Origin of the sequence: Pseudoclavibacter sp. 8L (assembly GCF_902506465.1) — a bacterium.
Lineage (GTDB): Bacteria > Actinomycetota > Actinomycetes > Actinomycetales > Microbacteriaceae > Pseudoclavibacter.
Genome location: NZ_LR733186.1, coordinates 508120 through 738805 on the forward strand (window position 1 = coordinate 508120; position 230686 = coordinate 738805).

General features: G+C 67.8%; 207 protein-coding genes, 5 tRNA genes and 1 other RNA gene (2 of these 213 running past the window's edge). 58 read left to right on the forward strand and 155 right to left on the reverse strand.

Annotated elements, in window-relative coordinates; translation table 11 throughout:
- Window positions 1-236: the beginning of a ScbR family autoregulator-binding transcription factor gene (locus GV007_RS09210; protein ID WP_160072049.1), read on the reverse strand. 376 nt of this gene lie to the left of the window's left edge; only the first 236 of its 612 coding nucleotides appear in the window; it begins with the start codon at window positions 234-236; its stop codon lies beyond the left edge, outside the window.
- Window positions 237-366: 130 nt separating this feature from the next.
- Here GV007_RS09210 and GV007_RS09215 point away from each other — a divergent pair.
- A tRNA-Ile gene (locus GV007_RS09215) sits at window positions 367-441 on the forward strand.
- 107 nt (window positions 442-548) lie between these two features.
- Here the strand turns inward: GV007_RS09215 and GV007_RS09220 are convergent.
- Entirely contained in the window at window positions 549-701 is a 153-nt protein-coding gene (locus GV007_RS09220) for a hypothetical protein (protein WP_160072051.1), read from the reverse strand.
- Window positions 702-910: 209 nt separating this feature from the next.
- Between GV007_RS09220 and GV007_RS09225 the strand changes: the two genes are divergently transcribed.
- Both GV007_RS09225 and GV007_RS09230 read left to right on the forward strand, forming a co-directional pair.
- On the forward strand, window positions 911-1099 hold the full coding sequence (locus GV007_RS09225) for a hypothetical protein (RefSeq protein ID WP_160072053.1): 189 nt from the start codon (window positions 911-913) through the stop codon (window positions 1097-1099).
- Between the two features lie 15 nt (window positions 1100-1114).
- On the forward strand, window positions 1115-1423 hold the full coding sequence (locus GV007_RS09230; RefSeq protein ID WP_160072055.1) for a hypothetical protein: 309 nt from the start codon (window positions 1115-1117) through the stop codon (window positions 1421-1423).
- A gap of 69 nt (window positions 1424-1492) precedes the next feature.
- On the opposite strand, the gene GV007_RS09235 is transcribed toward GV007_RS09230, so the two are convergent.
- The 3 genes from GV007_RS09235 to GV007_RS19035 all read right to left on the reverse strand — a co-directional run bounded on the left by GV007_RS09235 (window position 1493) and on the right by GV007_RS19035 (window position 2993).
- Entirely contained in the window at window positions 1493-2032 is a 540-nt protein-coding gene (locus GV007_RS09235; protein ID WP_160072057.1) for a hypothetical protein, read from the reverse strand.
- An 87-nt stretch (window positions 2033-2119) separates the two neighbouring features.
- Window positions 2120-2629, reverse strand: a complete 510-nt coding sequence (locus GV007_RS09240) for a hypothetical protein (RefSeq protein ID WP_160072059.1) — start codon at window positions 2627-2629, stop codon at window positions 2120-2122.
- Window positions 2622-2993, reverse strand: a complete 372-nt coding sequence (locus tag GV007_RS19035) for a helix-turn-helix domain-containing protein (protein ID WP_194676969.1) — start codon at window positions 2991-2993, stop codon at window positions 2622-2624. The genes GV007_RS09240 and GV007_RS19035 overlap by 8 nt, the downstream gene beginning before the upstream one ends.
- Before the next feature lie 115 nt (window positions 2994-3108).
- Between GV007_RS19035 and GV007_RS09250 the strand changes: the two genes are divergently transcribed.
- Window positions 3109-3453: a thiamine-binding protein gene (locus GV007_RS09250; RefSeq protein WP_160072061.1), complete on the forward strand. Its 345-nt coding sequence runs from the start codon at window positions 3109-3111 to the stop codon at window positions 3451-3453.
- Between the two features lie 6 nt (window positions 3454-3459).
- Here GV007_RS09250 and GV007_RS09255 read toward each other — a convergent pair whose 3' ends face one another.
- Complete coding sequence (locus GV007_RS09255; protein WP_160072063.1) at window positions 3460-3756, reverse strand: helix-turn-helix domain-containing protein; 297 nt, start codon at window positions 3754-3756, stop codon at window positions 3460-3462.
- 76 nt (window positions 3757-3832) lie between these two features.
- Here GV007_RS09255 and map point away from each other — a divergent pair, with 76 nt between their 5' ends.
- The gene (gene map / locus GV007_RS09260) at window positions 3833-4633 is read left to right on the forward strand and encodes a type I methionyl aminopeptidase (protein WP_160072065.1); all 801 of its coding nucleotides are present in this window, start codon (window positions 3833-3835) and stop codon (window positions 4631-4633) included.
- 39 nt (window positions 4634-4672) lie between these two features.
- On the opposite strand, the gene GV007_RS09265 is transcribed toward map, so the two are convergent.
- Both GV007_RS09265 and GV007_RS09270 read right to left on the reverse strand, forming a co-directional pair.
- Window positions 4673-5926: a glycosyltransferase gene (locus GV007_RS09265; protein WP_236558438.1), complete on the reverse strand. Its 1254-nt coding sequence runs from the start codon at window positions 5924-5926 to the stop codon at window positions 4673-4675.
- A 119-nt stretch (window positions 5927-6045) separates the two neighbouring features.
- Complete coding sequence (locus GV007_RS09270; protein WP_104330873.1) at window positions 6046-7149, reverse strand: DMT family transporter; 1104 nt, start codon at window positions 7147-7149, stop codon at window positions 6046-6048.
- A gap of 65 nt (window positions 7150-7214) precedes the next feature.
- On the opposite strand from GV007_RS09270, the gene def reads away from it, so the two are divergent.
- Both def and GV007_RS09280 read left to right on the forward strand, forming a co-directional pair.
- A complete protein-coding gene (def, locus tag GV007_RS09275; RefSeq protein ID WP_160072067.1) occupies window positions 7215-7790 on the forward strand; it encodes a peptide deformylase in 576 nt (191 codons plus the stop codon).
- Window positions 7791-7831: 41 nt separating this feature from the next.
- Complete coding sequence (locus GV007_RS09280; RefSeq protein WP_160072069.1) at window positions 7832-8110, forward strand: hypothetical protein; 279 nt, start codon at window positions 7832-7834, stop codon at window positions 8108-8110.
- Between the two features lie 32 nt (window positions 8111-8142).
- Here the strand turns inward: GV007_RS09280 and hutI are convergent, their stop codons facing one another.
- The 19 genes from hutI to GV007_RS09375 all read right to left on the reverse strand — a co-directional run bounded on the left by hutI (window position 8143) and on the right by GV007_RS09375 (window position 28915).
- A complete protein-coding gene (hutI, locus tag GV007_RS09285; RefSeq protein ID WP_160072071.1) occupies window positions 8143-9300 on the reverse strand; it encodes an imidazolonepropionase in 1158 nt (385 codons plus the stop codon).
- Window positions 9297-10655 carry a formimidoylglutamate deiminase gene (locus tag GV007_RS09290; RefSeq protein WP_236558440.1) on the reverse strand — a complete coding sequence of 453 codons (1359 nt, stop codon included), beginning with the start codon at window positions 10653-10655 and terminating at the stop codon, window positions 9297-9299. The genes hutI and GV007_RS09290 overlap by 4 nt, the downstream gene beginning before the upstream one ends.
- A 67-nt stretch (window positions 10656-10722) precedes the next feature.
- Window positions 10723-12381: a urocanate hydratase gene (hutU, locus tag GV007_RS09295; protein WP_160072073.1), complete on the reverse strand. Its 1659-nt coding sequence runs from the start codon at window positions 12379-12381 to the stop codon at window positions 10723-10725.
- Window positions 12382-12443: 62 nt separating this feature from the next.
- Window positions 12444-13118 (reverse strand): IclR family transcriptional regulator, encoded by a 675-nt coding sequence (locus GV007_RS09300; RefSeq protein ID WP_160072075.1) that lies wholly within the window; start codon window positions 13116-13118, stop codon window positions 12444-12446.
- A gap of 107 nt (window positions 13119-13225) precedes the next feature.
- Window positions 13226-13759: a HutD/Ves family protein gene (locus GV007_RS09305; RefSeq protein ID WP_160072077.1), complete on the reverse strand. Its 534-nt coding sequence runs from the start codon at window positions 13757-13759 to the stop codon at window positions 13226-13228.
- 38 nt (window positions 13760-13797) lie between these two features.
- The gene (locus tag GV007_RS09310) at window positions 13798-14400 is read right to left on the reverse strand and encodes a hypothetical protein (protein WP_160072079.1); all 603 of its coding nucleotides are present in this window, start codon (window positions 14398-14400) and stop codon (window positions 13798-13800) included.
- Window positions 14397-15602: a glutathionylspermidine synthase family protein gene (locus GV007_RS09315; RefSeq protein WP_201297647.1), complete on the reverse strand. Its 1206-nt coding sequence runs from the start codon at window positions 15600-15602 to the stop codon at window positions 14397-14399. Before GV007_RS09315 ends, GV007_RS09310 begins: the two co-directional genes overlap by 4 nt.
- 154 nt (window positions 15603-15756) lie before the next feature.
- A complete protein-coding gene (locus tag GV007_RS19200; protein ID WP_160072081.1) occupies window positions 15757-16863 on the reverse strand; it encodes a M23 family metallopeptidase in 1107 nt (368 codons plus the stop codon).
- A gap of 154 nt (window positions 16864-17017) precedes the next feature.
- On the reverse strand, window positions 17018-17503 hold the full coding sequence (locus GV007_RS09325) for a D-arabinono-1,4-lactone oxidase (protein WP_160072083.1): 486 nt from the start codon (window positions 17501-17503) through the stop codon (window positions 17018-17020).
- A 141-nt stretch (window positions 17504-17644) separates the two neighbouring features.
- Complete coding sequence (locus GV007_RS09330) at window positions 17645-18274, reverse strand: FAD-binding protein (RefSeq protein WP_160072085.1); 630 nt, start codon at window positions 18272-18274, stop codon at window positions 17645-17647.
- A gap of 137 nt (window positions 18275-18411) precedes the next feature.
- Window positions 18412-19734 carry a hypothetical protein gene (locus tag GV007_RS09335; protein WP_160072087.1) on the reverse strand — a complete coding sequence of 441 codons (1323 nt, stop codon included), beginning with the start codon at window positions 19732-19734 and terminating at the stop codon, window positions 18412-18414.
- A 403-nt stretch (window positions 19735-20137) separates the two neighbouring features.
- A tRNA-Asn gene (locus GV007_RS09340) sits at window positions 20138-20210 on the reverse strand.
- Between the two features lie 98 nt (window positions 20211-20308).
- Complete coding sequence (locus tag GV007_RS09345; RefSeq protein WP_201297648.1) at window positions 20309-21316, reverse strand: NAD(P)-dependent oxidoreductase; 1008 nt, start codon at window positions 21314-21316, stop codon at window positions 20309-20311.
- 6 nt (window positions 21317-21322) lie between these two features.
- Entirely contained in the window at window positions 21323-22330 is a 1008-nt protein-coding gene (locus tag GV007_RS09350) for an ATP-binding cassette domain-containing protein (RefSeq protein ID WP_160072089.1), read from the reverse strand.
- 80 nt (window positions 22331-22410) lie between these two features.
- Window positions 22411-24393: a DNA primase gene (gene dnaG / locus GV007_RS09355; RefSeq protein ID WP_160072091.1), complete on the reverse strand. Its 1983-nt coding sequence runs from the start codon at window positions 24391-24393 to the stop codon at window positions 22411-22413.
- The gene (locus GV007_RS09360) at window positions 24384-25682 is read right to left on the reverse strand and encodes a deoxyguanosinetriphosphate triphosphohydrolase (RefSeq protein WP_236558441.1); all 1299 of its coding nucleotides are present in this window, start codon (window positions 25680-25682) and stop codon (window positions 24384-24386) included. Before GV007_RS09360 ends, dnaG begins: the two co-directional genes overlap by 10 nt.
- A gap of 2 nt (window positions 25683-25684) precedes the next feature.
- The gene (gene dusB, locus GV007_RS09365; RefSeq protein WP_160072093.1) at window positions 25685-26839 is read right to left on the reverse strand and encodes a tRNA dihydrouridine synthase DusB; all 1155 of its coding nucleotides are present in this window, start codon (window positions 26837-26839) and stop codon (window positions 25685-25687) included.
- Window positions 26840-26916: 77 nt separating this feature from the next.
- Window positions 26917-27459, reverse strand: a complete 543-nt coding sequence (locus GV007_RS09370) for a DUF4352 domain-containing protein (protein WP_160072095.1) — start codon at window positions 27457-27459, stop codon at window positions 26917-26919.
- A gap of 76 nt (window positions 27460-27535) precedes the next feature.
- A complete protein-coding gene (locus GV007_RS09375) occupies window positions 27536-28915 on the reverse strand; it encodes a glycine--tRNA ligase (RefSeq protein ID WP_160072097.1) in 1380 nt (459 codons plus the stop codon).
- Between the two features lie 244 nt (window positions 28916-29159).
- On the opposite strand from GV007_RS09375, the gene GV007_RS09380 reads away from it, so the two are divergent.
- Window positions 29160-31574, forward strand: a complete 2415-nt coding sequence (locus GV007_RS09380) for a hypothetical protein (protein ID WP_160072099.1) — start codon at window positions 29160-29162, stop codon at window positions 31572-31574.
- Window positions 31575-31601: 27 nt separating this feature from the next.
- On the opposite strand, the gene GV007_RS09385 is transcribed toward GV007_RS09380, so the two are convergent.
- Together GV007_RS09385 and recO are read right to left on the reverse strand one after the other, a co-directional pair.
- Window positions 31602-32423 (reverse strand): isoprenyl transferase, encoded by an 822-nt coding sequence (locus GV007_RS09385; protein ID WP_160072101.1) that lies wholly within the window; start codon window positions 32421-32423, stop codon window positions 31602-31604.
- Entirely contained in the window at window positions 32420-33259 is an 840-nt protein-coding gene (recO, locus tag GV007_RS09390; RefSeq protein ID WP_160072103.1) for a DNA repair protein RecO, read from the reverse strand. The genes GV007_RS09385 and recO overlap by 4 nt, the downstream gene beginning before the upstream one ends.
- Window positions 33260-33343: 84 nt before the next feature.
- On the opposite strand from recO, the gene GV007_RS09395 reads away from it, so the two are divergent.
- Window positions 33344-34135: a trimeric intracellular cation channel family protein gene (locus GV007_RS09395; protein ID WP_160072105.1), complete on the forward strand. Its 792-nt coding sequence runs from the start codon at window positions 33344-33346 to the stop codon at window positions 34133-34135.
- A 41-nt stretch (window positions 34136-34176) separates the two neighbouring features.
- Here GV007_RS09395 and leuA read toward each other — a convergent pair whose 3' ends face one another.
- From leuA to hrcA, 11 genes are all read right to left on the reverse strand, one after another.
- A complete protein-coding gene (gene leuA, locus GV007_RS09400) occupies window positions 34177-35949 on the reverse strand; it encodes a 2-isopropylmalate synthase (RefSeq protein ID WP_104298654.1) in 1773 nt (590 codons plus the stop codon).
- Between the two features lie 156 nt (window positions 35950-36105).
- Window positions 36106-36762, reverse strand: coding sequence for a response regulator (locus GV007_RS09405; protein ID WP_104241444.1), 657 nt, complete (start codon window positions 36760-36762; stop codon window positions 36106-36108).
- Window positions 36759-38144, reverse strand: coding sequence for a sensor histidine kinase (locus tag GV007_RS09410; protein ID WP_160072107.1), 1386 nt, complete (start codon window positions 38142-38144; stop codon window positions 36759-36761). The genes GV007_RS09405 and GV007_RS09410 overlap by 4 nt, the downstream gene beginning before the upstream one ends.
- Window positions 38110-39000, reverse strand: a complete 891-nt coding sequence (gene era, locus GV007_RS09415) for a GTPase Era (RefSeq protein WP_160072109.1) — start codon at window positions 38998-39000, stop codon at window positions 38110-38112. The genes GV007_RS09410 and era overlap by 35 nt, the downstream gene beginning before the upstream one ends.
- Window positions 38997-40271, reverse strand: a complete 1275-nt coding sequence (locus GV007_RS09420; RefSeq protein ID WP_104330848.1) for a hemolysin family protein — start codon at window positions 40269-40271, stop codon at window positions 38997-38999. The genes era and GV007_RS09420 overlap by 4 nt, the downstream gene beginning before the upstream one ends.
- Window positions 40268-40735, reverse strand: a complete 468-nt coding sequence (gene ybeY / locus GV007_RS09425; protein ID WP_104241448.1) for an rRNA maturation RNase YbeY — start codon at window positions 40733-40735, stop codon at window positions 40268-40270. Before ybeY ends, GV007_RS09420 begins: the two co-directional genes overlap by 4 nt.
- Window positions 40732-41685, reverse strand: coding sequence for a PhoH family protein (locus tag GV007_RS09430; protein ID WP_160072111.1), 954 nt, complete (start codon window positions 41683-41685; stop codon window positions 40732-40734). Before GV007_RS09430 ends, ybeY begins: the two co-directional genes overlap by 4 nt.
- Window positions 41686-41773: 88 nt before the next feature.
- Entirely contained in the window at window positions 41774-42124 is a 351-nt protein-coding gene (locus GV007_RS09435; protein WP_160072113.1) for an HIT domain-containing protein, read from the reverse strand.
- A 9-nt stretch (window positions 42125-42133) separates the two neighbouring features.
- A complete protein-coding gene (locus tag GV007_RS09440) occupies window positions 42134-42904 on the reverse strand; it encodes a 16S rRNA (uracil(1498)-N(3))-methyltransferase (RefSeq protein WP_160072115.1) in 771 nt (256 codons plus the stop codon).
- A 1-nt stretch (window position 42905) separates the two neighbouring features.
- Window positions 42906-43991, reverse strand: a complete 1086-nt coding sequence (gene dnaJ / locus GV007_RS09445) for a molecular chaperone DnaJ (RefSeq protein WP_160072117.1) — start codon at window positions 43989-43991, stop codon at window positions 42906-42908.
- Window positions 43992-44079: 88 nt separating this feature from the next.
- On the reverse strand, window positions 44080-45111 hold the full coding sequence (hrcA, locus tag GV007_RS09450) for a heat-inducible transcriptional repressor HrcA (protein ID WP_160072119.1): 1032 nt from the start codon (window positions 45109-45111) through the stop codon (window positions 44080-44082).
- A gap of 153 nt (window positions 45112-45264) precedes the next feature.
- Between hrcA and GV007_RS09455 the strand changes: the two genes are divergently transcribed.
- The gene (locus tag GV007_RS09455) at window positions 45265-45828 is read left to right on the forward strand and encodes a DUF4870 domain-containing protein (RefSeq protein ID WP_160072121.1); all 564 of its coding nucleotides are present in this window, start codon (window positions 45265-45267) and stop codon (window positions 45826-45828) included.
- A 6-nt stretch (window positions 45829-45834) separates the two neighbouring features.
- Here the strand turns inward: GV007_RS09455 and hemW are convergent, their stop codons facing one another.
- The gene (gene hemW, locus GV007_RS09460; protein ID WP_160072123.1) at window positions 45835-47046 is read right to left on the reverse strand and encodes a radical SAM family heme chaperone HemW; all 1212 of its coding nucleotides are present in this window, start codon (window positions 47044-47046) and stop codon (window positions 45835-45837) included.
- A gap of 140 nt (window positions 47047-47186) precedes the next feature.
- On the opposite strand from hemW, the gene GV007_RS09465 reads away from it, so the two are divergent.
- Complete coding sequence (locus GV007_RS09465) at window positions 47187-48140, forward strand: TIGR01777 family oxidoreductase (protein WP_160072125.1); 954 nt, start codon at window positions 47187-47189, stop codon at window positions 48138-48140.
- An 18-nt stretch (window positions 48141-48158) separates the two neighbouring features.
- Here the strand turns inward: GV007_RS09465 and GV007_RS09470 are convergent, their stop codons facing one another.
- The 10 genes from GV007_RS09470 to GV007_RS09515 all read right to left on the reverse strand — a co-directional run bounded on the left by GV007_RS09470 (window position 48159) and on the right by GV007_RS09515 (window position 58393).
- Window positions 48159-48620, reverse strand: a complete 462-nt coding sequence (locus GV007_RS09470) for a hypothetical protein (RefSeq protein WP_236558442.1) — start codon at window positions 48618-48620, stop codon at window positions 48159-48161.
- On the reverse strand, window positions 48617-49354 hold the full coding sequence (dapB, locus tag GV007_RS09475; protein WP_160072127.1) for a 4-hydroxy-tetrahydrodipicolinate reductase: 738 nt from the start codon (window positions 49352-49354) through the stop codon (window positions 48617-48619). The genes GV007_RS09470 and dapB overlap by 4 nt, the downstream gene beginning before the upstream one ends.
- A gap of 72 nt (window positions 49355-49426) precedes the next feature.
- A complete protein-coding gene (locus tag GV007_RS09480; RefSeq protein WP_160072129.1) occupies window positions 49427-50026 on the reverse strand; it encodes a histidine phosphatase family protein in 600 nt (199 codons plus the stop codon).
- Entirely contained in the window at window positions 50026-51375 is a 1350-nt protein-coding gene (locus GV007_RS09485) for a M16 family metallopeptidase (protein ID WP_160072131.1), read from the reverse strand. The genes GV007_RS09480 and GV007_RS09485 overlap by 1 nt, the downstream gene beginning before the upstream one ends.
- 136 nt (window positions 51376-51511) lie before the next feature.
- Window positions 51512-53770 carry a polyribonucleotide nucleotidyltransferase gene (locus GV007_RS09490; RefSeq protein ID WP_104241459.1) on the reverse strand — a complete coding sequence of 753 codons (2259 nt, stop codon included), beginning with the start codon at window positions 53768-53770 and terminating at the stop codon, window positions 51512-51514.
- 236 nt (window positions 53771-54006) lie between these two features.
- A complete protein-coding gene (gene ppk2, locus GV007_RS09495) occupies window positions 54007-55089 on the reverse strand; it encodes a polyphosphate kinase 2 (protein WP_160072133.1) in 1083 nt (360 codons plus the stop codon).
- Window positions 55090-55200: 111 nt separating this feature from the next.
- Entirely contained in the window at window positions 55201-55470 is a 270-nt protein-coding gene (gene rpsO / locus GV007_RS09500; RefSeq protein WP_104241461.1) for a 30S ribosomal protein S15, read from the reverse strand.
- A gap of 110 nt (window positions 55471-55580) precedes the next feature.
- Window positions 55581-55955: an FKBP-type peptidyl-prolyl cis-trans isomerase gene (locus GV007_RS09505; RefSeq protein WP_160072135.1), complete on the reverse strand. Its 375-nt coding sequence runs from the start codon at window positions 55953-55955 to the stop codon at window positions 55581-55583.
- A gap of 3 nt (window positions 55956-55958) precedes the next feature.
- Window positions 55959-57215, reverse strand: a complete 1257-nt coding sequence (locus GV007_RS09510; protein WP_160072137.1) for a PrsW family intramembrane metalloprotease — start codon at window positions 57213-57215, stop codon at window positions 55959-55961.
- Complete coding sequence (locus GV007_RS09515; RefSeq protein ID WP_160072139.1) at window positions 57212-58393, reverse strand: PrsW family intramembrane metalloprotease; 1182 nt, start codon at window positions 58391-58393, stop codon at window positions 57212-57214. The genes GV007_RS09510 and GV007_RS09515 overlap by 4 nt, the downstream gene beginning before the upstream one ends.
- Before the next feature lie 168 nt (window positions 58394-58561).
- Here GV007_RS09515 and GV007_RS09520 point away from each other — a divergent pair, with 168 nt between their 5' ends.
- Entirely contained in the window at window positions 58562-59020 is a 459-nt protein-coding gene (locus tag GV007_RS09520) for a hypothetical protein (RefSeq protein WP_160072141.1), read from the forward strand.
- Between the two features lie 136 nt (window positions 59021-59156).
- On the opposite strand, the gene GV007_RS09525 is transcribed toward GV007_RS09520, so the two are convergent.
- Both GV007_RS09525 and GV007_RS09530 read right to left on the reverse strand, forming a co-directional pair.
- Window positions 59157-60653, reverse strand: coding sequence for an aspartate ammonia-lyase (locus tag GV007_RS09525; protein ID WP_104241465.1), 1497 nt, complete (start codon window positions 60651-60653; stop codon window positions 59157-59159).
- 51 nt (window positions 60654-60704) lie between these two features.
- Window positions 60705-62861 (reverse strand): DEAD/DEAH box helicase, encoded by a 2157-nt coding sequence (locus tag GV007_RS09530; RefSeq protein ID WP_160072143.1) that lies wholly within the window; start codon window positions 62859-62861, stop codon window positions 60705-60707.
- A gap of 265 nt (window positions 62862-63126) precedes the next feature.
- Between GV007_RS09530 and GV007_RS09535 the strand changes: the two genes are divergently transcribed.
- Window positions 63127-63801, forward strand: coding sequence for a maleylpyruvate isomerase family mycothiol-dependent enzyme (locus GV007_RS09535; RefSeq protein ID WP_160072145.1), 675 nt, complete (start codon window positions 63127-63129; stop codon window positions 63799-63801).
- Here GV007_RS09535 and GV007_RS09540 read toward each other — a convergent pair.
- The 4 genes from GV007_RS09540 to truB are packed head-to-tail and all read right to left on the reverse strand — an operon-like array spanning window position 63789 to window position 66487.
- Window positions 63789-64748 carry a bifunctional riboflavin kinase/FAD synthetase gene (locus GV007_RS09540; protein WP_160072147.1) on the reverse strand — a complete coding sequence of 320 codons (960 nt, stop codon included), beginning with the start codon at window positions 64746-64748 and terminating at the stop codon, window positions 63789-63791. The genes GV007_RS09535 and GV007_RS09540 overlap by 13 nt on opposite strands.
- On the reverse strand, window positions 64732-65184 hold the full coding sequence (locus tag GV007_RS09545; protein WP_160072149.1) for a hypothetical protein: 453 nt from the start codon (window positions 65182-65184) through the stop codon (window positions 64732-64734). Before GV007_RS09545 ends, GV007_RS09540 begins: the two co-directional genes overlap by 17 nt.
- The gene (locus tag GV007_RS09550; protein ID WP_160072151.1) at window positions 65181-65567 is read right to left on the reverse strand and encodes a hypothetical protein; all 387 of its coding nucleotides are present in this window, start codon (window positions 65565-65567) and stop codon (window positions 65181-65183) included. The genes GV007_RS09545 and GV007_RS09550 overlap by 4 nt, the downstream gene beginning before the upstream one ends.
- Window positions 65564-66487, reverse strand: a complete 924-nt coding sequence (gene truB / locus GV007_RS09555) for a tRNA pseudouridine(55) synthase TruB (RefSeq protein WP_160072153.1) — start codon at window positions 66485-66487, stop codon at window positions 65564-65566. The genes GV007_RS09550 and truB overlap by 4 nt, the downstream gene beginning before the upstream one ends.
- A gap of 17 nt (window positions 66488-66504) precedes the next feature.
- Between truB and GV007_RS09560 the strand changes: the two genes are divergently transcribed.
- Window positions 66505-68505 carry a 2-dehydropantoate 2-reductase gene (locus GV007_RS09560; protein WP_236558444.1) on the forward strand — a complete coding sequence of 667 codons (2001 nt, stop codon included), beginning with the start codon at window positions 66505-66507 and terminating at the stop codon, window positions 68503-68505.
- A 42-nt stretch (window positions 68506-68547) separates the two neighbouring features.
- On the opposite strand, the gene rbfA is transcribed toward GV007_RS09560, so the two are convergent.
- From rbfA to GV007_RS09620, 12 genes are all read right to left on the reverse strand, one after another.
- Window positions 68548-68982 carry a 30S ribosome-binding factor RbfA gene (gene rbfA, locus GV007_RS09565; protein ID WP_104330829.1) on the reverse strand — a complete coding sequence of 145 codons (435 nt, stop codon included), beginning with the start codon at window positions 68980-68982 and terminating at the stop codon, window positions 68548-68550.
- Window positions 68983-69137: 155 nt separating this feature from the next.
- Window positions 69138-72011, reverse strand: a complete 2874-nt coding sequence (infB, locus tag GV007_RS09570) for a translation initiation factor IF-2 (RefSeq protein WP_160072157.1) — start codon at window positions 72009-72011, stop codon at window positions 69138-69140.
- Between the two features lie 96 nt (window positions 72012-72107).
- Window positions 72108-72488, reverse strand: coding sequence for a YlxR family protein (locus GV007_RS09575; RefSeq protein WP_328809451.1), 381 nt, complete (start codon window positions 72486-72488; stop codon window positions 72108-72110).
- On the reverse strand, window positions 72394-73413 hold the full coding sequence (nusA, locus tag GV007_RS09580) for a transcription termination factor NusA (protein WP_104330827.1): 1020 nt from the start codon (window positions 73411-73413) through the stop codon (window positions 72394-72396). Before nusA ends, GV007_RS09575 begins: the two co-directional genes overlap by 95 nt.
- 109 nt (window positions 73414-73522) lie before the next feature.
- A complete protein-coding gene (locus GV007_RS09585; RefSeq protein WP_160072161.1) occupies window positions 73523-75301 on the reverse strand; it encodes a proline--tRNA ligase in 1779 nt (592 codons plus the stop codon).
- Window positions 75302-75385: 84 nt separating this feature from the next.
- Window positions 75386-76108 carry a hypothetical protein gene (locus tag GV007_RS09590; RefSeq protein ID WP_236558445.1) on the reverse strand — a complete coding sequence of 241 codons (723 nt, stop codon included), beginning with the start codon at window positions 76106-76108 and terminating at the stop codon, window positions 75386-75388.
- Window positions 76105-77091 (reverse strand): VWA domain-containing protein, encoded by a 987-nt coding sequence (locus GV007_RS09595; protein WP_160072165.1) that lies wholly within the window; start codon window positions 77089-77091, stop codon window positions 76105-76107. The genes GV007_RS09590 and GV007_RS09595 overlap by 4 nt, the downstream gene beginning before the upstream one ends.
- Window positions 77088-78083 (reverse strand): vWA domain-containing protein, encoded by a 996-nt coding sequence (locus GV007_RS09600; RefSeq protein ID WP_146080172.1) that lies wholly within the window; start codon window positions 78081-78083, stop codon window positions 77088-77090. The genes GV007_RS09595 and GV007_RS09600 overlap by 4 nt, the downstream gene beginning before the upstream one ends.
- Window positions 78074-78562, reverse strand: coding sequence for a hypothetical protein (locus GV007_RS09605; RefSeq protein ID WP_160072167.1), 489 nt, complete (start codon window positions 78560-78562; stop codon window positions 78074-78076). Before GV007_RS09605 ends, GV007_RS09600 begins: the two co-directional genes overlap by 10 nt.
- Window positions 78549-79445, reverse strand: coding sequence for a DUF58 domain-containing protein (locus tag GV007_RS09610; protein ID WP_160072169.1), 897 nt, complete (start codon window positions 79443-79445; stop codon window positions 78549-78551). The genes GV007_RS09605 and GV007_RS09610 overlap by 14 nt, the downstream gene beginning before the upstream one ends.
- Before the next feature lie 2 nt (window positions 79446-79447).
- Complete coding sequence (locus GV007_RS09615) at window positions 79448-80452, reverse strand: AAA family ATPase (protein ID WP_374953485.1); 1005 nt, start codon at window positions 80450-80452, stop codon at window positions 79448-79450.
- Between the two features lie 123 nt (window positions 80453-80575).
- Window positions 80576-81913: a M50 family metallopeptidase gene (locus GV007_RS09620; RefSeq protein WP_201297649.1), complete on the reverse strand. Its 1338-nt coding sequence runs from the start codon at window positions 81911-81913 to the stop codon at window positions 80576-80578.
- 111 nt (window positions 81914-82024) lie between these two features.
- Between GV007_RS09620 and GV007_RS09625 the strand changes: the two genes are divergently transcribed.
- The gene (locus GV007_RS09625; RefSeq protein WP_160072173.1) at window positions 82025-83038 is read left to right on the forward strand and encodes an asparaginase; all 1014 of its coding nucleotides are present in this window, start codon (window positions 82025-82027) and stop codon (window positions 83036-83038) included.
- On the opposite strand, the gene GV007_RS09630 is transcribed toward GV007_RS09625, so the two are convergent.
- The 16 genes from GV007_RS09630 to prmC form a co-directional block, all read right to left on the reverse strand.
- Window positions 83004-85850 carry an FtsK/SpoIIIE domain-containing protein gene (locus tag GV007_RS09630; RefSeq protein WP_160072175.1) on the reverse strand — a complete coding sequence of 949 codons (2847 nt, stop codon included), beginning with the start codon at window positions 85848-85850 and terminating at the stop codon, window positions 83004-83006. The two genes, GV007_RS09625 and GV007_RS09630, sit on opposite strands and share 35 nt — an antisense overlap.
- A gap of 124 nt (window positions 85851-85974) precedes the next feature.
- Window positions 85975-87102, reverse strand: coding sequence for a DUF4192 family protein (locus GV007_RS09635; RefSeq protein WP_160072177.1), 1128 nt, complete (start codon window positions 87100-87102; stop codon window positions 85975-85977).
- Window positions 87103-87258: 156 nt separating this feature from the next.
- A complete protein-coding gene (locus tag GV007_RS19040) occupies window positions 87259-87984 on the reverse strand; it encodes a DUF5684 domain-containing protein (protein WP_201297651.1) in 726 nt (241 codons plus the stop codon).
- A 171-nt stretch (window positions 87985-88155) separates the two neighbouring features.
- Window positions 88156-88971 (reverse strand): YaaA family protein, encoded by an 816-nt coding sequence (locus tag GV007_RS09645; protein WP_160072179.1) that lies wholly within the window; start codon window positions 88969-88971, stop codon window positions 88156-88158.
- Window positions 88968-89246: a F0F1 ATP synthase subunit epsilon gene (locus GV007_RS09650; protein ID WP_104241488.1), complete on the reverse strand. Its 279-nt coding sequence runs from the start codon at window positions 89244-89246 to the stop codon at window positions 88968-88970. The genes GV007_RS09645 and GV007_RS09650 overlap by 4 nt, the downstream gene beginning before the upstream one ends.
- 2 nt (window positions 89247-89248) lie before the next feature.
- A complete protein-coding gene (gene atpD, locus GV007_RS09655) occupies window positions 89249-90715 on the reverse strand; it encodes a F0F1 ATP synthase subunit beta (RefSeq protein WP_104241489.1) in 1467 nt (488 codons plus the stop codon).
- Window positions 90716-90745: 30 nt separating this feature from the next.
- Window positions 90746-91648: a F0F1 ATP synthase subunit gamma gene (locus GV007_RS09660; RefSeq protein ID WP_160072181.1), complete on the reverse strand. Its 903-nt coding sequence runs from the start codon at window positions 91646-91648 to the stop codon at window positions 90746-90748.
- A 38-nt stretch (window positions 91649-91686) separates the two neighbouring features.
- Complete coding sequence (gene atpA / locus GV007_RS09665) at window positions 91687-93312, reverse strand: F0F1 ATP synthase subunit alpha (protein WP_160072183.1); 1626 nt, start codon at window positions 93310-93312, stop codon at window positions 91687-91689.
- 52 nt (window positions 93313-93364) lie between these two features.
- Complete coding sequence (locus GV007_RS09670; RefSeq protein ID WP_160072185.1) at window positions 93365-94156, reverse strand: F0F1 ATP synthase subunit delta; 792 nt, start codon at window positions 94154-94156, stop codon at window positions 93365-93367.
- A complete protein-coding gene (locus GV007_RS09675) occupies window positions 94156-94722 on the reverse strand; it encodes a F0F1 ATP synthase subunit B (RefSeq protein ID WP_104241493.1) in 567 nt (188 codons plus the stop codon). The genes GV007_RS09670 and GV007_RS09675 overlap by 1 nt, the downstream gene beginning before the upstream one ends.
- Window positions 94723-94734: 12 nt before the next feature.
- Window positions 94735-94965: an ATP synthase F0 subunit C gene (gene atpE / locus GV007_RS09680; RefSeq protein WP_104241494.1), complete on the reverse strand. Its 231-nt coding sequence runs from the start codon at window positions 94963-94965 to the stop codon at window positions 94735-94737.
- 58 nt (window positions 94966-95023) lie between these two features.
- Window positions 95024-95851 (reverse strand): F0F1 ATP synthase subunit A, encoded by an 828-nt coding sequence (atpB, locus tag GV007_RS09685; protein WP_104330912.1) that lies wholly within the window; start codon window positions 95849-95851, stop codon window positions 95024-95026.
- Between the two features lie 174 nt (window positions 95852-96025).
- Window positions 96026-96466 (reverse strand): hypothetical protein, encoded by a 441-nt coding sequence (locus GV007_RS09690; RefSeq protein WP_104241495.1) that lies wholly within the window; start codon window positions 96464-96466, stop codon window positions 96026-96028.
- The gene (locus GV007_RS09695) at window positions 96463-97674 is read right to left on the reverse strand and encodes an MraY family glycosyltransferase (protein ID WP_160072187.1); all 1212 of its coding nucleotides are present in this window, start codon (window positions 97672-97674) and stop codon (window positions 96463-96465) included. Before GV007_RS09695 ends, GV007_RS09690 begins: the two co-directional genes overlap by 4 nt.
- 1 nt (window position 97675) lies before the next feature.
- Window positions 97676-98449, reverse strand: coding sequence for an L-threonylcarbamoyladenylate synthase (locus tag GV007_RS09700; RefSeq protein WP_160072189.1), 774 nt, complete (start codon window positions 98447-98449; stop codon window positions 97676-97678).
- Between the two features lie 6 nt (window positions 98450-98455).
- The gene (gene prmC / locus GV007_RS09705) at window positions 98456-99367 is read right to left on the reverse strand and encodes a peptide chain release factor N(5)-glutamine methyltransferase (protein WP_160072191.1); all 912 of its coding nucleotides are present in this window, start codon (window positions 99365-99367) and stop codon (window positions 98456-98458) included.
- Between the two features lie 134 nt (window positions 99368-99501).
- Here prmC and cysK point away from each other — a divergent pair, with 134 nt between their 5' ends.
- Both cysK and cysE read left to right on the forward strand, forming a co-directional pair.
- The gene (gene cysK / locus GV007_RS09710) at window positions 99502-100437 is read left to right on the forward strand and encodes a cysteine synthase A (protein ID WP_236558446.1); all 936 of its coding nucleotides are present in this window, start codon (window positions 99502-99504) and stop codon (window positions 100435-100437) included.
- A gap of 3 nt (window positions 100438-100440) precedes the next feature.
- Window positions 100441-101043, forward strand: coding sequence for a serine O-acetyltransferase (gene cysE, locus GV007_RS09715; RefSeq protein WP_160072195.1), 603 nt, complete (start codon window positions 100441-100443; stop codon window positions 101041-101043).
- A gap of 155 nt (window positions 101044-101198) precedes the next feature.
- On the opposite strand, the gene prfA is transcribed toward cysE, so the two are convergent.
- The 9 genes from prfA to GV007_RS09760 all read right to left on the reverse strand — a co-directional run bounded on the left by prfA (window position 101199) and on the right by GV007_RS09760 (window position 112854).
- Complete coding sequence (prfA, locus tag GV007_RS09720) at window positions 101199-102281, reverse strand: peptide chain release factor 1 (RefSeq protein WP_104241501.1); 1083 nt, start codon at window positions 102279-102281, stop codon at window positions 101199-101201.
- Between the two features lie 17 nt (window positions 102282-102298).
- The gene (gene rho / locus GV007_RS09725; RefSeq protein WP_160072197.1) at window positions 102299-104242 is read right to left on the reverse strand and encodes a transcription termination factor Rho; all 1944 of its coding nucleotides are present in this window, start codon (window positions 104240-104242) and stop codon (window positions 102299-102301) included.
- A 143-nt stretch (window positions 104243-104385) separates the two neighbouring features.
- Window positions 104386-105336 carry a homoserine kinase gene (gene thrB, locus GV007_RS09730; protein WP_104330807.1) on the reverse strand — a complete coding sequence of 317 codons (951 nt, stop codon included), beginning with the start codon at window positions 105334-105336 and terminating at the stop codon, window positions 104386-104388.
- Window positions 105337-105432: 96 nt separating this feature from the next.
- Entirely contained in the window at window positions 105433-106785 is a 1353-nt protein-coding gene (locus tag GV007_RS09735) for a homoserine dehydrogenase (protein ID WP_160072199.1), read from the reverse strand.
- A 13-nt stretch (window positions 106786-106798) separates the two neighbouring features.
- Complete coding sequence (lysA, locus tag GV007_RS09740) at window positions 106799-108259, reverse strand: diaminopimelate decarboxylase (protein WP_160072201.1); 1461 nt, start codon at window positions 108257-108259, stop codon at window positions 106799-106801.
- Window positions 108260-108325: 66 nt separating this feature from the next.
- Entirely contained in the window at window positions 108326-109441 is a 1116-nt protein-coding gene (locus tag GV007_RS09745; RefSeq protein WP_160072203.1) for an LmeA family phospholipid-binding protein, read from the reverse strand.
- A 107-nt stretch (window positions 109442-109548) separates the two neighbouring features.
- Window positions 109549-110334, reverse strand: a complete 786-nt coding sequence (locus tag GV007_RS09750) for an LmeA family phospholipid-binding protein (RefSeq protein ID WP_160072205.1) — start codon at window positions 110332-110334, stop codon at window positions 109549-109551.
- Between the two features lie 6 nt (window positions 110335-110340).
- Entirely contained in the window at window positions 110341-112005 is a 1665-nt protein-coding gene (gene argS, locus GV007_RS09755) for an arginine--tRNA ligase (protein WP_104306900.1), read from the reverse strand.
- A gap of 57 nt (window positions 112006-112062) precedes the next feature.
- Window positions 112063-112854, reverse strand: a complete 792-nt coding sequence (locus GV007_RS09760) for a transglutaminase-like domain-containing protein (protein WP_201297653.1) — start codon at window positions 112852-112854, stop codon at window positions 112063-112065.
- 130 nt (window positions 112855-112984) lie between these two features.
- Here GV007_RS09760 and GV007_RS09765 point away from each other — a divergent pair.
- The 4 genes from GV007_RS09765 (at window position 112985) to GV007_RS09780 (ending at window position 116524) form a co-directional block, all read left to right on the forward strand.
- A tRNA-Arg gene (locus tag GV007_RS09765) sits at window positions 112985-113057 on the forward strand.
- Window positions 113058-113256: 199 nt separating this feature from the next.
- Window positions 113257-113544: a zinc ribbon domain-containing protein gene (locus GV007_RS19460; protein ID WP_160072209.1), complete on the forward strand. Its 288-nt coding sequence runs from the start codon at window positions 113257-113259 to the stop codon at window positions 113542-113544.
- A 122-nt stretch (window positions 113545-113666) separates the two neighbouring features.
- Window positions 113667-114920 (forward strand): formamidase, encoded by a 1254-nt coding sequence (fmdA, locus tag GV007_RS09775; protein WP_160072211.1) that lies wholly within the window; start codon window positions 113667-113669, stop codon window positions 114918-114920.
- A 164-nt stretch (window positions 114921-115084) separates the two neighbouring features.
- Window positions 115085-116524 (forward strand): SDR family NAD(P)-dependent oxidoreductase, encoded by a 1440-nt coding sequence (locus GV007_RS09780; RefSeq protein ID WP_160074184.1) that lies wholly within the window; start codon window positions 115085-115087, stop codon window positions 116522-116524.
- Between the two features lie 21 nt (window positions 116525-116545).
- Here the strand turns inward: GV007_RS09780 and GV007_RS09785 are convergent, their stop codons facing one another.
- Together GV007_RS09785 and GV007_RS09790 are read right to left on the reverse strand one after the other, a co-directional pair.
- A complete protein-coding gene (locus GV007_RS09785) occupies window positions 116546-117376 on the reverse strand; it encodes a siderophore-interacting protein (RefSeq protein ID WP_160072213.1) in 831 nt (276 codons plus the stop codon).
- A 68-nt stretch (window positions 117377-117444) separates the two neighbouring features.
- Window positions 117445-117747 carry a DivIVA domain-containing protein gene (locus GV007_RS09790; protein WP_160074186.1) on the reverse strand — a complete coding sequence of 101 codons (303 nt, stop codon included), beginning with the start codon at window positions 117745-117747 and terminating at the stop codon, window positions 117445-117447.
- A 222-nt stretch (window positions 117748-117969) separates the two neighbouring features.
- On the opposite strand from GV007_RS09790, the gene GV007_RS09795 reads away from it, so the two are divergent.
- The 3 genes from GV007_RS09795 (at window position 117970) to GV007_RS09805 (ending at window position 121480) form a co-directional block, all read left to right on the forward strand.
- Window positions 117970-120114 carry a TPM domain-containing protein gene (locus GV007_RS09795; protein WP_160072215.1) on the forward strand — a complete coding sequence of 715 codons (2145 nt, stop codon included), beginning with the start codon at window positions 117970-117972 and terminating at the stop codon, window positions 120112-120114.
- Window positions 120115-120221: 107 nt separating this feature from the next.
- Window positions 120222-120977: a PspA/IM30 family protein gene (locus tag GV007_RS09800; RefSeq protein WP_104241515.1), complete on the forward strand. Its 756-nt coding sequence runs from the start codon at window positions 120222-120224 to the stop codon at window positions 120975-120977.
- Between the two features lie 107 nt (window positions 120978-121084).
- Window positions 121085-121480, forward strand: coding sequence for a Fe-S oxidoreductase (locus GV007_RS09805; RefSeq protein WP_160072217.1), 396 nt, complete (start codon window positions 121085-121087; stop codon window positions 121478-121480).
- 6 nt (window positions 121481-121486) lie between these two features.
- Here GV007_RS09805 and GV007_RS09810 read toward each other — a convergent pair whose 3' ends face one another.
- The 4 genes from GV007_RS09810 to GV007_RS09825 are packed head-to-tail and all read right to left on the reverse strand — an operon-like array spanning window position 121487 to window position 125273.
- Window positions 121487-122956 carry an amidase gene (locus GV007_RS09810; RefSeq protein WP_160072219.1) on the reverse strand — a complete coding sequence of 490 codons (1470 nt, stop codon included), beginning with the start codon at window positions 122954-122956 and terminating at the stop codon, window positions 121487-121489.
- Window positions 122957-123004: 48 nt separating this feature from the next.
- A complete protein-coding gene (locus GV007_RS09815) occupies window positions 123005-123727 on the reverse strand; it encodes a uracil-DNA glycosylase (RefSeq protein ID WP_160072221.1) in 723 nt (240 codons plus the stop codon).
- A complete protein-coding gene (locus tag GV007_RS09820) occupies window positions 123724-124455 on the reverse strand; it encodes a Type 1 glutamine amidotransferase-like domain-containing protein (RefSeq protein ID WP_160072223.1) in 732 nt (243 codons plus the stop codon). Before GV007_RS09820 ends, GV007_RS09815 begins: the two co-directional genes overlap by 4 nt.
- Window positions 124452-125273: an SDR family oxidoreductase gene (locus GV007_RS09825; protein ID WP_160072225.1), complete on the reverse strand. Its 822-nt coding sequence runs from the start codon at window positions 125271-125273 to the stop codon at window positions 124452-124454. The genes GV007_RS09820 and GV007_RS09825 overlap by 4 nt, the downstream gene beginning before the upstream one ends.
- Window positions 125274-125417: 144 nt before the next feature.
- On the opposite strand from GV007_RS09825, the gene GV007_RS09830 reads away from it, so the two are divergent.
- Both GV007_RS09830 and metX read left to right on the forward strand, forming a co-directional pair.
- Window positions 125418-126707 (forward strand): bifunctional o-acetylhomoserine/o-acetylserine sulfhydrylase, encoded by a 1290-nt coding sequence (locus GV007_RS09830; protein WP_160072227.1) that lies wholly within the window; start codon window positions 125418-125420, stop codon window positions 126705-126707.
- 28 nt (window positions 126708-126735) lie between these two features.
- Window positions 126736-127944: a homoserine O-acetyltransferase MetX gene (metX, locus tag GV007_RS09835; RefSeq protein WP_160072229.1), complete on the forward strand. Its 1209-nt coding sequence runs from the start codon at window positions 126736-126738 to the stop codon at window positions 127942-127944.
- Here the strand turns inward: metX and GV007_RS09840 are convergent.
- From GV007_RS09840 to GV007_RS09860, 5 genes are all read right to left on the reverse strand, one after another.
- Entirely contained in the window at window positions 127837-129222 is a 1386-nt protein-coding gene (locus GV007_RS09840) for a glycosyltransferase 87 family protein (RefSeq protein ID WP_160072231.1), read from the reverse strand. The genes metX and GV007_RS09840 overlap by 108 nt on opposite strands.
- A gap of 20 nt (window positions 129223-129242) precedes the next feature.
- A complete protein-coding gene (locus tag GV007_RS09845) occupies window positions 129243-130178 on the reverse strand; it encodes an ADP-dependent NAD(P)H-hydrate dehydratase (RefSeq protein ID WP_160072233.1) in 936 nt (311 codons plus the stop codon).
- Window positions 130179-130246: 68 nt separating this feature from the next.
- Window positions 130247-131290, reverse strand: a complete 1044-nt coding sequence (locus tag GV007_RS09850) for a hemolysin family protein (RefSeq protein ID WP_160072235.1) — start codon at window positions 131288-131290, stop codon at window positions 130247-130249.
- On the reverse strand, window positions 131283-132629 hold the full coding sequence (locus GV007_RS09855; RefSeq protein WP_104242103.1) for a hemolysin family protein: 1347 nt from the start codon (window positions 132627-132629) through the stop codon (window positions 131283-131285). The genes GV007_RS09850 and GV007_RS09855 overlap by 8 nt, the downstream gene beginning before the upstream one ends.
- 181 nt (window positions 132630-132810) lie before the next feature.
- Window positions 132811-134250 carry a GuaB1 family IMP dehydrogenase-related protein gene (locus tag GV007_RS09860; protein WP_160072237.1) on the reverse strand — a complete coding sequence of 480 codons (1440 nt, stop codon included), beginning with the start codon at window positions 134248-134250 and terminating at the stop codon, window positions 132811-132813.
- A gap of 145 nt (window positions 134251-134395) precedes the next feature.
- Between GV007_RS09860 and GV007_RS09865 the strand changes: the two genes are divergently transcribed.
- Entirely contained in the window at window positions 134396-138103 is a 3708-nt protein-coding gene (locus GV007_RS09865; RefSeq protein ID WP_104241527.1) for a multifunctional oxoglutarate decarboxylase/oxoglutarate dehydrogenase thiamine pyrophosphate-binding subunit/dihydrolipoyllysine-residue succinyltransferase subunit, read from the forward strand.
- Window positions 138104-138186: 83 nt separating this feature from the next.
- On the opposite strand, the gene GV007_RS09870 is transcribed toward GV007_RS09865, so the two are convergent.
- From GV007_RS09870 to GV007_RS09880, 3 genes are read right to left on the reverse strand one after another with little or no spacing between them, the layout of a single operon-like run.
- Window positions 138187-138729, reverse strand: a complete 543-nt coding sequence (locus GV007_RS09870) for a hypothetical protein (RefSeq protein WP_160072239.1) — start codon at window positions 138727-138729, stop codon at window positions 138187-138189.
- A 31-nt stretch (window positions 138730-138760) separates the two neighbouring features.
- Window positions 138761-139021 carry a zf-HC2 domain-containing protein gene (locus tag GV007_RS09875; protein WP_104330785.1) on the reverse strand — a complete coding sequence of 87 codons (261 nt, stop codon included), beginning with the start codon at window positions 139019-139021 and terminating at the stop codon, window positions 138761-138763.
- On the reverse strand, window positions 139018-139653 hold the full coding sequence (locus GV007_RS09880; protein WP_104241530.1) for a sigma-70 family RNA polymerase sigma factor: 636 nt from the start codon (window positions 139651-139653) through the stop codon (window positions 139018-139020). The genes GV007_RS09875 and GV007_RS09880 overlap by 4 nt, the downstream gene beginning before the upstream one ends.
- A 149-nt stretch (window positions 139654-139802) precedes the next feature.
- On the opposite strand from GV007_RS09880, the gene aroA reads away from it, so the two are divergent.
- The 3 genes from aroA to GV007_RS09895 are packed head-to-tail and all read left to right on the forward strand — an operon-like array spanning window position 139803 to window position 143154.
- Window positions 139803-141248 carry a 3-phosphoshikimate 1-carboxyvinyltransferase gene (gene aroA / locus GV007_RS09885; RefSeq protein WP_160072240.1) on the forward strand — a complete coding sequence of 482 codons (1446 nt, stop codon included), beginning with the start codon at window positions 139803-139805 and terminating at the stop codon, window positions 141246-141248.
- 2 nt (window positions 141249-141250) lie between these two features.
- Window positions 141251-142312 (forward strand): ribosome small subunit-dependent GTPase A, encoded by a 1062-nt coding sequence (gene rsgA / locus GV007_RS09890; RefSeq protein WP_160072241.1) that lies wholly within the window; start codon window positions 141251-141253, stop codon window positions 142310-142312.
- Window positions 142313-142338: 26 nt separating this feature from the next.
- Entirely contained in the window at window positions 142339-143154 is an 816-nt protein-coding gene (locus GV007_RS09895; RefSeq protein WP_104298600.1) for an inositol monophosphatase family protein, read from the forward strand.
- 56 nt (window positions 143155-143210) lie between these two features.
- On the opposite strand, the gene GV007_RS09900 is transcribed toward GV007_RS09895, so the two are convergent.
- Complete coding sequence (locus tag GV007_RS09900) at window positions 143211-144764, reverse strand: MFS transporter (RefSeq protein WP_160072242.1); 1554 nt, start codon at window positions 144762-144764, stop codon at window positions 143211-143213.
- 160 nt (window positions 144765-144924) lie between these two features.
- Here GV007_RS09900 and GV007_RS09905 point away from each other — a divergent pair, with 160 nt between their 5' ends.
- From GV007_RS09905 to GV007_RS09915, 3 genes are all read left to right on the forward strand, one after another.
- Window positions 144925-145500, forward strand: coding sequence for a septum formation family protein (locus tag GV007_RS09905; protein WP_160072243.1), 576 nt, complete (start codon window positions 144925-144927; stop codon window positions 145498-145500).
- 9 nt (window positions 145501-145509) lie between these two features.
- Window positions 145510-145953 (forward strand): septum formation family protein, encoded by a 444-nt coding sequence (locus tag GV007_RS09910; protein ID WP_160072244.1) that lies wholly within the window; start codon window positions 145510-145512, stop codon window positions 145951-145953.
- 150 nt (window positions 145954-146103) lie between these two features.
- A complete protein-coding gene (locus GV007_RS09915) occupies window positions 146104-146748 on the forward strand; it encodes a DNA-3-methyladenine glycosylase I (protein ID WP_160072245.1) in 645 nt (214 codons plus the stop codon).
- An 82-nt stretch (window positions 146749-146830) separates the two neighbouring features.
- On the opposite strand, the gene ssrA is transcribed toward GV007_RS09915, so the two are convergent.
- Window positions 146831-147199: a transfer-messenger RNA gene (ssrA, locus tag GV007_RS09920) on the reverse strand.
- A 171-nt stretch (window positions 147200-147370) separates the two neighbouring features.
- On the opposite strand from ssrA, the gene GV007_RS09925 reads away from it, so the two are divergent.
- Window positions 147371-149425 carry a hypothetical protein gene (locus GV007_RS09925; protein WP_160072246.1) on the forward strand — a complete coding sequence of 685 codons (2055 nt, stop codon included), beginning with the start codon at window positions 147371-147373 and terminating at the stop codon, window positions 149423-149425.
- A gap of 92 nt (window positions 149426-149517) precedes the next feature.
- Here GV007_RS09925 and smpB read toward each other — a convergent pair whose 3' ends face one another.
- The 12 genes from smpB to GV007_RS09980 all read right to left on the reverse strand — a co-directional run bounded on the left by smpB (window position 149518) and on the right by GV007_RS09980 (window position 161430).
- Window positions 149518-149994, reverse strand: coding sequence for an SsrA-binding protein SmpB (gene smpB / locus GV007_RS09930; RefSeq protein ID WP_104241539.1), 477 nt, complete (start codon window positions 149992-149994; stop codon window positions 149518-149520).
- Between the two features lie 91 nt (window positions 149995-150085).
- The gene (ftsX, locus tag GV007_RS09935; protein WP_160072247.1) at window positions 150086-150997 is read right to left on the reverse strand and encodes a permease-like cell division protein FtsX; all 912 of its coding nucleotides are present in this window, start codon (window positions 150995-150997) and stop codon (window positions 150086-150088) included.
- On the reverse strand, window positions 150994-151836 hold the full coding sequence (ftsE, locus tag GV007_RS09940; protein ID WP_160072248.1) for a cell division ATP-binding protein FtsE: 843 nt from the start codon (window positions 151834-151836) through the stop codon (window positions 150994-150996). The genes ftsX and ftsE overlap by 4 nt, the downstream gene beginning before the upstream one ends.
- 83 nt (window positions 151837-151919) lie before the next feature.
- Entirely contained in the window at window positions 151920-153035 is a 1116-nt protein-coding gene (gene prfB / locus GV007_RS09945) for a peptide chain release factor 2 (RefSeq protein WP_160072250.1), read from the reverse strand.
- A 54-nt stretch (window positions 153036-153089) separates the two neighbouring features.
- Window positions 153090-153548, reverse strand: coding sequence for a hypothetical protein (locus tag GV007_RS09950; protein WP_160072252.1), 459 nt, complete (start codon window positions 153546-153548; stop codon window positions 153090-153092).
- A 5-nt stretch (window positions 153549-153553) separates the two neighbouring features.
- Entirely contained in the window at window positions 153554-154012 is a 459-nt protein-coding gene (locus GV007_RS09955; RefSeq protein ID WP_160072254.1) for a pilus assembly protein, read from the reverse strand.
- Entirely contained in the window at window positions 153981-154400 is a 420-nt protein-coding gene (locus GV007_RS09960; protein ID WP_236558448.1) for a TadE/TadG family type IV pilus assembly protein, read from the reverse strand. The genes GV007_RS09955 and GV007_RS09960 overlap by 32 nt, the downstream gene beginning before the upstream one ends.
- Window positions 154387-154563 carry a hypothetical protein gene (locus tag GV007_RS19045; protein ID WP_194678385.1) on the reverse strand — a complete coding sequence of 59 codons (177 nt, stop codon included), beginning with the start codon at window positions 154561-154563 and terminating at the stop codon, window positions 154387-154389. Before GV007_RS19045 ends, GV007_RS09960 begins: the two co-directional genes overlap by 14 nt.
- Window positions 154564-154584: 21 nt before the next feature.
- Window positions 154585-155523, reverse strand: a complete 939-nt coding sequence (locus tag GV007_RS09965) for a type II secretion system F family protein (protein WP_160072258.1) — start codon at window positions 155521-155523, stop codon at window positions 154585-154587.
- Window positions 155520-156383, reverse strand: a complete 864-nt coding sequence (locus GV007_RS09970; RefSeq protein WP_160072260.1) for a type II secretion system F family protein — start codon at window positions 156381-156383, stop codon at window positions 155520-155522. Before GV007_RS09970 ends, GV007_RS09965 begins: the two co-directional genes overlap by 4 nt.
- On the reverse strand, window positions 156380-157609 hold the full coding sequence (locus tag GV007_RS09975; protein WP_160072262.1) for a CpaF family protein: 1230 nt from the start codon (window positions 157607-157609) through the stop codon (window positions 156380-156382). The genes GV007_RS09970 and GV007_RS09975 overlap by 4 nt, the downstream gene beginning before the upstream one ends.
- A gap of 1721 nt (window positions 157610-159330) precedes the next feature.
- Entirely contained in the window at window positions 159331-161430 is a 2100-nt protein-coding gene (locus GV007_RS09980) for a DUF262 and DUF1524 domain-containing protein (RefSeq protein WP_160072264.1), read from the reverse strand.
- Window positions 161431-162201: 771 nt separating this feature from the next.
- Here GV007_RS09980 and GV007_RS09985 point away from each other — a divergent pair.
- Window positions 162202-162283 (forward strand) — tRNA-Leu (locus GV007_RS09985).
- A 155-nt stretch (window positions 162284-162438) separates the two neighbouring features.
- A complete protein-coding gene (locus GV007_RS09990; RefSeq protein WP_104298587.1) occupies window positions 162439-163815 on the forward strand; it encodes an aspartate aminotransferase family protein in 1377 nt (458 codons plus the stop codon).
- 189 nt (window positions 163816-164004) lie between these two features.
- Here the strand turns inward: GV007_RS09990 and rdgB are convergent, their stop codons facing one another.
- From rdgB to murI, 3 genes are read right to left on the reverse strand one after another with little or no spacing between them, the layout of a single operon-like run.
- On the reverse strand, window positions 164005-164628 hold the full coding sequence (gene rdgB / locus GV007_RS09995; RefSeq protein ID WP_160072266.1) for an RdgB/HAM1 family non-canonical purine NTP pyrophosphatase: 624 nt from the start codon (window positions 164626-164628) through the stop codon (window positions 164005-164007).
- Entirely contained in the window at window positions 164625-165356 is a 732-nt protein-coding gene (rph, locus tag GV007_RS10000; RefSeq protein ID WP_160072268.1) for a ribonuclease PH, read from the reverse strand. Before rph ends, rdgB begins: the two co-directional genes overlap by 4 nt.
- A 49-nt stretch (window positions 165357-165405) precedes the next feature.
- Window positions 165406-166239 (reverse strand): glutamate racemase, encoded by an 834-nt coding sequence (gene murI, locus GV007_RS10005; protein ID WP_160072270.1) that lies wholly within the window; start codon window positions 166237-166239, stop codon window positions 165406-165408.
- A 91-nt stretch (window positions 166240-166330) separates the two neighbouring features.
- Here murI and GV007_RS10010 point away from each other — a divergent pair, with 91 nt between their 5' ends.
- The gene (locus GV007_RS10010; protein WP_104340843.1) at window positions 166331-167671 is read left to right on the forward strand and encodes a nicotinate phosphoribosyltransferase; all 1341 of its coding nucleotides are present in this window, start codon (window positions 166331-166333) and stop codon (window positions 167669-167671) included.
- 109 nt (window positions 167672-167780) lie between these two features.
- On the opposite strand, the gene GV007_RS10015 is transcribed toward GV007_RS10010, so the two are convergent.
- Genes GV007_RS10015 through GV007_RS10025 form a run of 3 tightly spaced genes read right to left on the reverse strand, consistent with a single transcriptional unit; the run spans window position 167781 to window position 170716 of the window.
- Complete coding sequence (locus GV007_RS10015; protein WP_104253865.1) at window positions 167781-168071, reverse strand: DUF3039 domain-containing protein; 291 nt, start codon at window positions 168069-168071, stop codon at window positions 167781-167783.
- A gap of 42 nt (window positions 168072-168113) precedes the next feature.
- Window positions 168114-169685, reverse strand: coding sequence for a hypothetical protein (locus GV007_RS10020; RefSeq protein WP_160072272.1), 1572 nt, complete (start codon window positions 169683-169685; stop codon window positions 168114-168116).
- Window positions 169661-170716, reverse strand: coding sequence for an ABC transporter ATP-binding protein (locus GV007_RS10025; protein ID WP_308471704.1), 1056 nt, complete (start codon window positions 170714-170716; stop codon window positions 169661-169663). The genes GV007_RS10020 and GV007_RS10025 overlap by 25 nt, the downstream gene beginning before the upstream one ends.
- 131 nt (window positions 170717-170847) lie before the next feature.
- Between GV007_RS10025 and GV007_RS10030 the strand changes: the two genes are divergently transcribed.
- Window positions 170848-171744: a hypothetical protein gene (locus GV007_RS10030; protein ID WP_160072274.1), complete on the forward strand. Its 897-nt coding sequence runs from the start codon at window positions 170848-170850 to the stop codon at window positions 171742-171744.
- Between the two features lie 11 nt (window positions 171745-171755).
- Here GV007_RS10030 and GV007_RS10035 read toward each other — a convergent pair whose 3' ends face one another.
- Entirely contained in the window at window positions 171756-173072 is a 1317-nt protein-coding gene (locus GV007_RS10035; protein ID WP_160072276.1) for a S1C family serine protease, read from the reverse strand.
- A 139-nt stretch (window positions 173073-173211) separates the two neighbouring features.
- Between GV007_RS10035 and GV007_RS10040 the strand changes: the two genes are divergently transcribed.
- Window positions 173212-174417 (forward strand): aminotransferase class I/II-fold pyridoxal phosphate-dependent enzyme, encoded by a 1206-nt coding sequence (locus GV007_RS10040; protein WP_160072278.1) that lies wholly within the window; start codon window positions 173212-173214, stop codon window positions 174415-174417.
- Between the two features lie 7 nt (window positions 174418-174424).
- Here GV007_RS10040 and GV007_RS10045 read toward each other — a convergent pair whose 3' ends face one another.
- Entirely contained in the window at window positions 174425-175309 is an 885-nt protein-coding gene (locus tag GV007_RS10045) for a carbon-nitrogen hydrolase family protein (protein ID WP_160072280.1), read from the reverse strand.
- Between the two features lie 147 nt (window positions 175310-175456).
- On the opposite strand from GV007_RS10045, the gene GV007_RS10050 reads away from it, so the two are divergent.
- Window positions 175457-175837, forward strand: a complete 381-nt coding sequence (locus tag GV007_RS10050) for a hypothetical protein (protein WP_160072282.1) — start codon at window positions 175457-175459, stop codon at window positions 175835-175837.
- Between the two features lie 171 nt (window positions 175838-176008).
- Here the strand turns inward: GV007_RS10050 and GV007_RS10055 are convergent, their stop codons facing one another.
- Together GV007_RS10055 and hisC are read right to left on the reverse strand one after the other, a co-directional pair.
- Complete coding sequence (locus tag GV007_RS10055) at window positions 176009-177298, reverse strand: ATP-binding protein (RefSeq protein ID WP_104298578.1); 1290 nt, start codon at window positions 177296-177298, stop codon at window positions 176009-176011.
- Window positions 177295-178362 (reverse strand): histidinol-phosphate transaminase, encoded by a 1068-nt coding sequence (hisC, locus tag GV007_RS10060; protein ID WP_160072284.1) that lies wholly within the window; start codon window positions 178360-178362, stop codon window positions 177295-177297. Before hisC ends, GV007_RS10055 begins: the two co-directional genes overlap by 4 nt.
- 69 nt (window positions 178363-178431) lie before the next feature.
- Here hisC and GV007_RS10065 point away from each other — a divergent pair, with 69 nt between their 5' ends.
- Window positions 178432-179172: an SOS response-associated peptidase gene (locus tag GV007_RS10065; protein ID WP_160072286.1), complete on the forward strand. Its 741-nt coding sequence runs from the start codon at window positions 178432-178434 to the stop codon at window positions 179170-179172.
- Between the two features lie 11 nt (window positions 179173-179183).
- On the opposite strand, the gene GV007_RS10070 is transcribed toward GV007_RS10065, so the two are convergent.
- The 4 genes from GV007_RS10070 to GV007_RS10085 all read right to left on the reverse strand — a co-directional run bounded on the left by GV007_RS10070 (window position 179184) and on the right by GV007_RS10085 (window position 185065).
- Window positions 179184-179870 (reverse strand): FadR/GntR family transcriptional regulator, encoded by a 687-nt coding sequence (locus tag GV007_RS10070; protein WP_160072288.1) that lies wholly within the window; start codon window positions 179868-179870, stop codon window positions 179184-179186.
- Between the two features lie 106 nt (window positions 179871-179976).
- Window positions 179977-182487, reverse strand: coding sequence for a glycosyl hydrolase (locus tag GV007_RS10075; protein ID WP_160072290.1), 2511 nt, complete (start codon window positions 182485-182487; stop codon window positions 179977-179979).
- Window positions 182484-183800 (reverse strand): MFS transporter, encoded by a 1317-nt coding sequence (locus tag GV007_RS10080; RefSeq protein ID WP_160072292.1) that lies wholly within the window; start codon window positions 183798-183800, stop codon window positions 182484-182486. The genes GV007_RS10075 and GV007_RS10080 overlap by 4 nt, the downstream gene beginning before the upstream one ends.
- Before the next feature lie 116 nt (window positions 183801-183916).
- On the reverse strand, window positions 183917-185065 hold the full coding sequence (locus GV007_RS10085) for an L-talarate/galactarate dehydratase (RefSeq protein ID WP_160072294.1): 1149 nt from the start codon (window positions 185063-185065) through the stop codon (window positions 183917-183919).
- 180 nt (window positions 185066-185245) lie between these two features.
- Here GV007_RS10085 and GV007_RS10090 point away from each other — a divergent pair, with 180 nt between their 5' ends.
- The gene (locus GV007_RS10090) at window positions 185246-185530 is read left to right on the forward strand and encodes a hypothetical protein (RefSeq protein ID WP_160072296.1); all 285 of its coding nucleotides are present in this window, start codon (window positions 185246-185248) and stop codon (window positions 185528-185530) included.
- A gap of 7 nt (window positions 185531-185537) precedes the next feature.
- Window positions 185538-188891, forward strand: a complete 3354-nt coding sequence (gene dnaE, locus GV007_RS10095) for a DNA polymerase III subunit alpha (RefSeq protein WP_160072298.1) — start codon at window positions 185538-185540, stop codon at window positions 188889-188891.
- Here the strand turns inward: dnaE and GV007_RS10100 are convergent.
- Window positions 188810-189439 carry a GNAT family N-acetyltransferase gene (locus tag GV007_RS10100; RefSeq protein ID WP_160072300.1) on the reverse strand — a complete coding sequence of 210 codons (630 nt, stop codon included), beginning with the start codon at window positions 189437-189439 and terminating at the stop codon, window positions 188810-188812. The genes dnaE and GV007_RS10100 overlap by 82 nt on opposite strands.
- Window positions 189440-189550: 111 nt before the next feature.
- On the opposite strand from GV007_RS10100, the gene GV007_RS10105 reads away from it, so the two are divergent.
- The gene (locus GV007_RS10105) at window positions 189551-190330 is read left to right on the forward strand and encodes a response regulator transcription factor (RefSeq protein WP_160072302.1); all 780 of its coding nucleotides are present in this window, start codon (window positions 189551-189553) and stop codon (window positions 190328-190330) included.
- The gene (locus tag GV007_RS10110; RefSeq protein WP_160072304.1) at window positions 190327-191856 is read left to right on the forward strand and encodes a sensor histidine kinase; all 1530 of its coding nucleotides are present in this window, start codon (window positions 190327-190329) and stop codon (window positions 191854-191856) included. The genes GV007_RS10105 and GV007_RS10110 overlap by 4 nt, the downstream gene beginning before the upstream one ends.
- Here the strand turns inward: GV007_RS10110 and GV007_RS10115 are convergent.
- The 4 genes from GV007_RS10115 to GV007_RS10130 all read right to left on the reverse strand — a co-directional run bounded on the left by GV007_RS10115 (window position 191853) and on the right by GV007_RS10130 (window position 197912).
- Entirely contained in the window at window positions 191853-192743 is an 891-nt protein-coding gene (locus tag GV007_RS10115; RefSeq protein WP_160072306.1) for a DUF817 domain-containing protein, read from the reverse strand. The two genes, GV007_RS10110 and GV007_RS10115, sit on opposite strands and share 4 nt — an antisense overlap.
- A 277-nt stretch (window positions 192744-193020) precedes the next feature.
- Window positions 193021-193097: transfer RNA gene (locus GV007_RS10120), tRNA-Met, on the reverse strand.
- Window positions 193098-193593: 496 nt separating this feature from the next.
- Window positions 193594-196536 (reverse strand): UPF0182 family membrane protein, encoded by a 2943-nt coding sequence (locus tag GV007_RS10125; RefSeq protein WP_194678403.1) that lies wholly within the window; start codon window positions 196534-196536, stop codon window positions 193594-193596.
- 158 nt (window positions 196537-196694) lie between these two features.
- On the reverse strand, window positions 196695-197912 hold the full coding sequence (locus GV007_RS10130; RefSeq protein WP_160072308.1) for a YlbL family protein: 1218 nt from the start codon (window positions 197910-197912) through the stop codon (window positions 196695-196697).
- 130 nt (window positions 197913-198042) lie between these two features.
- On the opposite strand from GV007_RS10130, the gene GV007_RS10135 reads away from it, so the two are divergent.
- Window positions 198043-199410, forward strand: a complete 1368-nt coding sequence (locus tag GV007_RS10135) for a zinc-dependent metalloprotease (RefSeq protein ID WP_104331533.1) — start codon at window positions 198043-198045, stop codon at window positions 199408-199410.
- Between the two features lie 898 nt (window positions 199411-200308).
- Here GV007_RS10135 and GV007_RS10140 read toward each other — a convergent pair.
- Together GV007_RS10140 and nudC are read right to left on the reverse strand one after the other, a co-directional pair.
- Window positions 200309-202081, reverse strand: coding sequence for an ATP-dependent helicase (locus tag GV007_RS10140; RefSeq protein ID WP_236558449.1), 1773 nt, complete (start codon window positions 202079-202081; stop codon window positions 200309-200311).
- On the reverse strand, window positions 202065-203003 hold the full coding sequence (gene nudC, locus GV007_RS10145; protein ID WP_236558450.1) for an NAD(+) diphosphatase: 939 nt from the start codon (window positions 203001-203003) through the stop codon (window positions 202065-202067). Before nudC ends, GV007_RS10140 begins: the two co-directional genes overlap by 17 nt.
- A gap of 94 nt (window positions 203004-203097) precedes the next feature.
- Between nudC and GV007_RS10150 the strand changes: the two genes are divergently transcribed.
- Window positions 203098-204288 (forward strand): phosphotransferase, encoded by a 1191-nt coding sequence (locus GV007_RS10150; RefSeq protein ID WP_160072312.1) that lies wholly within the window; start codon window positions 203098-203100, stop codon window positions 204286-204288.
- Here GV007_RS10150 and GV007_RS10155 read toward each other — a convergent pair.
- Together GV007_RS10155 and GV007_RS10160 are read right to left on the reverse strand one after the other, a co-directional pair.
- Window positions 204263-207571, reverse strand: a complete 3309-nt coding sequence (locus GV007_RS10155; protein WP_160072314.1) for an ATP-dependent helicase — start codon at window positions 207569-207571, stop codon at window positions 204263-204265. The two genes, GV007_RS10150 and GV007_RS10155, sit on opposite strands and share 26 nt — an antisense overlap.
- The gene (locus tag GV007_RS10160) at window positions 207568-210924 is read right to left on the reverse strand and encodes a UrvD/REP family ATP-dependent DNA helicase (RefSeq protein WP_160072316.1); all 3357 of its coding nucleotides are present in this window, start codon (window positions 210922-210924) and stop codon (window positions 207568-207570) included. The genes GV007_RS10155 and GV007_RS10160 overlap by 4 nt, the downstream gene beginning before the upstream one ends.
- A 165-nt stretch (window positions 210925-211089) precedes the next feature.
- On the opposite strand from GV007_RS10160, the gene GV007_RS10165 reads away from it, so the two are divergent.
- Entirely contained in the window at window positions 211090-211314 is a 225-nt protein-coding gene (locus tag GV007_RS10165) for a DUF3107 domain-containing protein (protein WP_104241588.1), read from the forward strand.
- Between the two features lie 8 nt (window positions 211315-211322).
- A complete protein-coding gene (locus GV007_RS10170) occupies window positions 211323-211646 on the forward strand; it encodes a hypothetical protein (RefSeq protein WP_160072318.1) in 324 nt (107 codons plus the stop codon).
- Between the two features lie 121 nt (window positions 211647-211767).
- Here the strand turns inward: GV007_RS10170 and GV007_RS10175 are convergent, their stop codons facing one another.
- Complete coding sequence (locus GV007_RS10175) at window positions 211768-212499, reverse strand: ferritin-like fold-containing protein (RefSeq protein ID WP_160072320.1); 732 nt, start codon at window positions 212497-212499, stop codon at window positions 211768-211770.
- 199 nt (window positions 212500-212698) lie between these two features.
- On the opposite strand from GV007_RS10175, the gene GV007_RS10180 reads away from it, so the two are divergent.
- Entirely contained in the window at window positions 212699-214201 is a 1503-nt protein-coding gene (locus GV007_RS10180; RefSeq protein ID WP_160072322.1) for a DEAD/DEAH box helicase, read from the forward strand.
- 106 nt (window positions 214202-214307) lie between these two features.
- Here the strand turns inward: GV007_RS10180 and GV007_RS10185 are convergent, their stop codons facing one another.
- Window positions 214308-215183, reverse strand: coding sequence for a PHP domain-containing protein (locus GV007_RS10185; RefSeq protein WP_160072324.1), 876 nt, complete (start codon window positions 215181-215183; stop codon window positions 214308-214310).
- 86 nt (window positions 215184-215269) lie between these two features.
- Here GV007_RS10185 and GV007_RS10190 point away from each other — a divergent pair, with 86 nt between their 5' ends.
- The gene (locus GV007_RS10190) at window positions 215270-216325 is read left to right on the forward strand and encodes an endonuclease/exonuclease/phosphatase family protein (RefSeq protein WP_160072326.1); all 1056 of its coding nucleotides are present in this window, start codon (window positions 215270-215272) and stop codon (window positions 216323-216325) included.
- 67 nt (window positions 216326-216392) lie between these two features.
- On the forward strand, window positions 216393-217973 hold the full coding sequence (locus GV007_RS10195; protein ID WP_236558451.1) for an aminopeptidase P family protein: 1581 nt from the start codon (window positions 216393-216395) through the stop codon (window positions 217971-217973).
- A gap of 21 nt (window positions 217974-217994) precedes the next feature.
- Here GV007_RS10195 and GV007_RS10200 read toward each other — a convergent pair whose 3' ends face one another.
- Window positions 217995-218768: a general stress protein gene (locus GV007_RS10200; protein ID WP_160072328.1), complete on the reverse strand. Its 774-nt coding sequence runs from the start codon at window positions 218766-218768 to the stop codon at window positions 217995-217997.
- Between the two features lie 96 nt (window positions 218769-218864).
- Here GV007_RS10200 and GV007_RS10205 point away from each other — a divergent pair, with 96 nt between their 5' ends.
- From GV007_RS10205 to GV007_RS10215, 3 genes are read left to right on the forward strand one after another with little or no spacing between them, the layout of a single operon-like run.
- On the forward strand, window positions 218865-220205 hold the full coding sequence (locus tag GV007_RS10205; RefSeq protein ID WP_104242117.1) for a magnesium transporter MgtE N-terminal domain-containing protein: 1341 nt from the start codon (window positions 218865-218867) through the stop codon (window positions 220203-220205).
- Window positions 220192-220869, forward strand: coding sequence for a DUF1003 domain-containing protein (locus GV007_RS10210; protein ID WP_104241594.1), 678 nt, complete (start codon window positions 220192-220194; stop codon window positions 220867-220869). The genes GV007_RS10205 and GV007_RS10210 overlap by 14 nt, the downstream gene beginning before the upstream one ends.
- The gene (locus GV007_RS10215) at window positions 220866-221999 is read left to right on the forward strand and encodes an Mrp/NBP35 family ATP-binding protein (protein ID WP_236558452.1); all 1134 of its coding nucleotides are present in this window, start codon (window positions 220866-220868) and stop codon (window positions 221997-221999) included. Before GV007_RS10210 ends, GV007_RS10215 begins: the two co-directional genes overlap by 4 nt.
- Before the next feature lie 65 nt (window positions 222000-222064).
- On the opposite strand, the gene GV007_RS10220 is transcribed toward GV007_RS10215, so the two are convergent.
- On the reverse strand, window positions 222065-222475 hold the full coding sequence (locus tag GV007_RS10220) for a Sec-independent protein translocase TatB (protein ID WP_194678005.1): 411 nt from the start codon (window positions 222473-222475) through the stop codon (window positions 222065-222067).
- Window positions 222476-222610: 135 nt separating this feature from the next.
- Here GV007_RS10220 and GV007_RS10225 point away from each other — a divergent pair, with 135 nt between their 5' ends.
- The gene (locus GV007_RS10225; RefSeq protein ID WP_160072330.1) at window positions 222611-223240 is read left to right on the forward strand and encodes an O-methyltransferase; all 630 of its coding nucleotides are present in this window, start codon (window positions 222611-222613) and stop codon (window positions 223238-223240) included.
- Window positions 223241-223326: 86 nt separating this feature from the next.
- On the opposite strand, the gene GV007_RS10230 is transcribed toward GV007_RS10225, so the two are convergent.
- On the reverse strand, window positions 223327-223497 hold the full coding sequence (locus GV007_RS10230; protein WP_082775374.1) for a DUF3117 domain-containing protein: 171 nt from the start codon (window positions 223495-223497) through the stop codon (window positions 223327-223329).
- 217 nt (window positions 223498-223714) lie between these two features.
- On the opposite strand from GV007_RS10230, the gene GV007_RS10235 reads away from it, so the two are divergent.
- Window positions 223715-224311, forward strand: a complete 597-nt coding sequence (locus GV007_RS10235; protein ID WP_104298556.1) for a superoxide dismutase — start codon at window positions 223715-223717, stop codon at window positions 224309-224311.
- Window positions 224312-224395: 84 nt separating this feature from the next.
- Here GV007_RS10235 and GV007_RS10240 read toward each other — a convergent pair whose 3' ends face one another.
- The 3 genes from GV007_RS10240 to dapE form a co-directional block, all read right to left on the reverse strand.
- Window positions 224396-225121, reverse strand: coding sequence for a hypothetical protein (locus GV007_RS10240; protein WP_160072332.1), 726 nt, complete (start codon window positions 225119-225121; stop codon window positions 224396-224398).
- Between the two features lie 133 nt (window positions 225122-225254).
- Window positions 225255-226517, reverse strand: a complete 1263-nt coding sequence (locus GV007_RS10245; protein ID WP_160072334.1) for a hypothetical protein — start codon at window positions 226515-226517, stop codon at window positions 225255-225257.
- Window positions 226499-227629, reverse strand: coding sequence for a succinyl-diaminopimelate desuccinylase (gene dapE / locus GV007_RS10250; RefSeq protein WP_160072336.1), 1131 nt, complete (start codon window positions 227627-227629; stop codon window positions 226499-226501). The genes GV007_RS10245 and dapE overlap by 19 nt, the downstream gene beginning before the upstream one ends.
- Window positions 227630-227704: 75 nt before the next feature.
- Here dapE and dapD point away from each other — a divergent pair, with 75 nt between their 5' ends.
- A complete protein-coding gene (gene dapD / locus GV007_RS10255) occupies window positions 227705-228688 on the forward strand; it encodes a 2,3,4,5-tetrahydropyridine-2,6-dicarboxylate N-succinyltransferase (protein ID WP_104331550.1) in 984 nt (327 codons plus the stop codon).
- A gap of 192 nt (window positions 228689-228880) precedes the next feature.
- Here dapD and GV007_RS10260 read toward each other — a convergent pair whose 3' ends face one another.
- Window positions 228881-230215 (reverse strand): citrate synthase, encoded by a 1335-nt coding sequence (locus GV007_RS10260; RefSeq protein ID WP_160072338.1) that lies wholly within the window; start codon window positions 230213-230215, stop codon window positions 228881-228883.
- Between the two features lie 130 nt (window positions 230216-230345).
- Window positions 230346-230686, reverse strand: the 3' end of a protein-coding gene (gene dapC / locus GV007_RS10265) for a succinyldiaminopimelate transaminase (RefSeq protein WP_160072340.1). The gene runs 790 nt beyond the window's last position; only the last 341 of its 1131 coding nucleotides appear in the window; its start codon lies off the right edge, out of view; its stop codon occupies window positions 230346-230348.

Here is a 230686-nt window from a genome sequence, read left to right on the forward strand (position 1 = left end):
CCGCGGTCGCGGGAGCGAGTGATCTCCGCATCCCACATCTCAGTCCAGGTCGCCGAGACGGCCTTGGCGAGGAGCGCCTTCGTCGGGAAGTGGAAATAGACCGTTCCCTTGGTCATGCCGAGTCGGTCCGAGATATCGCTGAGGACCGTGGCGGCATAGCCATTGGCCTCGAACTCGAGCGAAGCCGCTTCGAGCAGCGCCTGCCTCGTCTGCGCTCGCTGTTCAGCTCGCTTCATCATCCCCTGCTTTTCATGCATCCGAGGTCGGCTCCGACCCCGCTTCTGGGGCATCAGTCTAGACCTGCGCCCGTCGAGCCCGTCGCCCACCGCACGTGTGCGCGAATTCTGGATACAATCGACAGCGCTTGGGGCGGTAGCCAAGCTGGTTAAGGCATCCGGCTCATAACTGGACGATGCGTGGGTTCGAGTCCCACCCGCCCTACTTCGTACTAAGGCCTCCACTCCCTTGCAATAGCGCGGAAGTCGGGGGCCTTCGCTGGTGCAGCAGAAGAGCCTCTGCCCACATTTTGCCCGCACTCTGAAACGGCGCTAGCTCGCAAGCTCGTTCCTCACTCTCTGCGAGGCGCTCTCCATCCGCTCGATGCGTCGTCGTTCCTTCGTCCCGGCGCGAGCGTCGGCGGCCGGCTTATGCCAGGCGGCGAGCTGCGGGAACACCTCGACCGCTTCGGAGTTCGCGAGCACCGCCCTGAGCATCGTGTACTAGGCCGTGGGCGACGACGCGAAGCCGTGCTGGCGGATGGCGTCCTGCTTCGCCACTGTGTGTCTGAGGTGCGCTGCCTCGAACTCGAGGAGGCTGCGCTCAAGGTGAGTGAGCATGCCGGCAGGCTACGACCGACCACCGACAATGCACGGAGAGGTCACAGTCGGTGGCCCGTGCGAGCATCCACGGCATGAACGAACCAGCCGTGCAGCTCACCGCCGAAGTCACCCTCGACTCGCTGGCGGTGCGGTGCGAGACGGTCCGGGAGCGGGTCGACTCGAAGTGCTCGAAGCGCATCGTCTGCTGGTGCCCGGTGGCGACGAGGCCCGTCGACGGCGTGTCGTGGCTCCTGTGGGGTGCCTCTCCCCCGATCCAGTAGGTCGACGGCGAACTCGTGCCGGCGCCAGCCACCGTCGACGGCGACACGTACGAGCCGATCCTGCACGAGCCGGTCGAGGTGTTCAACGAGTGCCTGGACATGTTGCAGTGGGTGACCGAGGGCGGCGTGCGCGCCGAGGTGCGGCACGCCCTCGAGGTCGGGACCATGAGCGAGAAGGAGTCGGCCATCTCGCACGGCAACGCGCAGATTCGCGGCACGGTGACGCTAGAGGGCGACGCGCTTGCCGCCGAGCGCCTGACCTCCGAGCTCTCGATCGCGCTGCTCTACATGGCCCAGCGGGCGACGAGGAAGAAGGGGTGGTGAACTCACGAAACCGCCCCTCCCCACAGTCCGGAAGGGGCGGAATCGACGTCGAGCGACCGACCGGGTTGGTCAGGCGGGGGCGGCGACGTTGATCTGGCCAGTCAGCGTGCCAGACGGCTCGCTTTGCCATGCAAGTTCCACATCCCAGACGGACGGCCCGAAGAGCTGACACTGGAACGTGCCCTCGCCAACTACGGCCTCGAAGGTGCTGTAGAACTGGAGCGAAGTCGGCGAAAGCTGCTGTTGCTCCCACCCAACCGGCCCGCTGCTGGCTGACAGCGCTCCGGTTCCTGCTGTCCGCGAATAGGTGAGTTGCACACCTCCGAATTCCAACGCCTGAGCGGCGCTTGCCGGGATGTTGACGCGCACCTGCGTGCCCTGCCCATTCGTCGCCTGGGGCGTGAGGATGTTCAGAGTGAACTCCTCCTCGGCAGACGCGGCTCTCGCCGGAGCGGCCACCGTCAATGCGAGCACCGGGATGGTCCACGCACCGACGGTGAGCGCGGAGCGACGCGAGATGGGGGAATTCTCAGCCATGGGGTCTTTTCTGTTGTGCGCCTCCGGGGGGAGGCGAAAGCCGATCAGCAGTGATGGAGCTGACCTGATCATAGAGGCACCGCAGGGTGTGTTTCAGGCCCTGGACGCACGAAAGCGCCCCACCTCCCGAAGGAGATGAGGCGGCGACAGGGAACTGCCTCAGTCTCCCTCGGGGGTGATCGAGTCGCCGGGTGTTGCTTCGCTGTCTCCAGCTGATTCCTGGATGAGTTCGATCTCTTCGCGCTTGATGATTGGCATCAGCAATCCGGCCCCAAAAACTCTTTGCGTGACCGACGCGACAGCCTCGCGCGCGTACGGGACGACCGCAAAGAAACCCACGAATTGCGCGAACTCTCGAATGACCGACGGCTGGTACTCCTCGAAGAGGCTCTCCTGAAGCGTGTACTCCGCAGCCACCTCAACCCGAACGGGTCCGGCCTCTGTCTCGATCGTGACCCTGAGTCGAACGCGGAAGCCGCGGCCGCTGAGTTCGCTCTCGCATCCGAGCTCGTACTCGGGGTCGACGTCGCCGCCGAGCAGATCGGAGAACTTCGAGGTACTCAGCTGCTTGTTTGACCGCTGGGCGAAGACCTCCAGCAACACAATGTCATCAAGCTCAACTACCTGAAGCAGGTCCTCAACGGTGAGTGACGGGTTGACCTCAGACACTCTGCAGCTCGTTCACGGTTGTGAATTCACGAGCTCTCACCATCTTGCGTGAGCTCCATTGAGGGCGTCGAGCCTCATACCCGCCAACCACGCGCCAAATACTCTCTGGATCATCAGCAGCGCGGTGGGCGTCGCAGTCATCGTTCACCTTGATCTCCAGGCGAGCACCGACAGCCATGGCGTAGCGGCGGATCGTCGACAGGGTGGGGTTCGCGTCGTAGTGTTCGAAACCCGAGACAGTGGCCTGGCTGACCCCCATGCGCGCGCCAACTTCGGCCTTGCGCTCGTCGATGACATCAGCGAGCTTGTCAGCGAGAGCTTGGATCGACTCGGGCGACGCCTCGGCCTTCCCGAGCTGCTCCATGAGGGCTTGGAAGTGTGCGAGCACGTCGTCGGGGATCTGGGTTCGAGTCCCACCCGCCCTACTCAGGTCTCGATTGCAGGCCACCTCGAGGCCCCCTCGTGGCACGATGGTCAGCATGATCGTTGCCTTCTCCGTCGCACCAAGCGGCACCCCGAGTCCAGACGCCCCTTCTCCGGGAGAGGGCGATGCGTCACTGCACAACGCGGTCGCCGCGGCGGTCGCTGTCGTGCGCGACTCCGGCCTCCCGAACCGCACCGATTCGATGTTCACGACCATCGAAGGCGAGTGGGACGAGGTGTTCGCCGTCGTCAAGGCCGCAACCGAAGCGGTCGGGCAGTTCGGGAGCCGCGTCTCACTGGTCCTGAAGGCCGACATCCGCCCTGGCCACAGCGGCGAGCTCGACGGCAAGGTCGAGCGTCTGGAATCCGCGCTCGAAGCGCGTTCCGCACAGTCGAGCTAGGAGCCGTCAGCCGGCGGCGCGGATCTGCGCCCCGGCTTCCGGTGCGTCGCCCGCGGCTTCCGGCGCGCTGATCTGAGCCCAGACGTCGTCCAGCGAGACGCCGAGCACACCGGCTATCGCGGCGATCGTGGAGAACGCAGGCGTCGCGACTCGCCCTGACTCGATCTTCCTCAGGGTCTCGGGCGATACGCCCGCGTCGAGCGCGACGCGCAACATGGCGCGGTCGCCTCGTGATCGTCGGAGGAGAAGACCGAGGCGTTCCCCTCGTTCGATCTCCTCGGGGCTGAGCGGGAGTCTGACCATGACCCGATACTAATCCGGTATATCTTTACCGGGATACTTATTGGCACAGTCAGCACCTACGGAAGGACGTCCCCCGATGATCGAGATCCTCAACGAGGCTGAAGTCGAGCGCGCCGCACGAACGGGCCGACTCGTCGGCACGATCCTGCACGAGCTGAAGGCTCGCGTCCGAGTCGGCACCAACCTGCTCGAGATCGACAGCTGGGCGAAGGCGATGATCCTCGACGCAGGCGCCACCTCCTGCTATGTCGACTATGAGCCGTCTTTCGGGCGTGGCCCATTCGGCCACTACATCTGCACCGCGGTGAACGATGCTGTCCTCCACGGCAAGCCGTACCACTACCGCCTCGCAGACGGCGACCTCCTGACGCTCGACCTCGCGATCATCACCGAGGGCATCGCCGCGGATGCCGCGATCAGCTTCATCGTCGGGCCTTCCCGCGACCCTCGCGATGAAGCCCTCATCGACACCACCGAGCGTGCACTCGAGGCCGCCATCGCCATCGCGAGACCCGATGCTCGCATGGGCGACATCTCGCACGCGATCGGCTCGGTGCTCTCGAGCGCGGGCTACACGATCAACATGGAGTTCGGCGGGCACGGAATCGGCTCGACGATGCATCAGGACCCGCACGTCGCGAACGACGGCCGCCCCGGCCGCGGCGTTCGCCTCCGCCAGGGAATGCTGCTCGCGATCGAACCCTGGGTCATGGCCGACACCAACACGCTCGTCACGGACGACGATGGCTGGACGCTTCGCAGCGCGACAGGATGCCGCACCGCGCACACCGAGCACACCATCGCGATCACGGCGAGCGGGGCGCGCATCCTGACCCTGCCAGCGCCGCAAGAGGTTCCCGAGCCGCAAACAGAGTGAGGCAGGCGGGCGGCGGCGACGGAGAGCCGTCGCAGCGAGTCAGTCGAGCGAGTGATCCTGCTCGTTGACGGAGTCGCGGGCGACGTCCTTGACCGAGGCTCCCCGGTAGAGGCGCTCGAAGAGCTCGAGCGTGCGGTCGATGTCGTGCATGCGCACGAGGTCGAGGCCGGCGCGACCCAGCTCTTCCCGCTCGGAGTGGGAGAGGGAGAGCACTCTCGAGAGCTTCTCCGCGAGGTCCCGCTCGTTGTTGGGCTCGAACAGAAAGCCGTTCTCGCCGTCGTGCACCAGGTGGGGCAGCGCCATCGCGTCGGCCGCGACGACCGGCAGGCCGGAGGCCATCGCCTCCATCGTCGCGATCGACTGCAGCTCGGCGATCGATGGCATCGCGAACACGGAGGCGCGCGTGTACATGCGGCGAAGCTCCTTGTCGCTCAAGTAGCCGTGGAAGGTCACCCGGTCGGCGAGCCCGAGCTGCTTCGCGAGCGACTGCAGGTTCTTCTTCTGGTCGCCGCCTCCCACGATGTCGAGGTGCACGTCGCCCGGGAGCAGGGTGAGGGCACGCAGGAGCACGTCGATCTTCTTCTCACCGGTCACACGACCGACGAAGAGGATGCGCTTCGCCTCGCGCGGTGAGAAGTCGAAGGTGTAGTCGGAGGTTCGGATGCCGCACGAGATCGCGAGCACATCGGAGATGCCGCCGTTGGCCTCGAGGAAGTCCGCGGCGCGACGTGTCGGCGTCGTGATGGCCGTCGCACGGCCGAGCGTGGAACGCGCGTCCTTCCACCAGATGCTCGCGGCGAGCCCGCGCAGGGCCTGCGGGAGGAGCGAATGATCGACGAGGTTCTCGATCATGAGGTGATTCGTGCCGATGATCCGGATGCCGCGCTTCTCAGCCTCGATCGCAACACCGCGGCCGATGATGACCGCCGACTGGAAGTGCACGACATCCGGGCGCACCTCGTCGACCACCCGCTGCGACTCTGCGCGGATGCGCCACGGCGGCGCGTAACGCAGCCAGTCGTGTGCCCACCAGCGGTGCGAACGGAGACGGTGGGCGGTGATGTTCTGGCCGTCGTACTGCTCGGTCCACGTGCCGTGACGCCTGCTGGCGGCAGGGACCATGACGTGCACGTCGTGCCCTCTCGCGGCCATTCCGGAGGCGAGATGCTCGGTGAACTTGGCGGCACCGTTGACGTTGGGCGTGAAGGTGTCCCCCGCGATCAGGATCTTGAGCGGCCGCTCGCCATCTGCTGCGACGGCGGTGCTGCTTGGTGAACGACCTTCATTCGGCACGGGGTGGTGACCTCGATCTCATCTGGGCTCGCGACAGGTGGTGGTCGTCGCTCACGGAATCTCACGTCATGCTACTGGCCGAGCGCTGAGGCGGAGCCGCAGCACACGCTGAAGCTCTGCTATTGGTCGATGGTGCGGGCGGGCCCGTGCTTCGAGGCCGCGCCACGGCCCGGCGCCTCGATCCGCTGCTCGACTCGGTCCCCATCGTCGGACGGCGTGCCCGCAGCTCGGCCCTCGGCGTCGTGGCGGCGACCCTCGAGATCGAGTGCACCACGGCCCTCCACTGCGCTCCGACGGACCGCCTCGACCTCATCCTCGGTCTGCCCCCGCTCGAGCACGAACACACCAGTCACGGCGATGGCGCCAGAGACGATGAACATCACGAAGGCGTACCAGGGTGCAGCGCTCGCCTCGCCAAGCACGGCGATGGCGATGGCCACGGCGATGATCGGGTCGATGACCGTGAGTCCCGCGATGACCATGTCCGGCGGTCCCGAGGCATAGGCGTTCTGCACGAAGTAGCCGCCGACGCCCGTCGCGACGAGCAGCGCGACGAGGCAGATGAGCGTGAGCCACTCGAAGTTGTCGTGCTGGATGCGGTTGATCGTGATCTTGGCCAGCGTCGCGACGAAGCCGTAGATGATGCCGGCACCCAGCACGTAGATGAGGGCCTTGAAGCGCTTGCGGAGCAGGAAGAACGCCGTGCCGAAGACGACCACGACGACCGCGAGGAGCACAAGCACCGTCGAGACCTGCTCATCGGAGATCGCCCCCTCCTTCGCGAAGAGCGCCGCCACGGTGACAAACGCGCCGACGCCGATGATGCACAGCGCCACCGCGAAGATCTTCACGTTCGGGAGCCGCTGGCGGATCGCCCGCGCCGTCAGCAGCGTCGTCAGCAGCAGGGAGACGACTCCGAGCGGCTGCACCACGATGATCGGCGAGAAGACGAACGAAGCCAATTGCATGACCACTGCGAGACCGAGCATCACGGTGCCGATGACCCAGGAGGGTCGGCTCAGCAGCGCCAGGAGGTGCTGCAGGTTGAGCCCAGCGGCACCGCTCGTGCCGCTCGCGGCCTCGACCTTGCTGACACCGCGGTGCTGGTACATGGCGCCCAGCGACATGAAGACCGCGCCGACGAGTGCGAGGGGGATGCCGATCATCTGGACCGGGGAGAGCCCCGGAAGCACTGCCAGATCACTGAGGGGTGCGATGGTCATGATGGGCAATCCTATTGTGCGGCGCGCGTCGTGAAGGGATGTTGCCGCGAAGATACGCTGATGGGATGACAACTCTCCCAATTCGCATCTACGGCGAGCCGGTCCTCCACGAAGCTGCAGACCCGGTCGACGAGATCACCGAAGAGATCCGCCAGCTCGTCGCGGACATGTTCGAGACCATGGATGCGGCCCCCGGTGTCGGCCTCGCGGGCCCCCAGGTCGGCGTCGGCAAGCGCCTCTTCGTCTACTCCTACGAGGAGGCGGATGGCACGATGCGGCGTGGCGTGGCCATCAACCCTGAGTTGTACGTGACGCCGGCCGAGCCCGAGTCCCTGCTCGAGCTGGACGACGAGCTCGAGTCGGAGGGGTGCCTCTCGTTCCCCGGCGAGCGCTACCCTCTCCGCAGGTCAGAGCGTGCGCTGCTGCGCGCCTCTGACCTGGACGGCGAGCAGTACGAGATCGAGGCAGAGGGCTGGTTCGCGCGCATCCTGCAGCACGAGTACGACCACCTCAACGGCATCATCTACGCAGACCGCCTCGAGCATCCCTGGTACAAGGATGCGTTCAAGGTCATGCGCAAGCGCAGCTGGGGCGGACCGGGAAAGAGCTGGATGCCAGGCGTGGACGACCTCGAAGGCTGAACCGCCCGGTCATTGTCGGTGGCTCCTGCGAGGGTTCCGACATGACCACAGCGCTTGACGACCCCATCGAGGTCGAACTCGTCGACGAGCTCCCTTCCGTCTTCTGGTGGGAGCGCTTCGCCTACATCGTGCATGGCCTGCCGCAGTCGTTCTACCGGCGGGTCCAGCAGCGCTGGTGGGCCGGCGAGGGCGACCCGTCGCGCCTCGACACCGAGTTCTGGCGGGTCACCGCGAGTCGCGACGGGCACGACGCAGACGCGTGCCTCTACGACCTGCGCAGAGACCCGGACGGCTGGCGGCTGGTGCTCCGATGGGAGTGAGCCCTGTTCTTCCTCGTGCGGAGCCGCGCAGCTCAGACGAGACGGACCCCCGCCTGCCAGACCGCGTGCGTCAGCTGCATCCCCGGCCTGTACGCCAGGTGCGTGACCGAGGGGGCGTCGAGCACCTGGAGGTCTGCACGGAAGCCGGGCATGAGCCCTCCGATCGGCAGCTCGCCCTCGTGACGACGCAGCGCGACAGCACCGCCCATCGTGGCCGACCAGACTGCCTCCTCGACGCTCAGATGCATCTGCAGCACTGCCGTGGCGACGCAGAAGGCTATGGACGTCGTGTACGAGGTTCCCGGGTTGCAGTTGCTCGCCAGCGCAACCGTCGCCCCGGCCTCGATGAGGCTCCGAGCCGGGGGGAACGGCTGGCGAGTCGACAGGTCGCAGGCGGGAAGGAGCGTGGCCACGGTGCTCGACGCGGCGAGTCGGTCGATGTCCTCGTCGTCCAGGAAATTGCAGTGGTCGACGCTCGCCGCCCCCAGCTCCACGGCCAGCCTCACCCCGGGGCCGGGACCGAGCTGGTTGCCGTGGACCCGCAGTCCGAGGCCGGAGTCGAGGCCGGCCTGCAATACCGCCCTCGACTGCGCCTCGTCGAAAGCGCCTCGTTCGCAGAACACATCCATCCAGGCCACGTACGGACGAACCGCCTGCAGCATGGGGCCCGTCACGAGGGCCACGTAGTCGTCTGCGTCCCAGCCGTCCGGCACGACGTGCGCACCAAGGAACGTCACATCCTGGCCGAACTCCGCCGCAAGGCGCGCGGAACGCTCCTCGGTCTCGACATCGAGGCCGTATCCCGTCTTGGTCTCGAGCCACGTGGTGCCGTTGACATTGGCGGTGCGGATGCGCTCAGCCATGAGCGAGCGCAGCTCCCCACCGCTCGCTGCGCGCGTGCGTTCGACGGAGACCTTGATGCCGCCCGCCGTGTACGTCTCCCCCGCCATTCGCGCACCGAACTCCGTCGACCGGTCCCCCGCGAAGGCGAGGTGGGTGTGGGAATCGACCCACCCAGGCAGCACGGCTCGGCCGCCAACGTCGAAGCTGCTGTCGGCCGCCGGCGCATCCGCGTCCGCGCCGACCCACACCACCCGCTGGCCGTCGAGGACAAGCGCCGCGTCGTGCAGCACTCCGAGGTCCCCGTTGGTCGTGAGCTCGCCGATGTTCCTGAAGACCGTCGCGCTCATGTGCTGCTCCCTGCTGAGATTCCGTCGGCGCTGGATGATGGATCCGCCGAGAGCACGGCGAGCTCGGCGGCCGCCTGCGCCATTCGCGCCACGTCGTTCTCGCGGTCGTAGACGACCCGGCCGGCAACCACGGTGCGGAGCACGTCGCTCGACGTTCCCGTGAGCACGAGCTGTGCGGGGTGCGAACCCGCGGTCCGAACCGAGGCGGCGTCGACCTCGACGAGGTCGAACGGCCCGCCAAGCGTCGCGGGTGGCGCGAGGCCGAGCGACGCGTACCCGGCCGTCGTGCCGATCTCGGTGAGCTCACCGGGCGAGAACCGTCCCCTCGCCTGCGAGCGGAGCCGTTCGCCGGCCTCGAGGCCGCGCAGTTCGAGGAAGGGATCGACGACCGCGTTCTGGTCCGAGCCGATCGCCAGCAGAGCGCCGGCGGCGGTGAGCTCGATGCCGGGGCCGATGCCATCGCCGAGATCGGCTTCCGTGGTCGGGCAGAAGACCGCGTGCACGCCAGCTGCACCGAGGAGCGCGATGTCGTGCTCGCTCAGGTGCGTGGCATGGACGACGCTCAGGCGGCGGGTGAGCGCTCCGGCGTCGGCGAGCAGCTCGGTGGGCGTGCGCCCGTAGGCTGCCAGGCTCTGCTCGTTCTCCGCGACCTGCTCCGACAGGTGGACGTGCAGGGGAACGTCGTCCGGGAGAGCGCGGGTGACCTCGGCGATCTCGGCCGCCGGCACAGCGCGCACGGAATGGAGGGCCGCGCCGAGCACAACCTGCGGATGATCGGCTCTGAGGCGTTCCCTGAGCGAGAACCACCGCGCGATCCACTGCGCTGCGCGACCGTCGCCGAACCGACGCTGCTGCGCCGAGAGCCCCGTTCCTATCGAACCGGCGAGGTAGCACGTGTCGAGCAGGGTCAAGCGGATGCCAGCGGTCTCGGCGGCACGCGCGAGAGCCAGTTCCATGTCGTGGTCGGGGTACGGCGTGCCGTCGGGCTGATGGTGGACGTAGTGGAACTCTCCGACGGCTCCCCATCCGCTCGCCACCATCTCGGTGTAACAGGCCGTGGCGATCCGCTCCAGCGAATCGGGCGTGAGCTGCTCGGCGATGGCGTACATCTTGTCGCGCCAGGACCAGAAGTTCCCGCCGTCTGCGTGCGTTCGCCCGCGGAGCAGGCGGTGGAAGACGTGCGAGTGCGCGTTGCCGAAGGCAGGGAAGACGGTGCCGAGGACCAGGTCGCCTTCGGCGGCGGGCACCCCGAGCTGCTCTTCGACGACCTCTCCGGATTCGCAGCCGAGCCTGACAGCGCGCAGGACCTCATCGCCGCGGACGAGGGTCTCGATCCAGACCCACTCCACGCTCACGAGCGGGCCTCGCTGCTGGAGGACTCCTCGGTGACGGAGACCTCGCGGAGCGCGGTGCGCCGCTCGGTCATTCGCCCTCCCACATGGGCACCCGCAGTCCGCGTTCCCTCGCGATATCGGCGGCGTGCTCGTAGCCCGCGTCCACGTGCCGCATGACGCCCGTGCCGGGGTCGTTGGTGAGCACGCGCTCGATCTTCTGTGCGGCGAGGTCGGTGCCGTCGGCCACGATGACCTGACCGGAGTGGATCGACCTGCCGATCCCGACGCCGCCGCCGTGGTGGAGGGAGACCCAGGTCGCCCCCGAGGCTGTGTTGAGGAGCGCGTTCAGGAGAGGCCAGTCCGCGATCGCGTCCGAACCGTCCTTCATCGACTCGGTCTCGCGGTACGGCGAGGCGACCGACCCGGAATCGAGGTGATCTCGGCCGATGACGATGGGCGCGGAGAGCTCGCCGGACGCGACCATCTCGTTGAACTTGAGCCCGGCGAGGTGCCGCTCCTGGTAGCCGAGCCAGCAGATCCTGGCGGGAAGGCCCTCGAAGTGCACCTTCTCGCTCGCGGCCGTGACCCAGCGGTTCAGTCGTTCGTCGTCGGGGAACAGCTCGAGAATCGCTCGGTCGGTGGCGGCGATGTCAGCCGGGTCGCCGGAGAGCGCCGCCCAGCGGAAGGGTCCGCGCCCCTCCTCGAACTGCGGTCGGATGTGCGCTGGCACGAATCCCGGGAACTCGAAGGCTCGCTTGTACCCGCCGAGTTTCGCCTCGGCACGGATGGAGTTGCCGTAGTCGAAGACCTCGGCCCCGGCATCCTGGAACCCGACCATGGCCTCGACCTGCTTGGCCATGGAGGCGCGGGCACGGTCCGTGAAGCCGACTGGGTCGCGCTCTGCCTCGGCCTTCCATTCCTCGACGCTCACGCCCTCGGGGAGGTAGGCAAGCGGATCGTGCGCGCTCGTCTGGTCGGTGACCATGTCGATGGCGACGCCCCGCTCGAGGAGGAGCGGGAAGATCGTCGCCGCGTTGCCGACTACGCCAACGGAGCGAGGCTCGCGGGCTTCCTTCGCGGCAAGCGCTCGCTCGACCGCTTCGTCGAGGTCGTGGGTCATCTCGTCGAGGTAGCCGTGCTGCACGCGGCGCTCGAGCCGGCTCGCGTCCACGTCGACGATGAGGACCACGCCTTCGTTCATCGTGACGGCCAGCGGCTGCGCACCGCCCATGCCACCCGCGCCGCCAGTGAGCGTCAGGGTGCCCGCCAGCGTGCCGCCGAAGCGCTTCTCGGCGGCGGCCGCGAACGTCTCGTAGGTGCCCTGGAGGATGCCCTGTGTGCCGATGTAGATCCAGGAACCCGCCGTCATCTGGCCGTACATCGTGAGGCCGGCAGCCTCGAGTCGGCGGAACTCGGGCCAGTTCGCCCAGTCCCCAACGAGGTTCGAGTTCGCGATGAGGACCCGAGGCGCCCACTCGTGGGTGCGGAAGACGCCGACGGGCTTGCCTGATTGGACGAGCAGCGTCTCGTCGTCCTCCAGGGTCGTGAGGGTGCGGACGATGGCGTCGTACGCCTCCCAGTTGCGCGCCGCCTTGCCCGTGCCGCCGTAGACGACCAGGCTCTCCGGGTGCTCCGCCACTTCGGGGTCGAGGTTGTTCATGAGCATGCGGAGCGGTCCCTCGGTCTGCCAGCTCTTCGCGGTGAGCTTCGACCCGCGTGGGGCCCTGATGTTCTCGTGTGCGTTCATGTGCGTGATCCCTTGGTGACCGGAAAGAGTGAGGAATGGGGACGACTGCTGCCCGGGACCGCTCAGGCGGGGCCGGAGCGCGCTGACGTCGTCGCGCTGAGTGAGTGCTGGATGCTGACGGCCGCGCCGCTGAGGAGAGTGCCGTAGCGCTCGACCTTGCTCGTCGTGATGCGGTAGCTCGGAACCAGCACGCTGAGCGAGCCGATGATGCGCTCGTCGAGCACGATAGGGGCGGCGACCGCGGTGACGTCCTTCTCGACGCCGCTCTCGAGCGTGACGTAGCCGACGGCGGGCGTCTCACCTCGAAGCACCCGGCCGGTGGCCGAGCCCTCGAGCGGAATGGTGCGTCCGACCCAGTTGGCGTGCCGGACGGAGTGGGTGCCCTCGTGGATGGCGATGTAGAGGGCCTGGTCCGCGTGACCGGGCACGCTGAGGTAGACCGACTCGCCGGTCGACTCTGCGATGTCGCGCAGAGCTGGCGAACAGAGCAGCGCCAGGTTGTCGTTCGAGAGCGCTCGCGCCCCGAGCTGCATGATCCTGCTCCCAGCGCGGAAATCACCGGCTTCGTCGCGGCGCACGAAACCGGAGGATTCGAGCGTGCGCAGGAGCCTGAGCGACGTGCTGGGTGAGAGTTCCGCGAGGCGCGAGCTCTCGGCCAGGCTCAGGCTGCCGTGCTCGCAGACGATCGCGAGCAGGGAGAGCGCCCGTTCGACTGTTCGAGTCGAGGGTTCGGCCATCTTGCCTCCTTCATTGCAGGCAACCGTAGACGTGGAGCGTTACGCGGATCGACCGCGCTTGTTTCCACCTAGTAAAACTCGCCTGCCATCAGATGGCAATACTCTCTTCAGTCTCGAGACGCTGCTCGAACGACCGCGAACAGCCCGGGTCCGCCGGAGAACGCCGCCGTCGCACATCCCTCGAGCACCACCGTGTCGAAGCGGGCGAGGACAAGCGGTCCGCAGATCAGCTCACCGTCGAGAACGACGACTGCCTCGGAATCGAGTGACAGCTCCCGAGCATCTCGGACCACGGCCACTTCGAGAGCGGGACTCGCATCGGAGTACATGAGATTCAGCACCTGCGAGCTGCCAGCGACGGATGCCCCGACGACGTGCTGCGTGCCGGCGAACCGTGCCTGCTCCCCCGGGCCGAGCACCACCTCCCGGCCGTCGATCTCGAGACGTACCGCGTCGATCGCGAGCTGCACACGCTGCGTTCGCGGGATAAGCGAGAACTCGGCACGCTGGTCGATCGTCGCGATGCTCAGCGACCAGCCACCTCCGGTCGGCATGGCTCTGATGGCGCGCGTCACCCCCAGACCGTTCTGCCAGGGCGCGGGCTGGAGGTCGTCGTAGCGGATCACGTCGGCGGAGGTCATGGCCCCATTCTCCAGCCCCGCGATCAGACTGGCAGAGGTCAGCCGCCCGTCGAGCCGCCGCTTCCGCCGCCGCCTTTCACCGTCGAGCCGAACCCGGACTTCCCCGTCGCCCCGAAGCCGCTCTTCAATGGTGCCCTCGAGCCGACGGTCGCTCCCGCTGGCGCCCTCTGCGCGACGTCGGAGTGAGCCGACGAGCCCGGGGCCGCGAAGCCGCCGGAGGTGACGGGCGCCCACGAGCTCACGCGAGTGCTGTTCCAGCGGGAGGACGCGAAGAGCACCGGCCCCAGCCAGAGCGCGGAGCTGTAGTGGGTTCCGTAGCTGCTCGACGACTCGCACAGGGACTCGGCGTCTCCCTCGACTTGCTCACCCTGCTGCTCGAGAAGCTGGATCTGCTCGTTCACGTCGGCGAGGCAGTCTTCCTTCGACGTGTAGGTCGGGCGTTCCGCACCGTCGGGCAGCACGTAGTTCTCGCCGTCGGCTCCTTCGACGACGACCCCATCATCTGGGACGGTGCTGCAGCCGGCGAGGAACATCATGGCGGCCGCGACTCCCATCGCACCGACGGTCTTCGTCGTCGACGGGCGGGCGATTCCGGACAGGGTCACGCCACGGCTGCGGCGCAGCTTCGGTTCGTACGTCATGGTCGCTCCTCATGGTCGGTAATGTAGTGGGGCACGAACTCGGCGAGGTCGCCCGTGATGGGCCCACTTGTCTCCCGAACGTCGATGCCAGCCGGCGTCTCTCCCACGACCCAGGAACCCACGATGACCGTCTTGCCATCGATGTTCGCGAGCGTGGCCCGCTCCTGGTACACGAAGCCCTCCGCGCCGTAATCGCCGCCGTTCTCGGCCGTCTTGCGTCCCACGAGGTCGTACATCGTGACGTTGGCTCCCTCGCGTCCGAGCTTCGGCTTCTCCACGTACGGCCTGCCACGGAGTCGATCGGGGGTCTGGTAGGCGGCGAGCAGCAGCGGATGATCGGGGAAGAGCTCCCAGAGCACGACCAGGAGCTGCTTGTTGGAGAGCATCATCTTCCAGATCGGCTCGACCCAGGCGGTTGTCGCTCGCGTCGTCGGGAAGTACTGCGCGAACTCCTCACGCACCATCCACTCCCAGGGGTACAGCTTGAAGATGCGCTCGATGCGCTCCCCGTCGCCATCGACGAAGCCGTGGGCGTCCTCATCGAACTGCACATCCTCCATGAAGATCTGCTTCACCTCGAAACCGGCGAGACGCGCCGTCTCCGCCATGTAGCCAACGGTGTCGGCGTCCTCGACGATGAGCTGCCCGTCGCCGCCGTCGTGCAGCGACGCAAGATGGAGCCGCGCGCCCTGCGGAAGGAACCAGCGCTGCACTCGGAGGTGCACCCACTGCTCCACGAGCAGCTCGTGCAGGAGGTTGAACTGGTCGGCACCGTCACCCCGTGTCTCGACGAGCCACTGCCATTGCGCGGCGGCGGACTCCACGAGCGACGTCGGTGTGTCCGCGTTGAACTCGAGGAGCTTGATCGTGCCTGCAGCGTCGTACGCGAGGTCGAATCGTCCGTACATGGTGGGATCGTCCTCGTCCCAGGACTTCTCGACGAGGTCCCAGAGCTCGACCGGGATGCTGAACTCGGCGAAGCGACGATCGCGCACGATGTGCTCGCAGGCCTCCATGCAGAGCCGGAACAGCTCAGCCGTCGCCTCCTCGAACGCATCGATCTCGGCCCCGGTGAAGCCGTAGGCGGCCTCCTCCTGCCAGTACGGCCGCCCGCCCTCGGACTCCATGTCGTAGAAGGTGAAGCCGATGGAATCGAACCTCGCTCGCCAATCGGCTCGCGGAGCACTGTACGTGCGAATCACAGCTCGTCCATCCTCGGATCTCTCCACTCACCGACTGAACTGCCGATGAGCATCCCCAGCAACAGTAGGGGCAGGGGGTCGAGAATACCCGGAGAAAAGGCGCTGAGAGGATGCCCTGGCCGTACCGACTCCCGGCCGTGGCCTGTCTCCGTGTCTAGGGAGCCGTCGACTGGTCCGGTGCGGCCGATTCGGACTCCGTCGGCGATGTCGGGGATGCCGGCTCCTGCGATTGCGAGGGAGCTGGACTGGGAGACTCGGGCTCTTCGCTCGGCGACGTCGATGGCGGCGGCGTGGACGACTCGGTCTCCGTGGGAGACGGTGCCGGCGACGTCGTGTTCTTCGGGGGCGTCGAGGGCTGGGCGGTCTGCGCGGGCGAAGGCGTGTCCGGCACCTTGTCAGCCGGCGGCTTGAGCGTCTGTTCGTTCTCCTCCCAGAATTCCTTCTCCGACTGGTCGTTCGTCGGCGGGTTCCACGTCGGTGCCTCACCGAAGATGTCCACGGCAGCCCCGTCCGCGTACTTATTGAGGAACTTCTGGGGGTCGACGTGGGTCCTATCGACGATGGTCTCCAGGTGCAGGTGCGGCCCGGTCGAAGCGCCAGTGTTGCCGAGCAGGCCCACGAGCTGTCCGGTCTTGACCTCGTCGCCGACCTTGACCGCGGGCGAACCTGCGACGAGGTGGGCGTACACGGAACGCACCTGCAGGCCATCGATGCGGTGCTCGACGACAACGTGGGCCCCGAGGCCGCCGCTGTCGGTCGGAACGGATTCGATCACGATGCCGTTGGCGATGGTCCCGACCCGCGTACCCTGCGGGCCGGCCATATCGAGGCCGCGGTGGTTCGAGGAGCATCCAGAGCACGGTGAGTTGCGGGGCCCGAAGCCATCGCTGATCCGCACGAGGCTCATGTCGACGGGCCATTGGACGCCTGGTGCCACGGTGCCATCAGGGGATACGGCGGCGGTGTTCTGCACGACAGGAACATCGCGGGCGTCGATGAGTTGACCGGGAACGCTGCCGGAGACGGTGTAGGTGACCCCGTCGTGCTCCTTGGAGCTCACGACCGGCACCGTCGACTGGCCGTCGTCAACTGCGCCCGTCACGGCAGCTGCGCCGATCGATGCGGCGGCGATGAGGCCGAGAGTCGCGGCGACGACTGGAACGGCGAGGAGTCTGGCGCGACGGCGTTCCTTCGCTCTGCGCGCGCGTCGACCCGGGACGTCGAGGTGGGTGTCTGACGTGGCGGTGGGTGACTTCGGCAAGGGAGTCTCCTGCAATTCTGCAAGTTGGTGCTTCACGGGCAACGTGTCCGAGTCTAAGGACCCTCGCGCGAATGCGGAAGTGCCGATTCAGTACGAGGGGGCTTATTACGCGCATTCCAGCACGCTCTACCCACAGTGAACGTCGCTAATCCCCTCAGATATCAAGAAGACGCTCACTGAACGGGGACACGAATTTCCGATCCGCATCCGCCTCGGAGACAAGGCGCCGGAATGACGGCAGGCGCGGATAGAGATGATTGAATTCATCGCGGTCGAGCGAGGTGAGCTTGCCCCAGTGGGGCCTCGCCTCGAATGGGCTGAGACTGCGCTCGATGACGGACAGGAGTTCCAGGACGGGTGCCGCGAGCTTCTTCCACGTGAACGCCACGCAGAGGACGTCCTCGCCCTGGGTCGGGCTGAGCCACAGCTCATCCCCCGCCATTGTCCTGAGCTCGCAGACGTGCAGCAGCGGCTGCAGGCGTGCGGAATGCGCACGGATCGCCTCGAGAGCCGCCCCCGCATGGCGGAGCGGCACGAAGTGCTCGCTCTGCAGCTCCGAGCCGACGCTCGGTGCTGAGCCGATAGGAAAGTGCGGAAGTCGATCCCACCAAGGTCCCACCGAGCCGTCCCGGGCGGTCACGGTCTCGGAGTCTGGCTCGCCCGGGAGACGGGGGGAACCGAACAGATCGTCCTCGACATCGATGTCATCCGCGGACTCCGGGACTCGAGACTTGACGAGCACCTCGCTGACGGCATCGTCGAAGGTCGTGAATGCGCTGACCTAATAGCCCGCCCGGTGAACCTGATCTAGATTTTCGAGATAGACGCGCCAGGGCATTGGCCCGTAGGCGTCCTGTCGCATGCTGTAGCGGGGCTGAATATCCAAGGTGACCCGCGTGACTATTCCGAGCAGGCCGAGGTTGAGGACTGCGCCGTTGAAGTCTGCGGAGTGCCGCTCGATGGTCCGAAGCGAGCCGTCTGGACCGAGGAACTCGAGAGCGCGTACCGCGGTGCTGAGAGAGCCGAGAGCAGTCCCGGATCCGTGCGTCCCAGTGGCGACGGCTCCGCCAACGGAGATGTGCGGCAGCGACCCCTCGTTGTGGAGCGCAAATCCTGCCCGGTCTATCTCGGGCGCAACCTCCCCGTAGGTGGCCCCGGCGCTCAGCGTGACGGTCATTGCGGGCGCATCTATGACCAGATCCGCGTTGAGGCCACCGAGGACGACGAGGACGCCCGAGGAGTCAGCGACATCGCTGAAGGAATGGCGAGTGCCGAGTGCGTGCACACGGTCGCTCTCAGCCACGATGCCTGCCGTCTCGTCGATCGACCGGGGCTCGACTATCGCTCGTGCCGAGTAGGTCAGCGACCCGGCCCAGTTCAGACGGCGCTGTTCTGGGCTGTTCCTCGTCATCAGCTGCACGCCTTCGTGAGTCTTGTTGCTGGGCGTCTCAAGAGGACCACGTGTCGACGTGCCCACGCAAGTCCGTTGACCAGAACTCCATCACCTCGGACACCAAGTTTCCCGCGGCACCCGAGGACTGCGGCGGGTTATCTCACCGTCACGGTCTGGCAGGGCGGGAAATAATCCCTGCCTGCGCCGAAGTTGATGCCCACCGTGCAGATGGAGTATTCGCCGGGTCTCAGGTCGAAGGTCATCGAATAGGTGTGTCGCCCTGGGATGCCGTACTCGTAGAGATGCGTCGAAGCGCGTGAGGCCATGGTGGTGTTCCAGACTCCATTCACGGTGATACCGACGGGAATCGACCTGAAGAGGTCCGAGGAATCGAATGCGTGGCCGGAGACGGTCATCATGCTCCCATTCACCGAGATACTCACGGTTGACCGTGCTTCAAACTGCTTGACCGCGGCGCTGTACGTGTTGCCGTCTCGCGCGAACGTCGCAAAGTACCTTGCCGCGACCTTCTGTCCGGTGCTGTTCATGTGCGTCAGGTCGCTCTCCGACATCCAGAACGAACGGGGATTGAGGCCACGGGCGATGCTGTCGCGGTCGGCCTGAGTTGGAACGAGACCCGCGTCGTAGAGCGCCCCGTTCGAGAGATAGTCGGCAAGGGGAATGACGCGTTGTCCATAGTGCTGCCTGATCCAGGTGTTGATGTTCTTGCGGTGCGCCGTGAGGGGATGCTCGTTTCCACCCCATGCCGGTGGGAGCTCGACAACGTAGAACGGCGCGTTCGAGGTGGCCTGGTGCAGCTTGATCAGACGGGCCGTATCGTCCTTGACACGTTCGGGGTCGTCGAGGTCGTTCGACCCGAGCCAGAAGATCGAGACAGCGCCGGGGCTCGGCTTGTCGAGGGAGACGATGGGGGTGTTCTTCGCGACTGACACTGCGGTGCCGGCCTCATCTCGGGTGAACACCCAGAGCTGGCTCGGGTCATCCAAGTCAGGTCGGGTGCTCAGCTTGCCCTTGATGGCGCCGATCTGCGCGTCCATGACAACCCGCCCGAGCTTCTCGTCGCCGTACGCCTTGCCGACGGGGATGCCGAGCTGCACAGAACCGGACGATGGGATCGTGACGTCGCGGCTCAGGTACATCTGGTGCACGCCTCCCGCCGTGGCGATTGCGGTCGAGGTCATTCCGCCAGCGGAGTTGTTGATGACATTCCACCCGGGCATGGCGTCTTGGAGGGCGCCGTTGCAGATCCAGTTCAGGCTCGAGGAGCCGTAGCACTGGACGCTCTGCGGACTCGCGCTCAGCGCCTGCTCGACATCGACAGCAGCGCTGCCCACGGATGTGGTGACCGTTGGGGGCGTCGGTGGCAGGGATGCGGAAATCGCCGGGTTCACCGCCGCACCCAACAGGGCGGCACTCAGCACCAGAGCGAAGAGCCGGCGGCGAGTTGCGCTTCGCATGTCGGGTTCCGTTCGTTTCGTCTGGGGAGCGGCACCCGGACTGCGCGTCTTGGTCGTCTCGGCCAGGCGGACGACGACAAGCAGCGGCCGGAAACTCGTGAGAGATGCGGGCCACAGGGGAACACCCACTGGGGATAGTTCTGAACCCTAGCGCCCGTTGCCGGCGACTCGCGACCCTGGTTGGGGTGGGTCTCACCTGGCGCCACGGAACGGTGTGGCTGCTGTCCTCAGGCTCCGCCACATTGGTCCTGCCCTGCAGCCACAGCTGCTCCGGGCGCTCCTGGCACAGCGCGTGACGTGCACAGACGAAAATCGGCGGACGCGAGGGATTGCTCCGCTCGCGCCCGCCGACCTGGTGATGCACGCCGAACCGCTCCACGTTTCCGCGAGCAGATTCATTCAGCTCCCTGAGATGGACTCGAACCATCAACCTGCCGGTTAACAGCCGGCTGCTCTGCCAATTGAGCTATCAGGGATTGGCAACTCGAAGAGACTAGCAACACCTTCGCCCGAATGCGAAATCGAGCCGCTGGCGTGTCGCGCGTGCCGCGAAGCTGCCGTCTTCGAGCCCTCCTCAGTAGCCCCGAACCGGGTCCGCGATGCCCACGAACCGGCCCGTGGACACGAACGCCTCCACGTTGCGTCGCACACGCTCCTGGAGCAGCGGCTGCACCATCTCAGGCGTATCCGCCGCGTGCGGCGTGATGATCAGACGCGGCGTGGTCCACAGCGGGTGCCCGTCCGGCAGCGGCTCGGGCGAGGTGACGTCGAGACCGGCCCCAGCGATCCAGGACTCCTCGAGCGCCACCTGGAGCGCGTCAGGGTCGACCAGCGGCCCCCTGGCGATGTTGACGAGCACAGCGGTCTCCTTCATGGCACGCAGGCGCTGCTCGTTGATGAGTCCGCGCGTCTCGTCGGTCGCCGCCGCGGCGACGATGACGACGTCCGCATCAGGCAGCACCTCATCGAGCCTGTCTGCGGTCACGGTGCGAGTGGAACCCTCAACCGGCAGGTCGCGAGCCCGGACGATCGTCGTCGTCACGCGGAAGGGCTTGAGCAGGTCGAGGAGCTCGAGCGCGATACCGCCAGCACCGATGATGACGACGTGCCTGCCGTACAGCGAGGTGCCCGTCTTCTTCTCCCACGTGTGTGCGGAAAGGCGCCGAGGGAACTCACGGAGCAGGCCGAGCGTCAGCGCAAGCGCATGCTCCGCGACAGGCTCGGCGTACGCCCCCTTCGCAGAGGTGAAGAGCACCCCGCGCTCGGCGTGCGGCTTCAGCCTGGCCGCGAAGTTGTCGATGCCAGCGAAGGGCAGCTGCACCCAGGTGACCTGCGGGTTCGCCTCGAGAGCGTCGATCAGCCCCTGCACCTTGGATGCGGACAGGTAGACGATCCCCCGAGTCTCCGGGCCGAGGTCCACAAGTCGTCCGCCGTTCGCGACGACCGCGTCAGCGAACGGGGCAGCATCCCCTTCGGGGAGCAGCGTCACTGCCCCGGATTCGGGGCGAGCATCCCCCTCGAGCTGGGTCGCCTCCTCAGCCAACCTCGCCGTGTGCTGAACCTGCGTGCTGCTCGCGCTCATCCGCTGCTACTCCTTCTCGGTGCCGTCTTCGTCAGTCTGGAAGCGCGCGAATTCCGCGCGCTGGGACACGAGCTGCTCGCGGGCGGTGCGCTCGGCATCCGCGCTCTGCTGCTCCACGTCGGGGTCGCCGAACAGGCCATCAGCCACGAGATCCATCGCTGCGAGCGTCTCTCGCTCGACAAGCCCTGGTAGGGGCGTCAGCGCGTACTCGCGCGCCTCACGCATGCGCTTCAGGTAGGCGTGATGCGGGTCGGCGAGGACCTCGTCGATGGTGCCACGGGCAAGCACGAAGCCGCGATCGAGCACCAGCACGTTCTTCGTCAGACGCTCGATCGCGCGGAGATCGTGGCTCAGCAGGATCATCGTGCAGTTGCGGGCCACGTTGATGCGCTCGAGCAAGCTGAAGAGCGCCGGCCTCGCGATGATGTCGACGCCCTGCGCCGGCTCATCGACGACCAGCACGCTTGGCTCCACGATGAGGGCCTGCGCAAACGCGACGCGCTGACGCTGACCTCTCGACAGCTCGAAGGGGAACTTGCCGAGCATGCCGAGCTCGAGGTCGACCGCGTCGATGAGCATGGCCGCAGCTCGCCCGAGACGCTTCCGGTCGAACGAGCGATCACGCGACAGGATGGGCTCCGCGATGTTCTCGGCAACCGTCAGGTCGTTGCGCAGCTGGTCGCCGGAGTCCTGCGCGAGGTAGCCGATGTCCAGATCGATGCGCCGGCGGTCGAGTCGCGACGGGTGACGCAGGTCCATGCCGACGACCTCGAGCGTGCCGCCCGTGATGAACGGCCACTCCCCCTTGCCGGGGCGGCGACGGCCGGACAGGATGCGCCCCAGGGCGGACTTGCCGGACCCTGCGGTGCCCACGACGCCCAGGATCTCACCGGCCTCGAGCTCGAACGAGATGCCGCTGACGGCTTCGTGCTTCCGATTCGACCCGTGCTCGATGTAGGAGATCGACAGGTCGTCAGCGACGACGGCCCGTTGATGATCTGCGCTCGTTGCCATGCCTGGTCTCCCCTTTTGTTCTCCGAACCCGCCGGAACACCCGTCGCTCGGCCTTCGAGCAACGAGCCCACCGTGCGAGCCTAGCCTTCGCGCAGCTCGCGCTTCTGATTCTCGATCGACATGAGCTGCTCGTTCAGCGACCGGAAGCGCTCCGGCTCTGCACGCCCATCCGTTCGCTGCAGCGCACCCAGCAGCTCGGCCTTCCTCCGCAGGAGGTCGCGTTCCACCAGCGATGCGCTCAGCGACCGGACGTACAGGTCGATCTGCTCGTCCTTGCTCCCCGCGGGAATCGACGCCATGGCCAGCTCGGTCACGAGCGTCGTGAACGCCTGCGGCACTTCCTCCCCGATCCGCGTGATCCATTCCATCGAGCCGAGGGAGTCTCGGGTCGCGACGATGCCATCGCGCACCGTCGAGAGCGACGCATTCGTGAAGCCCGCAGCCATGACCTGCTGGAAGCGCTCGTCGGAGAGTCGTCTCGGGTGCTGCAGCACCGCCATCAGCGTGTCGCGCTCGAGGCGAGTGACGGGATCGTTCGGCAGGTCGCTCATGCGCACCGCGCGCACTGCGCCGCCGCCGAAGTCGCTTGTGTCCGGCGGGAAGTCGTACCCCTCACCGTCTGGGAACGGCGGCTCCTCCTCGAAGTGACCGGAGGACGGACCGCGCTGCCCACCCGGCCGAGAGCGCTGGTCGGGCGCACGAGCCGGAGCGCGGGTCGCCGCCTGCCCGCGCGGCGCGTTCTTGCTGGCCCCCCTCGCCGCGCGCACGGCCTGCTCCACCTGCACGAGGTCGATCCCGAGCATTCCCGCAAGGCGCCTCGAGTAGCCGGGCCTCATCGCAGGGTCGCGGATGCCGGCGACCACGGGAGCCGCCTGCCGGAGGGCAGCGACCCTCCCCTCGACGGTGTCGAGGTCGTGCCCGAGCAGCTGCTGCGAGATGACGAACTCGTACATCGGCATGGGATGGTCGATGAGCTCGCGCACGGCAGCATCGCCCCGCGCGAGACGGAGGTCACAGGGGTCGAGCCCGTCACGCGCGACGGCGACGAACGTCTGCGCCACGAAGCGCTGCTCCTCCGCGAACGCACGCATCGCGGCTTTCTTGCCCGCCTCGTCCGGGTCGAACGTGAAGATCACCTGTCCGCCGGCGGATTCATCGTCCATGATCCTGCGCAGCACCTTGATGTGGTCGACGCCGAACGATGTTCCACACGTGGCGACCGCCGTCTGCACCCCCGCGAGATGCGCGGCCATGACGTCGGTGTACCCCTCGACGACGACGACCCGGCGCTGTTTGGCGATCTCACGCTTCGCGACATCGAGTCCGTAAAGGACCTGCGCCTTGTGGTAGATCGGCGACTCGGGGGTGTTGAGGTACTTCGGCCCCTTGTCGTCCTCGTAGAGCTTTCGCGCCCCGAACCCCACCGTCTGACCAGAGGTGTCGCGGATGGGCCACATGACCCGGCCGCGGAAGCGGTCGTAGCTCGATCCGCGCTCGTTGGTCGAGAGCAGCCCCGACTCCTTCAGCTCCGGCGTCGTGAAGCCGAGGCCCGCGAGGTGCTTCGACAGGGAGTCCCAACCCTGTGGCGCGTACCCCACACCGAACATGGCCGCGGCACTCGGATCGAACCCACGCCCGCCCAGGAACTCACGAGCCGCTTCTGCCCCGGGCGCCTGCAGCTGCTCGCGGTAGTAGGTCTCGGCAGCCGTGTGCGCCTGCAGCAGCCGGAGACGCTTCGAGTGGTCTGGTGCATGACCGCCGTCTTCGTACGTGAGGGCGTACCCGAGGCGCCCCGCGAGGCGCTCGACGGCCTCGGAGAAGGTGACGTGGTCGATCTTCTGCAGGAACGTGAAGACATCACCGGACTCACCGCATCCGAAGCAGTGGTAGTAGCCGAGCTGCGGCCTCACGTGGAAGCTCGGCGTGCGCTCGTCGTGGAACGGGCAGAGCCCCTTCTTCGACCCGATCCCCGCATTTTTGAGGGTGACATGGTCGCCGACGATCTCGGAGATGTCCGTGCGAGAGCGAACTTCCTCGATATCGCTCTTGCGGATCAGTGCCATGAAGCCACCCTAGACGGCACCTCCGACGCTGCAGCGAGCCGGTCGTGCCAGACGAGAGCGCCCTTGTCGGTGAGGTTCGCGACCTGGTCGACGACGACCCGCTTGCGCTCGGTGTCATCACCGGCCGCCCGGAAATCGGCGGCGAACGCCGCGTCGAGGTGCTGATCACCGGTCTGCCAGAACATGTCCGACAGCTCGACCAGGATCTTCCGCTGGTGCTCGTAGATCGGCCGACGCGCATCCAGCGACATGACGAAGCCCGCGACGATGCCCTTGAGCAGCGCGATCTCGGCGCGGATCTCACGTGGCACGACCAGCGAGGCCCGGTACCGGATGAGCGACTCGCCCGGCTGCGCGGCCCACGTGGCGGCCGTCGCGGCCTTCGCGAAGCGACCGATGAGCTGCGACGTCAGGTTCTTGAGCCCCGCCTGCGCGACCCTCGACCCGTCGTACTCGCGCATCCAGTAGGGCTGCGCCTGCAGGCGAGTGAACGCCTCGTCGAGTTCCTCCTCGGAGAACTTCGAGCCCGACCAGTCGGCGGCCGCGTACAGGATCGCCGGACGATTGGCGAGGTCGTCGAGTTCGGGGAGCGAGACGAACGACTCCACGATGGCGTCTTCGAGGTCGTGCACGGAGTAGGCGATGTCGTCGCTCAGGTCCATGACCTGGGCCTCGATGCTGGTTCGCCCCTCAGGCGCGCCCTGTCGCACCCAGTCGAAGACCGGGCGGTCGTCGGCGTACACGCCGAACTTCCCAGTGCCGCGCTCCGCCCCCGCCTCCCGCGTCCACGGGTACTTGCAGCTCGCGTCGAGGCTCGCCCGAGTGAGGTTGAGTCCGTAGTGCTGACCGTCAGGACCGAACACCTTCGGCTCGAGGCGGGCGACGATGCGGAGGGTCTGGGCGTTGCCCTCGAACCCGCCGATGTCCTGCGCCCACTCATTGAGCGCCTTCTCGCCGTTGTGCCCGAACGGCGGATGCCCGAGGTCATGGGCCAGGCACGCCGTGTCCACGATGTCGGGATCGAGTTCGAGCGTGCCAGCGATCTCGCGTCCAACTTGCGCGACCTCGAGCGAGTGCGTCAGACGGTTGCGGGCAGCGTCGATACCAGCCGTCGGCGAGAGCACCTGCGTCTTGGCCGCCAGTCTGCGCAGAGCGCTCGAGTGGACGAGACGTGCCCGGTCTCTGGCGAACGTCGAACGTCGACGGTTCTCGTGGTGCTCGGGAAGGAATCGCTCTCGATCGTGGTCGCCGTAGGGACTCCGGTCGATCGGCTCAGGGGGAAGCGTCACCCTCAGCCTCCCGAGTGGGACAGCTCGGCGGCGGCGATGTTCGCCTTCTGGTCCTCGTTGAGCTCGCGAGACTCGAGCCAGCGGTCCGGCAGCGACGGCCGCTTGGGGGTTCCCGCTCGCCCGCGAGGGCCCTCGGCGTCCTGCCCCGGGTAGGCCTGGTCGCGGTCCAGCTGAGCCAGGAGCCCGTCGAGCTCCTCGAGCGTCGACATGAGCGCGAGACCGGAGCGTACATCGGAGCCCACTGGGTAGCCCTTGAGGTACCACGACATGTGCTTGCGCATCTCGCGGCAGGCACGAGCCTCCTCCTGGTGGAACTCGGCGAGGAGCTCGGTGTGTCGACGGATCGCATCCCCCACGGCCCCGAGTGTCGGCTGGATGCGCGTCGCGTCGCCGCGGAAGGCAGCAGTGAGATCGCCGAAGAGCCAGGGGCGTCCGAGGCAGCCGCGCCCGACCACGACACCGTCGCATCCGGTCTGCTCCATCATCCGCAAGGCATCCTCGCCCGCCCAGATGTCGCCGTTGCCGAGCACCGGGATGCTCGTGACGGTCTCCTTGAGCTTGCCGATGGCATCCCAGTCAGCCTGCCCCGAGTAGAACTGCGAGGCCGTGCGCCCATGGAGCGCGACGGCTGCGACGCCAGCGCCCTCCGCGATACGGCCGGCTTCCAGGTAGGTCAGGTGATCGTCGTCGATGCCCTTGCGCATCTTGATCGTGAGCGGGATGTCACCGGAGGCCTCTGCTGCTCCCTCGACGATGGCCCGGAAGAGGGAGGTCTTCCAAGGCAGCGCCGCCCCGCCTCCTCGCTTCGTGACCTTGGGCACAGGGCACCCGAAGTTGAGATCGATGTGATCCGCTCGGTCCTCGGCCACCAGCATCGTGACGGCCTCGCGGACGGTCTTGGGGTCGACTCCGTAGAGCTGGATGCTCCGGACCTCTTCCGACTCGTGGTGCTCGATGAGGCGCATGGTCACGGGCGTCCGCTCGACGAGCGCGCGCGAGGTGATCATCTCCGAGACGTAGAGGCCCGCGCCGTACTCACGGCAGAGGCGCCGGAAGGCGGAATTCGTGATGCCCGCCATGGGCGCGAGCACAACTGGAACGTCGAGAACCAGAGGGCCGATGCGCAGCGGCTTCGAGTCGAGTGCAGTCAAGGTCATAACCGATCAATTCTCGCAGGTCGAGGCGACTTTCGCACGCCCGCCCCGACACGTTCGGACAGGAGATGCTCGTCGCCTCAGATGACGATCTTCAGCTCGGGAGCAAGCTCGAACCGCAGCTCCATCGGACCAACCGCCGAGGTCGAGACATCGAAGACCAGGTGGACGCGGGTGGAGGTGAACGGTGGGAGCTGCTTCTCGGCCGCGGGTCCAGCAGACAGGTCCGTGCCGTAGGCGGTGGTCTCGTCGTCTGCGATCGATGTCTCCCCCGCCGCGTCCGCGAGTTCGAAGACGTCGGGCGCGAGGGAGATCGACTCGCCGCTCCCATTTCGGAGATCGACGTCGACGACGCAGAACTGGCCAGCGGCGCTCGCGCTGCCGCCCCGCCAATCGTGCCGCGGCAGGCCGCACTGGATCTCGCTTGCCGACAGCTGCACACCACCGACGCTCACCGAGCCGCGTGGGAGCAGCTCCGACGCCGGTCCCCGCCAATCGGGGATCGCCGCCGGGGCATCCAAGGTGGCGGATCCTCGGTCGGTAGCTCGGGCGGAGATGAACACATAGCTGACCACCGCGAGCAGGACAAGCACTGCCGCGATCGCCAGGAGCCCGGGCCGCAACGAGCGACCCGCCCGCGTTTTCGCGGACGGGCGCTCGCCGGTTCTCACTGAGTCCTGGTCCACTTGGAAGGTGCGGTCAAGCTCCGAGCAGACGACCCGCGAGGTACATCTCGAGCTGGTCCAGGGCGACTCGCTCCTGGGCCATCGAGTCGCGTTCGCGGACCGTCACAGCGTTGTCCTCGAGTGTGTCGAAGTCGACCGTCACACAGAACGGCGTGCCGATCTCATCCTGGCGGCGGTACCGGCGACCGATCTGGCCCGCGTCGTCGACGTCGATGTTCCAGTGCCTGCGGAGCTTGTCGCCCAGTTCGCGCGCGACGGGGCTGAGGCGCTCGTCACGACTCAGCGGCAGCACCGCGACCTTGATGGGCGCGAGGCGCGGGTCGAGCCGCAGAACGGTGCGGATATCCACGCCACCCTTGGCGTTCGGCGCCTCCTCTTCCACGTAGGAGTCGACGAGGAACGCCATCATGGATCGCGTCAGGCCGAAGCTCGGCTCGATCACGAACGGTGTGTAGCGCTCTCCCGAGGCCTGATCGAAGTAGTTGAGGCCGGTGCCCGACGCGGTCGAGTGCGACGTGAGGTCGTAGTCGGTGCGGTTCGCGACACCCATGAGCTCGCCCCAGCCGGTTCCCTTGAAGCCGAACTGGTACTCGAAGTCGATCGTTCCGGCCGAGTAGTGCGCGCGCTCTTCCTTGGGGACATCGAAGCGCCGCATGTTGTCGGGGTTCAACCCGAGGTCCGTGAACCAGTTCCAGCACGCCTCGACCCAGTCCTCGAACCATTTCTGCGCCTCATCCGGGTGCACGAAGAACTCGATCTCCATCTGCTCGAACTCACGCGTGCGGAAGATGAAGTTTCCTGGCGTGATCTCGTTGCGGAACGCCTTTCCGACCTGACCGATGCCGAAGGGAGGCTTCTTCCTCGACGTGGTGAGCACGTTGTTGAAGTTCACGAAGATGCCCTGAGCGGTCTCGGGACGCATGTAGTGCAGTCCCGCCTCGTTGTCGACGGGACCGAGGTAGGTCTTGACGAGGCCCGAGAACAGCTGAGGTTCGGTCCACTGCCCCTTGGTCCCGCAGTCAGGGCAGACGATGTCCGACATGCCTTCCGGCGCGCGGTTCTTCTTCGCCTCGAACGCCTCGATGAGGTGGTCCTGGCGGTGGCGCTTGTGGCAGCTCAGGCACTCGACCAGCGGGTCGGTGAAGGTAGCGACGTGGCCGGATGCCTCCCAGACCGCCTTGGGCAGGATGATCGAGGAGTCGAGTCCCACCATGTCCGCACGGCCACGGACGAACGTCTGCCACCACTGCTTCTTGATGTTCTCCTTGAGTTCGACGCCAAGGGGGCCGTAGTCCCAAGAGGCGCGAGTGCCTCCATAGATCTCGCCCGCTTGGAAGACGAAGCCCCGCCGCTTCGCGAGAGCGATGACCTTGTCGAGCGTGGTTTGCGCCATTGAGAGAAACTCCTGCTGAGGTGTCGAAGGCGAACCCAGGGTCGTGTCCGCCGCAAGTCGCCAGTCTAGTCAAGCGCCAGGCTCGTGAGCGGCTCCATGCCGGAAGGCCGTCCGCGAGACGTTGTCCACAGATCCGCTTCTGGGGCACCTCGCCTGCTCGGAGGTCTGCAACGATGTCGCGAATCATCTGAACATTCGAATGGCGTTGTCCCCCAGGACGTCGCGCATCCGAAGGGCACCCACTGTGACTCCCACATCAGCGCTGACCAGCGCTGTCGACAAGAACCTCATCACCTCGAGTGCACTGCACGCAGGAGCCTGCGTCGTCGCCGCGCTCTTCAGCGGAGCCGCGTTGAGCTCCGCGTCGGCCCTCCTTGTCAGCGATCTCGCGCCGGATAGTCAGCCCGGCCCCTCGAACGCGGCGTCGGGATTCGAGCTGCTCTGGCAATTCGTCCTCCTGCTCACGTCGCTCCCCTTCTCAGGCCAGCTTCGAGTGGCCGTCGATTCAGTTGGCGGCTTCTCCATGACGGGCGAGAGCGGCCTGGTGCTCGGACTGTGGCCTCTGGCGTCCCTGGCGTTCGTCCTGGCCGTGAGCCTCGCGACGGCCTACGGGCTCGAGCGGCGCGGGACGGATCGAGGCAGGCGCGGCAGGCTCGCAGCAGCCGCAGTCTCGAGCGGAACGTTCGCGGTCCTCCTCCTCTGCGTCGCAGCACCCGGCCTGCGTCTCGACACCGCGGGCGCGGCTGCCACCGTCACTGCACTGAGCCCGGCACTCGCGCCTGTCGCGTTCACGTCGGTCTTCGTGACCGGATGGCTCGGGCGATCTCTTGCCGCACGAGGCCGTCCTGGTGAAGCACCTCAGACGCCGCCGCTCGGCTCGCGGTCACGAGAGCTGCGCCTCCTCCGCACGGAGCTCGGCATCTACACCGGGGCGCTCGCAGTGGCCGGTTCGCTCCTCGGCATCGTCGCGATGATCCTCGGCGTCGCACAGTCGGAGAGCCCATGGACGGCGGTGCCGGTACTTCTGGCCGCGGCACCGCACGTCGCCCTCACCGCGCTGATCCTCGGTCATCTGGGTGCCGTCGCCGTGAGCATCCCCTTCACGCCGAGCACAGTCGCGTCGGTCTTCTCGCCTGAGCTCCCCTACGCTTGGCTCGCGCTTCTCCCGGTTGTCGCCGCGACAGTCGCGAGTGCCATGCTCATCGGGGTCCGTCGGCCCGAGACACGCTTCCCCCATTGGTCGAGCCTCTGGCGCCTGCCGGCCGCCGCCCTGCTCACCTGGACGATCCTCACGTCCATGCTTCTGCCGGTGGTGCTCAGCGGATCGGCATCGGCACTCGGATTCTCGCTCGGCGACCTCACGATCAGCGTCAGGCCGGCGTTCTGGACTCCGGCGCTCTTCGCGATCTGGGCGCTGGCAGTCGAGCTCCTCGCGTGGGCACTGCCGCGCCGACTCAGGATCATCGCACCGCAGCTCCATTCCCGTGCGGTCAGCCTGCGCGCGCGTCTCGACCGTGGGCGTGCGCCTGATGCCACCGGTTCGGAGACACGTCCAGCACTGATCGCGCAGCCCTCCGCATCCGCCCCACCTGCAGGGACTGCTCGGCAGTTCGGGGCGCCCGCGCGCCGAAGGCTGCGTCGCGCTGGCGCCGCTCTCGCCGTCGCGATGGTCATCATCGCGGCAACCGCCATTGCGGTCACCACCGTCAACCACCAACGCGGCGCGATCGCGGAGGCCCGCCGCTACGTGCAGGCCATCGCCGACGGCGACGCGAGCCTGGCCGGTGAACTCGTCGACCCCAACATCGAAAGCGCTCAGCGAGCGTACCTGAGCGACGAGATGCTGGCCGCGGCAACCGAGCGGATCACCGTCCTCGACATCATCGAGCTCGAAGCCGCCACGACACCCGCCACCGAGGCCTGGTTGGCGCCGTCGACGCCCGCAGCGGTTGGGTCAGCCCGCGAGACCAAGAACCTGCAGGTCACCTACAGGCTTGGAGGGACGACGGAGATCGCCGTGCTCGTTGCCGAACGCGTCGAGAACGAGTTCCTGGTGCTCGAGCACTGGCAAATCCGCACGCCCCTGGTCTTCGCCTCGGCCGTCGGCACGAGCCATGCCATGGATCTCACGATCGGCTCCGCCACGGTGACCCCGGACCCCGTCTCCTCACGAACCTGGGAGGGCAGTCAGCCGGTGAGCTGGGTGCAGTTCGACGCTTACCCGGCGATCTACCCCGTCACGGGAACGACCTCCGAGTTCTACTCCACCTCGAACCAGCCGGTACGAGTCGGCACCATTGCCGACGACCACGTCGCAGACCGCAATGTCGTCTACACGCCGACCGAGGCGTTGCAGACCGCGGTGGAATCCGCGGTCACCGCCAGGATCGACGAGTGTGCCTCCTCAACGGACGCGGCTCCCGTCGGATGCCCCTTCAGCACCTACGTCTACGGCGCGAATCGAAGCGTGAACTGGAGCATCGCCACCTATCCGACCGTGACGATCAGCGGTGCCTCCGACTCCTTCGAGATCGAGGGAGGTCTCGCGGTCTACACCTCGACAGGAGAGAGTGGGCGAACGACGAAGGGCTCGGACACGATCTGGGAGCGAGGGAGCTTCGCGATCGACGGAGAGAAGGTCACCGTCGAATTCCGCTGATCTCGCGGCGCGCCCGCCCTCGCCGTCTCAGCTGACCTCGGTCGGGGCGGGGGCGTCGACACGAGTCGGCGCGTCCACGGCGCCCCCGAACCTGCGCTCCCGGCCCGCGTAGCGCTCGATCGCCTCCCAGAGGTCGGTGCGAGAGAAATCCGGCCAGAGCGTATTGAGGAAGCACATCTCCGCGTAGGCAGCCTGCCAGAGCAAGAAGTTGCTCGTCCGCTGCTCGCCGCTCGATCGCACGAAGAGATCGACATCCGGCATCTCCGGGTCGTAGAGGTACTTGGCGATGGTCTGCTCCGTGACGCGCTCCGGTCGCAGCCTGCCCTCTCGAACCTCTTCCGCGATGCGCTTCACGGCGTCGGCGATCTCAAGGCGCCCGCCGTAGTTCACGCACATCGTAAGCGTCATCCGCGTGTTGTCCTTCGTGAGGCGCTCGGCAAGCTGCAGGTCCTTGATGACCGACTTCCACAAGCGCGGCTCACGGCCAGCCCAGCGGATGCGCACACCCCACTCGTTCAGCTGATCGCGCTGCCGATGAAGGACATCCCTGTTGAACCCCATGAGGAAGCGCACTTCCTCGGGTGAGCGCTTCCAGTTCTCCGTGGAGAACGCGTAGGCGCTGAGGTGCTTCACCCCAACCTGCAGCGCGCCCGCGACGACGTCGAGGAGGGCCGCTTCACCCGCTCGGTGGCCCTCGATCCGTGGGAGACCTCGCTGGTTCGCCCAGCGACCGTTGCCATCCATGACGACCGCCACATGCGACGGGACCTCTGACGCCTCGAACTCCGGCGGATAGACGCCCGTCCAGTCGACCGGCTTGAACTTCTGCGTCTGCCTGCTCCGGCTCATGCCATCTCCTCCGTGCCGGGCTCAGCGCCCGGGTCACTGTCTGCGTTGCTTGCCCCGCCGCTCGCACCGCTCGCAGTGACCGCGGTCGCCGGCTCCAGTCGTCCGAGCAGGCGGTCGTGTTCGAGGACCTGCATCGATCTGAGCTTCTTGTCGAGATAGTGCTGCGAGTAGGCCGAGACGATCCCACTGGCACGTGCCCTGGCCGAGACCTCGATGTCATCGAGCATGGCCCAATCGCCGGACAGCAACGCGCGCACCGCCTGCACCGTGGGCTCGTCCACTCGCACGATCCCCGCAGGAGTGCATCGTTGGCATACGACTCCCCCGAGCTGCACGCTGAACCGCTCATGCGGCCCTGCTGCCCCGCACCTCGCACAGTCATCGAGCGCGGGGGCCCAGCCGGCGAGCGAGAGCGAGCGGAGCAGGTACGAGTCGAGGATGTCCTGGGACGCCCTCGCGCCAAGGGTGAGCGCTCGCAAGGCTCCGATGACAAGCGTGTACTGCTGGGGCGACGGCTCAGCCTCGGCCACTCGCTCGGCGGCCTCGACGATGACGGACGCGGCCGAGTATCTGGAGTAGTCCTCGACCAGGTCCCGACCGTACGCGGCGAGCGTCACAGCCTGCGTGACGGTATCGAGATTGCGACCCGCGTAGCACTGCACGTCCACGACCATGAACGGCTCGAGCCGAGCGCCGAACTTCGACGACGTCCGGCGAACCCCGCGAGCCACAGCCCGCACCTTGCCGCGCTCCTTGCCGAGCAGTGTGACGATGCGGTCGGCTTCGCCGAGACGCTGGGTTCGAAGGACAACCGCCTCGTCACGATAGGTGGGCATCAACCCAGTATGGCCCTCCGAGCAGCGAGAGCCGTGAACCACGCGTGACTGGGCCCATCGCGGCGCTGTGGGAGCATTGGGACCATGGATTCGCCCGCCACGACGCTCCCCCTCTGGCTGGACCTCACGGCCATCGCCATCGGCGCGATCACCGCGGCCATGGTCGCCGAGCAGTTCCGCGACAAGAAGCTCGACTGGCTCGGCGTCGTCATCATCGGCATCACCGTCGGCCTCGGCGGCGGCATCATCCGCGATCTCCTTCTCGGCATCCGTCCGGTGAGCATGGAGACGGAATGGTTCCTCTTCACAGCTGGCGCGGCGGCACTCGGCGGAATGCTCCTGCAGCGACTGCTCCGACGCATGGACGGCCTGGTCTCGGTCCTCGACGCCGCGGCGCTCGGCTTCTTCTGCGCGGTCGGCACGCTCAAGGCGATGAACTTCGACCTGCCGATCCTGCCGACGCTGCTCGTGGGAACCGTGACCGCAGCCGGCGGCGGCGTGGTCCGCGACATGCTGCTCGGGATGCCCGTCGGCATCCTCTTCGTCGGCTCCCTCTACGCCGTGGCCGCGACAGCAGGCAGCGCAGCGTTTGTGCTCGCCGACGCGTTCGGCGTCTCCCAGATCATCGGCATCGTGATCTGCGTCGCGGTGACCTTCGCCGTGCGCATGGCCAGCGTCTGGTTCGGGCTCAGTCTGCCCGAGCAGATCGCGCTGAAGATGCCGCGAATACGAAGGTCACCCCGGACGGGCAGGCCCGAACGGGAGCTGCCCTTCACCGACCAGGAGATTCTCGAGGCGTCGGGCCTGCACGCCCCCGACACCCGACCGATCGACATCATCGAACAGAAACGGGCGAGCAACCCGAACTCGGAGTGACCTCCGGCCGGGTGCTCGCCCGTTGAACGTGACGGTTGCGCTTACGCGACCGTCGTCAGCTGAGCATCGAGCTCGGCTTCGGTCTCGCCACGCAGCGCCCTATTCACGCCAGAGACGATCGCCTTGAGCGACGCCGTCGAGATGTCGCTGTCGATACCGACTCCCCAGAGGCGCACGCCCGCGACGTCGAGCTCGATGTAGGCCGCGGCGCGTGCGTCGCCACCGACGGACAGTGAGTGCTCGACGTAGTCGAGCAGCTCGACCTGCAGGCCCTGCTGCCCCAGCAGCTTCATGAAGGCGTCAAGCGGCCCGTTGCCCTGCGAGGCGTGCTCGGCCACTCCCGACCCGTCGCGCAGCGAGACGCTCAGATCGACGGCTCCGTCGAGCGCTGAGCTCGTCGCCGTGCGGAACAGTTCGAAACGACCCCACTTGTGCTGCTCGCTCTCCGCGGGCAGGTACTCGTCGTTGAAGATGCGCCAGATGGCGTCGGTCGAGACCTCGCCGCCCTCCGAATCGGTCTTGTTCTGGACGACCCCGGAGAACTCGATCTGCAGACGTCGCGGCAGGTCGAGGTTGTGGTGCTCCTTGAGCAGGTAGGCGACTCCGCCCTTGCCGGACTGGGAGTTCACGCGGATGACGGCTTCGTAGCTCCGGCCGAGGTCGCGAGGGTCAACGGGCAGGTACGGAACCTCCCACGTGAGCTCGTCGACAGACACGCCGAGCGCGTCGGCCTTCGCGGCCATGGCCTCGAAGCCCTTCTTGATCGCGTCCTGGTGCGAGCCAGAGAAGGCCGTGTAGACCAGGTCGCCACCCCAGGGGGCGCGCTCCCCGACGGGCAGCTGCGTGCAGTACTCGACCGTGCGGCGGATGCCGTCGATGTCGGAGAAGTCGATCTGCGGGTCGATGCCCTGGGTGAACATGTTCACGCCGAGCGTGACCAGGTCGACGTTTCCCGTGCGCTCGCCGTTCCCGAAGAGGCACCCCTCGATGCGGTCGGCGCCAGCGAGGTAGCCGAGTTCGGCGGCGGCGACACCCGTGCCGCGGTCGTTGTGGGGATGCAGGGAGAGCACGACGCTCTCTCGCCGAGTCAGGTTGCGATGCATCCACTCGATCGAGTCCGCGTAGATGTTCGGTGTGGACATCTCGACGGTCGCCGGCAGGTTGATGATGACGGGACGTTCTGGGCTCGCGTCGAAGCCCTCGATGACCTGGTTGCAGATATCGACCGCGAAGTCGAGCTCCGTGCCCGTGTAGCTCTCTGGCGAGTACTCGTAGTAGATCTTCGTGTCGGGAACGATCGCCTCGGCCTCGCGGCACAGACGAACTCCCTCGAGGGCGATGTCGATGATGCCCTGGCGGTCCTTGCGGAACACGACCTCGCGCTGCAGGACGCTCGTCGAGTTGTACAGGTGCACGATCGCCTGCTTCGCACCCTTCAGCGACTCGAAGGTGCGGGTGATCAGGTGGCCACGCGCCTGCGTGAGGACCTGGATCGTCACGTCGTCCGGGATGACGTTCTCTTCGATCAGCGAGCGAACGAAGTCGAAGTCTGTCTGACTGGCCGAGGGGAACCCGACCTCGATCTCCTTGTACCCCATGCGGACCAGGAGGTCGAAGAGCGCGCGCTTGCGTTCCGGGGACATCGGGTCGATGAGCGCCTGGTTCCCATCGCGCAGGTCGACGGCACACCAGCGAGGTGCGCGCTCGATGCGCTTGGAGGGCCAGGTGCGGTCGGGCAGGTCGACGGCGATCTGCTCGTGGTGCGGGACGTAACGGTGCGCTGGCATCGATGACGGCTGCTGCATGTTCTTCATTTTTTGCTCCGGATCACTTCTTCTTGTCGTGCTAAGCCGACAGCAGACTCCGCGGCGAGGGGGCTTAGAGCGAAGCCTCGCCGCGGCAACGAAGAAGGAGGGTGCCGAACAGCATTGGCCAAGCGTAGCACCGAGGCGCTGCGTTCACCCGCGCGGTCAGTTGAGACCGTGCTCGTAGGCGAAGACGACCAGCTGCACGCGGTCGCGGAGCCCGAGCTTCGCGAGCACCCGTGAGATGTGCGTCTTCACGGTGGCCTCGCTCAGGAACTCTTGACGGGCGATCTCCCCGTTCGAGAGGCCGCGAGAGGCGAGCGCGAACATCTCTCGCTCGCGTTCGGTGAGCGTCGTGAACTGCTGCGGCACGGCCCGCGAGGCCGGGACTGCGGCCGAATAGCGCCTGATCAGGTCGGCTGTGGCCTGAGCGGCGAAGACCTCGGCACCTGTCGCCACGGTCCGGACCGCCGCGAGCAGGAACTCCGGATCTGCGTCCTTCAACAGGAACCCGCTCGCCCCCGCCCCAACCGCCTTCGCGACTGCCTCGTCGAGATCGAAGGTCGTGAGCACCAGGATGCGCGTTGACGACCCGCTCGCGACGATCTGCTTCGTCGATTCGAGGCCGTCCTGCCCCGGCATGCGCACATCCATGAGCATCACGTCGGGCTTGAGCGCCTTGGCCAGCGAGACCGCCGCGACTCCGTCGCTCGCCTCCCCGATGAAGCGCATGTCCTCCTGGCTGTCGATGAGCATCCGGATTCCGCTGCGGAAGAGAGGCTGATCGTCGACGAGCGCGACGGTGATCTGGGAACTGGTCAAAATGTGTGCCTCTCGGTCGTGGAGCGAGTGTCGTCGCTGTCGAGCTCGGCCCCAGCGGCCCCCTGCGGCGAAGCGATGGGCAGCCACGCGTGCACGCGAAACTGCGCACCAAGCCGTTCAGCCTGCACGTTACCGCCTGCGATGCCGACGCGCTCCGCCATGCCGACGAGCCCGTGCCCGCCCTCGCCTCGCGGGTGCGGAGGCACCGCGACGGAGTTGAGGATCGTCGCCTCGAAGACCTGCCCCCAGCTCAATCTCACAACGACGGGCCGCGTGGCATCACCGTGCTTGAGCACGTTGGTCAACGACTCCTGCACCAAGCGGAACACGGCGCCCTGCGCCTGCGTCGTGAGGGACCGAGGCTCGCCTCTCGTCTCCAGCTGCAGGTCAAGGCCGGCCGCGCGCATCCTGGAATACAGTGCGGGCAGTTCCTCGAGGCCCGGTTCCGGACCGGCCTCCTGGCTGTGCCTGAGCTGCCCGAGAAGGCCACGGACGTCGACGAGCGCGCTCCTGGCCGTCGACGAGATCGTCCCGAGCGCGGCCTCCGCCGAATCGGGGTTGCTCTTCATCGCGTACCGGGCTCCGTCGGCCTGGGCGACGACCACGGCAAGAGAGTGCGCGACCACGTCGTGCATGTCTCTGGCGATCTGCGTTCGCTCCTGTTCAGCGGCCAGCTGCTCCTGCGCTCGAATGCGCTCGAGTTCCACGATCGCCGCCCGGTTCTTGACCTCCTGGGCTCGCAGATGCGCGCGGCGGAGGAGCCCGGCCAGCCAGGCCACGACTCCAGCCCCCACGAAGAGCAGCCAGATCAACGCCGCGGCGAAGAGGAACGCGTCGCGGCTGCCCTCGACATTCGTGGCGATGGACTCCCAGCTGAAGCTGGTCGGGTTCCAGTGCGGGATGAGCGCCACGATGATCGTCGGCGCCACGACGCCGTAGACGGCGGAGCTGATGACAAGAGCACGGCTCCCGTAGGCGACCGCGGCGTAGATGCTGAGGTAGATCGCGACATCCTGCGGATGCGGACCGAACGCGAAGACCGACTTCAGCAGTGCCGCGAGCACGACGATCAGGAAGCTCGGCCATGGCGCATAGCGCCGGATGATCATGGCGACCGTGAAGAGCACCCAGGACGGCAGGAGCAGCCAGGTCAGCGTCGTGCCGTCTCCCCCGTCGTAGTCGAGGGGCAATCCGAACGTGAGCGCGAAGAGGAGGCCGAGGATGATGTCGGTCACCCACTGCAGCCACGTCAGGCGGTAGGTGTGCGCCTTCCACAGCCCGCCAACTGCCGAGAAGAAGGACTCCCGTGGCTGTCCACCAGCCGCGAGAGCATCGACGGACCGCGGCTCAGAAGCCGAGGCGTCCGAGCTGCTTCGGGTCACGCTGCCACTCCTTCGCCACCTTCACGCGGATGGAGACGATGACACGCCCCTCGGTGATCTGCGAGATCTCACGCTGCGCCTGCTCGCGGATGCGCTTCAGCCGCTCGCCGCCCCGCCCGATGATGATGCCCTTCTGGCTGTCGCGCTCGACGACGATGTTGACGTACAGCTCGCGCGTGACGCCGTCGTCCCGCGTCACGATCTCCTCGACCGTGACCGCGATCGAGTGCGGGAGCTCGTCGTGCACACCCTCGAGCGCCGCCTCGCGCACGAGTTCCGCCGCACGCTGCTCGAACGACTCCTCGGTCTTCATATCGCTCGGGTACAGGGGCTCGGAGTCCGGGAGCAGCCCGAGGATGATTCCAGTGAGCGTGTCGAGCTGGATGTCCTCAGCTGCCGAGACGGGGATGATGTCATCCCATTCGCGAAGACCCTGGACATCGACGAGGCGTGAGGCCAGGACGTCCCGGCTCACGGTCTCCGCCTTCGTCACGATGGCGATCTTGCGAGCCTTGGGGGCCTCATCCAGCTGCTCGTTGATGAAGCGATCGCCTGGACCGACGGGCTCGTTGGCCGGCACGCAGAACCCGATGACATCCACTTCCGCGACCGTCGCGTGCACGACGTCGTTGAGTCGCTCCCCCAGGAGCGTGCGCGGACGGTGCATGCCGGGGGTGTCGACGATGATGATCTGTCCGTCTTCGCGGTGGACGATGCCTCGCACCGCACGGCGAGTGGTCTGCGGCTTGTCGGAGATGATGGCGATCTTCTCGCCGACCAGCGCGTTCGTCAGAGTGGACTTGCCCACGTTCGGGCGACCGACGAAGGTCACGAATCCTGCTCGGTAGTTCGTCATGCTTCGATTCCTGACTCTTGAAGTGGTTCCAGGCGACGCGCCAGGACGGTGAGAATGCGCTTGCGGGGTCCGACTCGCTCGGCGACGAGCTCGATGCCGTCGACGACGGCCCTGTCCCCGCGTTCGGGGATCTTGGACAGCGACTTCGCGAGCAGCCCGCCCACGGAGTCGACGTCGTCGAACTCGAGCTCGATATCGAAGAGATCGCCGAGCTCCCCTGTCGCGAGGCGAGACGACACCCGGTATCGCCCGTCGAGCAGCTTCCGCGGCTCGTCATTCGGTCGATCGTACTCGTCGCTGATCTCTCCGACGAGCTCCTCGATGAGATCTTCGAGGGTCACGAGGCCCGCTATGCCGCCGTATTCGTCGACGACCATCGCAAGGTGGGTCGCGGACGCCTGCATGCGGCGAAGCAGCAGATCGGCGCGCAGCGACTCCGGAACGAAGTCGGCGGGCCGGGCGAGCTCGACTGCAGGGCTCGACTCCGCCTCGTCCTGCAGCGAATGCCGCACCAGGTCCTTGAGGTAGAGGATCCCGAGGATGTCGTCGCTGTCCCGGCCGATGACCGGAGCACGAGAGATGCCGGTCTCGAGGAACTGCTCGAGCGCTTCTCGCACCCCCGCGTCGCCGTCGACCGTGACCATGTCCGTTCGAGCGACCATGACTTCCCGCACGAGCCGGTCCGAGAACTCGAAGACGGAGTGGATGAGCTCCCGATCGCCGTGCTCGAGCACCTTGAGGTCGGCTGCCTCGTCGACCATGCTGAGGAGTTCCTCCTCGCTCGAGACGGAGCCGAGGCGCTGCGGACGGCCAGGGGTGACTCGATCGCCGAGCACCACGAGCAGATCTGCGACCGGCCCGATGACGAGCCGAACTCCGCGGGCGATGGGTGCCGCGAACGCCATCACCTGCTGGGGGTGCGCGCGCGCCACGCTTCGCGGACTCGTGCCGGCGATGATGAACGAGACCAGGATCATGATGGCTACTGAGACGAGGAACGCCTGCCACCTGACGTCGAACAGATCGGTCAGGATGAGCGTCACAAGGACGGCCGACATGCTCTCGAAGAGCACGCGTGCAAACGTCAACGCGTTGCTGTGGGCACCGGGGTCGGCGGCGATCGCCTCGATCGAGCGCTTCGCGCGGCTCCCCGCGGCGAGGTGCTCGAGCTCTGGCTTGGAGAGACGCGCGATGACCGCTTCCGTCGCGGCGAGCAACCCGCTCATCGCTACCATCAGGACGATGGCGGCGACGAGCAGAGCCGCGGTCATCTGGCGCGCTTCCTCTCCTGAAGGTGGAAGCCGACGAGGAGATCGCGCTGGAGGCCGAACATCTGCTTCTCCTCCTCGGGCTCTGCATGGTCGAAGCCCAGCAGGTGCAGGACTCCGTGGGTCGTGAGCAGCAGGAGCTCGTCCATCATGCTGTGCCCGGCGGCCTTCGCCTGATCGGTCGCGACCTGCGGGCAGAGCACGATGTCTCCGAGCAGTCCAGGAGGCGTCTGCCGATCGACGTTGCCGGGCCGAAGCTCGTCCATCGGGAAGCTGAGCACATCGGTGGGGCCGGGCTCGCCCATCCACTGGACGTGCAGCTCCTCCATTGGGCCTACCTCGACGAGCACGATCGCGAGCTCCGACTCGGCGTGCACGTGCAGCTGGTCGAGCGCGTACGCGGCGACGCGCTGCAGGGCCCCTTCGTCGACCTCGTAGCTGGCCTCGTTGTTGACCTCGATGCTCATCGGCTTGCGTTCCTGTCCTGGCGTCGGTGATCGTCCGCCTGCTTCTTCTGGTCGTACTCGGTATAGGCGTCGACGATGCGGGCCACGAGGGTGTGCCTGACGACGTCGTCGCTCGTGAGGTGCGAGAAGTGCACCTCGTCGATGCCGCCGAGCACGTGGGTCACGAGCTTCAGACCAGAAGCCCCCATCGGCAGGTCGAGCTGCGTGATGTCCCCGGTGACGACCATCTTCGATCCGAACCCGAGCCTCGTCAGGAACATCTTCATCTGCTCCGGCGTCGTGTTCTGCGCCTCGTCGAGCACCACGAAGGCGTCGTTGAGCGTGCGCCCGCGCATGTAGGCGAGCGGCGCCACCTCGATCGTCCCGCTCGCCATGAGCTTGACCACGACCTCCGGGTCGAGCATCTCGTTGAGCGCGTCGAAGAGGGGCCGCAGGTAGGGGTCGATCTTGTCGTTGAGGGTCCCTGGCAGGTAGCCGAGGCGCTCGCCAGCTTCGACGGCCGGGCGAGTCAGGATGATCCGCGTGACCTCCTTGCGCTGCAGTGCCTGCACGGCCTTCGCCATCGCGAGGTAGGTCTTGCCCGTTCCGGCGGGGCCGATGCCGAAGACGATCGTGTTGTCGTCGATCGCGTCCACGTACTGCTTCTGGCCGAGCGTCTTCGGACGGATGACCTTGCCACGCGACTGCACGATGGCCTGGCCGAGCACGTCCGTGGGCGTCTCCTCGCCACGGTCGATGAGCCGCTGGGAGCGCTCGACCTGGGCTGGCTCGAGGTCGACGCCGCTGCGCGCCATCGCAGTGATCTCGCGCAGGAGCGCCTCGGCCGCGACGACGTCGTCTCGCTCGCCGCTGAAGGTGATCTCGTTGCCGCGCGCGAGCACGCGCACGCGAGGGTGCTCGCGCTCCACGGATTTGAGCAGCCGGTCGCCGGGCCCGAGGAGCCGGACCATGGCGACGCCTTCGACCGTGGTGGTCTGCTCGACGAAATCTGTCCAGGTACCGGGCTCCCCGGGACCGTGGGACGGTGAACTGTCTTGACTAGGCAAGGGATCCTTCCGAGAGTCCTCCACCGAGGACGTGTGCGTGAACGTGGAAGACGGTCTGGCCTGCTGCCGCCCCCGAGTTGAAGATGAGCCGGAATTCGCTGTCGGTGTGCTGATCGGAGAGTCCCTGGGCCACCGCGATGACCTCGGCGAGCAGCTCCGGGTCGCCAGCCGCGAGCTGGGCGACGTTCGCGTACTCCTGGGTCTTGGGCACCACGAGGAGATGCACGGGCGCCTTCGGGCTGATGTCCTTGAAGGCGATGACCCGCTCGGACTCGAACACGATGTCGGCTGGGATCTCGCGGTTGATGATGCGCGTGAAGATGGACGGCTCTGAACTCGACATGAGACCAGCCTACGACTCGGCACTCGCGCGGGACCGAGAGTCCCACGTACCGCTCAGCGCCAGGATCGCCGCGATCGCGGCGGGAGCCGCGCTCGAGGTTCGGAGAACCCCCGCGCCGAGGTGCACGCGCCTGGCACCGGCCGCCTCGAAGGCCTCGAATTCGCTCTGGTCGATGCCGCCCTCTGGCCCGACGACGAGCGTCAGTCCGGAAGCGCCTGCCGGGACCTGCTCGATGAGGGCCTGGCGCAGCGAGGTGTCGCCGAGCGGGTCGAGGACCAGCATCGGCGCGTGACCGGCGAGCGATGCGACCTCACCCGTCGAGTGCAGCGGAGCCACATCCGGGACCCACGCGGCGAGGCTCTGCTTGCTGGCTTCCCTGGCGATGGATGACCACCGCTCGCGGCCCTTCTCGGCCTTCTGGTCCCAGCGGCTCACGCTGCGCTTCGCCTGCCACGGCACGAACGCCGCCGCTCCGAGCTCCGTCGCGACCTGCACGGCGAGGTCGTCTCGGCCGCCCTTCGCCAGCGCCTGGACAACCGTGACACGCGGAGCCGACTGCGCCACTCGTCTCGCGGCGACGACTGTGACGAGTGCGCGGTCGCGCTCAGTCAGAGCGAGCTCGCCGTCGACGATGAGGCCGCGCCCGTCGCCGAGCTGCACACGTTCGCCCACGCGCATCCGCGCGACCGCCATGTGCTTGGCCTCCGCGCCGCGCACCTCGACGACGTCACCGACGCGCAGCGCCTCGTCGAGATCCTCGACGAGGTAGAGCCACGCCACGTCAGCGACCGAATCGGTCGCGAAGCTTCGAGAACATCCCCTGCTTCTCCCGCGCGAGGCGAGGGGCCTCGTGGCGATGACGGGCAGCGAACTCCTCGATCAGCTTGCGTGACTTGCCGTCGAGCTTCGCCGGAGTCACGACCTGTACGGCGATGTCGAGATCGCCGCGATGCGTCGAGCGGAGCCGCGTGATGCCCCGACCTCGAACGGTCAGCACCTCGCCCGACTGCACGCCCGCGGGGATCTGCAGGTCGACGTCGCCGTCGAGCGCACCGACCGTGGTCGAGGTGCCCAGGATGGCGTCGGCCATCGATACCTCCACGACGCACTGGAGGTCATCGCCGTCTCGCGAGAAGACCTCGTGCGGGCGCACGCGGATCTCGAGGTAGAGGTCACCGTTCGCTCCCCCGGCTGGCCCGGCCTCGCCCCGACCGGGAAGGTGGATGCGCAGCCCGGAGTCCACTCCGGACGGGATGTCGACCGGGATGCTCACGTTCGATCGAACACGCCCCTGGCCGTGGCACGTGTCGCACGGGTGCTCGATGACCGTGCCGTAGCCGCGGCACTGCGCGCACGGCTGGTTCGTGACGACCATGCCGAGGATCGAGCGCACCTGTCGCTGCACGGACCCGGCCCCACCGCATGCCGAGCACGTCGTGGGCGAGGTGCCGGGCGCACAGCAGGTGCCCTGGCAGTTCTCGCAGGCGATCGCCGTCGTGACCTCGAGGTCTCGGTGCGTGCCGAACATGACCTCGTCGAGGTCGAGTTCGACGCGCACGAGGGCGTCCTGGCCGCGTTCCGCACGCGAGCGAGGCCCGCGGGAGCCCTGCTGGCCGAAGAAGGTCTCGAAGATGTCGCCGAAGCCACCGAAGGACTGCCCATCTGGGCCGCCCTGGTCGTACTGCCGGCGCCGCTCGGGGTCGATGAGCGTGTCATAGGCGTGCGTGACGGACTTGAAGCGCTCCGCGGCATCTTCGGACGGGTTGACGTCCGGGTGCAGCTGGCGTGCCAGCTTGCGGTAGGCCTTCTTGATCTCGTCCTGGGACGCCTCACGGCTCACGCCGAGCACGTCGTAGTGGTCTGCCAAGAGTGGCGACTCCTTCTTTGCATCTGTGTGTGTCACGCCTGCGTTGTCAGGCGCCGGGTGCATCCGCCGAGTGATCTGGCGGTGTCGGTCAGTCGTCCGAGTGCTGCTCGTCGAGCACCCGTGACAGGTAACTCGCAACCACTCGAACGGCCTGGATATTCCTCGGGTAGTCCATTCTCGTCGGCCCGACGACGCCGAGACGCGCGTCGCTGCCAGAGCTGCGGTAGCCGCTCGTCAAGATAGCCGTCTCGCCGAGGCCCAGGTCGACATTCTCCTGGCCGATGCTGACCGAGTAGGCCTCGGGGCTGGAGTGGAGCTCGTCGAGCAGCCGCAGGAGGACCACCTGCTCCTCGATGGCCTCGAGGACGGGCAGGATGCTCGACGGGAAGTCGCGTTCGGTCCGAGCGAGGTTCGCGGTGCCCGCCATGACGAGGCGCTCCTGACGGTGCGCCAGGACGAGCTCAAGCAGGTTGGCGACGACGGGAGCGAAGAGCTCCGCGTCTCGCTCCCCCATGATGCCGCTGACATCCCTGAGCTCCGCTGAAGCGCGCGCGACCGTCTTCCCGACGAGGCGGCCGGCCAGCCGATCGCGGAGCACGTGCAGCTGCTCGACGCTCACTTCGGCGCGCAGATGTCCAATGCGCTGCTCGACGCGGCCCGAGTCGGTGATGAGGACGGTGAGGACGCGCATGCTCGACAGCAGGACGAACTCGACATGCTGGATGGCGGCGTTCGCGAGCGAGGGGTACTGCGCGATCGCGACGGAGTTGGTGAGCTGCGCCAGCAGTCGCACCGAACGTCCGAGCACCTCGTCGACGTCTTCGCTGCCCTCGATGAAGGTCTCGATCGCCCGACGCTGCGCTCCGGAGAGCGGCCTGAACTCGGCGAGCCGGTCGACGAACAGTCGGTAGCCCTTGTCAGTCGGGATGCGCCCGGAGGACGTGTGCGGGGCCACGATGAGCTCGGCGTCTTCGAGCTGCGCCATGTCGTTGCGAATGGTCGCCGCGGAGACGCCGAAATCATGACGGTCTGCGATCGACTTGGAGCCCACCGGCTCACGACTCGTGACGTAGTCGGTGACGATGACGCGGAGCACCTGCATGCTTCTGTCTGAAACCACGATGCTCCTCCCTCGACGAGCTGCTGCGAGCCGGACTGGCACTCTGAACCTGAGACTGCCAATCCTACCGCTTTCCGCTCGTGCCACCAGCAGGATGCCAGGCCCTCGCAGGGCGCGCGCAGTAGCGTGAGCGAAACCGACGAGAGGAACCCCGTGTCAGATCAGAACGCACCGACCCCGCCGCCAGGACACCAGGATCTGCCTCAACAGCCGCCGTACGACCAGCCGGGACCCTACGGGCAGCAGCCACCGTACGGGCAGCAGGCTCCCAACGGTCAGCAGGTCCCGTACGGACAGCAGGCTCCCTACGGGCACCCACAGGGCGTGCAGTACCAGCAGTCTGGCCCGCAGAATGGGACAGAACCGCCGCTGACACGAGACGGCGACCGCCTCGTCGGGACCTTCGATCACCTGCTCAACATCGTCGCCCCGGCTGTCGGGCCGCTCATTCTCTGGCTTGTCACACGGCGGAGGGGACCTCTTGCCGACAGCGAGGGCCGCGAGGCGCTCAACTTCGGCATCACGGCTGCGATCGTGTACGTCGGCATCGGCGTCATCTCGCTGCTGTCACTGATCGGCGGTCCGCTGGCGCTGATCGTTCCGCTCCTCTACCCGCTGCTCTGGGTTGCCGTCGTCGTCTACGCCATTCTCGGCGCGGTCCAGGCGAACAAGGGACTCCCCTACCGGTACCCGGTCACCTTCCGGTTCGTGAGCTGAGCCGGCTCAGGCGGCGATTCGGCGGACGATCGCGTCTGCCATGAGCCGCCCGCGGAGCGTCGGGACGAGCCGGCCCTTCAACGCGGCCCTCCCGTCGACGAGCGACTCGGCGATGAGCTCGGCGACGACACTGGAGTCATCCAGCTCGGAGATCGCGAGGCCCTCCCGCAGACGTGAGCCGAGCATGATCCGCTCGAAGCGCTTCGTCTCCTCGTCAAGCACTTCTCGCCCCATGGCCGGCGTGATGCCCTCGGCCAGCCTCGATGCGTAGGCGCTCGGATGCTTGGCGTTCCACCAGCGCACGCCGCCCACGTGGCTGTGCGCGCCGGGGCCGAAGCCCCACCAGTCCGCGTCTCGCCAATAGGAGAGGTTGTGGCGAGAAGCGTGCTTGCCGTCGAGCGACCAGTTGCTGACCTCGTACCACTCGAACCCGGCCGCTGACAGTCGCTCCTCTGCGAGCTCGTACATGTCAGCCTGCAGGTCGTCGTCCACGGCGGGCACCTCCCCGCGGCGGATCTGCCTGGCCAGCTTCGTGCCCTCCTCGATGATGAGCGCATACGCGCTCACATGCAGCGGCTCCTGCGCCAGCGCCATGTCGAGCGATCGGCGCCAGTCGTCGATGGACTCGCCGGGAGTGCCGTAGATCAGGTCGAGGCTCGGCTCGAGCCCGACTCGCTTCGCCGCGGCGACCACGATCGGGATGCGCGCCGGATCGTGAGTGCGCTCGAGAACGCTGAGGACGTGCGGGACCGCGGACTGCATCCCGAAGCTGACTCGGGTCACTCCCGCAGCCCGGAGCTCGGCGAGCTCACGCTCGCCAACCGAGTCGGGGTTCGCCTCGACGGTGACCTCCGCGTCGGGAGCGAGGCCCCAGCGACTGCGCACTCCCTCGAGCATCCCTGCAAGGTCGCTGACGGGCAGGAGGGTCGGTGTTCCGCCCCCGAAGAAGACGGTGGATACCTGGCGAGGGGCACCGCTCAGCACCCGCTCGGCGATGACCATCTCCTTCTCGACCTCGCCGGCATAGCTGGAGCGCGAGACCCCACCGAGCTCCTCCGCCGTGTAGGTGTTGAAGTCGCAGTAGCCGCACCGCACGCGGCAGAAGGGCACGTGGATGTAGACGCCGAAGTCTCGCGACTCGGCGCCGACCAGGGCCTGCGCGGGGAGCTCTCCGCTCGGCGGCACCGGCTCACCGAGCGGCAGGGCGCTAGGCGCCAAGATGGCCGTTCGGCTGGGCCCGGCTCGGGGCGAGGTTCTCGTGATGCACCCGCACAGCCTAGGCGCAATCAGGCGCGCGATCAGCCGAGCACGGCCCCGCGTTGCGCTCGCGCCCAACTGACACGACTACCTTCGAGGTCATGAGCACTCAGGCGACCTCCCCAAAGCACGTTCTCGTCTCCGGCGCATCCGGAATGATCGGCCACCGTCTCATCGAGGAACTGCACGCGCACGGCCACCGCGTCACGCGGCTCGTCAGGCGCGACCCGAAGGACGCCAGCGAGTTCCGGTGGAACCCCGCCCAGAGAACCCTGGACGCGCGGGTCCTCGACGGCGTGGATGCGGTTGTGAACCTCTCCGGGTCTCCGCTCAGCAAGCTGCCGTGGACCTACAACGTGAAGAAGGAGATCCTTCGCTCTCGCGTCAACGCGACGCTCACGATCACCGGTGCAATGGCGGCCTCGTCCACACCCCCGGCGCTGCTCATCAACGGTTCGGCGTCGGGCGCGTACGGCGACCGTCCAGGGCAGGTGCTCGACGAGGACTCGGCGCTGCCCGAGACCGACGAGTTCCTTCCTCGTGTCGTCGACCGCTGGGAGCGGGCCGCGCAGACGGCCCCGGAAGGCACCAGGGTCGTCCTCGCGCGCACCGGTCTCGTCCTGGGGCGCGGCGGAGTCCTGACCGTCCTGAAGACCCTGGCAAGCGTCGGGTTGCTCTCGCAGCTGGGCGACGGCACACAGCACTGGCCGTGGGTGAGCCTGCGCGACGAAGTGCGCGCGCTCCGCTTCCTGCTTGAGTCCGACGACGCGCAGGGGCCATACAACCTGGTCGGGCCCGCGCCCGCGACCGCCGACGAGATCCAACAGCAGCTTGCCGACGAGCTCGGGCGACCTTACAAGCTCAAGGCGCCGTCGACGCTCATCGACCTCACCCTCCAGAAGGCGGGCCGTGAGCTGTTCCTCGCCGACCAGCAGATCCGTCCGAAGCGCCTGCTCGACGCGGGCTTCACCTTCAAGGACCGCACCGCAGGTCAGGCGGTCGAGCTGGCTCTCAAGTCGCCGGAGTTCGAGCCAGAGCCCGGCGCCGGGGTCTGACCCGTCGAGTCGGGTCGCTCACGCCCCGGCGCGAGCGGCCTTCTCGAGGCGGATGCCCTCGCGCAGAGAAGCCCTGGCTCGCTTTCGGTCCCCCGAAGCCGAGTACGCCAGACCGAGGCGCATCCACGTCCTCCAGTCTTCCGGAGCGGCCTCGACCTCAGATTTCCACCTCGGGAAGTCCTCGTCGGCCGCTTCGCGGACGACGCGTCCGCTCGGTCGCTTGGGCAGGTCGTCCTCGGGCAGCTCTCCGGCGTCGGCCATGCGTCCGAGCAGTCGTTCCGTCTGCAGCCCGAAGAGCAGCTCGCGGGCGACGAAGACAACCGCGAGGACCGGGAACACGATGAGTGCGGCACCCATCACCTTGGCGACGATATCGCCCGCGAACAGGGAGACCGCCATGCCCGAGACGAAGACGATGTAGAGCAGGAGGAGCAGGGTCACGGCGGCGACGCCGAGTTTCGTGGCGAGATTGCTCTTCACGAGCGACCCGACAGTCCCGCGAGGCCGAGCACGCCGTCGAGCCCGACTGTCGTGCCCCGCGTCTCGACGGCATGCGTGATGGCGAGCCTGATGCCCTGCACATAGGCCTCCTGCGAGATCGTCTCGTGGCGAATCGTCAGCACCTCACCCTCTCCCCCAAAGATCACCTGCTGATCTGCCACGACTCCGCGCAGCCGCAGACTGTGGACGGGCACGCCCGAGACGAGCAGTCCCCGAGCGTCCTGCTCGCTGTTCGGAGCGGCAAGCGGCCGTTCCCTCGAGGCCGCGATGCGCTCCGCGGTCCGCACGGCGGTCCCTGACGGCGAATCCACCTTCTTGTCGTGGTGCGCTTCGACGATCTCGATCGATTCGAAGAAGCGCCCTGCGACGCTCGCAAGCGCGGTGCCGAGCACCGAGCCCAGGGAGAAGTTCGGGACGAAGACGACGGCACGTTCCGGAGGCACGAGGTCAGAGATGCGAGCGATCCGCTGCTCATCCCAACCGCTCGTCCCGACGACGACGTCGATGCCATGCTCCAGAGCGAAGGGGACAGCCGTCTCCGACGCCTCGAGCCGCGAGACGTCGACGAGGACATCCGCGCCGAGCATCTCATCGAGCGAAGAGGCACTCGTCAGCCCCGAATGGAGGCGGAGCCCCTCGGTCGTCTCGAGGATCCGTGCGATCAGTGTTCCCATGCGGCCGGAAGCGCCCAGAACGGCGACCTTTGTTTCCATGTCCACAAGCGTACGGCCATCGCCAGGCCGAGCAGACGACGCAGGGGGCTGCCGGCGGCGGGCCCGTCAACCTCAGACGGCGATCGAGGTACTGACTCCCGTTCGGAGTTCCGGCGTCAGGTGCGACAGGTCGTTGAAGAGCAGCAGCTCAGCCGGCTTCCTGGTCCGCACCCGGATCACCGTGAGGCCGGTGTTCACGGAGTTGAGCCCGAGCCAGCGCCAGTCGGGGGCGTCGAGGACCCGACGCACGAATTCGCCGATCACGAAGTTGTGGGTCACGAGCAGGGTGTGGCGGTCGTCGCGGCTCTTGCTGAAGAACGTGTCGTACGCGTCGTTCATCTGTGCCATGCCGGCGTCGACGACCTCGTCAGCGATGCCACCGAAGAAGCTGTCGTACGTCGACGGCGCGCCGTCCTGGCCCGTGGGGATGCAGTCGAAGAGCAGCGTGGACTCGAGCGCGGCGGGACCGCTCGTGTACTGGTCGATGACCGCACTCGTCTCGACAGCGCGATCCAGCGGTGACGTGTAGGACTCGCTGAGCGGGACGCTCGCGAGCCTGCGACCGATCAGATGAGACTGAGCCCGACCCCGCTCCGACAGCGGGCCGTCGGTGATTCCGTGCTCGGCATTCTCCTGCTCGCCATGCCTGACGAGGTAGAGGTAGTGCGACATCAGCGGCGCTCCAGTTCGGTCCTTGCTTCCGAGGAGAGCTTACCGACCGCAGACGCGACGAGCTCCCCACTGAACATGTCGGCGGCGACTGACTGCACCTCGTCGAGCGACACGGCTTCGACCCGCGACAGCGCTGCCTCGAGGTCGTAGAAGCGACCTGTGTGGATCTCCGCGCGCCCGAGGCGAGACATGCGTGTGTCCGCGTCCTCGATCGCAAGAGCCGAGCCGCCGGCACTCGCGCTCTTCGCGTCGGCCAGCTCCGTCGCGGTGACCCCGTCCTGGACGAGCTTCTCCGCCTCCTGGCGCAGCACCCTGACCGTCTCCAGCACGTTGTCGGGAGCGCATCCCGCGTACATGCCCGTCACCCCCACGTCGGAGTGGCTGCCACCGAACGAGTACACGGAGTACGCGAGACCGCGCTTCTCGCGGATCTCCTGGAAGAGTCGGGACGACATGCCACCACCGAAGATCCGATGCATGAGGCCGAACGCCTCCCTGCGCGGGTCCAGCTGCGTGATTCCCTGTCCGCCGATGACCAGTGCCAGCTGCTCCAGCGGGCGCTCGATGGCCGAGAGCGGTCCTGTAGGCACTGCGGATCCTGGCTCCAGTGTCGTGGCCCTTCTGGAGACGGGGACGGCGCGTGCGTCGAGGTCCCATCCCCCGGCTCGGAGGTTGCGCTCGAGCTGCTCACGGACGACGTCATGGTTGACGGCCCCCGCGATGGTCACGACGAGCTCCTCCGGGCGGTAGTGCTGGCGGTACGAGCTCCACACGGCATCGCGGTCAGCGGCCCTGATCGAGGCCGGTGTGCCGCCGATGGGCCTCGCGAGCGGATGTGCGCCGAGCAGTGTCTCATAGAACCGCTCCCAGACCACGTCGTTCGGGTCGTCGTCCGCCATCGCGAGCTCCTCGATGATGACGCCGCGCTCGATCTCGAACTCGGCGGCGTCGATCACGCTCGAGGTGATCATGTCACTCAGGACCTCGACGGCCATCGGGAGGTCGGCATCGCGGACCTTCGCGTGGTACAGCGTGTGCTCCTTCGCGGTCTGCGCGTTCACCTCTCCACCGACGCGCTCGAAGGCCGCTGACACCTCGAAGGCGGACCGTGTCGGTGTCCCCTTGAAGAGCAGATGCTCCAGGAAGTGCGTGGAACCGTACTCGTGCGGGCGCTCGTCGCGGGAGCCGACCGGCACCCACAGGCCGATGCTGGTGCTCGCCGCGCCGACGACTTCCTCGGTCAGGAGGCGCACCCCGCTCGGCAGCACCGAACGGCGGAAGTAACCGCCGTTCGACACTCGTGCTTCGATCTCGGGAAGGTCAAGTGGCAGTTCAATGGCATCGCGCATAACCAGTCAAGCCTAGAGCGTGTTGGCCGTCCCGGCGGCAGCCGCGAGACAACTCCCAGCGGCTCGAGACCTCACGAGACGCCGAAGGGCCCCGCGCACGGATGCGCGGGGCCCTTCAGAGCAGAGGCGAGCTGAGCTACTCAGCGCCCGCCTCGAGAGCGACGCCCTCTTCAGCAGCTGCTTCTTCGAGCACAGGTGCGAGCGACAGCTTGCCGCGGTCGTCGACCTTCGTGATCTCGACGAGGATCTTCTGGCCGACACCGAGCACGTCTTCGACGTTCTCGACGCGCTTGCCACCGGCGAGCTTGCGCACCTCAGAGATGTGCAGCAGGCCGTCCTTGCCCGGGAGCAGGGAGACGAAGGCACCGAAGGAGGCGATCTTGACGACCGTTCCCAGGTACTGCTCGCCGACCTCAGGGTTCGTCGGGTTCGCGATGGCGTTGACCGCTGCACGAGCGGCCTCAGCGGACGGACCATCGACAGCGCCAATGTATACGGTGCCGTCATCCTCGATCGAGATGTCGGCTCCGGTGTCGTCCTGGATCTGGTTGATGACCTTGCCCTTTGGCCCGATCACCTCGCCGATCTTGTCGATCGGAACGCGGACCGAGATGATGCGCGGTGCCGTAGCAGCGAGCTCATCCGGCGTGTCGATGACGGCGTTGATGGCCTTGTCGAGGATCTGGATGCGAGCATCGCGAGCCTGCGTCAGGGCGCCGTCGAGGACCGACGTCGGAATTCCGTCGAGCTTCGTGTCGAGCTGGATGGCCGTGACGAACTCCGCGGTACCGGCGACCTTGAAGTCCATGTCTCCGAGCGCGTCTTCTGCGCCGAGGATGTCGGTGAGCGCCGCGTAGCGCGTCTCGCCGTCGACCTCGTCGGACACGAGACCCATGGCGATGCCCGCGACGGGTGCGCGCAGCGGCACACCGGCGTTGAGCAGCGACAGGGTGGAGGCGCAGACCGAGCCCATCGACGTGGAGCCGTTGGAGCTGAGCGCTTCCGAGACCTGACGGATCGCGTAGGGGAACTCCTCGCGGCTCGGGAGCACCGGAACGATGGCGCGCTCGGCGAGGAAGCCGTGCCCGATCTCGCGACGCTTCGGCGAACCGACGCGTCCGGTCTCGCCCGTCGAGTACGGCGGGAAGTTGTAGTGGTGCAGGTAGCGCTTCGACGTGATCGGCGAGAGCGAGTCGATCTGCTGCTCGAGCTTGAGCATGTTCAGCGTGGTGACGCCGAGGATCTGCGTCTCGCCGCGCTGGAAGATCGCCGATCCGTGCACGCGTGGCACGACGTCGACCTCTGCATCGAGCTGACGGATGTCGGCCACGCCGCGACCGTCCATGCGCTTGCCCTCACGGAGGATGCGTCCGCGGACGACGTCCTTCGTGACGGTCTTGTAGGCGGCCGACACCTGACCGGCGACGGAGGCGTCGAGCTCTCCGCTTTCGATCTTGGCGGCGATCTGCTCCTTGACGCTGGCCTTCAGCGCGTCGTCGGCGTCCTGGCGCTCGATCTTGCCAGCGATCTGGTACACGTCGACGAGTCCGTCGTGCGCGATGGCGGTGACCGCGTCGAGGGCTTCCTGCGTGTAGGGCAGGAAGACCGGGTACTCGACGACGGGCTTCGCGGCCTGGTCGGCGAGCTCCTGCTGTGCCTTCACGAGCTGCGTGAGGAACGGCTTGGAAGCCTCGAGGCCCTGTGCGACGACAGCCTCGTCGGGCTTCTGCGCGCCAGCCTGGATGAGGCCCCACGCGTGCTCGGTGGCTTCAGCCTCGACCATCATGATGGCGATGTCTTCGGTGCCGTCGGCCTTCGTGACGAGGCGGCCAGCGACCGTCAGGTCGAAGACGGCGTCGGCGAGCTGCTCGAACTTGGGGAACGCGACCCACTGGCCGTCGATGAGCGCGAGGCGGACACCGGCGATGGGGCCGGAGAACGGCACACCGCTGAGCTGTGAGGACAGCGAAGCGGCGTTGATCGCGAGAGCGTCGTAGAACTCGCCAGGAGCGATCGAGAGCACCGTCACGACGACCTGGACCTCGTTGCGGAGACCCTTGACGAACGAGGGGCGCAGCGGCCGGTCGATGAGGCGGCAGACCAGGATGGCCTCCGTCGACGGACGGCCTTCACGACGGAAGAACGATCCGGGGATCTTGCCGGCGGCGTAGCTGCGCTCTTCGACGTCGATCGTGAGCGGGAAGAAGTCGAAGTTCTCCTTCGGGTTCTTCGAGATGCTCGTTGCCGACAGCAGCATCGTCTCGTCATCGAGGTAGGCGACGGCAGAGCCCTGCGCCTGCTGGGCGAGACGCCCTGCTTCGAAGCGGATCTTGCGCTGGCCGTGCTTGCCGTTGTCGAGAACGACTTCAGAGAACTTGATTTCGGGACCTTCCAAGAGGTCTCCTCCTTATGCGTGTTTGCACGCGAAGGGCAAGCGCGACCGGGTCTTCCCGGGCTGATCGTCAGTAGAAGACCACTGTCGCATGAGCGCCTCTAGCGCTGCGGCAGGAACCCACCACCGAGGACCAGCTACTCGCCGCCCCGCGTATCTTGAGTGATTGCGTTGCTGACTCTACCAGCGGAGGGCGACGAGCAGCTGGAACCCGCACGGCGATTGCCGCACGGGCGCCGCTACTTCTTGCGAGACGCGCGAGGGAGCTCCTTCAGGAGAGGGAACTCGCCGGTCGGCTTCTCCCCCTCGTCATAGAGCTTGCTGGGCGACCCGACGATCTTCTTGTCGGCAGTGTGGGCGATGCTCTCGTCCTTCGAGGGGTAGTCGAACTGTGAGAGGACGTAGCGCATGGCCTCGAGCCTCGCCCGCTTCTTGTCGTTCGACTTGACGACCGTCCACGGCGATTCGGCGGTGTCCGTGTAGAAGAACATCGCCTCCTTGGCTTCGCTGTACTCGTCCCACTTGTCGAGGGATGCGAGGTCGGTTGGGCTCAGCTTCCACTGGCGCACCGGGTCGTCGCGACGAGCAGCGAAGCGCGCAAGCTGCTCCGCCCGGCCCACCGAGAACCAGAACTTGATGATCGTCGTGCCGGAGTTGACGAGCATCCGCTCGAACTCAGGAGCGGAACGTGTGAACTCGAGGTACTCGGTCGGGGTGCAGTACCCCATGACGCGCTCGACGCCCGCGCGGTTGTACCAAGAGCGATCGAGGAGGACCATCTCGCCCCCAGAAGGCAGATGCTCGACGTACCGCTGGAAGTACCACTGCGTCTGCTCCTTCTCCGTCGGCTTCTCGAGCGCGACCGTACGCGCACCGCGGGGGTTCAAGTGCTCCATGAAGCGCTTGATCGCACCGCCCTTGCCTGCCGCGTCCCGGCCCTCGAAGATGATGACGACCTTCTGCCCCGTCTCCTTGGTCCAGGTCTGGAGCTTCAGGAGCTCGATCTGCAGCGCGCGCTTCTGCTTCTCGTACTCCTTGCGCGGCAGCTTGGCGTCGTAGGGGTAGCCGTGGCGCCAGGCCTCGCCCAGAGGATCCTCGTCACGCAGCTCGGCGAGCTCATCGACCTCTGGGGTCATGTCCGGGATGCCCGCACGGTTGAGCCGGTACTCGGCCTGAACGCCGGCCCTCTGCTTCCGAGCGCGACTCGTCGAGGTCGAGTCCGATGCGTTGGCCTCGAGGAGGGCGTCATTGCCCGATTCTGAGGCCTTCGCCTGAGCCTTGGCATCGGCGTGCGACTTTGCTGGAGTTCGAGGTGCTGCCATGTCGCACAGCCTAGCGCCGAGGCCGCGACGCCTCACCGCAGGGCGCTGACCATGCACCGCCGAACGCGAAAAGAGCCCCTGCCGATGGCAGGGGCTCTTCGCAGAAAGTGCTTAGCGGCGAAGGCCGAGTCGCTCGATGAGCGAACGGTAGCGCGAGATGTCGACGTCGGCGAGGTAGCCGAGCAGACGACGACGCTGACCCACAAGCAGGAGGAGACCACGACGCGAGTGGTGGTCGTGCTTGTGCTCCTTGAGGTGCTCGGTGAGCTCCTTGATTCGCGTGGTGAGGATGGCAACCTGAACTTCAGGGGAACCAGTGTCACCCGGGTGCGTTGCGTACTCTTCGATGATGGCCTTCTTGCCCTCAGCGCTTAGTGCCATTGACAGACCCCCTTCTCTTTCGTTGCGCGGCGCTCGGCACACAATGTGCGAGCTCTCTTCATCCGCGGCCGTTTCACGGCAACCGAAAGAGCATAGCAGATCGGGAGCGGTCAGCTCACGCCCAGCAGGTCGATGATGAAGACCAGCGTCTTGCCGGAGAGCGGGTGCCCTCCACCAGCGGCGCCGTAGGCGAGGTGCGGCGGGAGGACCAGCTTGCGGCGACCGCCGACCTGCATGCCCGGGATGCCTTCCTGCCAGCCACGAACAAGCGCCTTCAGCGGGAAGTTGACCGACTCGCCCCGGTTCCACGAGGAGTCGAACTCCTCGCCGGACTCGAACTCCACGCCGAGGTAGTGCACGTCGACCGTCGAAGACGCCTCCGCCACTGCCCCGTCGCCCACGATGATGTCCTCGATGACCAGCTCTGCTGGTGCCTCTCCACCCGGGAAGTCGACTTCTGGCTTGGTGCGATCAGTGTTTGTCATGGTCTACATCCAAGCGCCGGAGCCTGGACGAGTCCCGGATGACGCGCCGTGCGGCTGTGTCTGCGGCTGTGCCTGGGCCTGGATGAGCTCGCCTCGGAGCTCCCCGAGATGCCGGAGCAGGAGCCGTTCATCGAGCAGCTTGCTTGTTCGATTCGGGTCGAGGACGACCTGGTGCCGGACGCTCGCGAGACGCGTGGACTCGGTGATGAAGGCGCGCATGGCCTTGTCCGCGCGCTTCCCGGACCGGCGTGCCCAGGCCCTCGCGCTGGATCGGCCGCGCATGGTGGAGAGCATCCTGATCTCAGCCTGCGAGTACCAGCCGACAGCCGCGTACTCGGACAGACGCTCCACGATGATGCGGGCATCCTTCCTTCGCAGCAGGAGGATCGTCACGATCCAGGCGATGAAGATGGGCACCATGACCAGCGCGAAGAATGCGATGAGGCCAAGGATCCCGGCAGACTGCTGCACAAGACCCGAGCCGACGTTCCAGAGAGCGTGAAGGGCCATGGCTGGGATGAGACCGAGTGCGAAGCCGCCGAGCGCCGAGCCCCAGCCACCGCGACGTGCGCCGATGCCCATTCCGATGCCGGTCAGCGAGACGCACATCGGGTGCAGCAGCGGCAAGGCGATGCCGCGGATGAAGTACTGGGCGACGAAGCCCCCGACCCCGGCTTCCTGCCACATCGAGGAGAAGTAGAGGATGTTCTCCGTGAACGCGAAGCCCGCGCCGAGCAGAGCTCCGTAGACGAGGCCGTCCGTCGGTCCGTTGAAGTGACGACGCGCGACTGCGTAGATGACGACGAGGCCGAGCCCCTTCCAGATCTCCTCGCCGACGGGCGCCTCGACGGATGGCCCCCACCAGGCGGGCAGGGCTCCCGGAAGCAGGAACTCGCGGACCAGGCCTGTCAGGAGCGCGCCACCGACCGCGATGCCGCCTCCCCAGAACACGGCACCGATGAGCAGGATGCGCGGCTCGGGCTCCCACCGGTCGATGAGCCACACGACCATCCACACGACGAAGAGCGGGACGAGTGCGGCGAGCACGCTGCCGAGCAGCACGACGTCGCTACTGCCGAGATACGCGAGGAAGAGGACGACGGCGATGATGAGCGCGGCCAGGCACATGACGACGATCGTCGTGATGCGCATCGCCAGCTCGCCCTTCGTGGGGGCCTGCGGTATGACGAACTGGGGGTCGATCTGGCGCTGAGCGGCTGGTGCGCCCCAACGGCCGTCCGCGTGCATGGGTCCGGTCACGAGGTGGCCACCCTGGGGCCGGCTGCGCCGAAGGCCGCGAGCTGCGACCGGTGCTCCTTGACGCGGTCGAGCATGCGCTTCTCCACGACTCTCCGATTCGGGTCTCGCTTGTTGACCCTGGCGTGTTCGCGGGCGAAGGCGAGCCTCGACGCGTCCTGGACGAAGCCGCGCATCGCGCGGTCCGCCTCCGGGCTCACGGACTTGGCCCACGCGAACGCCTGCTCTCGCGCGCTCCAGTCCCCGATCATGGCGACCTCCGACGTCGTGAACCATCCTGCATCCGCGTACTCGCCCAGACGGTCGACGATGATGAGGCGGTCGCGGTCGTGCAGTTTGACGAGGAACCAGGCCAGGAGCAGGAAGATCGGCAGCTGCACGACGAGGTAGAAGATGAGCCAGCCGAATTGGTTGCTCGGGTCGACCCCGAGCAGCGGGAGGATGAGCAGGCTTCCGCCGTTCCAGAAGGCGTGGGCGAGGATCGCGATGACGAGCCCGCCGAGGCCCATGAGGATCGGCCGCCGCCAGCCGCCTCTGCGGGCTCCCCAGCCGATGGCCATGCCCGTGATGCCGGTGAAGAGAGCGTGCGCGAACGGCGAGAGGATTCCGCGCACGATGAATGTCGATGCGAAGCCTGAGGCCGATTCTGCGGCCTGCGAGAAGTAGATGATGTTCTCCGTGAAGGCGAAGCCAGCGCCGATGACGGCCGCGTAGCTGAAGCCATCGAGCGGACTGTCGAAGTGCCGCCGCGCGAAGATCAGAATGAGGAACAGGCCGACGGCCTTGATGGACTCCTCGGAGATCGGCGACTGGATCAGCACGGAGAACTTGCTCACGTCGCCCTCCGTTGCCAGGTAGGAGCGGGCGACGTCGAGCATCATCCCGCCGGTGACGAGCGTTCCGACGACCGAGGCCCCTGCACCCCAGAACAGGCCGAAGGCGAGCAGGATCCGAGGCTCGGGCTCCCAGCGGTCGAGCCACCAGACAGCCGTGAGAACGAGCCCGAGCGGCACGAGAGCGGGTATCGCCATCGTGAGCGCGGCGAAGCGCAGCTCGCTGAAGAGCCAGGCGACGACCCCGACGGAGAGGAGCACCGCGAAGCCGAGCAGAAGGAGCCAGGTGAGCCTGCCCCGAGTCAGCCTTCTGCGCCGCTTCGGCGCGACTGACGTGGCACTGCTCATCGATGGTCCTCCGTGCATTGGGGTGGCTGCCCGAAGCAGAGACATTCGGGCCTCGCGGCGCGCACGGGTCTCCCCGCCTCGTCGGCTCGCTGCGGTCAGCATAGCCAAGCGGACGCGGGTCAGGCGAACGACCAGTCGTCCGGGCTCAGCGCACGGTAGATTAGGAGCATGATGCGTCTCGGATTCCTTCTCGGTGCCACTGTCGGCTTCATCGCTGGGATCAGCACGAGTCGAGTGCACGCGGAAGAGGTCGCGAAAGACATCGGCGGCAGGTCGAAGGCCTTCGCAGAGCGGATGACGGTGTCCGCTGAAGACCTGCGCCGCCGCAGCGATACCCAGCTGGAGGACATGCGTCGGCGCGTCGACGAGCAGCTCGACGACATGCGCAAGCGCGTCGACGATGGTTTCGACGACGTCAAGCGTCGCGTCGAGGAAGAGGTCGAGAAGAGCATCGAGTCGCAGGTGCAGACGCTGGTGCGTGCTGGCCAGGCTCGCGAAGATGTGCTCGAGACCTTCGAGGACGACGACGCAGACGCCATGGTCTCCCCCGGCGACACGGGCTCTCCACGCCACGCAGCGGTCGACGGCGAGTCGACGGCGGAGCCCGACGAGAAGCACCCCAAGTAGCTCGTCTTCCGTCGAGCTCTGAGGCTCACGCGGGCCCCGAGCGACAGCGCAGGGAACGAATCGGCCCCTCCGGTGCACTGCACCGGAGGGGCCGATCTGCTGCGATGACGCCCGCTACGTGCGGACGCCGGCAGCGCTACGAGAAGTCACGCAGATCGGCTCGGTCGAGGCTGTCCTCGAGAGCCGTGGCCTGCGCCTGCGTGATGATCGGAATCGCGCTCGTGACGGCCTGGATGCCGGAGAGCCGCTCGGGCGAGAGGATGCTCGTGACTTCCTCCCGGCTCAGGAGCCCGCGCTCGACGACGAGGTCGGCGATGGTCGACTTGGTGGTGAGGGCCTCCTTGGCGAGCTTCGACGCCTCCGAGTAGCCGATGTAGGGCGTCAACGCCGTGACCACGCCGACGGAGCTGGAGACGCGCGACGCGAGCAGCTCCTCGTTGGCGGTGATGCCGTCGATGCAGTTCACGCGCAGGGTGCGCGCGGCGCGGCGGAGCCAGGCGGAGTTCTGCATGAGCGTGTGGAGCATGACCGGCTCGAAGGCGTTGAGCTGCAGCTGCCCGGCCTCGGATGCCATGGAGACCGTGACATCCGCCCCCGCGATGACGAACGCGACCTGATTGACCGCCTCGGGGATGACCGGGTTGACCTTGCCGGGCATGATCGAGGAGCCAGCCTGACGCGCTGGCAGATTGATCTCGCCGAGGCCAGCCTGTGGGCCAGAGGACAGCAGTCGGAGGTCGTTGCAGATCTTCGACAGCTTCATCGCGGTGCGCTTGATGACGCTCGAGAGCGACATGAACACGCCGGTGTCGCTGGTGGCCTCGATGAGGTCGTGCGCCGTCTGCAGGTCGTTGTAGCCCGTGATCTTGCGGAGCTGGCGCATGACGGCGGACGCGTAGCTCGCCTCAGCCGTGATGCCGGTCCCGATCGCCGTCGCACCGAGGTTGAGCTCGAGCAGCAGCGGCAGCACGTCACGGAGGCGCTGGATGTCCTCGCCGATTGTCGTGGAGAAGCCGCTGAACTCCTGGCCCAGCGTCATCGGCACGGCGTCCTGGAGCTGCGTGCGGCCGATCTTCAGGATGTGCTTGAACTCGCTGCCCTTCACGCGGAACGCGTTCTGCAGCAGCGTGAACTCGTCGATGAGGCGCTCGGTGGCGTGGACGAGCGCGACCTTGACCGCACTCGGGTACGTGTCGTTCGTGGACTGCGATCGGTTCACGTGGTCGTTCGGCGAGAGGAACTCGTAGTCTCCGAATTCGCGACCGGCGAGCTCGAGCGCGCGGTTCGCGATGACCTCGTTGACATTCATGTTGGTGCTCGTCCCGGCACCGCCCTGGATGACACCGACCACGAATTCCTCGTGCAGCTTGCCGTCGATGATGTCCTGGCACGCGCGATCGATGAGCCACGAGCGCTCCTGGTCGAGCACGCCGATCTCGAGGTTGGCGCGCGCTGCCGCCTGCTTGACCTGCGCGTAGGCGACGATGAAGTCCGGGTACACGCTGATCTGACGTCGACTGATCGAGAAGTTCTCCAGCGCGCGGGCGGTGTTCACACCCCAGTAGGCACCTGCGGGGATCCGCATCTCGCCGAGCGAGTCGCGTTCGACACGGAATTCCTGCGTTTCTGACATGACCTGATGGTCCTCCAACTTCGTCGTCTGAGTTTCCGCGCTGACCTCAGCCTACTGCCGACGCGCTCCCCGGATCGCCGCCTCGAGAAGACTCGCGAGCGCATCGACCTGGATGCTGTCAGCCGACAGCTCGCCCGCGTCGATTCCCTCGAGGGCACGCAGGGCGAGGCCCTGCTTGTTGTCGATGAGCTCGGCGATGCGCGCGTCGATGGTCTGCGCCGCGACGATGCGCCACGCCGTGACCGGCTCTTCCTGGCCGATGCGGTGCACGCGGTCGATGGCCTGGGTCTGCTCCGCGGCAGTCCAGCTGAGCTCCGCGAGCACCACGTCAGACGCCGCCTGCAGGTTCAACCCGACTCCTGCGGCCAGGAGCGAGCAGACGACGACCTGCACGCTCGGGTCGTTCTGGAAGGCATCGATCGCCGCCTGGCGGGCTGCCGGGGTCTGGTCGCCTCGGATGGAGACCGAGGAGATCTCGTTCTCCGCGAACGTCCGCTCCGCCGCATCCATGACCTCGATGTGCTTGGCGAAGAACACGACCTTGCCCGCCGAGCGAGCGATCTGACCGGCGTACTCGGCCGCGAGCCGGGCCTTCGCCGCACCGATGGTGCGAAGCATCGTGAAGATGCTCGCTCCCGTCGATGAGGCCTTCGACTCCTCGACCTCCTGGCGGGCGATCATGCGAACGCGATCCAGGTCGACGGCGCCGGGCTCGAGCCCGGCAGCGGACGCCATCCGGCGGTACCGCTCGAGCAGACGCGAGACGAGTGCCGCCTCCGCTGCGCGAATGCTCCTGCCCTCATCCGAGTCGAGCTCGACGGGCATGTCCACGACGCGCTTCGCCGGGAGATCCGCGGCCACGTCGATCTTGCGCCTGCGGACGATCCCGAGATCGATGACCGCCTGCCGTGCAGCCGCCAGGAAGCCCGAATCACTGGGCACGAGGCCCGTCTCGTCGAGACGGTCGAGCAGCAGCTGCGAGGGCCGGTCGCCTTCGAGCCACCCGAGGAACTGCCAGATCGCCTTGAAGTCGTCCACGTCGTTGATGAGCGGCGTCCCGGTGAGCGCCATGAGCAGCGGGTCGGCGCCGGGCACGCGAGCCCTGATGCTGTTCGCGAGCTGCATGACGAGCCGCGAACGCTGCGACTGCAGGTTCTTGATGAAGTGCGCCTCGTCGAGCACCATGCCCTTGAAGCCGAGCGACGTGAGCCAGCCGAGGTGGCGGTCGAGGATCTCGTAGTTGACGACGAAGACATCGGCGAAGGCGTCGATGCCCTGACCGTCTCCGGAGATGACCGTGACCCGACGGTTCGGGGTCCACCGCTGGACCTCTCGCGCCCAGTTCGTCTTCACGACGTTCGGGACGACGCAGAGCAGCGGGTAGGCATCGGCGACCGACGCGGCGAGCAGCGCCTGCGCCGTCTTGCCGAGCCCGGGCTCGTCCGCGAGCAGGTAGGCCCGGTGTCCGTCGGCGACGCTCGCGAGCAGTCTCGCCTGGTGATCCATGAGCTCTTGACCGGGAGGCGAGATGCGGTCCCAGCGCGGGGCCGGAGGCAGCTCCATCGATGCCGCGTTGCCGCCCGCGCCCGTCTCGAACGCGCGAAGGAGTGGGCCGAGGAGCTCCCAGTTGGACAGTCTCGAGTAGTGCGGAGCCGTGGAGTTGACGCTCGTGAGCACTGGCGCCAGGAACGGGTTCGATCGGGTTCGCGCTTTGACCGAGCCGGGAAGGACCTGTCGTTGCGCGATCTCCGGCGGCAGCTTCTCAGCCTGGGCTTCGGGCTCGGGCTGCTCGTCGACCACCATCTCGATGCCACCAGCGAAGAGCATCTGCTTGCGTAGCGCCTTCGCGGCTTCGCTGACCGGAGCCCCTGGCTCCAGCAGACTGATGAGCGAGGTGTCGCGGGCAGCCGTCTTGGCCAGGATCGAGGCGAGGCCGTCGAGGCGCTTGAGCGCCTCTGCGCGGTCGTGCTCGCTGAACTCGCTGGTCTCCTTGGCCTTCGCGCGCTCCTCGCGCATCAGCAGCGCGATCACCTGGAACTTGGTGCGATTCGACGGCGAGACCTTGCCGCGCTGCGCCGAGGCCTCGACCTCCCGCGCCGCCTTCGCGAGCTGTGGGATGACACCGGTGTTATCGACCGGCTTGCGGTTCCGCGGCGGCGTGTGAACGCCGGCGCGACCGCCGGCTTGGGCGCGTGTCCTACGAGACATGCCCCTCCTTATGCAACGTGGCAGGGATCGGGAAGTTGAGCCGGGCGGAGGTCGCAGCATCGGCGCCGAACGCGGCGACCGGCAGTGAGGCGGGCGTCGGCCCACTCGAGTGACGAGCTCCCGGATGTCATGCAGGTGACGAGGAGAGTTCAGATTCCCTCAGGCACCGGCGATCACAGTGTACGCCAGGCAACCCGCAGGTTTCGACTCGGGAACGACGTGTCGTTGCCCCGCACAGACTCCGCTCTGGTGCGATAATCGTCAAGTGCCTCAACGCCCCTTCCCAGATCCCGACCGGCCGTACTTCACGCCGTCGAAGCGGGTCGCAGGCGACTGGAGCGCTCACATCGCGACGACGCTCGACCGCACTGCAGCTCTCCTCGCCGGCCTGACCCCCGAGCAGTGGGACTCGCCGAGCAAGTGCGGGGGGTGGAGCGTCCGGGACGTCGCGGGGCACCTCACCTGGCGACTCGGCTCCCCCACCTCTGCGCTCCTCCGTGACGCTTCCCGAGGCGTGTTCCGCAAGGGACTGCGCGTGGACTCCTACCTCGACGACGTCGCCAAGCGCGAAGGCGCGGCCCCGACTGACGAGCTCGTCGCTCGCATCCGTGCGATCGCGGCCGAGAAGGTCGTCTCGCCGAACCGCGCGGGAATCTCCGAGCTCACGGAAGCCGTCGTCCACACCTACGACATGACCGAGGCGCTTGGCCTGCGCATCCGCCTCAGCCCGCGGTCGACGAGCGCGGTCGCACTCGTCCGAACACGAGTTCCGCTGACCTCGGCGGCCTCGCTCGCCAAGCGCAACCGACTCCGTGCCACGGACGCCCGCTGGCAGATCGGCGACAAGGGCCCTGTGCTCGAGGCCACCGCCGCGCGCATCGTGCTGCGGCTCTTCGGTCGCGAGGTCGAGCTCGACGAGCAGCCGAGTCAGACGACGTAGCTCCCGCCGAGCGTCTCGGCAGCCTCTTCGACGTCGAGGGCCATGCGGTCCTTCAGCGCTTCGATGCTGTCGAACTTCTCCATGCCTCGGATGCGCTCGACGAACTCGAGCTCTGCGACGAGCCCGTAGAGGTCGACGGTCTCGCCGATGAGGTGCGCCTCGACCTGCTTGCGGGGCACCCCGTCGAACGTGGGGTTGTTGCCGATGGAGATCGCAGCAGGAGCCTCGACGTCACCGCCGCGGAACCATCCCGCGTACACGCCGTCTGCTGGGATGAGCCCTTCGAGCTCCGGGGACAGGTTGGCCGTCGGGAACCCGAGCTCGCGGCCTCGCTTGGCACCGTGCACGACCTCGCCGACAAGCGAGTGATGGTGGCCGAGCACCTCGGCTGCCCCGCGGACGTCACCGATGGCGAGCAGTTCCCGAACCCAGGTCGATGAGGCACGTCGTTCGAGGTGCGAGCGCTCGTCCTCGGCCATCTCGTCATCGGCGATGACGATCTCGAATCCGCTCGTCGCGGCGAGCTCACGCAGGAGATCGACATCTCCTGCGCCCTTGGCCCCGAAGCGGAAGTCCTTGCCCACGACGATGAGGCGCATGTGCAGAGCGCCCACGAGCAGCTCGCGCACAAACGCCTCGGGGCTCATCCCGGCAAGCTCGTCGTCGAACGGCAGGACGAGCGTCGCGCTGAGGCCCGTCTTCTCGAGGAGCCCGATCTTCTGCGAGAGCGAGGTGACCGGCTCAGGCTCGACGCCGGGTTTGATGAGCGAGAGCGGATGCCGGTCGAAGGTGACCGCAACCGGCTCGAGTCCGCGGGCGGAGGCTTCTTCGACGAGCCTCGAGAGCAGCCATCTGTGGCCCCGGTGGACTCCGTCGAACTTGCCGACCGTCACAGCGCTCGGCGTCGGCTCCGCTGGCAGCTCAGCCAGGTCAGTGAACAGCCGCACGTTCCCTCTTTCGTCTCGATCGTCCCGTCTCGAGCCATGCGATGCCGAGGATCGGGAGCACAAGAGGAATATACGCGTAGCCGACCCCGAAGGCCGACCAGACGGTATCGGAAGGGAACAGTTCCGGGTGGAATTCGGTGAGCGACCCGACCACGAGGACGCCGACGAGTTCGAACACGATCGTGCACCACGCGACGCGGTTCCACGCCCGGCCGTGCCGCACGAGTGCGATGGTGGCAAGCAGGTAGACGAGTGCAGCCGCGGCCGACAGCGAGTAGGCGAGGGGCGCCTCGTCGAGCTTCGACAGCAGCTGGTAGGAGCTGCGTCCCATCGACGCGAGCGCCAGCACCGCGTAGACCACGACGAGCACACGACCGGCGCCGTGAGCGCCTCGATAGGCGCTCCCCTCGACGCTCGATCCACGCGTGCGGCTCATGACGCGACTCCGATGAACGGGCTGGCGCCGATCCAGATCTGGTGCATGCGGAACACCATGACGCCGATCGTGAGCGCAGCGACTCCCAGAATGAAGGTCGACCACTTCGTGCGCTCGACGAGCCCCCAGAAGACCGCAGCCGGGGGGATGATGACGGCCACAACCCAGTACATCCAGAATTCGAGCGCGTCGCCGACTGGCGCGTTGCCGGTCGCAGGCGCGATGAGCGCCATCACGAACTGCACCACGAGCAGGAGCTCCACGAGTGCGACCGCGCCGACCGTGACGTCTCCCGGCTTGCGACCACTCGCGCCGGCTATGAGGCACAGGATGCCGGCTCCCGCGCTCACGAGGCAGAGAACCCATGTGAACCACTCGATCACGAGCCGGTTCCCGTCGGCATGTTGAACTCGGTCTTGAGCACGCCGGCGGATGCCCTGGCGATGCCGATGAGGCTGCCCTCCGGGTCGATGGCCGCGAGCAGGCCGTCTTCGGCGCCGTCTGCCACTCGGAGCTTCTTGCCGTTGCGAAGATCCGCGGCCTGCTGACCGGTCGCCTCGAAGGCCGGGAAGCGCCGGAGCGCGGCCGCCGCCGGACCCAGCAGTCGGAGCCCGAGGTCCTGGACGTCCGGCGCGACCGCGTCGGCGATGCCGAAGTCCCCCACGCGAGAGCGCCTGAGCGCGGTGAGGTGCGCACCCGTGCCCAGTGCGTCGCCGAGGTCCCGTGCGAGGGCGCGAATGTAGGTGCCAGATGAGCAGGCGACCCGGACGTCGAGGTCAAGCACCGGCGTCTCCCCGGAAAGCTCACTCCGCGAGGCCAGCAGCTCGAGCTCGGAGATCGTCACAGCGCGCGCGGCCAGCTTGACCTCCTCGCCGTCGCGCACCCGCTTGTACGCGCGAACCCCGTCGACCTTGATGGCGCTGACGGAAGACGGGATCTGACTGATCGGGCCTCGCAGGGCGCCCATGGCCGCCTCGATGCGCTCGGGGGTCACCGCAGCGACCGCCCCTAGCGGTGCTGTCGCCGTGAGCTCGCCCTCGGCATCCTCGGTATTCGTCGACACGCCGAGGCGAACCGTCGCGAAGTACTCCTTGTCGTCGCCGACGAAGTAGGTGAGCAGGCGGGTCGCGCCCCCGACGCCGAGGATCATGAGTCCGGATGCCATGGGATCGAGCGTGCCTGCGTGGCCGACCTTCCGCGTGCCGAGCGCCCGCCTGGTCATCGCGACGAGCGTGTGGCTGGTCGGGCCCTGCGGCTTGTCGAGGAGGAGGATGCCGTTCGGGCCAGGAGGTGGAGTCGTCATGTCCCCAACATTCTATGGTGCCCGTAGGCTCGTTCCCGGTCGTCGAGCGCAGTGACGACCGGGAACGCGACTGGTTCGGGACGGGCGAAGGAGAGAACGGCATGCGAGTGGCGGTCATCGGTGTCGGTGCTGTGGGCGGCACACTGGCCCTCCTCCTGGACAGGGCGGGCCATGAGGTTGTCCTCACCTCGCGGCGGTCTCCGGTCGAGCGCGAGCCAACCGAGCAGGCATCTGAACGCCGTCTTGTGCTCCGGGGCGCCTTCGGGGAGCACAGCGCGACGTTCGAACAGGTCTCCGTTCTCGACAGGGCGTTCGATCTGGTGCTCGTCGCGGTCAAGGCGCAGGACACCCAGCACGCCGTCCAGCCCCACCTGCCGACCGTTGCGGCGACCACCACCGTGATCGTGCAGAACGGCCTCGATGGAGTGTCGACCCTCGAGCAGATGCTCTCGGTCGTGCCCGACGAACAGCGGTCGGGAATCGTCGGCGGCGGCCTCGCGACCTTCGCCGTCAACAAGCCGGCTCCCGACGAGATCGAAGCCACCGCGTCCGGGCTGCTCATGCTCGGAGCTGCATCCCCCGAAGACACCGGCGGGCTGACAGCCACCGCGCGATCACTCGAGACAGCCGTCCACTGCGTCGTCACCAGTGACCTGCGCTCCGCGCAGTGGAGCAAGCTCCTCATCAACCAGGTCAACGCGGTCCCGGCCGTGACCGGCGCCAGCGTGCAGGAGACCGGCCTGGACGGCGATCTGTCGGCGGTCCTCGCCGCGAGCATCGGCGAGCTACTCGCCGTGGTCGCAGCCGAGGGTGCACACCTCGAGGCTCTCGGGCCACTCGACGAGACGCTGGTGAAGCTCGCGCGTTCCGTGCCGAAGGACGCCGAGGCCACCATCGCTCGCAACACCCGGCTCGCCGGAGAGCTCACCGCTGCGTTCGGCGCGACCCCCAACTACGCGTCGACGCTGCAGAGCATCCGCCGCGGCGAGGCCACGGAGATCGATGCGCTCAACGGCGCCGTCGTCGCCCACGGCAGCGCCCAGGGCGTCCCAACCCCGGTGAATGCAGCGCTCACCTCGCTGGTCCACCGGATCGAGCAGGGCCAACCGAGCCTCTCCCCCGCCGAGCTGCGGAGGACTGTCCTGACGTCGACGGTCAACGACTGGTTCGCCCGCGAGCAGCGCGCCCTCGCCTGGCGGGCGCCGACGACCACCCCGTGGGGAGTGCTCGTGAGCGAGACCATGCTGCAGCAGACGCAGGCCGCTCGCGTCGAACCCAAATGGCTCGATTTCATGGAGCGGTGGCCGACGCCGGGCGCGATGGCGGAGGCGTCCGAGGCTGAGGTGCTGAGGTTCTGGGATCGCCTCGGCTACCCGCGGCGAGCGCTCTGGCTCCTCGCCTGCGCACGCGCCATCACGGCCGAGCACGCCGGCGTCGTGCCGAGCACACGGGATGCGCTCCTCGCCCTTCCGGGCGTTGGCCCGTACACGGCTTCCGCAGTCATGTCCTTCGCCCATGGTGTGCCCGAACCCGTCGTCGACACGAATGTCCGACGTGTGCTGTCCCGCGCCTTCCTCGGCGAAGAGACCCCGTGGGGTCCGTCGGCCGTCCGAGACGCGGCGGAGATGACAGCCATCTCCCCGAGCGAGACGCGGGCCGCGAACCTCTGGAACGCCGCATCGATGGAACTCGGTGCCCTCGTGTGCACCGCCAAGCGTCCCGACTGCGAGGTGTGCCCGATCGTCGCCAGCTGCGCTTGGTTCGCGGCCGGGAAGCCACGCTCCAGCGCGGTCAAGAAGCGGCAGGCGAAGTTCGCCGGCTCGGACCGCGAGATGCGCGGCCTCGTCCTCAGAGAGCTCAGGGCCATCCCCGGGGGCGTGGAGATCGAGTTCCTCCGCAGCCACCTCGCCCCAGGAGGGCTCGATGAGCCCCGCTTCGAACGCGCCATCTCCTCACTGCAGAGCGACGGTCTGATCGTGCGTAGAGCTGAGGCGCAGATAGCGCTCGCCGGCGACTGACCGTCCAGTCGCCGGCGAGCACTCGAGCCGCGGAGCTGAGGCTCAGGACTCCTCTGGCTCGTCCTTCTTCTCGTAGGGGTCGGCGTCGCCGGCGTAGCTCGCTGTCTTCGCCTGCTGCGCCGACGCCACATCACGGTCGTGCGCCTCGCGGAGCAACGCGGCAATGGCGTCGGCGTTCTCGGGAATCGCGTCGGGAACGAACTCGAGGCTCGGCGTCAGGCGAGAGGTGATGTTCTTGCCCACCTCCGTGCGGAGCATGCCCGTCGCACTCCGGAGCGCCGCCGCGGTATCGCGGCGTTCCTTCTGGTCACCGTAGACGGTGTAGAAGATGGTGGCGTGCTGGAGGTCCCCAGTGACGCGGACGTCGGTGATGGTGACGAACCCGAGTCTCGGGTCCTTCACGCCGCGCTCGAGCGTCTTCGCGACGATGACCTTGATGCGGTCTGCGAGTCGCAGTGCCCGTGAATGATCGACCATGATGGCTACTTTCTCGTGTGCTGGTGCAGAGCGTCAAATGCGTCTGCCGTGTCGATACTGCTCAGAAGCTGAAGGCGGGGCCCCGGCCAGTTGGCCAGGACCCCGCCCGCGAGTCCGTGCTGAGACGAGCTCAGCGCAGCGACTCGGTCAAACAGCTAGACGCGAGGCTTCTCGACGAGCTCGGTCGTCTCGATCTCGTCGCCGATCTGGATGTCGTTGTACTTGCCGAGGCCGATACCGCACTCGAAGTCCGTGCGGACCTCGGTGACGTCATCCTTGAACCGACGGAGCGAGTCGATCGCCAGGTTGTCGGCGATGACGATGCCGTCGCGGATGACGCGAGCTGTCGCGTTCCTTGTGATGGTTCCGCTGCGCACGATACATCCGGCGATGTTTCCGAACTTGGAGGAGCGGAACACCTCGCGGATCTCCGCGACACCCGACTGGACCTCTTCGAACTCGGGCTTGAGCATGCCCTTGAGCGAGTTCTCGATGTCCTCGAGTGCCCCGTAGATGACCGAGTAGAAGCGGACATCCACACCTTCACGAGCAGCGCGCTCGCGCGCCTTCGTGTCGGGGCGCACGTTGAAGCCGATGATGATGGCGTTGTCGACCGTGGCGAGGTTGACGTCGGACTCCGTGATGGCGCCGACACCGCGGTGGATGATGCGCAGCTGCACCGAGTCGTCCACATCGATCTTGAGCAGCGACTCCTCGAGTGCCTCGACGGCACCGGAGACATCACCCTTGATGATGAGGTTGAGCGACTCGACCTTGCCCTCTTCGAGTGCACGGGTGAAGTCCTCGAGGCTGATGCGCTTGCGGGACTTCGCCAGGCTGGCGTTGCGCTCCACAGCTTCACGCTTCTCGGCGATCTGACGCGCGGTGCGGTCCTCTTCCGTGACGATGAAGGTGTCGCCTGCACGAGGAACGCTCGAGAGGCCCTGCACCTGGACTGGGCGCGACGGCTCAGCTTCGGTGACGACCTGACCGTTCTCGTCGAGCATCGCCCGGACGCGACCGTAGGCCGTGCCGGCGACGATCGGGTCTCCGACTCGGAGCGTTCCCGACTGGATGAGCACGGTCGCAACCGCACCGCGTCCCTTGTCGAGCTTCGCCTCGATCGCGATACCGCGCGCTTCCTTGTTGGGGTTGGCGCGCAGGTCGAGACCAGCATCTGCAGTCAGCAGGACGGCCTCGATGAGGCTGTCGATGTTGACGTTGTTGCGGGCAGAGACGTCCACGAACATCGTGTCGCCACCGAATTCCTCGGCGACGAGTCCGTACTCGGTCAGCTGTGCGCGGACCTTCGACGGGTTCGCGTCTTCCTTGTCGACCTTGTTCACTGCGACGACGATCGGCACGTTCGCGGCCTGGGCGTGGTTGAGCGCCTCGACCGTCTGCGGCATGATGCCGTCGTCCGCCGCGACCACGAGGATCGCGATGTCGGTGACCTGGGCACCACGGGCACGCATGGCCGTGAAGGCCTCGTGACCTGGCGTGTCGATGAACGTGATGGCGCGTTCGATGCCCTCATGCTCGTGCCAGACCTGGTAGGCACCGATGTGCTGCGTGATGCCGCCCGCTTCGCCGTCGACGACGTTCGCGTTGCGGATCGCGTCGAGGAGGCGCGTCTTTCCGTGGTCGACGTGACCCATGACGGTGACAACCGGCGGCCGGATCTCGAGGACGTCGTCGCCTTCGTCTTCGGCTTCCTGGTCGAGGTCGATCGAGAAGCCCTCGAGGAGCTCACGGTCTTCGTCTTCCGGGCTGACGATCTGGATGCGGTAGCCGAGTTCCTCACCGAGGACCTCGAACGTCGCCTCGTCGAGCGACTCCGTCGCCGTCGCCATCTCACCGAGGTGGAACAGCACGGTCACGAGGTCGCCGGGGCTGGCGTCGATCTTCTCAGCGAAGTCCGAGATGGAAGCGCCGCGCCGCAGACGGATCGGCGTGCTGCCGTCTCCGCGACGGACCTTGACGCCGCCGACGCTCGGGGCTTCCCGCATCTCGAATTCTGCGCGCTTCGTCCGCTTGGACTTGCGTGCCTTCGACTTTCCGCCACCGCGACCGAACGCACCAGCGGTCGAGCCGCGACCGCGACCGCCACCTGGACGACCGCCACCGCCACCTGGGCGTGGGGCGAAGCCGCCACCTGCACCGGGGGCGCCGCCTGGACGTCCACCGCCGGCGCCGCCGGCACCGGGACGGCCGCCTGGCCGACCGGCACCCGCTGGACGAGCTCCGGGGAGGACGCGGGGCTGACCCGGGCGCGGAGCTGCCGGGCGGGGTCCGCCTGGGCTCGCGGGACGAGGCCCGCCTGCGCCACCGGGACGGGGTCCGCCGCCTGCTCCGCCACCTGGGCGCATGCCCTGGTTGGAAGCGAACGGGTTGTTGCCCGGGCGCGATCGGCCCATGCCCTGGCTTGACGCGAAGGGGTTGTTGCCCGGACGCGGTCCTGGACGAGGACCACGGGGACGTGGGATCGAGGGGCTTGCGCCACCATCGGCCTGAGCCGGCTTCGCGTCGCTTGGCGCAGCGGGACGCTGCGCGCTCGGCTTTGCCTCACCGGCGTCAGCCGCGGGTGCGGCCGGCGCGGCGGGAGCAGCTGCAGCGGCCGGAGCGGCGGGAGCCGCCGGTGCCGGTGCGGGAGCTGGCTCAGGCTTGCGCTTGGGTCCGGGAGTCGGAGCCGACGATCCTGCGGGAGCGGCCTTCTTGGCCGGCTCGGCGGGGGCTGCCGGTGCCGAGGGAGCGGATGGTCCTGGCTTGCTGCCCGGACGCACGCTCGACGGCGTCGCTCCGCCGGGACGCGGAGCGCCCGGCTTCGAAGCCGCGGGAGCAGCAGCCTGAGGCTGCGCGCCGCCGGCGGCGTTGGACTTCAGTGCCTCGCGGAGGCGACGGGCCACGGGGGGCTCGACGCTCGACGAAGCGCTCTTAACGAACTCGCCCATGTCCTGAAGAGTCTTGAGGGCGGTCTTGGAATCGACGCCCATCTCGCTGGCGATTTCGTGTACGCGTGGTTTTGCCACTTTTCTCCTGTCTGGGGCCCGCCCAGATAGGAGCGGACCATTAAAAAAGTCGGATGTGCCTCATCGTGAGTCACTCATGAGTTGTCCATGGTCCGATCAGCCTTTTCTCGTGGTCGGAGCAGTGCGTTCGCCCTGCTCCAATGTGCTCGCGTGCCTGCTGAGCGCCTCGGTGTCCACCTTGCCTGTCTTGAAGGCCCGCAGGAATGCGCGCCGCTCAATTGCCAGCTTGGTGCACTCCGCGGTCGGATGGATCCAGGCTCCGCGCCCGGGGAGACTCGCCGAGCTATCGACTTCGAGGCTTCCCTGACGAAGTACAACCCTGAGGAGCTGACTTCGTTCTGAGCGCGAACGGCATCCAACGCACGTTCGTACAGACGACATACTACCCCTCTGCGCGCGCTTCGTCTCCGTCTTCGAGGATCGAGTCGGGCTGGATGTCGATTCTCGCCCCCGTGAGCTTGGCCGCGAGGCGCGCATTCTGCCCCTCCTTGCCGATCGCGAGCGACAGCTGGAAGTCGGGAACGAGGGCACGAACCGCCTTGGTGGCGCGGTCGATCACGAACGCGCTCGAGACCTTGGCCGGGCTGAGGGCGCTCGCCACGAACGTCGGCAGGTCGTCGGAGTAGTCGACGATGTCGATCTTCTCCTCGCCGAGCTCGTTGGTCACGGCGCGAACGCGTGCACCGAGCTCACCGATGCAGGCCCCCTTGGGGTTGATCCCCTCCTGGGTGGCGCGCACGGCGATCTTCGAGCGGTGTCCGGCCTCGCGCGCCAGCGAGACGATCTCGACGACGCCGCTTGCGATCTCGGGAACCTCGAGCGCGAACAGCTTGCGCACGAGTGACGGGTGGGTGCGAGAGACCGTGATCTGCGGGCCCTTGCTGCCGCGCTCGACCTTGGTCACGAAAACGCGGAGGCGACGTCCGTGGGAGTAGTCCTCACCCGGCACCTGCTCCTCAGGCGGCAGGATGGCCTCGACCGTTCCCAGATCGACGTGGATCATGCGGGGGTTCGGACCCTGCTGGATCACGCCAGCGACGATGTCGCCTTCACGCCCCCGGAACTCGCCGAGGACCTTGTCGTCGCCGATGTCGCGGATGCGCTGATTGATGACCTGCTTGGCGGCGAACGCGGCCACTCGTCCGAAGTCATCGGCCGGAAGCTGCGCTTCGCCGATGATCTCGCCTTCGTCGTCCATCTCCGGCACGAAGACGTTGACCTCACCGCTCTTGCGGTCGAGGTGCACGCGGGTCGAGGCCGGCGGCACGTCCTGGCCGAGTTCCTGCGACACGTGCTTCTCGTACGCGGTCAGGATCGCCTGCTCGAGAATGCTGGCAAGCTCCTCAAATGGAATCTCACGCTCTCGCTCGAGAATCCTCAGGACAGCAAGGTCGATCTTCATGGCGCTCCCTCTATTCAGATGAAAGAACGAGTTTACCGCATGCTGGCGCACGGAGCTCCCCGTCGGGCACGCGGGATGGGGCGAGCCGAGGCCCCATCCCGCCGTGAGCTCAGTTGCCGCGCTTGGACAGCAGCAGTTCGAGCACGTCGTCCTTGGAGACCGCGTCGCGCTCGTTCGTCCGGCGGTTCCAGAGCTCGACCTGCCCGTCGACTGCGCCCTTGCCCGCGATGACGATCCATGGCACGCCGAGCAGCTCGGCGTCACCGAACTTCACGCCGGGCGAGACCTTCTTGCGGTCGTCGTAGAGCACGTCGAGACCAGCGGCATCGAACGTGGCCGAGAGCTCCTCCGCCACGGCGAAGGGCTCCTCGTTGCGTCCCGTCGCGACGATCTGCACATCGAACGGAGCCACCTGCTCCGGCCAGATCAGGCCACGGTCGTCGTGGTTCGCCTCTGCGATGAGCGCGAGGTTGCGGGTCACCCCGATGCCGTAGGAGCCCATCGTCACGGTCGTGAGCTTGCCCTGCTCGTTGAGCACCTTGAGCCCGAGCGCCTCCGCGTACTTGCGGCCGAGCTGGAAGACGTGCCCGATCTCGGTGCCGCGCGCCGTCGTAATGGGGCCGCTGCCGTCGGGGGCCTGGTCGCCATCGCGGACCTCGGCTGCCCCGACCCGTGCATCTGCCGTGAAGTCGCGCCCGACGACCAGCGAGTGCACATGCTTGCCCGCGATGTTCGCGCCGGTGATCCAGCTCGATCCCTCGGCGACCGTCTCGTCGAGGAAGTAGGCGAGGCCCGTGCTCGACTCCTCGCCGAGCACCTGCCCCTCGGCAGCCCACGGACCGATGTAGCCGCGAACGAGACCGGGGTGCTTCGCGAAGTCCTCCGCCGTCGCGGCTTCCACCTCTGCAGGCTGCAGTGCGGTCTCGAGGCGCTTGAGGTCGAGCTCTCGATCACCGGGGATGCCGACGACGACAACGTCTCGGGTGCCATCCGTGTTCAGGCGGGCGATGACGACGTTCTTGAGCGTGTCCGCGGCAGTCCAGTCGCGGCCGTCGATCTTCGGCACGGTCTCGTTCGCATGCGCGACAAGCGTCGCGATGGTCGGCGTATCCGGCGAATCGAAGACCGTGGCAGGGCCGGCGGAGGCCGCATCGATCGGCGTAGGGGTCGGTGCCGCGTAGGCCTCGACGTTGGCCGCGTAGCCGCCAGGCGAGCGCACGAAGGTGTCCTCCCCGACGGGCGTCGGGTGCAGGAACTCCTCACTGCGCGAGCCGCCCATGGCTCCGGCGTTGGCCGCGACGATGACGTACTCGAGACCGAGGCGGTCGAAGATGCGCTCGTAGGCATCCCGCTGCGCCTGGTAGCTCACATCCAGCCCGGCATCGTCGATGTCGAACGAGTAGGCGTCCTTCATCGTGAACTCGCGGCCGCGCAGCAGGCCAGCGCGGGGCCGTGCCTCGTCGCGGTACTTGTCCTGGATCTGGTAGATCGCGAGGGGCAGATCCTTGTAGGACGAGTAGAGATCCTTGACCGCGAGGGTGAACGCCTCCTCGTGGGTGGGCGCAAGCACGAGCGGCGCGCCCTTCCGGTCCTCGAGACGGAAGATGCCGTCACCGAAGTCGTCGAGGCGCCCGGTGGCCTCATAGAAGTCCGCGGGCAGGATTCCAGGGAAGTGGACCTCCTGGGCGCCGGCGGTCTCCATCTCCTCGCGGACGATCTGCTCGATGCGCCGCTTCACCTTCAGGCCGAGCGGCAGCCACGCGAAGACTCCAGGCGCCTGACGACGGATGTAGCCGGCGCGCACGAGGAGCCTGTGGCTTGCGACCTCGGCGTCGACGGGGTCTTCGCGGAGGGTGCGGACAAAGAGCTTGGAGAGGCGAGTAGTCACCCGGCCAATGCTAGTCGTGCACGAGGCAGTGCGCTGTCTCGTCGTTCGGGCGCACGGCCGCGCCGAAAACGGCGCGGCCGTGCCTCACCATGGCTTGTCGTACGACGAGTCGCCCTCGGTCTCGCCGCGCTCCTGGTCGAGCTCATCCTGCCGATCCTGCTGGTTCTGCTCCAGCTTCTCTTCGAGCTCGGTCATCTCGGGCGACTGCGTCGACTCCGGGGGCTCCTCCCCCTCGCTCGGCTCCTGCGCCTCTGACTGCTCCTGCAGCTTCTGCTGGATGCGCTCGGTCGACTCGGCCGTCGGAGGCTCGAACTCGGTGGAGGCGCAGCTCGGGTCACGCGCATCCACGACGGCAAGCGCCTCCTGCCAGAGGGCCACGGCGCCAGCCTTGTCGTCTGCCGCAAGCCGCGCGTCGCCCAGGCGTTCGATCGTGATCGCGAGATTGGCGCGGATCGGGCACTGCTGAGGCGGCTCGGCCATCGGGAGCGCTGTCTCGAGCTCGCTCCGAGCCTCATCGAGCAGCCCCAGTTGCAGCATCGAGGTGCCCGTGTTGTACGGGGCCTTCCAGCCCTCGAGGATGTTGACGAACTTCTGCTGCTGCGCCGAGTTCATGCTGCCCTCGTAGTCGGCCTCCGAATAGAGGGCCACCGTACGATCAGCGATCACCGACATGCTGATGAGCTTCGTCGCGAACGCGGCCGCGAGGAGCGCGAACGGGATGCTGAACACGATGAAGCGCCGACGGCGCTTCACGGCTCTAGCCGCGTCCGGGAGCGCAGATCGCGGTGTCCTGGCACGTCGACTCATGCGGAACCTCCCCTTGCCCTGCTCAGTTCGATGAAGTGGCGAATGGACTCCCAGACGTCACGGAGCAGCAGGAGGAACGCCGCTGCCGCGAGCATCCAGTACACCTCGAACGCGGTCTCCGCGCTCCCGCCTGTCTGCGTCACCCGGCTGCTGTCGATATCGGCGGCGACGACCTCAGTGCCGGGTTCGCGGATCTCGAGCGGCACCACGAGATCGTCGGCGATGGTCTGCAGAGCCGCCGGGTCGATGACCGAGAGCGCCTGCTGGCCCTGCGCGTCCACGATGTAGCTCGGCTCGCCGGTATCCAGCGTGCCTGCAGTCTCCTTCATCGGACCACCTGCCTCCGTCCCATAGCCGAGGACCGCACCCCCCGCCAGATACCCGGCGAGCCCTCGGAAGGAATCCGGCTCGGTGTCGGCGGTCTGCTCCCCGTCACCCAGGTAGTAGACGATGCGGGCCCGCTCGGGTTCAGCCTCAGCTGCGGCCTTGAGGACGTCCTCGACCAGCGGCTCCGCGATCGAGATGGAGCTGCCGCGCGAGTACTGCGTCACCTCAGGACGAAGCGTCTGCACAAGCGAGTCGAGCGCCGTCGTATCCGCGGTGAACGGCAGTCGCTGCACGGCGGCCGCATCGAACGTGACCACGCCGAAGCGCGCACCCTCGTGAGCCGCCGCGAGTGCCGAGATATCCGCCTTCGCCCCGTCGAGCCTCGGCGCTCCCTCCCAGTCCTCCGCGACCATGCTCGCCGTCGTGTCGACGACGAACAGCACGTCCACGTCGCTCTCGAGGTTCGGCGCCGAGGCGCTCCCGATGCCCGGCCGGAACGCGGCGAGCACCACGAGCGCGCACGCAGCGAGCCGGAGCGCCCAATTGATTCGCCGACGCCGGTCTGCCGCCCGGACGAGCGCGAAGACGCAGAAGCCGAGCAGCGCCATGCCGAGCAGGACGAGGACAAACGCCGGGAGGATCGGATTCCAGGTCATAGTCGGAGCCTCCAGGCGAGCACGACGTAGATGGACGCGAACACCAGCATGAGCATGAGCCACACGTTCGGCCGGTCAGTGATGAGCAGCTGGGGCTGACCGACCATGAGCGAGGTCTGCTCGCTCGTGATCTGGTCGACGATGCCGGAGACGCTCGCAGGATCGGTGAGCTTGAAATAGCTCCCGTCTGCCTGCAGGACCGTCGTCCGGAACTGGTCAGCGAACGCGTCCTCGAATTGGTTCGCGTCGAGCGCGTAGATCGTGATGCCACGCGCCTCGGTGTACTCCGCCGCCTCGGGGAACGAGACGAGCGGATCCCCGTTCACGGCGTTGTCCGTCGCGAAGATGATCGACCGCGACCGGCCGTCATCGGCCGCCGGATCGAACTCGCCGAAGGTCATGGCACAGGACGCGAGTCCGTCTCCCACGAGCGACGCGCCGGCCGCACTCTGCGTGCCCTGGGCAAACGAGTACTCGGCGTTGGACCCGCCCGAGGCGGACTCCATCTCATCTCGGACCTGCTGCAGCTGCGTCTCGACGAAGGCGTAGTCATCGGTCAGGGGAAAGAGTTGGACCGCGGTTGCATCCCACAGCATGAGCGACATCCGCTCCCCGTCGAAGCCGGGAAGCATCTCGAGGTACCGATCAAGGACTTCGACGTCGTACTCCACCATCGAGCCCGAGATGTCGAGGCAGAGGACGATGTCCCTGTTGAACTTCTCCGGGGACTCGACGCGCTGGTAGACCCAGCGGCCCGCTGCGACGCTCGTCACCGCCAGGAGGATCGCGAGCACCACACCGACCGCGGTCATGAGGCTCGAATACCGAGCAACCGCGCGACGGTAGGCCGGGAGTCTCGTGAGACGCCGGGAGTTCGCGACCGGGATCGCGTTGACCTGGCCTTTCCTCCGCATCCTCCACCAGGCGACACCCGCGACGATCGCCGCGGCGGCGATCAGGGAGAGACTCAGCCACCACATCGCTACCGCCACGTCGCGATCACCTCCCGTGCCGCCGCCACGCCGGCCTCAGCACCGCTCGGATCGTGCGCCCCGAAGACCATCGGGTAGTACTGGCCCACCGTGTGGGAGACACCGCGCAGCTCCGTGCGCCTGAGGTCGGTGAGCGTCATCTTGTCGGCCGGCACGGTCGAGACAGCCGCGACGAAGCCGCGGACCAGCACGCTCAGCTCGGCATGGGCTCGACGTGGAGTGAGCTCCCCCGCTGCCGCCCTCGAAGCCACGTCGTCCACACGCTCCAGGTACTCCTGCTGAAGCGCACGCACGGGAGGCCTGGCCGGCGGGAGCACGGGCGCGGCCTTGGGAGGCCGCGGACGCGTCAGGTACACGGCCAGGAAGTAGTAGGCGACGATGGCCGCGAGGATCAGGAACCCGAGCACAAGCCAGAACTGGGCGTAGTCGATGACGGGGATGATCGTCCCCTCGGGCGGTTGCACATCAGCGGCGAACATTCGCCCTCGCTTTCAGGAGGGCCAGGAGAACTGGAGCGACCTGCTGCTCGCTCGCGACCTCGGCGTAGGAGACCGCGTTCGCCTCGAACGTCTGCTCCATCTCGATGGTGCGCTTCTGCTCCGCGTACTCGAATTCGCGCTCGAGCAGCCGGTCGCCGCCGAAGAGACTCGGCATGGCCCAGTTGCCCTCGACATCGAAGGCCAGCTCACCGCGCCTCCCTCGGAGGTGCGGCTCAGCATCCGTGATCTGGAGCCAGACGATCTCGTGCTGCGCGGCAAGACGACGGACAAGGGCTGCTCGTTCCTCGTCCCAGTCGAACTCGTCGGCGATAACGACGAGGAGCGCCCGATGACGAACCGTGAGGCGCACCCGCTCGAGGATCGCATTCATGTCGCTCGTGGCTGTTCCAAGACCCACGCCGTCGTAGACCGCGTGCAGCATGCGCTCGAGCGCCGACGACGTGCTGCGGAACGGCAGCTGCCTGATGCCGTCAGAGCTGCCCGTGACGAGCCCTACCTCGTCGCCGTGCCGGATGGCGAGGTAGCCGAGGATGCCGAGGGCGGAGACGAGCACCTCGCGCTTCGGCTCGCCACTCGCCGAGAGCGCCGCCATGTTGCGCCCGCCATCGACCGCGAAGAGCACCCGGTGCCGCCGCTCCGCGACATAGCGCTTCACGAGCGGCTGACCGGTCCTCGCGCTCGCCTTCCAGTCGATGTCCTTGATCTCGTCACCCGGGACGTACTCCCGCAGGTCATCGAAGTCCATGCTCCGGCCACGCAGGTGCGACGAGTACTGGCCGTCGAGCATGTGCAGCACGCGCCGTCGCGCGTGCAGGAACATCTTCGACTTGACCTTCGAGAGGAGGGGTCGCTCGCTTGCCATGGTCACGGAGTGCGGACAGCCCCGAGGACGGCGTCGATGATCTGCTCGACGCGGACACCCGTGGCATCCGCCTCGAAGCCCAGGATGATGCGGTGGCGGAGGATGCGGTGCGCGAGCCTGCGCACGTCTTCGGGGACCACGTGGTCGCGCCCCTGAAGCAGCGCGACGGCTCGCGCGCCCTTGGCGAAGTTGATCGAGGCGCGCGGCGAGGCGCCGACCTCGACGAGGCGTGCGAGCTCCGGCGCGATGTACTCGCCCGCGTGGCGGGTGACGTAGACGAGGCCCACGATGTACTCCGTGATCGCCTTGTCGACGTAGACCCGGGAGGTGAGGTCCTGCAGACGCGTGACGTCCTGCAGATCGACGGCGGCGGGCTCGCCGTGCTCGAACACACCCTCGTCGATGCGCCTCAGGATCTCGGACTCCTCGGCGGGATTCGGGTACTCGAGCACATCCTTGAGCATGAACCGGTCGAGCTGCGCCTCAGGCAGGACGTAGGTTCCCTCCTGCTCGATCGGGTTCTGCGTCGCGATCACGAGGAACGGGTCTGGCAGCGGGTAGAGCGTGCCGCCGATGGTGGTCTGGCGTTCCTGCATGGCCTCGAGCATGGCCGACTGGGTCTTGGCGCTCGAGCGATTGATCTCGTCGAGGAGCACGAAGTTCGCGTGGACGGGCCCGAGCTGAGTCGAGAAGCGGTGCTCCGCCGCGTCGTAGATCTGGGTGCCGACGATGTCGGACGGGAGCAGGTCGGGGGTGCACTGGATGCGGCTGAAGGAACCGCGCACCGACTGCGCGAGCGTCTGCGCCGCCGTTGTCTTCGCGAGGCCGGGGACCGACTCCAGCAGCACGTGTCCGCCCGACATGAGCCCGACCAGCAGCGTCTCGCGGAGCTGTGTCTGCCCCACGACCTTGTGGGCGAAGGCCCGCGAGACGGCGCCGATGGACCGGCCCGCTTCCTGGAGCTCCTGCTGGCTGAGCTTGAGCTGCTGACCGCCGACAATCGTCACGGATCCTTCTTCCTGCGGCGGGGTCTGCCTGCCGACTCTAGTGATCTCGCCTCGTGCACTTCAGTGTTTTCCAAGGGAAAGCGTAATGATCTCGCCCATGCCACGCGTTCAGCTCTCCGGAGGCTACTCGAACAGCCGGATCGGATTGACGATGTCAACGTAGATGAACAGCGCACTCATCGCCATGAGGCACCCCGCGATGACCAAGGTCACCGGCAGGAGCTTGGCGGTGTCGAAGGGGCCGGGGTCTGGGCGTCCGAAGAGCTTCGCGAGGCGACGACGGATCCCGTCGATGAGCGCTGCGAGCACGTGACCGCCGTCGAGGGGCGGCAACGGCACCAGGTTGATGACGCCGAGCGCGATGTTGACGGATGCGACCAGCTGCACGATCGTCGCGATCCTGTCCACGACCGGGATGCTGGTCTCGGCGGCCACCTCCCCCGTGATGCGTCCGACTCCGACGACGCTCATGGGCCCGTTCGGGTCTCGTTCGGCTCCCCCGAATCCGGCGTTCCACATCTCGACGATGCGCTCAGGCATGGTGATGATGAAGTTCCCGACGGCGCGGACGTTCGCCTCTGCCATCGTGAACGCGTAGAGCGGCGACTGACGAGTGCGCTCCTGCGTTGGAGTGATGCCGACGAAGCCGACCTCCTCGGTCACGTAGGAGCCATCCGCGGCTTCGACGCGCGCTCCCGTCAGCTCGTCGAGCTCGTAGACGGTGTTCACCCGGGGAGTGAGCTCGAGCTGCAGCTGCTCACCGGCCCGCTCGACGCCCAGCGAGATCGACGCACCTGGACTCACTCGGATCGCGTCCTGCAGCACGTCCCAGTTGTCCGCCGGCACGCCGTCGACACTCGTGATCGTGTCCCCAGGCAAGAGCCCGGCCTCGAAGGCTGGCGCGGGCGTCTCGCAGGGCTCCCCCTCGGCCGGCGCTACCGCGCCGGCGGCGACGACGCACTCGTACACCGAGCCGACCGTGGTCGACGGCTGGTAGAGGCCGAACCCCGAGCACACGATCATGAATCCGAGGATGGCGATGACGAAGTTCATGGCTGGCCCGCCGACCATGATGACGATGCGCTTCCAGACAGGCAGAGACGCGTAGGTGCGTCCCTCCTCTCCGGGTTCGACTCCCTCGGCGGAAGCCAGCCTGGCGTCGTCGATCATGCTCGACATGAACCCCGTGCCGCCCGTGCGAGCGGCCTCGCCGGCCTTGGCGGGCGGGTACATGCCGATCATCGCGACGTAGCCGCCGAGCGGGATCGCCTTGACTCCGTACTCCGTCTCGCCGTGTCGACGGGAGAACAGCGTCGGCCCGAAGCCGATCATGTACTGCGTGACCCGAACGCCGAAGCGCTTGGCGGGCACGAGATGGCCGACTTCGTGCAGCGCGATCGACGCCGCGAGGCCGATGACTGCGGCCAGCACGCCGACGATGAAGAGCAAGACAGATTCCACGGGGGTCAAGCGTAGACCTGCTGAGCCGCCCTCTTGCTGTCGATCCGCCTTGGCCGCCGGGCCGGGGACTGCCGTCGATGCGCGTCATGCACCCCGTAGGCTTGCCCGATCATGAGCCAAGCATCAACCCTGCCGGCTGAAGCCGCCGTCGAACTCGCCATCGTCACTCGATCAGGCTTCGTGGAATCCAGGCACATCGGAGCCGCGGTGGTCACGAATGCGGACGCCACCCTGCGGGCCGAGCTCGGCGACGGGCACCAGCCTGTGTTCCCCCGATCGACCCTCAAGCTGTTCCAGGCGCAGACTGCCCTCGCGCTCGGCGCGCAGCTGACGGATGAGCAGACGGCGATCGCATGCGGGAGCCACTCGGGCTCCCCGGCTCATGTCGCGCACGTGCGCGAGATGCTGCATGCCTCGGGTCTCGACGACCGTGCGCTCGCCTGTCCGGCTTCCTGGCCAAGAGACCGCGCCTCGAGGGACGCACTCGTTCGAGCCGGCGAGGCCTCTGCGGCCGTGTACATGGAGTGCAGCGGCAAGCACGCCGCCATGCTGGCTGCCTGCGTGGCGCAGGGCTGGCCGGTTGAGGGGTACCTCGCCGCCGAGCATCCCCTGCAGCTCGCCATCAAGGACACGATCGAGCGGATGACCAGGGAACGCCCGAGCGCGGTGGGGATCGACGGATGCGGCGCCCCCGTCTTCGCCGTGAGCCTCGTCGGGTTGGCGTCCGCCGCGAGCCGCCTCGCGACATCGAGCGCAGCCTCTCCGTTCCCGCTGTTCAAGGCCGCTGCGTCCGTCTGGCGTTCGGTCCTCGCGAACGGCTGGCTCATCGAGGGCCACGGACGACCGAACTCGATCGTCATCTCGGAACTGGGTGTCCTGGCGAAGTCCGGTGCCGAGGGCGTGCTCGTCATGGCCGCTCCCGACGGCACGGCAGTGGCCATGAAGATGCTCGACGGCTCCAACCGTGCCAGTACCCTCGTCGGCCTGCAGCTGCTCGTCGCAGCTGGAGCGGCCGATGTGAGCCGCGTGCAGCAGCTGCTGCCGCGCCTCGGGCTCGAGGTTCTGGGTGGGGGCGTGCTCGTCGGCGAGATCATGGTGGGGTCGGCGGTGCCGACAAGTCTCTAGCTCGAAGGGCGCTGGGCCCGTCCAGGCGCGCCTCTTCGTCAGTCCAGCCGACCCGGGTCGTCTCACCGGTGAGACTTCGGAGAACAGCGCCCCGCCGGGCATCGAGGACCGGTGGCGGCAGCGGATCACCCCGGAGCAGCGTCCGGTGCTCCCCCGTGCTCAGACCTGAGAGCAGGACCGGATGCTCCGCGGCCAGTCGAGACAGCAGTCCGAACTGCGCCTGCCAGTCTTCGACGACGCCGAGGACAGCGCGCCTCGGCGCGGCATCCGTGTCCGGCGCCTGCGCCGGACCGGCGTCAGCTGCGCGATCGGCGAGCCAGGCGCCGAGAGTCGTGCAGGCAAAGCCCCGCGCCTCGAGGATGCGGCGAAGGGGCTCGATACGACGCGCAGCAACCAGCAGGTTCTCAGCGCCGGTCTGTGCGAGGGCGTCTCGCGGATCTCCAGGGTCATCGGAGCGTGCTCGAGGTGCTCGGAGGGGTCGTGTCGCACGCGCGACCTGGCAAGGAAGACCGTGCCAGGTCGCTCGCCCCGGTCCGGCGTGGCTGCGGTGATCTGAGGGCTCGCCGCCTGCCATGACGTAGGCGGCGCGATCGCCGCCGACCAGACGCAGCGTCTGAGCTGCGGCACCCACCAGCACCGAAGCGTGGCCGCCTGCTCTGCTCGTGGTGAACACGACGGCGGGGAATCCGGTTGCGGAGCGGCGAACGAGCAGCGTCAGTCGCTCGGCGAAGGCGGAGCGATACGGTTCGTCGACCTGCGACAGGAACAAGTCGACATCATCGACGAGGAGCAGTCCAGGGCGAGACGTGAGCTCGGGGCTCCGGAGCTGATCCCAGGCCGTCTCCAGATCATCGCTGAGCACGACGACAGCCGGCGATTCGGCTCCCTGCACGGTCCGTGCTGTCTCGGCGAGCATCGCGAGGCACCCGGTCTTGCCCGTGCGCGGCCCGCCGATGACCAGCATCGCCCCGAGCCGCGGAGTGAAGACGGCGGTCGGCTGACGTCGGAGCTCCGTGTCGTCCGCGATACCGAAGGCGAGGCCTCGTCGGCCGGACTCCTCGAAGGTACTGGGCTCATCGAGGGCACTCGGTTCTCGGAGGGCCCTGGCAGCGATCTCCGCCGGCAGCGCGGGAAGCCAGGGAGGCTGCGGGGGCGTCCCGCCGAGATGAGCCTCGCGCTCTGCGCCGGCTCGGATACACGCCGCGATCGTGTCAGATGAGGATCGCTGCACCTGCACCTGCGCTGCCCCCTCTCCCGCCACGACGATCGCGAGTCCAGGCGTCGACACGGGCAGGTTGGCCGCGGCCCCGCTGCCGATGACGGCCGTGCTGTCTGCCGCTGCGATGACGCGCAGGCTGATGCGGATGCTGCAGTTCGCGAGCGTCGCTCCCCTGACCGCGGATGCTGGCTGCTGGGCACAGAGGATGAGATGGACACCGAGACTCCTCCCTCGCGCGGAGATGTCGGAGAACACCGCTTGGAGCTCGGCATCCGAGTCGACGAGTGCCTGGTACTCGTCGACGACGACGACGAGCCTGGCAAGGCTCGGCGCCTCGGCCACCTGCTTCGCACCGGCAGCACGGAGTGCCCGCTCACGGAAGCGGATCTCGGCGCTGAGGCTCGCCGCCGCCCTCCGCGCCTCGTGGTCGTCCAGATCCGTGACCACGCCAACGCAGTGCGGGAGGGCGGCGATCTGGTCGAAGGTCGCACCGCCCTTGAAGTCGAAGCAGAGCACCTGCACGTCACGAGTGGACCTCGTGGCCGTCATCGCGAGGACCCAGGTGACAAGCAGCTCGCTCTTGCCGGATCCGGTCGTCCCGCCGACAACGGCATGGGGTCCGTCAGCGACGAGGTCGACCTCGAACGCCACACCGTTCTGGGTGCCTATCTGAGCTGCGAGCGATGCGTGATGGGGCAGCCTCCGAAGGCGAAGCGTCGACGCTGCAGAGGCGTCACCGTCACGGCCCGCGAGCAGCTGACCGGACTCGGCCCGCGCTCTGAGCTGAGCGAAGGCGCGCAGCTCCTCGACGGTGACCAGCTCCGGTCGCACCGTCAGACGCTGCCCATCAGCAAGCTCCACGGTCGCCTGCGCCGGGCTCAGCATCCGGATGTGGAGCTCACGGGGCGGTGTGTGCTGACGCTGCGAGGGGCCAAGTCCATCGGCTCGGGGGTCGAAGTCGACGCCGAAGTCGAGGAGCATCCCCGGGCCATGATCCGCCGTGAGGACAGGGCGCCAGTCTCCTCGGTGCCCTCGGATTTCGCCGTTCAATGCCTCCCCCACCGCGCTGCTCCCGATCGCGACGCGCCCGACCGATGCGGCACGCTGGATCAGCAGCGCGCGACTGGCCGCCAGAATCAGGTGCCGGTTGCCGGTGAGTCTGACCCTCTCGCTGTCGGCCACGACAGGAGCATCATCGAGGACGAGGAAGGGCTCGAGGCGCGCCTGCGCGTCGTCGGGCAGCTCGCGGAGCTCTCCCTGGATCTTGAACCGGGTGCGCACGCGCCCGAAGCCCAGGATCAACTGCGACTCCCGGGCATCGGAGCAACCCGAGATGAGCGCCCGAGCTCCAGGCGCGGAACGATGGAGTTCTCGGAGGTCGTGGTGAGCGAGCGCCCGTGCGCCGCGCACGCAAGCATCGAGTTCACTCTCGAAGACCGCCTCGGCTCGCCGGTGCTCTGCGCGCGACTGACGTCTCGACTCTGCGTAGCTGGCCACCGCCATCACCGGTCCCAGCACCGCGAAGGCCAGCATCACGGGCGAGGACAGCACCGCCCAGAGGACAAGCGCGACGACGACGGGTGCGACGGCCATGAGTGTGGGAAAGATGACTGTGCGTTCACCGGCGACGCTGGCAGGCAGGTGGACGACTCCGTCCGCCGGTGCTGATCCGTCAGCTGCTGCGAATCCGTCGGGGGACGCCGACCCGACCGGTTCGCTAGCACTCACGCCAGACCGCAGACCCGCTCTCGCTCTCGGTCTCGGTCTCGGTCTCTGTCTCGGTCTCGGTCTCGGTCTCGGTGAGCCACTCATGGACATCCGAGAGCCACGGCGGCAGCACGCAGCGCTCGACAAGCCAGGCGACACTCGCGGCCACCCGGTCATCCGGGCGTCGAGCAAGAGCACGCTGAGCGAACGCCGCCCCGGCGCTGGCACGGCCCGAAGCCCATTCGAGCCAGGCGATCCCGGCGAGCAGACCGGGTTCCTCGTCGAGGTCCACGAGTGCGCCAAGCTCGCGGAGGCAGGCGACAGTCGTGCGAACTCGCTCTCGCGAGAACGTCGGCAGCTGTGGCCCGGCGCTCTCCCCCGGCAGCAGACTCGCCCAGATCGGCGCCAGCGACAGGAGGTCGTCTCGATCACCGAAGGCGACCGTTATCAGGAGGAGCTCTGACGTTCGACGCCCGCGCAGCATGCAGAGCAGCCCTGCGAGCTCAGCGTCGCTCAGTCCGGAGCCGCCGCCCTCAGGCGCGAGGGCTGCGAGCCACCCCTGGCGCATCCCGGAGAAATCCTCCTCGCCCTCGTGCACCTGGGCGTGCTGTTCGTCGGCCTCCGCGAACGCCCTCCTCCGTCCGGCGGGGGCTGCTTCGATCTCGGCGTGGATCGCCGGTTCTGCCGCCTCACGCCACGCATCCTGAGCGCCGAGCGCCCTCGGCCCGACATCGCAGCAATCGGGATCATCACAGCCGTACACGCCCCAAGCGTCCGACGCTCTGCAGAGGCAGAGCACAACCTCGATGCCCGCTCGGTCACCGAACTCGACAAGCGCCTCCGCCAGCTCCGAGTGCGGCGGCGTCGGGCCGCTGCCGAACGGGAGGTTCGGGCTGAGCACGAAGACCACGCGCTCGATGTTGCTGAGATATGCCAGGTGACCGATCACGGCGCCTGCGTATGCTCCTGTGTCGACTGCGTGCGCCTCCGACGGACTGGGCAGGTCGAATCGCAGAACCACACCCCCTCGTCGGCCGCTGAGCGGGATGGCTACGAGCGAGCCGACAGGCGAGTACCCCAGGAGCTTGGGGACCGCGTCGAGGATCTGCTTGGGCGTGCTGAGTCGAATCCGTTCCATAGGCAGAAGCTAGATGGACGCCGGCCTGCCGAGATCTCCGAGACATCAGGCTGTGGAGAACGACACGAGTCGAGGCACAGGTACACCGGAGTGAGAAGAGCACGCCACGTGGAAACGAATCCACGTGGCGTGCTCTCTCAGACGACTGCCCGCTTATCAGTGCTGGGGCGGGTTCTGCTGTCCGTACGGCTGCTGGTTTCCCGGGTTCTGCCCGAGGGGCGGCTGCTGCGTCGGGGCCTGACCATATGGCTGCTGCGCAGGCGGCTGACCGTACCCCTGCTGGTTCGGAGCCTGACCATACGGCTGCTGCGCAGGCGGCTGACCGTACCCCTGCTGGTTCGGAGCCTGACCATACGGCTGCTGCGACGGAGCCTGGCCGTATCCCTGCTGAGCAGGAGCCTGGCCGTAGGGCTGCTGGACGGGAGCGCCCTGCTGCGGGTATCCGACGGCACCCTGAGGCTGGCCGTAGGCCTGCGAGCCCAGGTTCATGAGCGCTGGGTTCCAGCGGGAGCTGTCGAACCCGACGATGGCGAACCAGACGATGGGCAGGAAGATGTAGAGGACGACCCACGCGCCGCCCTTGCCGAAGCCTTGTCCGATTCGGTACGCCGCGATAGCGAGCAGCACGACCAGGGCGATGTTCACACCGGGAATGAAACCGACGAGCACCCACCATCCGGGGAAGCCCGCTGCTTCGACGAAGGTCCACTGGTTGTAGACGGGGACCCAGGCCTTCCAAGCGTCGATGCCCATCTTGGTGAACACCTTCGACATCAGCCACGAGGAGAGGGCGTAGGCGCCGAGGAGAATGACGAAGTAGAGCAGGATTCCTAGCGCGCCGATTCCTGCTGCGGTCTGATCGCCGTAGGAGAAGATTTCCATTGAGGAGTCACTTTCTGATATTCAGTCGACGTCTGCGTCGCGTGCTCGATGTGCACGCGAGTCAGCGTAGGCAGACTTGGTACAAAGTAGCGGCGTTTCGAGCCCCTTGTCGATGGGGAGACCTCCCCGGGGCTCGTATCTGCTCACCTGGGCGGGCGAGGCGTGTCGCCGTCAGAGGCCCTCGGGCACGATCAGGCGGGCGCATCCGGGCTCCGTAGGCTCAAGATCCCAGCCGGCATCACGACAGAAGTCAGCGAGCTCGTGGGCATCGCGAATCGCGTCGGCGCGTTTCGCCTGCTCTGCGGCGAGCACGATGAGACCGCGAGTGAAGAGGCCCTTGCCGCGTTTGTTGAAGTGGTTCAGCGATCGCACCTCGCCGTCCGGCGTCCGGGAGACGACGTCGATGGTGACGTGTCGCTCGGCAGACTCCACCGGACCGAGCGCGGAGTAGGCCTTCGAACGCAGATCGATCACGAGCCCCTCGTGCTCGGCGAGCGCCCGAGCTGTCGCCTGGGCCCAGCGATTCGCTGGGGCGACACCTCCGAGGCGCGACCCAGCGGAGAGACGATAGGCGGGGATGCCTTCTCCCCCGCCGACGAGCCCGAAGAGGGCCGAGTGAACGGCGACGTGGTGCGCGGCCCAGCCGAGCTGATGGTCGCTCAGCGAGGACGCGTCGAGGGCGTCATAGAGAACACCCGTGTAGCGCAGAAGCGCCGCCATCCGAGGGCTGGAGCGCAGGTTCCTGTTGCGTTCCAGTTCCTGCTCGGCCTGCTTCTCCGAGATCTTCAATACCTTGCGGGCGGCGTCGGCGTCGTGGGAGAGCCGCTGCAGCTCGCTGGCGGCGGCTTCGCGCACATCCGAGAAGTTCTCCGCCCAGCTGAGTCCGCCTGCTTCCGGTGTCTGCACCAGATCGTCGCTGAACGCAGCGTTGCCGCCGTCCCGTTTGGTTTCGGACGGCGGCAACAGCAGCAGGAGACGTTCGGTCACTCCCCGGAGACGAGTTCAGCCTCGCCGGCGACGACCGTGACGACGTCGCTGTTCACCGAGAGGAACCCGCCCTCAGCGTTGGCGACGATCTTCGATCCGTCGGTGGTCGTGATGCGAACCTGGCCGGACCCCAGGGACGCGAGCATGGGCTCGTGGCCGGAGAGGATTCCGATCTCGCCTTCGGAGGTGCGAGCGACGACCATGGTCGCGCCGCCTTCCCAGACGAGCTTGGTTGCTTCGACGACCTTGACGGTCAGTTCGCCTTTGCCTGCCATGACTATGCGTTGTCCTTCTGCATCTGCGCCCACTTCTCTTCGACGTCGTTGATTCCACCGACGTTGAAGAAGGCCTGCTCGGCGACGTGGTCGAAGTCACCCTTGGCGATGGCGTCGAACGACTCGATGGTCTCCTTGAGGGGAACCGTGGAGCCCTCGACACCGGTGAACTTCTTCGCCATGTAGGTGTTCTGCGAGAGGAACTGCTGGATGCGGCGTGCGCGGGAGACGGTGATCTTGTCTTCCTCGGAGAGCTCGTCGACACCGAGGATCGCGATGATCTCCTGCAGTTCCTTGTTCTTCTGGAGGATCTGCTTGACCTCGGTCGCGACCCGGTAGTGGTCGGCGCCCAGGTAGCGCGGGTCGAGGATGCGGCTCGTCGAGGTGAGCGGGTCGATGGCCGGGTAGAGGCCCTTCGACGCGATCTCTCGCGAGAGCTCCGTCGTCGCGTCGAGGTGGGCGAACGTCGTCGCGGGGGCCGGGTCGGTGTAGTCGTCGGCGGGCACGTAGATAGCCTGCAGCGACGTGATCGAGTGGCCACGCGTCGACGTGATGCGCTCCTGGAGCACACCCATCTCGTCGGCGAGGTTCGGCTGGTAGCCGACGGCGGACGGCATACGGCCGAGCAGCGTCGAGACCTCGGAACCCGCCTGCGTGAAGCGGAAGATGTTGTCGATGAAGAGGAGCACGTCCTGCTTCTGCACGTCACGGAAGTACTCAGCCATGGTGAGGGCCGAGAGGGCGACGCGGAGTCGCGTTCCCGGCGGCTCGTCCATCTGGCCGAACACAAGCGCGGTCTTGTCGAAGACGCCTGCTTCTTCCATCTCGTAGATGAGGTCGTTGCCCTCACGGGTGCGCTCGCCGACACCGGCGAAGACCGAGACGCCGCCGTGGTCCTGCGCGACTCGCTGGATCATCTCCTGGATGAGGACGGTCTTGCCGACGCCGGCTCCACCGAAGAGACCGATCTTTCCACCCTGGACGTACGGGGTGAGGAGGTCGATGCTCTTGATGCCGGTCTCGAAGAGCTCGGTCTTGGACTCGAGCTGGTCGAAGGCCGGGGGCTCGCGGTGGATGGGCCAGCGCTCGGTGATCTCGTAGGGCTCGGAGAGCATCGTCTCGTTGAGCACTTCACCGGTGACGCTGAAGACCTTGCCCTTGGTGACGTCGCCGACGGGCACCGAGATCGGAGCTCCGGTGTCGCGAACTTCCTGGCCGCGGACGAGTCCGTCGGTGGGCTTGAGCGCGATGGCGCGGACGAGGTCGTCGCCCAGGTGCTGTGCAACCTCGAGCGTGAGCTTGAGCGACTGGTCGCCAAGGCTCACCTCGGTCTCGAGGGCGTGGTAGATGCCGGGGATGGCGTCATGCGGGAACTCGATGTCGACAACGGGACCCGTGACACGGGCGATCCGGCCGACACCGGCCGGAGCCGTCGTGTCTTCCCTGTCGGAGACGATGTGCGTCGTCATGTCTTGTCCTTTTCTTGCGTGTTCGCGCGGTTATGCGGTTGCGAGCGCGTCCGCGCCGCCCACGATCTCGGAAATCTGCTGCGTGATCTCTGCCTGGCGCGCGTTGTTCGCGAGCCTGGTGTAGTCGCGCACCAGGGTGTCTGCGTTGTCGGAAGCCGCGCTCATGGCGCGCTGGCGGGCAGCGTGCTCGGATGCGGCGGAGTGCAGCATGGCGTTGAAGAGGCGCGCCTGGATGTAGTCCGGAAGCAGTGCGTGAAGCACGGTCTCCGCATCCGGCTCGAACTCGTACAGCGGGAGCAGCGGGGCCTCGTCGGCTTCGGCGACGTCTTCGCTGTCGACGACCTCGAGCGGCAGGAGCCGGACGACGGTCGGCGTCTGCGTGACCATCGACTGGAACCGGTTGTAGACGTAGTGGATCTCCTCCACGCCACCCTCTTCGAACGGAATCGTGAACCGATCGACGAGGGCTTCGCCCAGTTCCTTCGCGGTCTGGAAGACCGGAAGGTCGGTGGCACCCGTCCACTGCTTCTCGCTGGCACGCTTGCGGAACGCGAAGTAGCCGACCGCCTTGCGCCCGACGAGGTAGTGGACAACTTCCTTGCCCTCAGCCTCGAGCGTGTTCGTGAGGCCCTCGGCCTCGCGCAGAACGCTCGAGGAGAAGGCTCCGTTGAGGCCTCGGTCGCTCGTGAAGACGACAACCGCGACGCGGCGGACCTCTTCGCGCTCGGTGACGAGGATGTGATCGATGTCCGTGTAGCTGGCGACTGCCGAGACTGCCTCGGTGATCGCCTGCGCGTACGGGTTCGACTCGGCCATGCGTTTCCGCGCCTTGGTGATGCGCGAAGTGGCGATCAGCTCCATGGCGCGGGTGACCTTCTTCATCGTCTGGGCAGACTTGATCTTCTGCCGGTAGACCCGAAGTTGTGCTCCCATGCTTCTCCTGTGCTCGTCGTCGAAGTCGTCGAGGGCGCCTAGCGGCGCTTCTTGACGATCTTCTCCTGCTCGATCTCGTCAGCGGCGACCTGTTCGGCGCTAGCGACGAGCGGAGTTCCGTCGTTCTTGAGGTACGTCTTCGAGAAGCCGTCGACGCCTTCGGCCATGGCCTTCAGCGTGTCGTCTTCGAGCTTTCCGCTGTCGCGGAGGCGGCTGAGGACGTCGGTGTTGCGCTCGAGGTACTCGAGGAGCTCGTTCTCGAAGCGCAGGATCTCGTCGACCGGCACGAGATCGAGCTTGCCGTTCGTTCCAGCCCAGATCGCGACGACCTGCTGCTCGACGGGGTACGGCGAGTACTGCGGCTGCTTGAGGAGCTCCGTGAGGCGCGCTCCACGTTCGAGCTGACGGCGCGTCGTCGCGTCGAGGTCCGACGCGAACATCGCGAAGGCCTGCTGCGAGCGGTACTGCGCGAGCTCGAGCTTGAGCGTTCCCGAGACCTTCTTGATGTGCTTCTGCTGGGCGTCGCCACCGACTCGCGAAACCGAGATTCCGACGTCGACCGCTGGACGCTGGTTGGCGTTGAAGAGGTCGGACTGCAGGAAGATCTGGCCGTCCGTGATCGAGATCACGTTGGTCGGGATGTACGCCGAGACGTCGTTCGCCTTGGTCTCGATGATCGGAAGTCCGGTCATGGAGCCGGCACCCATCGCATCGGAGAGCTTGGCGCAACGCTCGAGGAGGCGGGAGTGCAGGTAGAACACGTCACCTGGGTAGGCCTCGCGTCCCGGCGGGCGGCGCAGGAGGAGCGACACGGCGCGGTAGGCCTCAGCCTGCTTGGACAGGTCGTCGAAGACGATCAGGACGTGCTTGCCCTCGTACATCCAGTGCTGGCCGATGGCCGAGCCCGTGTACGGGGCGAGGTACTTGAAGCCGGCAGGGTCAGAGGCGGGGGACGCGACGATCGTCGTGTACTCCATCGCACCGGCGTCTTCCAGCGCACCCTTGACGGAGGCGATGGTCGAGCCCTTCTGGCCGACGGCGACGTAGATGCAGCGAACCTGCTTGTTGACGTCTCCGGACTCCCAGTTGGCCTTCTGGTTGATGATCGCGTCGATCGCGATCGCCGTCTTGCCGGTCTGGCGGTCGCCGATGATGAGCTGACGCTGGCCACGGCCAACGGGGATCATCGCGTCGATGGCCTTGATGCCGGTCTCGAGCGGCTCGTGAACCGACTTGCGGTCCATGACGCCAGGTGCCTGGAGCTCCAGTGCGCGACGACCGGACGTGGCGATCTCGCCGAGTCCGTCGATGGCGTTGCCGAGTGGGTCGACGACACGGCCGAGGTAGCCCTCGCCGACGGGCACGGAGAGGACTTCACCGGTGCGGCGGACTTCCATGCCTTCGACGATGCCCTGGAACTCGCCGAGGACGATGACGCCGATGCTGCTCTCGTCGAGGTTCTGTGCAAGACCGAGCGTTCCATCGGCGAAGGTGATGAGCTCGTTGGCCATGACGCCAGGAAGACCCTCGACGTGCGCGATGCCGTCCGAGGCGTCAACCACGGTGCCGACCTCGGTCGCCGTGGCGCCTTCCGGACGGTATGAGGAAGCGAACTGCTGGAGAGCGTCGCGGATCTCATCCGGATTGATTGTGAGTTCTGACATGTTCTTCCCTTGTCGTCCGGGGCCTCGCCCCGAGAGTTTCAGTGCGTGAGGCTCAGGCGAGCTGCAGGCGGAGGTTGTTGAGTCGAGCGGCGACGCTGTCGTCGATAACGTCATCGCCAAGCTGCACGCGCAGACCGCCGATGATCTTCGGGTCGATGATCGTCGTGACGGAGACTCGTCGGTTGAATCGACGTGTCAGACCGGCCTCGAGCTTCGCGAGCTGCTCGGGGGCGAGCGGACTTGCGACGGTCACCGTTGCGACGGAGCGACCTGCCTGATCGGCAACCACTCCGCCTGCCCAGGTGAGGAGGCGGCGGGTGCGTCGACCGAGCGGGTTTCCCACGAGCTCTCGGAGGATCAGCAGGCTAGGCGCGCTGATCTTGCCCGCGAAGAGACGCTCGATGAGCTTCGACTTCACGGCCGAGTCGCCGAGACGAGACCCGAGGGTGAGCTCTAGCTCGGGGTTGGCGCTGATCGTGTCGGCAACCGTGGTGAGCTCGGCGGCAATAGCCGACTGCTCCCCTGCGGTCTGTGCCGTCGCACGGACTGCGAGTTCCTGCAGGCCGAGCGCGAACTCATGGTTGCTGGACCAGGTCTGGCTGACAGCATCCTGAAGGAGCTGCAGCGCGCGCGGGCTCAGGTGAGAGCCGAAGACTCTCCCCGCGAGCTCGCGCCTGGCGCTGACGTCGGCGGCAGGGTTCGACAGTGCAACGAGGAGGTGCTGGTTGGCAACCGCAGCGTTGACCGCGGCGAACACCTGCTCAGCATCCTGCAGCTCTGCCTGGCCCCAGCCGTCGACGCTGTTCTTGAGGGCTGCCAGTGCGTGTCTGGTCGCGCTTCCCATCAGCTGTGCGTTCCTGCCTTCTGGTCGTTGTCGAGCTCGCTCAGGAACCGGTCGACGTAAGCCGTCGAGCGGTTGTCCTCGCGCAGGCTCTCCCCGACGACGCCGGAGGCGAGGTCGAGTGCAAGCGTGCCGACTTCGGCGCGGAGCGAGACGATCGCCGTCTGGCGCTCCGCCTCGATCTGAGCCTTGGCGGAGGCGGTCATGCGGTCGAGCTCAGCCTGCGTCTCGGCCTTCTTCTGGACCTTGATCTGATCTGCATCGACTCGAGCCTGCTCGCGGATCTCCGCAGCTTCGGTTCGTGCCGCAGCGAGAAGCTTCTCGTTCTCGTCGCGCTTGGCAGCAGCCTCGGCCTGAGCGATCTCCGCCTTGCGGATGCCGCCCTCGATCTGCGCTTCGCGCTCATCGAGTACCTTGCGGAGCGCCGGGATGGCGAACTTCCAGAAGAAGAATCCGAGCACAACGAAGACGACCGCCGACCAGACGATGTCATACGTAGCGGGAAGGAGGACGTTGCCCTCTTCCGCTGCGAGAGTCGACGTAACCGCCGACAGTGCGAAAGTGCTCATGTGCGGACCCGCTTACTGGAAGATGAAGAACGTTGCGACGCCGATGAAGGCGAGCAGCTCGGTGAAGGCGATACCGAGGAACATGGTGACCTGGAGGCGGCCAGCCATCTCGGGCTGACGTGCCATGGCCTCGACGGTCTTGCCGGCGACGATACCGATGCCGATGCCGGGGCCGATTGCAGAGAGGCCGTAGCCGACGGTAGCGATGTTGCCGGAGATCTCGGCGAGCGTGGTGGTTTCCACAGGGGTTTCCTTCCGTATGGGTGGTGAAGCAGGATGCTTCGCGTGAGTCAGGTGGGTCTTAGTGGCTCTTGGCAGCGGCCTGCTGGATGAAGACCGCGGTGAGGAGCGTGAACACGAAGGCCTGGAGGACCGACGCGAGGATCTCGACGAGCGTCATCACGAAGCCGCCGAGGAGCGTGGGGATGCCGAACAGCATGTCGAGCGGGCCGCCTGGGCCCTGCATCGAGTAGGTGATGACGAAGAAGTTCGTCGCGCTGAACGTGAGGACAAGCAGCAGGTGGCCGACCATCATGTTGAGGAAAAGTCGCAGAGCGAGCGAGACCGGGCGCACGATGAAGATGTTGATGAACTCGATCGGCGTCAGCAGGATGTACATGGGCCACGGCACACCGCTCGGGAAGAGGGCGTTCTTGAAGAACGTGCCGGGGCCGGCTTCACGGAAGCCTGCGTAGATGAAGGCGATGTACGAGACCACGGCCAGCACGAGCGGCATGCCGATGAGCGCGGTTCCGGCGATGTTCAGTCCGGGGATGATGCCCGTGATGTTCATCGCGAAGATTCCGAAGAACATTGCGGACAGCAGCGGCAGGTACTTGTGGCCGAGCTTCTCACCCAGGATGCCGTCGGCGATCTGCGACTTCACGAAGCCGATGGCGATCTCGGCAAGGGACTGGCCCTTGCCCGGGATGACCTTCGGGCTGCGCAGAGCAAGCCAGAAGAGCAGCAGCAGGACGGCGATCGCGAGGAGCCGGACCAGGATGATGCGGTTCAGTTCGAACGGCGTGCCGGCGAACGCCACCGCCTCGAGGAAGAACTCGTGGTCAAGCGACGGCGGGTGGAAGATGCTGTTGTCCTCCGCGGCAGCGATGAAAACTGGCAGATTCAGGGCTGAGGCGAACAGAGCACTCTCCTGTCTCGGGGCGCAGCTGTCGTTGCTGCGCTTCGATGAGTTCGGGCGGGTGCACACACGGGAAGGACCCCTTCTCGGCGCACCTGGATCAGCCTATCAAGAAATCCCCAGGCAGGAGTGCACTTCGGGCCTCCCGGCAGAACTTTTCTACTATTTGTCGTCGCCGGGCAGTCGAACGTCGCTGACGTTCCCCATGCGGCCGCGCACGACGCACACCACATCGACGACCACGGTCGCGATCACGGCGACGACCAGGCACAGCCAGAGAGTGAAGAGGTGCACGATCGGCAGGTCCCTGATCAGGAAGAGCGCGCCGAGGAAGACGATGAACTTGAGGATCCAGGCACCGAGGATCGTCGCCATGAAGAAGATCTGATCAAGGTGAGACGCGAGGATCACGGAGACGACGGTGATGCCGGTGAAGAGGAGCGTTATGGCAGCGGCGAAGAGCGCGCTCCAGAGTCCGTTGATGCCGACCGCGAGGAAGCCGATGGCGCCGCCGAGCACGGCGACGGCGATCGCGACGACGACGGACCACTTCAGGATGCTCTTGAAGATCGGCACGGAGGTGGGGGTCGTGGAGGAGTTCATGCGTCCATTCCGGATTCGGGTGCTGCTTTGAGCAGCGAGGCGTTTGCGTCGGCAAGCTCGTCGTGGGCGTTCTCCCCCGGCGCCTTCTGCGCCCGACGCTCGAGGGATTTCCGTCGACTGAGCGGTGCCATGGTGACCAGGGTGCAGGCGACGAAGCCGACGACGACGAAGCCGATGACGATGCCGATGGGGATCGAGATGAGATCGGCGGCGAAGGCCATGAGCGCACCCACGGACACGACCGCGGTCCAGGAGTAGAACACGACGACCGCCCAGCGCTGGGAGTGGCCCATGTCGAGCAGCCGGTGGTGGAGGTGCTTCCGGTCGGCGGTGAACGGCGACTTGCCCGCCCTCATCCGCCGGAACACGGCGAGAGAGAAGTCGAGCAGCGGCACGATCAGGACAGCGAACGGGATGATCATCGGCAGGAAGGCCGGCCAGAGCTCCGTCCGGCTGATGGTCTGCGGGTCGACCTCGCCGGTCACGGCGACCGCGCTGGCGGCCATGAGGAGTCCGACGAGGAGCGCGCCCCCGTCCCCCATGAACATCTTGGAGGGGTACCAGTTCAGCACGAGGAAGCCGAGGCAGATGCCGATGACGATGGCGGACAGCAGCGCGCCCATCGTGAAGCGGCCGGTCTGGCCCGCGAACTCGCTGAGCACGTAGCTGTACACGAGGAAGACGCCGTTGGCGATGATGGCCACGCCTGCCACGAGGCCATCGAGGCCGTCGATGAAGTTGACGGCATTCATGACGAGGACGACGGCGAGCACCGTGATCGCGATCGACATCCACTGCGACCCGACGGTGATGCCGCCGATCGGCAGTGACGTGATGGCGACTCCCTGCCAGGCGAGGAGGATGGCTGCGAGGATCTGCCCCGCGAGCTTCGTCATCCAGTCGAGGTCGATGAAGTCGTCGATGACCCCGATGAGCACGATGAGGGATGCGGCGCCGACGAGCGCCCAGATGCGCCCCGGCTGCTCGAAGACGAGGGAGAAGAAGGGGATCTGGGATGCCGCCGCCAAGGCGAGCAGCATGCCGATGAACATCGCGACACCGCCGAGGCGCGGCTTCGGGGTCGTGTGGACGTCGCGCTCGCGCACCGGCGGGTACCACTCGAACCGCATGGCGAGTCGCCAGACCACGTAGACGAGCACAAGCGTGACGAGCGCTGTGCCGACGACGAGGGCGAGATAGATCCGCACGCTAGGACTCGTGCCCCGCTGCCGGCTCTGATCGCGACGGGGTCTCCTCGGCCGGCTCGGCTGCCGGCGAGCTCAGCGCGACGGTCTCCTCGCTCGGGTCGCCAGCGGGCTCGACGGCGTCGACCGGGGCCAGCTTGTCGCCGAGCACCTCCTCGATGAGTGCCCGGGAGAGAGCCCCCTGCCGCACGATGCGCGCTGGCTCGCCCCGCGTGAGCGGGGTCGCATCCACGATCGTCGATGCTTCTCCCCCGGCGGGGCCGCCGTCGAGGAAGACTCCCACGTCATCCCCGAGCGCTGCAAGCGCCTCTTCTGCTGTTGTGGCCGCCGGCTCGCCGTGCTTGTTCGCACTGGAGACTGCGAGCGGCCCCGTCTCCTTCAGGAGCTCTCGAGCGAGCCTGCTGTCGGGGATGCGGAGGGCGACGGTCCCGTTCGTGTCGCCGAGGTCCCACTGCAGCGACCCTCTGGCCTGCAGGATGACGGTCAGCGGGCCCGGCGCGAAGCGCTCGAAGAGCTGACGGGCGAGTGGATGCACGTTCTCAGCGAGCGCGTCGAGCGTCTCGTGGTTCGCGACCAGCACTGGCGGCGGTGTCGCCCTGGTGCGCCCCTTGGCGTCGAGAAGACGCTGGACCGCCTGCGCCGAGAAGGCGTCGGCGGCTATGCCGTAGACCGTGTCGGTCGGCATGACGATGACCTCGCCGCTCGCGATGGCCGTGCGTGCCGCACGGACCGCTGCCAGGAGGTCGAGTGAGTCTGTGGTGGCGTAGATCTGTCCCATTCTTCGTCACATGATAGCCGGGCGGCCGGGGGCATCCCCGTTCGACGCGGAGCGGACGGCAGATGTGATCCGGTCACGGCCGGTGAGGTCTCTGGCGGTGGCTGCGCCGCTGAAGCCCGCATTTGCGAAGATCTCCCGGATCTCCGCACCCTGGGAGTCCTCGTGCTCGATGACGAGGACACCCTCTGGTCGCAGGGCACGAGCAGACCAGGTCGCGAGCCTCCGGATGAAGTCGAGTCCGTCCGCGCCTGAGTAGAGGGCCGCCTCGGGGTCGTGATGCCAGACTTCCCTGCTCTCAGGGCGGTTCGCCGCTGGCACGTAGGGAGGGTTGGAGACCACGAGGTCGAGCGAGGCCGACGGGAGCGCCGCGAACGCGCGAGCGGCGTCCCCGAAGAACGTGGCCACCGCTCCCTCGCCGTAGCTCTCGACATTGGACCGCAGCCAGGGCCAGGCGGCACTGGAGCGCTCGATCGCCGTCATGGTGATGCCTCCGTGGAGGCGAGCCACGCCCAGAGCGACGGCCCCGGTCCCGGATCCGACATCAACGCCAGTGAGCTTCGCGGGCGTCGACTCGGCGCCGCCGAGGTGTTCGACCGCGGCCATGACCAGCGACTCCGTCTCAGGGCGCGGGACAAACGCCCCGGGTCCCACCGCCAGCTCCATGTCGATGAACGGAGCCCGTCCGGTGACATGCTGGAGCGGTTCGCGCCGTGCACGACGCGACGCCGCCTTCCCCACGGCCAGAGCGTCCGCCTCGGACACCGCTCGACCGAGAAGCGAACGCATCTGCACCTCGCCGCGAGAGACGCGCAGCACTGCCGCGAGGAGGACGTCCGCCTCCGTGCGCTCGTCCGCGATACCGGCCGTCTTCAGCTGTTCGCGAACCCGCTTTCGCAGCTCGTCCATGTACAAGATCATGGGTAGAGTCTTCCGCACATCGACTCGCGGCGTCATCCACAGCATTTGCGAGGGAGATGATTGGGACGATTGCCGCGGGCGAACGCAGCCAGCGACACCCACGAAGTTCACACAGCATCCCAGAAGGGCACGAAGTGACTGGAAAGATCTACAACGACATCACCGAGGTCGTCGGCCGTACCCCGCTCGTCAAGCTCGGCCGCATCAACGACACCGGCGCGAACATCCTCGCCAAGCTCGAGTTCTTCGGTCCTGGCTCCTCCGTCAAGGACCGCCTGGGCCTTGGCATCATCCGTGCAGCTGAGCAGAGTGGCGAGCTGCAGCCCGGTGGGACGATCGTCGAGGGCACCTCGGGGAACACGGGTATCGCGCTTGCGATGCTCGGTGCCTCCCGTGGCTACCGCGTCATCCTGGCGATGCCCGAGACCATGTCCATCGAGCGCCGCCAGCTCCTGAAGGCCTTCGGCGCGGAGCTCGTGCTCACGCCGGGCCCAGAGGGCATGCGTGGGGCCGTGGCCCGCGCCAAGGAGATCGTCGACGAGACGCCTGGCGCCATTCTCGCCCGCCAGTTCGAGAACGAAGCCAACGTGCAGATCCACCGCGAGACGACTGCGGAGGAGATCTGGGCGGACACCGACGGCGAGGTCGACATCTTCGTCGCCGGCGTCGGCACGGGCGGAACCATCTCCGGTGTCGGACAGGTGCTCAAGGAGCGCAAGCCCGACGTCAAGATCGTGGCCGTCGAGCCCAAGGACTCGCCCCTCCTGACGGAGGGCAAGGCCGGGCCGCACAAGATCCAGGGACTCGGCGCGAACTTCGTTCCCGACGTGCTCGACCGTGACGTCATCGACGAGGTGCTCGACGCGACACTCGAGGACAGCATCCGCGTCTCCCGTGCGCTGACCTCGACGGAGGGCATCTTCAGCGGCATCTCGAGCGGAGCGAACCTCTGGGCTGCTCTCGAGATCGGGAGGCGTCCAGAGAACGCCGGGAAGAACATCGTCGTCATCATCTGCGACACCGGCGAGCGCTACCTCTCGACGGTGCTCTTCGACGACCTGCGCGACTAGCGAGTGGCAACGGCAACACCTCGTCGAACGCCGGCACCGCTTGGTGTCGGCGTTTGGCGTCGGGTCAGGGAGGACATCGCGGCGACGCGGCGGAACGACCCGGCGGCCCGCTCGAAGCTCGAGATCGTCGTCAACTACTCGGGACTCCACGCTCTGTGGCTGCACCGCGTGGCCCACACGCTCTGGATGCGCCCAGGCACGAAACTGCTCGCGCGCACGCTGTCACAGTTCAATCGCTTCGCGACCGGGGTCGAGATCCATCCCGGCGCCCGGATCGGCCGCAGAGTCGTGATCGACCATGGCATGGGCATCGTCATCGGCGAGACGGCGATCGTCGGGGACGATGTCCTCATCTATCACGGCGTCACGCTCGGCGGCACCTCGGGTCACCGAGTCAAGCGCCACCCCACGGTCGGCAGCCGCGTCCTGATCGGGGCCGGGGCGAAGCTCCTCGGCAACATCACGGTGGGCGACGACTCTCGAGTCGGTGCGAATGCGGTCGTCACGCGAGACGCACCGCCCAACTCCGTGCTGACGGGCGTTCCGGCGCGCATCCGCCAGCGGACCTCCGCCGAACAGGATCTGGTCGGGTACTACGAGATCTAAAAGATCTTAAAGCTTCGCCCCCTGTTCGCCCCTTCCCCCGCGGAGTGCAGCGGACCGCGGAGGTCTGAGCACAGACGAGGACTCCGCGATGCAGACCGAAAGACGGCGACCAGCAGAACTGCTGGTCGCCGTCTCGCGCTGCGGTGGTGCTGCGCCTAGTCGTCGTTGCCCGAGAGCGCCGCGAGCCTGGCTTCCTCGTCGGCAGCAATGGCCGACTGGATGACAGGACCGAGGGCCCCGTTCATTACGTGGTCGAGGTTGTACGACTTGTACCCCGTCCGGTGATCCGCGATGCGGTTCTCCGGGAAGTTGTACGTGCGGATGCGCTCAGAGCGATCCATGGTGCGGATCTGACCCGAGCGTGCTTCCGACTCAGCCGCGGCGATCTGCTCCTGCTGGTGCGCGAGCAGCCTCGCGAGCAGCACTCGCATGCCGGCAGCACGGTTCTGGATCTGGCTCTTCTCGTTCTGCATGGACACGACGATTCCGGTCGGGATGTGCGTGATGCGCACCGCCGAGTCCGTCGTGTTCACCGACTGGCCACCAGGGCCAGAGGAACGGAAGACGTCGATCTTGAGGTCGTTCGGGCTGACCTCGATCTCCTCGGGCTCATCGACCTCGGGGAAGACGAGCACGCCCGTCGTCGAGGTGTGGATGCGGCCCTGAGACTCGGTCGCGGGCACCCGCTGGACGCGGTGCACGCCACCCTCGTACTTGAGGCTGGCCCAGACGCCGAGTGCCGGGTCGTTCGCGTTGCCCTTGATGGCGACCTGAACGTCCTTGAAGCCGCCGAGGTCGCTCTCCGTCGAGGAGATGATCTCGGTCTTCCAGCCGCGCTGCTCTGCGTAGTGCGAGTACATGCGGAGGAGGTCTGCGGCGAAGAGCGCCGATTCCTCACCGCCCTCACCGCCCTTGATCTCCATGATGACGTCGCGTCCATCGTCGGGGTCACGCGGGATGAGGAGGCGGCGGAGCTTCTCCTGCGCGACGCGCAGGTTCTCCTCCAGTACGGGAACCTCTTCCGCGAACGACTCGTCTTCCTTCGCGAGCTCTCGCGCCGCCTCGAGGTCGTCCTCGAGCTCTGCCCGTGAGGCGTCGGCCGCGAGGATCTGCGCGAGCTGCGCGTAGCGCCTGTTGACCTTCTTGGCGCGCGCCGGGTTGGCGTGCAGCTCGGGGTCGGCGAGCTGCTCCTGCAGGTCTTCGTGCTCGGCGCGAAGCTGCCGAACGGAGTCGGCCATCTCGTGTCTGGCCACGGCTACGCCTTGGCTGCGCGGATGGGCTGCTTCGCGACGGAAGCGAGGAACTCTGCGTTGGTGGTCGTGCTGGCGACTCGCGCCAGGACGGCTTCGAGCGACAGGAGCGCGTTGCCTCCCGTGAGGCCGCGGCGGATGCTCCAGGTCGCTTCGACTTCCTGCGGCGTGAGCAGCTGCTCCTCGCGGAGTGTCTGCGAGTGCGAGATGTCGATGGCGGGGAAGACTCGCTTGTCGGCGATGTCGCGCGAGAGGCGCAGCTCCATGTTCCCGGTTCCCGCGAACGACTCGAGGATGGTGTCCTCGGTCTTGGAACCGGTGCCGATCATCGCCGTGGCGAGGATCGTGAGCGAGCCACCGTTCTCGACGTTCTTGGCGGAGCCGAAGAAGCGTCGAACGGGGGTGAGTGCGGATGCGTCGACGCCGCCGGGCAGGATACGTCCGGATGCGGGTGCCGCGAGGTTGTAGGCGCGGCACAGCTGGGTGACGCCGTCGAGCAGCACGACGACGTCGTGGCCGAGCTCGACGAGGCGCTTGGCTCGCTCGATCGCGAGCTCCGCGACCGTCGTCTGGTCGTCGGCCGGGAGGTCGAAGGTGGCCGCGACGACCTCGCCCTGGATGGTGCGCTGCATGTGCGTCACCTCTTCGGGACGTTCGTCGATGAGGACGACCATGAGGTGCACGTCTGGGCTGTTCTTCGCGACGGCAGCCGCGACCTGCTCGAGGACGATCGACTTGCCTGACTTGGGCGGGGCGACGATGAGGCCACGTGTGCCCTTGCCGATGGGCGCGAAGAGGTCCATGAGTCGAGTCGCGACGCGATCTTCGCTCGTCTCGAGACGGAGGCGCTCCTGCGGGTAGAGCGCGGTCAGCGAGTCGAAGTCGGGACGCTGGCGCGGCTCCTCCGGCGACTGGCCGTTGATGGCGTCGAAGCGGACGATCGCGTTGAACTTCTGGCGGCCGTGCTGGTTCTCGCCCTCGCGCGGCTGGCGGATGGCGCCGACGACGGCGTCGCCCTTGCGGAGCTGGTACTTCTTGACCTGCGCGAGCGACACGTAGACGTCGTTGGGTCCCGGGAGGTAGCCGCTGGTGCGGACGAAGGCGTAGTTGTCGAGGACGTCGAGGATGCCGGCGATGGGCAGGAGGACGTCGTCGGCCGCGATCTCCGGCTCGGTGTCCTCAGCGCCTCCGCGTCCGCGCTTGCGGTCGCGGTAGCGTCCGCCGCGGCTGCGACGCTGCTCGTCGGTCTCGTCGTCGGACGGAGCGTCCTGGGCCTGCGGGGTCTCTGGGCGGCCCTGTGCCTGCTCGCCGCCGCGTCCGCGAGAGCGTCCGCGCTGGCGGCGTCCGCCCTGCTGCTCGTCGTCCTGCGCGTCGCCGCTCTGCTCCGCGGGCGCCTCTTCCTGCTTGGCGGCGGGCTCGGCGTTGTCCGTGCTCTGCTCGTTGTCGGCTCCGCGACCACGGCGTCCGCGTCCGCGTCCGCGCTTGCGCTGACCGGCGCGGCCCTGGTCCTCGTCGCGTGCGTCGTCCTGCTCGGAGGCTTCGCCGCGTGCGGGCGGGAGGACGAGGTCGTCGAGGGAGAGCTCGGGGACGCTCGGGGACGAGGAATGCTCGGTTTCGGTGGCTTCGGTGGCCTCGGACGCCGGCGCCTCGGTGTGGTCGTCCGCGGTGACGGCCGGGGTCTCGTCGACGGCGAACGTCGGTGCTACAGCCTCGGGGGCGGAGGGCTCGACGGGTGCTGCCTGCTCCTCGACCGCTTCGGCCGGAGCCTCTGCTGCGACAGCCGCGGGCTCGGCGCTCGATCGTGCGGCCTCGATAGCCTCGATGAGCGCTCCCTTCCGCAGGCTGCGAGCGCCGCGGATCTGGAGTCCGGCGGCAAGCGCCTGGAGGTCGGCGACCTTCATGGAGGTGAGCGGAGCTTCCTGCTCCGCAGTGGGTGTTGTGTCAGTCATCTGCTGTGAGTCCTTACCTCTACCGCGTTCTGCGGTGTTCAGATCGAGCGAGCGGGACTTCTCACACACTCTGAACCACATCGACAGAAATCGAGGGGGGTGCGTACTCCGCTGCTCGGAGAGTTGAAGCTATCGCGCTGTGCCTACACCGAGAGTGTGGCCGCGTCGCCCGACAGCACCTCAACTGTAGCACCGAGGAAATCAACGGCGGGCATGATGGCGTTCCACTTCGTCTGCGTGTTGGCCTCGGCGACGGCGGCCGCCTGCAGACGCTGCTCAGGGCTGGAGCACAGCACGAGGACGCTCGGACCCGCGCCGGAGACGACGGCGGGCAGTCCGGCAGCGCGCAGCTCGGCGACGAGGCCGCTCGTGAAGGGCATCGCGGATGCGCGGTAGCTCTGGTGGAGCCGGTCTTCCGTGGCCTCGAAGAGCAGCTCCGGGCTCTGCACGAGGGCGGCGACGAGCAGCGCCGAGCGGGAGAGGTTGAAGATCGCGTCGGCGTGCGGGACGCTCTCGGGCTGGAGGCTCCTGGCGAGCTTCGTCGACATCGTCTCCGTCGGGATGAGCACGATAGGCGAGACGCCCCGGTGCACGAGCAGCTGCTTGGAGCGGGGGCCGTTCTCGCCGACCCAGGCGATCGTGAGGCTGCCGAAGAGGCAGGGCGCGACGTTGTCGGGGTGCCCCTCGAGCTCGGTGGCGAAGCGGAGCAGCGTGTCGGCGTCCACATCGACGTCGTTCGACACGAGCGCGGCAGCTGCCATGACGCCGGAGACGATGGCGGCGCCGGATGAGCCCATGCCCCGCCCGTGCGGGATCGTGTTGACGGCGCTGATGCGCAGACCGGGCAGCTCGTAGCCGAGTCCGTTCAGCGTGTGCTCGATGGACTGCACCACGAGGTGGGAGGCGTCGCGGGGCACGCTCTCCGCGCCCACTCCCTCGACCTCGATCTCGAGCACGCCCGCTGGCGCGCTCTCGACGACAAGCGTGTCGTAGACGGCAAGCGCGAGTCCGAGGGTGTCGAAGCCCGGACCGAGGTTGGCGCTCGTCGCGGGGACCTTGACTTCGACGCGACGCGCCTGTTCGACCTGCTTCATGCTGCGACTCCTAGGCAGAGGACTGTTGCGATTGGATTGATATCGGTGGGCACGACGGCCGACGCGGTTCCCACGGCGGCGTCGAGCTGCCCTGCGCTAGAGCGCGCCCTCGACACGGAGCACCCCGGTGACCCGCCGTGATGCCTCGTGCGCGGCGAGGGCCTCTGCAAGCGCTGAGAGCGCTCGCTCGGTGGCTGAGTGCGTGCCGATGACGAGGGTGGCGCCCCGCTCGGCCTCAACGGTCGTGGGTGCGCCGGAACCGGACGTCGCATCGCTGGTGTCGGCGCTGCGCTGCTCCAGGGTCGAGACGGACACGCCGAAGTCGCTGAAGACCTTCGCGATCTCGGCGAGCACGCCTGGACGGTCGTGCACCTCGAGGATGATCTGGTAGCGCGTGGTGATCTCGCCGACGTCGAGGACGGGCAGGTCGGCGTGCGTCGACTCACCGAGGCCAGGGCCACCGTTGACCCGTCGGCGGGCGGAGGAGACGAGGTCGCCGAGCACTGCAGATGCGGTCTCCACTCCCCCGGCGCCAGCGCCGTAGAACATGAGGTCGCCAGCAGCCTGCGCCTGCACGAAGACGGCGTTGTTGCCGCCGTGCACCGACGCGAGTGGGTGCTGCGCGTCGACGAGCGCGGGGTAGACGCGCGCTGAGATGCCCTCGACTCCATCGGCCGTCGTGACGCGCTCGCAGATAGCGAGGAGCTTTACGACGAAGCCCGCCGCCTTGGCGCGCTCGATCTGCTCGATCGTGATCTCGGTGATGCCCTCGCGGTGGACGAGCTCGACGGGGACCTCGGTGTGGAAGGCGATGGAGGCGAGGATCGCCGCCTTCTGCTGGGCGTCGTAGCCGCCGATGTCGGCCGTCGGGTCGGCTTCTGCGTAGCCGAGATCGGTGGCGATGCGGAGCGCTTCCTCGAGCGAGTCGCCGCGAGTGTGCATCCGGTCGAGGATGAAGTTCGTCGTGCCGTTCACGATGCCGAGGATGCGCTCGACCCGGTCGCCCGCGAGGCTGTCGCGCAGGGGGCGGATGATCGGGATGGCGCCCGCGACGGCGGCCTCGTAGGTGAGCTGAGCGCCGACGCGCCTTGCCTGGTCGAAGAGCTCGGGGCCATGCGCCGCGACGAGCGCCTTGTTCGCCGTCACGACGTCGGCACCCGTCGACAGCGCCAGGGAGATGAGGCCCTTCGCCGGGTCGATGCCGCCCATGAGCTCGATGACGATGTCGGAGCCGAGGATGAGTCGCTCCGCGTCGTCGGTGAAGAGCTCCTTCGGCAGGTCCACGTCCCGCTTCGCATCGACGTTGCGGACGGCGATACCGGTCAGCAGCAGCGGAGCGCCAACGCGAGCGGCGAGCTCGTCGGCGTTCTCGATCAGGATGCGGGCGACCTGCGACCCGACGGATCCCGCGCCGAGCAGGGCGACTCGGATGGGTCGGTTCTGGTTCATCGGTTCTCCTCGGTTACGGGCGCTCATCGGTCACGGCAGCTGGGAGTCCCGCGTCTCTGGCAAGCAGATCGGCCACGGACTCCGCACGGATCAGCGTGCGCGCCTCGCCGTCGCGAACCGCGACGACGGCCGGTCGGCCGATCATGTTGTAGTTGCTCGAGAGCGACCAGCAGTATGCGCCGGTCGCTGGCACGGCGACGAGGTCGCCAGGGGCGACATCGCTCGGAAGATAGTCTGCCAGAACGATGATGTCGCCGGACTCGCAGTGTTTTCCAACGACACGAACGAGCGCTGGGTCGGCCGTGGAGGCCCGCGAGGCCAGGCGAACGCTGTACTCGGCCTCGTAGAGGGCCGCCCTGACGTTGTCGCTCATGCCGCCGTCGACGGAGACGTAGAGGCGCTCGGCGCTGCCGCCCTCGTCGAGCGGGACTCGAACGGTCTTCGTCGTCCCGACCTCGTACAGGGCGGTCCCTGCGGGGCCGATGATGGTCCGACCCGGTTCGAAGGCCATGTTCGGCACTGCGACGCCGAGCCTCGAGCAGGCCGCTGCCACGTGGGAGGCGATGTGGGAGGCCATCGTGCGGATGTCGGTGGGCGTCTCGCGTGGCAGGTAGGCGATGCCGTAGCCGCCACCGAGATTCAGCTCCGGAACCGGTCCCCCGTCGAGGAGGCGAGCGTGGACTTCGACGAGGCGGTCGGCGGCCTCGCCGAACCCGTCGGCGTCGAAGATCTGCGAGCCGATGTGCGAGTGCAGGCCGAGGAACTCCACGGAGTCGTGCTCGCGGATGCGGGCGACGAATGCATCCACCTCGTCGAGGGGGATGCCGAACTTCTGGTCCTCGCGGCTCGTGGCGAGGAACTCGTGTGTCGAGGCGTGCACACCGGAGTTGACGCGCAGTCTCACGGGCTGCCGAACGCCCGCGGCCAGGGCGGCTGCTGCGACACGGTCGAGCTCCTGGGCGCTGTCGAGCACGATCGCCCCGATACCGGCGCCGACGGCGATGCCGATCTCGCGCGTCGACTTGTTGTTGCCATGGAAGCCGATGCGTGCGGGTGGCGCGCCCGCGGCGAGCGCGAGGGCGAGCTCGCCCTCGCTGCACACGTCGATGGCGCAGCCCGCCTCGAGCATCCAGCGGACGACGTCGGCGCTCAGGAACGCCTTGCCCGCGTAGTAGACCTTGGCGGTGACGCCGAGGGGCTCGAAGGCGTCGGCGAACGCGGCGACGGTCTCCGCTGCACGCGAGCGGGCGTCGGCCTCGTCGACGACGTACAGCGGCGTCGCGAACCGCTCCGCAAGCGCTCGGACATCGATGCCCGCGATCTCGATCGCGCCGTCCGCTTCACGAGCAGCGCTCCTCGACCAGACGTGGGCGTCGAGCTCGTTGAGATCCGACGGAACTTCGAGGTCGGCGGGCGCCAGCGGGCTGGCAGCCGTCTGGCGGGTGGCATGGGGTTCGTGGAGAGCTTCAGGCACCAGAGCATGCTATCTGCTGGCCCCTCACCGGAACAGGCGAGAGGCCCAGGCGTGCACGCGGGCGCACTACAGGCAGTCGGCCACCGCGGGCAGCTCGCTCAGCCGCGCGCCGTCGACCTTCCAGGAGAACGAGATCGCGTCGCTGGAGACGGCGGCCTCGGTGACCTGCGCCTCGAGCTCCGAGTCCGCACAGGTCGGCACCTCGACCTTCTCGTTCGAGCCGAACGGGATGCTGGTCCCGAAGAGCGTCATGCTGCTGTCGCTCGTGACGAAGAGCTTGCCGTCCGTCGCCTCGTAGCCGAGTTCGGACTCGACCTTCACCTGCCACTCGCCGGTGCCGCTGATGGCCTCGATGTTGATCACGTTGTCGCCGTAGCTGATGGTCGTGTCGTAGGAGTCGGTGTTGATCTCGCTCTCCTCACCCTGGAGCGCGGCCGGAACGCCGTCGAGGACCTCGGTCGAGACGGCGAGATCGACCGTGGTCGAGTCGACGGGACCTTCGAGCGACGCGTCGATGCCCGTGAGGTCGATGCCGACGGTGATGTCGCCGTCGCCCTGCGACGTCATGGTGGCGTGCTCGATCTTGCCGGTGAGGAGCTGCGCGAGGACGCTGAAGCCGTCCACCGTGACGGCGTACTCGCTCGGGGCCGCCGCCTCACCGTAGTTGTCGATGACGATCTTCCCCGCCTGCTCCTCGAGTGCGCTCGTGACGTTCGCCCGCGCCACGGCCTCGCCCACGACAAGACCACCGGCGATCACGACGACACCGACGCCCGTCCAGAGCCACCATTGCGCGTACCAGGGCCGCGGCTTCTTCCCCTGCGGGGGCTGGCCCCCCTGCCACGGGCCCGGCTGCTGACCATGCGGCGGATGACCGCCCGCCTGCGCGTACTGCTGTGGGGCCCCGCCGTGCTGCGGCTGGCCGAACTGCTGCGGCTGCTGCGGCTGGCCGTAGCCCGGTCCTTGTGGCGGCTGGCCGTAGCCAGGCTGCTGCGACGGATGCGGGTACCCGGAGCCCTGGCCGAACGGTGGCTGCTGCTGGGGCCCTTGGCCGTGTCCGGGCTGCTGCGGCTGACCAGGCTGCTGGCCGTACCCGGGCTGCGATGCCTGCTGCCCGTACCCGGGCTGCTGACCCTGCCCCGGCTGCTGACCGAAGCCCTGTCCGTTCGGCGGCATGCTCATCTCAGTTCTCCAGTTCTTCGGCGGCCGGCCGACGTCGCGCGGAGTGCGATCCGTCGAGCGCGTCGGGGCGGCCTCGTCGGCACGGACCCCATCGTCGCAGCTCGAAACTAGTCGCGACAGGTGGAGAACTCCCCGGAATCAGGGATCTCGGCGGAGAGTGCGATGTTCCTCGCCTCGACGCCGACCGTGAGCATCCCCTCCGCGATGCGCAGCTCGGACACGTGCAGGCCGGCAGGGAGGTAGTCGGCGGTGCAGATCGGCACCGCGAACTCGGCGATGTCAGGGAGCGCCTGCGTGAGGGCCTGGCCGAACGCCGTCCCGGACACCTCGACATCCGTCGGATCGATGATCACCTCGCCGTCGACCAGGCGCAGCTGCGCGTCGACGGTGAGCGTGCCCGTGAGGCCCAGGATGGAGACCGTCGAGCGGTAGGACAGCTCGTCGTCGCCGAGTGTGAGCGAGGCATCGGTTCCGGGGAGCGCGGCGACGCCCTCGAGGGTCGCCTCCGGCACATTGAGCGTGCCCGTCAGCATCTCGGTCCGCATCCCGTCGAAGATGTGCACGCCGTACGCGTCCACGGTCGCCGCCAGGTTCAGGCCGTAGGCGGTGAGCTCATCCGCTGAGACCGTGACGTGGCTCGCCCGACCGGTCGCGAGCTGCCACAGCGTCGAGAAGCCGTGCACACGCGTGCTGACCTCGCCGTCCACCCCGGGCGGGAGCGTGTCCTGCACCTGCTGGGCGATGCGATCCTGCGCGACGAGGCGAACCCCGACGTCGAGGCCGACGAGCAGCAGCAGGGCGCCGAGCAGCCAGAGCGAGGCCGTGACCCAGCCGCGTGCGCGCGACTTCCGCAGGAGCTGGATGCGCTCCTCCGGCGGATCGAGCGCGGTCACCTCCGACTACATCCGCTCGGGAGCCGAGACGCCGAGCATGGTGAGTGCCGAGCGCAGGACCGTGCTCGTGGCGTCGTTCAGCCACAGGCGGGTGCGGTGGAGGTCGGTGATCTCGTCGTCCCCACGCGGGATGACACGGCAGCTGTCGTACCAGCGGTGGTAGAGGCCCGCGAGCTCCTCCGCGAAGCGGGCGACGCGGTGCGGCTCGCGCAGCTCGGCGGCGGCAGCGACGACACGCGGGAAGTCCTGCAGCGCCCCGAGAAGCGCCGACTCGGACTCGTGGTCGAGCAGGGAGGGCTCGAAGACCGAGCGGTCGACTCCGGATTCGGCGGCGTTGCGTCCGACCGCGCAGGTCCGGGCGTGCGCGTACTGCACGTAGTAGACGGGGTTGTCGTTGGTGCGCTGCGCGAGGACATCGAGGTCGATGTCGAGCGTCGAGTTCGCCGAGGAGCGCACGAGGGCGTAGCGGCCCGCGTCGACGCCGACCGCGTCGACGAGGTCGTCGAGGGTCACGATCGTGCCGGCGCGCTTCGACATGCGCACGGGCTCGCCGTCCTTCACGAGATTCACCATCTGGCCGATGAGGATCTGCAGGTTGACGCCCGGCTGGTCGCCGAAGGCCGCGACCATCGCCATCATGCGAGCCACGTAGCCGTGGTGGTCGGCGCCGAGCATGATGATGCACTGGTCGAAGCCACGCTCGCGCTTGTCGAGGTAATAGCCGATGTCGCCGGCCATGTAGGTCGGGCTGCCGTTGGATCGCACGACGACGCGGTCCTTGTCGTCGCCGAACTCGGTAGTGCGCAGCCACTGCGCGCCGTCCTGCTCGAAGATCTGACCCTGCTCGCGGAGGCGCTCGATGGCTCGCGAGACCGCACCGGACTCGTGCACCGAATCCTCGTGGAAGAACACGTCGAAGTCGACGCCGAAGTCGTGAAGCTTCTGCTTGATCTCGCCGAACATCTGCTCGACGCCCTTGGAGCGGAAGACCTCCTGCTGGGCCTCCCGGTCGAGCTCGGCGATGCCGTCCCCGTAGGCCGCGGCAACCTGCCCGGCGATGTCGCTGATGTAGGCGCCGCCGTAGCCGTCCTCCGGAGTGCCCTCGCCGAGGTAGGCCGCGAGCAGCGACCTCGCGAAGCGGTCGATCTGCGCCCCGTGATCGTTGAAGTAGTACTCGCGCGTCACGTCGGCACCTGCCGCCGTGAGGACGCGGGCCAGGGAGTCGCCGACGGCCGCCCAGCGAACACCGCCCATGTGGATGGGGCCCGTCGGGTTGGCGGAGACGAACTCGAGGTTGAGCTTGACGCCGGCGAGCGAGTCGCCATTGCCGTACGCAGAGCCAGCGTCGACGATCACCTTGGCGAGGGCGCCAGCTGTGGCCGTGTCGAGGGTGATGTTGATGAAGCCTGGGCCCGCGACATCTGCACTCGCCACCTGGGGGTCGAGGATCAGCTGCTCGACGATGCCGGAGGCCAGCTCACGCGGGTTGGTGCCGACGCGCTTCGCGAGGCGCATCGCGATGTTCGATGCCCAGTCGCCGTGGTCGCGGTTGCGCGGCCGTTCGAGCACGATGTCCGTCTCGGGGACGGTGATGCCCTCAGCCCCTTCGAGGGGCGCGAGCGCGGCGTTGACAGCGGTGGTGAGTGCCGTGACGAGAGCTGGAGAAGTCATAGGCCTCCCATCCTAGAGCCGCTCGAGGGCCGTCGGCGGCGCGTGCTCGCGCCGTCGTCAGCCCAGCTGCACCCGCTCGGTCCAGTCCTCGAGGATGAGCTCGCTCGAGGTCGCGTCGACGTGCAGCTTGGACAGCCGGAGGTTCGCGATCGTGTTGCTCAGGAACGCCGTGTCTGCGGCGTCCCGACCGCTCGCGATGCGCTGCATGAGACGGCGCGGGGCGAGGTGCGTCGAGTCGACGACGTACCAGGCTCCGTCGACGAGGACCTCGACGACGGCGTGGAAGTCCATGGGAACGAGCCCCGGCGCGTACACGGACACGAGGCGTGCCGGGAGGTCGTTGGCGCGCAGGAACGCGATCGTCAGGTGAGCGAAGTCACGGCAGACGCCCTGCCGCTTCAGGAAGGTGTCGCGCGCGCCGTCGGTCGGGGCGCTCGAGCCAGGCACGTAGCTGATGTTCCGCGAGACCCAGTCGACGACCGCGTCGACGAGCTCGAAGCCCTGCTTACCGCGGAACATCGAACGCGCGGTCGGTCCGAGCAGGTCCGACTCCGCGTAGCGGGACGGGCGGCGGAACTGGATGAGGTCCAGCTCCTCCGGCTCGTTCGGCTGCGCGCGGTCTTGCACCGTCGCGGAGTAGCGCATCTCGATGTGCTTCGCGGAGGTCGTCACGCGGTGCAGCCGGCACTCGGAGCGGTCGATGGATTCGATGACGTCGAGGGGTTCGCCGTCGCCCGTGATCGTGAACGACTCGCTCTCGAGGTTTGCCAGCGTGTGGGCAGCGATCGAGAACACGAGGTCGGCTTCCCCGTCGAGTTCGAGGTCAATGGCAGATTCGATCTTTCGCATCACCAGCGGATTGTGTCACGCTCCCGTGGCCTTCCCCCACAGCTGCGCGCGGCGTCGCGGAGTGGCGTTCGGGCACCCTCGCGCCCTGTTAGTATTGGCTCCGCGTTGCTGAATGCTCAGTTCCGCGTCCGCCTCCGTAGCTCAGTGGATAGAGCACCGGTTTCCGGTACCGAAGGTCGCAGGTTCGACTCCTGTCGGGGGCACATCTCGATGTCTGGTGACATCGCAAGGGCCCGGCGCTGCTCAGCAGCGTCGGGCCCTTCCGCATCCCCAGCGTGCAGACGCTCATGCCCACACGCCGGGATCGACCTGCCGACGCGCCGGACACGCGCCCGAGAGGACATTGACACCCTCGTCGCCCCACCGCTACGGTCGGCAGTACCTCGACGAGGGGAGGCAAGGATGCCCACCTACACGTATCGGTGCGAGAACGCGCACCGCTTCGACGAGGTGCACACCATGCACTCGGTACCGGAGAGATCCGTGTGCCCAGAGTGCGGGCAAGACGCGAGGCGCCGCCCGGCTGCCCCGCATCTCTCCGCCGCAGGCTCTTCCGCCTACGGCCTCATCGATGCCGCCTCGAGATCCGCGCATGAGCCGGACGTCGTGACCTCGCTCCCCGGAGCTCCTCGGAGACCCGGCGGCGGCATCACTCGCAACCCACTCCACGCGAAGCTGCCGCGACACTGACGTCGCGGGGCACGCACCGACCGAGGCTGCCGTCACGCAAGAGACGCGGTATCGGTCACCGACGACCGAGGCTGCCGCGACGCAAGAGATGGCGAATCGGTCACCGACGAAAGGACCGAGCCATGCCCGACGTGCTGTTTCCACTCGACTCGACGAAGAAATTCGAGGACCAGGAGAAGATCGGCCACAACCGGTGGCATCCGGAGATCCCGCCAATTGCGACGGTGAAGCCCGGCGACGAGTTCCGCGTCGACTGCCGGGAGTGGTTCGACGGGGCGATAGTCAACGACGACTCCGCGGAGGACATCCTGAACGCGCCGCTGCTGACGGTGCACAAGCTGAGCGGGCCGTTCCGGATCGAGGGCGCGAAACCTGGCGACCTCCTCATCGTCGACATCCTCGACGTCGGCCCCATTCCCCAGGAGAAGGGGCCGCTCGCAGGGCAGGGATGGGGCTACACGGGAATCTTCGCGAAGGAGAACGGCGGAGGGTTCCTCACCGATCAGTTCCCGGACGCCTACAAGGCGATCTGGGACTTCAGCGGCCAGACGGCGACGTCCCGTCACGTGCCCGGGGTGTCCTTCACCGGCCTCATCCACCCGGGGCTCATGGGGACGGCTCCATCGGCGGAGCTGCTCGCGAAGTGGAACGCGCGTGAGGGAAAGCTCATCGCGACCGATCCCGGCAGGGTGCCGCCGCTCGCGCTGCCGCCGGAGCCCCAGTTCGCGGTGCTCGGCTCGCTCCCGGATTCCGAGTTCGATCGTGTCGCCGGCGAGGCCGCCAGGACGGCTCCCCCGCGCGAGAACGGCGGCAACCAGGACATCAAGAACCTCTCGAAGGGCACCCGCATCTTCTACCCCGTCTTCGTGGACGGGGCGAACCTGTCGATGGGCGACCTGCACTTCTCCCAGGGCGATGGGGAGATCACCTTCTGCGGTGCCATCGAGATGGGCGGCTTCATGGATGTGCGCGTCGACCTGATCAAGGGAGGCATGGACACGTACGGGGTCTCGGAGAACGCCATCTTCATGCCGGGCAATGTGGAGCCCAACTACAGCGAGTGGATCGCGTTCTCCGGCACATCGGTCACGCTCGATGGCGAGCAGCGCTACCTCGACTCCCATCTGTCCTACCAGCGGGCGTGCCTGCACGCGATCGACTACCTCACGAAGTTCGGCTACGCACCGGAGCAGGCCTACCTGCTCCTCGGCTCGGCCCCCATCGAAGGTCGCCTCTCCGGCGTCGTCGACATCCCGAACTCGTGTTCCACCGTCTATCTCCCCACGGCGATCTTCGACTTCGACGTGCGGCCGTCGGTCAACGGCCCGCACCAGATCGACCCTGGCATGGGGGCGCCGAGGGCAGTCGCCTCCTAGTCGCGGCGAGAGGGCCGCGGGGCTGGCGGGTGGGCGCGTGTGGCGCGCCTGCCCGCTGGCCTCTACAATCTCGTGTGCCTTCCGAGACCCCAGACGAGACGCCCACGGCGACGCCCACGGCGACGCCAGACGAGACCAACGGAGCGGAGTTCGCGCCAGAGCGCATCGCCGAGGCCGACCTCGCGACGACTCTGCGCGTGCTCGAGCAGCTCTCCGCCTACGACCGCGAGGACCCGGACTTCATCACGGTCCGTCGGGCGACGGCGCAGTTCTTCAAGGATGTGAAGCGTGTTGGGCGAGCCGCGAAGCGCCAGCGCATCGCCGACGCCGACAAGGCCGTCGTCGCCGCGACCGCCACGGGAGCACCCGACCGCATCGACGACGAGACTCGCGGCATCCCGATCTCGACCTCGACGACCGCTCCGACGGCCGGCGAGCTGCTCAAGCCACGCGCCTGCTACATCTGCAAGCAGCCGTACACGGTGGTCGACGCGTTCTACCATCAGCTCTGCCCCGACTGCGCAGCCTTCAGCCACTCGAAGCGGGATGCGCGCGCCGATCTGACCGGCAAGCGGGCCCTTCTCACGGGCGGACGAGCGAAGATCGGGATGTACATCGCGCTGCGGCTGCTCCGCGACGGCGCGCACACGACGATCACGACGCGCTTCCCGCGCGACGCCGTCCGCCGGTTCTCGGCCCTGCCTGACTCGCCGGAGTGGATCGACCGGCTCAAGATCGTCGGCATCGACCTCCGTGATCCCGCACAGGTCATGGGCCTCGCGGACTCCGTCACGGCCGCTGGCCCGCTGGACATTCTCATCAACAATGCCGCCCAGACGGTGCGCCGCTCCCCCGGCTCCTACGCGCCACTCGTCGAGGCAGAGCTCGCGCCGCTGCCGGACGGACCGCTTCCCGAGCTCGTGACCTTCGGGCACACGAACGACGCGCATCCGCTCGCCCTGGCGGAGTCGGTCGCCGCGCACCCGATCCTGTCCTCAGCGGCGGGACGCACCGCCGAGGAGCTGACCGCAGACGCCATGGCCGCCGGCTCCTCGTCGCTCGAGCGGCTCGCGGCTGGCACCGCCATCGACGCGGGCGGCCTGCTCCCGGACGAGCTGCACATCAACTCGTGGACCCAGCACGTCGACGAGGTCGAGCCTCTCGAGATGCTCGAAGTGCAGCTCGCGAACATGACCGCGCCGTTCCTGCTCGTGAGCAGGCTCCGTGGCGCGCTCAAGGCGTCATCGGCACGCCGCACCTACATCGTGAACGTCTCCGCGATGGAGGGGGTCTTCGGACGCGGCTACAAGGGCCCTGGCCACCCCCACACGAACATGGCGAAGGCGGCCCTGAACATGCTCACTCGCACCAGCGCTCGGGAGATGTTCGAGAGCGACCGCATCCTCATGACCGCCGTCGATACCGGCTGGATCACGGATGAGCGGCCCCACTTCACGAAGATCCGCCTCGCCGAGGAGGGCTTCCACGCCCCACTCGACCTCGTCGACGGTGCAGCCCGCGTCTACGACCCGATCGTCCGCGGCGAATCTGGCGAGGATCTCTTCGGGGTCTTCCTCAAGGACTACAAGCCCGGCTCCTGGTAGCGGGAGGACGAGCTCGCGGGATCAGAAGATCTGGCCGACGGGCTCGCGCTTCTCGCTCTGGAAGGCGTCTTCCGTGCGCCCGGCGGCCCAGTAGCCGGAGAGGGAGAGCTGCGAGCGCTCGACGCCACGGGCGGAGAAGATCTTCCTGAGTCGCTTCATCTGCTCGCGCTCGCCGTGTGCGAAGACCTGCACGAGTCCATCGGGGAATGCGAGGTCCTCGACGGCTGCCGCGATCAGCTGCTGGTCGTACCCGCCATGCTCGCCTCGGTGGAGCCACTGAACGGTGACGCCCGTCGGGGCCGAGAGTTCGATGTGGTCCTCATCCCCTGCTACTTCGACGAGGACCGCGCCCTTCGCGTCCTCGGCAAGCGCTTCGAGCGTGCGCGCGATCGCCGGGAGTGCGGACTCGTCACCGCAGATGAGATGCCAGTCGCTCTCGGGGAGCGGCGAGTAAGCACCGTGCGGTGTCGTGGCCACGATGACGTCGCCTGGCTTCGCGTCGCGAGCCCACGGGCCGGCGACACCGGCGTCGCCATGGACGACGAAGTCGACGGAGACCGTGCCGCTCGCGCGGTCGACCCCACGAACCGTGTAGGTGCGCCGGACGGGGACCTGCTCGTTGGGAAGCGTCGCGCGGAGCTCTTGGAGATCGAACGGGAGCTCGAGCTCGCCGACGCCTCCCCCGAAGTGCAGCTTCAGATAGGTGTCGGCGTGCTCGAGGTCGAAGTCGTCGAGGTCTGCCCCGAGGAAGTGGACCCGGACCAGTGAGCGACTGAGTCGCTCGGTGCGCTCCACGCTCAGGCGGACGGTGGGTCCCCGCTTGCGGGACTTCTGGGCAACGACGTCTGTCACGGTGATGGGCTCCTCGTTCGGGGTGAGTTAGGCCAGCCTAACAAGCCCTCCTGAGGCGCGCCTGTCGCTCAGCGCTGCGCGCGTCCATCGGCGCCGGACTCGGTCTCGTAGCTTCCGAGCGCGTCTGCGAGCTCCTCGAGGAAGACATCCACTTCCTGAGCGGAGTAGCCACGCTCGTAGACGCGGGACGTGAACTTTACGGCCTCGACCTCATGGGACCTGACGATCTCCGCCTGCTCCCGCAGACCCCTCTCGTGCGCCTCGAGGGCGGCGGCGGCCTGGTCGAGGAACTGGTCGACCTCACGGACGTCGTAGCATCCGTCGAATTTCAGAGCGTTGAAACGCTTGGTGCGTACATCTTCACTTCGCACGTTGAACCTCCGGTGTCTCATGTGAAAACCGGACAAGGAGTGCTTGTCCGGTGCACGACAATTCTACGGAACTCCATGTGGAATCACACATCGACGCCGGATCGTCACGAAGCGCTCACCTGCGAAGGGCACTGTTCGCCGCCTGTTCACTCGTGGCGTCACCACGCGCACAACAATCACGTTCTTCACGGCTACACCCCGCTAGCGTTACGGAGAAGGCCGATGACCGGCCAGAAAGGGGTCTCCGTGCGTCGTGCGCTCGCTCTGCTCGGCATCGCTGCCGCAGCACTCCTCGGAACGAGTGCGCCAGCATCCGCCGAGGTCTCTCCGATCACTTCCTCCGGCTCGTCCACCGCAATAGCCCCGGCCGAGAGCCCCGGCTCGCCGCAGGGCCACATCTTCGACCCGGGTGGGCTCGTCACCGGCGACACCTCCGACATCGAACAGGCGATCTCGACGCTCGAGGCCGAGACCGACTACACGATGTACTTCGCGATCGTCGATCGCTTCTCCAACCCGAGCTCGGGGTTCGACTGGGCCAGCGAGTTCGCTTCGGTCAACGACCTCGGCTCCGAGGCTGTCATCCTGTACGTCGGTGTCGACCAGCTCGATTTCGGCCTCAACACCGACAGCGCGTTCCCCCTGGGCGACGGTGCGCTGCGCGACATCGAGACGCAGTCGATCGCCCCGAACCTCGACTCCGGGCAGTACGGTCAGGCCGCCATCTCAGCGGCGGACTCGCTCCGCCAGGAACTCACCGGTTCCGGCGCAACCACCGGAGGCGCGGGTGGAGGCGAGCTCGTGACGGGTGCCGCAGTCGGTACGATCTTCCTCTTCGTGGGCGGGTTCATCGTCGTGGTCGCCCTCATCATCCTCTTCGTCGTGCTCAGCGCTCGGCGCAGGAAGAAGAAGGGCCAGCAGGCGACGGAGGCCGAGCAGAAGGCGCAACTCGAGCAGCTCGCGCAGCGCGCTGCCGGCGAGCTAGTCAGGGTCGACAACCTGGTGAACTCCGCCGACCAGGAGGTCAGCTTCGCCGAGGCGCAGTTCGGGCCCGAGCCGGTCGCCGAGTACCGAGCAGCGGTGGCGGACGCCCGCGAGCAGCTGCGTCGCGCGTTCGGCGTCCAAGGCCAGTACCTCGACACCGAACCCGAGCCGCTGCCAGCCCAGATGCAGATGAACGAGGCCATCCTCGGTTTCGTGAACCTGGCCGAGCAGCGCGTCGCCGAGCAGGCCGCGCGCTTCGAGAAGCTCCGGGACATGGAGCGCAACGCGCCAGAGCTGCTCAGGCAGGTCCGCGGCGAACTCGACCGACTCGAGGGACAGATGCAGGGTGCCGAGTCCCAGCTGACGGCGCTCCGCGCCCGCTACAGCCCGCAGGCGCTCTCCACGGTCGACGACTCGACCAGCCACGCCCGCGAGCTCCTTGCGCTCGCGCGCACCGAGACGCAGAACGCCGATGGCGGTCTGCGCGAAGGACGGACGGGGCCAGCAGCCGTCGACATCGGCGACGCGCAGCTCGCGCTCTCGCAGGTGACCTCGGTTCTGGGCTCCATTGGCGCCGCCGCCAGCGACCTCGAGAACGCGGAGCAGCTCATCCGCCAGGAGATCGGCGAGCTGGAGGCCGGTCTCGCGCGCAGCACGCAGCTCGTCCAGCAGGCGTCACTGCAGCCCGACGTGGCTGCCGCGGCCGCCGCAGCGCAGGCCACCGCCCAAGAGGCGATCGCCAGGGCCCGCTCCGGGAGCGCCTCGGCCGCCGATCCGCTCAGGACTCTCGGGGGTCTCAGGGAGGCGGACGAGGCCCTGGACGCTGCGATCGCGTCGCTCCTCCAGGAGCACGAGCGCCTGGCGGGACTCCGCAGGCAGCTCGATGTCGCCCTCGCTCAGGCCCGCTCGGCCGTCACGGGCGGACTCCAGTTCATCGACGCGCGTCGAGGTGCCGTCGAGAGCGAGCCGCGCGCCCGGATCCAGCAGGCGGAGACCGAACTCCGCACAGCGGAGCAGCTCGCGGCCACCCAGCCTGAGGAGGCGATGCAGCGAGCCAAGAGCGCGATCAGCCTCGCCGAGCGGGCCACAGAGCAGGCCAGAAGCCAAGTGCAGATGCAGCGCAGCGGCTACGAGCAGAGCTGGGGCGTGTCCTCGGGTTCGAACTCCAACAGCAGCTTCAACTCGGGACTCCTCGGCGGGATCCTCGGCGGACTCATCAGCAACAGCGGCTCCTCCGGCCGAAGCTCCTGGGGCGGCGGCAGCTCGTGGGGCGGCAGCTCGGGTCGCCGATCGGGCGGCAGCTCGTCGGGCTTCCGCTCCTCGGGCGGTTTCCGCTCCTCGGGAGGAGGCTTCCGTTCATCGGGCGGCGGCAGAAGGCGCTGACGCGCACCCAGCACGCAGACAGCGCTCCACAGTTACTCCGACACATCACGGCACTCCGACACATCACGGCCATTCATCACGGATCACCAGCGAAAAGGAAGCACTCGATGTCCAACAAGCAGTCCATCTTCGGACGAATCAGCCAGCTCGTCCGCGCCAACATCAACTCGCTCATCGACAACGCGGAAGACCCGCAGCTCATGATCGACCAGCTCATCCGCGACTTCAGCTCGAACATCAAGGAGGCGGAGGCGGCGATCGCGCAGACCATCGGCCAGCTCCGCATGCTCGAGGACGACTACCGGGAAGACGTCCAGGCCGCGTCCGAGTGGGGCAACAAGGCCCTCGCCGCCAGCCGCAAGGCCGACGAGCTGCGCGCAGCGAACGACGAGGTCGACGCGCAGAAGTTCGACAACCTCGCGAAGGTCGCCCTGTCGCGCCAGATCGAGTCCGAGACGGAAGCTCGCACGGCCGAGCCGCAGATCCGCACCCAGACGCAGGTCGTCGAGCAGCTCAAGGGCGGACTCGACGGCATGCGCGAGAAGCTCCGCCAGCTCGGCGCGAAGCGCGACCAGCTCGCCGCCCGCGCCAAGACGGCCGAGGCGCAGCAGAAGGTCAACGAAGCCCTCGGCAGCATCAACGTGATGGACCCGACCAGCGACCTGGGTCGCTTCGAGGAGAAGGTCCGCCGGCAGGAGGCGCTCGTGCGCGGCCAGCAGGAGCTGCAGACCTCCAGCCTCGACTCGCAGTTCAACCAGCTCGAGGACCTCGGCAAGCTGACCGAGGTCGAGGCCCGGCTCGCGGCTCTCAAGCAGGGCCAGCGCGCGCCTGCTGCCATCGACGCGCCGGAGCAGAGCTTCTAGGCCTCCCAGCGCAAGTGTTCGCCGCTGGGACCCGTCTCACACGGTCGGGTCTCAGCGGCGTCCTCCTTTCCAGCCGCCAACGCACCAGCGAACGAAGGTCCTCACCCATGAACCCCTTGAAGATCGTGTTCCTCGATTCGCCGCTGTCCCGGCTCGGCTACCACGCGGCGACGGCCGTCGGGCTCGCAGTGGGCGTGCCGCTCTCCACGGGCCGAGTCGAGAACCATGACGGACTCATCGTCTGCAGTGGCCTGCCCAAGTGGGCGTTCCGCCGGGGCGGGACGTGCGTCGGCCGGGTCTACCTCACTCGCGACACCGTTGGCGAACGGGTGTTCCGCCACGAGCGCGTGCACGTCGAGCAGTGGAAGCGCTACGGTTTCCTGTTCCCGCCGCTCTACTGGCTCGCCGGATTCGACCCGCTCAAGAACCGCTTCGAGATCGAGGCGGGACTCGAGGACGGCAACTACCTCCCGGCCCGTCGCCGCCCCGCATCGAACAGCTGAGCACCCTCAGGAGCGCGCCGCACGATCCCAGGCGGGCGGGTACCGGCTCGGCCAGTCGAACTCGCGCTCGAGCTGCAGCGACAGCCGAAGGAGCGTCGCCTCGTCGCCCGGCCGACCGATGGCCTGCACCCCCGCCGGCAGGTCATTCGCGAACCCGACCGGCATGGTGATGGCGGGCAGCCCGGTCACGTTCACGTAGGACGTGTACGGCGTGTACTGGCACTGCTGCTCGAAGTTCCGCTCCCCGTCGCTCGCGTCGAACCAGCCGAGCGGCCGAGGCGTCATCGCGAGCGTCGGTGTCAGGACGACGTCCACGTCCGAGTACTGGCGGATGATCGCCCGCTCGAACGCGGCGAGCGACGCGAGCGAGGCAGCCAGCTCCGCGGCGCCCTTCGTCCGTCCGACGCCGACGAGCCACCGCGTGAGGGGCTCAAGGGCCTCCAGTTCGGGCCCCTCCAGGGGGATCGTCGAAGCGCCGGCCTGCCACACCGTCCGGAACGCGTCGAAATACTCGGGCGCGTCCGTCGGCGTGACCGGCACGAGCTCGTGTCCGAGTCGCGAAAGCTGCTCCTTGGCGGCTTCGAAGACCGCGGCGACCTCATCGTCGAGCGCGATCTTGTACTCCGTGGACCACGGCGACCAGCAGTTGAAGCCGATCCGCAGCTTCCGAAGGGGCACGTCAAGAGCGTCGAGGTAGGAACGCTCCCCTGCCGGTGCCGTGAGTGCGCTCCGGTCGGCCTGGCTGCCGTCCCTGCGCCGGGCGATCATCCCGTCGAGCAGGAGCGCAGCATCCGCCGTGCTCCTCGCGATGGGGCCCGAGACGGGGAGCCCCGCGAGGGAGCCGACGCCCGACCCATCCGGCACTCGGCCCCGGCTCGGCTTGAGACCGACCAGACCGCAGGCGGAAGCCGGGATGCGGATAGACCCGCCACCGTCCGAGCCCGGCGCGAACGGAAGCAGGCCGGCTGCGACAGCCGCCGCCGCACCTCCCGAGGAGCCGCCGGCCCCGAGCCCAGCACCCCACGGGGTGACTGCGGGCGGGGCCACCGCGTTCTCGGTGTAGGCGGGGAGACCGAACTCGGGCGTGTTCGTCTTCCCCAGGCTGATGCCGCCGGCCGCGTCCATGGTCTCGACCAGCGGCGAGCTCTCCTCCGGCACATACCCGGCGAAGGCGCGCGAGCCGAAGGAGGTCGGCACGTCGGCGCGCGGTTCGAGGTCCTTGTCCGCGAAGGGCATCCCCCAGAGCGGAGCCTCGTGCAGGTCTCCGCGGCGAGATGTGGACGAGGGTTGCCGCTCGAGCGCTCGAGCTCGATCCAACGCGCGCTCTGCGGTGACGGTGATGAAGGCTCCGGATGCACCTCCATCCGCGTCCAGACGTGCCAGGTAGGCGCTCGTGAGCGCCACCGGCGAGAGCTCGCCGCTCGCGAGCAGCTGTCTCTGCCTGACTGCGCCGAGGGTGTGCAGCTCTTGACTCATGATGTGCCTCTCTGAAGCTCGTGTCGGGTGCCGCTCGGTCTGGCCCAGCTAGAACAGGGCTGGCTGCGTGGCGCCCTGGGGCGTCTCGACAACCCGCCAGTCGACCGGATCCGCACCCTGCTGGCGCAGCAGCTCGTTGGTCCGCGAGAACGGACGGGAGCCGAAGAAGCCGCGTGAGGCGGACAGCGGGCTGGGGTGTGCGCTCAGGAGCGTTGGGGTCTCGCCGAGCAGCGGAGCGAGGGCCTGCGCGTCCTTGCCCCAGAGAATCGCAACGAGCGGACGCCTGCGGGCAACGAGGGCCTCGATTGCCAGATCCGTGACCGACTGCCAGCCGAACGCGCGGTGCGAGCCCGCCGCGCCGGCACCGACCGTCAGGACACGGTTCAGGAGGAGGACTCCCTGCTCGCTCCACCGCGAGAGATCGCCGGTGGTGGCCGCTTCGATGCCCAGGTCGTCGTGCAGCTCCCGGTAGATGTTCGCGAGGCTCCGAGGGAGCGGCCGGACGTGGCCCTCGGTGGCGAAGGACAGTCCGATGGGATGGCCAGGGGTCGGATACGGGTCCTGGCCCACGATCAGGACCCGGACGTCGTGGAGTGGGGCCTCGAATGCCCTGAGGATGTGCTCAGGAGCCGGCAAGAAGTCGCGGCCGGCATCCTCCTCCAGCTTCAGCCGCTCCGCGATCTCCTCCAGGCGGCCGGCGGCTGGCTCGAGCGCCCGAGCCCACCCCGGGTCGAGCCGATGCAGATCGCTGAGCCCGCGCAGGTCCGTCATTCCGAGGCTCGGCTGGAGGAGACCGTGACGCCGCCCTCCCCCGCGGTCAGCTGCCAGACGCTCCCTGACCCGAGGATCTCCAGCGCGCCCTCTCCGACTTTGAGGACGGTGTCCTCGTCAACGGCGAGGATGCGCTCCGCGAGTCCCGCTTCGATACTCGCCGCGCACAGCGCGACGAGCCCCCACTGGGCGGCGTGCGCCTCGATGGTCAGATCGACCAGCCCGAGGCCGGCCTCGAACGTCACCTCGTCGAGTCCCTCGCCGGATTCCTCCGGGGCGACGGGCACCCCGCCGATGCGCCACCCGCCGATGATGGCCTCGTCCGCCGCGATGGCGGCACCGGCCGAGTAGCCGAGGTAGGAGACGCCCTCTGCCACCAGGCGGCGGATGTCGGTCGCGAGCGGCGCCAGTGCGGCGAGATACGCGGGGGTGTGGCCCCCGCAGACGAGGATGCCGTGGGCCGTCGAGAAGCTGGAAAGATCGATCTCGTCGAGCGGTTCACCGCTCGCGGTGCTTCGGGCGAGCACGGGAGTCGCCAGGACGCCAGGGTCAACCGATCGGAGTCGGTCCGCGAACCAGTCCGCGACGGGCTCCGGGTTCTCCCCGACCGCGATGACCGCGATGACGGGCGTCGCTCCGTCGGCGCGGCTTCGAGCCTCGCCCGCGAGCTGGGCGAGCGCGAGCTCAACCCCTGGCCCGTCTCCGCCGCCTACCAGGAAGATGCTCACTCGCCGGCCTCCTTCGCGGCGCCCTTCATGACGAGGGGGCCGCGGTGCAGCTGGAACTGCTCCCGCTGCGCCACCGGACGCACGACGAGCTCGTCGACGTTGACGTGACCGGGAAGCTGGAGCGCGAGCTGGATCGTCGCCGCGATGTCCTCCGCGGTGAGCGGATGATCGACGCCCTCGTAGAGCTTGTCAGCTGAGGCTTCGTCGCCCCGCATCCGCTTGAGCGTGAACTCCTCCGTGTGCACCATCCCAGGCGCGATGTCGATGACCCGGATTGGCTCACCGCCGAGTTCCAGGCGCAGCACCCCGATCATCGCTGCCTCCGCGGCCTTCGTCGCGACGTAGCCGCCACCGCCCTGGTAGATGACGCGTCCGGCAGTCGACGTGACCGTGACGATGTCTGCGTGTGGGAAATCGTCCGTGCTGCTCGCGGCGGATGCGCGCAGCAGGGGCAGGAAGGCCGTGATGACGCGCTTCGTGCCGAGGACGTTGAGCTCGAACATCAGCTGCCAATCGGCGATGCTGCTCTCCTCGACGCTCTCGGTGCCGAACGCGCCCCCGGCGACGTTGACCAGGGCCTCGACCTCTCCGAGTCGGCTCGCGGTGTCTCGGAGCTCGGCCACGAAGGCGTCGTCGGTGATGTCCCCCGCCAGCACCTCCGCGCCGGTCTCGGCGGCGAGCTCCTCGAGCCGGTCGGCACGGCGGGCAGTCGCGAGCACCACTCTGCCCTCTGCGCGCAGCGACCTGACCGTCGACCGGCCGATTCCGCTGCTCGCTCCCGTCACTACGACAACACGCGTTCTCTGTTCTTCAGGCATACCTCCATCGTGGCATGCGGCCGCTCGCCGCGCCTGGCACGCGTGACGATTTGTGTCCAGCTCCGTTGCCCGCGCCTGCGCCCACTGCCACACTCGGTGCCACCCGGCTGTCCAGTCGGGTCGCGGCCGACACGGAGGCTACCCATGACCCAGAGCTTCGAGACCAGGCAGATCCACGCAGGCTCTGCCCCCGACCCCACGACCAACGCGGTCGTCACCCCGATCTACCAGACGACCTCGTACGTGTTCGATGACGCACAGCACGCGGCCGATCTCTTCTCGCTCTCGCGCGCCGGGAACATCTACACGCGCATCACGAACCCCACGACCGCAGTGCTCGAGGCGCGCATCGCCGACCTTGAAGGCGGTAGCGGGGCTCTCGCGCTCGCCTCCGGCCAGGCGGCAGAGACGTTCGCGATCCTGAACATCGCCGGAGCCGGCGACCACATCGTGTCCTCGACGTCCATCTACGGCGGCACGTTCAACCTCTTCAAGTACACGTTCGCGAAGCTCGGCATCGACGTCACCTTCGTCGAGGACCAGAACAACCCAGACGCCTGGCGTGCAGCGGCGAAGGACAACACGAAGCTGTTCTTCGGCGAGACGATCGGCAACCCGGCCGTCAACATCCTCGATATCGAGACAGTCGCCACGGTCGCTCACGAGGTCGGCGTGCCCCTCATCGTCGACAACACCATCGCCACCCCCTTCCTCATCCGGCCCTTCGAGCACGGGGCCGACATCGTCGTCCACTCCGCGACGAAGTTCCTCGGCGGCCACGGGGCCGTGATCGGCGGCGTCATCGTCGACGGCGGCACCTTCCCTTGGGATGAGCACAAGGACCGCTTCCCCGGCCTGTCCGAGCCCGACCCGAGCTACGACGGCCTCAGCTACACGGGCGCCCTCGGCAACGCCAACGCGTTCCACACCAAGGCCCGAGTGCAGCTGCTGCGCGACATCGGCGCGTCCATCGCGCCCGCTTCGTCCTGGCAGATCCTGCAGGGTGTCGAGACGCTGAGCCTTCGCATGGAGCGCCACGTCTCCAACGCGACCGCGATCGCGTCGTGGCTCCAGGGCCACGCCGAGGTGCAGAACGTCAACTACGCGGGCCTCGAGTCGAGCCCCTGGAATGCCCTGGCGAAGCGCTACGCGCCGAACGGCGCGGGTGCCATCCTGTCGTTCGAGCTCCGCGGCGGCGTCGAAGCTGGCCGAAAGCTCGTCGAGCGCGTGCAGCTCTTCAGCCACCTCGCGAACATCGGCGACGTCCGCAGCCTCATCGTCCACCCGCCGTCGACGACGCACTCGCAGCTCACCCCAGAGCAGCTCCTCGCATCCGGCATCAACCCCGGACTCGTGCGGCTCTCAGTGGGACTCGAGAACGTCGACGACCTCATCGCGGACCTCTCGCAGGCCCTCGACTCGCTTCGCGCCTAGGCGCGGGGTAGCCGCTAGCCTGGCGCTGATGGACTGGACAGATCACGGCATCTCGCCGCCGAGCGGCAGAATTCCGAACGACGAATTGCGGGCGGTCTCGCTGAGGCCGCCCGCCTCGGGCGCGTGGCGCGACGGCGACGACGTCGGCCACCGCCAGTTCGCCTGGCTCGGGGCGTTCAGCCCCGAGCACGGCGGCGAGCTCCCGCTCATCCGGCTCGCCTACGAGACGTGGGGCACGCTCAACGCCGACCGCTCGAACGCGATCCTCGTGCTCCACGCGCTCACCGGCGACTCGCACGTGGAGGGGCCGCTCGGGCCCGGACATCCGACCGCCGGCTGGTGGCCGGGCATCGTCGGCCCCGGGGCGCCTCTCGACACGGACCGCTACTTCGTGATCGCCCCCAACATGCTCGGCGGCTGCCAGGGCTCGACGGGACCCGCGAGCCTCGATGCTCGCGGAAACGCGTACGGCGCCTCCTTCCCGGTGCTCACGATCCGCGACCAGGTGCGAGCGCAGGCGCTGCTCGCGGATGAACTCGGCATCGCCTCGTTCGCCGCCGTCATCGGCGGCTCCATGGGCGGCATGCACGCGCTCGAGTGGGGCATCATGTACCCCGACCGCACGCAGCGGCTCGTCGTGATGAGTGCCCCCGCGGCGTCCGATGCGCAGACCATCGCGCAGAACACCCTGCAGATCGACGCCATCAGGCTCGATCCGAACTTCAACGGGGGCGACTACGCGGACGAACCCGCCGGGTTCGGACCGCACCGCGGCCTCGCCCTCGCACGGCGCCTCGCCATGCTCAACTACAGGTCGGGCACCGAGCTCGACGACCGCTTCGGACGCAGCTGGCAGTCCAACCTCAGCCCGGAGCAGGACGAAGGGCGCTACGCCGTCGAGTCCTACCTCGACTTCCACGGCAACCGCTTCACGCGGCGCTTCGACGCCAACAGCTACATCACGCTGCTGACGGCCATGAGCTCGCACAACGTCGGCCGCGATCGCGGGGGCCTCGATGCTGCGCTCGCGCGCGTCACCGCATCCACCATGGTCATCGGCATCTCAACGGACGTGCTCTTCCCGCCCGAGACGCAGCACCGCATCGCCGAGGGCGTGCAGAACAGCTACTCAGGCGACAGAGCCGTCACGATCAGGTCGAGCTTCGGCCACGACGGGTTCCTGCTCGAGATCCACCACGTCGGCGACGCCATCCGCTCCATGCTCGCGAACGGCTGAGCTCGCCGGGGTGCGAGCCGCCGAGCTGCCCCTCTGAACCCCGCGCACGGTGCGCCTGCTGCGCGGCCACATGGCCCAGAGCGCCCAGATGAGCAGCACGACCAGCAGGCCGTTGCGACCCGCGAGGAGCGCGACACCGGCGGAGTGGGCGTCGGTCACGAAGTTGTAGTTGCCTGGATAGATGATCTGCGTGAGCCAGGCGATGCACAGGGCGATGCCGGCGGGCAGCGCGAAGCGCCTGATGTCCACGATGAGCCCGAACACGATGACCGGCGCGAGCCACGTGATGAACTGCGGCGAGCCGACCTTGTTGAAGACGATGAACGAGAGCACAAGCGCGAGCGACAGGGCTGGGAACAGGCGCGTGAACGGCATGCCCCGGCGCTTGGAGACCAGCGCGAGCAGCACCACCCCGAGCACGGCGACGGCCAGCAGCGGCGTGAGCAGAGCGCTCACGAACTCCGTGCCTGGACCGTCGACCTGGAAGGTCAGGATCTCCATCGAGTAGTAGGCGTCGTAGCCAGGCACCTGCATGGATGCGAGCCACATGGGCACGGTCGCGGCGACCGCCTCGACCTGCAGCCCTCGTCCCGTCTGCTCGGTCACGAAGGAGAACACGTTCGACCCGCCACCGAGCGCGAGGGCCGGGATGAGCACGGCGGCGCACACGACAACGGCACCCGCAACGAGCCAGAGCCGGTGTCGCAGCACGATGAAGGCCGCGGCGAACACGGCAGCTGGCCAGATCTTGAGCCATGCCCCGAACGTGAGCAGTGCACCGGCGATCTCGGGACGACGCCGAAGCGCCAGCAGCGCGAGGATCGCGATCGGCACGCTCACCGCATCGATGCGGCCGAGCGCCACCGGTCCGAGCAGGGCCATGAGCACGAGCCACCACCAGGCGGCGATCTGCCGCAGCCCGGCGTCGCGAGACGAGGGACGCCACAGTGTCAGCGCCGCGAACGCGACTGCGTTGCCGGCGGCAACCACCAGCAGCCAGCCCAGGCCATAGTTCGCCTGCCCTCCGACCGCGTCGGCCAACAGCATCGGCAGCAGCGAGGGCAGCGGGTACACGAAAGTCGCATCGATGCCGGGCACCTGCCCCAGCTGGGCCTGGTCGACCCACCCGCGGTACACCTGGAACACGTCGCCCATGGGGTTCGAGAGCGAGTAGAGGTTCACGAGGATCAGCACGTAGTGGACGCCCGCGAAGGCAAGCCAGAGCGTCACGATCGAAAGAGGGCCCGGCCAGTGACGGGCGATCCACGACGTAGTCATGCGGGACAAGCTACCCCAGGTCAGGCGCGCAGCTTGGACGCCACGAGCGCTCCGACCAGGCGCGGCAACGCAGCGGTCGCGTCGCTCGCCCTGATCGGCGCACCAGGACCGAACCTCGTGAGCTCGTCGATCGGGTCAAGCAGCGCGGAAGCCGCCTCAAAGTTCCCCGCGTTCAGTTGCGAAGCCAGCCAGCCAGCTCGCGCGTGCAGCCAGACAGCCGCTGCCGCGAGGTGCTGCGGCTCCGGCTGCTCGGCCACGTCTCGCTTCGAGGCGACGGCGCTCAGCGCCCCCATGGCCCCGGCCAGCACATCGCCGGTCCCCGCCGTGGCGAGCCAGGCTCCCGGAGCATCCACGACGATCGTCGGGCCGTCCCCCGCGATGTAGGTGCGGTGCCCCTTGAGCACGAGCGTGCAGCCGAGACGATCCGTCACGAGGCGGACAGCCTGCTCCGGCTCCTTGATGACGTCGGTGGCGTGCACCTCGGTGTCCTCGAGCTTCGTGATGAGGGCGGCGAGCTCGGCCGCGTGGGGCGTCAGGATGCATCGGCGCACGTGGTGTCCTCCCAGCACGCGCTTGGCGATCTGCCCGAGTGCGCCGGAATCGGCGATGACCGTCGCGTCGAGCTCCCGAGCCCGGTCAAGCGCTTCCCGCGCCTCGCTGGTGCGCCGCACGTCCTTCGGATCCACTCCGGACCCGACGACAAGCGCATCGAACGACGCGAGATCGGCGACGACCTCCGGACTCTGCCACAGCACAGCCTTGGTCTCCGCCTCGCCCCCGGCGTAGCGCACCATCCCGATCCCGGTCGCGAGGGCGGCCCTCGTGCCCAGTACGGCGGCGCCCGGGTAGTGCGTGGAGCCCGTCACGAACGCCGTGACACCCCGGCGGTACTTGTGGTCGTCCTCGCGCGGCGCGAAGACGCTGGCCGCGGCATCCTGAGCATCGAATTCCCTCACCCGGCCATACTGGTCGCTCTTCGACGACACGCCAAGTCGCCACCTCGCTCCGGTGAGGAGACCGAGGGTCAGTGCCGAGCGGTCGCGTCCCGGATCTCGCCGACGAGCTCCTCGATGATGTCCTCGAGGAACAGCACCCCGAGCGTGTTGCCCTCTCGGTCGAGGACCCGCGCCAGGTGGCTCCCCGTGCGTCGCATCGTGGCGAGCGCGTCCTCGAGATCGGCCTCGTCGTGCATCGAGTCGAGCGAGCGGATGCGCTTGACCGGGATGGGCTGGTCGAACTCGTCGGGCTTGTCGAGGTCGAGCACGTCCTTCAGGTGCACATAGCCGGAGAACTCGCCCTCCTCGTCCAGGATGATGTAGCGCGAGTAGCCGTGCTCGGAGACCGCACGCTGCAGCATCTCCGGCGTCGCCTCCGGCGGCAGCACCACGAGCTGCTCGCCCGCGATCGCGACCGCGGCGACCTTCTTCGCCGTGAACTCGAAGGTGTTCGAGAGCGTGCCCGCACGATCCATGAGCACACCCTCGCGCTTGGACTGCTCGACGATGCCCGCGACCTCGTCGAAGGTGAACGCACTCGTCGTCTCGGCCTTCGGCTCGACGCCGAACAAGCGCAGCGTCGTGTTGGCGATGCCGTTCAGCGCCCAGATGACCGGTGCGAAGAGCCGCGAGAAGAACACGAGCGGCGGGGCGAGTAGGAGCGCCGCGCGGTCAGGGACCGAGAAGGAGATGTTCTTCGGGACCATCTCGCCGAGCACGACATGCAGGTACGAGACGACGATGAGCGCGATGACAAACGCGATCGTGGAGATCATCTCCTCGCCGAGTCCCGTCGCAGAGAGCGGGATCTCGAGCAGGTGATGCAGCGCCGGCTCCGAGACGTTGAGGATCAGCAGCGAGCAGACGGTGATGCCGAGCTGGCTCGTCGCGAGCATGCCGGTCGCGTGCTCCATCGCATAGAGCGTCTGCTGCGCGGCCTTGCTGCCGCGCTCGGCTCGGGGCTCGATCTGCGATCGCTTCGCCGAGATGACCGCGAACTCCGCACCGACGAAGAAGGCGTTCGCGGCGAGGAGCACCACGAGCCAGGCGAGTCCAGACCAGTACTCAGCCACGGTTCTCCTTCTCGGCGTGCTTGTCGGCGAGGCGCTGCATGAGCGCCTCCCTCGACTCGTACGACTCATTCGGCGTGAACGCGACGCGATCGACCCGGCGCCCCTCCATCCGCTCGACGCGGAACGTGCCGACGGGGACCTGCACCTCGTCGCCCACCGCGGGGATTCGCTCAAGCGCGTTCATCATGAAGCCAGCGACGGTCTCGAAGGGCCCGTCGTCGTCGAGCTCGATGTTCAGGCGGTCCCGTACCTCATCGGGTCGGAGCATCCCGTCGAACGTCGTGCGGCCCTTGGCGCGCACGACGTCGAGATGCGCTCGGTCGTGCTCGTCGACGAGTTCGCCGACGATCTCCTCCACGAGATCCTCGAGGGTGACGACTCCGTTCGTGCCGCCGTACTCGTCGAGGACGACGGCGAGCTGGAAGCCGCCGGAGCGGAGCTCGGCGAGCAGAGCATCGAGCCCCAGCGTCTCCGGCACGAGCAGCGCATCCGTCTTGATCGCGCCGACCGGCACGGAACGGCGGCGATCGAGCGGCAGCGAGACCGCGTTCTTCAGGTGTGCGACGCCGACGATCTCGTCGATGTCCTCGCCGGTCACCGGGAATCGGGAATGGCCCGTCGACTTCGCGAGGTCGATGAGGTCCTGGACAGGCGCGTCGACCGCGATGGACTGCACACGTGGCCTGGGCGTCATGACGTCCGCCGCGATGTGGTCGGAGAATCGCAGCGTGCGGCTCAAGAGCACCGCCCGCTCGCCCTCGAGCAGCCCGACGAGCGCGGAGCGGCGGACGAGGCTGGAGAGCTCCTCCGCCGTTCGGGCGCCGGAGAGCTCCTCCTTGGGCTCGATGCCGAGAGCGCGGATGAGGCCGTTGGCACTTCCGTTGAGCACCGCGACGGCGGGGCGGAAGACGGTTGTGAACGCGACCTGCAGCGGGATGAGGAACTTCGCTGTCGCGCGCGGCACGGCGAGGGCGAAGTTCTTCGGGATCAGCTCTCCCATGACCATCGAGAGCCCCGTGGCGATCACGATCGCGAGCACGGCGCCGACGGGGCGCACGGCGTCCTCCGGCAGCCCCACGGCACCGAGCGGTGACGAGAGCAGCGACGAGATCGCCGGCTCCATCGTGTAGCCGGTGAGGAGGGTCGTCAGCGTGATGCCGAGCTGCGCGCTCGAGAGGTGCGTCGACGTGTGCTTGAGCGCGTTGATGGTCGGGGTGAGGCGCTTCTCCCCGCGTTCCCGACGCTTCTCGAGGTCGTTGCGGTCGAGGTTGACAAGCGCGAACTCAGACCCGACGAAGACGCCGGTCCCCACCGTCAGGAGCACGCCGATGCCGAGCATGACCCACTCGTTCACGAGCCTTCACCCCACGATACGGGGATGGTGCCAGGATGCCGGGCCGGGGAGGAGGAGGCGCTCAGCGCAGGCGCAGCTGCGGCGCGTGAAGGTGCGGATCGCGGAGGATGATCATCGTCCATAGTTGCCACGAAGTATAGCGAAGACCACCCCCACGCGACCGCGACTACCAGGACACCGGGAGGGCCTTGCCCTCTTCGTAGCCGGCGGCCGACTGGATGCCGACCTTCGCGCGCTGGCGGAACTCTGGAAGCGAGTCGGCGCCCGCGTAGGTGAAGGACGATCGCACGCCCGTCGTAATCATGTCGATCAGGTCGTCGAGACTGGGACGCTTCGGGTCGAGCATGATCTTCGAGGACGAGATCCCTTCCGCGAAGAGCAGCTTGCGGGCGCGCTCGTAGGGCTCGAGGTCACCGAACCGAGCCTCGACGGCCTTGGTCGAGGCCATGCCGAACGATTCCTTGAACCAGTTGCCCGACTCGTCCGTCCGGACCGTGCCCGGCGCTTCGACTGTGCCGGCGAACCACGAGCCGATCATGACGGCGGAGCCTCCGGCGGCGAGCGCGAGAGCGACATCGCGCGGGTACCGCACTCCGCCATCCGCCCATACGCGTGCCCCGAGCGCATGCGCCGTCTCCGAAGTCTCCAGCACGGCCGAGAATTGCGGACGGCCAACGGCCGTCATCATGCGGGTCGTGCACATCGCACCCGGTCCGACGCCGACCTTGATGATGCTCGCCCCAGCGGACACGAGGTCGTGGACTCCGCTTCCGCTCACCACGTTCCCGGCGACGATGGGAACGCCGAGCTCAGCGCCGCGGACCGCCTCGATGGCGCGCAGCATGCTCCCCTGGTGGCCGTGCGCCGTGTCGAGCACGAGGACGTCAGCACCGGCTTCCACGAGCGCCCGAGCACGCTCGAGCGCGTTGCGCGACACGCCGACAGCGACCGCGACACGCAGACGGCCCTGCGAATCGAGCGCAGGTCGATAGATCGTGCTGCGCAGGGCACCGCCCGAGGTGACCGTCGCGACTTCGCCGGTCTCGGTCCGGACGGGAGCGAAGCTCGACCCGGTCTCGGCGAACGAGTTGAAGACCGCGCGCGAGTCGCGCGCGAGCGAGACGGGGATCTCGTCGACGAAGTGGTGGCTCAGGTCGGCGAGCACGGCGTCGCTCGGGACACGCGCGAGGGTCGAGGCCTGCAGGACTCCCAGCACATCTCCGGTGGGCCCGAGCACCGAGACGCCGAAGCCTGCAACAGGCGGCACGAGCTCGAGCACGTCACCGACGGTCGCTTCTCCCTTCGCGGTGAACGGAGTGTCCAGCACTGGATCCTGCGATTTCACCCAGCGGATGGCGGATTCCAGCTCCTCCAGCGACATGTCCTGGGGAAGGACTCCGAGCCCGCCGCGGCGCGCGATGGCGGCTGCCATGCGGGGCCCGGTGACGGCGTTCATGTTCGAGGCGACCAGCGGAATCGTCATGCCGGTCCCGTCGTCCGGGGCGAGCGAGACGTTGAGTCTCGAGCCCACGTCGGAACGACTCGGAATGAGGAACACATCGGAGTAGGTGAGCTCGTGGTGAGGGGCGGGACCAGAGAAGTGCATGGCCTCCAGATTACTTTGCGGAGCCCCCTCCACACCCCACTTTCGCGCAGAGCGCTCGCCAAGGGCGTTAGGCTTGTCACTCGATGGGGTCGCCGCCCAGATTCGGCGCGTCCCGCATCACTAGACGAACGCGAGACGAACTCAGGTGGCGAGTCATTTGACCAGTGCGGGTACAGACGAAGCAAAGTCCGATTTCGGAGCCAATGACTGGCTCGTCGAGGAGATGTACGAAAAGTACGTCAAGGACCCGAAGAGCGTAGACGAGGCCTGGTGGCCGACGCTCGAGCAGTACGCGAAGCAGCAGGGCGCTGCTCCCGCGAAGACGGCGCCAGCGGCTCAGCCCGCCAAGGCGGCTCCGGCTCCCGCGGCTGAGGCGAAGAAGCCAGCGGCCGACGGCGAGGCTCGCAAGCAGGCGAAGACGACTGCCGCAGCCCCCCAGGAGAAGCTCATCCCAGCGGATGCACCCGCCGCTGACAAGGAGAAGGCGCCGTCGCGCGAGAACATCGTGTCGCCGCTCAAGGGCATGGCGAAGGCCATCGCCAAGAACATGGACATCTCCCTGCAGGTGCCGACGGCCACGAGCTACCGCGAGATCCCCGCGAAGCTCATGATCGACAACCGCATCGTGATCAACAACCACCTCCGGCGGACCCGCGGTGGCAAGGTGTCGTTCACGCACCTCATCGGCTGGGCGCTCGTGAAGGCGCTCATCAAGTTCCCGAGCATGAACGTCTACTACGACGAGATCGACGGCAAGCCATCGGCCATCGAGCCAGCGCACGTCAACCTCGGCATCGCGATCGACGTGCCGAAGCCGGACGGAACGCGCGCCCTGGTCGTGCCGAGCATCAAGCAGGCTGAGACCCTCAACTTCCGCGAGTTCCTCGGAGCGTACGAGGAGCTCATCAAGCGCGGACGCCAGAACAAGCTCAGCGGAGACGACTACGCGGGCACCACCATCTCGCTCACGAACCCGGGCGGCATGGGAACACTCCAGTCCGTCCCGAGGCTCATGAAGGGGCAGGGCGCCATCATCGGTGCCGGCGCCCTCGACTACCCGGCTCCCTACCAGGGCATGGCGCAGCACGTCCTCGACGACCTCGCCATCTCGAAGCGCCTCACCATCTCGAGCACCTACGACCACCGGGTCATCCAGGGCGCCGGCTCCGGTGAGTTCCTCAAGATCGTGCACGAGCACCTCACGGGCAAGCACAACTTCTACGAGGAGATCTTCGCCTCGCTGCGCATCCCGTACAAGCCCGTCGTGTGGTCGCAGGACGTGCACGTCGACCTCGCCGCGTCCATCAACAAGACGGCGCGCGTGCAGCAGCTCATCAACATGTACCGCGTCCGCGGCCACATGATGGCGGACATCGACCCCTTGCAGTACGTGCAGCGCACGCACCCCGACCTCGAGATCGAGAATCACGGACTCACGTTCTGGGACCTCGAGCGCGAGTTCGTCGCGGACGGCTTCGGCGGCAGCCAGCGGATGCTCAAGCTCCGCGACATCCTCGGCATCCTGCGCGACTCCTACTGCCGCACGATCGGCATCGAGTACATGCACATCCAGGACCCGGAGCAGCGCGCCTGGTTCCAGGACGAGCTGGAGCACCCGTACACGAAGCCCACGCACGAAGAGCAGATGCGCATCCTCAACAAGCTCAACGAGGCTGAGGCGTTCGAGACCTTCCTGCAGACGAAGTACGTCGGCCAGAAGCGCTTCTCCCTCGAGGGATCCGAGTCGGTCATCTCGCTGCTTGACACGATCATCCAGGGTGCAGCGGAGGAGGACCTCGACGAGGTCGCCATCGGCATGGCCCACCGTGGTCGCCTCAACGTCCTCACGAACATCGCGGGGAAGACCTACGGGCAGATCTTCCGCGAGTTCGAGGGCGTGCAGTCGAGCTCCGGGCGCGGCAACTCCGGCGACGTGAAGTACCACCTCGGCATCGAGGGAACCTTCACGGCGGCATCCGGCGCGACGATCCCCGTCTACCTCGCCGCCAACCCCTCGCACCTCGAGGCCGTGAACGGCGTGCTCGAGGGCATCGTGCGCGGCAAGATCGACCGCAAGTCCGACGGCCGCGACGCCGTGCTGCCGATCCTCATCCACGGTGACGCGGCGATGGCCGGCCAGGGCGTCGTCTACGAGACGATGCAGATGTCGCAGCTCCGCGCCTACCGCACGGGCGGCACGATCCACGTGAACATCAACAACCAGGTCGGCTTCACGACCACCCCGCGCGACGCCCGCTCGTCGATGTACTCGACCGACGTCGCGAAGGCCATCTCGGCTCCCGTCTTCCACGTGAACGGCGACGACCCCGAATCGGTGGCTCGCGTCGCCGAGCTCGCGTTCGCCTACCGCCAGCGCTTCAAGCGCGATGTCGTCATCGACCTCATCTCGTACCGTCGCCGTGGCCACAACGAGGGCGACGACCCGTCGATGACGCAGCCCCTCATGTACAACCTCATCGAGGCGAAGCGCTCCGTTCGCAAGCTCTACGCGGAAGCCCTCGTCGGCCGTGGCGACATCACGCAGGACGAGTTCGATGCGGCGCAGAAGGACTTCCACGACCGCCTCGAGCGCGCCTTCGCGGAGACCCACCAGGCGCAGACGCAGTCGACGCCCATCTCCGCGGCCGAGCTCTCGGCCGTCGGCTCTCGCGAGGAGAACCACCGCTCCGAGCCGGACTCGACCGCCGTCGCACGCGAGGTCGTCGAGATCATCGGCGACGCCCACGGGAACCCGCCGGAAGGCTTCTCGGTGCACACCAAGCTCAAGGCGGTGCTCTCCAAGCGGGAGCAGATGAGCCGAGACGGTGGCATCGACTGGGCATTCGGCGAGCTGCTCGCGCTCGGCTCGCTCCTCATGGAGGGCACGCCGGTGCGCATGTCGGGCCAGGACTCGCGTCGCGGCACGTTCGTGCAGCGCCACGCGCTCTTCCACGATCGCCTCAACGGCCAGAACTGGCTGCCGTTGTCGAACCTCAGCGACAACCAGGCACCGATCTCCATCTACGACTCGTTCCTCAGCGAGTACGCGGTGCTGGGCTTCGAGTACGGCTACTCGGTCGAGCGGCCAGATGCGCTCGTGCTCTGGGAAGCGCAGTTCGGTGACTTCGTCAACGGCGCGCAGACCATCATCGACGAGTTCATCTCGGCGTCCGAGCAGAAGTGGAACCAGCGCTCGAGCGTCGTGCTGCTGCTCCCCCACGGCTACGAGGGCCAGGGCCCCGACCACTCGTCGGCGCGCATCGAGCGCTTCCTGACGCTCGCCGCGGAAGAGAACATGACGGTCGCGATGCCGTCGACGCCTGCGTCGCACTTCCACCTGCTGCGCCGCCAGGCGTACGCGCGTCCCCGCAAGCCACTCGTGATCTTCACGCCGAAATCGATGCTGCGTCTCCGCAGCGCGGTCTCGCCGGTCGAGGACTTCACGAACGGCTCGTTCCGCCCCGTCCTCGACGACGAGCGGATCACGGACAAGGCGGCCGTGCGCCGCGTCGTGCTGCACGCTGGCAAGCTGCACTACGACCTGCGCGCGGAGCTCGACAAGCGCGAGGACACGAGCGTCGCGCTCGTGCGTCTCGAGCAGTTCTACCCGATGCCAGGCGAAGAGATCAACCGCCTCCTCGCCGAGTACCCGAACGCGGAGATCGTCTACGCGCAGGACGAGCCCGAGAACCAGGGTGCGTGGCCGTTCATCCGCACGCACCTCGCCCCAATGCTCGAAGGACGCACGATCCGAGCCGTCACACGACCGGAGTCCTCGGCACCTTCCGTGGGCACCATGAAGGCTCACCAGCGCCAGCAGGCTGAGCTCATCGAGGGCGTTCTCGCCGACTAGGCTGCGCGCCTCGTCTGCACGACGAAGACGCCCGCTCCGAGCAATCGGGCGGGCGTCTTCGTCGTGTGCGTGCGCGTGCGCGGCTAACGACCAGTCAGGAGCGCCACGGCGTCGTCGAGGTACGCGGCGAGCGCGCTCGAGCTGCCGGCGCCGAGGCCCGCCTGGGCGCCGGGCACGGCACCCCAGTGCAGCACGACCTCGCCGCCGACGACCTCCAGCCCAGGGTGTGCGTCGACCCCCAGGCCGTCGGAGAGCTGGATCGGAGTCGCCCCGTAGTTGACGGTCTCGCCCACCTCGAAACCCGAGCGCAGCGCGGCCAGCTGGACGCGGCGACGCTCGGCGGCGAGGGCTGACTGCTCGCTGTAGTGGTCGGGCTGCTTGGCGACGCGAATGACCGAACCGACCCGGTACAGCCAGCCTCGGTCGTCCAGCAGCAGCTCGCGCAGCCGCCAGACACTGGAGACACGTCGCATGACGGGCCCGCGACGGATCCCGAGCACCGGACGGCGCTCGACGAGATCGCCGAGCGTCTCACGCCTGGCAGCCCGCGCGTCCAGTTCGGCTACCACTTCGCCGACTCGCTCCGACAGAGCGCGCCAGGCCTGATCGTTCGGGTCTGCAGTCATCTGCCGCGTGGGCGTCTCGGTCCTGCTCGGCTCAGTTCGCGACGGGCGTGCCGTGCGAGCGCTGGATGCTGCGGAGCTGGTCGAGCACGTGCAGCCGCAGTTCCTCCGGAGCGCGTTCCTTGCAGGCTCGCTGCACGACCTCCATGAGCGAACGATTCACGTGCAGCTCGCTCTCGCAGTCCTTGCAGTGCTCGAGGTGCTCGCGAATGTCACTCGCATCCGTACTGGCGAGCTCGTTGCGCAGGTACTCCTCGAGGGCGTCCTTCGCTTTCTCGCAACCGCAATCGGTCATTTCTTGCTCCCTGTTTCCTGCTCGTCCCCGTCCAAGGGCGGAATGATGCCGTTCTCCCTCGCGTAGCCGGTGAGGCGATCGCGAAGCAGACGCCTGCCGCGGTGGAGCCGCGACATGACGGTGCCGACGGGGGTCTTCATGATGTCTGCGATCTCCTTGTAGGAGAAGCCCTCCACATCCGCGAGGAAGACCGCGAGGCGGAAGTCCTCAGGGATCGCCTGGAGGGCGTCCTTCACCGTCGAATCGGGAAGGTGGTCGATTGCCTCGGCCTCAGCCGACCGCGACGACGTCTGCGCGGTCGCCGACTCGGCGCCGCCCAGCTGCCAGTCCTCCAGGTCCTCCAACGCATTCGCGTACGGTTCCCGCTGCTTCTTGCGGTACGAGTTGATGAAGAGGTTTGTAAGGATGCGGTACAGCCACGCCTTGAGGTTCGTGCCCTGCTCGAAGCGAGCGAACGCGACGAAGGCCTTCACGAAGGTCTCCTGCACGAGATCCTGCGCATCCGCAGGGTTCCGAGTCATGCGCATGGCCGCCGCGTACAACTGGTCGATGTACTGCAGCGCCTGCTCCTCGAACAGCTGCCGGAGTTCGTCCTGGTCTGGGGTCGCCTGAGGCGACTTCTGCTCACTCATTACGCGTGAGTGTACTGCCGTGCGCCGCTCAGCGGCTTGACGCCTCGGCGGCGCGAGCGTTGTCGGCAAGGGCTGCCCTCCTCTTCGATGTCAGGTGGAAACGCATTTCCGGGTGGTGCGCGCGTGTGTGGCGGTATCGTTGTCAACCAATGGAGATCTTTGGCTATTCCGGACCACGCTTCGACCTGTACCGAGATGACGAGGGCAGCGAGCCGCTGACCCTCGGCGACGGTCCGTGGGAGGCTCCGACGGCGACTTCGCCGATCGACGCGCGCCTGCAGATCCCCGGGTCGAAGAGCCTCACGAATCGCGAGCTCGTGCTCTCGGCGCTTGCGGAGGGGCCCTCGAAGCTCCGGCATCCGCTCTGGGCCAGGGACACGGAGCTCATGATCGACGCGCTTCGGCAGCTCGGCACCCAGATCACCGAGGTGCCCGGCGACGGGCGGTTCGGGAACGATCTCGAGATCACGCCCGGTGAGCTCGAAGGCGGCGTCTCGATCGACTGCGGTCTCGCGGGCACGGTCATGCGATTCGTTCCCCCGCTCGCATCCCTCGCGCTCGGCCCGGTGGCCTTCGACGGCGACGAGGCCGCACGCCGACGCCCGATGAAGGGCACGGTGGATGCGCTCAAGGCGCTCGGCGTGGAAGTGCGCGACGACGGCAGGGGCGGCCTGCCCTTCTCGCTGTACGGCACCGGTGAGGTCGCGGGCGGCGAGATCACGATCGACGCAGGAGCCTCCAGCCAGTTCGTTTCCGGGCTGCTCATGGCGGGCGCGCGCTTCACGGACGGACTCACGCTCATCCACTCCGGCGATCGGGTTCCGAGCCAGCCGCACATCGACATGACGCTGGCGGCGCTGCGCGACCGCGGCGTCGACATCGACGACTCGACGCCAGGCACCTGGCGTGCCGAGCCCGGCGCCATCGACGGGCGCGAGCTGACGATCGAGCCGGACCTCTCCAACGCAGAGCCGTTCCTGATCGCCGCGATCGTCGCTGGCGGCAGCGTCTCGATCGAAGACTGGCCGGAGTCGACCACGCAGGTCGGTTCGCACCTCCAGCATCTCCTCCCCCTGTTCGGCGCGACCATCTCGGTCGAGGACGGCGTACTCACCTGCACGGTCGAGCGCGGCATCGCCGAGGGAGCTGAGGTGCCCGGTGTCGACCTGGATCTCTCCGAGGCCGGTGAGCTCGCCCCGAACCTGGCAGCGCTGTGCGGGCTGTGCACGACCACGAGCCGCATCACGGGAATCGCGCACCTCCGCGGTCACGAGACCGATCGCGTCGCGGCCATCGCAGCAGAGCTGCGCGGCATCGGCTGCGAGGTCACAGAGCTCGAAGACGGACTCGAGATCGTTCCAGGAGCGCGCACGGCGCACGAATGGCGAAGCTACGAGGACCACCGCATGGCCACATCGGGCGCCATCGTGGGTCTCGCCATCGCGGGGGTGACGGTCGACGACATCCACGCGACGAACAAGACGCTGCCCCAGTTCGTGCAGCTCTGGCAGGACATGCTCGACCAGGGCACCCACAGCGACCCGGATGAGGGCGAGGACGACGGCAGCGTCGACCTCGCGGCCTTCGCCATCTGACCGTGTCCCGCTCACTCGGCGATGCGTTCGACGCCTACGGCGACTGGGATGAGGAGGACATCCGTGTCCGTCCGAACCCCAAGGCGAACAAGCCCAGGTCCAAGCAGCGCCCGAAGCACAGCGATGCGGTGACGGGGCGCGTCGTCACCGTCGACCGTGGCCGCTACACGGTGCTCCTCGACGAGGGAACACCAGAGGAACGCACGGTCACCGCCGCGAAGGCGCGAGAGATCGGCCGCACGGCGATCGTGACGGGCGACCTCGTCGACCTCGTCGGCGACACGACCGGCGACACCGGCAGCCTCTCCCGCATCGTCCGCATCTGCGAGCGGAAGACGCTGCTCCGACGCAGCGCCGACGACACCGACCAGGTCGAGCGCGTCATCGTCGCGAACGCCGATCAGATGCTGATCGTCGCCGCGACGGCCCAGCCCGAGCCGCGGCCTCGACTCATCGACCGCTACCTCGTCGCTGCGCTCGACGCCGGCATCCAACCGCTCCTCGTGCTGACGAAGACCGACGTGGCGCCTGCGGATGAGCTCCGTGCGCTCGTCGAGCCCCTCGGCGTGAAGGTCTTCGAGTCGCGCCCCGGCGGTGAGCCCATCGAGGAGCTCCGCGCCGCCCTCAGCGGGCACACGACCGTGGCCGTCGGTCACTCGGGCGTCGGCAAGTCGACCCTCGTCAACGCCCTCGTCCCCGGCACCCTTCGCGAGACGGGTGTCGTGAACGCGGTCACCGGTCGTGGCAGGCACACGTCCTCCTCCACCCTCGCCGTCCGCGTCGAGGACTCGGACGGGCACACGGGCTGGATCATCGACACCCCTGGCGTCCGCTCCTTCGGCCTCGGACATGTGAACCGCGACAACGTGCTGCAGGGCTTCACCGAGCTCTCCGCGATCGCCGAGGAATGCCCTCGAGGCTGCACGCACCGGGCCGACGCCCCGGACTGCGCGCTCGACGACGCCGTGCGCGACGGGGAGCTCGACGAGGCCGGAATCGCCAGGCTCGACTCCTTGCGACGCCTGTTCCTCTCCCTCGATCAGGCAGCGGACACCGCCTACTGATCACCGGGCTGGCCTAGGCTGAGCTGGTGGCCACCGAACTCCTGCATCCGCTCTCCTCCGACCTTCGTCTCGCGAGAGAGCTCGCCGACATCGCCGACGCGATCTCGATGAAGCACTTCAACTCGCGCTCGCTCGGGGTGTACGAGAAAGAGGACCGCACGCCGGTGACGGATGCGGATCGCGCTGTCGAGCAGGCGCTGCGCTCGCGTCTCGCGGAGACGCGTCCGAGCGACGCCATCCTGGGCGAGGAGTACGGCTCGCACGGCACCTCCCGCAGACAGTGGATCATCGATCCGATCGACGGCACGGCGAACTTCATGCGCGGCATCCCGATCTGGGCGACGCTCATCTCCCTCGTCATCGATGGCGTCCCCGAGGTGGGCGTCGTCTCGGCACCTGGTCTCAACCGCCGGTGGTGGGGCGCGACAGGCCAGGGCGCGTACCTCGATGACGACCTCAGCGACAGCGACGTCGCGACGGACCGGCGCATCCAGGTGAGCGCCGTCGACGAGCTCGAACGCGCCTCCATCAGCTACAACAGTCTCAAGGGCTGGGACGAAGCGGGGCGTTCAGCGCAGCTGCTGGAGTTCAGCCGTGCCGTGTGGCGCACGCGCGCGGTCGGCGAGGTCTGGTCGTACATGCTGGTCGCGGAAGGCGCGATGGAGGTCGCGGGCGAGTTCGACCTGCAGCCGTACGACATGGCCGCGATCGTGCCGATCGTCGTCGAAGCCGGCGGCACATTCACGAGCATGGATGGCGAGGAGGGGCCGTGGCACGGGAGCGCCCTCGCCACGAATGGGCTCCTGCACGAGCAGGCGCTCAAGGCGCTCGCCGCGCGCTGATCTCGGCCCGCTGATCTCCGCCCACTGATCTCCGCCCGGGTCCCGGCCCGCGCGGGTCACTCCCCCGCTGGCTGAGCGCGCTGGCGTCTGCGGTGGCCCGCGAGGTCGACGATGGCGACCACGAGCGTGATGCAGGACAGGCCGATGACGACGATGAGCCCGCCCGCGACGGACGCCTTGTACGCTTCCTGGACCACGGGCGAGCTCGTGTCCGGGCCCGTTCCCGCGACCTGCAGTGCCGCGACGCCAGCGAAGAAGACGGAGCTGCCGATCGCGAGCCCCATCGCATTCCCGAGGCGCTGACCGACCTGCGCGAACGAGCCTGCGATGCCGGCCTGCTCGACGGGAACGTGCAGCAGCATCCGCATCTGGTTCGCACCCATGACGAGCCCCGCCCCCGCTCCGGAGATGATGAGGGCGGCACTCACCAGGTACGGCGAGAGCTCCGGTTCAGCCAGTTGGGTGACGACGAGCACCACGGCGTAGCCCACCGCGAAGAGGGCGACGCCGACAGCGACGAGCGTCGCGCCGTGGTGGAACGTCCACTTGCCAGACACCGCGGCGACCACGGCGGACGTGAGGGCGTATGGCACCGAGACTGCGCCGACCAGCACGGCCGGATGTCCGAGTCCCTGCTGGAGGAACAGCGTCACGAGCAGGAAGCCGACCGGCATGGCCGCGAAGAAGAGCGTCGTGATGAGCACCCCGTACCGGTACGAGGGCGTGCGGAAGAGCGCGAAGTCGACGACGGGGGTCTTGCCGAGACGGAGATAGCGCCGTTCCCAGAGGATGAAGCCGACGAAGAGTGCGACCGCCGGTGCGATCAGCCACCAGCGTGCGGGGTTGTCGGTGTCGCGTCCCGAGGTGAGGACAAAGGGCAGCATCGTCGTGAGCACGGCCAGGCCCAGGAGGGCGACGCCGAAGAGGTCGAGGGTCTGGCCTCGAGCCACCTCCTGCTTCGAGGGCAGGAGACGCCAGGCAAACGGGAGCACGATGAGCGCAAGCGGGACGTTCATCGCGAAGGTCCAGCGCCAGCCCGCCTCTTCCCCGAGGAGGCCGATGAGCAGCCCGCCGATGGTCGGACCGAACGCCGTGCCGAGGCCCACGATGGCGCCGAAGATGCCGAAGGCCCTGCCTCGCTCCTGCCCCGTGAAGAGCTGCTGGATGAGTCCGAGCACCTGGGGCATGAGGATGCCAGCCGCGAATCCCTGCAGGATGCGCCCGCCGATGAGCATCTCCGTCGTGACGCTCAGCGCGCACACCAGCGAGGCGAGTCCGAAGGCGACGAGGCCGATGAGGAACAGGCGCTTGCGATTCCAGAGGTCGCCGAGCCTGCCCGAGGGGACGAGGAGGATGCCGAACGCGAGGACGTAGCCGGCCACGATGAGCTGCACGTCGGACGAGGCAGCCCCGAGGGTGTGCTCGATCGGCCCGAGGGTCACGTTGACCTTGGCGAGGTCCAGGATCGTGAGGACCGCGACCGCCGCGCACACGGCGAAGGCTGGCCAGCGCGACGCCTCCTGCGTGGATGGCGACGACACGGAGGACGGTGAGGTCGCGCCGAGCTGTTCGTCTGACCGCTGCTTGGGGGAAGTCGCGTCTCGTGGCATATGGAGCACATGCTACGCCGCTCTCCGGAACCGCACGGGCCGCTGCACCTGGTCTGGGCCTCAGTGGTGATCTTCGGGAATGCGGCAATACACTGGTCCAGTCGCGACTCCGGGAGCGGCATGGAGCTCTGGACCCCGTACACCCCCACGAGGAGCAACGATGCGAACCGCCGCCGTACGAAGCGCCGCAGGCGCGTCCCTTGGGCTCAGCGCCCTCCTCCTGCTCAGCGGATGCACGCTGGTCACGACCCTCGCGGGTGGCGGCTCGGACCCGGTGGTCACGACATCGTCCACCGCGGAGGCGACGGAGTCGTCGACGACCACGCCGACGGAGAGCGAGACCGCGACGCCCACGCCGACGGCGGTCGCAGGAACGATGACCGGCATCGAAGATCTTCAGGTGGGCGACTGCTTCGACCTCGAGTCCGGTGCCGACGACGCCGAGCTGTTCCCGAACTGCGACTCGCTGCACACCTTCGAGGCGTACCACACGGAAGACATGCAGGGCGGAGCTGACTTCCCTGGCGACGCTGCGGTGGATACTGCGCTCCAGGACATCTGCTCGGCCGCCTTTGCCGGCTTCATCGGCGCCGAGCCCTTCCTGACGAGCTGGAACTACACCGGCATCGTCCCCAGCGCGGAGTCGTGGGGTGGCGGTGACCGCGAGGTCCTCTGCATCGTGACTCCCGTAGACGGCCAGCCGACGGCTGGCACGGCAGCGGGCTCAGCCAGCTAGCCTGGGAGCGTGGCTCACCGATTCCCTGCAACGATCCTGACCGCGCTCCTCGCGGGAGTCGCTCTGACGGCCTGCGCTGCTTCGCCCGATGCTCCGCGGATGGTGCCGATCACGGAGCTGTCTGCCGGTGACTGCTTCTCGTCGAACGCGGAGCAGACGGTCGCCACGATCGCTGAGGCCTGCGACACCCCGCATCTCTACCAGGTGCTGTCCATCACGCCATCGGACCTGGGCGAGGGCTTCCCCGGTGAGGAGGCTCTGACCGCCGAGGCCGACGCGCGGTGCGCCGCAGATTTTGCTGGGCTCGGCTCCGATGCCACGGCGGGGCTCACCGCCCTGCACCTCGTCCCGAGCGAGGCGAGCTGGGCCGAGGGAGACCGCGACCTCGCCTGTCTGGTCGCGAGCAGCGATGGCGCAGAGCTGACCGGCTCGCAGGTGCCAGCCGGGAGCTAGCTCCTCCGCTCGGTTGGCTGTGGACAAGCGCGGCGGGGTGTCGGAGGCTCCGGGTACCGTTCTCGACACAGCAGGTTCTCGATCAGTGCCGTTCGCGTCCGTCCCGGTTCGCGGAGATTGCAGGATTCCGCGTCCGGAGAGGAAAGACCCATGCCAGCATCCACCCAGCCGACCGCAGCGCTCCCCTCGGCGAGTGCCTCGACAGAGCTCGTGATCGGCGAAGATGGGCTGGCCCGCCCGCCCTGGGCCAGCCAGGATCAGCTGCTGATGGACTACTACGACACGGAGTGGGGCATGCCGATCGCCGACGAGCGAGGCGTGTTCGAACGGCTGTGCCTCGAGATCTTCCAATCCGGGCTCTCGTGGCGGCTCATCCTGCAGCGTCGCCCCCTCCTGCGGGCCGCGTTCAGCGGCTTCGATGTCGATGCCGTCGCCGAGTTCGGTGACGACGACCTCGAGCGGCTGATGCTCGACGCAGGTGTCATCCGCAACCGCCTGAAGATCTCGTCGATCATCAAGAACGCGCGCGCGACGATCGCCCTTCGCGAGAGCGAACCGCTGCACGAGCTGATCTGGAGCGCGAAGCCGCAGGCCACGCCGAGGCCGAGGACCGTTGCCGAGGTCCCGAGCAGCAGCGAGGAGTCCAGGTGGCTCACGAAGCAGCTCAAAGCTCGCGGCTTCAGCTTCGTCGGGCCGACCAACCTCTTCGCGCTCATGGAAGCCATCGGCGTCGTGGACACGCACCTGGTCGGCAGCCACAGGCGCGGCAGCTCCGGGGTGTGGCCGGAGAGCTGAGCGGCGTCACCCGCAGAGACAACAGTGCCCCGGCTGCCGAGTCGATGACCTGGCAGTCGGGGCGTTGCTCATGACGTGGGTTTCGTGGAGATGGGGGGAATCGAACCCCCGTCCACAACTACGAAACCGCGGCTTCTCCGGGTGCAGTCTGTCTACTGTTCTACTTGGCTCCGATCATGGGGACAGACACCTTGATCGACGAGCCCAGTTCCAGTGCAAGTCCCGTGGTGCCCTGAAACACAACACCACAGCAAGTTCCCTTAATGACGCCAGCTACCGGAGCGGGAACTCCCCCGGGCTGACGGACTATCGGACTCGCTTAAGCAGCGAGGGCGAAGTCGGTGCGCTTAGCGTTAGCACCTATGTTTTGCGAGGGGCGTTTACGAGATAACCCCGCATCCTCGACCCGCTTCACGCCGATTCACCAGTCATGTCGAAACCGATCATCCCCGTGAGCCGAGTCTCCTCGGCAGCGTTCCACGTCATGAGCACTGTTGAGTTGCAGCTGCCAGAAGAACTGGCAGCTCCTAAACATACGTCAAGTCGGCCGAGAAATCCACGTCCTGGGCTGCTCAGGGCAAGCCTGAAGGCGATTCCCGGGAGGACCAGTAACCTGAACCCCATGAGCGGCAATGACTTTGAAGGATTCGGGCGCCCGAATTGGCAGAAGCCCGAGAATGGCGACGAACACGCCCCGGAGTCTGGGGGCGAGTCTCAGGAGACGCAGGCGGGTGAAGCACCGCAGCAGGACTTGCCAGAGGTGACCGAGCAGTCCGGGAACGCCGACGCGACCTCCGGGCACGAGGGTTTCGGCGCGCACTTCGGCCGACCCGCTGAGCAGCAGCCCGACACGCCTGCCCCGGATGCGACCGGGTACGAGGCCCCCGCGGCCTCCACTTGGTCGCAGTCCCCAGAGCAGGACGTGCCGTCTGCACCCGTGACCCGTGTCGTGGATTCCTCGCACGAAGAGACGGCCCCGCCCGAGCAGAACAGCACCGAGGTCCTCGGCTTCGGCGAGGGGAACCAGACGGCGGTTCTCGGACGCGGCGACAGCAACCAGACGGAGATCCTCGACTCGGGCGCGCCTGCCGCACCGAGCTGGGACCAGTCCCCCACCCAGGACCAGGGTGCGTGGAACGACCAGGGCCCCGCGGCTCCCGGCGCAGCGTGGGACCAGCAGGCGTCAGCTCCCGTCTGGGGGCAGTCTGCCCCAGAGGCCCAGGACGCACGGACGACGCAGACACCGGCCTGGAACGCCCCCGCCGCCCAGGACGGCCAGGGGCAGGGCCCCGGTCAGGGCGGCTTCGACGCGCCAGCGTTCGGCGACCCGAATGTCCCGCCCGCCTACGGTGGCGCGAACGAGGCACCGGCGTACGGCTCCACCGCGTCGGCCGCGGCAGCGCCCGCCTTCGGCGCGGCCTACGGCGCACAGCAGCAGGCCGGCGCGTGGAACGGCACGCCCGACAATCAGACTCCAGCCCCCTACGCGCCGGGTCAGGCACCCGGCCAGGCTGTCGGCGCGCCGGCGTTCGGCGACAACGGAGGCGGCGGCTTCCAGGGCGGCGGACCGGGTGGCCCGAACGACTTCGGCAACGGCGCCCAGCGGAAGAAGCCCTGGTTCCGCAAGCCAGCCATCCTGATCCCGGCGATCATCGGAGTTGTTGTCCTCGTGGGCGCGGCCGTAGCGATCCCCGTGACCATCCACAACAACAACGTGAACCGCGGCGACGAGCTGGCGGCGGCGTTCCAGACCGACCTCGACGCGCACTACGCCGACTGGACGACCGAGAACCTCGACCTCGCCTCGAACGTCACGATCTCCGCATCCCTCGGCGAGAACACCGACTTCTTCTCGCAGTCCGCGGCGCAGATGTCGGACTTCTCGACCCGCTGCGGGAACGTGGCGACAGCCGAGACGACCATCACCGACCTCGCGAGTTCGACCGTGCCCGCGCTGACGGTCGAAGACGGCGCAGACGCCTCCGAGGCGTACAAGGCGGCACAGACCGAGAGCGATGGGCTCAGCGAGCGACGCGACATCGTCGCGAACTTCGCCGACACGGCCAGTGCCGACGTCGCCGCCCTGCAGCAGTTCTGCGAGGCGTTCCCGAAGTACAACTCGATCTACAACACGTTCGGAACGCAGCTCGCGGCACTGTCCAGCACGGTCTTCACCATCCCGGACGGCCAGAACATCGACCTCGGGAACAACCTGTACTACCCGTGCAACGTGTCGACGGGCTGCCCGGACTACAGCGACCCGAACATCGGCACCAAGATCGCCGATTCCATCAAATCGACCTACGTCGATTTCTACCGCGGCATCGCCGACCTGGCCGCGTCCGAGTGCTTCCTCGATGAGCTCAGCGACGTGTGCACGAGCTACAGCACGGAATTCGGCAAGGCAGCGGATGCGGCGCAGGCGGCTTCCGACTCGTACCGTTCGGAGACGCTCAGCCTCACCGTCGGCGCAGTGCCCTTCGCAAACTCCGCACCGCTGTTCACGGCGATGTTCGACTCGTTCGATGCGGCTGATGCGGCCGTGCAGACGGCTTGGTGGAGCGCTGATCCTTCTTCCAACGGGCAGAGCGATCGGGGCTGGCAGTCGCGCAGCCTGAAGACGCTCCTCTCGGCGCACGAGAGCTCGATCGCGACGCTCGTCGAGAGCGTGCGCTGACCTCCTGAAGCGCGGACAGCGATGCGGCCCCCGATCCACTGGATCGGGGGCCGCATCGCTGTTGCAGCTCGTCGTTCGAGGAGCGCCGGGGGTCACTCCCCCATGTACTTGCGGGAGGCCACGGCCCTGTCGGCCTCGCGCTTGTCCTGACGCTCGCGGAGCGCGTGGCGCTTGTCGAACTCGCGCTTGCCCTTGGCGACGGCGAGCTCGACCTTGGCCCGGCCGTTCAGGAAGTACAGCGTGAGCGGGACGAGCGTGTACCCGCCCTCCTTGGTCTTCATCGCGAGCTTGCGGATCTGCTCCTTGTGCAGCAGGAGCTTGCGCTTGCGGCGCGGGGCATGGTTGTTCCAGGTGCCCTCGAGGTACTCGGGGATGTGCACGGCGTCAAGCCACGCCTCACCGCGGTCGATGTACGCGTATCCATCGACGAGGGAAGCACGCCCCTGACGCAGCGACTTCACCTCGGTCCCGTTGAGCACGATGCCCGCTTCGAGGGTGTCCTCGATCAGATAGTCGTGCCTGGCTCGACGGTTCGTCGCGACAGGCTTTGTCCCTTGCTCCTTTGGCATGGCCTCTTCCTCTCTCGACGGCAAACGATGGACAGCCCGCTATCTTACGACACGGGCTGTCCATCGGTCTACTCTGCGGGTTTCGTGCGGGTCAGACCTTGAGGTACTTGTTGATCGCGATGCGCGCCGACACCCAAGCGAGCAGCACGCTCACCACGAGCAGCACGGGGAGGGCAAGCAGCGCCTCCGGAACTCCGATGAGGGAGACGAAGGGCAGCTGGCGTCCGAGGTAGCCCTGCACGAAGAAGTGGGCGATGGCCAGCGTCGCACCCGACGCGAGGATCGCGCCGATGAGGGCGGCCACGATTCCCTCGAGGATGAACGGCGCCTGGATGTAGCGGTTCGAGGCGCCGACGAGGCGCATGATGCCGATCTCGCGTCGGCGACTGATGGCGGAGAGGCGGATCGTGGTCGCGATGAGCAGGGCGGCCGCGACGAGCATGACGACGGCGATGCCGATGGCGGAGAGGCTCGCGACGTTGAGCAGCTCGAAGATGCTCTCGAGGTACTGCCGCTGGTCGGTGACCGCTTCGACCCCGTCGTAGCCCTCGAGCTGCTGGATGATGATGTCGGCCTGGTCAGGGTCGGTCAGCGTGATGAGGAAGCTCTCGGAGAGGTACTCGGGCTCGACGAAGGAGACGATCGGGTCACCGGCGAACTGCTGCTGGAAGTTCGCGTAGGCCTGGTCCTGGTCCTCGAAGACGTACTCGTTGATGTACGGCGTGAGCACGGCACCTTGGAGGGCCGCCTCGACGGCCTCGCGCTGCGACTCGCTGGCCTGCCCACCGGCGCAGTTGGGGGCGCTCGAGACGGAGGAGCACAGGTCGACCGAGACCTGGGCGCGGTCGTACCAGAACGACTTCATGCTGCTGATCTGCTGCTGCATGAGGATTCCGGCGCCGACGAACGTCAGGGAGACGAAGGTGACGAGCACGACGGAGATGACCATGCTCGAGTTGCGGCGCAGCCCCTGCCACATCTCGGCGAATACGCGGCCGATCATTTGACGTCTCCAGTGTTCTTCGTGGTCGATTCGCCGGCGACGCGGGAGGCGATCGAGTCGGCGATGGATGTGGGTGCCTGTGATTCGACTTCGGCTTCGTCGTCCTGCTCGAGCTGGTTGGCGGCTGCCGTCTCGGCTTCGGTGAGGGGGACGATCCCGGGCTGGTAGACGCCGTCCGACTCGTCGCGCATGATGATGCCGCCGTCGAGCTCGATGACGCGCCTGCGTTCCTCGTCGACGATGGACACGTCGTGGGTGGCCATGACGACGGTCGTGCCGTTGGCGTTGATGCGCGCGAGGAGGCGCATGATGCCGCGGCTCGTGACGGGGTCGAGGTTTCCGGTCGGCTCGTCCGCGAGGAGGATGTCCGGCTTGTTGACGACGGCGCGCGCGATCGCGACTCGCTGCTGTTCACCGCCGGAGAGCTCGTGCGGGAACCGGTTGGCCTTGTCGCCGAGGCCGACGGTCTTGAGGACGTCGGGGACCGCCTTCGCGACGTGCCCGCGCGACTTGCCGAGCGCTTCGAGCGCGTAGGCGACGTTCTCGAAGACGGTCTTCCCGGCGAGGAGGCGGAAGTCCTGGAACACCATGCCGATGCTGCGCCGGTAGTACGGCACCTTGCGGTTGGAGATGCGCCGCAGGTCCTGGCCGAGCACGTGCACCTGGCCTCTGCTGGGTGCGTCTTCTCGGAGGATGAGGCGGAGGACGCTGGACTTGCCGGAGCCCGAGGGACCGACGAGGAACACGAACTCGCCGCGCAGCACCTCGAAGGTGATGTCGTCGAGTGCGGGGGCGGCGGTGCCAGGGTAGACCTTGGCGACGTTATCGAATCTGATCATGGCGCTAACAGGGTAGGCACCGGACTGGCGTCAGCCCGGCGCGACATGCAGAAGTGGTCAGACGCGGTGGTCGGCGACCCGAGCTAGGCGGCGTCGGCCTCGCCGCGCTTGCGCCAGCGGATGCCGGCGGCGATGAAGGCGTCGATGTCGCCGTCGAAGACCTTGTCGGTGTTGCCGGTCTCGTGCTGGCTGCGGAGGTCCTTCACCATCTTGTAGGGGGCGAGGACGTAGGACCGCATCTGGTCACCCCAGCTGGCGGTGATGTTGCCGGCGAGCTCCTTCTTCTGTGCGTTCTCCTCCTCGCGGCGGAGCAGGAGAAGGCGCGACTGGAGGACGCGGAGCGCTGCGGCGCGGTTCTGGATCTGGCTCTTCTCGTTCTGGCAGCTCACGACGATGCCGGTGGGCAGGTGCGTGATGCGGACGGCGGAGTCGGTCGTGTTGACGGACTGGCCACCGGGGCCGGACGAGCGGAACACGTCCACGCGCATGTCGTTGTCTGGGATCTCGATCGACTCGGTCTGCTCGATGAGCGGCACGACCTCGACGGCGGCGAAGCTCGTCTCTCGGCTGCCTGCGGAGTTGAAGGGGCTCATGCGCACGAGGCGATGCGTGCCGGCCTCGACGGAGAGTGTGCCGAAGGCGTACGGGCTGTCGATCTCGATGGTGGCCGACTTGATGCCCGCCTGCTCTGCGTAGCTCGTGTCGAGGACGGAGACCTTGTAGCTGTGCTGCTCCGCCCAGCGGAGGTACATGCGAAGGAGCATCTCTGCGAAGTCGGAGGCGTCGACGCCGCCGGCGCCGGCGCGGATGGTGATGACGGCGGGGCGGGGGTCGAACTCGCCGTCGAGGAGGGTCTGCACTTCGAGGTTGCCGATGACCTTGGTGATCGACTTGAGCTCGGCTCGGGCTTCCTCGGCCGTGTCCTCGTCTTCCATCTCGACGGCCATCTGCGCGAGCACTTCGAGGTCGTCGAGGCGCTGCTCGATCTCGTCGAGGCGCTTGAGGTCCGACTGAGCGTGGCTGAGGGCGGAGGTGACCCTCTGCGCGTTGTCCGTGTCGTTCCAGAGGTCCGGGACGGACGCTTCGGCCTCGAGCTCCACCACCTTCGCGCGGAGCTTGTCGGGGTTGAGCACGGCGCTGATGTCTCCGAAGGTGCTGCGCAGGGCAGTGATCTCCGAGGCGAGGTCAAGGTTGATCATGATCCCCCAAGACTAGCCGTCGGGGCTGGGCGGTGCTGTCCGGCGCGCATCGTGTCAGCTCAGCACGACTCTGGCGTCGCTGGAGACGGTGATCCGAAGTCCTGTCGGGAGGAGCGCGTGGGCGAGGGGTGGCGACCATGCGCCGGTGATGACGATGTGCGCGGTGACACCGTCGGGTGCAGTCGCGGAGTCCAGCGTGATGCTGTCGGTGCGCGCCGCGGAGAGGTCATCGAGGGTCGCGAGGGCGCGGTCCTCCACTCGGGTCTGGTTGAGGACCGGTTGGAGTTCCCCGTCGCTGAAGACCACGTCGGCGGCGGAGAAGCTCTCGGATGCGGAGAGCGCGACGGCGTCGGCGATCGTGAGGAGGCGCTTGCGCTCGATGGACAGCGAAGTGGCCGCGACGAGCACGTAGGCGGCGGTGAGTCCGATCATGAGGAAGACGAGGATGAGCGGGAGGACGCTGCCGCGCTCCCCGCGCGTCCAGCGCAGGCCCGCTCGTGCTCGCGCGCGCATCCCGATCATGTGGACAGGCCGAAGCGCGTGACGGCGAACGAGGAGGTTGCGCTTGTCGGGACCGAGAGCGGCGCCGCCGCGCCGGTGAGGCTGGCTGCGAACGGTAACGGCACGGCGATCATGACAGTGACCGCGAGCACCGAGCCGGGGGCGGTGCAGCTGGGGTCCGGGCCACGGCACTCCACCGTCTGCTCGACGAGCTTCGCGTCGAATCCGTGGTCGGCGGCCGCAAGTGCGATCGTGGCCTCGGCAAGGGCCTGGGTGTCGGCTGCGGCAGGGTCCGCTGCGAGCAGTCTCGCCGCGTTGCGTGCCGCAGACTCGGCGGCGATGCTCGCACCTTGGAGCGAGGACAGCGTCAGCATGAGGTAGGCGAGCGGCACGATGAGCAGCGTGCCGAGCGTCAGGAATTCGAGGGAGGCCGAGCCCCGATCGTCACTCAGTCTCGAGCGTCTCTGTCGGCGCATGTCCGGTCACCTCCAGCGCGTCGGGGAGGCCGAGCAGGCCGATCAGCGGCAGCGGTGACCGCACGGTGACCGCGATGGTCGGTGATCCGTCGGTCTCGGTTGCCGTGGCCGTCACGTCCTGCGCGTAGCCAGCACCGATGGCGACCGTGATGAGGCCTGCCGCTCGGGTCTCCCCCGCTTCGAGGCCGCCGCCGAAGAGCCCGGCGTGCCTCGCGCCTTCCCCCGCGGCGTCCATGAGCGTGGTGCGAACGTGCTGGGCGAAGCCGACCTGCAGGACGGTGAGCGTGAGGAGGAGCAGCATCGCCGACACCATGACCCATTCGGCGACTGCCGAGCCGGTCTCGTCGCGCATCACGCCGCGCGAGTGAGCGCGGTTAGCTGAAGTCACTGACGCGGCTGATGGCGTTCTGGAAGACGTCGACGAGGAGGTCGCCGGCGACGGTCCAGAGGAGGATCACCAGTCCCGCAGACATGATCGTGATGAGGACCCAGCCGGGGACGTCGCCGCGTTCGGAGCTGGCTCGGGTTCGGAGTGCGTGCAGGAACTGCATGGTGTGCCTTTCGGGTGGCGGTCAGAAGCTCGTGCGGAGCACGAAGACGGCTGGATAGAGGGCGAACAAGATGGTCGTGGGGAGAATGAGGAAGATGAGTGGGACGAGCATCTGGACTTCTTTCCGGCCGGCGGATTCCAGGAGGTCGCGTTTGCCGAGTTCCCGTGCGTCGCTTGCTTGCGCGCGGAGCACTTCGACGAGCGGCGCCCCACGTTCGAGTGCGGAGATCATGTGCTCGACGCAGCGGTCGAGCGGCAGGTAGCGGACGCCCCTGGTCATCTCGTGGAGCGCGTCGGACAGCGAGACGCCGGTGTTGACGTGGTGGACGACCCGAGCGAACTCCTTCGCGAGCTCGCCGGTGCTCACGCTGGCGACGCGCTTCAGGCTGTCGAAGATGCCCTCACCTGCCGAGAGGCTGAGGGAGAGGAACTCGACCACGGTGGGGAACTCGCTGGCGATGCGTCGGTGACGGCGCTGCGCGGCGCGTCCGAGGGCCCGGTCGCGGAGGAAGATGCCGACGCAGCCGAGGAGGAGAGGCAGGAGGATCTGGGCGAGGACCGGAATTCCGCGGGTCGCGCCGAGCAAGAGACCGGCGCTCAGGCCCAGGCCAGCCCCGACGAGTCCCCAGGTGAGCTGTTCGGCTCTGAACCGTTCGAGCCTGGTCGTGGAGCCCGATTGGCGCAGCTGCGCGGTGATGCGGTCGCTGCCGCCGAGCACTTCATCGAGGAGGGCCCTGCCTCTCGCTGCGAATGGGGCGGCGAGCGTGCCGAGGACGGGGAGCGGATCGCTCGCGGTCTTCTGCACGTCGGCTCGCGCAGCCGCCGAGATGTCCAGGAGGTGCGGGGCGAGACGCTCCGCGAGGTTCGGCTTGGAGAGGCGTGGGACGGCGGCGAGCAGCGTCCAGAGGCCGATTCCGAGACCGAGCCCGCAGAGCACGGCCCAGCCGAGTGTCTCGTTCATGCGAACCACCTGCGGTCGTCTTTGAGTTTCGCGATGCGGAGCATGAGCAGGTAGGCGGCTACGGTCACGCCCAGGCCGATGAGGATCACGATCGCGCCCTCGAGGCTGTTGAAGGCGCTCGCCGCCTCGGGCCTGGTTCCCAGCATGAGCAGGACGATCCAGGGTGCGGCCGAGCCGAGTTTGGCGGCGTTCATGACCCAGGACTGCTTGGCTTCGACTTCGTGGCGCACGGCCTGCTCTTCTCGCAGGTAGCTGCCGAGGCTTTTGAGCACCGTGGGGAGTTCCGATCCGCCGACGTCTCTGGACATGCGAAGCGTCTCGAGGATGCGGTCCGCGGTCGGGTCGGCGAGCCGCTCCTTCAGCTCGTCGAGAGCCACGCGGAAGCTGCCCGTCAGGCGGTACTGGCGGGTATATGCGGCGAAGTCCTCCCGCAGCACCGCCGGCCCCGATTCGGCCAGCCCCGCGACCCCCTCGGGCAGGGCCACACCGGAACGGATGGACGCCACCAGGTGATCGACCACGTCCGGCCACACGAGCCGGTTCCGGTTTCGCCGCTGCACGGACCGCACCCGCACGATCGTGACCGGAGCCACCGAGCCACCGACAAGAGCGATGAGGGCAACAGCGACCACTCCCGTGAGAGCGAGCGCCACAGCACCCAACGCGAGCCCGAGCGCGAAGGCAGCACCCGCGAACACGCCGATGGGCACCCGCTCGAACCCGGCCCGCCTGAGATCCGCCTCGAAGTCGGCAACCTTGGACAGGTGCCGGTCGCGTCGCTCGCTGCTCTGCGGCCACAACCTCGCGCTCACGATGATCGAGACTCCCGCCCCCATCACCAGCGCCAGCAGAACGGTCACAGGGACCGCCGAAGGACACGCGCAGCATCCAAGCCGTGCGCCTCGAACTTCGCGGTTCGCGGCGGAGGGGATCCGGTCGATTCGAGTTGCGCGCGTCCACGGTTGAAGAGGGTGGCCGCCTCGATGACCTGACCGGTCACCGTTCCGGTCGGGGCGAGGATCTCCCCCACGTGTCGTGTTCCGGAGGCTGTCATCTCGAGGTGCACGACGAGGTCGATGCAGCTGGCCACGGTGGGCACCACGAACGCGCTGTCGATGTTGCGTCCCGCGAGGAGCGGCAAGGTGGAGAGCTTGACGAGCGCATCCCTCGCCGTGTTCGCGTGGATGCTGGAAATTCCGGGCATTCCGCTGTTGAGGGCGATCAGGAGGTCGAGGCTCTCCGCTTCCCGCACTTCGCCGACCACGAGCCAGTCTGGTCTCATGCGCAGGGCTTCCTTGATGAGGCGGCGCAGCGTGATCTCACCGGTGCCCTCGAGGCTCGCCTGCCGGCACTGCAGCGCCACGACGTCACGGGCGACGAGATCGAGCTCGAAGGTCTCCTCGACCGTAACGATGCGTTCTTCGCTGCGCACCGAGGAGAGGAGCGCGTTGATCATGGTGGTCTTGCCGGTGTGGGTCGCGCCCGAGACGAGGATGTTGCAGCCGGCGAGCACCGCGAGCTGCAGGAACTCCGCTGCCTGCGCGGTGAGCGCCTCGCGCTCGACGAGATGGGAGAGGTCTCGGATGCGGCGCGAGAACTTGCGAATGTTCACGGACGGGTAGCGCCTGGTCACCTCGGGAACGGCCACATGCAGCCGCTCGCCGTTCGGCAGCGAGGCATCCACGAAGGGCGAGGACAGGTCGACTCGTCGGCCGCTCGACTGGAGCATCCTCTCGATGAGATCGCGCAGGTCGGTCTCCGGGACGACCGTCGACGTGAGCTCGGGTACACCGCCGCGAGCAACGAAGACCCGGCTGGGTGCGTTGATCCAGATCTCCTCGATCTCCGGATCGTCGAGGTAGGGCTGGAGCGCACCGAAGCCGGTCACCCGGGCCAGCACCTCACGTGTCGTGGACTCCTCATCGTGGACCAGCGGCAGCGACGAGCCCAGCGCTTCCTCCGCGTACCCCCGCACCTCCTCGCGCGCGATGTCGGCGGCCCGCGCGCGATCGCCCCCGAGGTCGATGCCCTCCAACAGGACACGACGACGGATTCGGTCAGTGATAGTGCTTACCGCGATGCTCACGGCCACAGCATGACCAAGACTCGCCAACGCCGCAGAAGTTATCCACAGGGCCCGTTTCTAGCCAGCGGTCAGGCGTCACCCTCGCCGAACTCAGCAGCAGGAGTCCTCGCCGTCCTCGGCCAAGAAGCTGCTGTGTTTGTCTGTGCAACGCAGCTTGCGCTTGAGCCGAACGAGGTTCGCTCCGCGACTCTTATGCTGCGAACGCTCGCGAGGTAAAGCAAATTGCAGACGGCGACCGGGCCTGTGAGCACACAGTTCGCGGATCTGCCTTCCTTTTGTCCCCTCATGCGGGGTCTTCGCAACTGTCGCTTCGGGCCCCGCAAGCGCTCTACCCTTTCTCGCCTGCTGAAGGCACTTCGTGGCGGTCTGCGCCGGTTGCTCTGGTCTCGAGTGGCGCTGTGCTGCGCGTACGGGAGCCATGCGGTGCTGAGGCGAAGCTCGCCAAGATACGGGTGTAGGCCGATGGCGTCAGCTACCGACCGCGGCGGCTCATGTTCTTTAACGCCAGTCGCACGAACTGCCGCAGGGCGGATAAAGGGACTTCGCGAGTCTGATCAGGAAACTAGGAAACTAGGAAACTACCGTCCGACATACATTCGATCTCGCGCGGGTCTCCAGCGACCACGTGACGCGTGAGCAGGTTGCGACCAACGCGGATGACCCCGGAGCGCTCCTGCGCACCGCTTGTTCGCGGATCCCACAACACGGTTGCCGCCTCTCCTCCGATCACGATGCGTATTCGCGTCTTCTCGGCAGGAAGGACCGACTTCGCACTTCTCGGGATGCGGATTCGACCACCCCGCAGGTCCGCATCGGTCACATTCTGCGTGCGTCGGCGTTCTGCGGCAGGCGACATGGGGTTTGTCCTCTCCAGGGGAGCGACGCTGGCCTGAGGCGGCTGAGGAATCCGGGGTCGCGTGCTCACGGGGGGCTGTGGTTTCGACCTGGTGGTCTTCACACCGTCCAATCCGTGCCGTTTCTTTCGCCCTGCCGGGAATCTTAGGTTGGCGAACGGTAGCGGAGCGTCCGGATCGACCAGGGCTTGTCGGGCCTCCGCTGGTATCCCGTGTACGAAGTAGTCCACCATTGTGGTCTCAGCTGCATCGGGATTCATCGTCTGGCCGTAGTGCACCCAGAGCCGTTGTGGCTCCAGCATCTTCACCGGCCAGCCCCCAGCATGGGGCGCTCGCGCGCCGATCGGCGTCGAATAGAACTGTGCGACCCGAGCTCGAACGGATCCGCCTGCGAGTCCGATGTAAACGACTGGCTCCCCCACCGGCCACATCAGCTGGAGGCGTTCCACGAGGTTCAGGAGATCGGTCACCTGGCCGTTGATCATCGCTCCAGGGTGCCGCTCGAGTAACGCGGCGACACTTCCCGCATCCAGAGGGCAGGCCTCCAAGCCGTTAGCGTCATCTGGATTTTGTGTCGTCGACACGACGTACACACCGGGTTTCGTAAGCGGGACCTCGCTCCCCCACTTCACGGCACCCGCGTATACTGCTCCCGAATGCGTGAAGAGCTCCTGTACCGATGTCACACACATTTCTTTCCTGTGAAGACCTTGAGCTGAGGTCCCAGCACACTGATGTCAACCCTCCGCCGCGGGGTCGGGGGAAATCGGTTCGTCTCTGGATCCTCGAATTCATGAGGCATGGTGTTGCCAATCGAACGAACCAATGTGAACAGCGGCGCTACTCTTCGGCCGATTCCGTGGATCACTACTCATCGCCGAGCTGGAACTCGAGTGCTTGCCGCACAAGCCCCACGACGTAGTTGAGGTCTGAGTCCTCGTTGAGCCCCACCTCAACCATTCCGTTGCCCCATCGGCCTGTACCTGAGACGTCTCGAGCCAGTTTCCGTTCGTCTCGCAGCGCCTCGAAGGGAATGCTAAGGCTCAAGAGCATGCGGGACTTCTGCGGGATGACGTCGACGAAGTTCGTCTCCGCCTTGAACGCAACATACAGCTTGAGGTATTGCTGCGTGACACTAGGGTCCAACGACTGCACTTCTGAGCTGAAGCGCTCGAAAAGATCACGTCGATCTGCCTGCATCAGGTACGGATGGTCTTTGATCGTGAACTCCGATGCAGTCCGCGTGCGCTCGAACTCGGCAATGACCCCAGCAGGGAGTTCCGGCCTCATCCAGATCTTCATCGCATCACCCGCGAGGCGCGCCGCACGATCCTCGATCTGGGCTGCACCCCATTCGTCGAGCTGACCTAGTCCTTGGTTCAGCCGCAGAGGACTGTGTTTGAAGCCACCCTCCATGTCGCGTTTCTTCGGGAACGGGTGGTCTGAGTACTCGGAGTTGTATCCGGTGAGAGTGAGGTTTCCAAGCGTGTGCAGGTAGAGGCCTTGGACATACTCCCAGTCCTCTCCGAGAGCTGCACGCCATTCCTTTGAAAGCTCGTCATTCTGGGGCAGGATGTGCTCGATCGTGTAGTTCTCGATCGTCACTTGCTCTTTACGCCCGAAGTTCTCGAGCTTACGCAGGAAGTATGAGCGGCGTCGGAAGTTGTACAAGTCTGTGACCTGCAGCGCTTCGAAAAACTCAGGGTCTGACGGGAACCGGCGGTAGCTCTTCAGTACCATAAACTGCGCTTTGACGCTCTCGAGGTAGCGTTCCTTGCGCACGGCAGCGCTGAAGGTCGCGAACGTCTTGTTGAGTGAGTTGGTGGGGATGTGGCAGACCGCACGACGGAAGATGTAGGAAGTCACCACGGAGACAATCTCCCTGAAATCCTCAACGCGCAAGATCGCGAGGTCGTAGTCCGTGTAGGCCTCGAGAAGAAACGGATAAACGACGTCAGCTTTGACCTGGTCGAGATCTAAGAACGCTGCCTGCAGCTCATCGTCAGGCTCCTTGCCGAGCGTCATCGCACAGTACCGGCGTGCGTAGTCTCGGAGCTCGATCACGAGCGACTCTATGGTCTCCCCATCCAATACACGAGACACTGCGTGCGTCTTGAAAGCGTCGTAAATCCCGTCAAGACGCGGAATCTCGCCGGTCTTGAGGGTCAGATACTGTCTGACGAACACATCGAACTGGTTCTCCGCAGCTCCGATGAACTCCACTTCCATTGGTCGCCAGTACGCCGAGTACAGCTGTTCCTGCTGCTTGGGCGGCAAGTCCATCAGCACGTAGTTCCTTATCAGGTCGGCCTGAGAGAGCTTCTTGCCTGTCGAGTTCATCGCCTCGAATACCAGTTGTGGGTTGTCCCTACCTCGCTCGAGAGTTACGTCCACCACTACGAGTTTGTCCAGACCTTGACAAAGGGCTTTGAGGTCCACTTGGGGATTGGCGAGCTTCGCGACGAAAAACGCGTAGTTCTCGGTGACCCGGCTGATGCTGTTCCTCGTAGGCGCGACACCCTGCAGGATCGCTATCAAGGCGTCTTTGTCTGCCTGTGAAAGGATCAACTTAAATTGTCGATCCCCCTCCTCGTCGGCGTTGAGGAGGAACCTATTGCGGATCTTCTTCGCGGAAAAGCCATCGACTGGCTCGCGCTGCGCCTCGGGAAGCTTCTCGAGATGCGCGGCTAGCGCCGCCAGAATCAGGGTCACAGTCGTGACCCGCTGCTGCCCGTCGATGATGAGATCCGGCTCAGCCGAGGTGTTCGTCGACTGCGCCTTGGCGACGTAGACGATCGACCCTGTGAAATGCGACCCCAGCTGTTCTGTCGAGCCGGCGCGGGAGATGTCGTCCCAGAGTTGCTCGCATTCCGACTCCTGCCAGGAGTAGAGACGCTGATAGATCGGTACCACGAACTGGCTACTTTTCTTCAGCAGCTTGAGCAGGTGCGAATCGACAGCCTTCATGAGTCTCCCTCTTCTACTTCTGACAACTGAGTTCAGACTAGGCGCGCGCGTTCTGTGGCCGAACGTCCGGGCATATGGGGATTTGCGACTCAAGGCCATCGAAAAAACGGTGCGGCGCGTGATCGCGCATCTCCCAGACCTCGCTGTTCTAGCCATCACCGTTCTGGCTTGGCCGGCGGGCTGAGCTATAGGACGCACGGTCAGGAGAGATTAGGCCGAAGCGGAACGGCCGAGGATGGACGCTTCCAACGCTGAGACGTCTTCGACAACGAGGTCGAACACATCGACCGATTCAGACGTGAAGTCGCCGCGCAGAGTGAAGGACATCACGTGGAAACGTCATGTCGACGCCCCGCGTTCGGCCAGTCTTCACCGGTATCGATGCTGCAGCCGACCAGCAGCAGGAGGGCCAGCGATGCAGGCAGCAGTCTCGTGCCGCGAGAGATGCTCCGAAGCGTCATGTGAAGCTCCCGTCGTCGGTGCCGGAGTGACGTTCGCGCACAACGACACTGCCACGGTGATGCGGTCCAGCGTAGTGTCTGAAAACGGGCTCGCACATGCTTGCCTCTCGTCCCGAGAATGGGATTGTCGGGCTCACTCGACCAGGAGCAGATCCGGCCAAGAGTGCCAACGTTGGCGACACGCCCCTCGCTCGCGGCCGTGGCAGATTCACCCGAGCAGGACCCCGCCGCGCATCCGCTCGGCGGTCGTGCCTCGAGCGCGGCCAGCGCCGCCCTAGACTGGCTTCAGCACACGGGTTCGCTCGTGCTTGCGGGAGTGGTGAAATTGGCAGACACGCAGGATTTAGGTTCCTGTGCTTTCGAGCGTGCGGGTTCAAGTCCCGCCTTCCGCACTGTTCTTGATCTCGGATCCCTGCGTCCAGCTGCTCGTCTGACTGCGAGCGCGACTCAGGCGCTTGAAGCTCCTCCGACTCGACAGTCTGTCTGTTCCGGCGCTCCCGACCAACGGGTACGGTTCCAGTATCAGCACTGAGAAGGAGCATCGACGATGACCGAATTCAACGAAGCAGACCTGCAGCAGAAAGCCAAAGATCACCTCTGGATGCACTTCTCGCGCCAGTCCGTGATGGAAGACGGCGCCGGGGTGCCGATCATCGTCAAGGGCGACGGGCACCACATCTGGGATTCGAAGGGCAACAAGTACTTCGACGGCCTCTCCGGCCTCTTCGTCGTCAACGCCGGCCACGGCCGCCAGCGCCTCGCCGAGACCGCTGCCAAGCAGGCCGCAGAGCTCGCGTTCTTCCCCATCTGGTCGTACGCCCACCCGAACGCCATTGAACTCGCCGACCGCCTCGCCGACTACGCGCCAGGCGATCTCAACCGCGTGTTCTTCTCCACGGGCGGCGGCGAAGCGGTCGAGACCGCCTTCAAGCTCGCCAAGTACTACTGGAAGCTGCAGGGACAGCCCACCAAGCACAAGGTCATCTCCCGCTCGGTGGCGTACCACGGCACGCCGCAGGGAGCCCTCGCCATCACGGGCATCCCCGCGATGAAGGCGATGTTCGAACCGCTCACCCCCGGCGGCTTCCGCGTGCCGAACACGAACTTCTACCGCGCTCCCGAGCACGGCGACAACCTCGTCGAGTTCGGCCAGTGGGCCGCGAACCGCATCGAGGAGATGATCCTCTTCGAAGGACCAGAGACCGTCGCCGCGGTGTTCCTGGAGCCCGTCCAGAACTCCGGCGGCTGTTTCACGCCTCCCCCAGGCTACTTCCAGCGCGTGCGCGAGATCTGCACCAAGTACGACGTGCTGCTCGTCGCCGACGAGGTCATCACCGGATTCGGCCGCATCGGCGACATGTTCGCGTCCACCACCTACGACATCCAGCCCGACATGATCACCTGCGCCAAGGGCATGACCAGCGGCTACTCCCCGATCGGCGCCACCATCGTGAGCGACCGCATCTACGAGCCCTTCAAGCACGGCCAGACGTCGTTCTCGCACGGCTACACCTTCGGTGGCCACCCCGTCTCCGCAGCCGTCGCCCTCGAGAACCTGAACATCTTCGAGGAAGAACGCCTCACGCAGAACGTCAAGGAGAACTCGCCGCACTTCCGCGCGGCTCTCGAGAAGCTCCTCGATATCCCCATCGTCGGCGACGTCCGCGGCGACGGGTACTTCTTCGGCATCGAGCTCGTCAAGGACAAGGACACCCGAGAGACCTTCAATGACGAGGAATCCGAGCGCCTCCTGCGCGGCTTCCTCTCCAAGGCCCTCTTCGACGCGGGCCTCTACTGCCGCGCCGACGACCGAGGCGACCCCGTCATCCAGCTCGCCCCGCCCCTCACCATCGGGCAGGCAGAATTCGACGAGATCGAGCAGACACTGCGCGGCGTACTCACCGAAGCCAGCTCACTCCTCTAACGATCGGCTCCAGGCCGCGCACGCGAAGTCCCGACCCGACTTCTCAGCTTCGGGATGGGTTCCCTGCGTGGAATGGGGATGGAAAAGTCGCTTCGTGCTGGAGAACTTTCCAGCACGAAGCGACTTTTCCATCCCGAAACTCAGGTGGGTGCTCGGGGCGAGATGCCAGGACCAGCCCAGCCGGCTCGGCTACAGGCCGAGGGCCGCGCGCAGCTTCGGCGCGAGCGCGTCGAACGCGCGGCGTCGGTGGCTCGAGGCGTCCTTCTCGGCATCCGTGAGGTCTGCGGCCGAGCCTTCGGCGCCGTCGGGCTGGAAGATGGGGTCGTAGCCGAACCCGTGCTCCCCGCTCCGCTGTTCGAGGATGCGGCCGGGCCACACGCCGAGCACGGCCTCGCTCAGCTCCTCGCCCGTCGCAGACGCGGACGCCGGCACGACCAGCGCCGCCGCCGCGACGAACTGCGCCGCGCGGTTCGGATGCGACACGTCGCTCAGCTGCCACAGCAGCAGCTCGAGGTTCTCCTTCGCGTCCTTCGCGGGCCCGGACCAGCGGGCCGAGAAGATGCCGGGCGAGCCGCCGAGCACGTCCACCGAGATGCCCGAATCGTCAGCCAGCGCCGGGAGCCCCGTGTGCTCTGCCGCGGCGCGCGCCTTGAGGAGCGCGTTGCTCTCGAAGCTGAGACCGGTCTCGCGCGGCTCGGGACCGTCGTAGGCGACGAGCTCGATGCCGTCGAGCTGCGCACCCAGGATGCGTCGCAGCTCGATCAGCTTGTGCGCGTTGTGGGAGGCGAGGACAACCCGGACCGGCTCGCTCATGCCTTGAGCGCCTCGTTCTGCAGCTCCGTGAGCGTCGCCGTGCCCGCGAGGGCGATATCGAGGAGACGGTCGAGCTCCTCACGGTCGAACGGTGCACCCTCGGCGGTGCCCTGCACCTCGATGAGCTTGCCGTCGCCCGTCGCGACGACGTTCATGTCCGTGCCGGCGCGGACGTCCTCGACGTAGGCCAGGTCGAGCAGCGGGACGCCGTCGACGATGCCCACCGAGATCGCGGCAACGGAGCGCGTGAGCACGTTCGCCTTCGCCGGCACGTGCTTATTGGCCTTCGCCCACTCGATCGACTGGGCCAGCGCCACGTACGCGCCGGTGATCGCCGCGGTGCGCGTGCCGCCGTCGGCCTGCAGCACGTCGCAGTCGATGACGATCGTGTTCTCGCCGAGCGCCGACATGTCGACGGCCGCGCGCAGCGAGCGACCCACGAGGCGGGAGATCTCGTGCGTGCGCCCGCCGATCTTGCCCTTCACGGACTCACGGCTGTTGCGGTCGTTCGTGGCGCGCGGGAGCATCGCGTACTCGGCCGTGACCCAGCCCTTGCCCTGCCCCTTGAGCCAGCGCGGCACGCCGGGTGTGAACGAGGCCGTGCACAGCACCTTCGTCTTCCCGAACGAGATGAGGGCCGAGCCTTCTGCCTGCTCGCTCCAGCCCTTCTCGATCGTCACGGGGCGAAGCTGGTCATGGGTGCGGCCGTCTGCGCGTGCATCGGTCATTGGTCCTCCAAGGGGTCGGATGCGGTGCTGGAAATCGGGGCGCGTCGCGTCAGGGGCGGCGCATCGACGGCGGCAGGTTGATGGCCTCCGTCATGAGTCGCTCCACGTGGCGCACGTCGGGGCCGAGGAAGCGACCGGCGAGGTTCACGAACGCCTCCGTGTTCTCGCCCGTCGCCCGGTAGGAGTACTGCGGGGCTCGCCCGCTGGCGTTGAGGAGACCGTTCGAGGCGAGCACGCGGTACACGTCCTGCGCCGTCTCCACGTCGCTCGAGACGAGGCGGACGTCCGGGCCGAGCACGTAGCCGAGCACGCCCTTCAGGAACGGGTAGTGCGTGCATCCGAGGACGACGGTGTCGACGCCGGCCGCCTTGATGGGCGCCAGATACTCCTCGGCGTGCCGGACCAGCTCTGGGCTCGTCGTGTCGCCTCGCTCCACGTACTCCACGAACAGCGGGCAGGCCTGCGAGAAGATCTCGAGGTGGGGGGCCGCCGCGAAAGCGTCGTCGTACGCGCGTGACGACAGGGTCGCCTCGGTGCAGAGCACCCCGATGCGGTTGTTGTGCGTCGCGCTCACGGCAGCTCGCACGGCCGGCGCGATGACCTCCACGACCGGCACGTCGTAGCGTTCACGCGCATCCCGCAGCACCGCGGCAGACGCGGTGTTGCAGGCGATGACGAGCATCTTGACGTCCTGCTCGACGAGCTCGTCGAGGACCGCGAGCGACAGACGCCTGACGTCGGCGATCGGCTTCGGGCCGTACGGCGTGTGCTCGGTGTCTCCGACGTAGAGGAGCGACTCCCCCGGCAGCTGCGCCCGGATCTCCCTCGCGACCGTCAGCCCGCCGACACCAGAGTCAAATACGCCGATCGGTGCCTCGCTCATGAGTGCCGAGTCTACTCCCAGGCATCAGCCGAGGGCGGATGCGCACGCCGGGCACCCTTGCGCGCCCCGCGGCTGCGCCTAGGCTGGGGCGGTGACTTCCGAACGGCCGTCTACCGGCTTCCTCACCGACCAGTACGAGTTCACGATGATCGATGCCGCGGTCCACGCCGGCACCGCCGATCGTGACAGCGTCTTCGAGCTCTTCGGGAGGCGCCTGCCGAGCGGGCGCCGCTACGGAGTCGTGGCGGGGGTCGGGCGCGCGCTCGAACTGCTGCGCGACTTCCGCTTCGGGGACGCCGAGCTGGCGCACCTCCGCGAGCACTCGATCGTCTCCCCCAAGACCCTCGACTGGCTCGCGGACTACCGCTTCTCTGGCACCATCCGCGGCTACCGCGAGGGCGAGATCTACTTCCCCGGCTCCCCCATCCTCGAGGTTCGCTCGAGCTTCGCCGAGGGCGTCATCCTCGAGACGCTCCTGCTGAGCATCTACAACTACGACTGCGCGGTCGCCTCCGCCGCCGCACGTATGGTCTCCGTCGCCCGAGGCCGTCCGCTCGCCGAGATGGGCTCGCGCCGCACCGGCGAGCGCTCAGCTGTCGCAGCAGCCCGCGCCGCCTACATCGCAGGCTTCAAGGCCACGAGCAACCTGGAAGCCGGACGCAGCTGGGGGGTGCCGACGATGGGAACCGCAGCGCACTCGTTCACCCTGCTGCACGACTCCGAGCGCGAGGCGTTCGCCTCGCAGGTCGCCACCCTCGGCGCCGGCACGACGCTGCTCGTCGACACGTACGACGTTCGCGAGGGCGTGCGCCTCGCAGTCGAGGTCGCCGGCCGAGAGCTGGGCGGCGTGCGCCTCGACTCCGGCGACCTGCCGACGCTCGTCGCGGAGGTGCGCGCGCAGCTCGACGAGCTCGGCAACACCGCGACCAGCATCACGGTCACGAACGACCTCGACGAGTTCGCCATCGCCGGGCTCGGCGCGAGCCCCGTCGACTCGTTCGGCGTCGGCACGAGCGTCGTCACGGGATCCGGCTCCGTCGCCTCCGGCATGGTCTACAAGCTCGTCGCCCGCCGCGGCGAAGACGGCGAATGGGTGTCGGTCGCCAAGCGTTCCACGGGCAAGGTCAGCGTGGGCGGCGAGAAGTTCCCCGTCCGCCGCCGCGACGAGCACGGGATCGCCGAGGCCGAGGTCGTCGGCATCGGTGCTCCCCCGGTCTCCGACAAGAGCGACCGCTCGCTGCTCGTCGACCTCGTCGTCGACGGCGTCATCAACGAGGAGTACACGGGCCAGGCGGGCGTGCAGAGCGCCCGAGAGCACCACCGCACCGCCATCGACGAGCTCCCGATCGGCGCGCTCCGCCTCCACGCGGGCGAGGCCGCACTGCCGACGGTCTTCGTCGAGCAGGACGGCCGCGAGACCGTCTGGGTCTGACACACCCCTGGCACCTCACGCCCGAACAGCGCGACGGCCGCGAACCCATCTCGGGTTCGCGGCCGTCGCGCGTGCGGGGTGAGCCTCGTGCATCCGTTCGATGCGCGGCTCAGCCCTTCATCTTGTCGTACACCGCCTTGCAGTTCGGGCAGACGGGAAAGCGGTCGGGATTGCTGTTCGGCAGCCACTTCTTGCCGCACAGCGCGCGCACCGGCTTGCCTGTCACCGCCGACTCGAGGATCTTCTCCTTGCGCACGTAGTGCGAGAACTTGTCGTGGTCGCCCGGGTCGTCGGTCTGCTCCTCGTTGAGGAGCTTCTCGAGCTCGCGATCGAGGATCGCCGTACCGCCGCCGGTCTCGTCTGGCCCGCCGGGGCCCGTTGGGGTGCTGGAGAACGTCATGCCGATCATCTTAGAACGCAAACCGCGGACCCCACCGGATGGCTACGCGCTCTGCGCGAACGCCATGATCTCGCTGGAGCGGCGCTCGAACTGCCTGGCACCCGCGTTCAAGCCCACGATGAGGACGATGAGCCCCACGACGACGCCCCAGCCGAGGGCGACGAAGTTCCACCAGGATTCGCCGCCGTTGAGGGCGACGAGACCCGCGTAGACGGACGGGCCCATGAGGAGGATCGCGATGAAGCCGGTCGTGGGGTGCCAGAACACGCCGGACCCCCAAGACCGCACGGGCTGGCTGAACGGCGAGTCGCCCGGTCGCGCAACCGGATACGGGTGCAGCACGCTGCCGATGCTCGAGAAGCCCGTCGCAGCGAAGAGCAGGCCGAGCGACAGGCCGACGAGGGCGAGGATCGTGCCCCACTCACCCACGATGAGCCAGGTCACAAGCGCGCCGAGAACGACGACGACCGTACCGAAGACGAGCGTCGGGAGGGCGCGACCGAAGCGGTCGGAGAGGCCGGACATGCCGCTCGTCACGTGCATCCACACCGCAGAGCCGTCGAAGGCCAGGTCGTTGTGGAGGGTCCACCCGATGAAGAACGCCAGGAGCGGCAAAGGCAGCAGCGCCAGGTGCCGCGGCTCGACGCCGACGACCGCCAGCGGGATCAGGGCGAGCAGTGGGATGAGGATGATCGACACGTTGACGACGACGTACCGCGGGTCGCGCATCCAGTAGGTGACCGTCCGAGCCGCCACGACAAGCGCAGGCGAACGGCCGAATGCCCCGAACGCGCCGAGATCGACGAGCTCGGTCTCGTCGCCGCCGAGGGCAGCGGAGGCGACTCGGCCGGCAACGACCTGCCAGAGCACGAGCAGGACCACGAGCGTGACCGCACCGATGCCGAGCTGCCCGAAGGCGAGCTGCAGGTCTCCGCCTGCCGCGCTCGCCGCTGCCGCCCACGGGGCCGCGATCGGCGAGAGCGAGAGCACTTCGAGCGCGGCGCTGACGGCTTCGTGCTCACCCAGCTGCCAGTCGACGGACACCGCGACGAACACGATGGGCGAGGCGAGGAGCAGGAGCACCAGGACAAGCGCTGCGCGGGCGTCGCTCACGAGCCGTCTGGCCCGCAGGTCTTCACCGACGAGACCAGCGAGGCGCGACAGCACGACGAGGGTGGCGAGGACCAGAGCGGCACCGACGATGGCGACGAGCAGGCCAGTCGAGTCGCCGGTCCAGAGCAGGAGCCCTGCCAGCAGGACGATCGTGACCGCGAACGACGGCACGCTGACGAACGCTGTGCCGAGCGCCAGCCATGCCGACCGCCGGGGCGAGAAGCCCATGACCGCGAGGGAGCGCGGGTCGATCGCGGCGATCGGCGTCACGAAGACGCTCACGAGCCCGGTCGCGATGGTCACGAGCGATCCCGCGATGATGGCCGCCTCGCGTTTCGCCTCGATGTCCGAATCGAGCAGCGACAGGACCGCGAAGACGGCGAAGACCGCGGCGAGGATCGACAGCAGGAGCGTGCCGATCCACGCCCCCCGATGCTGCGAGTCGCGCCGAGCGCCGTTGCGGATCGACTGCAGCTTCAGTTGAAGGAGATGTCCAGCCAATCGAGCCCCTCCATCTGTGGCGTGCCGCGCACGAGGTCGCGGAAGCGTTCTTCGAGTGTGATGCTGCCGCGCACTTCGCTCACCGTGCCGGAAGCGAGGAGCTCGCCCCGAACGATCACGGCGACGTGGTCGCAGACGCGCTGCACGAGGTCCATGCTGTGGCTCGAGAGCAGCACCGTTCCCCCGCGCTGCACGTACTCGAGCAGGATGTCGATGAGCTGCCCCGCCGACACCGGGTCGATCGTGTCGAACGGCTCGTCGAGCACCAGCAGCTCCGGCGAGTGGATGAGGGCGGCGGCGAGCGAGATCTTCTTCGTCATGCCCGCCGAGTAGTCGACGACGAGGCGGTTGGCGGCCGACTCGAGCTCGAAGGCGTGCACCAGCGACTCGGTTCGCGACCGCGAGTCCGCGGGCGAGAGGCCGCGGAGGAGACCCGAGTAGTAGAGGAGCTGTCCGCCCGTGAGCTGGTCGAAGAGACGCAGCCGGTCCGGGAGGATGCCGATGTGGGGATGGGCGGCCTTCGGGTTCTTCCACACGTCGAGGCCGAGCACCTCGACGGTGCCACTCGTCGGCTTCAGCAGCCCCGTCGCCATCGACAGGGTCGTCGTCTTCCCGGCGCCGTTCGGTCCGACGATGCCGGTGAAGGAGCCACGACGGACCTCGAAAGTGACGTCGTTAACGGCGACGTCCGCGCCGAAGCGCTTCGTGAGCCCGGTGACGGACAGCACGGTGTCGCCGAGTTCACGGTCGGGTGCCTCGGTGACACGCGTGACGGGCGTCATCGTCGAGAGGCCCTCTGCCGTCGCGGCACCCAGAACCGGGTTCCTGACGGCAGCCGGAAGGCCGGACTCCTGCGCCGCGGCCTCCTCCTCTGCGAGCGATGAAGCGGTCACGCTGTCGTCGACGACGATCGCCTCGACCATGATCGCCTGGGGTCGACTCGCGTCGCCCTCCGGTACGTCTGGGCTGGCAGCACTCTCGTTCACATCGTCGGCGGCGCCATCGCCGACGTCTGAGCTCTTCGAAGACATCGCTCAACCGTACCAACGATCCGGCGTGCCGCGCCGCCCCTGCGACTCCAAGCTCCCCCCAGGCGTGTCCTCATACACTGCTCGCGTCGCCATGCGCTCCGCGCTCGGCCGTGCCATCCCGAGGAGGTCCAGTGTCAGATTCCAGCACTCCGCGCGTCAACGAAGGTGCCGACGCGGCGAGCTACGCCCCGCTGCCCCCGCGCGACGAGCAGCAGGCTTCGGCAGCGGGAGAGCAGGACAAGATCTGGCTCGACCGGCTCATGGCCATCCAGCGCCCGATCGTGCTGCGGCAGATCCGCATCCTCCGCGGCAAGTACCCGGATGCGACTCCGAGCGAGCTCATCAAGAAGATCGAGCAGCAGTACCTCAACGCGACGACCGTGAGCGGGGGCGCAGCTGGCGCCGCCGCGATGGTGCCGGGTGTCGGCACGGCGGCATCCCTCGCCGTGACGGGCGTCGAGACCGCTGGCTTCCTCGAGATGACCTCCCTCTTCGGTCAGGCGGTCGCCGAGATCCACGGACTCCCCATCTCCGATCCCGTGCGCGCGCGGACCCTCATCCAGTCCCTCATGCTCGGCAAAGCCAGCAAGAACCTCATCCAGCAGTTCGCGGGTCAGGCCTTCGGCAAGGGCCCGGCGAAGCAGGTGTTCTGGGGCGAGATCGTGACGAAGCGGCTGCCGCGGGCGATGGTCGGCGAGCTGTCCGGGCGCATCCAGTCGATGTTCCTCAAGCGCTTCGTCGTTCGCCAGTCGGCCAGCACGGTCGGGCGGCTCGTGCCGTTCGGCATCGGCGCCGTCATCGGGGGCGCCGGCAACCGGATACTCAGCAACGAGGTCGTGCGCACGTCCCGCGAGGCGTTCGGCGTGGCGCCCGCGAGCTTCCCCATCGAGCTGCACCCGCAGTTCGCCAGCTCAAAGCCGGACGACGGGGACGAGCACAAGGCACTGACGCGCGGGCCGTTCAGCTTCTTCCGGGTACCGCTCGCGCTCACCAGGGGGAAGGGCAAGGAGACCGACGGGGTGTCCTAGGCCGATGCAGCCTAGGCCGCCGCGTCGAGGGACACCTCGACCTCGATGACCTCGCCCTGTCTGACGACGGTGAGCGTGGCCACCTCCCCCGCCTCGTAGACGCGGACGTGCGCGATGAGGTCGTTGGCGTTCGACACGGGGACCGTGCCGATGTAGGTGACGATGTCTCCCCTGCTGAGTCCCGCGATCGACGCGGCGCCGTTCTCCACGACGCTGTCGACGTAGGCGCCCACGATGCTCTGGCTGCTCGTCGCGACGGTCGCGGCGTTGCGCACTGTCGCGCCCAGCGCGCCGTGCGACGGCGTCTGCCCGTCCGCGAGCTGCGCGGCGATCTGGACGGCGTAGTTGGCGGGCAGTGCGAAGCCCAGGCCGATGCTGCCGCTCGAGGCGGCCTGCCCCTGGCCACCGGACTTGGTGCCCGCGATCGCCACGTTGATGCCGATGACCTCGCCGTTCGCGTTCAGCATGGCACCGCCCGAGTTGCCCGGGTTGATGGCGGCGTCCGTCTGGATGACGGGAAGCTGGACGATGCTCTTGCCCGGGTCGGTCGTGGAGCTGAGGGGCGAGTCGGTCGCTGCGTTCTCGTCGACCGTCGGCGGCACCGCGGCCGAGGCGATCTCGATGCTGCGGTTGACCGCGGAGACCACACCCGTCGTCGCAGTGCCGGCGAGTCCGAGCGGGGCCCCGAGCACGATCGTGGACTGGCCGACCACGATCTGGTCGGAATCGGCGAAGGAGGCGGGCTGGAGCCCGCTGGCGTCGGTCAGCCGCAGCACGGCGACGTCGGCGAGCACGTCCAAGCCGACCCGAGTGGTCGTGTAGACCCGACCGTCGCTGGTCGTCGCCGTGATCTGCGCATCCGAGACCGTGCCGTCGAGCGTCACGACGTGGGCGTTGGTGATGACCAGCCCGTCGCCCGAGTAGATGACGCCAGACCCCGTCTCGGTGCGGGTGGGCGTCGAGACCGTGAGCGTGACCACGCTCGGGGCGGCCCCGACGATCGCCGCGCTGGCCTCTCCCGGCAGCGGAGCGGTCGGCTCGCTCGGGGAGCCGAGCGGCTGCGTGAGACGCTGGGCGTCCTGGTTGGGCTGGTTGATCACATTGGCCGTGATGAGCGCCCCGCTCAGCCCGCCGATGACCGCCGCGACGACCGCGATGCCCGCGACGACGAGGAGGCCGGTGCGCCGGGTGATCACGGGGGCATCGTCGTGGATGGAATGCAGGTGCGCCCCAGCCCGGTGGCGACCGTGCTCCTCAGCCCGCGCAGCGCTCGACTGGGGCTGCGCGCTGTTCGCGTCGGCGCCCGCAGCGGGGGATGAGTCGAGCATGAGGATCCTGACGTTCTCTCGATGCGTCGGGGCGCATCCGTGGCGCAAGTCTAGGGAGCGGACGGAGCGATCGCTCTGGTTTCGGCGGCACGTCGCGGTTCGAGATTCGATCGTGACCGGGCGATGACAGACTGGATGCATGCGCAGAGACGGACCATGGCTCCGGGCGGCCCAGGGGGCTGGCCTCCTGTCCCCGAGTGGCGAACTGCAGGGCACGGTCTTCGGTGAGATGAGCGAGCTCGCCCGCACCACGGGATCGGTGAATCTGGGGCAGGGCTTCCCCGACTACGCGGGACCGCGGGAGCTGCTGGATGCGGCGATCGAGGCGATCGCGCGCGGTGAGAATCAGTACCCACCGCCCCGGGGGACCGCCGATCTGCGTGCGGCGATCGCCGAGCACCAGCTGCGGTTCCGCGGCGTTGTGCTCGACCCCGACCGGGAGGTGCTCGTCACCGTCGGCGCCACCGAGGCACTCGCGGCGACGGTGCTCGGGCTCGTCGAGCCGGGCGAGGACATCGTGGTCCTCGAACCCCACTACGACGCATACGGGGCGCTCGCTCGCCTCGCCGATGCCCGCCTCGTGACCGTCCCGCTCAGGTGGCCCGCGTTCCGGCCAGATCACGATGAGCTGAGGCGCGCGGTCTCCGACCGGACCCGCCTCATCATCGTCAACACGCCGCACAACCCGACGGGTGCCGTCCTCCCCCGCGAGACGCTCCAGCTCATCGTGGATCTCGCCGCTCGCCACGACGCGATCATCGTCACCGACGAGGTCTACGAGCACCTCGTCTTCGACGGATCGCATGTCGCCATCGCCAGCCTCCCGGGAGCGGCGTCGCGCACGCTCAGCATCGGCTCGGCGGGCAAGACCTTCAGCGTGACCGGCTGGAAAGTCGGCTGGGTCACTGGGCCCGCCGCCCTCATCGAAGCGGTGCTCGCGGTCAAGCAGTACCTCAGCTACGTCGGAAGCGGGCCGTTCCAGCCAGCCGTCGCCGTGGGGCTCAGGCTTCAGGAGCGTCGTTTCGACGAGGAACGCGATCGGCTCCGCGCCAAGCGCGACCTGCTCGTGACCGCGCTGCGCAGCCGTGGCCTGGAGACGGCTACGCCGGCGTCCGGCTACTTCGCGATCGCCGACGCGGCGAGCATCGGGTACACGGATGCGACCGAGCTGTGCCGACGGCTGCCTCGCGAGATCGGGGTGGTCGGCATCCCCGTCGCCGCACTGTGCACGCCTGAGCGCCAGGGCGATTACCGCTCACTGGTTCGCTTCGCATTCTGCAAGAGCGACGAGGTGCTCGAGGAAGGCATGCGCAGGCTCGACCGGCTGGGCGAGCTCAGCCGGTAGCGGCGACTCAGTCCGTCGGCGGTGCCTCGACCGGCACGACCCGGTATCTCCGGAGCTCGAGCGCCGGGTTCTGCTCGCGAACCGAGTCGAGCACCTCGAGCGACACCCAGCCGATGGAGAGCCCCGCCTCGATGCCCCCGCCCGCGATCGTCGCGCCCCTCGGGTCGATGACGGCGCTGTGGCCGACGCCGATGGGAGCTGGATGGTCGGCCGCGGCGACGTAGACCGTGTTCTCGATGGCGCGGGCCGCGAGCAGGGTCGTCCAGTGATGCTCCTTCAGCGGGCCGCGCACCCATTCCGCGGGGATCGCGATGAGCTCGGCCCCCGCATCCACGAGGGTCCTCGAGACCTCGGGGAACCGAAGGTCGTAGCAGGTCTGCAACCCGACCCGGACGCCGCCGACCACGAACGTCTGCGGCGCGGCCGTGTCGCCGGCCACGACCCAGTCGCTCTCCTTGGCCCCGAACGCGTCGTAGAGGTGCACCTTGCGGTACTGGGCGACGACCTCGCCCGTGGCGTCGACGGCGACCAGCGTGTTGGCGAAGCGCTGCGGGTCCTCCGACGTCGCCACGAGACCGGCGACGATCGTCACGCCGTGCTCTGCCGCAAGCGAGCGCATGAGCGAGACGAAGGGCCCATCGAGGTCCTGCGCGTTCCGCACGAGCTCTGGCCCGAGCTCCGGCAGGAAGAAGCTCGCGTACTCGGGAACGACGACCAGCTGGGCTCCGCGATCCGCCGCCAGAGCGACGTTCTCGCGCAGCAGCCGCTCGTTCTCCGCGAGATCCGAGCCAGGGGCGTACTGGGCGACGGCGACGGCGAGCGGAGACCGCTTGGCCTCGCCGCCGCGTGCACTGGCGGTCGCATCGAGGAGGGCTGGCGCATCGAGTGGCATGACGCGAGCCTACGTCGAGCGCCGGGACGCTGGAAACTCTTCACCAAGGTGTCATCCGCGACGCACCGGCCTCAGCTTGTCTGGGCGCTCGGTCACGAGTACCTTCATTCTGCGAGCGGTGCGCTCGCAGTCACGAGGAGTCGCCCCATGCCTACCTACGCCGTGCTCTTGAAATACGAGGTCGTCTCGGCGCTCGTCATCGAAGCCGAATCCGAAGACGAAGCGGCGAAGATCGCCAACGAGTTCGAGTCGGAGGCACACGACGCCGTCGAGGACACCGACGACGTCCGCGTCTCCTCGCGCCTGTGGGGCGACGGCACCCTCGAGGTGCAGTCCGCCTCCGACGACGAGGCAGCAGAGGACCTCCTCGACGAGTGGATCGACGAGATCGAGAGCGAGCTCGAGGATTCCGACGAGGACGACGACCTCGACGAGGACGAAGCAGAGCTCGACCCGGCCGGCGATGACGAGGTCGACGACTTCGACATCACGTCCGACGACGAAGACAGCGCAGCCAAGAAGGCCTAGCCTCAGCTGCACAGAAGAGGGGCCGGATGCATCGCATCCGGTCCCTCTTCTTCGTTCGGACGCGCGGTCCTCGGCCGGCCGCTGTCCAGCTTCGGTGCAATTTTCGGCCGATGGCGCCGAAACACAGACGTTCGACGCGGTCCTGCACTGATGCTGGACAGCCGCGCCCCGCTACACGCGGGCGATCGCCGAGATGTCCTCCTCGAACTCGCGCTCGACCTCGCTCGACACGGTCGTGCGCGTCGAGGAGATGGCGGCGAGGAAGTCGTCGGTGGTGGGGCCGAGCGGCACCACGTCACCGGAGTTGCGGGCCGCGACGGCACGCTCGAGCGCGACCTGCGAGGCACGGCGTGCGGCGAACTCGATGTCGGCGGGCGAGTATCCGCTCGTCTGCTCGACAAGCGCGGGCACGTCGACGGAGTCGCTCACCGACTCGGGCACGTACCGCTCCCAGATGGCGCGACGCGCGGCGGCATCCGGCAGCCCGATCGGGATGACGTAGTCGAAGCGGCCGTGGCGAAGGAACGCCTGGTCGAGGGCGCGGATGAAGTTGGTGGCGCAGATGAGGAGTCGCCCTGGCTTCTCCCGGAAGGCGGGGATGATCTTCAGGAGCTCGTTGGTGACGCCCTGCGTGGGCGACGGCGGCTCCCCGCCTCGGTGCGACGCGATCTCCTCGACCTCGTCGATGAAGACGACGGCATGCTCGAGCGACTCGACCTGCTCGAACGTCTCGCGGAGCTCGCCGGCGAGACCGCGCGGCGATGCTGACAGGCGCGATGGGAAGACCTCGACGAACGGCCAGCCGAGACGAGAGGCGATGCCCTTCGCGAAGGTCGTCTTGCCCGTGCCCGGAGGGCCGAAGAGCACGATCGCGCGAGGCGGCACGACGCCGTATTCTTCGGCGAGGTCGGGGTCGCTGAGCGGCAGCACGAGTCGTCGCTCGAGCACGTCCTTCTCATGCTGCATGCCGCCGATCGCGTCCCAGCGGTCGGAGGGCAGGATGCGGCCGCCGAGCTCACGAAGGGCCACCATCTCCTGCTGCTTGACGCGGATCTCCCGTTCGAAATAGCGCAGGTGGCGCTTGTCGGCGAACCCTGCCTTCGTGAGCGCCCCCACCTGCGTCTGCTCGTCAGGAACGAGGATCGTGAGCTTCTGCAGCCCGTGCTGCGCCATCCGCTGCTCGAGGGAGGCGAGTAGCGCCCCGCCGATTCCGCGGCGGCGCCATTCGTCGTCGGTCCCGAAGAACACGATCCAGCCCTGGTCGTGGGCCGCACGCGCAACCGCGACGCCGACGATCTTCTCGCCCGCGACCGCGACGACAGCGGTGTCCTTGCGGGTCGAGGCGATGACCTCGCTGAGGCCGTACACGGGTTCCGTGCCAGAACGGCGGTGCTGCTCCCAGAGGCGGAGCAGCGCGTCCATGTCCGTCGGCTGGAAATCGCGGATGCGCCAGGTGCTCATCTCGTCGCCTCCTGTCTGACTCCAGCGAGCGCGGCGAGCGAGCGGCGGTTGGCTTCCGGCGAGCCGATGGTGATGCGGATGCCTTCGCCTGGGAAGGCGCGCGCGAGCACACCGGATCGGGTGAGTGCGGCGTCGATGTGCTCGGTGTCGTCGCCGAGCCTGAGCCAGACGAAGTTCGCCTGGGATTCGCCGATGTTCCAGCCCTGGGCCCGGAGCTCTTCGGTGACGAAGGTGCGTTCACTGACGATGTCGTCGATGCGCTCGCCGAGCTCGGCTTCGGCGTCGAGGGAGGCGAGGGCGGCGGTCTGGGCGAGGGCGGAGACGGCGAAGGGCACGGAGACCTTGCGGAGGTTGGCTGCGACGTCTGCCTGGGCGACGGCGTAGCCGATGCGGAGGCCGGCGAGGCCGTAGGCCTTGGAGAAGGTGTGCAGGACGGCGACGTTGGGGAACTCCCGGTAGAGGTCGATGCCGATGGCGGTCTCGGCGTCGCGGTTGAAGTGCTCGTAGGCCTCGTCGATGACGACGAGCACGTCGCTGGGGACGCGTGTGATGAACGCACGGACCTCGGCGTGGGTGAGAGTCGCACCCGTGGGGTTGTTGGGGTTGCAGACGAAGATGATCGCGGTGCGATCGGTGATGGCGTCGACCATGGCGTCGAGGTCGTGGCGCTCATCGGCGGTGAGGGGCACCTGCACCGGCGTTGCTCCTGCACCGATCGCGATGATCGGGTACGCCTCGAAGCTGCGCCAGGCGAACATGACCTCGTCGCCTTCTCCCGCGCTGGCCTGGACGAGCTGCGTGGCCACCTCGACGGAGCCCGCACCGAAGACGATGTTCTCGGGTTCGACGCCCTGGAGCGTCGCGACGCGCGCGGTGAGCTCCGGTGCCGCCATCGACGGGTAGAGGTGGATGCGCTCGAGCTCTTCGGCCACGGCGGCGCGCACGGAGGCGAGCGGCGGGAACGGGTTCTCGTTGGAGGAGAGCTTGACGACGTCGCTGGTGCTCGGCATGGCACCCTGCTTGTAGGCGGGGATGCTGTCGAGGGCGCTGCGCTGCTTGACCATGCACTGAGCGTACAGAGAATCCGAAGCTTGCAGCGCGCGCCGTCGGCCGCGCTGTCGTAGCGTTGGGCCATGTGCGGTCGCTACGTCACCCCAGCAGTCGAGCACGTCGAGGCGCTCTTCGATATCGAGGCCCTCGGCGCTGATCTGCCGGAACCGTCGTTCAACACTCCCCCGACCGACCCGGTCCCCGTGGTGGTGGAGCCAGAGCCCAAGGGCGGCGGCGCTGCGGTTCGCCGCGTCGAGCGTGCGAGGTGGGGGTTGCTGCCGCCGTTCGCGAAGGATCCGAGCTTCTCGTCGAAGGCGTTCAATGCGCGCATCGAGACGGTGCTGGAGAAGCCGACGTTCCGCGGGCCGGTGAAGCAGCGGCGAGCGATCGTGCCCGCTGTCGGCTACTACGAGTGGCGCAAGAAGGCAGACGGCACGAAGTCCGGGTCGAAGACACCGTTCTTCATCCACCCGGAGCACGACGATGAGCTCATCGCGTTCGCTGGCCTGTACTCCTGGTGGGCGGATCCCACGAAGCCCGGCGATGATCCGTCCAGGTGGCTGCTGACGACGACGATCCTGACGAGAGGGTCGACGGGTGAGCTGGCGAGCATCCACGACCGCATGCCGCTCATGCTGCCGCGCGCGCTCTGGGATGCGTGGCTCGACCAGTCGGTGGTGGGCACGCAGGGGTTGCTCGACGAGGCGAGCCAGGCAGGTGTCGAGCTGGCTTCGACGCTCACCATGCACGAGGTCGGCCCCGAGGTGGGTCGGGTGTCGAGCACGGGGCCGCAGCTGATGGCCCCCGTCAGCACGTCGGAGTAGTCAGCGAGGAGTCAGGAGCTGGTGCCGCGGGCGGCTCGGCGCGCCGTGGATGCCGCGAGGTGGGTGCGCACTGCCGCTGCGGCCGCGACGGGGTCGGCGAGGCGGATGGCGTCGGCGACAGCCCGGTGCTCGGCGAGAACGGCGGCGGCCTCGGCCGCGTTGCGGTCGACATCGGAGATGCGCGCGGGCGGCAGGATGATGGCGCGCGCCCCCATCCGGTCGAGTGCCGTCAGGAAGTAGCGGTTGCCGGACGCGGCGGCGATCGCACGGTGGAAGGCGAAGTCGGCGTCGACGGTCTCGCTCGGCAGGCTCGCCTTCGCGAGGGCGGCGAGAGCGGCGTCGATCTCGGCGATCTCCTGCGCTGACGGGGAGCGGGCCGCGAGCGCGGCGGCCTCGACCTCCACGGCGATTCGGAAGGCGTGGAGCTCGGCGCGCTCCGCTTCGGAGTGCGCGCCCAGCCAGTCGTCACCCGTCGTCGCGACGGGAGGGGTGAGGGCGTAGCTTCCCGAGCCGACACGCGTGCGCACGAGGCCGCGCGACTGCAGGCGGTGCAGCGCTTCGCGGACGACGCTCCGGCTCGCCCCGAACTCCTCGACGAGGCCGCCCTCGCTCGGCAGCCGGTCGCCGGGAGCGATGCTTCCCTCGACGATGCGGTCGGCCAGGACCTTGGCGATCTCCTCGGCGCGCGTCATGCTCATGCACACATCGTGCCATCCCTCGCCCGGACGCCGTGCCGGGCGGGCGGGGGCCTCGAGAAGGAAGCTCCTCGGCGCGCAGTCTGCGACGGCGCGCGTCTGGCACGCGTCAGTCAGCGCTGAGCCGCAGGGTCGGGACCCGGAGGATGCCGGAGCGCACCCCGTCCCGCCTTCGGCTCGCATCCTGCACTCGGAACCTGACGCCGTTCGCGTCTCGCGCCGCTGCGCTCGTCCCAGCGATCGCCCGCGCTGCGGTCCCTCGAACCCCGAGCGAGGAGACCGCCACCGTGATCGTGTGGCGACCCTCGGCGAGCCGCCCGAGCTGGACGGAGTAGGGCGTCCGCCAGACGCTCCCCACGGGGAGGCCGTCCACCTCGACGCTCGCAGCCGCGCCGACAGGCGGGTCAGCCGGGAGCGCGAACGAGTTCTCTCGACGCGCGGCCCCGACCTCGGGCACGCTGGCCTCGCCGAAGTCGAGGGCAGCGGAGGCGGGGCGCTCGAGCTCCACCGTCGTCTCGTACACCAGCTGCTCGTCGTCGTGGGTGACTTTCGGGTCGTCCTCCCACGTGTGGGGCAGCGTGACGGGCCGACGTCCGCTGGATGAGCGCACGAACCAGCCGGCCGCGAGGGGCTCCTCGTGGACTTGGCCCAGCGCGGGACTGGTCATCTCCAGCTCGTCGACGCCCACCGGCCCCTCTCCCTGAGTCTGACCGACGAGCACGGCCTCGTAGGAGCCGAGGCGCACGGTACGGCTGCCGTCGCCCAGCACCGCCGCTCGTCTCTGCCCGGAGACGGCGTCCCACACGGTGAGCGTGCTGTCGTCGCAGGTCGCCAGCACGACGTCGGCCGAATGCTCCCCGGTGTTGACCAGCAGGGAGATGCGCGAGCCATCGAGCTGGCGGGTCGTGACCCCGACGGTGTCCGGTGCGCTCGTCGCGAGCGGCGGGACCATCCCGTGCACGGCGGCGCGGATCTCCGCCCGCCGCGCCTGGCCGCAGGACGCCGAGAGGTGGACCACGCGAACGCCCGCCGATGACAGGAACTGCGCCGCCGCGGCGGAGAGCGCGCAGCCCGCCGGCACGAGCAGCACCTCGAAGCGGTCGGCGCCGCCGACCTCGAGGAGCGCGTCGTCGACGAGGTCGTACTCGAGGCCGGTGGTGCGCACCGCCGAGACGAACTCGTCGTCCACGTAGCGACGCGTCTGCCGCCACAGGTCGAACGGACGCTCCCCCTCGGCACTTGCCAGCAGCTCGCCCACCGGATGGTAGATGGCGACCTGAGCGATCCGCTCGCCCAGCTGGAGGACGGCGCTCACGCGAGCGAGCCCAGAGAACAGCTCACGCGCCACCGGCCACCACGGGTTCCTCGAGTCGAGAGCACCGGACGCGTAGAACACCGGCTGTCCGTGACCGAGCGCTCCCCCGAGCGGCCAGCCGTGGCCGACGAGGAGGTTGACGCCACTCAGCAGATGCTCGTAGGCCTCCCCCAGGAGCTCGGCCGGCCCCGCCCGGAACGATGGGGAATGCACCCAGGTCCACGTCTCAGACGACACGGGCGACCTGCCGTAGGCTCCGGCCGCGGAGACCGCCCACGCGTTCTTCGTCCATCGCCGCCATCCCCACCCTTCACCCTCGATGAGATCCACGTCGCGATAGCTGCTCATGAGCATGGGCGGCTCCCCGTAGCACTGCGCACGGAAGAGCAGGCCGTGTCCGTGCGCCCAGTCTCCGAACGCCTGCACGAAGTGCTCCTCGAACAGCTCCCTGAGCGTCGTCATGACGTCGGTGCGCACCCGAGCCGTGCCGTCGCCGCCGATCTCCAGCCGCCAGAGCTCCGGCAGCAGGTCGTAGCCCCGTCGAGCGAGGAACTCCCGGGGAAGCTCCGTCGTCCAATCGGACTCGTACACCTCGAAGCTGTCGCAGAACCCCGCGTGCACACGCGTGGCCCCCGCTGCCGCCAGGAGCGGCGTCGCGACGGAATCCAGGTGCGCCTGCACGGCGACCGCCGAGTAGTGGTCGAGCACCAGCCCCTCAGCACCGCGTGGCGCGCGCTTCACGTTTTGGCCGGTGAGGCGGGAGACCGCGACCAGGAGAACTCGCGGTCCGCCGCCCAGAGCCGGAACGTGGATGCGCTCCCCGCATTCGGCGCGCACCCACTCGGCGGGCAGCTCCTGGATGGAGCCGGCGCCCACGTAGGCGCTCACAAGCTCATCACCATCGAGCGAGGTCCGGAAGGCGAGCTCGGTCGCGCCGGGTGCGAGCTCGATCCGCTCCCAGTGGAGCCCCCGAGCTGCCGTCGACGCGTCGATGTACGGCCCGCCGAACGGCCATCCCGCGCCGAGCGTGAGATCGAAGCGCAGCCCCCGCCGCTGCGCCCCTCGCGCGGCGAAGCCCACGAGCGAGAGGAACTCCGGATCGCCGAAACGCAGCCCGCCCTCATCCACCGGGTACACGAACGCGAGCTCGACGCCGCCGATCCCAGCGGCCAGCATGGCGTCCAGGTCGGCGTCGATCGCCGCCTCGCTCACGTGCGTCGAGAACCACCACCAGCGCATGAGCGGTGCCGCATGACCGGTCTCGCCCTGGAGCGCCTGCACGACCTCCTGCATCGTGCCGCTCATCCCCGAACCTCGAGGTGCGCACGTTCGGCGGATGTGCTCTGCTCGGCGGCGGCGTCCGCCTCCTCCTGGTCGATGACGGTCGTGCGCTGGCGCGCGAACACCACGAAGGCGAGGACCACCGCGACGAGGCAGGAGCCCGCGAGGAACCCGAAGAGGGCCCCGGGGCCGGTCGCCAGGACGACAGGAGTGACGAGCACGAGCGCAGACGAGCCGAATCGCGCGATGGCGATGATCGCGCCCTGCGCTGAGGAACGCAGCAGGGTCGGGAACGACTCCTGGGTCCAGATCTTCATGATGCCCTCCCCAGCGAACACGGTGCCGATGAGCCACAGGAACATCATGATGTTCAGCGTCGACTCGGTCACGCCGAAGACAAGCGGAACGCACATGGCCGTGATCGTGCAGATCGCGCCTCCCACGAACCAGCTCATCCGCCACCGTGTCCCGACGACCCGCATGAACAGGAGGACGAGGATCGCTCCGAGGAACATGGTGATGAGCTTCACCGTCGAGTAGACCTGGACCGTGGAGTCGGCGACCTCCGTGTACATGTAGGCCCCGTACTGGCTCACCGTGTTCGAACCGAGGTTCATGAGCGTGTAGAAGACGGCGAGCACGATGAAGTACTTCGCGAAGGGCGCCCTGAGGAGCGTCTTCAGCGTGCTCCACCCGAGCGCTGCATCCGAGCGGCTCGTGGCGCCCGCCTTCTCCGCCTCGCGCTGCTCAAGCCACAGCGTCGACTCCGGAACAGCGAACCTCGCGACGAGCGTCAGCAGGGTGACCACGAGGATGTGCCCGAACAGGATCTGGGCCCCGAGCTGGCCCATGCTGCCGACGATGGTCGCGAGCCCGAGCGCGACCATGCTGCCGATCTTCCAGAGGAAGTGGGTGAACCCGATCATGCTGCTGCGCAGCCCGGACTTGGCCATCTCCGAGATCGTCGCGAGGGAGACCGGCAGGTCAGCGCCCGCGCCGAGCCCGACGAGGATCATGCCCGCGAGCAGCCCCGGGAACACCTCGACGAACACCAGCAGCGCCGAACCCGCGGCGATCATCACCATGGTCGCGATGAAGACCGCCTTGCGGCCGAGCAGATCGCCGAGGCGCCCGCCGAAGAGGGCGCCGACGGCAACCGAGAACGTGAGCGCCGAGGACAGCACCCCGATGGTCTCCGGAGTCAGGGCCAGGGTGTCCTTGAGGAGCACCAGGGCCGTCCCGCTCGAGGTCATCGCGGCGGCGTCGATATAGGACGCCATTCCCGAGATGAGTGCGATCCACCACATCTTGCGGGTGGACATTGGCTTCTTGGACATGTTCGAGGACCTCTCTGTCAGTATCGCCGACGGCATCGTCGGCGAGCGCGCGGCTCAGGCCGCGCAGTCGAACTCATGGCCTCGGCGACGCGCGCCGAGGAAGTGGTGGTGTCCGCTCAGGCGGTCAGCGTGACGCTGTCCGTCGTCCAGGCGCGGGCCTGCTCGCTGAAGGTGAAGCCGAGCCCTGGGCGGTCGGGGACGAGCATCTGCCCGTCGCGCGTCTCGAGGCGCTCCTCGAAGAGGGGGTCGAGCCAGTCGAAGTGCTCGACCCACGGCTCCCGCGGGTAGCACGCGGCGAGGTGCAGGTGGATCTCCATCGCGAAGTGCGGGGCGAGGTCGAGGCCCGCCTCGTCGGCGAGGGTCATGAGGCGCAGGAAGTTCGTGATCCCGCCGATACGGGGCGCATCCGGCTGGATGATGTCGCAGGCCCTCGCGGCGATGAGCTGCCGGTGCTCGGCGACCGACGCGAGCATCTCCCCCGTCGCGATCGGGGTGTCGAGCGCGCGTGCGAGGTCTGCGTGCCCCTCGGCGTCGTAGGCGTCGAGCGGCTCCTCGATCCACGTGAGGTCGAGCTCCTCGAAGCGCCGCCCCATGCGCAGCGCGGTCGCGCGATCCCACTGCTGGTTCGCGTCGACCATGAGCGGCACGCTCGCGCCGATGTGCTCGCGGACGGCGCGGACTCGGCGGAGATCCTCGGCGGTGTCCGGCAGCCCGACCTTGACCTTGATCCCGCCGATGCCCTCCGCGATCGACTGCGTCGCACGCTCGCGCACCTCGTCGAGGGACGCGTTCAGGAAGCCGCCTGACGTGTTGTACGTCCGGACCGAGTCGCGGTGCGCGCCGAGCAGCTTCGAGAGGGGCAGGCCGGCCCGCTTCGCCTTGAGGTCGTAGAGCGCGATATCGAGTGCCGCGAGCGCCTGCGTCGCGACGCCCGAGCGACCGACGGAAGCTCCAGCCCAGAGCAGCTTCGAGTACAGCTTCTGGATGTCGTTCGGGTCCTCGCCGAGCGCGGCCTCGGCGACCTCGCGGGCGTGGGCGTACTGGGCGGCGCCGCCGGCGCGCTTCGAGTAGCTGAAGCCGTGGCCGGAGAAGCCCTGCGCCGTCTGGATCTCGGCGATGAGGAAGACGACCTCCGTCATGGGCTTCTGCCTCCCCGTGAAGACCTTCGCATCGGAGATCGGAGTGGCCAGCGGGAGGCGGAGCGTGGACAGCTCTATCGAGCGGATGGAGTCTGCCGAGCGGGTGGCGTCTGGGGTGTGAGTCATAGTCCTTCGTCCTTGAGGGTGACGTTCTTCCCGAAAGCTATCAGACAGATTTGGAATCTGTCTAGCTTGAACTCCCCCACCTTCATCCTGTGACTGAGGCTTGCGGTTGCCACTGTCGGTGGTGCGATTTACGCTGGATGCACGTTCGAATACAGATTCGAAGAAGCGAAGGGGGAAACCATGCCGACCGTCATCGACGACACCATCGAGGTCGCCATCGGCGGCGACGGGCAGCCGACCTCCTTCGTGTGGCAGCGCTTCCTCTACACCGTCACCGGCCAACCCCAGGCCTACTTCCGCAGACTCCCGCCGTGGTGGCATGGCGACTCCTCCCCCACGCGCATCGACCAAGAGCTGTGGCGCGTCACCGCCGTTCGCGACAGCCCCCGTGAGCAGCACGGCGAGCACCTGTACGACCTCTGTCACGCCGCCGGCGGCTGGCGGCTCGCCCTGAGCTGGGAGTGACGACGCGATGAGCTTCCCGCACCTGCACGTCTCGTCGGGCTTCAGCGCGCACTATGCGGTCTCCCCTCCCGAGGTGCTGGCCCAGGCCGCGGCCGAGCGAGACCTCGACACGCTCGCGCTCACCGACCGCGACGGCATCTCCGGCGCGGTCAAGCACCTCCTCGCGTGCAGAACCGCGAACCTTCGGGCTGTCCTCGGCAGCGAGCTCGCCGTGCACGACGAGCGAGGCGAGCCCCTCGGCCGGGTCGTCGTGCTCGCAGCCGGCGGTGACGGCGGCTCCGGGTACGCAGCGCTCTGCCGGGCCGTGTCAGCCGCCCACGAGACCACCGCGAGCGCCGCCACGCGCATCCACGAGCCGAGCATTCCCCTCGCCCGCCTGGCCGAGCTCGCCTCGACCGACGAGGGGGCCACGAGACTCACCGTCCTGCTCGGCCCGACGAGCGACGTCGGCACTGCGGCCTCAGCTGCCCAGCTGGGCCTGGCCAGAGAGCGTCTGCGTGCTTGGCGGCACGGACTCCCCCGCGCCTCGCTCGTCGTCGAGATCGTCTGCCATCTCGCCGAGCCAGGCACCCCGGGGTCGGTCACGGTCGCGACGCGGATGCTGGGCCTCGCAACAGAATCCGGGCTGCGGTCAGTGCTCACCAACGCCGTGCGCTACGCCTCCCCCGAGGAGGCGGCGACGGTCGACATCGCCGATGCCGTGCGGGCGAGGCGTGCACTCGACGACATCGAGCTGGCCCCGACGGCGCAGGCCTGGCTCAAGCCGGCGAACCTCATGCGGCAGGTCGCGCGCATGGTGGCGGATGCCGGCGGGCACGGCCCCTCGGCCGCCGACGACCTCCTCGCCCAGACGAGGCTGCTCGCCGAGAGCTGCGTCATCGACCCGGAGCGGGATGCGGGTATCGGCACCCCGCGCATGCCGGAGGTCACCCGCTTCGGCATCGACGGCGACCCATTCGAGGTGCTCAGAGCGAAGGCGGAAGCCGCGATCCCGGCCCGCTACCCGGGTGCATCCGCCGCCCACGAGCGGGAGCTGCAGGACCGCCTCGCCCACGAGCTCAGGACGGTGCGGAAGCTGGGCTTCGCCCCCTACTTCCTCACCGTCTCGCACGTCGTCGAGCTCATCAAGGAGATGGGGGTCCGGGTGCAGGCCAGGGGCTCAGGCGTCGGATCGCTGCTCAACTACCTCCTGTACACGAGCCACGTCGAGCCCGTCTCCCTCGGGCTCATCTGGGAGCGCTTCCTCTCCGATGAGCGACGCACGCTCCCCGACATCGACCTCGATGTGGAGAGCGCGGAGCGCCACCGCGTCTACCACCGCATCTTCGACGAGTTCGGCGGGCAGCGGGTCACCCTCATGTCGATGGTCAACACCTACGGGTCGAGGGGCGCAGTCCGCGACGCGGGCCTCGCCCTCGGGCTCGCCGACGGCGAGGTCGACCGCATCGCCAAGGAGCTGTGGCGGTTCTCCGCGAAGCGCTTCAGGCAGGCCCTCGCCGAGAAGCCCGAGCTGCGCGAGTTCGCGGAGGAGGTGCGTCGCTCACGGCAGCTCGAGGTGCTCGTGGAGGCGACGGAGCGGCTCGACTCCCTGCCGAGGCACATCTCCGTGCACCCGTGCGGGGTCATCCTCTCCGACGTCTCGCTCCTCGACCGCACTCCCGTGCAGATGTCGGGGATCGGCTTGCCCATGAGCCAGTTCGACAAGCACGACATGGACCCGATGGGGCTCATCAAGCTCGACATCCTCGGGGTGCGCATGCAGAGCGCCATGGCCCACGCGGTGAAGGAGCTGAAGCGCACCCGCGGTGAGGAACTGGACCTCGATGCGCTTCCCCTCGACGACGAGGCGACCTACGAGACCATCCGCTCGACGAAGACCCTCGGCATCTTCCAGGTCGAGAGCCCAGGCCAGATGGAGCTCGTCGGCAAGCTGCAGCCAGAGGTGTTCAACGACCTCGTCATCGACATCTCCCTGTTCCGCCCTGGCCCCATGCAGAACAACATGCCCCTCCACTTCCTCAGGGCCCGCCACGGGGAGGTGATGCCCGACTACATCCATCCGAGGCTCAAGCCGATCCTGCTCGAGACGAAAGGCGTCGTCGTCTTCCACGAGCAGGTCATGCGCATCTTCGACGAGCTCACGGGGTGCGGCCTCGAGCTCGCCGACGTGTACCGACGCTGGCTCGCGAAGCCCGAGCTCGTGCCGCGTATCGAGGAGCTCGTGCGCGGAAAGGCCGCAGAGCGTGGGTTCCCGCCAGAGATCATCGACCGGTCATGGAAGGTGCTCGCCGGCTTCGGCAGCTTCGGCTTCGCGAAAGCCCACGGCGCTGCGTTCGCCCTGCCCACCTTCCAGAGCGCCTGGCTCAAGACCCATAGAGCCGCGCACTTCTGGGCGGGCCTCCTCACCCACGACCCCGGCATGTGGGGCAAGGACCTCATCATCGCCGAGGCGAGGCATCTGGGCATCCCGCTCCTCCCGATCGACGTGCAGCGATCAGGCCTCGAGTACACGGTCGAGCCGCTCCCGGATGGACGCGACGGGGTTCGCATGTCACTCGCGGATGTGCGCGGCATGTCATCGGCGGAACGCGACAGGGTCGCCGAGCACCAGCCGTTCGACTCGCTCGCCGACTTCCGCGCTCGTGTCCGACCACGCCGAAGCACGCTCGACTCCCTCGCCAGAGTTGGGGCGCTCGACGTGTTCATCGACTACGAGCCGCGCAGGCGGCACGAGCTGCTCGCGTTCATCCGCTCGCTCACGAGCACGCCGACGCGAGTGCCGGAGCACCAGCAGGCGTTCGCGTTCCCCCTGCCCATCCCGGAGCTTCGCGGGGTGACCACCATGGACCTGCATGGGAAGACGCAGACCGACCTGGAGCTGCAGGAGCTCGGCCTCGGCGTGAGCCGACACCAGATGGAGCGCTTCTTCCCGCTCTTCCGCCAGCTCGGAGTCACTCCCGCGAGCTCGCTCATGGACCTGCCAGGCGGCACCGACGTGCTCATCGCAGGGGTGCGGCGCGCCACGAACACCCCGCCCATGCGTGGCGGGCGGCGCACGGTGTTCGTCTCCCTCGACGACAGCACCGGACTCTCGCAGATCGTGTTCTTCCACGACGCGCAGGAGCGTGCAGGCAACCGGGTGTTCCGCACGCACTACATGCTGGCGCGGGGAAAGACTCGCCGATCGGGCGCCAAGGGCATCTCCGTGACGGGCGACATGGCGTGGGACCTCCTCGAGGTCGCGCAGCTCATGTCCGCGTCCGGTGCCGCGGGAGCCGCTCAGACGAGGTCGAGCGCCGTGGTCCTCGAGTCGTCCGAACGGGAGATCTCCGCCAACCCGAGGCGCCTCGCGAGCGCGTAGGACGCCTCGTTCTCCAGGTCCATGACCGCGAGCACGCGCTTCACGCCGACGTAGTCGCGCAGGTACTCGACCAGCGCATCCGCAGCCTCGGTGGCGAAGCCCTGTCCCGCGCATCCCGGGTGCATGATCCAGCCGAGCTCCGCAGAGCGATGCTCGGGCTCGACGTCGCGCAGGTGCACCGACACGTCCCCGATGAGCTTGCCGTCGTGCTCGACGGCCAGGGCCATGAAGTCGCCCGTCTGCCAGAGACGCGTGTGCGTCGTGCGGCGACTCAGATGCTCGGTCGCCTCCGTCAGGTCGCGCTGCTTCCAGTGCAGGTAGCGGACAACCTCGGCGTCGGACACGATCTCGTGCCAGGCCTCAGCGTCGCGCACGTCGTGGGGGCGGAGCACCAGACGCTCCGTGAACAGCTGGGGCGCATCGAACGGACGCTCGGTGCGGGGGCCGCGGAGGAAACGGGGACGGTGGAAGAGGCCACCCTGCAAGTCCTTCTTGACGCCCGGCGCACGGCTCCCGAGGTCGGGCTGCTGGATTCGCTGGAGTGTCATGCGTCGCAGGTTACGAACTCCTCTCATGCTCCGCGTGAGAGAAGATTTGAGCTTCCTATGAGGAGCAGCGAACACCGCGCCACGACGCCGTTCCCATGACACGATGAAGGAATGCCCGATTCCGCCGCCGCTGACCCGATCATCGAGCCCGGTCGCCGTCGGGCGGTCCTCGCGCAGCTCCCCCGACTCCACCGCCCAGACGGCACCCCCATCCGCGTGCTGCTGGTCGACGACGAAGAGACCCTGACGAACCTGGTCAGCCTCGCGCTCTCGTACGAGGGGTGGCAGGTCGACGTCGCCAACAACGGCCGGGATGCGCTCGCGAAGTTCACCGCCGAGCGGCCGGACGTCGTCGTGCTCGACATCATGCTCCCGGACATCGACGGCCTCAGCATTCTCAGGAACCTCCGAGGTCAGGGACACGCCACACCGGTGCTCTTCCTCACCGCGAAGGACTCCATCGACGACCGCATCATCGGGCTCACCGCCGGCGGCGACGACTACATGACGAAGCCCTTCAGCCTCGAGGAGCTCGTCGCCAGGCTGCGCGGCCTCATTCAGCGCGCCGGTGAGGCGGTCGCCGACGACGCCTCCCAGCTGCGGGTCGGCGACCTCTTCCTCGACGAAAGCAGCTACGAGGTGCGCCGCGGCAGCGACCCGATCGCGCTCACCACCACCGAGTTCGAGCTGCTGCGCTACTTCATGCGCAACCCGAAGCGAGTCCTCAGCAGGGCCCAGATCCTCGACCGCGTCTGGAACTACGACTTCGCCGGCAAGGCGAGCATCGTCGACCTGTACGTGTCCTACCTGCGCAAGAAGATCGACGCCGGACGCACCCCCATGATCCACACGGTGCGCGGCGTCGGCTACGTCATCAGGCCAGCAGAATGAGGCCATGGACGCTGCGCGCGCGCATCATCGTCGGCGTCACCCTCGTCGTCGCCTTCGTGATGAGCGCGATCGGCATCATGAACGTCGTGACCCTCAACTCCGCCATCACGAGCGTCGTCAACACGCAGCTCGCCGCCTCCATGTCGGTGCTGGAGAACTCCGTCGACAAGTACCGCGTCGACGTCCCGGGCACGCATCCGCACCCCTCGAAGATGGGCGACTCGGCGGCGCCGAAGGTCAAGCCCCTCATCAACTTCGTCGGCCACGCGCCAGGCACCATCATCGCCCTCGCCCACGACGGCGAGATCATCGACTCCGCATCGTTCAGCGAGACCTCCGCGGTCGAATGCGACCAGACCATCAAGAACGAGCTCACGGCGCTGGTCCAGTCACCCGGCTTCGCGACCCAGCACTCGCTGCTCGAGACGATCAAGCTCGATGACGCCGCCGGCGACTTCCGCGTCATGATCCACGAGTGGGACGGCGACCCGAGTTACGCCCTCATCTCCGCCGTCTCCCTCGACACCGCCCGTGACGCGACCTTCAACCAGACCGTCCTCACGCTCGTGCTCTCCTCGCTCGGCATCGGCCTCATCGTCCTCCTCGTCGCGCTCGTCATGCGAGTCGCGATGCGTCCCCTGTCGCGCGTGGTCACTGCCGCTGAGAACGTCGCGCAGATGCCCCTCGCCTCGGGCGAGGTCGGCCTCCGCAAAGCCGTGAAGCTCGACGACATCGACCCCCGCACCGAGGTCGGCAAGGTGAGCGAGGCCCTCGACAAGCTCCTCGCGCACGTCGACGAGGCCTTCGCCGTGCGCAGCGCGGCAGACCAGCGGATGCGTCGCTTCGTCACGGACGCGAGCCATGAGCTGCGGACTCCGCTCGCCGCGATCCAGGGGTACGCGGAGCTCACCCGGCAGGATTCTGCGTCGCTGCCAGACACCACCGAGCGGTCCCTCGCCCGCATCGAGTCCGAGGCGACTCGCATGAGCTCGCTGGTCAACGATCTGCTCCTGCTCGCCCGCCTCGACGAGGGGCAGGACCTGCAGTTCGACACCGTCGACCTGTCCGAGCTCGTGATCAACGCCGTCAGCGACGCGCAGGCAAGCGACGCCGACCGTCACTGGAGCGCGACGGTGCCGCCGAGCGAGGTCTCGGTGCTCGGCGACTGGGAGCGCCTGCACCAGATCGTCGTGAACCTGCTCTCGAACGCCAGCCTGCACACCCCGAAGGGCACGCACGTCAACGTCTCCGTGCGCTACGAGCTCGCGGCCGCGTCGGCGACGGGGCGCGAGGCGGTCCTCATCGTTCGCGACGACGGGCCGGGCATTCCCCAGACACTCCGCCAGGATCTCTTCTCGCGGTTCGCCCGCGGCGACTCCGCCAGGACCCGCGCATCCGGCAGCACTGGCCTCGGACTCGCGATCGTGAAGTCCATCGTCGAGGCGCACGGCGGACAGATCGCCGTCGAGTCCGAGGACGGCGCCGCCTTCATCGTGCGAATCCCCGCGGCCAAGGCCTGGGACTAGCCCGCCACCTCGCGAGACACGGGCTCAGCGCCCTCCCCGCCACCTGGCGGCCTCGGCGGGTACGCGAGCGTGACCATCACCACGGAGATGATCATGAGCAGGAACCACGAGAGGAGCTTCGTGATCGACACGAGCTCCCAGCCGTGCTCCTGATTCGGGTACACCCACGCGCCGGCGAAGGTGCCGATGTTCTCGGCGAACCAGATGAACAGGGCGACGAGCAGGAACGCGACGAGCAACGGCATCCGGAGCGTCCTCCGGAACACGCGGAAGTGCATCCACGTGCGGCCCCACAGCACGGCCACGAACACCAGGAGGACGTACCGGAAGTCGTAGGCGTAGTGGTGCGTGAAGAAGTTCACGTAGATGGCCACGGCCGCGACCACGGTGAGCCAGATGCGCGGGTACCTGGAGAACCGCAGGTCGAAGAGACGGTAGACGCGGCACATGTACGAGCCGACTGCCGCGTACATGAAGCCCGTGTAGAGCGGCACCGGGCCGATGTGCAGCACTCCCCCGGACGCGTAGCTCCACGAGCCGACGCTGGTCTTGAACAGCTCCATTCCCGTGCCGACGACGTGGAAGGCGAGGATGACCAGCAGCTCGCGGCCGGTCTCGAGCCTCGCCACCACCATGAAGATCTGGATCGCGACGGCGGCGATGACGAGGGCATCGTTGCGTGCCAGCAGCGCATCGTCCGGGTACCAGAGTCTCGCGGCGAGGATCACGACGAGCATGAGCGCCCCGAAGATGCACGCCCAGGCCTGCTTGAGCCCGAAGACCAGGAACTCGACCAGGCCGGCCCTGAGGCCGTGTGCGGGGGCACGCTCGAGGAGACGCCCCGCGACGTCGTCGATGCGCTGCTCGAGGCTCGTGAATCTGGCCACCTGGAACCGCCGCTCTCCTCCAGCGCCAACGATCGGCGCACGTCGAATGGCCGACACTAGCGGCACGTGTCCGCGAGCCCCCTGAGGCTGGCCATGACGCCCGGGAACTGCCCGCGTCGACGGGGACCGCTCGCATAGGTCGGAATCTCGACCAGGGAAGAGGACACCCCTTCAGTCGGTGTCCGGGAAATGCGAAAGGCCCGCTTCCTCGAAAGGAAGCGGGCCTTGTGCCGCAGTTACATTTTGCTCTTTCGAGCAATCCCAACTTGTGCGGATCTGGTTGCGGGGGCAGGATTTGAACCTACGACCTCCGGGTTATGAGCCCGGCGAGCTACCGAACTGCTCCACCCCGCGGCACAAGAGAAAACATTACCAGCGGTCCCGGCGTCGTGCAACTCAGGCCCCCACTTCCCCGGAAAACTCGGCGTGTCGGGGGCATGAGATGCCTGCCGCAGGCGCCTCCGCAGGCCGCCTTTCGGGCCGAAATTGCTCGAATTCGCGCGAATTCCCTCTGGGGAGCCCGCCACGGGACGTATCCCGGGCGCGTCGCGCCCGCGCGAGCACCACCCGCTCGCCCCGCACCGCCGGCCGCGCCGCCGAGCACGCCGCCGACCACGCCGCCGAGCGCAGAGTTGTGGCATGACGTCGTCAGCGGACTCCTGAACGGCACTAACCCACAACTCCAGCTTCGGGACGGCTGAGAGCGCGGGAGCGCGGGAACGCGGGAACGCGGGGCTTGGGAGCGCGGGGATGCGCGGGGCGCCGCGCGGATGCCGACTTCCGTGCACACAGACGCCGACGGGCGCCACCCTCGAAAGGGTGACGCCCGTCGGCGTGTGCAGCTCGGCGCCTACGTTGTCGGCGTCGGCTCCGGGGAATCGCTCGGCGTGGCCGACGTGCCGGAGACCTGGCTGTCCGCATCACGGGCACGGTTCAACGCCTCGGTGAGCCGCTGGTCGGCCTCGGCAGCCGCAACGAGGTCGTTGCTCGCGTACGCGGCCGTCCGGTCCTCAAGTGCCTTCTCAGCGTCCGCCAGCGCGGTCGAGAGCTGCTCCTGAGGAGTTCCCGTGCCTCCACCAGAGGGTGGAGTCGTCGCTGTCGGTGCGGGCGTCCCGGTCGTGTCGTCAGGCACCGAGTCGACCGGCACGTCGTCGTCGGTGACCTCGACGCCGCCGTCACCGGCGTCAGCTCCGGCGTCGCCGCCGAAGAGCTCGTCGAGCGCCTCGTCGAGTGTCGGCTGGAACGCGATCTTGTCGCCGAACGCGACGAGCACGCGCCTCAGCAGCGGGTAGCTGGTCTCACCTGTCGACTCGACGTAGACGGGCTGGACATACAGGAATCCTTCGCCGACCGGCACAGTGAGGAGGTTTCCTCGCAGCACCGCAGTCTGACCGCCTCGCTCGAGCAGGTTCAGCTGGTTGGCGACCGTCTCGTTCGAGTTGAAGATGTTCTGCACCTGGCCGGGGCCGTTGACGTTGTCGTTCTCGACTCTCAGCAGCGTGATCTTCCCGTACGTATCCGCGACGGTGCCATCAGTGGATCCCGCGTTGGAGTTGGCGGCGAGATACCCCCTCAGCACGTTCCTCGACTGCGCGTTCGCGTTTGTCAACGGGATGTAGGTGGAGTAGATCGAGAACGCCGACTCCTGGCCGGGCATCTGCATCGTCAGGTAGTACGGCGGCTGCGATGCCTCTCCCCCGGTGGGGTTCTGCGGCAGCTGCCAGGCGTTCGTCTGGTTGTAGAACGTGCTCGCGTCGGTCACGTGGTACCTGGCGAACATCTCGCGCTGCACCTTGAACATGTCCGTGGGGTAGCGGATGTGGCTGAGCAGCTCACCCGACATCTCCGACACGTTCTTGAGCGTCGACGGGAAGACCTTCTGCCAGGTCTGCAGGATCGGGTCGGTCTCGTCGAACGCGTAGAGCGTGACGCTGCCGTCATACGCGTCCACGGTCGCCTTCACCGAGTTGCGCATGTAGTTGATGACCTCGGGCGGCAGCGAGCTGGCGGGCGTATCCGCGTCCTCGAGCAGGTTCTGGAGGCCAGCGAGCTCGGAGTACGGGTACTTGTTGCTCGTCGTGTAGCCGTCCACGATCCAGGTGAGGCGTCCGTCCACGACCGAGGGGTACGGGTCGGAGTCGATCGTCAGGTACGGGGCAGCGGCCTGCACGCGCTCGGCGGGGTCGCGGTCGTAGAGGATCTGCGACTCGTCGTTGACGTACTCGGAGAGCAGGATCTGCTCGGACTGGAACTTGATCGCGTACACGAGGCGGTTGAAGAAGTTCCCGAGGTCGGGTCCCCCTTCACCGGTGAACGTGTTGTAGGTCTGCGTCGCGCCGTCAGCTCCCGAGACATGGTCGAACTCAGCGGGCTGCGAGCCCTCCGGAGCGCCGACGATGGAGTACTCGGGCGAGGACTGGCCGAAGTACACGCGCGGCTCGAAGTCGCCGAGCGCACCTTCGCTGGGCATGCCGCCCTCGATGAACAGCGGCTGACCGTCCGGTCCACGCTGGTTGCCGTAGGCCGTGACGAGCCCGTAGCCGTGCGTGTAGACGATCGTGTTGTTGACCCACGACTGCGCGTCGGCGCCGAGACCCGCGATGTTGATGTCGCGGACGGAGCCCACCGCGTCCTGGACCTGGCCGTCGATCTCGTAGCGGTCGACGTGGAGGCGGTCAGGGAACTGGTAGTACGCACGCTCCTGCTCGAACTGCGCGAACGTGGGCGAGACGAGCGAGGGGTCGAGGATGCGGATGTTCGCCGTGGTGTCTGCGTCGTCGCGCAGCTGCCCCTGGCTGACCGTCGTCTCGGCCGCGTAGTTGATCTCCTCGATCTGATCGAGACCGTAGGCGGTTCTCGTCGCATCGATGTTGTTCTGGATGTACGGGGTCTCGAGTGCCTGCTCGCTCGGCCCGACCTGGAACTGCTGGACGATCCACGGGTAGACCATGCCGACGACGAGGCCGACGATGACGAGCAGGGCCGTGCCGACGAGCGGCAGACGCCAGCGACCGATGGCGGCCGCGATGAAGAACAGGACAGCCACGACGATCGCAGCTCCGGCCAGGATGCCCTGACCGGGGATGGTCGCGTTCGCCTCGGTGTACAGCACACCCGTCCAGCGACCGGAGAGCGTGTTGAGCGCGGCGTAGCGGTCGAGCCAGAAGCTGACGGCCTGCACGAGCATGTAGAGACCCGCGAGGATCGCGATGTGCGTGCGGGCGCTCTTCGAGATGACGACCTCGCGACCGGTCACGCGGATCCCGCCGTACAGGTAGAGCGTTGCCGCGGTCAGGATCAGCGAGAGGAGCACGACTGCGCTCACGAAGGCGACGACGCCTCGGAAGAACGGAAGCTGGAAGATGTAGAACGAGACGTCCAGGTTGAAGACCGGGTCGGTCTCGCCGAACGGAGTGGAGTTCATCCACATCAGCACGGTCTGCCAGGAGGCGATGAGCGCGACGCCGGCGAAGAGGCCGAAGATCGCGGGGACGAAGATCATCGCACCACGACGGATCGGCTCGATGACCTGCTGGTAGCGGTCGAGCTGCTCGTTGAGCTTGGCGTAGACAGGACGCGCACGGTAGGCGATCTGCAGGTTCGCGTAGAGGGGAACGCCCATGCCGACGAGCCCGATGGCGAACATGATCGCTCCGGCACCCCACTCGGTGAGGAGGACCTCGAGGACGCCGAGCTGGTCGTACCAGAGCACGTCCGCGTATCGGCCAGCGAACCAGAAGAAGACGACGAGGAGCGCCACGACGATCAGCAGTGTGATCGTGAGCGGTCCCATCCGACGTCGGCTGGCGGGTTTCGGACTCTGGGGCTGTTGAGCTGCAGTGCTTGTCACGTCGTACCTGTCATTGCCTGGAGGGGCCGTTTGTTTTCCGAGAAAGGGGAACTAGAGGAGTTTATCTGGCAAGTGCCTGGCAAAACTGAGACTGGCGTGGGTCATGAGCCGAGAACCGACTCGCAGGTGCGAAGCGCGGCGGTGTCGCCACCCTCCCCGACGGTCTGGATGACCTGCTCCGCCTCGTTCAACGAGGACACCGCGTACACCGGGATGTCACCGGGGATTCCCCCGTCCAGGACGTCCTGGCAGTTGTCGGCGGGAGCGAGGAAGAGGTCGGCGCCGACCTCCACGGCAGCGTAGAGCTTCTGCGTGATGCCGCCGATGCTGCCGACCGTGCCATCAGGTGACATCGTGCCGGTTCCTGCGACGTGCAGTCCCTGTGTCAGGTCGCCGTCGACGAGCTTGTCGGAGACGGCGAGCGCGAAGATGAGCCCCGCGCTCGGTCCGCCGACGTTGCCGAGCTCGATGTCGACATCGATCGGGAACTCATGCTGGGTGGCGACCGTGACTCCGAGCAGAGGCCGCTCTTCCCCCTCGACGAGCCCCGGGCGTGGCGTGATCGAGAACGTCTTGCTCTCGCCAGCCCGATCCACGACGACGTCGACCGGTCCGAGGCTGTCGAGGTTGCCTCCGGAGGCCTCGGCCACGGCTGCGGGAAGCCCCTCCGTCGAGTCGACCGGGATCCCGCTGACCGATTTCACGATGTCCCCGGGCTCGAGCATGCCGGCCGCCGCCCCGTCTTCGCCGACCGAGACGATCGCAAGCGCTGTTCCGACGTCGTACCCCTCGTTGATGAGCGCGGCGGCGATCGCGTCGGCCTCAGACCCCTGCATGAGGGCGGCGTTCTGCGCATCGCGCTGCTCGCCGGTCTCCGCGTCGGCGTAGTACGCCTCGACGGGAAGGACATCGTTGGATGGCGTGACAAGAGCCAGGAAGACCTCGAACCAGTTGGGCAGGTTCTCCGGCCGGCCCCCGACGTTCACCGTCATGACGTCGAGCTGCCCGTCAGACGGCTCGAACGTGTCGGCGCCGCCGATCGTGATGACCTCGACCTGCGTCGTGTCCTCCTGCGAGGCCTGCACCGTGCCGAGCGCGTCGAAGACCGGGCCGGGAGAGCGCACGACGTAGGGCGCCGGGCTGAAGCCGAGGGCGACGAGCAGGAGCATGCCGACGGAGAGGAAGACGAGTCCGACGCGCGCCCGCCTCGAGCCTTCCTCGCTGCGGCGACGGTTCGCCTCGTGCGCCCTGGCAAAGGCCTCTGACTGCTCGCGAACTCGGGCATCCCCCTCTGAGGAGGGTTCGGAGAAGAAGGTCACTGCGCTCGTTTCGATGTCCTGCGGCTATTGTTCGCCCGTGGCGCAAGGCACTCGGCGCATACGCAGTCACGGCGACCCTTCCTTGGAGGGGCCACGAGCTAGCGTAGATCCAAGCGCTGGGAGGTGCGGAATGAGTGATGCACAGGGACCGATTCCCGACGACGGATCCGAAGACGAGCTGCGCAAGCTGCTCCGCGAGCTGCTGAGCGGGCAGGGAGGCTTCGACCCCGCCAAGCTGGCGGGAGTCGCTGGGCTCCCGAACGACCCTGCCGCGGTGCAGGCACTGCTGTCGCAGCTGCAGGCGGCCGTCGCGAACCCGGGCAACGGACTGGACTGGCAGGTCGCACGAGACCAGGCCCGTCGGGTCGCGCAGCCCAAGAACCGCGAGATCAGCTCCGAGGAGGCCGGGCGATTCGACCAGGCCTTCCGAGTCGCGCAGCTGTGGCTCAGCGAGGCAACCCAGCTCGGGGAGCTCAGCGAGTCTCCTGCGACGCTCACCCGACTCGAGTGGATCACCGGCTCCATCCAGTTCTGGACCTCGCTCTCCGAACCCGTCGCGACGAGCATCGCCGACGCTCTCATGAACGTGCTGACAGAGCAGACCCCGCCAGAGATGGCGCAGCTGCTCGGCCAGTCCTCCTCGATGATGCGCGGCATCGGCGGCGCGATGTTCGCCGTGCAGCTCGGCCAGGTCGTCGGCAACCTCGCGGAGGAGGTCGTGGCTGGAGGCGACATCGGCGTGCCGGTGCTCGACCACAGCCGCCCCTCGCTGCTGCCGCAGAACATCGACGACTTCGCCGAAGGCCTCGACGTCGACCGCGAGCAGATCGAGCTGTACCTCGCCGTCCGTGAGACTGCCCACGCGAGGCTCTTCCAGCACGCCAAGTGGCTGCGCCTGCACCTCATCTCCTCGATCACGGAGTTCGCGAGAGGGGTGAGCATCGACGTCTCCCGCATGGAGGAGCTCGCGCAGACGCTCGACCCGAGCGACCCGGACGGGATCAGGGCTGCGCTCTCCGAGGGCGCCTTCATCCCGCCCCGCACGGAGCAGCAGGAGGCGGCACTCGCCCGCCTCGAGACCATGCTCGCCCTCATCGAGGGCTGGGTCGACGTCGTCACCGAGGACGCAACAGCGAGGCTGCCGAAGTCGGTCGCACTCGCGGAGACCGTGCGGCGGCGGCGCGCCGTCGGCGGCCCCGCCGAGCGCGCCTTCGCCTCGCTCGTCGGGCTCGAGCTCCGTCCCCGCCGCCTCCGCGAGGCCGCCGCCATGTGGCGCGCAGTCTCGGAAGCGCACGGAGCGGCCGCACGCGATGAGCTCTGGGCCCACTTCGACGCTCTCCCGACGAGCGAGGACATCGACCACCCCGAGGCACTCGTCACGAGGCTCGGCTTCGGCGAGCTCCCCGCCGACGAGTACGACGAGGCGCTGACGAAGTTCCTCGACGACCCCTCGGCGTTCGGCGACGCACCGGAGGGCGGCGACACGCCAACGAGCTGACCCCGCGCCTCCGGCGGACCACAGCCATCGATCGTGGCTGTGGTTCCGGTTCTCGCTTGGCCTGCTCCTGAGCCTGGGCTGTGGAGAACTCCTGCGGGGCGTCGAGCGTTCCAGCAGGATCTCTGCATGGAACTGCGATTGCCACCTGGCGTGCCCCTCGTGTGGCGCTCCCCCACCGAGCTCCAACTGGGCGGCGTGAACGCTCGTGCGGTCATCCGCGACCCGAGCGCGGCCGCCGAGCGGCTCATCGAGTCGCTGCGAAGCGGCGGCACGCTCGCGCAGTTCCACGAGCGGGGCGCACGACTCGGACTGAACAGCGACGAGGTCGAGGCGTTGCTCGGGCGCGTGCGGGGGCTCCTCGAGCCGGTACCGGTCTCGCCGCGCCGGAGGTCCGGGGCAACCGCACCTCGCGTCAAGGCTCGACCACCCGTCATCCTCGTGCGCGGCACGATCGCCGGTGACGACCTCGCCGGGCCCATCGCGGAGCTCGGCTGCACGGTGCGAAGCGCGCGCGGCGACTACCAGCCCCCGCGACCTGCCGAGATCGGCCTCGTCGTCGACTGCGGAGACTACGTCCTCCCGCCTCGGCGGTACACGCCGCTCATGGCCTCGGATGTGCCGCATCTCGCCGTCGTCGCGGGCGACCTCGACGCGAGCATCGGACCATTCGTCGTGCCCGGCCGCACCCCCTGCCAGCGCTGCGAAGACCTGAACCGACTCGACGCCGATCGTGCCTGGGCTGCTATCGCCACCCAGCTCGCGCTCGCAACGCGTGCCCAGCTCCCACGCCTCACGAGGGAGGTCGTGCGCAGCCTGGCCGTCGACGCGGTGTCATCGTGGCTTCGTGACGGAACCGCGTCGCGCTACTGCGGTCCGGAGGTCCTGACGATCGACTCGCTCACCGGCGAGGTCCGCCGAACGCCCCGTTCGTTCCACGACGAATGCGGGTGCCGAGCTCTCCCAGGAAGCGAGAAGCCGGCCGCTCAGCGTCGCGCCGACCGCCGTACTGCGCGTGCGTCAGACGCAGACGCTTCCGCGCACGCGTGACGGCGACGTACAGGAGCCTGCGCTCCTCGTCGAGCTCGTCCTGCGTCTCCGCGTACCAGATCGGCAGCAGCCCCTCGCTGACGCCGACGATGGTCACGCTGTCCCATTCGAGGCCCTTCGCGGCGTGGATGCTGGAGAGCGTCACCGCTCGCAGCTCCGGCTCGTACTGCATCTTCGCGCGCTGCTGAAGCTCCGCCGAGAACTCCGCCAGCTTCGTACCGTGCGGCTGGGCGTCCGCAAGGCGCAGCAGCGCATCCCAGGAGTTCCAGCGGTCGCGCAAGGCGCCGGAATCGGCCGGCGGCTCGTGCGTCCATCCCAGGTCGCGGAGCACGTCGCTCACCGCTTGGAACAGCGGCCCCGTGGTCTCCTGCATGACGGCGGCGCGCAGGGCGCTGAGCGCTTGACGGACCTCGGGCTGGTCGAAGAAGCGCCGCTGGCCGATAGCCGAGTAGGCGATGCCCGAGTCCTGGAGCGCTCGCTCGATGGCGGCCGCCTGCACGTTCGTCCGGTACAGCACGGCGATGCTCTCGATGGGGATGCCGCCTCGCAGATCCTCGCCGATCCGGTGGACGACCCCGCGAGCCTCGTCGTCATCATCGTGGAACTGCAGCACCTCGGGCAAGGGCTCGCGCCTCGGAGTCTCAGCGGCCGGCTCGAGCGTGAGCGCGTAGGGCACGTGCCTGGCGACCTCGTTCGCGACGCCGATGATGGCGGACGACGAGCGGTAGTTGTCCTCGAGGCGCACGACTCGCGCATCCGGATACCGCTCCGGGAACCCCGTCAGGAACGAACTCGATGCGCCGGCGAACGAGTAGATCGTCTGAGCCGCGTCGCCGACGACGCACAGCTCGCGACGCGCGCCCAGCCACAGCTGCAGAAGCCGCTGCTGCAGCGGCGAGACGTCCTGGTACTCGTCCACGACGAAGAACCGGTACTGCTCGCGCACACGCTGCGTGACCCATGGCTCGAGCTCGAGCATGCCGACCGTCGCCAGCAGCACATCCTCGAAGTCCATCTGCCGACGCTCGTCCTTGATGTCCTCGTAGGCCTGCAGCAGGCCGAGAGCGGCATCGTCGCTCATCCCCTTCGGCAGCGATCGCGACGACCGCAGCTGGATGGCGTACTCCTCGAGGGACAGCTCACGCACCTTGCGCCACTCGATCTCGGTCGCCATGTCGCGCACGCCGGCAGGATCGAGCCGCAGACCGATGCGCTCCGCGGACTCGGCGATGAGCCTGCCCTTGCCCTTGACGATGGCCGGGGCAGGGCCGCCGACCGTGTGTGGCCAGAAGAAGCCGAGCTGGCTGAGCGCCGCCGCATGGAAGGTGCGCGCGGCGACGCCGGAAGCTCCCAGATCTCGGAGGCGCCCCCGCAGCTCACCCGCAGCCTTCGCCGTGAAGGTCAGGGCGAGCACCCGTGAGGGGTCGTACACCCCGGCGCGTATGCCGTACGCGATGCGGTGCGTGATCGTTCGGGTCTTGCCCGTCCCGGCCCCGGCGAGGATGCAGACGGGGCCGACAAGAGCGAGCGCCGCCTCGCGCTGAGCATCGTTGAGCGACGCCAGCAGGCTCACATCCGCCGTCGACGACTGCGCGAGGCTGTCCGAGTCAGTCGAGGTGACCACTGAGCCAGGCGTCGATGATCGCGCGGGCGATGGAGGTGGGACCGGGCAGGCGATCTTCGATGGCCCTGACCTCGTCCCGGGTGAACCATCCCAGCTCGACGATCTCGTCGTTGTCGGGCTCGACGGTGGACGGATCCTGGTCCGGGTGGAGCTTCGCCGTGAAGCCGACCATGATGCTCGCGGGGAACGGCCAGGGCTGCGAGCCCAAGTACCTCGGCTCGACGACGTGCGCCCTCGCCTCCTCGTAGATCTCCCGCGCAACAGCGGCTTCGAACGACTCGCCCGGTTCGACGAAACCCGCCAGGAGGGAGAAGCGTCGTGGGTTCCACCTCACGTTGGCGCCGAGCAGGATCCGATCGTCGCGGTCGAGCACCGCGGCGATGATGGCGGCGTCCGTGCGGGGGAAGCTCACGTGCTTCTCCCCCTCGGCCTGCCTCACCCAGCCTGCGAGACCGGCGCTCGTCGCCGAGCCCGTGCGTGGCGAGAAGGCATGCGAGTCGTGCCAGTTCGTGATGGCGAGAGCCTCGGTGAACAGCCCGCAGTGCACCGCCCCGAGATGAGCGGCGGTCTCCATGAGTCCGGCCCACAGTCGTGCATCCGGTTCGATCGTCGCCGCGAGTGCCTCGTCGACGCTGACCGAGACGACCGAGGTGCCCAGAGGCAGGTCCTCGTCGTCGGCGATCGTCCTGCCCAGGTACACGGCGTCGGCGACGACCGGCGCGAGGAGGGTCGCGCGCTCGCTGGTGGCGGCCAGCAGCTCGAGCTTCGGGCCGTCACCCGCCGACCGCATGAGCGCTTTGCCGCCGTTCAGGACGAGCACACGGGTTGCGCCGTCGGCGAAGAGCGACTGCACGAGACCGGGTTCGCTGCGGCGCTCGTGGTCGCGATCGGTCTGCTGCTGGGCAAGAGGGAGACGAGACATGAAGTGATTCATAGGCGGATTCATCCTAGGTCGCCTCGGGGCCGTGCGGGCGTGGCACTCACTCAGGCTCCGCCGTGCCTCCTAACCTGGAGCCATGGCTGAGCTCTCGCTGGAACTCGCGGCACTTGCAGTGGCCGCTGTACCCGACCTCGATGTGGCTGCGGCCCTCGAGCACACGTTCGGGGCGCAGGGTGACTTCGACGCCGCCCTGCTGACCCTTGCCGACGGCGAGACCGTCATAGCGCGCCGCCCGACGTCGTCGGCGGCGGCCCAGGAGCAGCTCGCCGATGTCCGTGCGCTCGCCGTGCTGACGCCGGGGATGCGAAGCAGGCTCCCCTTCCAGGTCTCGGAAGTCCTCGGTCACCTCGCCGAGAAGCGCGAGCGCGTCGCGGTCTACACGTACCTTCGCGGCATTCCGGCCGACCGCGAACCTCTCGAACCGGGGACGCTGTTCCTCGTGAGCCTCGGGCGGGCCATCGCATCCGTGCATTCCCTCCCCAAGGGGCCCGTCGAGGCTGCGGGGATGCCGACGCTCACCGCCTCGGAGGCCAGGCAGGCCGCCGCTCAGACCATCGCGAGGGCGAAGGAGACCGGGCGTCTCCCCGTGACCCTCGATCGCCGCTGGGGTGCAGCCATCGACGACGATTCGCTCTGGCAGTTCCAGCCGACGGTCATCCACGGGGCGCTTGGCCTGTCCTCGATCATCACGGACGGAAACCAGGTCAGAGGGGTGCTCGGCTGGAGCGACCTCCGCGTCGGCGACCCCGCTCGAGACCTGCACTGGATCTCGTCGCTGGACGGGGCGATCGCGAGGGGCATCCTCGACGAGTACACGGACGAGGCACCGGGAACTGTGGACCGGCAGCTTCGGCAGCGGGCCCTCCTCTACGCGGAGCTGGAGCTCGCTCGCTGGCTGCTGCACGGGGTGGAGGCCGGTGACGCGGAGATCATCTCGGACGCCGAGGGGATGCTCGACTCGCTGGTCGACCGCATCCACCGGGCCCCCGCGCAGCCGCTGGTGCACGAGACTCTGCCCGTGCTCGACATCGCCGAAGTGCAGGAGCTGCTCAAGGAAGCCGCCGGAAGGCGTCCGGCTCATCAGCCCGAAGCGCACGACAGCGGGAGCGGCGTGCTCCCCGGCCTGGTGCACGAGTCGCCGTCCGGCGCCCCGTCGGGCGTGCATCCCGATGACAGTCCGGACCTTGACGTGGATCACGCCGCCGAGGACGACCTCGACGACGACACCCCGCCGAACGACTTCATGCGGACGGACTCGCTGCGCTGAGGGCCGCCTCGGCTTCCGCGAGCAGCCGTTCGAGCTCTGCACGCCCCGTGACCTCCGGGACTCTGATCTCCTCGCCCTCTCGGACGTAGACGAGCACTGCGTCGATTCGCTCAGGGGGCACACCCGTGTGCTCGGAGTAGGCGAGCGTGTAGAGCGCGAGCTGCAGCTGGCGCTCCCAGCGTGCGCTGTCGCCGCTCGGAACCCTGCCCGTCTTCCAGTCGACGACCTCGACGCGTCCCTCGTGCTCGAAGACCGCGTCGATCTTGCAGACGACGGTCCGATCGCCGAGTCGGAACTCGATCGTCTGCTCCACGAGGCTGGGGGTTCGATGTGGCCAGGGGGTCCCGAGGAACGCCTCCTGCAGGCGTTCGAGCTCGGCGAAGTCCGCGTTCGAGGCGTCGGCGATGCTGCTCAGGGCGCCGTCCTCCGTGCCGAAGATCTCCGCCATGCCGAGGAGGTCTCCTCCCGCGTTCGGGGCCGCGTAGTGGGCTTCGACCCAGGCGTGGAACATGGTGCCGATGCGGGTCTGCCTGAAGGGCTTCTGCGGCATCGGCCGGCGCAGCTGAGCCGCGATCTCGGCGGGATCGGTGACAAGGTCCTTGAACTTGGATGCGGCGAAGCGCGCAGGGAGCTGGACGCTTGTCACGGTGCTTCGCTCAGCGCGTTCGCGGAGGAGCAGCTCGATGCGCCTGGCGAGTGCACCGCCCGGTGCCGCCTGGGTGTCGTGAGCGTGGGCGACCGCCTGTGCGAGCTCACTCACCCGCTCGTGACGCTCAGGGCTGAAAGGGGTGTGGGGCCAGGCGACGCTGTCGGCCGCGAGTGATGCCGGTGCCTCATCGAGGGTGTTCTCCGGTGGGGCGTCGATGATGCCGGCTTCGGCCAGCTCGTCGACGAACACCGAGACCTTGCGGGCAGTCTTGTGGATGGCGCTCCAGTAGGAGCCGGAGATGAGGAGCTCGTGACGGGCGCGAGTGTAGGCGACATAGGCGAGTCGGCGTTCCTCGTCGTCGTTGCGTTCCTTGATGCGCTCCTTGAGGTCGACCATCAGGTCGGCGAGTTCCTTCTGCGTCTCCGCGTCTCGCCACGGCAGCTCCGGACGGTCGTGCGCGTCGAGGAGGAGCTCGTAGGGGATGACGCCGCGTCGAATCCAGCCGAGTCCGTCTCTCGAGGTGCTCGGCATCTCCCCTTCCACGCTGCGGGGAACCGCGACGAAGTCCCATTCGAGCCCCTTGGAGCCGTGGATGCTGAGCAGCTGGACCACGCCGGGCTCGGCCTGCTCCTGCACGGGAGCAAGCGAGTCGTCGCCGGCAGCGATCTCGACCCAGTCGAGGAACGCGCCGAGGTCGGCATCGGGTTCGGCGGAGGAGAAAGCGGCCGCCGCCTCGGCGAAGGCGTCGAGGTTGCCGACTCTTGCCATGTTGCCGGGGTTCGCGGTGACCTCAAGGTCGAGGCTCATGAGCGCGATGGTGGCATCGACGAAGCTCGTGATGGGCAGTCCTGAGTTCCGGCGGAGCTCGGCGATGAGCTCGCTGACGGCAGGGATGCGCTGTCGGGCGCTGGGGCTGAGACCGGCGAGCCAGGTGTCGGGCTCGGTTCGGCGATCTTCCGTGGCGATCCGAGTCGCGAGGAAGTCGAGGGCCTCCTGCAGGGGCACTTCGTCGTCGCCCGTCGCGAGCTCGCGTTTGCTCGCCCGCACCTCGTCAGCCAGAGACGCCATGGTGACGTCGCGGTTCGCGAGGCTGCGCGAGACGTCGTGGATCGTCTTGACGTCGGCGAGGCCGAACTGGAATCTTGCGCCGACGAGCAGACGGATGAGCTCGTTTCCTGCGGTGGAGTCGTGCGCGACGCGCATGGCGCAGCGAAGGTCGACGACCTCCGGGGCCGAGAGCAGTCCACCGAGGCCGATGACCCGGTTGGGCACGCCCGCACGCGTCAGCGCCGCGGAGAAGAGCGGGAGCAGCTTTCGCGCGCGCAGGAGCACTGCGCCGGACGGAGGTCTGGCGTCGACGTCGACGTCGACGTCGACGTCGACCACGATCCGCTCGCGCATCCAGGTCGCGACGGCAGCCGCCTCGTCGTCGAGTGTCTCCGGGAAGGCGAGAGAGACGCTCCCCTCGCCTGCCCCTGGCCGTGTGCCCAGCTGCGTGACACCGGGGTCGCTGGCTTCCGGCAGCCGTGAGGCGACCTGGTTTGCCGAGTCGAGGATCCTGGCGTCGTTGCGCCAGGAGATCGAGAGCTGGAAGGTGGGTTCCTCATTGGGCGCAACGATGCGAGACCTGAAGTCGCCATGGAATCGACGCATGTTGCCCGGGCTGGCTCCACGCCAGCCGTAGATGGACTGCTTGGGGTCGCCGACTGCGAGCACGGGATGATCGCCGAAGATCGTCCCGAGCAGGCGCGTCTGCCCGACGCTCGTGTCCTGGTACTCGTCGAGGATGACGAAGCGGTGCCTGGCCCGCAGCTCCTCGACCACGGCCGGCGTGCTCGAGCAGATCTCTGCCGCGAAGGTGACCTGGTCGGAGAACTCGATGAGCCCCCGTTTGCGCTTCTCGAGCTGGTAGCGCTCGGCAAGCCCCACGAAGATCGGCAACTCGTCCAGGATCGCCACGGCGTCAACCACCGGCTTCAACGGCGTGTTCGCCGTGCCCCGACCGGGGAGCTCGGCAACCCTTCTGAATTCCTCGACGAAGGACTCGCAGGCCGCGGCGGACAGCTGGTTGTCGCGCATCGCACGTGCGACGCCCAGAGCGAGGCTGGTTATGGCGCCGAGCTGCAGGTCGAGCGAGCTGAGCCTGGTGTCGTCGCTTGCCAGCACGACACTGCGCATGAGAGCAAAGGCGGTCATCTCATCGACGATGCGGGCATCAGGTTCCTGCCCGATGAGCAGGGCGTTCTCGGAGAACACCCGGTTGGCGAACGAGTTGTAGGTCGAGACCTCCGGAGACGCGAACTCGTCTCCTCCGACGAGGCCCTCGCTGCGGAGCCGAGCGAGGGCGAGCTGCACGCGTTCCCGGAGTTCTCCTGCGGCCTTCCGAGTGAAGGTGAGGCCGAGGATCTCGGTGGGATGCACGCCCTGGGCAGCGACGAGCCAGACGATGCGCTGCACCATGGTCTGCGTCTTCCCGCTTCCGGCCCCTGCCATGACGAGGCTCGGAACCGGGGGTGCCTCGATGACGAGGCGTTGCTCGGGCGTCGGCTCGAGCATGCGGGACGGGTCGTTGTCGGCGAGCGCCAATGCGATGTCGCCGTGCGTGACGGCTCCCATGGGCCAGGCATGCGTCATTCGGTGACCTCCGATGCGGCGTGCAGCGCGCATGCTCGTCCGCCACCGAACGAGCCGAGGCAGTGCGACTCGAGGTGGGCTTGGTAGTGGGCGTCTGCGAGCTCATCCGAGCTGGAGCTGGAGCCGAGGGGCTCTGGGATGCCGATCATGCCGAGGGCGACCGAGCGGACTCGTTCGAAGAACTCGGCCGTCGCGTCTTCGTCGAACGGCTGCTGGGTGCGTTCGCTCCACTCCAGCTTCTTCGTGGGCTTTGCCAGGAAGACGAGCTTTGCCTCGTGCACCGGTGCTGCCGGGATCTGCGTTCCCCGGTCGCTGCGCGGAGGGAGTTCGACGGCATGGACGAGGCGCTCGACGGGGTCACTCACGGCGCCGGAGGTGAGGGCGATCTGATATGCGGCGAGCTGCGCGTTGGCCGGCATGGAGTCGTTCGACGGCATGGATTTGCCAGTCTTGAAGTCGACGACGTCGACCGACCCAGCCGCCGTGCTCTCGATTCGGTCGATCTTGCCGCGCAGGGTGATCTTGGCGGTGTCCTCGCCCTCAACCCGGACCTCGACGGAGAAGGCGCGCTCGGCGCCGAGCAGTTTCCCTCCCCCGAGCGAGACTCGATGCAGGTAGGCGGAGAGGTTCCGCACGAGCTCGTCGACCTTGGCTCGAACCGCCGTCTCCTGCCAGGGGGCGTCGAAATCGCTCGACCGCAGCCTCGCCTGCGCGAACGCGGTGCGGGCTTCGAGGTCCGGGAAGTCGAATTCGGCCGCAGCGTGCACGATGTTGCCGACGTTCATGCTCTCGCTGGTGCTCCCACCACCGTGGGAGCTGACGAACCAGTTGACGCCGCAGTCCTCGAAGCTCTCGATGTTCGATGGAGAGACGGGGATGTTCGCCTCTGGGTCGTTCGGGTCGTGCAGCGGCTTGCCCGTGGTGGGCCCCGCGAGGCCGTACCACTCGGACGGCGACGCACCCGGCACCCCCTCCCGCGCGAGCGTCGCGAGGCCCGCGGCCGCGGATGGGTCGACGCCCTCGAGCATCGCGGTGCGACGAAGCTCCCCCACGATCCCGCGGAGCGTCAGCGCCCCCTGGGCGGCGCTCTCGGACGCCGCGGGGGTGTCGGGCCACGTGTGGGGCGTGAGGAGGAAGAACGGCGAAGGCGCGCTGTCCTCGCTCTCCTCGGCCGTCAGGAGGAGCCACTCGGAGGACCTGGAGACGGCCTGCGCGAACATCCGTCGCTCGTCGTGCAGCACCTCGAGCCGACGGTCGACGAGGTCGCGGGTGGTGTCGATGCCCCGTTCGAGCTCCGCGAGCTGTCCGGCGCCGAGGAGCGAATCGCGAAGACGCAGGTTGGGCCAGACCCCGTCGGAGAGGCCGGCGACCACGACGGCCCGGAATTCCCGCCCGAGCACAGCTGCCGGCGTGGTGACGGTCACCGTGCCACCGTGCGTGCGACTCGCCAGAGAGTCTGCCGTGACCTCGCTTCCCGTCCACTGCTCGAGGAAGTCGCGGATGCTGGCGTCGGGCTGCCGCTCCACGAACCGCTTGCCGACGTCGAAGAGCGTGACGAGTGCGTCGAGGTGCGCGCTGAGCTGCTCGGCGCGGGGCCCGGAGCCGAGCGCCAGCTCGCGCCAGGACTTGGCGAGGCCGAGACGCTCCCAGACGGCGAAGAGGACCTCGTCGGCCGCGATGCTGAGCTGCTGCCCGTTCGCGGCCGCGATCTCACCCGACACCGCGCGCAGGAGCGTCCCGAGCTGCTGCAGGGCGCGCGTGGCACTGCGGCCGGTCGCAGAACCGCCAGTCGCGAGCAGGCGCTCGAACGTCGCGGAGGCGGGGGCATCCGGGTCGGTCAGGAGACGCAGCCCTGCGACTCGGGACACGGCTTCGACGAGGAGGTCGTCGGCTGGCCGGTTCCCGCCGGCGGCGATCTCGTCGAGGCGCAGTGCGCGCCGGACCCGCCTCAGCTGCACGGGGTCGATCGCGAAGACCGGTGAGGCGGCGAGCTCCGAGATCGCCTCGGCCGTGAGCTCCTGGGCACCGCTGGCGATGGCGGCGAGCCGGACGACGGCCTGGACGGCGCGATCGCTTGCCGCAGGGAGCGCCTGAGAGGAGCTCGTGGGCACCTCGAGCTTCGCGAGCTGACGACGCAGCGACTCGATGCTTCCGCCTCGACGCGTGATGACGGCCATCTCGTCCCACGGCACGCCGTGCAGCAGGTGCAGTTCACGGAGGTAGTCGGCGATGCCCCGGCACTCGGCAGCTGACGATGCGGCCGAGAGACGAGCCACCGCCGGAGGGGCGGACTCCGGCGGCCCGCCGACTCGAGGTGTTTCGGCGGCCCGGTGCCGCAGCTCCCGCTGCACGCCGATGCCCTCGGTGACACCCCGCACGAAGGCACGGAGCTCGGCGCCGCCACGATGGGCGGTGCCGAGCACGAGCCTCAGCGGCTCCTCGAGCGACCCGCGCGTCTCTCCCCGCCAGTCGGCAGCCAGTTCGGGACGCGATCCGCGGAACCCTCCCGTGGTGATGTCGGGGTCGCCGAAGGAGACGACGCGCACCCCGCGCAGCGCGAAGGCGGCGAGCAGCCGCCTGCCCGACTCGGTGAACTCCTGGACGTCGTCGACGAGAAGCAGCTTGAGCTCAGAGAAGGCGTCGAGCCGCTCAGCCGCGTGGACGATGCTGACGGCCTCGAGCACGATGCCTGGTGTGTCGAAGGCGTTCGGCTTCGCCTGAGCGACGCTCTCGCGGAACTGGCGGGCCAGTGCCGCTGCTCCCGACCACACTGGCCTCAGGTGCGCGAGTTCCTCGAGACGCTCCGGCGTCACGTCGTACTCGGACATCGCCGCCAGGAGATCGCGGACCTCTGCTCGAAAGCCGCGGAGGCCGATGGTCTCGACGCTGACGGGCGCCGCCCACTCGATGGGCGCCGCGTGCAGCTGCTCGTGGCCGTTCGCGGAGCGCGCCTCGAGATCGCTCTGGATGAGCTCGGCGAGGATCGTGTCCTCATCGGCCCCAGTGAAGAGCTGCGGCGCCTGCAGGCCCTGCCTGGCGCGATCCGCGCGCACGATCTCGAACGCAACGGACTCGGGCGTGCGCGCCATCGCCCCGGGAGTGCTGACTGAGAGCCGTTCGCCGATGACCTCGCGGAGCCGCGCGGCGCTGCGGCGGTCTGGCGTCAGAGCGAGCACCTCAGCGGTGGAGAGTCCGTCCGAGAGGACTCGCCTCGCGAGCAGTTCGACGAGCGTCGTCGTCTTGCCGGAGCCCGGCGCACCGACGACGCTGACATGCGAGCGCGTCGCGGCCTCGAGCACAGCCCGCTGTGCGGCGTCGAGGGGCACGGCGTCGAGTGCGGCGCTTGAAGTCATGCAGTCACGGTATCTCGGGCCACCGACATCGGAGACTGCGCACGGGATGTGACGGCGCGATGGGCGGACTGTTGCGCCCACGGCGAAAGGCGCGGTCAATGTGCGCGCGCCAGGCATGCTGCCGGTAGCCTTGCCAGACACCCGTTCGCATTCGAAAGGCGCCAAGTGGAAGTTCGCATCGGCATCAAGCACGCCCCACGAGAGCTCTCGTTCGAGACCGACCTCACCAAGGATGACTTCGAGCGCATCATCGAAGAGGCAGTCGCGAAGGACGCAGCGATCGTGAAGCTGCACGACTCGAAGTCACGCTCGTACCTCGTCTCCACCCAGAGCATCCTCTACGTGGAGCTCTCCGGCGACCAGGCTCGTCGCGTCGGCTTCATCGCCTAGCCTCGGCCATGGAACTCATGTTCGCGGGCCTCGCGGGGATCCTCCTCGGCGTCGCCGTGCAGTTCGCGGCACCGCACCGATCGACTCGCGGCCCGGTGCTGCTTCCGGCGCTCGGCGGCATCGTCGCCCTCGTCGTCTGGCAGGCGCTGACCTGGCTTCAGGCCTCCGCCCCGTGGCTTGCCTACGACGGCGGATGGATCTGGGTCATCACCCTCGGTGTCGCGGCGATCGTCACGGTGTCCGTCGGATGGTCGCTCAGCAGCCGACGCCAGCATGACGACGACGATCTCCTGCATCGGCTGAGCCACCTCGGCCGCGCGCAGAGCGCCTAGGCACGCGAGCGCACTCGCTCGAACACGACGAAGGCCCCCGCCACTCGACCCGCTCATTGGAGCAGTCGAGGATGGGGGCCTTCTTCAGGCGCCGTGGCTGTTGCGACGCCACCGCGCGTTCCTAGGCCGCGAGGCCGAGCGTGTTCATGCGGCGCGAGTGGCCGGCGTAGAGCACCGAGGCCAGCTTCTCGAGCTGCGCTTCTCCATCGGGGACCAGCGCGTCTCCGCTCGAGCCGAGGGGAACGTCGAGCGCGAGCCGGATCGCGAGCACCGTGTCTCCGACGATGCGTCGTCCCCACATCGCCAGGCGGTCGCCGAGACCGTCCTCGAAGTGGATCGCCGCGTCGATGACGGGCACCAGCTGGTCGCGCTCCTCGTCGGTGAGGAACACGGGCGCGAGCGCCGATCGGTAGCTCTCGCCGCCGTACTCGGCGACCTCGCCGAAGAAGTCACGGAAGAAGCCAGAAGAGAGGTGGCAGCTGAGGAGCCGCTGCGCCCAGTCGTGGCCGAGGACACGCTCCGGGTAGCCGGCGAAGTGCTTGGCCGCATCGCCGATTCGCGCGATCGCTTCGGGTGCGGCCGCGGCTTCCGCCCCACCGAGCAGGTCCCTGTGGCGCTCGAGCGCTGCGTTCGCCGCTGCGCCGATGTGCTGCTTGTTGGCAAGGGCGGGGGCCTCGTTCACGATGGCAGACAGCTCTTGGAAGAGGAGCAGCTCGAGGTAGGCTGCGCGCGCCACGAGCACATCGGCGGGAACCAGCAGGTCGCCGAGCGACGTCGCTGGCTTCGGCGCGGATGCTGGGGCTGCGTCGTCCTGAGATCGGTCTCCGCCGCGCCTTCCGAATACTGGCTTCACACGCTCATCCTATGTGCCAGAGGAGTTCCCCTTGTCGCAGGTCCGCAGAGACCCTTTCCGAGAGAACGACGGACAAGCGGGTGCGCTGAGGACCGAATTCAAGGTATTCGCTAGACTGTGGCGATGCCGCGACCGCGGCCGTTCGGCGCCCTTCGACTTCCCGGGCGCATCCCACAACTGCAGACAGGGCGTTTCACTCGTGAAGTTCTCCGACCTTTCCATCGATGCCGACATCGTCTCGGCCCTCGAGGGACACGGCATCACCGAGCCGTTCCCCATCCAGGAGCAGACGATTCCTCTCGCGCTCAGCGGGCAGGACATCATCGGCCAGGCCAAGACCGGCACTGGCAAGACCTTCGGCTTCGGCCTCCCCCTCATCCAGCGACTCGGCCTCGACCCGGCTCACGGCGTCCAGGCGCTTGTCGTCGTACCCACGCGCGAACTCGCCGTCCAGGTCTACGAAGACCTGCAGATCGCCGTCACCGGGCGCAGCACGACCGTCGTCCCGATCTACGGCGGCAAGGCCTACGAGGGCCAGATCGAGCAGCTCAAGGCAGGCGCTCAGATCGTCGTCGGCACGCCGGGGCGCCTCCTCGACCTCGCGCAGCAGCGCATGCTCAACCTCTCCAATGTGCGTGAGATGGTGCTCGACGAGGCCGACAAGATGCTCGACCTCGGCTTCCTCTCCGACATCGAGCGCCTGTTCGCACAGACGCCGGCGACCCGCCACACCATGCTCTTCTCGGCGACGATGCCCGGCCCGATCGTCGCGCTGGCCCGTCGTTTCATGACGAAGCCCATCCACATCCGCGCGACTGACCCGGATGAGGGCATCACGCAGGCGAACATCGAGCACGTCATCTACCGCGCTCACCCGCTCGACAAGGACGAGATGATCGCCCGCATCCTGCAGGCTGAGGGTCGCGGCAAGACCGTCATCTTCACGCGCACCAAGCGTGCCGCGGCGAAGCTCATGGAGGAGCTCACCGACCGTGGGTTCAAGGCGGCAGCCGTGCACGGCGACCTCAACCAGGAGCAGCGCGAGCGTGCCATGGCCGCGTTCAAGGCCGGCAAGAAGGACGTGCTCATCGCGACCGACGTCGCAGCCCGCGGCATCGATGTCGACGACGTCTCGCACGTCATCAACCACACGATCCCGGAAGACGAGAAGGCCTACCTCCACCGAGTGGGCCGCACGGGGCGAGCCGGCAACACGGGCATCGCCGTGACCTTCATCGACTGGGACGACCTGCACAAGTGGGCGCTCATCTCGAAGGCCCTCGAGCTCGGTGCGGAGGAGCCCGTGGAGACGTACTCGTCCTCGCCGCACTTCTACGCCGACATGCGCATCCCCGAGGGCACGAAGGGACGCATTGCTGCACCGAAGCGCGAGGTGCAGTCGCCCGGCAGCCGTCACACCGGAGAACGCAGCGGTGAACGCAACGGAGAACGCAGCGACCGCGGCGGCTCCAGCTCACGAGGCTCTGCTGAGCGTCCGGCGCGCTCGCGCTCGCGTCGTCGCAGCGACGATGCAGCTGCGGCCCCGGCCGGAGCAGCACCGAGCACGGAGTCGACGACCGCCGGCGAGCAGCCTGCTGGCGAGGCAGGGGCGGAGCGCCCGGCTCGGCGCCGCCGCCGCCGTCGTGGCGGGTCTGGCAGCGAGTCCGGCGCCCCGCGCCAGGAGTCCCAGGCCAGCGAGTAGCGTCCAGGCACGAACCGCGAGACGGCGCCGAGCATCCGCTCGGCGCCGTCTGCCATCTCACGCGAAGGGCCGTCGACGTGCCGGTCAGCAGAAGGCGGCGCGGCTGCTACAGCCGCAGCCCAGCGCCGCGCACGGGTTCACTTCCCGTCGCCTGTTCGATGATGCGCCGCAGCTGCCCGAGCTCGGTCGTGTTCTCGCCGAGCTGGTTGGGCTTCCCGGTCCCGTGGTAGTCGCTGGAGCCGGTGACGATCAGGTCGTGCTGCGCTGCGACCTCGAGGAGCATCGCTCTGCTGGCTGCGTCGTTCTCGCGGTGCCCGACCTCGAGCCCGCCGAGGCCCGCCTCGATCAGGCCTTCGAGGGTCTCCGTGTCCATGCCGCGCCTCCCCCTCGAACCCGGATGCGCGAGGACGGGGACGCCACCCGCTCGGCGGATGAGCTTGACGGCGTCGAAGGGGCTCGGGGCGTAGTGCGCCACGTAGTAGCCGCCGCGCCAGTGGAGGATCGTCTCGAAGGCGGCGACTCGGCTCTCGACGAGCCCCTTCGACACCAGCGCGTCTGCGATGTGCGGCCGGCCCACCGTCGCACCCGGCTCCGTGACGGCGAGGACGTCGTCCCAGGTGAGGTCGTGGTCACCGCCGATCATCTGCACCATGCGCTCGGCTCGCGAGACACGCGACTCGCGGACCTGCTGCATCTCGGCGAGCATGACCTCGTCTGCAGGGTCGATGAGGTACCCGAGCACATGCACGCTCGCGTGGTTGAGCTGCGAGGAGAACTCGATGCCCGGGATGAAGGTGATGCCCACGTCGAGCGCGGCGGCTCGGGCCTGCGCCCAGCCTGCCGTCGTGTCGTGGTCGGTGAGCGCGACGGCGTCGAGGCCGGCTCTCGCCGCCTGCCGGATGACCTCCCCTGGTGCCTCGGTCCCGTCGGAGACCACCGAGTGGGTGTGGAGGTCGATGCCTGGCTTGTCGAAGGTGGTCATGCTCCGATCAAAGCACAGGGCCCGGATGGGCAATCGCCATGCGCCTCCCAGGCTCCCCGCTCGACGGAGACTACGCTGGGGCGGTCATGCCGAGTACCTCACCACCACGCAGAAGATCCTCCATCGCCGGCTACCGGGCGGCGGGGCTCGTCCTCGGGCTCATCGCGCTCGCAGCGGCGGTCGTGCTCGGCTGGCCACAGTTGCTTGACCTGCAGCGGGCACCGCTCGTGGCCCAGGCGATCTCGTTCCGACTTCCCGTGGCGATCGGCGCGACGGCGATCATGCTGCTGCTCCTCATCCCGGTCCTGGCTTCCCGGAAGGCACGTGCGGTGCTCGGGATGACGACCCTCGTCATCGCCATCTTCGTCGCGTCCACGGCGGCGGTGCTTGTCGACCGGGGTCTGGGCTCCCCCGTCGCGGGGAGCGATTCGCCGGAGAGCATCAACATCCTCAGCTGGAACACCCGCGGCGATGCGCCCGGTTCTCCCTCGGTCGCTGAGCTCGCCGTCGAGGTCGGTGCCGATGTCGTGGTGCTGCCTGAGACGACGGAGGAGCTCGGCGTCGAGATCGCGGCACAGATGTCCGAGGCGGGTTCCCCGATGTGGGTGCACACGCACACGGTCGACGAAGACTACAAGGCGACCTCCACGACGCTGCTCATCTCCCCTGACCTCGGCGACTACGAGGTGGTCACCGATCGAGGCGACACGAGCACGCTGCCGACCGTCATCGCGGTGCCCGTGGATGGTGACGGGCCGACGATCATCGCGGCGCATCCGGTCTCCCCGACTCCAGGCAACATGAGCGCGTGGAACGCCGACCTCGAGTGGCTCGCCCAACAGTGCTTGAGCAACACGATCATGGCGGGCGACTTCAACTCGACCCTCGATCACCTCTCCGGCCTCGGGGTCGACGATTCGAGCCAGCTCGGTGCCTGCGCTGACGCAGCGCTCGCGACCGGCAATGGGTCCGTCGGCACGTGGACGGCGGGCGTCCCGCCGCTGCTGGGCGCGAACATCGACCGCGTCATGGCGACCAGCGAGTGGAGCGTCACGGGCTTCGAGGTGCTGCTCTCCCGCGACATGGCGGGCAGCGACCACCGTCCCGTCTTCGCGCAGCTGACACCGTCCTCCTCGGGCTGAGCCTGTCCGCTCGCGTGGTTCGGTCCTGCTGACCGCGCCACCCAGTTTTCCGCGCGAGAATGTGGGGGTGACTACTTCCGACCGCGCCAGCACCCTGTCCGCCACAGCCGCCCCCGCCGTCGCTCCAGCGACCGATGAGGCTGCCGAGAACGCAGGAGGCGTCAAGCCCGGCGAAGCGCCAGCGAGCGAGAACGAGAACCGCAGCACGACTCCGAAGAGCGATGCCTTCCGGGCGCAGATCATGCGCGGCTGGGCAGATCGAGACGAGCCCCTCCCCGAGGCTCGGGTCTCCGTCCCGACCGCTGCCGGCCACCGTGAGGCGATCTCGGCCAGGCACCGCGGGGCGCGACTCGTCGTGCCGGCCGGAAGCCTCAAGCAGCGCTCGAATGACACCGACTACCGGTTCCGCGCTCACTCGGCCTTCTCGCAGCTGACCGGATGGGGTTCCGACGCCGAGCCCGGGGCCGTCCTGGTCCTCGATCCGGTCGACGACGGGCACGAGGCGACGGTCTACTTCCGGGAACGTGCTGGTCGAGACAGCGATGAGTTCTACGCGAACTCCGAGATCGGCGAGTTCTGGATCGGGCCGCGCCCGTCGCTCGCGCAGACCGCAGCCGACCTCGACGTCGCCGCCCGCGATCTGAGCGAGTTCTCCGAGCTCGGTCTCGTGACGGACGCCCGCACCCTGGTGCTTCGAGAGGCGGACCCGGACCTGACGGGGCGCGTCGACGAGGCTCGGCGCACCATGTCGCTGCCTGACGCCGAGTTCGACGCCCTGCTCGCAGAGGACGCGCTCCTCGCCCAGGACCTCAGCGAGCTGCGGCTCGTCAAGGACGCCTACGAGGTCGCTCAGATGCGCGAGGCCGTCGCCGCGACCGCGGCTGGCTTCGACGACATCGTCGGCTCCCTGGCGAGGGCAGCTCAGCACCCGCGTGGTGAGCGCATCGTCGAAGGGGTGTTCCAGGCGAGAGCCCGCCTCGAGGGCAACGACGTGGGCTACGACACGATCGCCGCCTCTGGCAGCCACGCGTGCATCCTGCACTGGACCAAGAACTCAGGAGCCGTGAACGCGGGCGAGCTGATCCTGGTGGATGCGGGAGTCGAGGTCGACTCGCTCTTCACCGCGGACATCACCCGCACCCTCCCCGTCACGGGCCGCTTCTCCGAAGAGCAGCGCCTGGTCTACGAGATCGTGCTCGAAGCCGCTGACGCCGCGCTGGCGATCGTCCGCCCAGGCATCACCTTCCGCACCATCCACGACACGGCGATGGAGGTCATCGCGGCGCGGACGCAGGAGCTCGGGATGCCTCTTGGCGTCGAGGGCACCGACCCCGCCGAGCAGCTCTACCGCCGGTACATGGTGCACGGCACGAGCCACCACCTCGGCATCGACGTGCACGACTGCGCGAAGGCGCGTCGCGAGCTCTACCTGGACGGCGTGCTCGAGGCCGGCATGGTCTTCACGATCGAACCGGGACTCTACCTGCAGCCCGATGATCTGACCGTGCCGGAGCAGCTGCGGGGCATCGGCGTTCGCATCGAGGACGACATTCTCGTGACCGCCGACGGAGCGGAGAACCTCTCACGGGGCATCCCGCGCACCGTCGAAGAAGTCGAGGCCTGGCTCGCGAGTCGCATCTCCGACTAGCTCAGGTGCGGGCCGCCTGGGTCAGGACTGCGCGCTCGGCCCGGAGCGGTCTTCCGCGGCCTGCTTGGCTCGCTGCTCGCGCTCGAGGCGACGCATCTCCGCCTGCGCCTCCGAGTAGGTCCGACGGGGGGCCGCAGGCTCCTGCGACTCGGGAGTCGGCGCAGCCTGCCCGGCTGGTGCCGGCTCCGCACCCGGAGCGTGCGGGGCGGCCGAAGGCTGCTGCGGCGGCTCCGGGGCGAGCGCCGTCGGACGCGGAGCGGAGGCTGGCTCCCCGGGCACGTGCTGGGCCGGCGTGGCACTGACTGCCCCCTGCGGCGTTCCAACGAGGCCACGCGCCTTCGCGGCGTGCTCACGGGGAACGACGACGTCGAAGTGCGTCGCGACGACCTGCATGACCGACGTGAACTGCCTGCGCTGCGGGTTCAGCGCGTAGCCGATGACGCTCCAGATCACGGAGAAGCCGATCGCGACCGGGAGGATCGCGATGAGCGTCTCGAAGCCGACTCCAGGCGTGATGATGAGGACGAGGAGCCCGACGAAGAGGCCGAGCATCACGCCCGTGCCCACGGCGCCGAGCGCGGCCTTGCCGAACGACATGCGGCCCGTGACGCGTTCGACGGTGCGCAGGTGGCTGCCCAGGATGGAGACGGTGGAGACCGGGAAGTCCTGCTTCGCGAGACCGTCCACGACGGCGCGAGCAGCCTCGTAGCTGTCGAGGCTGGCGATCACGTCTCCCTCGGGAACCTTGGGGAACCGGCTGCGGGCGCCACGTGTCGTCGTGCCTGGGGTTGTCATGCCGCCATTCTCTCAGCACGTGCCTTGGAATGGCGGCGGACTGGTCACATGTTCGCTGTTGGCTGGCGAGTCGCCCGCGGCGACTACCATTGGCCCGTGAGCGTCTCCAAGGTCTTTACAGCGCGTCTTTCCGCGTGCCCCGTCTTCGACGAAGACGGCGACCGGATCGGCAAGGTCCGCGATGTCATCGTCGAGTACCGCGCGGCACACTCGCCGCGCGTCAACGGGCTCGTCGTCGAGACGAAGAGCAAGCGCCTGATCTTCATCCCCATCCGGCAGGTCGAGTCGATCGGGTCCGGTCAGATCGTCGTGAGCGGCGAGATCGACTCGCGCCCCTTCGTGCAGCACGGGCAGGAGGTGCGTGTCCTCGCGGACCTCGCCGACCGAGCAGTGACGTTCAACGACGGCACCGCATCCGGGACCATCGAGGACGTGCAGATCGAGGAGGACGCGCAGGGGAACTGGAGCGTCGGCCAGCTCTTCGTGCGCCTGCCCCGCAAGAGCAAGCAGCTGTTCGGGACGGGGCCGACCCGTTTCGCGCCATGGGGAGAGGTCACTCCTGAGCTCACCATCGGCGAGCAGCAGGCGGCGACGCAGTTCCTGACCGCGCACTCGGACATGAAGCCGAGCGACTTCGCCACGGCGCTCCTCGACCTGCCGGATGCACGCCTCAAGGAGGTCGTCAGCATGCTGCCGGACGAGCGGCTGGCGGACGTGCTCGAAGAGATGCGCGAGTCCGACCAGGTCACGATCATCGAGTGGCTCGACGAGGAGCACGCAGCCGACGTGCTGGACCGCATGCAGCCCGACGACGCCGCCGACCTCGTGGCGAAGCTCGACGCCGTCAAGAGCGAGGCGCTCCTGCAGCGCATGGACCCGGAGGAGGCCGAAGAGGTTCGCATGCTCCTCGAGTTCGCTCCGGACACCGCCGGCGGGCTGATGACCACGGACCCGGTGATCCTGCCCGGTGACGCGACGGTCGCCGAAGCGCTTGTGCTCATCCGCCGCAAGGACCTCCCCGCGGCACTCGCGACGAGCGTCTTCGTGACCCTCTCCCCCTACGAGCCGCCCACGGGCCGCTACCTGGGCCTCGTGCACTTCCAGCGGCTCCTCAGATATCCCCCGCACGAACGACTCGACACGATCCTGGACCGCGAGATGGAGCCTGCGCCCACGACGATGCGCGATGCCGAGGTGGCGCGCGTCCTCGCGAGCTACGACCTCGTCGCGCTTCCCGTCATCGACGACGCGCACCGCCTCGTCGGCGTCGTGACCATCGACGATGTTCTCGACCACCTCCTGCCGGAGGACTGGCGTCAGGTCGACGCCGAGGGCGAGGTCGTCCCCAGTCGCGTCTCGCAGCGCGTCGGCACCAAGCGTGTCGTCACCGCCCCTGCCAACTCTCCAGCCGCCCGGAGGACTCATGGCACGTCGTGAAGACGATCTCGAGCGCCCCAAGGTGAAGGGCCTCCATCTCCGACGCCCACGGCCGAAGCCGCGGCGTGACTCCCGCGACCCGCGCGATTCGCGCGGGGATGACTCGGAGAACCGCGACCACGACCGGAGCGACGCATTCGGCCGGGGAATGGAGGCGTTCGCGCGTGCCATGGGCACGCCGGCCTTCCTCGTCGGTCTCTCGCTCTTCGTCGTGTTCTGGGTGGTGTGGAACTCGATGGCTCCCATCGAGCTGCGCTTCGACTCGGCTGACCTCGGCTTCATCGCCTTGACCCTCATGCTGTCGCTGCAGGCCTCCTACGCGGCGCCCATGCTGCTGCTCGCGCAGAACCGGCAGGACGACCGCGACCGGGTGCAGATCGCCCAGGACCGGCAGCGAGCGGAGCGCAACTCCGCCGACCTCGAGTACCTCGCGCGCGAGATCGTGGCGCTCCGAGTGCTCACGAAGGACCTCGCTTCGAAGGACTTCATCCGCGCCGAGCTGCGCGCCCTCCTCGAGGACATCGAGGACCTCGATGACCCAGACGAAGAAGGCTCAGAGACCATCTCGCGCGAGCAGCAGCGGGTGAGCGACTCGGCGAGGCGCCGCGCCGAGGCGATCCGAGACAGGAAGCGCGCAGCCAAGTCGGCAGAAGAGTCGGTGTGAGCGACGTGACGACCGCAGACAGCATCTGGAGCGCGCTCGCTCGCGTCAGCGACCCCGAGCTTCGCCGACCGCTGACGGAGCTCGGGATGATCGAACGCGTCGACGAGCGCAGCGACGGGTCCTTCGAGGTCGAGCTGCGGCTCACCATCGTCGGGTGCCCGGCGGCGCGTCAGATCGAGCGGGAGGTGCGCTCGGCGATCGAGTCGGTCATCGACGTCGCCGAATACGACCTCGAGATCGGGGTCATGACGCCCGAGCAGCGGACAGCCCTCACGGAGCGCCTGCGGGGCTCCCGCGCCGGCCGCGTGCATCCCTTTGGCCGTGATTCGCTGACCCGCGTCATCGCCGTCACGAGCGGCAAGGGCGGCGTCGGAAAGTCCACGGTCACCGCGAACCTCGCCGCGGCCTTCGCGCGTCGTGGCCTCAGCGTCGGCCTCATCGACGCCGATGTCCACGGCTACTCCATCCCCGGTCTCTTCGGGCTGGACCACGATGTTGCCCCAACTCGCATAGGGGACATGATCGTGCCCCCTGAGTCGCACGGCGTGAAGCTCATCTCCATCGGCATGTTCCTGGGCGACGACGCTCAGGTCGTCGCATGGCGCGGCCCAATGCTGCATCGCACGATCGAGCAGTTCCTCACCGACGTCTACTTCGGGGATCTCGACGTGCTGCTGCTCGACCTGCCACCTGGCACCGGCGACATCGCGATCTCGCTCGGCCAGCTTCTCCCGAACGCCGAGGTCGTCGTCGTCACGACTCCGCAGGCGGCTGCCGCCGACGTCGCCTGGCGCTCAGGGGCACTGGCCAGGAAGACCGGTCAGAGAGTCGTCGGTGTCATCGAGACGATGTCGCCGTTCGCGTCGACGGACGGGGGCCGGGTCGCGCTCTTCGGCAAGGGCGGAGGGTTGGCCGTCGCGGAGCGCCTCAGCGCGGAGGGCGACGCCGTTGCCCTGCTCGCCGAGGTGCCAGTGAGCCAGACGCTCCGCGAGTCCGGAGACGCCGGCACTCCCCTGCTGCGGACGGAGCCCGCGGAGCCTGCGGGCGAGGCCCTCCAGCGTGCAGCGGATGCCCTCCTCGCTCAGCCTCGCGGCCTCAGCGGTCGAAGGCTTCCGGTCTCGCTCGTCTAGGCTCCCGGGCTCGCTCGTGTCTGGGTCGAGTGACGGGTGCGCCGACGACTCGGATCAGACTCGGATCAGGTGGCCTCGGCGTCGAACGGCACTGGGCCGACGATCGATGCGGATGGCAGCGCGCTCGAAGCCCAGCTCGGTCGCGAGGCGCTCCCGGGCGCGGCGGCTGCTGCTGCCCCGGCCGCGAGGGTCGCGGCGCTCGCAGTCGCAGAAGCGGCATTCACGGGGGCCGGCTGCGGCGCTGCCGGCTCGTCCTCGGCGAGGAGGGCATCACGGATGATGCGGCGAGGGTCGTACTGGCGAGGATCGAGCTTCCGCCAGTCGACATCGGCGAAATCGTCGCCCATCTCCTCTTTCATGCGCGACTTCGCGTTCGTGGACGCGCCACGAAGCCACTTGACCGCATCAGCGAGACGCTCGGCAGCTTTCGGGAGCTTGTCGGGACCGATGATGAAGGCCGCGATAATGCCGATCAACAGCAACTTCTCAAACGTCAGCCCAAACACCGTCCCATCATAGGGTCTGGGATGCGCCGACGGCTCACCCCGAGAGGCCAGAACCCGGATGCGGGAATCGGACTCCGGGACCTCGCCCGCCGCTAGTCTTGAGGAATGTCTGAACTGGAGCTCAGCTCGCGCTACATCAACGAGCGAATCGTGGACGACGCCCTCGTCCGGGATGCTCGTCAGCTGACGCTCGAGCTGGGACTGCCGCTCCCCTCTGCCGCAACCGCGGCTCACCTGACGTTCCTCGCGGCTGCGACAGGAGCATCCACGATCATCGAGATCGGGACCGGCGCGGGAGTGCTCACGCACGCCGTCTGGCGTGGGGCGCCGAAATCGACGATCACCTGCATCGACGCAGAGCCCGAGTATCTCGGGCACGCGCGGCGTCTGCTGATCTCCGCCGGCGCGCGCGGTGCGAGCCTCCGCTTCATCACGGGTCACCCGCAGGACGTGCTGCCTCGGATGACCGAGGGCGGCTACGACCTCGTCGTCATCGGAGGCGACATCGCGCACATCGGCGCACATCTGCAGCATGGTCTGCGCCTCATCCGCCCCGGCGGCACGATCGTCGCACTCGGCGCGCTCAACGGCGGCAAGGTCGCCTCACCTGCCCGACGCGACGCGCTGACCAGCGGCCTGCGCGCCCTCTACTCCGAGTTCGATCTCCAAGAAGACCTGCGCCTGGCCCTGCTGCCGCTCGACGGCGGCATCCTCCAGCTCACGAAGCTGGGCTGAGCGCAGCGCACTGAACGCAGAATCGAGGAACGCAGAAGAAAGGCGCCGACCGTGGTGGTCGACGCCCTTCTCTCCGTGCGAATCGGCTATTCGCCGACGACTGCGCTCAGCGCGTCGCGAAGCTCGCGGGCCTCGTCGTCGTTGACGGACACCACGAGGCGCCCGCCACCCTCTAGGGGTACACGAACGATGATCAGCCGTGTTTCGCGGATGGCTTCCATAGGTCCGTCACCAGTACGCGGTTTCATCGCGGCCATAATTGCGCCTCCAAGATTTGTGCAGTGTCTCCCTAGTATCCCAAATTCGCGGACCGAGTGTGCATTCGGCCCTCCGGAATGCGAAAACTCGTGGATCGAATTCGGTCCGGCTTGCGAGGAAACGGCGAGGGGAACGGCCAGAACCGAGGTGTAGCGTCGAATTTCGTTGGCGTCGATGGCGCCTTCTGCCCTGGCCAGATGATCGAAAGGACCTCACGTGGCTGAATACACGCTTCCCGACCTCCCCTACGACTACGCGGCACTCGAGCCCCACATCTCGGCACGCATCATGGAGCTGCATCACGACAAGCACCACGCGACCTACGTGAAGGGTGCCAACACGGCACTCGAGCAGATCGCGGAGGCACGCGACAGCGGCAACCTCGCGAACATCAACAAGCTCGAGAAGGACCTCGCCTTCAACCTTGGCGGGCACGTCAACCACAGCGTCTTCTGGACCAACCTCTCGCCGGAAGGCGGAGAGCCTGCTGGTGGCATCAAGGATGCTATCGATGAGCAGTTCGGCGGTCTCGAGAAGTTCCAGGCGCAGTTCACCGCTGTGGCGCTCGGCGTGCAGGGCTCCGGCTGGGCCGTGCTCGGCTACGACCAGACGGGTGGCAACCTCACCACGTTCCAGCTCTTCGACCAGCAGGGCAACATCCCCTTCGGCGTCACTCCCCTGCTGCAGCTCGACGTATGGGAGCACGCCTACTACCTCGACTACCAGAACGTCCGGGCCGACTACATCAAGGCCTTCTGGAACATCGTCAACTGGGAGAACGTGGGCCAGCGCCTCGACGCGGCGCGCGGCTGACGCGAACCCAGCACTCACCGCAGACGGCGATCGCCGCATCCAGTGATGGATGCGGCGATCGCCGTCTTGCTCGGGGCCGAAGGGTCAGCTCTTCGCGATGGTGAGCACCTGCTCGAGCGCGGCGACGCACTGCCCGTCCGTCTCGCGCACGATCGTGACGACGGTCTGCCCCTCGACGTAGTGGCAGATGTCCGCGGGCACGGTCTCGCCGTGGGTCTTGTTCTCGAGGAGGTAGACGGTGCCGTCGCCGAGCCCCTGCGTCGCGTAGGGGTTCGTGCCGACCGAGATCCCCTCCGTGAAGCTCTCGAACTCGTCGAACATCGTCGCGGTGTCGACCGCCTCGCTGCCCGGGAGCGTCGCGATGTGCAGGAACGTCGAGCGCCACTTGCCATCTGGCCCGCCGCCACCGGTTCCTTCGACGTCTCCAGCCCTCGACGGAACCCAGTTGCAGAGCTCGGGAGCAGCAGCTGAGAGCTGTGCAAGATCGGGGTGCTGCTCGAGTGAGAAAGCCTGCTCGAAAGGCACGAGCCGCGGAGCGTTCAGCTCACCCAGCATGGCGTCGGTGAAGAGCCCGCACTCATCAGCCGCGCCGATCGAGGAGATGCTCCAGGCCGCCGCGGGCTGCTCCGTCTCCTCGGGCATCGCCGCTGCGGTCGCGCTCGCAGTGGCCTCGGGCGCCGTCGAGGCGAGAACGGTGGCTGACGACGTGACCGCCGGAGCGGCAACCCCTTCTGTGCCCTGGCAGCCCGAGAGCGCCAGTATCCCGACCGTCGCCAGCACGGTGATCCGCCCAACCCCGAGTAGTTCCATCCTGATCTCCCCACGTCCTCGCAAAGCAGACGCGCCTGTACCGGCGTCTGCACACAATGTAGGGCCTGACCTGGGTTTTGCAAGGCCGAGGCGGTAACGCTCCGGACACGGAACGGTGACGGCTCGGACCGGGCTAAGCAGGGGTCCAGTCACCCTCCACGGTGTACCAGCAGAAGTAGAGCCACAGGAGCTGCCCGACGAGCATGAGCACGACGACGCTCACCCGGTAGAGCGGGGACTTGGGGATCGCGACGGCACCGAGGATCGGGAACATCGGCATGAGCAGCCGGAACGTGCTCGACTGCGGGAAGAACACGGCGAAGAGGTACGTGAAGTAGCTGAAGAGCCAGATGCGGATCTCGATGCCGAGCCTGCGCATGATCGGCAGCGCGATGGCGCCGACCACGACGATGACGAACAGCACCACGATGATCGCCCCGATCGGCTGGCCGAACCAGAACGTCGAGCCGTGGAACCACCCCGTGAACGGCTCCAGCTCGATGGGCCCCGTGTAGTGGATGCGCCAGGCGAGCTCCGTGTCGATGTAGGCGGATGGGACCCCGGTCACGGCCCACGCGATGAGCAGCCAGCCGAAGCCTGCGACCGCAGAGAGCAGCCCGGCGGCCATGACCTTGATGACCTCAGGCCGTGGGAACGCCTCGCGTCCCTTCGCGTGCATCCACCAGCGTGCGAGGAAGTAGAGCCCGAGCGTCATGGCCCACGCGAGCCCTGTGGGACGCGTGAACGAGGCGAGCACGATGACGGGAAGCATGACAAGCCACTGTCGCTTGATGAGCAGGTACAGCAGCAGCGCGACGAAGAAGCTCTGCGCGCTCTCCGCGTAGCCGAGCTGGAGCAGCGGGCTCGTCGGTGCGATGCAGAAGAGCAGCGTCGCGAACGCCGTCGTGCTCTTGTCGACAACGAGCGCGAGGGTGCGGTTGAAGACCCAGGCCGCAGCGAACCCGAACGCCGTCGCGACGAGCACGGAAGCCACTTCCCACGGCAGCGTCGTCGCCACCATGAGGCCACGGACGAGGACCGGGTAGAGCGGCATGAAGGCCCACGCGTTCTCGGTGACCTGACCCTCATCGTTCCGAGGCAGCTCGCTCGAGTAGCCGAACGGCCCACCGGTCGCGATGCGCTCGAACCAGGCCGAGTCCCACAGGTTCGAGAAGGTCCACAGGTCGGGCTTCGCCGGCGACTGCCAGGTCTCCTGCTGCTGGGACGCGAACGCCAGCAGGAACACGGTCGTCACGACCCGTGTTCCGAAGAAGATGATGGCGACCTGCGCCAGCGCCGGGAGACGACTCCAGTAGTACGAGAAGTACGTCGGCCTGGTGTCCGCGGCGATCGTGAACTCCTCGCGGCCCGTTCTCGCTAGCGTGAGGTCAGCCACGTCCGCAGCCCCTCCTCGACACGCGTGATCTCGGAGAGCAGCACCCGTTCGTCGTCGGCGTGCGCCTTGAGCGGGTCGCCCGGACCGTAGTTCACGGCCGGGATGCCGAGCGCCGAGAACCTGGCCACATCCGTCCACCCGTACTTGGGCTTCGCCTCGGCGCCGACAGCCTCCAGGAATCCGCGCGCCAGAGGGGCGTCGAGACCCGGCCTCGCGGCGGGAGAGCGGTCGACGAAGTCGAGCTCGAAGTCGCCGAACCATGCCATCAGCTTCGCCTCGGCTTCATCGAGCGTCTTGTCGGGGGCGAAACGGTAGTTGACGTGGACGACGCACTCGTCGGGGATCACGTTGCCGGCGACCCCGCCCGAGATGCGGACGGCGTTGAGCCCTTCCCGGTACTCGAGGCCCTCGACGGGCACCGTCGCCGGCTCGAACTCCGCAAGCCGCTCGAGGATCGGTGCCGCCTTGTGGATGGCGTTCTCCCCCACCCACGCGCGTGCCGAGTGGGCCCGCTTCCCCCTGGTCCGGATGTCGACGCGGATGGTGCCGTTGCAGCCGCCTTCGACCTCGCCCTTCGTGGGTTCGCCCAGGATCGCGAAGTCGGCGGCCAGGAGCTCCGGCCGGGCATCCGCGAGCAGCCCCAGCCCGTTCAGCTCGGACGCGACCTCCTCGTTGTCGTACCAGATCCATGTCACGTCGACGGCGGGCTCCACGAGCTCGGCTGCGAGCCTCAGCTGCACGGCGACGCCGGCCTTCATGTCGACCGTGCCGCGCCCCCAGAGGTACTCCCCCGCCTGCGTATCCGGCACATCTGCCGCGGCCTGCTCGGGCGAGAGGACCTCGAGGCGCGTCGGGAGGTTCTCGTTGATTGGCACGGTGTCGATGTGCCCCGCGATCGCGACCCGCTGGGCTCGCCCGAGCGAGGTGCGCGCGACGATGGTGTTGCCGAGCCGCTGCACCTCGAGATGCGCGAACGGCGCCAGCGCGGCCTCGATGGCGTCGGCGATCGTCGCCTCGTCGCCGGAGACGGACGGAATGTCACACAGCAGGCGCGTGAGCTCGGTCGAGGGTCGCGTCAGGTCGAGGGCGTCGCCACTCGCGAAAGAAGACATGGGTTCAAGCCTAAGTGCTCGACAAGAGCACAGCGCGGTGCCCGCGCGGGCCCTTCGCTGGGTAGCCTGGAGCGCATGACCAACGATGCACCCACCTCCCACGACCAGCGGACAGCCTGGGGCGACGGCCTCGCCACGATCACGAACGACGGACAGGTGCTCGATGCCTGGTTCCCGACCCCCGCACTCGGCCCGCTGCCCGAGGGCCGCGACCCGCACATCTCTCCTGCGAGCTTCGCGGCGCTCTCCTACGACGACGAGCGTCGCCAGGTGCAGGTCAGCCCGGTCACCGTGACGGTGCGGCTCGATGAGCCCGTCGAGAGCGTCGTCGACGCCTACCTCCGCCTGCACCTCCTGAGCCACCTCATCGTCGAGCCGAACAGCATCAACCTCGATGGCATCTTCGGCCACCTGCCGACCAACGCCTGGACCAACGTCGGCCCCATGCGACCCGACCTGGCCGCCTCGTCGCGCGCGATCCTCCAGCGCGAGGGCATCCAGGTCTACGCGATCGACAAGTTCCCGCGCCTCCTCGACTACGTGATGCCGGCGGATGTGCGCATCGCCGACGGCGGACGGGTCCGCCTCGGCGCGCACCTCGCACCAGGCACTGTTGTCATGCACGAGGGCTTCGTGAACTTCAACGCCGGCACCCTCGGCCGCTCGATGGTGGAAGGGCGCGTCTCGCAGGGCGTGATCCTCGGAGCCGGCAGCGACATCGGCGGCGGGGCATCCATCATGGGCACGCTCTCCGGCGGCGGCAAGGAGCGCATCCGCATCGGCGAGCGCGCCCTGCTCGGCGCGAACTCCGGCATCGGCATCTCGCTGGGCGACGACTCGATCGTGGAGGCCGGCCTGTACGTGACCGCCGGAACCAAGGTCTCGCTCATCGGCCAGAGCGACCCTGATGGCCAGATCGGCGAGCCGCAGTCGGTCAAGGCGTCGGCACTCTCCGGTGTCCCGAACCTGCTGTTCCGCCGGAACTCGCTCAACGGCGCGGTCGAGGCCCTCGCACGGACCGGGGCTGGCATCCAGCTCAACGACGCCCTGCACGCCTGACCCGGAGCAACTCCGAACTGAGGCTCCAGTCAGCACCCTGGAGACAGAACAACACTCCCCGCTGGCCACCTGTCGTGCGGCTCGAGCGGGGAGTGTCTTGTTCGATCAGCGTAGAACGCGTGCCGTCGCAGCGGAACCCCTCACAGGTGATTCCAGGCTGCGGCGGCACGCGTCGCCTGCGCGGGTCTGACGTCAGAGCAGCTGGAAGCCGCGGTTCTCCGGGTAGTGGCGCTCGGCCTCACCCGTGTAGAGCTGCTGCGGGCGCCCGATCTTGGTCTTGGCGTCCGCGTTCGCCTCACGCCAGTGCGCGAGCCAGCCTGGGAGGCGTCCGATGGCGAACAGCACCGTGAACATGCGCGTCGGGAAGCCCATCGCCTTGTAGATGAGACCCGTGTAGAAGTCGACGTTCGGGTACAGGCTTCGCTCTTTGAAGTAGTCGTCGCTCAAGGCGACCTGCTCGAGCTGCGTCGCGAGCTCCAGAAGCGGGTCGTTGACGCCGAGCGCGGCGAGCACCTCGTCCGCGGACTCCTTGACGAGCTTCGCACGGGGGTCGTAGCTCTTGTACACCCGGTGGCCGAAGCCCATGAGACGCACGCCGTCTTCCTTGTTCTTGACTCGCTCGACGAAGCGGTCGACGCCCTCGCCGGATTCCTGGATCTGCGCAAGCATCTTGAGAACGGCCTCGTTGGCGCCACCGTGCAGCGGGCCGTTGAGGGCGCTGATGCCGGCGGAGATCGAGGAGTACATGTTCGCCTCGGTCGAGCCGACGAGGCGCACCGTCGAGGTCGACGCGTTCTGCTCGTGGTCGGCGTGCAGGATCAGCAGGCGCTCGAGCGCCTTCGAGAGCACGGGGTTGACCTCGTAGGGCTCCGCGAGGTTGCCGAAGTTGAGCTTGAGGAAGTTGTCGACGAAGTCGAGCGAGTTGTCCGGGTACAGGAACGCCTGACCGATGCTCTTCTTGTGCGCATAGGCGGCGATGACCGGGATCTTCGCGAGGAGGCGGATGGTCGACTGCTCGACCATCTCAGGGTTGTGGACGTCGAGGGAATCCTCGTAGTACGTCGAGAGCGCGTTGACCGCGCTCGACAGCACGGACATCGGGTGCGCGTGCGGCGGCAGTGCCGTGAAGAAGCGCTTGAGGTCCTCGTGCAGGAGCGTGTGGTGCCGGATGCGGTCGGTGAAGTTCTCGTACTCCGACTCGGTCGGCAGCTGGCCGTAGAGCAGCAGGTACGCGACCTCGAGGAAGCTCGACTTGGAGGCGAGCTCCTCGATCGGATAGCCGCGGTAGCGGAGGATGCCGTTGGCACCATCGATGTACGTGATCGCCGACTTGGTCGACGAGGTGTTGACGAAGCCCTGGTCGAGCGTGGTGTACCCGGTCTGCTTCATGAACGTCGAGATGTCGACCGCGTCAGCGCCTTCGGTGGCGCGCAGAACCGGGAACTCAGCTGTCCTGTCGCCGATCCTGAAGGTGGCTGAGTCCGCCTCATTCCGGTGGGCCTCAGCCTGCTTGTGCTGTTCAGTCACAGATCCTCCTCGAGCGGGTGGGGGATGCTCCCCGGCGAGCACGCAGAACGCGCAGTGTTCTCATAGCCTAATCGGTCGACCAGGTGACTATGCGAATCCACAATGAAAGTCGCGATGTGCTGTTCGATACCTACTGAGCTTGCGCGGAATGGTCAGAAGTTGCCGCGAGGAGCCGCCGCGCGGCCTCGTCGATGTGCGCATCCGTGGCCGTCAGGGAGACTCGGACGTGCCGCCCGCCGGCTTCCCCGTAGAAGACCCCGGGACCCGCGATGATGCCGAGCTGCGCGAGCTCTTCGATCGTCACCCAGGAGTCGTCGCCCTTGGTGCCCCACAGGTAGAGGCCCGCCTCGCTGTGCTCGATGCGCAGTCCCCAGGCCTGGAGCGCGGGAAGGAGCACCTCTCGGCGACGGAGGTAGCGGTTGTACTGCTCGACGGCATGCTCGTCGTCGCCAAGCGCAGCCACGACGGCCG

Bases quoted from the DNA above. Each gene is read 5' to 3' on its own strand.
- GV007_RS09225 (WP_160072053.1), top strand. From the start codon at position 911: ATGAACGAACCAGCCGTGCAGCTCACCGCCGAAGTCACCCTCGACTCG.
- GV007_RS09235 (WP_160072057.1), bottom strand. From the start codon at position 2,032: ATGATCAGGTCAGCTCCATCACTGCTGATCGGCTTTCGCCTCCCCCCG.
- GV007_RS19035 (WP_194676969.1), bottom strand. From the start codon at position 2,993: ATGGAGCAGCTCGGGAAGGCCGAGGCGTCGCCCGAGTCGATCCAAGCT.
- GV007_RS09250 (WP_160072061.1), top strand. From the start codon at position 3,109: ATGATCGTTGCCTTCTCCGTCGCACCAAGCGGCACCCCGAGTCCAGAC.
- GV007_RS09255 (WP_160072063.1), bottom strand. From the start codon at position 3,756: ATGGTCAGACTCCCGCTCAGCCCCGAGGAGATCGAACGAGGGGAACGC.
- map (WP_160072065.1), top strand. From the start codon at position 3,833: ATGATCGAGATCCTCAACGAGGCTGAAGTCGAGCGCGCCGCACGAACG.
- GV007_RS09270 (WP_104330873.1), bottom strand. From the start codon at position 7,149: ATGACCATCGCACCCCTCAGTGATCTGGCAGTGCTTCCGGGGCTCTCC.
- def (WP_160072067.1), top strand. From the start codon at position 7,215: ATGACAACTCTCCCAATTCGCATCTACGGCGAGCCGGTCCTCCACGAA.
- GV007_RS09280 (WP_160072069.1), top strand. From the start codon at position 7,832: ATGACCACAGCGCTTGACGACCCCATCGAGGTCGAACTCGTCGACGAG.
- hutI (WP_160072071.1), bottom strand. From the start codon at position 9,300: ATGAGCGCGACGGTCTTCAGGAACATCGGCGAGCTCACGACCAACGGG.
- hutU (WP_160072073.1), bottom strand. From the start codon at position 12,381: ATGAACGCACACGAGAACATCAGGGCCCCACGCGGGTCGAAGCTCACC.
- GV007_RS09300 (WP_160072075.1), bottom strand. From the start codon at position 13,118: ATGGCCGAACCCTCGACTCGAACAGTCGAACGGGCGCTCTCCCTGCTC.
- GV007_RS09305 (WP_160072077.1), bottom strand. From the start codon at position 13,759: ATGACCTCCGCCGACGTGATCCGCTACGACGACCTCCAGCCCGCGCCC.
- GV007_RS09310 (WP_160072079.1), bottom strand. From the start codon at position 14,400: ATGACGTACGAACCGAAGCTGCGCCGCAGCCGTGGCGTGACCCTGTCC.
- GV007_RS09330 (WP_160072085.1), bottom strand. From the start codon at position 18,274: ATGACGAGGAACAGCCCAGAACAGCGCCGTCTGAACTGGGCCGGGTCG.
- GV007_RS09335 (WP_160072087.1), bottom strand. From the start codon at position 19,734: ATGCGAAGCGCAACTCGCCGCCGGCTCTTCGCTCTGGTGCTGAGTGCC.
- GV007_RS09345 (WP_201297648.1), bottom strand. From the start codon at position 21,316: ATGAGCGCGAGCAGCACGCAGGTTCAGCACACGGCGAGGTTGGCTGAG.
- GV007_RS09350 (WP_160072089.1), bottom strand. From the start codon at position 22,330: ATGGCAACGAGCGCAGATCATCAACGGGCCGTCGTCGCTGACGACCTG.
- dnaG (WP_160072091.1), bottom strand. From the start codon at position 24,393: ATGGCACTGATCCGCAAGAGCGATATCGAGGAAGTTCGCTCTCGCACG.
- dusB (WP_160072093.1), bottom strand. From the start codon at position 26,839: ATGACCTTGACTGCACTCGACTCGAAGCCGCTGCGCATCGGCCCTCTG.
- GV007_RS09375 (WP_160072097.1), bottom strand. From the start codon at position 28,915: ATGGCGCAAACCACGCTCGACAAGGTCATCGCTCTCGCGAAGCGGCGG.
- GV007_RS09385 (WP_160072101.1), bottom strand. From the start codon at position 32,423: ATGAGCCGGAGCAGGCAGACGCAGAAGTTCAAGCCGGTCGACTGGACG.
- recO (WP_160072103.1), bottom strand. From the start codon at position 33,259: ATGCCCACCTATCGTGACGAGGCGGTTGTCCTTCGAACCCAGCGTCTC.
- GV007_RS09395 (WP_160072105.1), top strand. From the start codon at position 33,344: ATGGATTCGCCCGCCACGACGCTCCCCCTCTGGCTGGACCTCACGGCC.
- leuA (WP_104298654.1), bottom strand. From the start codon at position 35,949: ATGAAGAACATGCAGCAGCCGTCATCGATGCCAGCGCACCGTTACGTC.
- era (WP_160072109.1), bottom strand. From the start codon at position 39,000: ATGACGAACTACCGAGCAGGATTCGTGACCTTCGTCGGTCGCCCGAAC.
- GV007_RS09420 (WP_104330848.1), bottom strand. From the start codon at position 40,271: ATGACCGCGGCTCTGCTCGTCGCCGCCATCGTCCTGATGGTAGCGATG.
- ybeY (WP_104241448.1), bottom strand. From the start codon at position 40,735: ATGAGCATCGAGGTCAACAACGAGGCCAGCTACGAGGTCGACGAAGGG.
- GV007_RS09430 (WP_160072111.1), bottom strand. From the start codon at position 41,685: ATGGTCCGGCTCCTCGGGCCCGGCGACCGGCTGCTCAAATCCGTGGAG.
- GV007_RS09435 (WP_160072113.1), bottom strand. From the start codon at position 42,124: ATGTCGAGTTCAGAGCCGTCCATCTTCACGCGCATCATCAACCGCGAG.
- GV007_RS09465 (WP_160072125.1), top strand. From the start codon at position 47,187: ATGAGCACTCAGGCGACCTCCCCAAAGCACGTTCTCGTCTCCGGCGCA.
- dapB (WP_160072127.1), bottom strand. From the start codon at position 49,354: ATGGAAACAAAGGTCGCCGTTCTGGGCGCTTCCGGCCGCATGGGAACA.
- GV007_RS09480 (WP_160072129.1), bottom strand. From the start codon at position 50,026: ATGTCGCACTACCTCTACCTCGTCAGGCATGGCGAGCAGGAGAATGCC.
- GV007_RS09485 (WP_160072131.1), bottom strand. From the start codon at position 51,375: ATGCGCGATGCCATTGAACTGCCACTTGACCTTCCCGAGATCGAAGCA.
- ppk2 (WP_160072133.1), bottom strand. From the start codon at position 55,089: ATGGCAGCACCTCGAACTCCAGCAAAGTCGCACGCCGATGCCAAGGCT.
- rpsO (WP_104241461.1), bottom strand. From the start codon at position 55,470: ATGGCACTAAGCGCTGAGGGCAAGAAGGCCATCATCGAAGAGTACGCA.
- GV007_RS09505 (WP_160072135.1), bottom strand. From the start codon at position 55,955: ATGACAAACACTGATCGCACCAAGCCAGAAGTCGACTTCCCGGGTGGA.
- GV007_RS09515 (WP_160072139.1), bottom strand. From the start codon at position 58,393: ATGAGCAGTGCCACGTCAGTCGCGCCGAAGCGGCGCAGAAGGCTGACT.
- GV007_RS09520 (WP_160072141.1), top strand. From the start codon at position 58,562: ATGATGCGTCTCGGATTCCTTCTCGGTGCCACTGTCGGCTTCATCGCT.
- GV007_RS09525 (WP_104241465.1), bottom strand. From the start codon at position 60,653: ATGTCAGAAACGCAGGAATTCCGTGTCGAACGCGACTCGCTCGGCGAG.
- GV007_RS09530 (WP_160072143.1), bottom strand. From the start codon at position 62,861: ATGTCTCGTAGGACACGCGCCCAAGCCGGCGGTCGCGCCGGCGTTCAC.
- GV007_RS09545 (WP_160072149.1), bottom strand. From the start codon at position 65,184: ATGAGCCGCACGCGTGGATCGAGCGTCGAGGGGAGCGCCTATCGAGGC.
- truB (WP_160072153.1), bottom strand. From the start codon at position 66,487: ATGACGACTCCACCTCCTGGCCCGAACGGCATCCTCCTCCTCGACAAG.
- rbfA (WP_104330829.1), bottom strand. From the start codon at position 68,982: ATGGTCGATCATTCACGGGCACTGCGACTCGCAGACCGCATCAAGGTC.
- GV007_RS09575 (WP_328809451.1), bottom strand. From the start codon at position 72,488: ATGCGCGCCTCGCGGCCAAGCTCACGGGGGCGAGAATCGACATCCAGC.
- nusA (WP_104330827.1), bottom strand. From the start codon at position 73,413: ATGAAGATCGACCTTGCTGTCCTGAGGATTCTCGAGCGAGAGCGTGAG.
- GV007_RS09590 (WP_236558445.1), bottom strand. From the start codon at position 76,108: ATGAGTCGACGTGCCAGGACACCGCGATCTGCGCTCCCGGACGCGGCT.
- GV007_RS09595 (WP_160072165.1), bottom strand. From the start codon at position 77,091: ATGACCTGGAATCCGATCCTCCCGGCGTTTGTCCTCGTCCTGCTCGGC.
- GV007_RS09605 (WP_160072167.1), bottom strand. From the start codon at position 78,562: ATGTTCGCCGCTGATGTGCAACCGCCCGAGGGGACGATCATCCCCGTC.
- GV007_RS09610 (WP_160072169.1), bottom strand. From the start codon at position 79,445: ATGGCAAGCGAGCGACCCCTCCTCTCGAAGGTCAAGTCGAAGATGTTC.
- GV007_RS09625 (WP_160072173.1), top strand. From the start codon at position 82,025: ATGAGCCAAGCATCAACCCTGCCGGCTGAAGCCGCCGTCGAACTCGCC.
- GV007_RS09630 (WP_160072175.1), bottom strand. From the start codon at position 85,850: ATGGCCGTCGCACCCGTCGTCGTCGCGCTTGTCCTCTGGGCGGTGCTG.
- GV007_RS09635 (WP_160072177.1), bottom strand. From the start codon at position 87,102: ATGGAACGGATTCGACTCAGCACGCCCAAGCAGATCCTCGACGCGGTC.
- GV007_RS19040 (WP_201297651.1), bottom strand. From the start codon at position 87,984: ATGGAAATCTTCTCCTACGGCGATCAGACCGCAGCAGGAATCGGCGCG.
- GV007_RS09650 (WP_104241488.1), bottom strand. From the start codon at position 89,246: ATGGCAGGCAAAGGCGAACTGACCGTCAAGGTCGTCGAAGCAACCAAG.
- atpD (WP_104241489.1), bottom strand. From the start codon at position 90,715: ATGACGACGCACATCGTCTCCGACAGGGAAGACACGACGGCTCCGGCC.
- GV007_RS09660 (WP_160072181.1), bottom strand. From the start codon at position 91,648: ATGGGAGCACAACTTCGGGTCTACCGGCAGAAGATCAAGTCTGCCCAG.
- atpA (WP_160072183.1), bottom strand. From the start codon at position 93,312: ATGTCAGAACTCACAATCAATCCGGATGAGATCCGCGACGCTCTCCAG.
- GV007_RS09670 (WP_160072185.1), bottom strand. From the start codon at position 94,156: ATGGGAAGCGCGACCAGACACGCACTGGCAGCCCTCAAGAACAGCGTC.
- GV007_RS09675 (WP_104241493.1), bottom strand. From the start codon at position 94,722: ATGAGCACTTTCGCACTGTCGGCGGTTACGTCGACTCTCGCAGCGGAA.
- GV007_RS09690 (WP_104241495.1), bottom strand. From the start codon at position 96,466: ATGAACTCCTCCACGACCCCCACCTCCGTGCCGATCTTCAAGAGCATC.
- GV007_RS09700 (WP_160072189.1), bottom strand. From the start codon at position 98,449: ATGGGACAGATCTACGCCACCACAGACTCACTCGACCTCCTGGCAGCG.
- prmC (WP_160072191.1), bottom strand. From the start codon at position 99,367: ATGATCTTGTACATGGACGAGCTGCGAAAGCGGGTTCGCGAACAGCTG.
- prfA (WP_104241501.1), bottom strand. From the start codon at position 102,281: ATGGCCGACTCCGTTCGGCAGCTTCGCGCCGAGCACGAAGACCTGCAG.
- rho (WP_160072197.1), bottom strand. From the start codon at position 104,242: ATGACTGACACAACACCCACTGCGGAGCAGGAAGCTCCGCTCACCTCC.
- thrB (WP_104330807.1), bottom strand. From the start codon at position 105,336: ATGAAGCAGGTCGAACAGGCGCGTCGCGTCGAAGTCAAGGTCCCCGCG.
- GV007_RS09735 (WP_160072199.1), bottom strand. From the start codon at position 106,785: ATGAACCAGAACCGACCCATCCGAGTCGCCCTGCTCGGCGCGGGATCC.
- GV007_RS09745 (WP_160072203.1), bottom strand. From the start codon at position 109,441: ATGAGCATGCCGCCGAACGGACAGGGCTTCGGTCAGCAGCCGGGGCAG.
- argS (WP_104306900.1), bottom strand. From the start codon at position 112,005: ATGACTTCTCCAGCTCTCGTCACGGCACTCACCACCGCTGTCAACGCC.
- GV007_RS09760 (WP_201297653.1), bottom strand. From the start codon at position 112,854: ATGCGAAAGATCGAATCTGCCATTGACCTCGAACTCGACGGGGAAGCC.
- GV007_RS19460 (WP_160072209.1), top strand. From the start codon at position 113,257: ATGCCCACCTACACGTATCGGTGCGAGAACGCGCACCGCTTCGACGAG.
- fmdA (WP_160072211.1), top strand. From the start codon at position 113,667: ATGCCCGACGTGCTGTTTCCACTCGACTCGACGAAGAAATTCGAGGAC.
- GV007_RS09795 (WP_160072215.1), top strand. From the start codon at position 117,970: ATGACCGGCCAGAAAGGGGTCTCCGTGCGTCGTGCGCTCGCTCTGCTC.
- GV007_RS09800 (WP_104241515.1), top strand. From the start codon at position 120,222: ATGTCCAACAAGCAGTCCATCTTCGGACGAATCAGCCAGCTCGTCCGC.
- GV007_RS09805 (WP_160072217.1), top strand. From the start codon at position 121,085: ATGAACCCCTTGAAGATCGTGTTCCTCGATTCGCCGCTGTCCCGGCTC.
- GV007_RS09810 (WP_160072219.1), bottom strand. From the start codon at position 122,956: ATGAGTCAAGAGCTGCACACCCTCGGCGCAGTCAGGCAGAGACAGCTG.
- GV007_RS09815 (WP_160072221.1), bottom strand. From the start codon at position 123,727: ATGACGGACCTGCGCGGGCTCAGCGATCTGCATCGGCTCGACCCGGGG.
- GV007_RS09825 (WP_160072225.1), bottom strand. From the start codon at position 125,273: ATGCCTGAAGAACAGAGAACGCGTGTTGTCGTAGTGACGGGAGCGAGC.
- GV007_RS09830 (WP_160072227.1), top strand. From the start codon at position 125,418: ATGACCCAGAGCTTCGAGACCAGGCAGATCCACGCAGGCTCTGCCCCC.
- metX (WP_160072229.1), top strand. From the start codon at position 126,736: ATGGACTGGACAGATCACGGCATCTCGCCGCCGAGCGGCAGAATTCCG.
- GV007_RS09840 (WP_160072231.1), bottom strand. From the start codon at position 129,222: ATGACTACGTCGTGGATCGCCCGTCACTGGCCGGGCCCTCTTTCGATC.
- GV007_RS09855 (WP_104242103.1), bottom strand. From the start codon at position 132,629: ATGCTCGGCATCGGCGTGCTCCTGACGGTGGGGACCGGCGTCTTCGTC.
- GV007_RS09860 (WP_160072237.1), bottom strand. From the start codon at position 134,250: ATGCACTTCTCTGGTCCCGCCCCTCACCACGAGCTCACCTACTCCGAT.
- GV007_RS09870 (WP_160072239.1), bottom strand. From the start codon at position 138,729: ATGACTGCAGACCCGAACGATCAGGCCTGGCGCGCTCTGTCGGAGCGA.
- GV007_RS09875 (WP_104330785.1), bottom strand. From the start codon at position 139,021: ATGACCGATTGCGGTTGCGAGAAAGCGAAGGACGCCCTCGAGGAGTAC.
- GV007_RS09880 (WP_104241530.1), bottom strand. From the start codon at position 139,653: ATGAGTGAGCAGAAGTCGCCTCAGGCGACCCCAGACCAGGACGAACTC.
- aroA (WP_160072240.1), top strand. From the start codon at position 139,803: ATGGAGATCTTTGGCTATTCCGGACCACGCTTCGACCTGTACCGAGAT.
- GV007_RS09900 (WP_160072242.1), bottom strand. From the start codon at position 144,764: ATGCCACGAGACGCGACTTCCCCCAAGCAGCGGTCAGACGAACAGCTC.
- GV007_RS09905 (WP_160072243.1), top strand. From the start codon at position 144,925: ATGCGAACCGCCGCCGTACGAAGCGCCGCAGGCGCGTCCCTTGGGCTC.
- GV007_RS09915 (WP_160072245.1), top strand. From the start codon at position 146,104: ATGCCAGCATCCACCCAGCCGACCGCAGCGCTCCCCTCGGCGAGTGCC.
- GV007_RS09925 (WP_160072246.1), top strand. From the start codon at position 147,371: ATGAGCGGCAATGACTTTGAAGGATTCGGGCGCCCGAATTGGCAGAAG.
- smpB (WP_104241539.1), bottom strand. From the start codon at position 149,994: ATGCCAAAGGAGCAAGGGACAAAGCCTGTCGCGACGAACCGTCGAGCC.
- ftsX (WP_160072247.1), bottom strand. From the start codon at position 150,997: ATGATCGGCCGCGTATTCGCCGAGATGTGGCAGGGGCTGCGCCGCAAC.
- ftsE (WP_160072248.1), bottom strand. From the start codon at position 151,836: ATGATCAGATTCGATAACGTCGCCAAGGTCTACCCTGGCACCGCCGCC.
- prfB (WP_160072250.1), bottom strand. From the start codon at position 153,035: ATGATCAACCTTGACCTCGCCTCGGAGATCACTGCCCTGCGCAGCACC.
- GV007_RS09950 (WP_160072252.1), bottom strand. From the start codon at position 153,548: ATGCGCGCGCGAGCACGAGCGGGCCTGCGCTGGACGCGCGGGGAGCGC.
- GV007_RS09955 (WP_160072254.1), bottom strand. From the start codon at position 154,012: ATGCGCCGACAGAGACGCTCGAGACTGAGTGACGATCGGGGCTCGGCC.
- GV007_RS19045 (WP_194678385.1), bottom strand. From the start codon at position 154,563: ATGCAGTTCCTGCACGCACTCCGAACCCGAGCCAGCTCCGAACGCGGC.
- GV007_RS09965 (WP_160072258.1), bottom strand. From the start codon at position 155,523: ATGAACGAGACACTCGGCTGGGCCGTGCTCTGCGGGCTCGGTCTCGGA.
- GV007_RS09980 (WP_160072264.1), bottom strand. From the start codon at position 161,430: ATGAAGGCTGTCGATTCGCACCTGCTCAAGCTGCTGAAGAAAAGTAGC.
- GV007_RS09990 (WP_104298587.1), top strand. From the start codon at position 162,439: ATGACCGAATTCAACGAAGCAGACCTGCAGCAGAAAGCCAAAGATCAC.
- rdgB (WP_160072266.1), bottom strand. From the start codon at position 164,628: ATGAGCGAGCCGGTCCGGGTTGTCCTCGCCTCCCACAACGCGCACAAG.
- rph (WP_160072268.1), bottom strand. From the start codon at position 165,356: ATGACCGATGCACGCGCAGACGGCCGCACCCATGACCAGCTTCGCCCC.
- murI (WP_160072270.1), bottom strand. From the start codon at position 166,239: ATGAGCGAGGCACCGATCGGCGTATTTGACTCTGGTGTCGGCGGGCTG.
- GV007_RS10015 (WP_104253865.1), bottom strand. From the start codon at position 168,071: ATGACGTTCTCCAGCACCCCAACGGGCCCCGGCGGGCCAGACGAGACC.
- GV007_RS10025 (WP_308471704.1), bottom strand. From the start codon at position 170,716: ATGTCTTCGAAGAGCTCAGACGTCGGCGATGGCGCCGCCGACGATGTG.
- GV007_RS10035 (WP_160072276.1), bottom strand. From the start codon at position 173,072: ATGCTCGACTCATCCCCCGCTGCGGGCGCCGACGCGAACAGCGCGCAG.
- GV007_RS10040 (WP_160072278.1), top strand. From the start codon at position 173,212: ATGCGCAGAGACGGACCATGGCTCCGGGCGGCCCAGGGGGCTGGCCTC.
- GV007_RS10045 (WP_160072280.1), bottom strand. From the start codon at position 175,309: ATGCCACTCGATGCGCCAGCCCTCCTCGATGCGACCGCCAGTGCACGC.
- GV007_RS10050 (WP_160072282.1), top strand. From the start codon at position 175,457: ATGCCTACCTACGCCGTGCTCTTGAAATACGAGGTCGTCTCGGCGCTC.
- GV007_RS10055 (WP_104298578.1), bottom strand. From the start codon at position 177,298: ATGAGCACCTGGCGCATCCGCGATTTCCAGCCGACGGACATGGACGCG.
- hisC (WP_160072284.1), bottom strand. From the start codon at position 178,362: ATGGTCAAGCAGCGCAGCGCCCTCGACAGCATCCCCGCCTACAAGCAG.
- GV007_RS10065 (WP_160072286.1), top strand. From the start codon at position 178,432: ATGTGCGGTCGCTACGTCACCCCAGCAGTCGAGCACGTCGAGGCGCTC.
- GV007_RS10070 (WP_160072288.1), bottom strand. From the start codon at position 179,870: ATGAGCATGACGCGCGCCGAGGAGATCGCCAAGGTCCTGGCCGACCGC.
- GV007_RS10075 (WP_160072290.1), bottom strand. From the start codon at position 182,487: ATGAGCGGCACGATGCAGGAGGTCGTGCAGGCGCTCCAGGGCGAGACC.
- GV007_RS10080 (WP_160072292.1), bottom strand. From the start codon at position 183,800: ATGTCCAAGAAGCCAATGTCCACCCGCAAGATGTGGTGGATCGCACTC.
- GV007_RS10085 (WP_160072294.1), bottom strand. From the start codon at position 185,065: ATGACTCACACCCCAGACGCCACCCGCTCGGCAGACTCCATCCGCTCG.
- GV007_RS10090 (WP_160072296.1), top strand. From the start codon at position 185,246: ATGCCGACCGTCATCGACGACACCATCGAGGTCGCCATCGGCGGCGAC.
- dnaE (WP_160072298.1), top strand. From the start codon at position 185,538: ATGAGCTTCCCGCACCTGCACGTCTCGTCGGGCTTCAGCGCGCACTAT.
- GV007_RS10100 (WP_160072300.1), bottom strand. From the start codon at position 189,439: ATGACACTCCAGCGAATCCAGCAGCCCGACCTCGGGAGCCGTGCGCCG.
- GV007_RS10105 (WP_160072302.1), top strand. From the start codon at position 189,551: ATGCCCGATTCCGCCGCCGCTGACCCGATCATCGAGCCCGGTCGCCGT.
- GV007_RS10110 (WP_160072304.1), top strand. From the start codon at position 190,327: ATGAGGCCATGGACGCTGCGCGCGCGCATCATCGTCGGCGTCACCCTC.
- GV007_RS10125 (WP_194678403.1), bottom strand. From the start codon at position 196,536: ATGGGACCGCTCACGATCACACTGCTGATCGTCGTGGCGCTCCTCGTC.
- GV007_RS10135 (WP_104331533.1), top strand. From the start codon at position 198,043: ATGAGTGATGCACAGGGACCGATTCCCGACGACGGATCCGAAGACGAG.
- nudC (WP_236558450.1), bottom strand. From the start codon at position 203,003: ATGTCTCGTCTCCCTCTTGCCCAGCAGCAGACCGATCGCGACCACGAG.
- GV007_RS10150 (WP_160072312.1), top strand. From the start codon at position 203,098: ATGGCTGAGCTCTCGCTGGAACTCGCGGCACTTGCAGTGGCCGCTGTA.
- GV007_RS10155 (WP_160072314.1), bottom strand. From the start codon at position 207,571: ATGACGCATGCCTGGCCCATGGGAGCCGTCACGCACGGCGACATCGCA.
- GV007_RS10160 (WP_160072316.1), bottom strand. From the start codon at position 210,924: ATGACTTCAAGCGCCGCACTCGACGCCGTGCCCCTCGACGCCGCACAG.
- GV007_RS10170 (WP_160072318.1), top strand. From the start codon at position 211,323: ATGGAACTCATGTTCGCGGGCCTCGCGGGGATCCTCCTCGGCGTCGCC.
- GV007_RS10185 (WP_160072324.1), bottom strand. From the start codon at position 215,183: ATGACCACCTTCGACAAGCCAGGCATCGACCTCCACACCCACTCGGTG.
- GV007_RS10190 (WP_160072326.1), top strand. From the start codon at position 215,270: ATGCCGAGTACCTCACCACCACGCAGAAGATCCTCCATCGCCGGCTAC.
- GV007_RS10200 (WP_160072328.1), bottom strand. From the start codon at position 218,768: ATGACAACCCCAGGCACGACGACACGTGGCGCCCGCAGCCGGTTCCCC.
- GV007_RS10210 (WP_104241594.1), top strand. From the start codon at position 220,192: ATGGCACGTCGTGAAGACGATCTCGAGCGCCCCAAGGTGAAGGGCCTC.
- GV007_RS10225 (WP_160072330.1), top strand. From the start codon at position 222,611: ATGTCTGAACTGGAGCTCAGCTCGCGCTACATCAACGAGCGAATCGTG.
- GV007_RS10230 (WP_082775374.1), bottom strand. From the start codon at position 223,497: ATGGCCGCGATGAAACCGCGTACTGGTGACGGACCTATGGAAGCCATC.
- GV007_RS10240 (WP_160072332.1), bottom strand. From the start codon at position 225,121: ATGGAACTACTCGGGGTTGGGCGGATCACCGTGCTGGCGACGGTCGGG.
- dapE (WP_160072336.1), bottom strand. From the start codon at position 227,629: ATGTCTTCTTTCGCGAGTGGCGACGCCCTCGACCTGACGCGACCCTCG.
- dapD (WP_104331550.1), top strand. From the start codon at position 227,705: ATGACCAACGATGCACCCACCTCCCACGACCAGCGGACAGCCTGGGGC.